Source organism: uncultured Nonlabens sp., from assembly GCF_947495285.1.
In the GTDB taxonomy this organism is placed as follows: domain Bacteria; phylum Bacteroidota; class Bacteroidia; order Flavobacteriales; family Flavobacteriaceae; genus Nonlabens.
This window is the reverse complement of the sequence record NZ_CANLXZ010000002.1, coordinates 1-166,721: the sequence shown is the minus strand read 5'-3', so window position 1 is coordinate 166,721 and position 166,721 is coordinate 1. Positions and strand designations below refer to the sequence as shown.

Annotated in this window: 136 protein-coding genes, 6 tRNA genes and 1 pseudogene; 56 read left to right on the top strand and 87 right to left on the bottom strand. The window is 35.7% G+C overall.

Annotated elements, in window-relative coordinates; translation table 11 throughout:
* The 28 genes and pseudogenes from Q0838_RS01545 to Q0838_RS01410 form a co-directional block, all read right to left on the bottom strand.
* Positions 1–5,347 (bottom strand): annotated as a pseudogene (locus Q0838_RS01545) (hypothetical protein); the annotation flags it as partial.
* Positions 5,348–5,766: 419 nt separating this feature from the next.
* The gene (locus Q0838_RS01540; protein ID WP_298950481.1) at positions 5,767–6,078 is read right to left on the bottom strand and encodes a DUF3467 domain-containing protein; all 312 of its coding nucleotides are present in this window, start codon (positions 6,076–6,078) and stop codon (positions 5,767–5,769) included.
* Positions 6,079–6,083: 5 nt separating this feature from the next.
* Positions 6,084–10,391: a DNA-directed RNA polymerase subunit beta' gene (gene rpoC, locus Q0838_RS01535; RefSeq protein WP_298950477.1), complete on the bottom strand. Its 4,308-nt coding sequence runs from the start codon at positions 10,389–10,391 to the stop codon at positions 6,084–6,086.
* Positions 10,392–10,484: 93 nt separating this feature from the next.
* Positions 10,485–14,294 (bottom strand): DNA-directed RNA polymerase subunit beta, encoded by a 3,810-nt coding sequence (rpoB, locus tag Q0838_RS01530; RefSeq protein ID WP_298950475.1) that lies wholly within the window; start codon positions 14,292–14,294, stop codon positions 10,485–10,487.
* Positions 14,295–14,418: 124 nt separating this feature from the next.
* Positions 14,419–14,793, bottom strand: coding sequence for a 50S ribosomal protein L7/L12 (gene rplL / locus Q0838_RS01525; RefSeq protein ID WP_298950473.1), 375 nt, complete (start codon positions 14,791–14,793; stop codon positions 14,419–14,421).
* Positions 14,794–14,846: 53 nt separating this feature from the next.
* Positions 14,847–15,362: a 50S ribosomal protein L10 gene (gene rplJ / locus Q0838_RS01520; RefSeq protein ID WP_298950471.1), complete on the bottom strand. Its 516-nt coding sequence runs from the start codon at positions 15,360–15,362 to the stop codon at positions 14,847–14,849.
* An 11-nt stretch (positions 15,363–15,373) separates the two neighbouring features.
* The gene (gene rplA / locus Q0838_RS01515) at positions 15,374–16,072 is read right to left on the bottom strand and encodes a 50S ribosomal protein L1 (RefSeq protein WP_298950469.1); all 699 of its coding nucleotides are present in this window, start codon (positions 16,070–16,072) and stop codon (positions 15,374–15,376) included.
* Positions 16,073–16,083: 11 nt separating this feature from the next.
* Positions 16,084–16,524, bottom strand: coding sequence for a 50S ribosomal protein L11 (gene rplK / locus Q0838_RS01510; protein ID WP_298950468.1), 441 nt, complete (start codon positions 16,522–16,524; stop codon positions 16,084–16,086).
* Positions 16,525–16,594: 70 nt separating this feature from the next.
* Positions 16,595–17,149 (bottom strand): transcription termination/antitermination protein NusG, encoded by a 555-nt coding sequence (gene nusG / locus Q0838_RS01505; RefSeq protein ID WP_298950466.1) that lies wholly within the window; start codon positions 17,147–17,149, stop codon positions 16,595–16,597.
* An 8-nt stretch (positions 17,150–17,157) separates the two neighbouring features.
* Complete coding sequence (gene secE / locus Q0838_RS01500) at positions 17,158–17,388, bottom strand: preprotein translocase subunit SecE (RefSeq protein ID WP_298950464.1); 231 nt, start codon at positions 17,386–17,388, stop codon at positions 17,158–17,160.
* A gap of 39 nt (positions 17,389–17,427) precedes the next feature.
* Positions 17,428–17,500, bottom strand: a tRNA-Trp gene (locus Q0838_RS01495).
* A 104-nt stretch (positions 17,501–17,604) separates the two neighbouring features.
* Positions 17,605–18,792 carry an elongation factor Tu gene (gene tuf / locus Q0838_RS01490; protein ID WP_298950462.1) on the bottom strand — a complete coding sequence of 396 codons (1,188 nt, stop codon included), beginning with the start codon at positions 18,790–18,792 and terminating at the stop codon, positions 17,605–17,607.
* A 115-nt stretch (positions 18,793–18,907) separates the two neighbouring features.
* A tRNA-Thr gene (locus tag Q0838_RS01485) sits at positions 18,908–18,979 on the bottom strand.
* Between the two features lie 68 nt (positions 18,980–19,047).
* A tRNA-Gly gene (locus Q0838_RS01480) sits at positions 19,048–19,120 on the bottom strand.
* A gap of 63 nt (positions 19,121–19,183) precedes the next feature.
* Positions 19,184–19,264: transfer RNA gene (locus Q0838_RS01475), tRNA-Tyr, on the bottom strand.
* 33 nt (positions 19,265–19,297) lie between these two features.
* A tRNA-Thr gene (locus Q0838_RS01470) sits at positions 19,298–19,371 on the bottom strand.
* Positions 19,372–19,479: 108 nt separating this feature from the next.
* Positions 19,480–19,779 (bottom strand): ribosome-associated translation inhibitor RaiA, encoded by a 300-nt coding sequence (gene raiA, locus Q0838_RS01465; protein ID WP_104514680.1) that lies wholly within the window; start codon positions 19,777–19,779, stop codon positions 19,480–19,482.
* 21 nt (positions 19,780–19,800) lie between these two features.
* Positions 19,801–20,685: a tyrosine-type recombinase/integrase gene (locus Q0838_RS01460; protein ID WP_298950458.1), complete on the bottom strand. Its 885-nt coding sequence runs from the start codon at positions 20,683–20,685 to the stop codon at positions 19,801–19,803.
* 68 nt (positions 20,686–20,753) lie between these two features.
* Positions 20,754–20,948 carry a 30S ribosomal protein S21 gene (gene rpsU / locus Q0838_RS01455; protein ID WP_104514678.1) on the bottom strand — a complete coding sequence of 65 codons (195 nt, stop codon included), beginning with the start codon at positions 20,946–20,948 and terminating at the stop codon, positions 20,754–20,756.
* Positions 20,949–21,067: 119 nt separating this feature from the next.
* On the bottom strand, positions 21,068–22,237 hold the full coding sequence (locus tag Q0838_RS01450; protein ID WP_298950452.1) for an acyl-CoA dehydrogenase family protein: 1,170 nt from the start codon (positions 22,235–22,237) through the stop codon (positions 21,068–21,070).
* A 78-nt stretch (positions 22,238–22,315) separates the two neighbouring features.
* Complete coding sequence (locus tag Q0838_RS01445) at positions 22,316–23,179, bottom strand: helix-hairpin-helix domain-containing protein (RefSeq protein WP_298950450.1); 864 nt, start codon at positions 23,177–23,179, stop codon at positions 22,316–22,318.
* A gap of 12 nt (positions 23,180–23,191) precedes the next feature.
* A complete protein-coding gene (locus Q0838_RS01440) occupies positions 23,192–24,982 on the bottom strand; it encodes a sodium:alanine symporter family protein (protein WP_298950448.1) in 1,791 nt (596 codons plus the stop codon).
* Positions 24,983–25,062: 80 nt separating this feature from the next.
* Positions 25,063–26,073: an NAD-binding protein gene (locus Q0838_RS01435; RefSeq protein WP_366941999.1), complete on the bottom strand. Its 1,011-nt coding sequence runs from the start codon at positions 26,071–26,073 to the stop codon at positions 25,063–25,065.
* A gap of 14 nt (positions 26,074–26,087) precedes the next feature.
* Positions 26,088–26,315: a PspC domain-containing protein gene (locus tag Q0838_RS01430; protein WP_298950447.1), complete on the bottom strand. Its 228-nt coding sequence runs from the start codon at positions 26,313–26,315 to the stop codon at positions 26,088–26,090.
* A gap of 62 nt (positions 26,316–26,377) precedes the next feature.
* On the bottom strand, positions 26,378–27,646 hold the full coding sequence (locus Q0838_RS01425; protein ID WP_298950445.1) for a DUF2851 family protein: 1,269 nt from the start codon (positions 27,644–27,646) through the stop codon (positions 26,378–26,380).
* 107 nt (positions 27,647–27,753) lie between these two features.
* On the bottom strand, positions 27,754–28,770 hold the full coding sequence (locus tag Q0838_RS01420; RefSeq protein WP_298950444.1) for a PLP-dependent cysteine synthase family protein: 1,017 nt from the start codon (positions 28,768–28,770) through the stop codon (positions 27,754–27,756).
* Between the two features lie 151 nt (positions 28,771–28,921).
* Positions 28,922–30,004: an amidohydrolase family protein gene (locus Q0838_RS01415; protein WP_298950442.1), complete on the bottom strand. Its 1,083-nt coding sequence runs from the start codon at positions 30,002–30,004 to the stop codon at positions 28,922–28,924.
* A 521-nt stretch (positions 30,005–30,525) separates the two neighbouring features.
* Positions 30,526–31,311 carry an SDR family oxidoreductase gene (locus Q0838_RS01410; protein ID WP_298950440.1) on the bottom strand — a complete coding sequence of 262 codons (786 nt, stop codon included), beginning with the start codon at positions 31,309–31,311 and terminating at the stop codon, positions 30,526–30,528.
* Positions 31,312–31,481: 170 nt separating this feature from the next.
* Between Q0838_RS01410 and map the strand changes: the two genes are divergently transcribed.
* From map to Q0838_RS01395, 3 genes are all read left to right on the top strand, one after another.
* Positions 31,482–32,291 (top strand): type I methionyl aminopeptidase, encoded by an 810-nt coding sequence (gene map / locus Q0838_RS01405; protein ID WP_298950439.1) that lies wholly within the window; start codon positions 31,482–31,484, stop codon positions 32,289–32,291.
* 72 nt (positions 32,292–32,363) lie between these two features.
* On the top strand, positions 32,364–32,834 hold the full coding sequence (locus tag Q0838_RS01400; RefSeq protein WP_298950437.1) for a hypothetical protein: 471 nt from the start codon (positions 32,364–32,366) through the stop codon (positions 32,832–32,834).
* A 60-nt stretch (positions 32,835–32,894) separates the two neighbouring features.
* Positions 32,895–33,659, top strand: coding sequence for a class I SAM-dependent methyltransferase (locus tag Q0838_RS01395; protein WP_298950435.1), 765 nt, complete (start codon positions 32,895–32,897; stop codon positions 33,657–33,659).
* A gap of 57 nt (positions 33,660–33,716) precedes the next feature.
* On the opposite strand, the gene Q0838_RS01390 is transcribed toward Q0838_RS01395, so the two are convergent.
* A complete protein-coding gene (locus tag Q0838_RS01390) occupies positions 33,717–34,766 on the bottom strand; it encodes an FAD:protein FMN transferase (RefSeq protein ID WP_298950433.1) in 1,050 nt (349 codons plus the stop codon).
* Positions 34,763–35,125, bottom strand: coding sequence for a Na(+)-translocating NADH-quinone reductase subunit F (locus Q0838_RS01385; protein WP_298950431.1), 363 nt, complete (start codon positions 35,123–35,125; stop codon positions 34,763–34,765). The genes Q0838_RS01390 and Q0838_RS01385 overlap by 4 nt, the downstream gene beginning before the upstream one ends.
* 144 nt (positions 35,126–35,269) lie before the next feature.
* On the opposite strand from Q0838_RS01385, the gene Q0838_RS01380 reads away from it, so the two are divergent.
* From Q0838_RS01380 to Q0838_RS01345, 8 genes are all read left to right on the top strand, one after another.
* A complete protein-coding gene (locus tag Q0838_RS01380) occupies positions 35,270–36,715 on the top strand; it encodes an aldehyde dehydrogenase (protein ID WP_298950429.1) in 1,446 nt (481 codons plus the stop codon).
* A 1,050-nt stretch (positions 36,716–37,765) separates the two neighbouring features.
* Positions 37,766–38,320, top strand: coding sequence for a transposase (locus Q0838_RS01375; protein WP_298950428.1), 555 nt, complete (start codon positions 37,766–37,768; stop codon positions 38,318–38,320).
* A gap of 1 nt (position 38,321) precedes the next feature.
* Complete coding sequence (locus tag Q0838_RS01370) at positions 38,322–39,527, top strand: NAD(P)/FAD-dependent oxidoreductase (protein ID WP_298950490.1); 1,206 nt, start codon at positions 38,322–38,324, stop codon at positions 39,525–39,527.
* An 80-nt stretch (positions 39,528–39,607) separates the two neighbouring features.
* A complete protein-coding gene (locus tag Q0838_RS01365; RefSeq protein ID WP_298950426.1) occupies positions 39,608–40,144 on the top strand; it encodes a TlpA disulfide reductase family protein in 537 nt (178 codons plus the stop codon).
* Between the two features lie 162 nt (positions 40,145–40,306).
* Entirely contained in the window at positions 40,307–41,821 is a 1,515-nt protein-coding gene (gene gpmI / locus Q0838_RS01360) for a 2,3-bisphosphoglycerate-independent phosphoglycerate mutase (protein WP_298950424.1), read from the top strand.
* A 4-nt stretch (positions 41,822–41,825) separates the two neighbouring features.
* On the top strand, positions 41,826–42,434 hold the full coding sequence (locus tag Q0838_RS01355) for a thioredoxin family protein (RefSeq protein WP_298950422.1): 609 nt from the start codon (positions 41,826–41,828) through the stop codon (positions 42,432–42,434).
* 658 nt (positions 42,435–43,092) lie between these two features.
* On the top strand, positions 43,093–43,254 hold the full coding sequence (locus Q0838_RS01350) for a hypothetical protein (protein WP_298950420.1): 162 nt from the start codon (positions 43,093–43,095) through the stop codon (positions 43,252–43,254).
* Positions 43,251–43,610 (top strand): cupin domain-containing protein, encoded by a 360-nt coding sequence (locus Q0838_RS01345; RefSeq protein ID WP_298950418.1) that lies wholly within the window; start codon positions 43,251–43,253, stop codon positions 43,608–43,610. The genes Q0838_RS01350 and Q0838_RS01345 overlap by 4 nt, the downstream gene beginning before the upstream one ends.
* A 29-nt stretch (positions 43,611–43,639) precedes the next feature.
* Here Q0838_RS01345 and Q0838_RS01340 read toward each other — a convergent pair whose 3' ends face one another.
* The gene (locus Q0838_RS01340; protein WP_298950416.1) at positions 43,640–44,947 is read right to left on the bottom strand and encodes a hydroxymethylglutaryl-CoA reductase, degradative; all 1,308 of its coding nucleotides are present in this window, start codon (positions 44,945–44,947) and stop codon (positions 43,640–43,642) included.
* Between the two features lie 128 nt (positions 44,948–45,075).
* Here Q0838_RS01340 and Q0838_RS01335 point away from each other — a divergent pair, with 128 nt between their 5' ends.
* From Q0838_RS01335 to Q0838_RS01325, 3 genes are all read left to right on the top strand, one after another.
* Complete coding sequence (locus Q0838_RS01335; RefSeq protein ID WP_298950415.1) at positions 45,076–47,229, top strand: S9 family peptidase; 2,154 nt, start codon at positions 45,076–45,078, stop codon at positions 47,227–47,229.
* A gap of 36 nt (positions 47,230–47,265) precedes the next feature.
* Positions 47,266–49,350: an oligopeptide:H+ symporter gene (locus tag Q0838_RS01330; protein WP_298950413.1), complete on the top strand. Its 2,085-nt coding sequence runs from the start codon at positions 47,266–47,268 to the stop codon at positions 49,348–49,350.
* Positions 49,351–49,433: 83 nt separating this feature from the next.
* Complete coding sequence (locus tag Q0838_RS01325; protein WP_298950411.1) at positions 49,434–49,958, top strand: thioredoxin fold domain-containing protein; 525 nt, start codon at positions 49,434–49,436, stop codon at positions 49,956–49,958.
* Here Q0838_RS01325 and Q0838_RS01320 read toward each other — a convergent pair.
* The 5 genes from Q0838_RS01320 to surE are packed head-to-tail and all read right to left on the bottom strand — an operon-like array spanning position 49,955 to position 54,904.
* On the bottom strand, positions 49,955–52,021 hold the full coding sequence (locus Q0838_RS01320; RefSeq protein ID WP_298950410.1) for a ComEC/Rec2 family competence protein: 2,067 nt from the start codon (positions 52,019–52,021) through the stop codon (positions 49,955–49,957). The two genes, Q0838_RS01325 and Q0838_RS01320, sit on opposite strands and share 4 nt — an antisense overlap.
* Before the next feature lie 23 nt (positions 52,022–52,044).
* On the bottom strand, positions 52,045–52,713 hold the full coding sequence (locus tag Q0838_RS01315; protein ID WP_298950408.1) for a C40 family peptidase: 669 nt from the start codon (positions 52,711–52,713) through the stop codon (positions 52,045–52,047).
* A 1-nt stretch (position 52,714) separates the two neighbouring features.
* The gene (lpxB, locus tag Q0838_RS01310; RefSeq protein ID WP_298950406.1) at positions 52,715–53,830 is read right to left on the bottom strand and encodes a lipid-A-disaccharide synthase; all 1,116 of its coding nucleotides are present in this window, start codon (positions 53,828–53,830) and stop codon (positions 52,715–52,717) included.
* The gene (locus tag Q0838_RS01305) at positions 53,827–54,132 is read right to left on the bottom strand and encodes a hypothetical protein (RefSeq protein ID WP_298950404.1); all 306 of its coding nucleotides are present in this window, start codon (positions 54,130–54,132) and stop codon (positions 53,827–53,829) included. Before Q0838_RS01305 ends, lpxB begins: the two co-directional genes overlap by 4 nt.
* The gene (surE, locus tag Q0838_RS01300; RefSeq protein ID WP_298950402.1) at positions 54,122–54,904 is read right to left on the bottom strand and encodes a 5'/3'-nucleotidase SurE; all 783 of its coding nucleotides are present in this window, start codon (positions 54,902–54,904) and stop codon (positions 54,122–54,124) included. Before surE ends, Q0838_RS01305 begins: the two co-directional genes overlap by 11 nt.
* A 123-nt stretch (positions 54,905–55,027) precedes the next feature.
* Here surE and Q0838_RS01295 point away from each other — a divergent pair, with 123 nt between their 5' ends.
* Genes Q0838_RS01295 through Q0838_RS01285 form a run of 3 tightly spaced genes read left to right on the top strand, consistent with a single transcriptional unit; the run spans position 55,028 to position 59,109 of the window.
* The gene (locus Q0838_RS01295) at positions 55,028–57,184 is read left to right on the top strand and encodes a carboxy terminal-processing peptidase (RefSeq protein WP_298950400.1); all 2,157 of its coding nucleotides are present in this window, start codon (positions 55,028–55,030) and stop codon (positions 57,182–57,184) included.
* Positions 57,184–58,287 (top strand): ABC transporter permease, encoded by a 1,104-nt coding sequence (locus Q0838_RS01290; protein ID WP_298950398.1) that lies wholly within the window; start codon positions 57,184–57,186, stop codon positions 58,285–58,287. Before Q0838_RS01295 ends, Q0838_RS01290 begins: the two co-directional genes overlap by 1 nt.
* Positions 58,288–59,109, top strand: coding sequence for a DNA/RNA non-specific endonuclease (locus tag Q0838_RS01285; protein WP_298950396.1), 822 nt, complete (start codon positions 58,288–58,290; stop codon positions 59,107–59,109). It begins immediately after the preceding gene.
* Positions 59,110–59,290: 181 nt separating this feature from the next.
* On the opposite strand, the gene Q0838_RS01280 is transcribed toward Q0838_RS01285, so the two are convergent.
* On the bottom strand, positions 59,291–60,526 hold the full coding sequence (locus Q0838_RS01280) for an FtsX-like permease family protein (protein WP_298950394.1): 1,236 nt from the start codon (positions 60,524–60,526) through the stop codon (positions 59,291–59,293).
* Between Q0838_RS01280 and Q0838_RS01275 the strand changes: the two genes are divergently transcribed.
* A complete protein-coding gene (locus tag Q0838_RS01275; RefSeq protein WP_298950392.1) occupies positions 60,507–61,829 on the top strand; it encodes a DUF1343 domain-containing protein in 1,323 nt (440 codons plus the stop codon). The genes Q0838_RS01280 and Q0838_RS01275 overlap by 20 nt on opposite strands.
* A gap of 220 nt (positions 61,830–62,049) precedes the next feature.
* Here the strand turns inward: Q0838_RS01275 and Q0838_RS01270 are convergent, their stop codons facing one another.
* The 3 genes from Q0838_RS01270 to Q0838_RS01260 form a co-directional block, all read right to left on the bottom strand.
* Positions 62,050–62,787, bottom strand: a complete 738-nt coding sequence (locus Q0838_RS01270) for a hypothetical protein (RefSeq protein ID WP_298950390.1) — start codon at positions 62,785–62,787, stop codon at positions 62,050–62,052.
* Positions 62,788–62,825: 38 nt separating this feature from the next.
* Entirely contained in the window at positions 62,826–63,833 is a 1,008-nt protein-coding gene (gene obgE, locus Q0838_RS01265; RefSeq protein ID WP_298950388.1) for a GTPase ObgE, read from the bottom strand.
* Between the two features lie 128 nt (positions 63,834–63,961).
* Complete coding sequence (locus tag Q0838_RS01260) at positions 63,962–65,065, bottom strand: adenylate kinase (RefSeq protein WP_298950386.1); 1,104 nt, start codon at positions 65,063–65,065, stop codon at positions 63,962–63,964.
* A gap of 152 nt (positions 65,066–65,217) precedes the next feature.
* Between Q0838_RS01260 and purK the strand changes: the two genes are divergently transcribed.
* On the top strand, positions 65,218–66,360 hold the full coding sequence (gene purK, locus Q0838_RS01255) for a 5-(carboxyamino)imidazole ribonucleotide synthase (RefSeq protein ID WP_298950385.1): 1,143 nt from the start codon (positions 65,218–65,220) through the stop codon (positions 66,358–66,360).
* A gap of 474 nt (positions 66,361–66,834) precedes the next feature.
* On the opposite strand, the gene Q0838_RS01250 is transcribed toward purK, so the two are convergent.
* The 8 genes from Q0838_RS01250 to porU form a co-directional block, all read right to left on the bottom strand.
* Entirely contained in the window at positions 66,835–66,999 is a 165-nt protein-coding gene (locus Q0838_RS01250; protein ID WP_298950384.1) for a hypothetical protein, read from the bottom strand.
* 211 nt (positions 67,000–67,210) lie between these two features.
* Positions 67,211–67,894 carry an SDR family oxidoreductase gene (locus tag Q0838_RS01245; RefSeq protein ID WP_298950383.1) on the bottom strand — a complete coding sequence of 228 codons (684 nt, stop codon included), beginning with the start codon at positions 67,892–67,894 and terminating at the stop codon, positions 67,211–67,213.
* Complete coding sequence (locus Q0838_RS01240; RefSeq protein ID WP_298950382.1) at positions 67,887–68,888, bottom strand: M20/M25/M40 family metallo-hydrolase; 1,002 nt, start codon at positions 68,886–68,888, stop codon at positions 67,887–67,889. The genes Q0838_RS01245 and Q0838_RS01240 overlap by 8 nt, the downstream gene beginning before the upstream one ends.
* A gap of 143 nt (positions 68,889–69,031) precedes the next feature.
* Positions 69,032–70,684, bottom strand: coding sequence for a pyruvate dehydrogenase complex dihydrolipoamide acetyltransferase (locus Q0838_RS01235; RefSeq protein WP_298950380.1), 1,653 nt, complete (start codon positions 70,682–70,684; stop codon positions 69,032–69,034).
* A 3-nt stretch (positions 70,685–70,687) separates the two neighbouring features.
* A complete protein-coding gene (gene pdhA, locus Q0838_RS01230) occupies positions 70,688–71,686 on the bottom strand; it encodes a pyruvate dehydrogenase (acetyl-transferring) E1 component subunit alpha (protein ID WP_298950378.1) in 999 nt (332 codons plus the stop codon).
* A 152-nt stretch (positions 71,687–71,838) separates the two neighbouring features.
* Complete coding sequence (locus tag Q0838_RS01225; RefSeq protein WP_298950488.1) at positions 71,839–72,321, bottom strand: cytidine deaminase; 483 nt, start codon at positions 72,319–72,321, stop codon at positions 71,839–71,841.
* Positions 72,322–72,324: 3 nt separating this feature from the next.
* Complete coding sequence (porV, locus tag Q0838_RS01220) at positions 72,325–73,479, bottom strand: type IX secretion system outer membrane channel protein PorV (protein WP_298950376.1); 1,155 nt, start codon at positions 73,477–73,479, stop codon at positions 72,325–72,327.
* Between the two features lie 43 nt (positions 73,480–73,522).
* Entirely contained in the window at positions 73,523–77,368 is a 3,846-nt protein-coding gene (porU, locus tag Q0838_RS01215) for a type IX secretion system sortase PorU (RefSeq protein WP_298950373.1), read from the bottom strand.
* A 196-nt stretch (positions 77,369–77,564) separates the two neighbouring features.
* Here porU and gldJ point away from each other — a divergent pair, with 196 nt between their 5' ends.
* The 10 genes from gldJ (at position 77,565) to Q0838_RS01165 (ending at position 88,568) form a co-directional block, all read left to right on the top strand.
* Positions 77,565–79,256 (top strand): gliding motility lipoprotein GldJ, encoded by a 1,692-nt coding sequence (gldJ, locus tag Q0838_RS01210; protein WP_298950372.1) that lies wholly within the window; start codon positions 77,565–77,567, stop codon positions 79,254–79,256.
* A 75-nt stretch (positions 79,257–79,331) separates the two neighbouring features.
* Positions 79,332–80,597 (top strand): UDP-N-acetylmuramoyl-tripeptide--D-alanyl-D-alanine ligase, encoded by a 1,266-nt coding sequence (murF, locus tag Q0838_RS01205; RefSeq protein WP_298950370.1) that lies wholly within the window; start codon positions 79,332–79,334, stop codon positions 80,595–80,597.
* Positions 80,598–80,674: 77 nt separating this feature from the next.
* A tRNA-Phe gene (locus Q0838_RS01200) sits at positions 80,675–80,747 on the top strand.
* A 77-nt stretch (positions 80,748–80,824) separates the two neighbouring features.
* A complete protein-coding gene (locus Q0838_RS01195; RefSeq protein ID WP_298950368.1) occupies positions 80,825–81,559 on the top strand; it encodes a type III pantothenate kinase in 735 nt (244 codons plus the stop codon).
* Positions 81,556–82,821, top strand: a complete 1,266-nt coding sequence (locus Q0838_RS01190) for a hypothetical protein (protein WP_298950366.1) — start codon at positions 81,556–81,558, stop codon at positions 82,819–82,821. The genes Q0838_RS01195 and Q0838_RS01190 overlap by 4 nt, the downstream gene beginning before the upstream one ends.
* A gap of 20 nt (positions 82,822–82,841) precedes the next feature.
* Positions 82,842–84,197, top strand: a complete 1,356-nt coding sequence (locus tag Q0838_RS01185; RefSeq protein ID WP_298950363.1) for a hypothetical protein — start codon at positions 82,842–82,844, stop codon at positions 84,195–84,197.
* Positions 84,197–84,790 (top strand): LPS export ABC transporter periplasmic protein LptC, encoded by a 594-nt coding sequence (gene lptC / locus Q0838_RS01180; protein ID WP_298950361.1) that lies wholly within the window; start codon positions 84,197–84,199, stop codon positions 84,788–84,790. Before Q0838_RS01185 ends, lptC begins: the two co-directional genes overlap by 1 nt.
* Complete coding sequence (locus Q0838_RS01175; protein WP_298950360.1) at positions 84,783–84,977, top strand: hypothetical protein; 195 nt, start codon at positions 84,783–84,785, stop codon at positions 84,975–84,977. Before lptC ends, Q0838_RS01175 begins: the two co-directional genes overlap by 8 nt.
* The gene (locus Q0838_RS01170) at positions 84,977–86,248 is read left to right on the top strand and encodes a hemolysin family protein (protein WP_298950358.1); all 1,272 of its coding nucleotides are present in this window, start codon (positions 84,977–84,979) and stop codon (positions 86,246–86,248) included. Before Q0838_RS01175 ends, Q0838_RS01170 begins: the two co-directional genes overlap by 1 nt.
* A gap of 208 nt (positions 86,249–86,456) precedes the next feature.
* On the top strand, positions 86,457–88,568 hold the full coding sequence (locus Q0838_RS01165) for a peptidylprolyl isomerase (RefSeq protein WP_298950354.1): 2,112 nt from the start codon (positions 86,457–86,459) through the stop codon (positions 88,566–88,568).
* 994 nt (positions 88,569–89,562) lie between these two features.
* Here Q0838_RS01165 and Q0838_RS01160 read toward each other — a convergent pair.
* The 4 genes from Q0838_RS01160 to Q0838_RS01145 form a co-directional block, all read right to left on the bottom strand.
* Positions 89,563–90,480, bottom strand: a complete 918-nt coding sequence (locus Q0838_RS01160; protein WP_298950352.1) for a GYDIA family GHMP kinase — start codon at positions 90,478–90,480, stop codon at positions 89,563–89,565.
* Positions 90,481–90,501: 21 nt separating this feature from the next.
* A complete protein-coding gene (locus tag Q0838_RS01155) occupies positions 90,502–91,455 on the bottom strand; it encodes a carbon-nitrogen hydrolase family protein (RefSeq protein WP_298950351.1) in 954 nt (317 codons plus the stop codon).
* Entirely contained in the window at positions 91,455–92,399 is a 945-nt protein-coding gene (locus Q0838_RS01150; protein WP_298950350.1) for a geranylgeranylglycerol-phosphate geranylgeranyltransferase, read from the bottom strand. Before Q0838_RS01150 ends, Q0838_RS01155 begins: the two co-directional genes overlap by 1 nt.
* Positions 92,400–92,545: 146 nt before the next feature.
* Positions 92,546–99,190, bottom strand: a complete 6,645-nt coding sequence (locus Q0838_RS01145) for an MG2 domain-containing protein (RefSeq protein ID WP_298950348.1) — start codon at positions 99,188–99,190, stop codon at positions 92,546–92,548.
* 118 nt (positions 99,191–99,308) lie between these two features.
* Between Q0838_RS01145 and Q0838_RS01140 the strand changes: the two genes are divergently transcribed.
* Both Q0838_RS01140 and Q0838_RS01135 read left to right on the top strand, forming a co-directional pair.
* The gene (locus Q0838_RS01140) at positions 99,309–100,064 is read left to right on the top strand and encodes a hypothetical protein (protein WP_298950347.1); all 756 of its coding nucleotides are present in this window, start codon (positions 99,309–99,311) and stop codon (positions 100,062–100,064) included.
* 45 nt (positions 100,065–100,109) lie between these two features.
* Positions 100,110–101,462 (top strand): Mur ligase family protein, encoded by a 1,353-nt coding sequence (locus tag Q0838_RS01135; RefSeq protein WP_298950345.1) that lies wholly within the window; start codon positions 100,110–100,112, stop codon positions 101,460–101,462.
* 81 nt (positions 101,463–101,543) lie between these two features.
* On the opposite strand, the gene Q0838_RS01130 is transcribed toward Q0838_RS01135, so the two are convergent.
* Complete coding sequence (locus tag Q0838_RS01130; RefSeq protein WP_298950343.1) at positions 101,544–104,495, bottom strand: S8 family serine peptidase; 2,952 nt, start codon at positions 104,493–104,495, stop codon at positions 101,544–101,546.
* A 271-nt stretch (positions 104,496–104,766) separates the two neighbouring features.
* Here Q0838_RS01130 and purH point away from each other — a divergent pair, with 271 nt between their 5' ends.
* The 7 genes from purH (at position 104,767) to Q0838_RS01095 (ending at position 113,544) form a co-directional block, all read left to right on the top strand.
* Positions 104,767–106,314, top strand: coding sequence for a bifunctional phosphoribosylaminoimidazolecarboxamide formyltransferase/IMP cyclohydrolase (purH, locus tag Q0838_RS01125; RefSeq protein ID WP_298950341.1), 1,548 nt, complete (start codon positions 104,767–104,769; stop codon positions 106,312–106,314).
* 54 nt (positions 106,315–106,368) lie between these two features.
* On the top strand, positions 106,369–107,403 hold the full coding sequence (locus Q0838_RS01120) for a rod shape-determining protein (RefSeq protein WP_298950339.1): 1,035 nt from the start codon (positions 106,369–106,371) through the stop codon (positions 107,401–107,403).
* 34 nt (positions 107,404–107,437) lie between these two features.
* Entirely contained in the window at positions 107,438–108,265 is an 828-nt protein-coding gene (gene mreC / locus Q0838_RS01115) for a rod shape-determining protein MreC (RefSeq protein ID WP_298950337.1), read from the top strand.
* Positions 108,266–108,763: 498 nt separating this feature from the next.
* On the top strand, positions 108,764–110,710 hold the full coding sequence (mrdA, locus tag Q0838_RS01110) for a penicillin-binding protein 2 (RefSeq protein WP_298950335.1): 1,947 nt from the start codon (positions 108,764–108,766) through the stop codon (positions 110,708–110,710).
* A gap of 1 nt (position 110,711) precedes the next feature.
* Positions 110,712–111,989 carry a rod shape-determining protein RodA gene (rodA, locus tag Q0838_RS01105; RefSeq protein WP_298950333.1) on the top strand — a complete coding sequence of 426 codons (1,278 nt, stop codon included), beginning with the start codon at positions 110,712–110,714 and terminating at the stop codon, positions 111,987–111,989.
* A gap of 22 nt (positions 111,990–112,011) precedes the next feature.
* Positions 112,012–112,839 (top strand): hypothetical protein, encoded by an 828-nt coding sequence (locus Q0838_RS01100; protein ID WP_298950331.1) that lies wholly within the window; start codon positions 112,012–112,014, stop codon positions 112,837–112,839.
* A gap of 51 nt (positions 112,840–112,890) precedes the next feature.
* A complete protein-coding gene (locus Q0838_RS01095; RefSeq protein ID WP_298950329.1) occupies positions 112,891–113,544 on the top strand; it encodes a class I SAM-dependent methyltransferase in 654 nt (217 codons plus the stop codon).
* Here Q0838_RS01095 and Q0838_RS01090 read toward each other — a convergent pair.
* From Q0838_RS01090 to Q0838_RS01060, 7 genes are all read right to left on the bottom strand, one after another.
* A complete protein-coding gene (locus Q0838_RS01090; protein WP_298950327.1) occupies positions 113,527–114,099 on the bottom strand; it encodes a phosphatase PAP2 family protein in 573 nt (190 codons plus the stop codon). The two genes, Q0838_RS01095 and Q0838_RS01090, sit on opposite strands and share 18 nt — an antisense overlap.
* The gene (locus Q0838_RS01085) at positions 114,100–114,375 is read right to left on the bottom strand and encodes a twin-arginine translocase TatA/TatE family subunit (RefSeq protein ID WP_211289264.1); all 276 of its coding nucleotides are present in this window, start codon (positions 114,373–114,375) and stop codon (positions 114,100–114,102) included.
* Between the two features lie 42 nt (positions 114,376–114,417).
* Positions 114,418–115,236, bottom strand: coding sequence for a hypothetical protein (locus tag Q0838_RS01080; RefSeq protein WP_298950321.1), 819 nt, complete (start codon positions 115,234–115,236; stop codon positions 114,418–114,420).
* An 83-nt stretch (positions 115,237–115,319) separates the two neighbouring features.
* Positions 115,320–117,617 (bottom strand): M1 family metallopeptidase, encoded by a 2,298-nt coding sequence (locus tag Q0838_RS01075; RefSeq protein WP_298950319.1) that lies wholly within the window; start codon positions 117,615–117,617, stop codon positions 115,320–115,322.
* A 63-nt stretch (positions 117,618–117,680) separates the two neighbouring features.
* A complete protein-coding gene (locus tag Q0838_RS01070) occupies positions 117,681–118,250 on the bottom strand; it encodes a DUF6702 family protein (RefSeq protein WP_298950317.1) in 570 nt (189 codons plus the stop codon).
* A gap of 76 nt (positions 118,251–118,326) precedes the next feature.
* Positions 118,327–118,878 (bottom strand): hypothetical protein, encoded by a 552-nt coding sequence (locus tag Q0838_RS01065; RefSeq protein ID WP_298950315.1) that lies wholly within the window; start codon positions 118,876–118,878, stop codon positions 118,327–118,329.
* Positions 118,868–119,746, bottom strand: a complete 879-nt coding sequence (locus Q0838_RS01060) for a carboxypeptidase-like regulatory domain-containing protein (protein ID WP_298950313.1) — start codon at positions 119,744–119,746, stop codon at positions 118,868–118,870. The genes Q0838_RS01065 and Q0838_RS01060 overlap by 11 nt, the downstream gene beginning before the upstream one ends.
* 118 nt (positions 119,747–119,864) lie before the next feature.
* Between Q0838_RS01060 and pepE the strand changes: the two genes are divergently transcribed.
* From pepE to Q0838_RS01025, 7 genes are all read left to right on the top strand, one after another.
* A complete protein-coding gene (gene pepE, locus Q0838_RS01055) occupies positions 119,865–120,581 on the top strand; it encodes a dipeptidase PepE (RefSeq protein ID WP_298950311.1) in 717 nt (238 codons plus the stop codon).
* 24 nt (positions 120,582–120,605) lie between these two features.
* On the top strand, positions 120,606–120,887 hold the full coding sequence (locus tag Q0838_RS01050) for a GNAT family N-acetyltransferase (protein WP_298950309.1): 282 nt from the start codon (positions 120,606–120,608) through the stop codon (positions 120,885–120,887).
* Entirely contained in the window at positions 120,884–121,426 is a 543-nt protein-coding gene (locus tag Q0838_RS01045) for a GNAT family N-acetyltransferase (RefSeq protein ID WP_298950307.1), read from the top strand. Before Q0838_RS01050 ends, Q0838_RS01045 begins: the two co-directional genes overlap by 4 nt.
* A gap of 7 nt (positions 121,427–121,433) precedes the next feature.
* Positions 121,434–121,889, top strand: a complete 456-nt coding sequence (locus tag Q0838_RS01040; RefSeq protein WP_298950305.1) for a GNAT family N-acetyltransferase — start codon at positions 121,434–121,436, stop codon at positions 121,887–121,889.
* The gene (locus Q0838_RS01035) at positions 121,886–122,584 is read left to right on the top strand and encodes a M15 family metallopeptidase (RefSeq protein WP_298950303.1); all 699 of its coding nucleotides are present in this window, start codon (positions 121,886–121,888) and stop codon (positions 122,582–122,584) included. The genes Q0838_RS01040 and Q0838_RS01035 overlap by 4 nt, the downstream gene beginning before the upstream one ends.
* Before the next feature lie 187 nt (positions 122,585–122,771).
* Positions 122,772–123,422 (top strand): hypothetical protein, encoded by a 651-nt coding sequence (locus tag Q0838_RS01030; RefSeq protein ID WP_298950302.1) that lies wholly within the window; start codon positions 122,772–122,774, stop codon positions 123,420–123,422.
* Positions 123,423–123,437: 15 nt separating this feature from the next.
* Positions 123,438–123,848 carry a hypothetical protein gene (locus tag Q0838_RS01025; RefSeq protein ID WP_298950300.1) on the top strand — a complete coding sequence of 137 codons (411 nt, stop codon included), beginning with the start codon at positions 123,438–123,440 and terminating at the stop codon, positions 123,846–123,848.
* Between the two features lie 77 nt (positions 123,849–123,925).
* Here the strand turns inward: Q0838_RS01025 and Q0838_RS01020 are convergent, their stop codons facing one another.
* A complete protein-coding gene (locus tag Q0838_RS01020; protein WP_298950299.1) occupies positions 123,926–124,864 on the bottom strand; it encodes a mevalonate kinase in 939 nt (312 codons plus the stop codon).
* Between the two features lie 9 nt (positions 124,865–124,873).
* Complete coding sequence (locus Q0838_RS01015; RefSeq protein ID WP_298950296.1) at positions 124,874–125,929, bottom strand: diphosphomevalonate decarboxylase; 1,056 nt, start codon at positions 125,927–125,929, stop codon at positions 124,874–124,876.
* A gap of 172 nt (positions 125,930–126,101) precedes the next feature.
* On the opposite strand from Q0838_RS01015, the gene Q0838_RS01010 reads away from it, so the two are divergent.
* The 7 genes from Q0838_RS01010 to Q0838_RS00980 all read left to right on the top strand — a co-directional run bounded on the left by Q0838_RS01010 (position 126,102) and on the right by Q0838_RS00980 (position 134,384).
* Complete coding sequence (locus tag Q0838_RS01010) at positions 126,102–127,355, top strand: ABC transporter permease (protein WP_298950294.1); 1,254 nt, start codon at positions 126,102–126,104, stop codon at positions 127,353–127,355.
* A 241-nt stretch (positions 127,356–127,596) separates the two neighbouring features.
* Entirely contained in the window at positions 127,597–128,580 is a 984-nt protein-coding gene (locus Q0838_RS01005; protein ID WP_298950292.1) for a pseudouridine synthase, read from the top strand.
* Positions 128,581–128,678: 98 nt separating this feature from the next.
* Complete coding sequence (locus tag Q0838_RS01000; RefSeq protein ID WP_298950290.1) at positions 128,679–130,067, top strand: arginine decarboxylase; 1,389 nt, start codon at positions 128,679–128,681, stop codon at positions 130,065–130,067.
* Between the two features lie 88 nt (positions 130,068–130,155).
* A complete protein-coding gene (gene speB, locus Q0838_RS00995; protein ID WP_298950288.1) occupies positions 130,156–131,091 on the top strand; it encodes an agmatinase in 936 nt (311 codons plus the stop codon).
* Between the two features lie 4 nt (positions 131,092–131,095).
* Positions 131,096–131,707 carry a MarC family protein gene (locus tag Q0838_RS00990; RefSeq protein WP_298950287.1) on the top strand — a complete coding sequence of 204 codons (612 nt, stop codon included), beginning with the start codon at positions 131,096–131,098 and terminating at the stop codon, positions 131,705–131,707.
* 17 nt (positions 131,708–131,724) lie between these two features.
* On the top strand, positions 131,725–132,693 hold the full coding sequence (locus Q0838_RS00985; RefSeq protein ID WP_298950285.1) for a deoxyhypusine synthase family protein: 969 nt from the start codon (positions 131,725–131,727) through the stop codon (positions 132,691–132,693).
* A gap of 155 nt (positions 132,694–132,848) precedes the next feature.
* The gene (locus Q0838_RS00980) at positions 132,849–134,384 is read left to right on the top strand and encodes a bifunctional GNAT family N-acetyltransferase/carbon-nitrogen hydrolase family protein (RefSeq protein WP_298950283.1); all 1,536 of its coding nucleotides are present in this window, start codon (positions 132,849–132,851) and stop codon (positions 134,382–134,384) included.
* A 58-nt stretch (positions 134,385–134,442) separates the two neighbouring features.
* On the opposite strand, the gene Q0838_RS00975 is transcribed toward Q0838_RS00980, so the two are convergent.
* From Q0838_RS00975 to Q0838_RS00935, 9 genes are all read right to left on the bottom strand, one after another.
* Positions 134,443–135,018, bottom strand: coding sequence for a helix-turn-helix domain-containing protein (locus Q0838_RS00975; RefSeq protein ID WP_298950281.1), 576 nt, complete (start codon positions 135,016–135,018; stop codon positions 134,443–134,445).
* Positions 135,019–135,142: 124 nt separating this feature from the next.
* Positions 135,143–135,799, bottom strand: a complete 657-nt coding sequence (locus Q0838_RS00970; protein ID WP_298950279.1) for a peptidoglycan-binding domain-containing protein — start codon at positions 135,797–135,799, stop codon at positions 135,143–135,145.
* 2 nt (positions 135,800–135,801) lie between these two features.
* Positions 135,802–137,217, bottom strand: a complete 1,416-nt coding sequence (locus tag Q0838_RS00965; protein ID WP_298950277.1) for a hypothetical protein — start codon at positions 137,215–137,217, stop codon at positions 135,802–135,804.
* Positions 137,217–138,701, bottom strand: a complete 1,485-nt coding sequence (locus tag Q0838_RS00960) for a cellulose synthase family protein (RefSeq protein WP_298950276.1) — start codon at positions 138,699–138,701, stop codon at positions 137,217–137,219. The genes Q0838_RS00965 and Q0838_RS00960 overlap by 1 nt, the downstream gene beginning before the upstream one ends.
* Complete coding sequence (locus tag Q0838_RS00955; protein WP_298950486.1) at positions 138,698–139,393, bottom strand: glycosyltransferase family 2 protein; 696 nt, start codon at positions 139,391–139,393, stop codon at positions 138,698–138,700. Before Q0838_RS00955 ends, Q0838_RS00960 begins: the two co-directional genes overlap by 4 nt.
* Positions 139,394–139,466: 73 nt before the next feature.
* A complete protein-coding gene (locus Q0838_RS00950; protein ID WP_298950274.1) occupies positions 139,467–139,946 on the bottom strand; it encodes a hypothetical protein in 480 nt (159 codons plus the stop codon).
* 176 nt (positions 139,947–140,122) lie between these two features.
* On the bottom strand, positions 140,123–142,891 hold the full coding sequence (locus tag Q0838_RS00945) for an outer membrane beta-barrel protein (RefSeq protein WP_298950272.1): 2,769 nt from the start codon (positions 142,889–142,891) through the stop codon (positions 140,123–140,125).
* Between the two features lie 192 nt (positions 142,892–143,083).
* Positions 143,084–144,388 (bottom strand): ribosome biogenesis GTPase Der, encoded by a 1,305-nt coding sequence (gene der, locus Q0838_RS00940; protein WP_298950483.1) that lies wholly within the window; start codon positions 144,386–144,388, stop codon positions 143,084–143,086.
* A gap of 142 nt (positions 144,389–144,530) precedes the next feature.
* Positions 144,531–145,508 (bottom strand): polyprenyl synthetase family protein, encoded by a 978-nt coding sequence (locus tag Q0838_RS00935; protein ID WP_298950270.1) that lies wholly within the window; start codon positions 145,506–145,508, stop codon positions 144,531–144,533.
* Between the two features lie 227 nt (positions 145,509–145,735).
* Here Q0838_RS00935 and Q0838_RS00930 point away from each other — a divergent pair, with 227 nt between their 5' ends.
* On the top strand, positions 145,736–147,217 hold the full coding sequence (locus tag Q0838_RS00930; RefSeq protein WP_298950268.1) for a choice-of-anchor J domain-containing protein: 1,482 nt from the start codon (positions 145,736–145,738) through the stop codon (positions 147,215–147,217).
* A gap of 101 nt (positions 147,218–147,318) precedes the next feature.
* Here Q0838_RS00930 and rlmN read toward each other — a convergent pair whose 3' ends face one another.
* The 11 genes from rlmN to Q0838_RS00875 form a co-directional block, all read right to left on the bottom strand.
* Complete coding sequence (gene rlmN, locus Q0838_RS00925; protein ID WP_298950266.1) at positions 147,319–148,362, bottom strand: 23S rRNA (adenine(2503)-C(2))-methyltransferase RlmN; 1,044 nt, start codon at positions 148,360–148,362, stop codon at positions 147,319–147,321.
* A gap of 96 nt (positions 148,363–148,458) precedes the next feature.
* Positions 148,459–150,126 (bottom strand): T9SS type A sorting domain-containing protein, encoded by a 1,668-nt coding sequence (locus tag Q0838_RS00920; RefSeq protein ID WP_298950264.1) that lies wholly within the window; start codon positions 150,124–150,126, stop codon positions 148,459–148,461.
* A 191-nt stretch (positions 150,127–150,317) separates the two neighbouring features.
* Entirely contained in the window at positions 150,318–151,370 is a 1,053-nt protein-coding gene (gene queA, locus Q0838_RS00915) for a tRNA preQ1(34) S-adenosylmethionine ribosyltransferase-isomerase QueA (RefSeq protein ID WP_298950263.1), read from the bottom strand.
* A 67-nt stretch (positions 151,371–151,437) separates the two neighbouring features.
* The gene (locus Q0838_RS00910; protein WP_298950261.1) at positions 151,438–152,721 is read right to left on the bottom strand and encodes a 3-phosphoshikimate 1-carboxyvinyltransferase; all 1,284 of its coding nucleotides are present in this window, start codon (positions 152,719–152,721) and stop codon (positions 151,438–151,440) included.
* 3 nt (positions 152,722–152,724) lie between these two features.
* Positions 152,725–153,054, bottom strand: coding sequence for a nucleotide pyrophosphohydrolase (locus tag Q0838_RS00905; protein ID WP_104514574.1), 330 nt, complete (start codon positions 153,052–153,054; stop codon positions 152,725–152,727).
* A gap of 32 nt (positions 153,055–153,086) precedes the next feature.
* Complete coding sequence (dtd, locus tag Q0838_RS00900) at positions 153,087–153,536, bottom strand: D-aminoacyl-tRNA deacylase (protein ID WP_298950255.1); 450 nt, start codon at positions 153,534–153,536, stop codon at positions 153,087–153,089.
* Entirely contained in the window at positions 153,533–154,540 is a 1,008-nt protein-coding gene (gene rsgA / locus Q0838_RS00895; protein WP_298950253.1) for a ribosome small subunit-dependent GTPase A, read from the bottom strand. Before rsgA ends, dtd begins: the two co-directional genes overlap by 4 nt.
* Before the next feature lie 111 nt (positions 154,541–154,651).
* Positions 154,652–155,734: a bifunctional 3-deoxy-7-phosphoheptulonate synthase/chorismate mutase type II gene (locus Q0838_RS00890; RefSeq protein WP_298950251.1), complete on the bottom strand. Its 1,083-nt coding sequence runs from the start codon at positions 155,732–155,734 to the stop codon at positions 154,652–154,654.
* Positions 155,724–156,584, bottom strand: a complete 861-nt coding sequence (locus tag Q0838_RS00885; RefSeq protein WP_298950249.1) for a prephenate dehydrogenase — start codon at positions 156,582–156,584, stop codon at positions 155,724–155,726. The genes Q0838_RS00890 and Q0838_RS00885 overlap by 11 nt, the downstream gene beginning before the upstream one ends.
* A complete protein-coding gene (locus Q0838_RS00880) occupies positions 156,581–157,744 on the bottom strand; it encodes an aminotransferase class I/II-fold pyridoxal phosphate-dependent enzyme (protein ID WP_298950247.1) in 1,164 nt (387 codons plus the stop codon). Before Q0838_RS00880 ends, Q0838_RS00885 begins: the two co-directional genes overlap by 4 nt.
* On the bottom strand, positions 157,741–158,553 hold the full coding sequence (locus Q0838_RS00875) for a prephenate dehydratase domain-containing protein (protein WP_298950246.1): 813 nt from the start codon (positions 158,551–158,553) through the stop codon (positions 157,741–157,743). Before Q0838_RS00875 ends, Q0838_RS00880 begins: the two co-directional genes overlap by 4 nt.
* Positions 158,554–158,855: 302 nt before the next feature.
* On the opposite strand from Q0838_RS00875, the gene gldA reads away from it, so the two are divergent.
* Positions 158,856–159,767 (top strand): gliding motility-associated ABC transporter ATP-binding subunit GldA, encoded by a 912-nt coding sequence (gene gldA / locus Q0838_RS00870; protein ID WP_298950245.1) that lies wholly within the window; start codon positions 158,856–158,858, stop codon positions 159,765–159,767.
* Here the strand turns inward: gldA and Q0838_RS00865 are convergent.
* The 5 genes from Q0838_RS00865 to Q0838_RS00845 all read right to left on the bottom strand — a co-directional run bounded on the left by Q0838_RS00865 (position 159,764) and on the right by Q0838_RS00845 (position 163,367).
* Positions 159,764–160,468, bottom strand: coding sequence for a TIGR04283 family arsenosugar biosynthesis glycosyltransferase (locus Q0838_RS00865; RefSeq protein ID WP_298950243.1), 705 nt, complete (start codon positions 160,466–160,468; stop codon positions 159,764–159,766). The two genes, gldA and Q0838_RS00865, sit on opposite strands and share 4 nt — an antisense overlap.
* 36 nt (positions 160,469–160,504) lie before the next feature.
* Positions 160,505–161,281: a DUF547 domain-containing protein gene (locus tag Q0838_RS00860; protein ID WP_298950241.1), complete on the bottom strand. Its 777-nt coding sequence runs from the start codon at positions 161,279–161,281 to the stop codon at positions 160,505–160,507.
* 146 nt (positions 161,282–161,427) lie between these two features.
* The gene (locus Q0838_RS00855; protein WP_298950239.1) at positions 161,428–162,249 is read right to left on the bottom strand and encodes a purine-nucleoside phosphorylase; all 822 of its coding nucleotides are present in this window, start codon (positions 162,247–162,249) and stop codon (positions 161,428–161,430) included.
* Complete coding sequence (locus Q0838_RS00850) at positions 162,246–162,863, bottom strand: TIGR04282 family arsenosugar biosynthesis glycosyltransferase (RefSeq protein ID WP_298950237.1); 618 nt, start codon at positions 162,861–162,863, stop codon at positions 162,246–162,248. Before Q0838_RS00850 ends, Q0838_RS00855 begins: the two co-directional genes overlap by 4 nt.
* 300 nt (positions 162,864–163,163) lie before the next feature.
* Complete coding sequence (locus Q0838_RS00845; protein ID WP_298950235.1) at positions 163,164–163,367, bottom strand: hypothetical protein; 204 nt, start codon at positions 163,365–163,367, stop codon at positions 163,164–163,166.
* A gap of 408 nt (positions 163,368–163,775) precedes the next feature.
* On the opposite strand from Q0838_RS00845, the gene rpsO reads away from it, so the two are divergent.
* Positions 163,776–164,045, top strand: a complete 270-nt coding sequence (rpsO, locus tag Q0838_RS00840) for a 30S ribosomal protein S15 (RefSeq protein ID WP_104514560.1) — start codon at positions 163,776–163,778, stop codon at positions 164,043–164,045.
* A 265-nt stretch (positions 164,046–164,310) separates the two neighbouring features.
* The gene (locus Q0838_RS00835) at positions 164,311–166,557 is read left to right on the top strand and encodes a polyribonucleotide nucleotidyltransferase (RefSeq protein ID WP_298950228.1); all 2,247 of its coding nucleotides are present in this window, start codon (positions 164,311–164,313) and stop codon (positions 166,555–166,557) included.
* Positions 166,558–166,721 lie beyond the last annotated feature (164 nt).

Genomic DNA, 166,721 nt, shown 5'->3' with positions numbered 1-166,721 from the left:
CATAAACTACTCCTTCTATTGTTCCTGGAGTGTTGAATCCGTTATCTTCTTCAACTACTGTTGTACCTGATGCTACGGTTACCGTGGTTGGGTCTGTTCCTTCTGTTTGAACTGCTCCGGTTGGTAAAGTGCTATCTACTATATCTACTCCTACATCACCAGCAAAAACATCACCAGCAAAATCACCATTAACATCTGTAGTAACGGTAATTGGATCTCCGAAAGTAGGAGTCAAAAGAACATCTACATTAGCCAAATTAGGCTCTCCAGAATCCTGAACTCCATTATTATTTAAATCACTATAAATGTGACCAGTAACGGTACCTATAGGTAAAACCGTTTCTGTAATATCATCTATTAAATTACCATCTCCATCATTTCCATCATCAGAAACATCGGTAACAACATCGCCGTTACTATCCGTTGCACTAGCTGTGGCTTGATTATCTATCTGTCCAGAAACAAAATCAGTATCATTAATTTCATAAGACGCAGTGAATATTAAAGAAGCACCAGGAATTAAATCAAGTGCATCACCTTGTCCATCTTCATCAGACCCTCCTGACAGATATACCGGAGTAGGTACCGGAGTATTAGTACCTGTAAACGTACCTAAATCTTCTGACACACTTACATCGAAAGCAAAATTAGAACCTGAATTTAAAACCGTGTAAGTGTAATTGATTATACCTGTTGCCGGATTAAAAGTACTAGTTTTAGTAATATCTAACGTAGTAGAACAAGCACTATTTTCGTTAGGGTCTAAAAAGTCAAATAAGACAGAGTCAGTACTATTAGGAGACGTATAACCTTCTCCCATTTCACCAGAAATAACTAAACCATTACTATCAACTGTTTCAGGAGCTGGGTTTCCAAGTATACCATCTTCGTCCGCTTTCGCGAAAGCGTCAACATAACCAGCTTCTATTGTATCACTACAACCATCTCCATCTGAATCTAAATCTAAATGGTTAGGTATATTATCCCCATCCTGATCGGGAGCATTTAAAATAACCACTGTAGGATCATCACCGAAATCATCTATAATGCACTCATCAAACTGAACACTATAAAACCTATTTTGTGAAATATTTATGTTTTTTGTAACACCTATTACATATTCGAACTGATTTACATCTTGTCTTTGAAAGAATACTTTATAACCAGAATCTGTATCAATAGGCTCAATTGCAGCTGAGCCTGTTCCATTTGCTCTAAACTGTGTAATACCGCTGGCAAGATCTGTAGCTATAACATTAGTTGGCTCGTTTAAAGAATAACCTACTAAGTTATTTAATCTATAAAACTCTCTAATTCTACCAGTGCTATCACTATCAATATCCTGAATGAAACCACCTATTCTACTTACCGTAGCAGGAGCAGAAGTTACAGAATCTACTAATTCTACTCTAAAAGTTATAGTTAAATCACCACTAGAAGCAGCGGTATAGTTAATTACTGGTTGCCATGCTAGAGGATCGCCAGAAGCATCATCAATTCTTACTAACGAAGCACCTGCAGATCTTTGAGTAATTTGAACAATAGCATCTATACCAGATCTTACAGTTGAAAATCTATATCTAGCACCCACCTGTCCAGCAGTACCACTTATTAAAGAAGCTCCATTGAAATCATAATTTTGACCAGTACAAGTTGAAGAATTATCTGTAAAGAATTCAAAACCTTCAGTTATGTCTGTTATACCGTCGTTATCATCATCTAAATCATCAATATCATTAACACCATCACCATCAGCATCATTAGGTAAGGTACGATCTCTAAAATCAACGTTTCCACCCTCATTTAAATCGCCATCTGTATCCGGCAAATTATTGGTATCGTTTAAGAAACCATTAGGATCATTATATCCAGATGTATCAGTATCTAAAGCAGAGTTTGCAACACCATTAATTGTAGCCGTATCAACTAATCCATCGTTATCTGAATCAACACCAGTAAGTACAAGTCCTGCTTCAACAGTATCGTTTGCTCCTTGGTTATCAGAATTTAAATCTAAATAATCTGGTTGATCAACAGTATCAGTATTAACTGGAAGCAATCCTAATTGGTCACCGTTAAAATCATAAGATACAGGAAGTCCATTTGCATTAACATCAGGAACCCCATCTCCATCTGAGTCTAATGGCGCTACATAACCAATTGTAACCTGGGCTTCATTATTATCAGGAATACCGTCACCGTCAGAATCTAAGTCTAGATGATTAGGTAAGCCGTCATTATCTCCATCCAATAATGCACAAATGCCATTTGCATTTAATGAGCAAAAATCTGCATCTTGGTAATTCAAAATACCATCTCCATCATCATCTTGCGAAGGATCTCCCAAACCTTGGGATTCAACAACGTCTAGAATACCGTCATTATCGTCATCTATATCATTATTATCGAAGACACCATCACCGTCTGTATCGATAGGCGCAAAGCATGAATCTGTAATACCATTACCATCTACATCTGGTCCATTTTCTGTATAATCATCTATACCATTCCCATTAGAATCTTGAGGAGTATTTGAAGCATAGCTAGCATCTACAACCAATCCATTAGCCAAATTAACCGCAGCTGGATCTAATCCAAACTGGCCATCATCACCACCGTCAGCTAAAGAGTCTTGATAAGCCTCGTTAGCATCAGAACAACCATCATTATCAGAATCAGTGTCTCTCCAATCCGGTTCACCAGAACCAGAATCAGAATCTTGCAAAGTGTAATTGACAATTCCGTTGTCGACATCTCCAGAATCTTGAACTGAATCAGGAATACCATCGGCACCGACAGGACCAGTTAAAACACCATTAAAATAAGACTGTCCGTGACCAGCCTCTTCAACATCATATATACCATCATTATCAGCATCAAGATCTAAATAATCTGGAATACTATCGTTATCCGTATCAATCGGTGTTGAAACCACACAAAAATCAACCGATGTAAAACCTAAAGTCACTGTCGCAGGTCTCTGCCCATTAGTATCCTTACCAGTAATAAAAATTACTCTATCGACTGGTTCAGCAATAACTAGATCAAAGAAATTATCATCTGCAGCTACACCACCAGAGGTAGAGGTGCTTACTACACGGTTATCTGAAACAGTCCACACACCTGTAGATAGAGACGGCTGGAAATTACCGAAATTTGAAGAATCTATATTTACCGCAGCACCACCTAGTTCAGCAGAGACTTCTGCATAATCACTCACATTATAACCACCTGCCTGAATTCTTAAATTAGAAACTGGCTCGTTAAAAATAAATTCATACTGAACATAATTACCAGTAGATGGGTTACCAGTATTAACTGGTTGGACAAAAATATAATCTTCTACAGAAGCGATATCATCTTTTAAACGAACACCTCCATTAGGCTCTCCAGCCCATGCAGCGTTACCAACTAAAGTAGCTTGAAAGTCATAAGCACCATTCAATAAATTAGGCACGACAGAAACAGCACCTGCACTTTCTAGTCGTGAGTTATAAGCGACACCTATAGTATTCATAGTTTGACTAGAAGAGTCAACACAATTGACACCACCTTCATCAACATCTTTGATACCGTCATTATCATCATCAAGATCAGTTATATCGTCAACACCATCGTTATCTGCATCACAATTACCAACAACTAAAGTGCTAGAACCAGAATCTAGAACATAACCATAAAACCATGTATTAATAACTCGATTATTCCCATAATCATCACAAAGAAGACTTAAAGTATCCGATCCCTGACCACCAGAAGCAGCAGGAACGGAATCATCAGGATTTGAGCCATTCCAAGCGCGAGAAGGCCCAGCAACGCCATCTAAGAGTTCCAAAACAGAAAAACCACCTTCTGTAACATTATTCCCATCACCATCTCCTTCTACATTACAAACACCAAAAGACGTAAGTTCAGTATCATCCCAGTAAAGAGTAGCATTTTGAATAATTGGAGAAACACCTCTAACATTTAAACCATTAATATTAAATTCTGCATCATACATAGGAATGTTTGTACGACCTCTAAACGAGGTCACTTCAACGCTAACCGAAGAATCAAAAGCTACTGTATCCCCGAATCCATCCAAACCATTCCAAAAAATCTCATTATCACCAGTCGGCTGATCGTAAGCTTCTAAACTAACATCTCGAGTCCCTGCTTGATAACCAGGGGTTCCATTGAGATCAATAAGAATCGCGACATCACCTGAAGCACTCAATGTGTAAGGTATTTTGTAATCACCAGGACAACCCTGAATGCGACTTCCTAAGACCGGAGCTGACGTAGAAGTAGTTGGGAAAATAGATTGATCTGGTGAAAATAAGAATATCTGATAGCTATTATCTAAAACTGGAGGTAAAGCTGTAGGCCTATTTTGTGACCTTCTAGTAACCTCAAAAACATTAGTCACGTCATTATCATCATCGACAACGCCATAGCGGTTCATAGACAATTCATAAGCTAAAGGACGAAAACCATTTAAAAAATCCAATTCAACAATTACTTGATCCCTTGTATAAGCATAAAACTCACCTTCTACTGAAGCATCTAGAGTAGGGTTAGGAACAAGAGCCGGGCTATTGTTACCATCATTAATATCATTAACATCCTGCTGTCTATAACCAATAAAACTCCATTTCTTAGACCACAATCTCCCTAGAATAGGAGCTGTATTAGTACCAACAGTCAAATCAAAATAAGGAAAAAAGAAGCCTACCGGAGTATTACTTCCTGGCCCATTTGAATCAAAACTAGTAGCACCACCATCATTGCTTATATAAAACTCAATATAAAAATCGCCATTTGTAGTAGGATTAAAAATTAAAGGATTATAACCATTAGTAACTCCACCTATCCCGTTAGGCCCTTCAAAAGCCTCTGCATAGTTATCAATATAACCTGGATCTCCAACAGCAGGATTAGCTCCAGCACCGTTGTCTAATCTACCAGACAAAGCTCCTACCTGCACACCAGCTGCGTTAATACCCTCGACTAAGACATCTGCCTGATTGTAAATTCTATAATAAGTAACTAAATTAATCAACGGATTATTAGCTCCTTCATTTCTTAGAAGAGATTTTGCACCAAAATACAAATTCTCTGTAGCTGCGTTTGCAATAGTAAATTGCATCCTATTTACTTTAGGCGCATTAATAAAAGGACCACGGAGACCTCTTGTAAAGAACAAAGCAGTTCCGTTTAATGGCTCTACATTTGAAGGAGATGGCATCACCTGCCTTGTACCATCTGCATACAGACCCAGAGGCAGCATAAGAATAATTACAAAAAGTAAAAAAGTCTTATTTACAAAGCTGAAAAATGCATTTAAAATATTAGAAATACTCATAAGGGATGAATTGTAAAATATTATTAATCATGTGTCATCACAATTAAGATACAAAAATAGAATATTGAGCAACGTATATGAGTAATAAGCAAGTATTAAAAAAGGCTATTCGATAAACACTTGTGAAAAATAGATTAATAACATATGAGAAATTAAATCTAGAAGAGACCGCACAACAATAATTCAATTATTGCAGGTTGGACAGATAAAAACCTATTAGATCTATTAAATTTTAAATAAACTAATTTTAACGACTCTAAGAGGTTTAATAATCCTGCACAAGCTATGTGTTCATTATTTTAATCAAACCCTCTCAAACGACACAAATGAAAGAGGTAAAATTAAATACGATAATAAAGATCTATAGTGAGTCTTGTTTTAAATAAAAAAGCCTGATACTTACGCATCAGGCTATAATATTAAGCTTGGCCCGTGGGGCCAAAATTTAAAGGTATGGGTGGTTTATCATAATCTCTAATTTCACCGTGTACCTGTTCAAACTTCATTACATTTTCCAGCAACGCTTTAGATAAACGCTTAGCGTGTTGAGGAGTTAATATAATTCTAGATTTAACCTTTGACTTAAGGTTACCAGGCATGATATTCACAAAGTCAACAACAAACTCAGAAGCAGAGTGATTAATAATTGCCAAATTACTATACTGCCCTTCTGCTGTATCGCCATCTATTTCAATATTAATCTTGTGCTCCGTATTATTATCCTGTGCCATTACTTTTAGTTGTAATTTACTTTAGGCTCTTCCTTTTTATGCAAAAGTTTTTCAAACTCCTCCTTAGAACCTACAATAATATCATCATAATTACGCATACCTGTACCTGCTGGAATTCTATGACCTACAATAACGTTCTCCTTTAAACCTTCCAAAGTATCGACTTTACCTGCAACAGCAGCTTCATTTAATACTTTAGTGGTTTCTTGGAATGAAGCAGCACTAATGAATGACTTAGTTTGAAGAGATGCACGTGTAATACCCTGAAGTATAGGCTCAGCAGTTGCTGGCATTACATCACGAGCAGTAACTAGTGACTTATCCTCTCTTCTAAGAATGGAATTCTCATCACGTAATTCTCTGGAAGTGATAATCTGACCTTCTTTCAAAGATTCAGAGTCTCCAGAACTTTCAACAACTTTCTTACCGTAAAGGTTATCGTTCTGAAGAATAAAATCTTCTTTATGAACTAGTTGATTTTCTAAGAACATACCATCACCAGAATCAACAATCCTTACTTTCCTCATCATTTGACGAACGACAACTTCAAAGTGCTTATCGTTAATCTTAACCCCTTGTAAACGATACACTTCTTGAACTTCATTAACTAAGTACTGCTGTACAGCACTTGGTCCTTTAATCGCAAGAATATCTTTAGGAGTGATAGAACCATCAGATAAAGGCATACCAGCTCTTACATAATCATTTTCTTGTACTAGAATTTGATTAGAAAGTTTTACAAGATACTTCTTCACTTCATCCGTTTTAGAAGTAACGAGAATTTCACGATTACCACGTTTAATCTTACCAAAAGAAACTACACCATCTATTTCACTTACTACAGCTGGATTAGAAGGATTACGTGCTTCAAATAATTCTGTTACACGTGGAAGACCTCCTGTAATATCACCTGCTTTTGCTGATTTACGAGGAATCTTAACTAAGACCTTACCTACCTTAATCTTATCATCATCATTTACCATTAAATGGGCACCCACAGGAAGGTTATATGAAATCACATGGTCTCCCTTAGCATCAACGATATGTAATGTAGGAATGAGTTTTTTATCTCTAGAATCAGAAATAACTTTTTCCTCATACCCAGTTTGTTCATCACTCTCTACCTGGAAAGTTACCCCTTGAATAATATTTTCAAATTTAATCTTACCGGCAAATTCTGATATGATTACACCATTAAATGGGTCCCATTTAGCTAATAAATCGCCTTTCTTAACTTTAGAACCAGGCTTAGCATAAAGCTCAGAACCATAAGGAATATTATTAGAATTTAATAACATACCTGTTTTCTCATGAAGTAATTTAGACTCAGCCGTACGAGAAATCACTATCTCCACAGGCTTACCTTCATTATCTTCAACTTTTACAGTTTTAAGATCATCAATTTCTAAAACACCATCATTCTTTGCAACGATAGAACTATCTTCAGAAACGTTACCTGCAACACCACCTACGTGGAAAGTTCTTAACGTTAACTGCGTACCAGGCTCTCCAATAGACTGTGCTGCGATAACACCTACTGCCTCACCTCTCATAACTAATCTATTAGTAGCTAGGTTTCTACCGTAACATTTAGTACACACACCTTTTGCAGCCTCACAAGTAAGAGCAGATCTTACCTCTACAGACTCTAGATCTGACGCTTCAATAATATCAGCAATTTCTTCTACTATTAACTCACCAGCAGGAACAATAACTTCCTGTGTAGCTGGATCTATAACATCATGTAATGCAGTACGACCTAGAACTCTAGCTCCTAATTTCTCCATTACCTCTTCATTCTTCTTAAGAGCAAAAACCTCTATACCTCTTAAAGTTTCACAATCTTCATGATTTACTATTACATCTTGTGCAACATCATGTAACCTACGTGTAAGGTAACCAGCATCGGCTGTTTTAAGAGCTGTATCTGCAAGTCCTTTACGCGCACCGTGAGTAGAAATAAAGTACTCAAGAATCGAAAGCCCTTCTTTAAAGTTAGAAAGAATAGGGTTTTCAATAATAGCACCACCTCCATCGTTAGATTTTTTAGGTTTTGCCATAAGTCCACGCATACCTGTAAGCTGTCTTATTTGCTCTTTAGATCCACGTGCACCAGAGTCAAGCATCATAAACACCGAGTTAAAACCTTGTTGATCTTCTCTAATATTTTTCATTGAAAGTTCAGTAAGCTGCGCATTTGTAGCCGTCCAAACATCAATTACTTGATTGTACCTTTCATTTTGGGTAATTAGACCCATACCATAATTTCCACGTATTGTGTCAACTTTAGCATTCGCTGTATCAATCATCGATTGCTTCTCTGCTGGTATCATGATATCTCCTAATGAGAACGATAATCCACCACGGAATGCAAATCCATAACCTAAATCTTTAATTTCATCAAGGAAAGCAGCTGTTCTAGGAACATCTGTTACCTTAAGGATATCTCCTATAATATCTCTTAAAGCCTTTTTAGTAAGAACCTCGTTGATATAACCAGCCTCATCTGGTACTCTTTGATTAAATATAACTCTACCAGCAGTCGTTTCAATAATTTCTGCTTTATAAGAACCATCACTTTGAAGAAGATTAATTCTACATTTAACAGGAGCGTTAATATCAACTCTCTTCTCGTTAAAAGCAATAACCAATTCTTCAGGACCGTAAAAAGTAAGACCTTCACCTTTAACAATATGTCCAGGCTCAGATCTACGTAATTTGGTCATATAATAAAGACCCAATACCATATCCTGCGATGGTACCGCAATAGGGCTACCATTTGCTGGATTAAGGATATTGTGTGAAGCCAGCATTAATAACTGACATTCTAGTATAGCCTCAGGACCTAAAGGAAGGTGAACAGCCATTTGATCTCCATCAAAATCAGCATTAAATGCTGTACAAACTAATGGGTGTAACTGTATCGCTTTACCTTCAATTAATTTAGGTTGGAACGCTTGTATACCCAATCTGTGAAGAGTAGGAGCACGGTTCAACATAACTGGATGTCCTTTAAGAACATTTTCCAATATATCCCAAACTACTGGCTCTTTCTTATCTATAATTTTCTTTGCTGACTTAACCGTCTTTACAATTCCACGCTCAATAAGTTTACGTATTACAAAAGGCTTATAAAGCTCTGCAGCCATATCCTTAGGAATACCACACTCATATAATTTAAGCTCAGGACCTACAACAATTACAGAACGTGCAGAGTAATCAACACGCTTACCTAGTAAGTTCTGACGGAAACGTCCTTGCTTACCTTTAAGTGAATCTGATAATGATTTTAAAGGTCTATTAGAATCTGTTTTAACAGCACTAGATTTTCTTGTGTTATCAAGAAGTGAATCTACTGCCTCTTGCAACATACGTTTTTCATTACGAAGTATTACTTCTGGAGCTTTAATCTCCATCAATCTCTTCAAACGATTATTACGTATTATTACACGACGGTATAGATCATTTAAATCAGACGTTGCAAAACGACCACCATCAAGAGGTACTAATGGACGTAATTCTGGTGGAATTACTGGCACTACCTTCATGATCATCCATTCTGGCTTATTCTCACGTCGTTCATTAGAATCCTTGAGTGCTTCAACAACTTGTAAACGTTTTAAAGCCTCTGTTTTGCGCTGTTTAGATGTCTCGTTATTTGCCTTGTGACGTAAATCATAAGAAAGAGTTTCTAAATCAATGCGCTGTAGAAGATCTATCAAACAATCTGCACCCATCTTAGCGATGAATTTGTTAGGATCTGAATCTTCTAGATATAAATTTTCTTGAGGTAAACTATCTAGTATATCTAAATACTCTTCCTCAGTTAAAAAATCTAATCTTTGTACTTCTTCACCTTCCGCATTTTTTGCGATACCTGGTTGAATAACTACATATCTTTCATAATAGATAATCATATCCAGCTTCTTAGAAGGAAGCCCTAGTAAATAACCTATTTTATTAGGTAAACTACGGAAATACCAAATGTGTGCAACTGGCACAACAAGATTAATATGCCCAATACGATCACGTCTTACTTTTTTCTCAGTAACCTCTACACCACAACGATCACAAACAATTCCTTTGTAACGGATACGTTTATATTTTCCACAAGCACATTCATAATCCTTCACAGGACCGAAGATGCGCTCACAAAAAAGCCCATCCCTTTCAGGTTTGTGCGTACGATAATTTATCGTTTCTGGTTTTAACACCTCACCTCTTGACTCTGCAAGAATAGCTTCAGGAGATGCAAGACCGATTGAAATTTTAGAAAATTTCTTTTGTGTTAGGTTGTCTTTATGTCTAGCCATAATAATGGTACTATTTTAAGTTTAAAGTAGTAAGGTTTTATGTAATGTACGCTTTCGCGAAAGCGAAACTAACATAAAACCTCACAGAAAAAATTAATCCTCCAGTCGTAGATCTAGTCCTAGACCTTTTAACTCATGCATCAATACATTAAATGATTCTGGAAGGCCAGGTTCTGGCATAGGTTCACCTTTCACGATTGCCTCGTAAGTCTTAGCACGTCCTATAACGTCATCTGATTTTACCGTTAGAATTTCACGCAGGGTGCTAGAAGCTCCATATGCCTCAAGTGCCCAAACTTCCATCTCTCCAAAACGTTGACCACCGAATTGCGCCTTACCACCGAGAGGTTGCTGCGTAATCAATGAATATGGACCGATAGAACGCGCGTGCATTTTATCATCTACCATGTGACCTAGTTTAAGCATATAGATAATACCTACTGTCGCAGGTTGATCAAAACGCTCACCAGTACCACCATCAAATAAATAGGTGTGACCGAAACGTGGAATACCAGCCTCGTCCGTATACCCATTGATCTGATCTAAAGTAGCACCATCAAATATAGGTGTAGCAAATTTCTTACCTAGTTTCTCACCAGCCCATCCTAAAACGGTCTCATAAATCTGACCTATATTCATACGAGAAGGTACACCTAGTGGGTTCAATACGATATCAACAGGTGTCCCATCTTCAAGGAATGGCATATCTTCCTGACGTACAATACGTGCAACGATACCTTTGTTACCGTGACGACCAGCCATTTTATCACCTACTTTAAGTTTACGTTTTTTAGCGATATAAACTTTAGCAAGTTTTATGATACCAGCAGGAAGCTCATCTCCGACAGAGATGGTAAACTTCTCACGACGTAATGATCCCTGAAGATCATTTTCTTTAATCTTATAGTTGTGTAGTAAATCTGCAACCATTTCATTCACATCACTACTAGTAGTCCATGTACCAGAAGTTAAATGAGTAAAATCATCTACAGAATTTAACATTTTAAGGGTATACTTTTTACCTTTAGGAAGAACTTCTTCTCCAAGGTCATTAAATACACCTTGCGATGTTTTACCACTTACGATTTCAAATAATTTTTCAATTAGACGTTCTTGTAAACCATCAAATTTACCTTGATAATTCTGCTCTAATCTTGCAATATCCTCTTTATCTTGAGCCCTCTTTCTCTTATCTTTTACAGCACGAGAGAATAATTTTTTACCGATAACAACACCTCTAAGAGATGGAGACGCTTTTAAAGAAGCATCTTTTACATCACCAGCTTTATCACCGAAGATTGCTCTAAGAAGCTTTTCTTCTGGAGTAGGATCACTTTCTCCTTTTGGAGTAATTTTTCCTATTAATATATCACCAGGTTTAACTTCTGCACCGATACGAATCATACCCTGCTCATCAAGGTTTGCAGTAGCCTCTTCGGAAACATTAGGTATATCTGGAGTCAACTCCTCATTACCTAACTTTGTGTCTCTGACATCTAGTGAGTATTCATCTACATGGATAGAAGTAAATATATCTTCACGTACTACCTTTTCAGAAATAACAATCGCATCCTCAAAGTTATAACCTTTCCAAGGCATAAATGCCACTTTCATGTTACGACCTAATGCAAGTTCACCAGCCTCAGTTGCATAACCCTGACATAAAACTTGACCTTTATTAACTCTATCTCCTTTTTCAACTATAGGTTTAAGTGTAATACTTGTACCCTGGTTAGTTTTACGGAATTTAATCAAATTATAAGAAGTATCTTCAGGCTCAAAGCTAACTAACGATTCACGTTCAGTACGATCATATTTGATCACTACTTTCTGAGCATCTACATAAACAACCTCACCATCGCCTTCAGCATTTATTAATACTCTAGAATCCGTAGCAACCTGTCTTTCTAAACCTGTACCTACAATAGGTGCATCTACTCTAAGTAAAGGTACTGCCTGACGCATCATGTTAGATCCCATAAGCGCACGGTTTGCATCATCATGTTCTAAGAATGGAATTAGAGATGCAGAAATAGATGCAATTTGATTAGGAGCAACATCAGCATATACCACCTCTGATGCATCAATTACTGGGAAGTCACCTTCCATACGAGCAATTACTTTTTCCTGATCAATTTTACCATTAGTTAATGGTAAGTTAGCTTGAGCAATAAGTAATCCTTCTTCTTCTTCGGCGCTTAGGTAAGTTGGTTCATCTTCCAGGTTTACCACACCATCTGTAACTTTTCTATAAGGAGTCTCAATGAATCCCATACCGTTCACTTTTGCAAAAACAGCAAGTGAAGAGATCAGACCAATATTCGGTCCTTCAGGAGTTTCAATAGGACAAAGTCTACCATAGTGAGTATAGTGTACATCACGAACCTCAAAACCAGCTCTTTCTCTCGAAAGACCACCAGGTCCAAGTGCCGATAATCTACGTTTATGAGTGATCTCAGCTAATGGATTTGTTTGATCCATGAATTGAGATAATTGGTTCGTACCGAAGAACGAATTAATAACAGAAGACAAAGTCTTAGCATTAATAAGATCAATAGGCGTAAACACTTCATTATCTCTTACATTCATACGCTCACGTATCGTACGAGCCATACGAGCAAGACCAACACCAAATTGTGAACTTAACTGCTCACCCACCGTACGAACGCGACGGTTAGATAAGTGATCAATATCATCAATCTCTGCCTTAGAGTTGATCAACATGATCAAATGCTTGATAATAGTAATGATATCTTCTTTGGTAAGCACTTGCTTATCCATAGGAATATCAAGATTCAATTTTTTATTCATACGGTAACGACCTACCTCACCTAAATTATATCTCTGGTCAGAGAAGAATAATTTATCGATGATTCCACGAGCAGTTTCTTCATCAGGCGGCTCAGCGTTACGTAATTGTCTATATATATGTTCTACAGCCTCTTTTTCAGAGTTTGTAGGATCCTTTTGTAAAGTATTGTGTATAATGGCATAGTCAGCAGACATATTATCTTCCTTATGAAGAAGAATAGTCTTTGCTTGAGAATCAATTATCTCATCTATGTGTTCTTTTTCAAGAATTGTATCTCTATCAAGAACAATTTCATTACGTTCAATAGATACTACTTCTCCAGTATCCTCATCAACGAAATCTTCATGCCAGGTTCTAAGTACACGAGCAGCAAGCTTGCGACCTAAGTATTTTTTAAGACCTGTCTTACTTGCCTTAACTTCTTCAGCAAGATCAAAAATACCTAAGATATCTTTATCTCTTTCAAAGCCAATAGCACGGAAAAGTGTTGTTACAGGTAATTTCTTTTTACGATCGATATAAGCGTACATAACACTATTAATATCTGTCGCAAATTCTATCCATGAACCTTTAAAAGGAATTACACGAGCAGAATATAATTTAGTACCATTTGCATGGAAAGATTGCCCGAAGAAAACACCAGGAGACCTGTGCAACTGAGATACAACCACACGCTCAGCACCATTGATACAAAAAGTACCAGAAGGTGTCATGTAAGGGATGGTACCAAGATAAACATCTTGTACAATTGTTTCAAAATCCTCATGTTCAGGATCTGTACAATATAATTTTAAACGTGATTTAAGAGGCACGCTATAAGTTAGACCACGCTCTATACATTCTTGAATAGAATATCTAGGTGGGTCTACGAAGTAATCAAGAAATTCCAAAACAAACTGATTGCGAGTATCAGTAATTGGAAAATTCTCCATGAAGGTATTATACAAACCTTCAACTTCTCTTTTATCAGATTTAGTCTCTAGCTGAAAAAAGTCCTGAAAGGATTTAATTTGGATATCCAGCAAGTCAGGATATTCTGCCTTATTAGTTACCGTTGAAAAATTAATTCTCTCTGTGTTTGTTGCTAGCATCAATGCACGGTATTAAATTATTAAAAAAAGCGTTATCGACGACGTCTCATCTTTATACGCAAAATGGTTTAGTCCTGTGAGCGATGCTCACAGGTCTAAACCTATAATGTTTTGGTAAGAAGAATTACTTCAACTCAACCTCTGCTCCTGCTTCTTCAAGCTGAGCTTTAAGTGCTTCTGCTTCATCTTTAGAAACACCTTCCTTGATCGGAGATGGCGCGCTATCAACTAAACCTTTTGCATCTTTTAATCCAGCACCTGTAAGTTCTTTTACAAGTTTAACAACAGCTAGTTTAGCACCACCTGCCGCTTTAAGGATTACATCAAATTCTGTTTGCTCATCAGCAGCATCAGCGCCACCTGCAGCTGGACCTGCCATAGCAACTGCTGCTGCTGCTGGCTCAATACCATATTCATCCTTAAGGATGTCTGCTAATTCGTTTACTTCTTTTACAGTTAAGTTAACTAACTGTTCAGCGAAATCTTTTAAATCTGCCATGTCTATCGTTTTAATAAAATTTATAAATAATTAAGTGCGTACTAATTTGTGATCTATCTTTCAGATAGAGTTTTAAGTATTCCTGCAATTTTTCCACCACCAGATTGAAGTGCTGAAATAACATTCTTAGCAGGACTTTGAAGAAGACCAATAATCTCTCCAATCATTTCTTCCTTAGATTTGATATTACTTAATGTACTAAGCATATCGTCTCCAACATAAACTGCCTCCTCGATGTAAGCACCTTTAAGCACAGGCTTATCAGACTTCTTACGGAAAGTTTCAATTACCTTAGCAGGGCTATTTGCAACCTCTGATAACATAATTGCTGTATTACCTTTTAACAATTCAGGCAACTCAGCAAAATCCTTATCTGATGCTTCCATAGCTTTAGAAAGAAGAGTATTCTTTACTACTGCCACTTTAACGTTAGCTTTAAAACAAGCTCTACGTAAGTTTGATGTATCTAATGCATTTAACCCAGATATGTCTGCTAAATAAATAGTTGAATTTTCAGCTAATGTAGCAGTCAAATCTTGTATAACATTTGCTTTTTGTTCTCTTGTCATGATCTAGATTTTTAGTCGTCTGCAAAACGTTTAGCGTCTATCTCAATACTAGGACTCATCGTACTAGACATAAAGATACTTTTAATATAAATACCCTTAGACGTTGTTGGTTTTAATTTAACTAGTGTGTTAATTAATTCTTTAGCGTTCCCTTCAATTTTAGCAGCATCAAACGACGCTTTTCCAATTGAGGCATGAATAATACCAGTTTTATCAACTTTAAAGTCGATCTTACCAGCCTTTACTTCAGAAACAGCTTTTGCAACATCCATTGTAACCGTACCAGTTTTAGGATTAGGCATTAAACCTCTTGGCCCTAAAACACGACCCAAAGGTCCTAATTTACCCATTACACTAGGCATTGTTATAATTACATCAACATCAGTCCAACCACCTTTAATTTTATTAAGGTATTCATCTAATCCAACATAATCAGCTCCAGCCTCAGTAGCTTCAGCTTCTTTATCTGGTGTTACTAACGCTAAAACTTTAACATCTTTACCAGTACCATGAGGAAGTGTCACCACACCTCTAACCATTTGGTTAGCTTTACGAGGGTCTACATTTAATCTCACAGCTAGATCTACAGATGCGTCAAACTTTGTAGTCGTAACATCCTTTACTAATTTAGCAGCTTCAGCAACAGAATAAGCTTGCGACTTATCCACCTTTTGAAGGCTTACTTTTTGATTTTTTGTCAATTTTGCCATTGTTACAAGTTTTAAGCAGGTGCGTTTCCACCCTTAACGTTCACACCCATTGATCTTGCAGTACCAGCAACCATTCTCATAGCGCTGTCTACTGTAAATGCATTGAGGTCTGGCATCTTATCTTCAGCAATCAAACGAATTTGATCCCATGTGATAGTTCCAACTTTCTTACGATTAGGTTCTCCACTACCGCCTTTCAGCTTTACTGCTTCAAGGATTTGAACTGCTGCTGGAGGAGTTTTGATAACAAAGTCAAAGGACTTATCCTTATAAACAGTTATCGCAACCGGTAAAACTTTACCTGCTTTATCTTGGGTTCTAGCATTAAACTGCTTACAGAACTCCATGATATTAACACCAGCCGCACCAAGTGCAGGTCCTACAGGAGGAGATGGGTTTGCTGCGCCACCCTTAACTTGTAGTTTTACAACCTTAGATACTTCTTTAGCCATTTCTAATTAATTTCACTATTTTGATAATAATAAAGTGGAAGCCTTATTTACTACCTATAAATTGTAACATTTATATTTTCTCTACTTGCATATAGCTAAGTTCTAGTGGCGTTTTACGACCAAAAATCTTAACCATAACTTCTAGTTTACGTTTCTCCTCATTTACCTTTTCAATAGTTCCATTGAAGCCATTGAAAGGACCATCTACCACCTTCACAGTTTCACCAGCTTTATAAGGTATAGCCACATTATCTGTTTGCTCTGCTAATTCATCTACCTTACCTAACATTCTATTTATCTCAGAACGTCTTAACGGCACAGGATCTCCACCCTTGGTTTCACCCAAGAAACCTATCACTCCATTAACAGACTTAATAATATGCGGAACCTCACCCTCTAATCTAGCCTGTACCATGATATAACCAGGAAAATAAACTCTTTCTTTATTATATTTCTTACCATTCCTTATTTGAACAACCTTTTCAGTAGGAACTAAAATTTGTTTTAAATAATCACCTAGGTTATGATGAGCAATCTCAGATTCAATATATTCTTTAATCTTATTTTCTTGGCCGCTTACTGAACGTACGACATACCATTTCATCAAATCTTTCTCTTCTGACATATCAAAAATTAGTTTGACTTAACCCAATAAAAATAATTTTCAATCGCTGAGCTAAATACCCAATCAATCCCAGAAACAATAAGTGCAAAAACAATTGAAAATACAGCGACCGTAATTGTAAACTTTTGTGTTTCAGCCCAAGTAGGCCAAGTAACAAAATTAGTTAACTCATTATAAGACTCTTTTACATATGTTATCAAACTCATAATTGTACTGTTGTAAACGTTAACTGTCTTCATAGCAACACTATGAAAATGGAGTAAACTTTATTAAAAATGCACGGGCTGAGAGACTCGAACTCACGACACCTGGTTTTGGAGACCAGTGCTCTACCAACTGAGCTAAGCCCGCAAACAATCACGCTAATTGCATGATTTATATTGCCTTCCTTCATTACAAAGGAAAAGTATCCTATCTAGGATATAGATAGGATACTTATAATATCAAAATAGAAATTAATCTAAAATTTCAGTTACCTGACCAGCTCCAACAGTTCTACCACCCTCACGGATTGCAAAACGAAGACCTAAGTTCAAAGCGATAGGTTGAATAAGATCAACTGTAATAGTTAAGTTATCACCAGGCATAACCATTTCAACTCCATCAGGAAGAGCAATGTTACCAGTCACATCAGTAGTACGTACATAAAACTGTGGACGATAGTTATTATGGAATGGAGTGTGACGTCCACCTTCTTCTTTCTTAAGGATATAAACCTCTGCCCTAAATTTAGCATGAGGAGTTACAGATCCAGGCTTAGTAATAACCATACCACGAGAGATCATAGACTTCTCAATACCTCTTAGTAAGATACCAGCGTTATCTCCAGCCTCACCTCTATCAAGGATCTGACGAAACATTTCAATACCAGTAATAGTAGAAGTTAACTTTTCAGCACCCATACCGATTATCTCTACAGGATCTCCGGTGTTAGCTACACCAGTCTCTATACGACCAGTTGCAACAGTACCACGACCAGTAATAGAAAACACATCTTCTATAGGCATTAGGAAAGGCTTATCCATATCACGTACAGGCTCTTCTATCCACGCATCAACAGCTGCCATTAATTCTAATACTGTATCTACCCACTTTTGCTCACCATTAAGTGCACCAAGTGCAGAACCAGATACAACAGGACCATTATCACCATCATATTCATAGAAGCTTAAAAGATCACGTACCTCCATATCAACTAATTCAAGAAGCTCTTCATCATCCACCATATCCACTTTATTAAGGAATACAACGATACGAGGAATACCTACCTGACGACCAAGAAGGATGTGCTCACGTGTCTGAGGCATAGGACCATCAGTTGCAGCAACAACAAGGATTGCACCGTCCATTTGAGCAGCACCAGTAACCATGTTTTTCACATAATCGGCGTGACCAGGACAGTCAACGTGTGCATAGTGTCTATTTTCAGTCTGATACTCAACGTGAGAAGAGTTAATAGTAATACCACGTTCCTTTTCTTCAGGAGCGTTATCAATTTGGTCAAAACTTGTCGCATTAGAAAAACCAGCATCTGCAAGTACTTTAGTGATTGCAGCGGTAAGAGTAGTTTTACCGTGGTCAACGTGACCAATTGTCCCTACGTTAAGGTGAGGTTTCGAACGATCGTACGTTTCTTTAGCCATAACTTATAATCTTAGTTTATATTAGTGTTTCGTTTTATAAAGACAGACACGGAGCTAAAACCAAATCAGTCTATACTAGTAATGGCCTCTATTGAGACCTATTTTTATCTTACAGAGCCAATGACGAGATTTGAACTCGTGACCTCTTCCTTACCAAGGAAACGCTCTACCCCTGAGCTACACCGGCAAAACTCCTATATAAGGAATGGACAACTTGACTTTAAACTCAAATAAAAATAGAGTTTAATATTTTAGAGCGAGAGACCAGGTTCGAACTGGCGACATTCAGCTTGGAAGGCTGACGCTCTACCAACTGAGCTACTCTCGCATTTATTAGTTTTACAACTAAAAGGTATTCAATATTTCAAATTATCATTTCAGATAACAATAGTGGGGAGAGCAGGATTCGAACCTGCGAAGGTTTCCCAACGGAGTTACAGTCCGTCCTCGTTGGCCGCTTGAGTATCTCCCCTAAGAATCAATTAAGATTCACTATTTCAAAAAGAGCCGATGGAGGGACTCGAACCCACGACCTGCTGATTACAAATCAGCTGCTCTAGCCAGCTGAGCTACATCGGCTTTTGCACTTTTTTATCTCTAAAAAAGTTCGTTGTTTCTAACGGAGTGCAAATGTAAGTCTATTTTTTAATTACCCAAACTTTTTTTTGATTTTTTTTGATTTATTTCTCAATGTTCAGCTAATTTTTCTTTGCGCTTTTTCAATTGTCTCTCTAAAGACGCGGCACACTCGTCGATACACTGCTCAAAAGTTTTACATGTTTTTTTTACCACCATATCATCTCCTGGTACAAATATTCTAATTTCAGCTATCTTATTTTCTGGAGCTGACGTTTTCTGAACTTTTAAATATACATCTGCATTTATGATCTTATTATAGAATTGCTCTAGCTTATCTAATCTCTTTTGAGTAAAATCAATTAGTGAAGCATCTGCATCAAAATTTACTGCTTGCGTGTTTACCTTCATAATAAATAGGTTTTAAATTAATTATTTTTTTGATCTTGGATGAGCATTACCATAAACCCCTTTTAAAGTAACCATACTGCTATGAGTATAAATTTGAGTAGAAGAAAGACTCGTGTGTCCTAGTAATTCCTTCACAGCATTTAAATTTGCGCCATGATCTAACAAATGCGTCGCAAAAGTATGCCTTAAAACATGGGGGCTTATCTTTACCTTCAAAGATACCTTACTAAAATATGATTTTATAATGCGATAAACAAGACTTGGATAAACTTTAAATCCTCTAGATGTAACAAACAACTCATTAACACTAGCGCCTGCGACAACATCTCTTAGAGCTAAATACTTCTCTATGTGATTTTTAATAGAGCGCAATAAGGGTATTATGCGTTGCTTATCTCTTTTACCTATTACTTTAATCTGACCACGTATTAAGTCGACATCATGTATTTTTAAGTTAATCAACTCATCTCTTCTTATGCCCGTAGCATACAACAACTCGATCATGAGAAAATCTCGAGATTGCTCAAAATCTTGTTCATCATAAGGAGAGTCTAAAAGTTTTAACACTTCATTTGTAGAAAAAGGAACCTGTATCTTTTTTGTAATCTTAAGGCTTTTATATAAACTAGAGGGATCTACCATCAGCTCTCCTATTTTAAGAAGAAACTTGAAATAAGATTTTATAGCAGACATTTTACGATTAACAGTTCTATGCGAGTCTCCATTTTCTAACAAGTCAGTCACCCATTCTCTTATATCGCTATAAGCGACATCTACCATAGAAACCACCCCTTGCTCCTGTGTAAAGGATAGAAATAGGTTTAAATCTTTCTTATAAGCAGATACAGTATGAGAAGAATAATTCTTCTCATACTGTAAATACTCTATATATGATTCTATATGCATAAAAAAACCGCTAGTTGTAAATATATAGATTTACAACTAGCGGTATGCTATTCTAAAGAATAAATTCTCTAGATGTTCTCTGCGTCACGAAGTCCTTGAATGTAAGCTGCTTTAATGTTGCGAGCACGTTTTACAACAGACGGTTTATTAAACTGCTGTCTTCTACGTAGTTCACGCATCTTGCCTGTACGATCAAATTTTCTTTTGAAACGCTTCAGAGCTCTATCGATATTTTCTCCGTCTTTAACTGGTATTATTAACATAGTGTCATCACCTCCTTTCTTTGGGATCGCAAAAGTACATATTATTTTACAATCTCAAAGAACTTTATTTTATTAGATATTAATTTATTTTTTGCTTTCGCGAAAGCGTAACCACCGACCTACTTTGCTGCTGGTTTATAATCTTTCCCGTCTAACATCATTTTTGCAATAATCTCGCGCATAATCTCACTAGTCCCACCACCTATAGGACCTAGACGACTGTCTCGCCACATTCTAGCTAGTGGGTATTCCTCTATATAACCATATCCACCCAGATACTGAAGACATTTATAGATGACCTCGTCTGCGATTTTTGTAGAAACGAGTTTAGACATACTCGCCTCCTTTACAGGGTAAAGCCCTTTATCTAATTGCTCTGATATGGAGTAATTAAAGTTTTTTGCCATCTCTACCTCACTGAACATGTCTGCCATGCCGTGACGTAAAGACTGGAATTTATCAATCGTAGTACCGAATGCTGTACGCTCTTTCATGTATTGCGCTGTATATTCAAGAGCATACTCTGCTCTTGCATGAGAATTAATACCCATGATAAGACGCTCTAATGCAAAATGCTGCATAATATAAGGGAAGCCTTTTCCTTCTTCTCCCATAAGATTTGCAGCTGGAATACGCACATTATCAAAACCTATTTCTCCCGTATCACTTGCCCTCCATCCTAATTTATTAAGTTTAGTAGCACTAATACCAGGTGTCTCACGATCCATAACAAAAATAGAGATACCTCTACCCTTTGCATCTACATCAGTTTTTGCAGCTATGACTAAGTAGTCACTGTAAACACCGTTAGTAATAAATGTTTTAGAGCCGTTAATTATATAGTGATCACCATCCTTAACAGCTGTGGTTCTCATTCCTGCGACATCACTACCACCGAATGGCTCTGTAATACCTAAACATCCTATTTTCTCTCCTGTTAAAGTAGGAACGAGGTACTCCTGTTTTATACGCTCATCTCCTTCTTTAAGTAAGTGCTGTGCACCTAAAAAAGCTTGCACCCACATAGCTGCTGCAAAACCACCAGAGTTGATACGTTGCATTTCTTCTAAGAATATAACTGTATAAAAGAAGTCTAAATCTAGACCACCGTATTCTTCTGGATAGTATAGCCCGAAATAACCCATCTCTCCCATTTTCTGGAAAATCTCTCGATCTATCTTTCCTGTTTCTTCCCATCTATCGATATGGGGAACAGCCTCTTTATTAAGAAAGTCTCTAAAACTTAGTCTGAAGGCGTCGTGCTCTTCAGTGAAATATTTTGAATACATAAATAAGTACTATATGATTATAGAAAAACACTTAAAACATAATTTTAAATGCGATATTCTTAGTTAAAAATGAATATTTTAATCTAATGTCAAATATAGTTGAATTAACGTTAATTTTTCCTGTGGAAATCTAGATGTTAACATCACTTTATCCCAAGATTTAAATCCGTCGCGCAACGTTCTTTGTTCGATTAGTTTTTCAACTAGATAGTCGTCAAAATAAGGAATAGCTAACAACTGTGCCGCTGTAGCGGTGTTTAACGCTACTTTATTAAAACCTACTGGAGCAGTCACGTAAAAATGCTTCTTTAACTGTGTCATAGTAGAGTCGGTAAGACCATAAACTCCTCTAACCTGAGAGATGTCGATAAATCCATGAAGCCGCTCTCTTTCTTTAATGATTCTACCAGAGAGTGCAGGACCTATTCCATAGACCTTTTTAAGTTGATCTTGAGAGGCTAGATTAATATTCACAGCGACAACTTTGCGATCTTTAAAAGACACAAAGGGCTTATAAGTATTCTTTCTAGGGTTTGTAACCCATTCAGGAAATTTAAAATATGGCGATATACTATCTAACCATGTATCACTAACATGGGTCACTTTTTGAAATTCTTTCTTAGAGTTTATCCATTTTCCGCTTTCGCGAAAGCGGTGCAATCGATCTATCTCTTTTATACTAAGGCCTAATTTATAACCTCTATAATCAGTAATATAGTTAGGATTAAAAGGATAAATGGTATCTCTTCTACTTGTTTGGATTCTTCTTAATGAATCTACCTTGTGTTGATATAAAGAAACGTCATCTAGTACGAGTGGATCTGGCGGCAGGTTTCTAAAGTAGTAAAGACTTGCAACTACTACTATCGTTAAAATTAATAATACAAAAATCCCTCTTTGTTGATTTCTATCGAATGCAAAGAGGGATTTTATATTATTCAAAACAAATGTGTTTTATTTAGTCTGTGGTATTTCTCCTGATTTTACTTTAGCAAAATAAGTTTTGAGATCTTTTGCAACTCCACCTGACATCATATATAGACCTATAAGGTTAGGAATAGCTAATGTAAGGAACATCATATCTGCAAAATCTATTACCGCACCTAGTCCTATAGAAGCACCCAGTACTACCGTTAATAAAAATACAGCTTTAAAAATAATTTCTACAATTTTCTTGCTTCCAAAAATACTTTGTGCTGCTTTCACCCCATAGTAAGACCAGGTAAGAATAGTTGAGAAGGCAAATAAGAAAATAGCTATGGTAAGTAAATAGTCTGCTCCAGGAATAACCTTGGAAAATGCAACTGCTGTAAGAGCAGAACCTGTAGCTACTTCTCCCTCATAGGTACCTGTAAAAATAAGTACTAAGGCTGTAAGTGTGCAAACTACTACGGTATCAATAAATGGTTCTAATAGAGCTACGAAACCTTCGGCAACTGGGTGATTAGTTTTTGCTGCAGAGTGAGCAATAGATGCAGATCCTAGACCAGCCTCATTAGAGAAAGCCGCACGTTGAAATCCTAATACTAGAACACCTAAGAAACCACCGTACATAGCGTCTGCTTGAAAAGCGCCATCTATAATCAACCCAAATGCCTGTCCTACTTCTGTAATGTTTGCACCTACTACGATTACACACATAAGAATATAAAGTCCTGCCATAGAAGGGACCACTTTATCTGTAACCTTTGCTATTCCTTTAAGACCACCCACTATAACGATACCTACTAGAACCGCAATGACAACCCCTATGATAGTTTTTGCTGTTCCATCCACGCCCATAACACTTGCTAGTTGTGCAGTCGCCTGGTTAGCCTGAAACATTGATCCTGCTGCAAACGCTGCAAGCATAATAATAATCGCGTATATAAAGGAAAGACCTTTACCTAGGCCGCCTAGACCTTTTTCAGCAAAACCTTTTTTGAGGTATTCCATAGGTCCTCCAGAAATTGTTCCATCTTCTGCAACGGTTCTATACTTAACACCTAGAGTACATTCTATAAACTTAGAAGACATACCTAGTAGACCTGCGAGAATAATCCAGAAAGTAGCTCCTGGACCTCCTGTAGAAATAGCTACTGCTACACCGGCTATATTACCTAATCCTACTGTTCCAGAGACTGCTGTTGCAAGAGCCTGGAAGTGTGTAACCTCACCTTTGGCATCAGCCTCGTCATACTTACCTCTTACTAGTTTTAAAGAATGTTTTACACCTCTTATGTTTATAAAACCGAATCTAATAGTGAAGAATACAGCTCCTAAGATTAACCAGATTACCATAAACGGTAATTTAATAGTCTTTACAGTGCCATTAGGATTTAAAACTATATCACCATTAGCATCTTTTACTCGATTATCATAAAGTCCTAATGAGTAAAAAGGATCAAAGAAAAAATATTGATCCATGAAACCTACAATAGGTGCAAATGCTGAGCTCATCTTTTCAGGAATAGAAACTGCCGGTACTTCAAAAACGTGTTCACCGCTTAATCCAGAAGCATCTTCCACCCTTACGGCATATTCTTTACCTTCTTTTGCTTTATTAACGGTTTTTGTGGAAGTATCAATATTCTTTTCAGACCAATAATATTTGTATGGAGCCGTTCCTCCTTCTACGTTAATATCAATAACAGCGGTTTCTATCTCACTAGAATCATCGGTGATATGGTGAGATACTTTTAATTGAGAAAAACCTAATTGAGAAAAAAATGTGAAAATTATTAAACTAAGAAATAATTTATTCATGAAGTATAACTTTAGATACATTAAATGGTTAAGTCAGCAAGATGCACAAAAATCTTGCTTTTTGAAAGCTTTATAGCTATTTATGTTGTGTCATTATTAATTCTGTAGACTTTTTGAAGTCTTAATATCTGTTCTGTATTACCTACAACTATAATTTTAGAGCCTGGAACTAATTGCAGCTTAGGATCTGGATTTACAATATAATCTCCTTGTGGAGATTTATAACCTATTATCGTACAACCTGTCTGTTTTCTGAGATTAAGTTTAACAATGGAGCATTCTGTTATATCGTCAAACATTTGCTCAAAAGAAACCTGTTCTAGGTTAACACCATCACTACCTCCATAGCTTAATCTATCCCAAAACTCTATTAAATCAGGACTGACAATTAAAGAAGCCATGTGCTGCCCACCTATCGCGTCAGGTAATATTACGTTATTTGCACCTGCAAATTTTAATTTTTTGTACGATTTCTCTTCACTACCACGAGATATAATTTTAAGATCTTCATTTAATTGTCGTGCACTCAACACCACAAAAAGGTTATCTGCATCTTCTGGCAGGGCGGTAATTAAAGCAGAAGCTCTATCGATACCTGCCTTAGTAAGCACCTCATCATCATTTGCATTACCTCTTATAAAATTTAATTTATCTAGTGAACAGTCATCAATTACTTGCTGGTCTTTTTCTATGATGATAAATTCTCTATTATAATCCTGTAATTTCTGAACGGCTTGTTTTCCATTACGACCATACCCACAAATAATTATGTGATTCTTCATAGAATTTAAATGTTTATTTTTTCTTTTCTTACCCAGTTCTTCTAAACTGTTTGTAGACAGTAAATATTCAGTAATCACTGCAAGTGCATAACCTACACTAATTACACTGAAAAGAATAAAACCAGTGATAAACAACTTATCAGACGGAGAAGGCTCTTGCAACTCTCTATACCCTACAGTAGTTATCGTTATTACCGTCATATATAACGCATCTATCCAGGACAGATCCATCATTATCTTAAAGCCTATTACACCTACTGACAGCATAAAAAGCAATAAAACTAAAGCTATTTTTAATTTATTATGCAACCCTCATTATTTTTTTAAAGATCAAATACAGAACTACGTTTTGTGTAAATGAGGTCTTTAATTTTAAGCCAAAAGGCCATAATTAAATACACTGCAAAACCGACACCCAAAGTTGCAAAAGTGAAATAAATAAATGTAATGCGCACGCTACGTGCCTTCATCCCTAACCTATCTGCAACGCGAGAAGATACATAAAAGCCGTATTTCTCCATTAATGTGCGTATATAAGTAACTATTTTCATGATGTAAATTTAATCAATCGTAATCATAAATTTTAAAAGCTTTAAAAAATTAACGAGATTAGTTAATTTCTCAATAAACCCACGCCTATATCACAACTCAAACATTTATTAGGCTCACAGTAAGCAGATTTTAATTGCAACAAAGATTGTGTCTGTAAAGCACTATTTATTTTAAACAATTTCTTAAATCCTGAAACAATGGTATTTTTCTCAGCCTTCAACTCGTACATTAATTTAAGAAGTTCTTCAGTCTTATCTTTTCCTATAAACCTCGCTTGCATAAATTTAATAGGTACAATACAGTTTATGATTAATAGATCTATAAAATCTGCAGTAAGTATTTTCTCTCTCTCTTGTGTTTCCTTATCAAAAACATGATGACTGTCCCAATATCTAGCGGCTTTAACATCAAATAACGCATGAATCTCTGATCTACTTTGAGCAAGTAAAACCTCTCCAAAAAGCATAGGATTACGATGGTACAACATGGCCAGTTGTGAAATACGTACTGTAGGATAATTTGCTGGCCGCAGTCTAAAAAACTTCATAGGGGTTAAAGAAGGTTGTAGGGAATGTTTCGCTTTCGCGAAAGCGAACTCCTTAACTAAATCTTTATAATAAAAATCATTCTTCACCTCATCTAACAATCCTGACTGGCCTAATAGTACGGCTTCTAACTGAAATGCGTCCTTAGCAAGTTTGCGCACTACTGACTGCTCCATACTACTAGCTAGTTGTTCAAAAGCGTCTGCATTAGTTTTTGTACCAAAACTTCTTGCTAGTAGCTGAAAAAAAGCAGCTTCCCAATCGTTATTATTTTGAACAAGCATGTGCTTAATTCTGTCGGACTTGTATTCTAATCGTTCAAAAAAGAGCTTCTCTATCCATTGATCTCTGATAAATGGATCTATCATATCCCACTGGTTTTCACAATTAATAAATTGATTGTTTTTTACCGCAAAGAGTTTTCTATAAGATTGTACCAGTGATTCATGCACAAATTTAGAAACATCTAGAACTGGAATATGAACACCATCTCGCCTGGTAATCTCTGCATCGTGATTCCATACTACGTGTAAAATGACATTATCATATGCAGGGTCGTCATCATGACCATGGAGATACCAGTCACTTGCTTTTACATGCATTTCTACATTTCCTGCCCAGTCCTGACCATCTATCTCTACACGTCCATTAAAAAAGTCTGGTCCAGAAAAGAAATTATGTGTCCCTAGAGATTTTATCTTTATCTCCTTTCCATCTGTAGTCTTTAATGTCTGACCACTCAATTTCTTAAATTTCCAGAGGTAATGGATAAAATCTTCTTGCATGATGGTAAGGTAACAAATATTTAAAAATATGAAAACTGTTGTAAAGTAGAAAACCTCAAAATCAATTGATTTTGAGGCTTTTTCTTATTCGTCCTGATAAATAGCTGTTATTTATCATCTGGATGGTATGTACCATCTTCTTTTAACCAGCCTTTTTCTTTCATCCAGTTATCGTTGAAGAACTTACCGACATAACGGCTTCCATGATCATGAAAAAGAATTACAACTACATCGTCTTCAGTAAAACCTACTTCTTTATGAATTTGCTTTAAACCTTTAATAGCGGCACCAGCACTATTTCCTAAAAACATGCCTTCTTCCTTTGCAAGTCTTCTTGTGTAAACCGCAGCGTCCTTATCGGTTACTTTAGTAAATCCATCGATCACCTCAAAACGTACATTTAATGGTAAAATATCTTCACCTATACCTTCAGTTACATAAGAATGAATCTCATTTTCATCAAAAATTCCAGTTTCATGGTATTTTTTAAAAACCGAACCATAGGTGTCTATTCCCCAAATTTTAACATCTGGATTTTGTAGCTTTAAATAAGTTCCTACTCCAGAAATTGTTCCACCAGTTCCTACTCCTACAACAAAATGGGTGATCTTACCTTCAGTTTGTTTCCAGATTTCAGGACCTGTACTGTCGTAATGCGCTTTACAATTAGATGGATTATCATACTGGTTCACATACCAAGAGTTAGGTATTTCCTCGCTTAAACGCTTACTTGTAGAATAATAAGACTGTGGATCTTCTGGAGCTACATCTGTAGGGCATACGTACACTTCAGCACCTACAGCTCTAAGAATATCCATTTTCTCATTAGATTGCTTATCGCTTAAAACACAAATCAATTTGTAACCCTTCATAATGGCAGCAAGAGCAAGTCCCATTCCTGTATTACCACTAGTCCCTTCTATAATGGTACCGCCGGGCTTAAGGCGTCCATCAGCTTCAGCATCTTCTACCATTTTTAATCCCATTCTATCCTTAACAGAGTTTCCTGGGTTAAAAGTCTCATATTTTGCAAGTACTAATGCTGGAATATCTTCTACTAACTTGTTCATTTTTACAAGTGGTGTATTTCCTATAGTACCTAATATATTTTCTGCGTAATCCATGTGATGTATTTGTTCTGCAAAAATAGGATTTTAGAAGTGCCTAAATGAGAAATAAGTGTGAATCTGTATCATAAATATGAATCTGTGCAAAATGCATTTGGAAAATGCACTTGCACCTAAGCGGCACTAAAAGCAAACCATGGTACTATATTTAAGCTTTAAGACGATCATAAAACGTTTTTTTAGCAGCTTCATCACTTCCAAAAAGCCATCGCACCACGTGCTCGTCCCACATATCATCTGCCTGCTCTAGAGAAATTATATCACGCTCTATAGCTAGATCAATAATTTTTCCTGGATAAGAACTTTGTTTCTCACTATCCATCTCTCCCAGCGGATATGGATCGTCAAGACCGACGAGAACCTGTTTAGCACCTTGATTTTCTACTAGAAGTTTTAAGGAACCGGTATCGTGAACCAGTGTGTCAAAGAAAATATTAGGATGACCTACAGATTTTCTAGGGTGTGTTTTTCCTTCAAATAAATCTGGCCTACCGTCAAAACCTTGAATCCTACGTCCTAAATTCATTTGCGCTAGTTGTCCACCGTGTGCAAAACATATACGCATACCAGGATACTTAAACGCATAACCGTTAAGTGTAAGAAAATGATAGGCGTCTGCACACTGGGCTAGCATCCATATTAAATGAAAACGCCAAGACGTATTCTGCAATTTTATAAATTTCTCTCCATCATAAGGATGTATCTCTACTGCTAGATTAAGTTCACTAGCTAGCTCAAAAATAGGCTCATTTTCTTCATCAAAAATACATCGCCACTGCCCTATAGTATCCATATAGTGAGTAGGTAGACAGAGTAATTTCATTCCTAGAACTTTTACGCAACGCTCTATTTCCCATAGCGCTCCACGCACATAACCAGGGTGCACCACAAAACCACTTGTAAATTTTGAAGGATGGTCGTGTTGTATTTTTGCATTAAAATCATTTTGGAAACGCAAAGCTTGTTTCATCTCTTCTAGACGCAAACCATTACCGTACAGCTGACTCAAATTTAAGATAACCGCATGGTCTAGTTTATACTTATCCATCCACTCTAACTTTTCATCTAGAAAGAAACTAGAATCAGTTACAGGACGTGACCAGCCTTTTTGCAACATATTCTTACGCTGACTATCTACCCAAAAAATCCCTTTCTCACGCATGAAGTCTGGAATTTGCTCTGGATAGGGTAATAAATGTGAGTGACCGTTAATGCGTAGTTTTTTGTTCATGGCTGTTTCATTGTATTAAATTATTTGGCTGTATGGATTTAAAATAAACAATTACTTATTTAATAATGATGTATCGTTATTATATTTAACTGTTGCTTTTTTTAAATCTAACCTATTTAAATAGACCTGCAACGGTAGAGGTGTTATCATCTATTAACTCTACTTCTTAAGGAGGTGCTAAGTGTAATTATTCAGATATTTAAGTAATAATTTTATCATCGTCTTCATTAGTAGAATCTACTTTTAAATCGTCACATAAATCAGCTTGTGGGGTTATCATGACCTCAGCTACTCGAGAATATTCTTGAATTGCTTCTTTTACTATTTGTATTTTACTTCTTTAAAAACCTCTTTTTAAAAAGAATCCATAAAAAACTTCCTAAGTAATTTTCATGTTTTTCCTTTGCTCTACAGCTTCGTCTGTAAAATCATTAAACACCTAGTCATTATTAAAAGATTTACGTTGCCTAAATACTATGGCTAGTACTGCTATTAAAACTTACTTGATACACAACTATGTTCTACAAACTCTTCGTCCTACCACCATCCACAGGTAAATTGATTCCATTAATATATCCTGCTTTGTCACTGGCTAGAAATGTAATCGCATTTGCTACTTCTTCTGGCGCAGCAAATCTTCTAGCTGGGACATAGCTTTTCATGATTTGGGCAGCTTGTTCTTCACTATGTCCCGCTCTTTTTGCTTTTCCTGCAATAATTTTATCAAGTCTGTCAGTTGCCGTAAATCCTGGCAATACATTATTAACTGTGATTCCATGTGGTCCTAATTCCGTAGCCAATGTTTTTGCCCAACTTGCTACCGCGCCACGTATCACGTTAGAAACTCCTAAGAACTCAATAGGTGCTTTAACACTAGTAGATATTACATTAATTACTCTACCATAAGCAGCTTCTTTCATTCCTGCCGCGCAGGCTTTGATCAGTACCTGGTTGCATTTTACATGCTGTGTAAAACCTCGTTCTAACGCGTCAACTTGTGCATCAATTAAGAAACCTGGTGTAGGACCGCCTGTATTGTTTACTATAATATGTATAGGGTTCGCTTTCGCGAAAGCAGAAACAACATCCTCCACTTCTTTAAAACTAGAAAAATCTGCAACAAGATAGGTATGATCGTCGCGCTGGGTTTTATCTAATTCGTTAAGAACTTTTTGTAATTTATTAGGATTGCGCGCTAGTAAAATTACTCGTGCACCTGCTTGTGCAAACTGTATTGCTGTTGCTCTTCCTATTCCGGTGCTGCTTCCACAAACCAGGGCAGTTTTGTCTTTTAAGTCGATATTCATACGGCTAAATTAAGGAAAACAAATAATAAAGCTGGAATAGATGCAATAACAATGTGGTAATCAAAAAGAATTGAGATCAACACTCAGAGATTGCACTCTACAGCGTAATGACAAAAGAACCGTTCCACTTTTGAAACTATAATTCCTACCTTTGCGACTTTACACAAATTATGATTGTAACAAAGAATAAAGAAGAGTTAGAAATCATGCGTCGCGCGGCGTTAATGGTAAGTAAAACCTTAGGTATGATTGCTGCTGAAATTAAACCTGGTGTTACCACGCTTAGGCTAGATACACTTGCAGAGCAATACATACGTGATAATGGTGCCATACCTGGTTTTAAAGGATTATATGATTGTCCTAGCACGTTACTTATTTCTCCTAATGAAGAAGTGGTACATGGTATACCTAAAGAAGTAGCTATTAAAGAAGGTGATGTTCTTTCTATAGACTGCGGTGCTATAGTAGACGGTTTTTATGGTGATCATGCGTACACCTTTACAGTAGGCGATGTTCCTCAAGAAACTCAGGACTTATTAGATCGTACTAAGAACTCCTTATATTTAGGTATAGACCAACTAAGAGTAGGAAAACGTGTAGGTGATGTAGGTTATGCGATACAGGAATATTGTGAATCCTTCGGTTATGGTGTAGTACGAGAACTGGTGGGTCATGGACTAGGTCGTGTAATGCATGAAGATCCTCAAATGCCTAATTACGGTAAACGTGGTCGTGGTAAAAAGTTTGTAGAAGGAATGACCGTTGCTATAGAACCTATGATTAACTTAGGAACAAAAGACATAAAACACTATCCTGACGGCTGGACTATTAAGACTAAAGATATGAAACCCAGCGCACATTTTGAACATGATGTTGCCATAGTAGATGGAGAACCTCGTTTACTAAGTACCTTTGATTACATTTATGAAGTTCTAGGAATTACTTCTAATGAAGAAGATCCTTATAGGTGGAAAGAGTAGTTTTAAAATGGGAGTAAACCTGTTTCTTTCAGGTTTAGGAATTAGACCGTTAATACATCAATCATTTAAACCGTGGGCTTTTTAAGTTTCTTTAAGGGTAAATCTAAAGTGAAATTAGAAGATGAATTCTTTGGGATATTGCAGCATGAAGTATTTAAAAAACCATCAGTTCACAATTCTTTTCATGGCAGTAGACTTTTCCAGAATAATTTAACTCATTTCATAATTGCTACTCAAGAAAATCTACCAACTAAAAAGCAAAAATTGTTTTTTGAGAAAATAGAATCAGAATATGAATCTATTAAAGATAATATTGTTATCCCATTTCTATTAGAAGAATACGATCCTGAATTCATGAAACCACTTACAGATGATTTTAACAATGATTTTAACAATGATTTTACACTAGAAACAATAATTATAAATGAAATAATGGGTTCTAAAAATGAATGGGAGTTATGTTATGATTCAAAAGAAGCACAACATTTAATCACTATTCATTTTAATGGAATGATACCGCAGTTCACAACAATGGATGGGTAAGATCATAACATTATCTCGATATTAAAAGCAGATTCCGCATAAGATGCGGGATGTTAACATATGAAACGCCTTTTTAAATTCTTTCTCAACCTTATCCCTAGACCTTGGCTTATTAGTGCAAGCTATTACGTGCGTCCGTTAATGGCATGGTGGTATCGTGGTGATCGATATGAAGACCCAATTGATGGAAAGACTTTTAAAAGTTTTTTACCTTATGGTTATGAAAGTGTGCGAGAGAATGTATTGTCTCCATCTACGCTTTCCTTAGAACGCCATAGATTATTATGGCTGTACTTAAAACACAAAACCGATTTACTTACTAGACCTCAAAAGTTATTACACTTTGCTCCAGAGCAATGTTTTTATAGATTATTTAAAGAAAGTAATACGATAGATTACACCACAACAGACCTCAACTCTCCACTAGCTGATGTACATGCAGATATCTGCAACCTACCATTTGCTGACCATGAGTTTGACTTCATACTTTGTAATCATGTTTTAGAACATATCCCAGATGATCAGACAGCGATGCAAGAAATCTACCGAGTTCTTAAACCTGGCGGTACAGCAATCCTGCAAATACCTTTAGAAAATGATCGAGAAGAAACCTTTGAAGACGACTCGATAACAGATCGTAAAGAACGTGCTCGCATTTTTGGACAGTACGATCACGTGCGCGTATACGGAATGGATTATTTTGAACGTCTAGATCACATAGGGTTTATAGTAGATGCTGTAGACTACACTAAAGAATTAGGCGCAAAACAAGTAGATCGCTATAGACTAGCACCTGGCGAGTTAATTCCTGTGGTAAAGAAGTAACCTCTCCTATTCTTTTCTCTAAGAGTAAAATTAATTCTACCCTTAGAGAAAAGAAAACTACTTACCAGCCTGCTTCACATAACTTTGAAAACCAGGCGTTACTTCAAAGCGTAGCAAGCCGTAACCATCAGTATACATTATAACTACCTCAAGGTCTTTTAAGTTTTTCAATAGTTCTCGAGACTTTTCTAGTGGCATGGCCATAAAAGCGGTTGCATATCCATCTGCTAGAGTGCAGTTGCTAGCTATCACATTTACTCCTAACACCTCACTAGGTTGCGCTTTACCTGTAATAGGGTTAACAGTATGGACAAATTCTTGTCCGCTTTCAGGATCTTTTTTAAACTTGCGATAGTTACCGCTACCAGCCATTGCTTTATTAGATAACTCTACCACGGTAACATAAACACGCTCGTCATGCTTTTGTTTAGGATCATCTATTCCTATAGACCATTTTCCATTACGTTGTAGATTCATCCCTTTTGTAACTACCTCACCTCCTACTTCTACTAGGTAATTTTCTATTCCTTTTTCATCTAGTAACCTAGCCATGTAATCGACTAGAGTTCCTTTGGCTATGGCATTGAATTCAAGGTACATTCCCTTCTGGTCAGACTTGATATAAAAAGAATCTTTAACCGTAGTAGGTACTATAGACATTTTATAAAAACCTACGTATTGTTTAAGACTATCTATTTCCTTTTGTGACGGTATAATATCTTGCTCTCCATTTGCCCCAAAACCATAGGCGTTAACCAGGTTCCCCACCGTAGGATCAAAGTATCCATCAGTCTTGCGATATACCTCTTGTGCCTGTTCAAAAACTTCTTTAAAAGGTTTACCTACTAGCACACTATCTTCTCCAGCATTAATTCTATTTATAAGAGAACCCTTTACCCAGGTGCTCATAGAATTATTAAACATGGTAATAATACTGTCTACATCTTTTTCAACATCCACCAGGTGGTCTGCAAATAATTTTATAGAATATGTAGTTCCTATCGCATTACCTACAAATTGTTGTGCATCTGGACGTGCGACTGTAACTTCTTTTTCTTTACAAGAAAAAAGCAATAATAAACACGATACTACTAAGACGTTTTTCATTTAATTTCTATTAAACCTGCATAATTTACCACATAATCATCTTGATGATGCACAGGCATTTCATAATTACGAGAGTTAGCCAGTCCTACACCAGCATAATAAGTTCTAGCTTTATACTTTTTAGCATGATCGCGCATCATATGAAGTAATTTCTCATCATAATGAACCGGATTTGCAGGATAAGTAACCGCACGTACCACAACAAAATGAAGAGATTTATCCTTCAAAGCCACAAACTGTGGATCTTTTTTAGGTTTAGAGTTGATAGATAAAAACTCATATCCCAATTCTTCCATTTCTTCCCCTACGATATTCATCGCCAGTTGGTGTAATTCCTGTTCTGATAGTGGTGTAAGCATTTTACAAAGATATAGTTCATAATGCGATTAATAGTTATTGTTATACCGCTTTCGCGAAAGCGGAACCACAAAAAACCTTTTCCATATCTTTAAACTCTAAATTTCTTTATCAAAGGATATTTAAAAAAACAATTAAGACACTACATGGATATTACCAACTTCATCAATAACGAAGAGCAAATTCCTTTATCAGGATTTTGGCTGGATAATTATGAACCTGCAAATGGAAAAATATATGGAGAGATTCCTAATTCAAATGAAGACGATGTAGAAAAGGCATACCAGGCAGCAAAAGCAGCTTTTCCATTATGGTCGAATACTACAATTGATGAGCGTTCTAAAATCATGTTGCGCATTGCAACCCTAATTGAAGAAAACATAGAGCAACTAGCCGCTGCAGAAAGTCGTGATAATGGAAAACCTTTATGGCTAGCAAAATCTGTGGACATACCGCGTGCGTCAGCTAACTTCAGGTTTTACGGTAATGCGATTACACAATACGCGAGCAAATCTTATGAAAGTGTAGGTAAGAACACCATAAATTATACACTGCGTAAACCTATAGGAGTCGTGGGTTGCATCTCTCCATGGAATTTACCCTTGTACTTATTCTCTTGGAAAATTGCGCCTGCAATTGCAGCAGGGAATTGTGTGGTTGCAAAACCTAGTGAAGTCACTCCTGCGACAGCTTACTTACTCGGCAGGATTGTAAAAAAAGCAGGATTACCAGCTGGTGTTTTAAATATAGTCCATGGAAATGGTGCCAGTTGCGGACAGGCCATAGTCGCACATCCACATATCAAGGCGATTAGTTTTACTGGCGGCACGACTACTGGAGCGCACATCGCAAGAATTGCTGCACCCATGTTTAAGAAACTGTCTCTAGAATTAGGCGGTAAGAATCCTAACCTCATCTTTGCCGACTGTGATTATGATAAAATGTTAGACACTACGGTACGATCTTCCTTTGTAAATCAAGGACAGATATGCCTTTGTGGTAGTCGTATTTTTGTACAACAAGAAATTTACGAGCGATTTAAAACAGATTTTATTAACCGTGTTAAGAAATTAACAGTAGGTCATCCAGAGCAATCTAGCACCAAAGTTGGTGCTGTGGTAAGTGCTAGTCATAGAGAGAAGATTGAGGAGTATCTCGATCTCGCAAAAACAGAACCTAAAAATTACACCATCTTAACTGGTGGTAATCGAGTAACTGTAGCAAACTTTGACGGCGGCTATTATCTAGAACCTACCGTTATAGAAGTAAATTCTAACGAGTGTAAACTGAACCAAGAAGAAATCTTTGGACCAGTGGTAACCATCATGCCATTTACTGACGAAGCGCACGCACTGAAACTCGCAAACGGCACTAAATATGGACTAAGCGCTACTCTATGGACTAACGATCTATCGCGATCCATGCGCATGACGCAAGAAATCGAGGCAGGAATAGTATGGGTGAACACCTGGTTAAATAGAGATTTGCGCACACCTTTTGGCGGTGTAAAAGACAGTGGGCTAGGTCGTGAAGGCGGTTTTGAAGCTTTAGACTTCTTTACAGAACCTAAAAATGTTTGTATTGAGTATTAACATCTCGAACTGATTTAGACTATGCCAACATATATAGTTGGCATGTCAAATCGTAACAACACCTAAAAAACTAATCGTAACCAACATGCCAAGTATTTCTCTTGGCATGTTTGGTGGTAATCGATAAAATCAAATACTATTCTCAAAACCAACATCCCGAACCGATTTAGACCATGCCAACGCAAATAGTTGGCATGTCAAATCGTAACCAACATGCAAAGTATTTTTCTTGGCATGTATGGTGGTAATCGATATAATCAAATACTATTCCCAAAACCAGCATCGAGAACCGATTTAGACCATGCCGACACATATAGTTAGCATGTCAAATCTTAACAAAATTGGAAACTACAAAAGCTAATCGTAACCAACATGCAAAGTATTTCTCTTGGCATGTTCAGTAGATAGCGATAAAATCAAATACTATTCTCAAAACCAGCATCGAGAACCGATTTAGACTATGCCAACGCAAATAGTTGGCATGTCAAATCTTAACAAAATTGGAAACTACAAAAGCTAATCGTAACCAACATGCAAAGTATTTTTCTTGGCATGTTTGGTGGTAATCGATATAATCAAATACATTATCAAAACCAACATCGCGAACTGATTTAGACTATGCCAACGCATATAGTTGGCATGTCAAATCTTAACAACACCTAAAAACCAAAACTAATCGTAACCAACATGCAAAGTATTTCTCTTGGCATGTTTGGTGGTAATCGATAAAATTAAATACATTCTCAAAACCAGCATCAAGACAAAACCAACATCGAGAACCGATTTAGACCATGCCAACACATATAGTTAGCATGTCAAATCTTAACCAACATGCAAAGTATTTTTCTTGGCATGTTTGGTGGTAATCGATAAAATCAAATACTATTCCCAAAACCAGCATCGAGAACCGATTTAGACCATGCCAACGCATATAGTTGGCATGTCAAATCTTAACAAAAATGGAAACTACAAAAGCAAATCATAACCAACATGCAAAGTATTTCTCTTGGCATGTTTGGTGGATATGAACTATCTAATTACCTTGTAAAAATGTACGATAAAATAGAACGCGATAAATATTACCACATCTTTAATCAAGCAAATGGTATGATCGACATTTTTAAAGAATCTCGTAATTACCCTTTTTTTATTGATAAAATGGAAAAACATCTAGCTCCAGTTTGTGATATACTTGCATTCTGTCTAATGAAAAATCATTTTCATATGGTTATTAAAACAAAAGATATTGAAGAGTCTCTAATCTCAAGAGCCTTTGCAAATTTATTTATCGGTTATGCAAAAGCATTTAATAAAACTTACAATCGATCTGGAAGTTTATTCAAAAAACCATTTAAAAGAAAACTCATAGAATCTGAAAGCTACCTAAAAAACGTAATCCTTTACGTTCATTGCAACCCTGTAAAAGACGGTTTTGTGGACAACATAATTTCATACCCATGGTCTTCTTATAATGAAATCCTAGACGACGCAATCACTTTCGTAGATCGTGAATTTGTATTAGAATTATTTGAAGATTCAAATAACTTTGTTGCTACGCATCAACATTATCAATCGAACGTTTCTTTTTCACCAACTTTTGAATAAATTGAACAATAACTACAACACTATAATCATAGGAGGCGGAGCAGCTGGATTTTTTACAGCAATCAATCTGGCAGAGCAATCTCAAAATCATAAAATTGCTATTTTAGAACGTGGTAAAGATGTACTTCAAAAAGTACGCATCTCTGGCGGTGGAAGATGTAATGTCACTCACGCACAGTTTGAACCTAAACCACTATCACGCAACTACCCACGTGGCGAGAAGGAATTACTAGGACCATTTCATAGTTTTATGACTGGAGACACGATAAGTTGGTTTGAAGACCGCGGCGTAGAATTAAAAATAGAAGAAGATGGCCGTATGTTTCCTGTTTCAAATTCTTCACAAACGATTATTGATTGCTTTATCTCGCTTGCGCGAAAACATAAAATCGACATACTTACCAGTCAGAATGTAGCCTCTATAGAGAAAACAGAAAACTGGATGTTAAAGACCAAAACAGACTCCTTTACTAGTAACCATCTAGTAGTGGCTGCTGGAAGTAGTCCCAAGGTCTGGCAAATGATGAGTAAACTAGACCACACAATAGTCAACGCTGTGCCTTCTCTATTTACTTTTAATATAGTAGACAAACAGATAACAGAACTTGCAGGTGTTGCTATAGAGGCTAGTGTCTCTATACCTAGTTTGAAATTAGAATCTCAAGGGCCTTTATTAATTACGCATTGGGGTTTTTCTGGACCTGCCATTTTAAAAATGAGCGCTTGGGGTGCAAGAAAACTGCATGAAACCGATTATAAATTTGACCTAGTCATTAATTGGTTAAATTATGTATCCCATCAAGAATGTTTAGAAACACTTTTTGAAAGAAGAAAAAACTCTAAAAAACAAGTAGGTAACGAGTGGTTATTTGATCTTCCTAAACGATTATGGAAACATCTAGTAAGTAGCATATCTCTCACAGAAAAAAACTGGGCAGATTGTTCTAATGTAGATCTAGAAAACTTGGCGACACTTTTAACTGCAAGCTCTTTTTCTATTAATGGAAAAAGCACTTTTAAAGATGAATTTGTTACCGCAGGTGGAGTTGACTTAAAAGAAATCAACTTTAAAAACTTTTCTTCTAAGAAACAAGAAAACCTCTATCTAGCTGGAGAAGTCTTAAACATAGATGCCATAACTGGCGGATTTAATTTTCAAAATGCATGGACCGGCGGCTGGATGATTGCTAGGGCGATTAGTAAATAGATATCAATTAACAGGTATTAAATTCATAGAGTCATAATATTAAAAACAAATTACTCGTTCTAAAAGTCAAATCTTAAAAAATGAATTTCAAATTACTCCTATTCATATTTATTCTTTTTACAACTATTAATTCAACTGCTCAAACTCAAAAAAGTAATTATAAAACTCAACAACAAGAGAAAAAAGCTAAAAGAGAAGAACTGAATGGCTCTGTACTCAATCAATTAAATTTTAAGGATATAAATGATAAAGAACATTCTTTAGAAAGTCTAAGAGGAAAAGTTGTAGTTCTAGATTTTTGGTTTATTCAATGTAAACCTTGTGTAAAACAATTTCCATCAATGAATACACTTAAGAAGAAATATAAAGGCAAACCAGTTGAATTCTTTGCAGTAACTTGGAACAGTGAATATGATGTAAAACAGTTTTTAAAAACAATAGATTTACAATTAACTCCAGTTGTAGATAATAATTTAATTGATAAATTTAACATTCCGCATTACCCTTATCATGTGATCATAGATCAAAATGGTAAAGTAGAATTTGTGAGTTCAGTTTTAAGTTTTAGTATTACAAATAAATTGGAAAGAAAAATAAACAGGCTTCTAAAAAATTAATAAGTTATTACAAATGAATAAAAACTTAACCACTGAATACTGACACTGCGACTGAAAACTAAAACCTCGCAATCGGTTTCGTAACTAATCCATCAAACAATCATCAAAAAATCAGCTAGTATCCTGCGATTTTCTTAACTTAGGAGTTCAAATTTTGACACATTGAATAAGAAAACGATATTGATGATTCTCGACGGTTGGGGAATCACACAAGACCCAAAAGTAAGTGCGATCGCACAAGCTCATACTCCTTTTATAGATAGTTTATATGATAAATATCCGCATGCTACATTGCGTACTGATGGTGAACATGTAGGTCTTCCTGAAGGACAGATGGGAAACAGCGAGGTAGGACACATGAATCTAGGTGCTGGACGTATTGTGTATCAGGATCTAGCCAAAATCAATAAAGCGATAAAAGACGACACTCTTAAAGATGAGAAGGTGTTGGTGGATGCTCTCGCTTTCGCGAAAGCGAATTCTAAAAAAGTACATTTCTTAGGTTTATTATCTGACGGTGGTGTTCATGCACATATCGACCATTTAAAGGCATTACTTGATGTAGCGCAAGACATGGAAGTAGAAGATGTTTTTATACATGCATTTACTGACGGTCGCGATGTAGACCCTAAAGCAGGTGCTGGATATGTAAAAGACATTACCAGTTATATAAGCGGTACAAACGCACAACTAGCAACGATTACTGGACGTTATTTTGCTATGGACAGAGACCAGAGATGGGAACGTGTTAAGAAATCTTATGACGTGATTGTTCATGGAATGGGAACACCTACTCACGATCTAGTTGCTGCAATAGAAGAAAATTATAAAAACGATATTACGGACGAGTTTATAGAACCTATAGTAGTTCTTAATGGTACGGAACCTGCTGGACTGGTAGAAGACGGTGATGTGGTTATTTTCTTTAATTATAGAACAGACCGCGGTCGCGAATTAACACAAATGCTCTCTCAAAAAGATTTTCATGAGCAAAACACGCGTGCGCTAGATCTTTACTATGTGACTATGACAAAGTATGATGATAGTTATAAGAATGTAAAAATCATCTTTGAGAAGGATAATCTTAAGAACACTCTAGGTGAGGTACTATCTGAGGATGGTAAAACCCAAATACGTATTGCCGAAACTGAAAAGTATCCACATGTTACCTTTTTCTTTAACGGTGGTCAGGAAGAACCTTTTCATGGAGAAAACAGGCTGATGTGTAACTCTCCTAAAGTCGCTACATATGACCTGCAACCAGAAATGTCTATAGACTGTGTTTCTAGCAGTATTATTCCAGAAATCAACAATAAAGCAGCAGATTTTATATGTCTTAATTTTGCTAATCCTGATATGGTAGGACACACTGGTTCTATGGAGGCAGCTGTAAAAGCATGTGAAGCTGTGGATGATGCGGCAGATAAAGTTATTACTGCGGCAATTGAAAATGAGTATACCATTATTGTTATTGCTGACCATGGAAACTGTGAGGTAATGCTTAATCCTGACGGATCTGTAAATACAGCTCACACAACAAATCCTGTCCCGATTATTATAGTAGACAAAGATATTAAGGAGGTAAAAGATGGTATTCTAGGTGACATCGCACCTACCATCTTAAAGTTAATAGGAACACAACAACCGGTAGAAATGACACAAAATTCATTAATTTAGTATTATGAAAAAGATATTTATACTACTTACTGCGGTAACACTTACTGCATGTGGAACTCAAAAAACTGCTACTACGGCTTCTACTACTCAAACATCTATGGATAACAAGGTAGACGAAGCGACTCAAGAACTGCCTATTATAGATGCTACAACTTCTTATATTAAGGATGCATCTGGAAATTTATCTGGAGAGGTTCAAAAAGATGCATTCATGCAAACTCCTTTTGATAAGTGGTTCAACAGTCGTCTAGCAGCATATCAACCAGATCAAAAAAGCATAGATGCGCTTAAGGTTGCTCTAGTAGATATAGAGATAAGAGCTTATATGGGAACCTGGTGTGGAGACTCAAAAAGAGAAGTCCCTCAGTTCTATCATATATTAAAAGCTGCTGATTATGATCTTGATAAGGTAACTATGATTGCCGTAGATAGATCAAAATCAAAACCTACAGTCCTAGTCTCTGGATATGATATAAAACGTGTCCCTACTTTTATTTTCTATAGAGACGGAAAAGAAATAGGACGTTATGTAGAAAGACCTAGAGAGTCACTAGAAAAAGACATGTTAAAAATAGTTACCGGACAGGAATACAAACATTCTTACGATAACTAATAAAAACACAACAGTAAGGTAATAAAACGAGGGATTCATATTCCTCGTTTTTTTATACAATGAATTTATATTTTTCAAATCGTTGTGTGCACCGTGCTTCACTTATCTTTTACAATATAGCAACAGCTTTCTTAGGCTTTATGTCATTTTAAAAGCTCTTAAATTTTTAACCATTACATTATTAAGTATCAAAATAACAGATACTTATCCACACTTTAGCGACGTATTTGTTTTTTCGCTTCTTGTAAACGGAATGTTTATGAATGTTATAATTGTTAAGTGGATTATTATTTTTGATAGGTTTTTATGTAAAACTCCTGTATCGCAATCATCCTGCATACCATGGTTTTTAAGAAATCTTGGCATTGGAAACTAGACCAAATTATTATCGTTATTACACGGAATATGCTACTAGTAATTACACTAACAAATCAATTTAGAAAAGCGCTTTTTTAACCTACAGAATGTTATCTGCAAAATCGATGGTAACACTTCTAGAGATCTTTTTATACACATCAACTGTACTGTCACAAATTATAGGAATCAAGAAAATCTAAGTAAGAAGCTATATTCTGGCACATCAAAAAGTGTTCACCTCGTTATCGATAAAAAGGTAGATCAATTTACAAATTATGATCGCATACCGCGTCATGAAAAGATGTTAATCAGCTTACAGCGTTATTCTATGGAAGAACGAGGTATCGCGCTACATCCAGAGTTAGATATTTATGATCAAATACTTGAGAATATAAAAACTAAAACTCCTTATAAAGACGACATTTATTACATTCACCCAAATACAATAAAAGAAAAATTATGAGCGCCATTAATTTAAAAGAAAAACTAAGTTTATTTAATGATCAGTGGACTCCTAAAATAATAGGTGAGTTAAATGGACAACACGTAAAGTTAGCAAAACTACAAGGAGAGTTTGTCTGGCACGATCACATCAATGAAGACGAGTTATTCTATGTTATCAAAGGACAATTGATTATAGAACTAAAAGACAAAACCATAACCCTTAATGAAGGCGACCTATATATTGTACCTCGCGGAGTAGAGCACAAACCCATTGCACATAACGAAGTACACATCATGTTATTTGAACCAGCAGTTATAAAACATACTGGTGACGTAAAACATGAAATAACTAAAGAAAAACTGGACTGGATTTAATACTATCAGGCTATAGATAGAAAACTTATCTAACTTCTTAATACTAACAGACTTTCTCTTAACGCAGAAAAACTAGGGGTTTTATCAGCATATTCTTTGCGCAACAAATCCTTTTCTACATCTGTTGCTCCTATTTGTTCTAGCATATTCACTAAATGCATTTTCATGTGACCAGCTTGTATTCCCGTGGTAACTAAAGAATGGAGAGCTGCAAAATTTTGAGCCAATCCAGCCACAGCAGTTACCTTCATTAAATATTCTGCACTTGGATTTTCTAATATCTGTAAAGCAAGTTTAGAGAGTGGATGTAAAGAAGTGAGTCCACCTACAGTTCCTAGCGCTAGAGGGAAATCTGCCTCAAAAATAAAGGTATCGTTCTCAATTCTAGCTTTAGTAAGACTGCGGTACTGACCGTCTCTCGCTGCATAAGCATGTACACCAGCCTCTACCGCTCTAAAATCATTTCCTGTAGCAATAACCACTGCATCTATACCGTTCATAATCCCTTTATTATGGGTTACTGCACGATAAGGTTCTACCGTAGCAATATCTACCGCTTGCACAAATTTTCTAGCAAATTCTTTTCCAGTTATCCCATTGATAGTTCCTATCTCATCTATTTTACAAGACACAGAAACATTTACCACACATTCTGGCACATAATTACTCAATATACTCATGATTACCTCTGGCACATCACTAGAAAACCCATCAAATTGAGATGCTTTTAATCTAAAAGTAGTTGCTAGTTGCTCTAGCGTGGTGTTTATAAAATTGGCTCCCATCGCATCTTTGGTTTCAAAGGTTGCGTGCAACTGGTAATAGCCTTTTAGGTTTTTGGTTTTATCGATTAAATCTAGTGAGACTATACCGCCACCACGTTTTTTCATAGAAGCGTTTATTTGTTCTAGAGATTGTAGTAATTCCGCTTTCGCGAAAGCGTAAAAAGCATCCATCTCACTGCTCAAACCATGATACATCAAGTGTACCTGCCCTACTTTTTTAGTTCCTTTGATAACAGTTTTAAAACCACCACGATCTAGCCAAAACTTAGCCGCTTTACTAGCCGCAGCCACCACACTACTCTCCTCTATCGCCATAGGAATAGTGATCAGCTGGCTATCAATTAAGAAGTTAGGAGCCAGCCCAAATGGGAAGAAATAATTAGTAACCGTATTCTCACTGAAACCGTCGTGTAGATCTTGTAATTTCTGATCTTCATTCCAGTATTGGGTAAGCGTTTCTCTAGCCGTAGCGTTATCATTTAAATGATTACTAATGAGCCAATCAATCTTTTGAGATTTAGAAAGTTTTGAGAATCCGGTAACAGGTTGCATAAAATATAATTGAGTGGCAAAGATACAATCGTTATGTATAATTCCTTTATAAAGGATAATCCCTAAAACCGTAGCTTTATTGGTGTATTTTTTGTAAAATTGAGGTCACACGTAATTAAAAATAAGGAATGATCAAAAACTGCATGCTTTTATTGGCTTTTATATTTGTAAGTCAAAGCATTACCGCACAGAAAAATATTAGTGTAGAAGATATTTACAGAGGTGAATTTCGTACACAAGGACTACAGTCTCTAGCATCTTTAAACAATGGAACAGAGTATTTAGTCCTCAACTATAACAGAGACCGTACTCAGACTATAGATAAGTACAGTTATACGACTGGCGAAAAAACTGGAACTCTAGTAAGCAGCTCTGATATTCAATTACCTATACAGGACTATATTTTAAGTAGTGATGAGAAACAAATGATGATTATTTCTGAGAGCTCTCAAATTTTCAGACGCAGTTCTAATGATAAAGTTCATATTCTTAATTTAGAAACTAAAGAGTTAACCTCTTTAAATGATGATCTAGTTAGAAGTCCTTCTTTCTCTCCAGATGGTAAGAAAGTTGCCTATGTTTTTGAGAACAACATTTACTATAAAAATTTAGAAAGTGGTGCTGTTATACAAGCGACTACCGATGGTGTTACAAACAAGCTTATCAACGGTGTTACTGACTGGGTTTATGAAGAAGAGTTTGCTATCGTAAAAGCTTATGAGTGGAGTCCTAATAGTGAGCAAATTGCTTTTATATCTTTTGATGAAAGTGCTGTTCCAGAATTCTCAATGGATGTTTATGGTAACGAATTGTACCAAAAACCATATGTATTTAAATACCCTAAGGCTGGAGAAAAAAATGCTGTAGTGGCTTTACACCAGTTTACACTATCTACTGGAACTAGAAAAGAAGTTGCACTAGGTCGTAATGAAGAATTTTACATTGCTAGAATAAACTATTCACCTAACGGTAAACTAGCAGCACAAGTATTAAACAGACATCAAAATGTGCTAGACTTTTATTATGTAGATGCGAGTGGTAAAGCAAGTATCGCCTTTACTGAAAAGGACAATGCATACGTAGATGTAACTGACGATCTTACTTTCTTAAAAGATGGAAGTTTCTTATGGACGAGTGAAAAAGATAACTGGAGACACATCTATCTATATGATGCAAATGGTACGGAGAAAAAACAACTAACTAAAGGCAACTGGGATGTGACATCATACTATGGATATGATGCAAAATCAAAACGCATCTATTTTCAAAGTACGGAAGATGGTTCTATAAATAGAGGTATTTATTCTATCTCTTTAAAAGGTAAGAAAAAGCAAAAATTATCTTCTCAAATAGGAACTAACAACGCATCTTTCAGTAAAAATTTCACTTACTTTATCAATACTTTTTCTAGCGCTACTACTCCACCGGTGTATACTTTAAACAATGCAAAGGATGGTAAAAAGGTGCGTGAGATCAAAAACAATAATGATCTTACAACAAAGCTTAATGACTATCAAGTTGCACAAAAAGAGTTCTCTACCATTAATATTAATGGAAATGACTTAAATATGTGGACTATGAAACCTAAAGACTTTGACCCTAACAAGACATATCCATTATTCATGACTCAATACAGTGGTCCTGGATCACAATCTGTTGCAAATAGCTGGTATGGAGCAAATGATTTCTGGTACAGCATGCTGGCAAACGAGGGCTACATCGTTGTTTGTGTAGACCCACGTGGTACAGGTTTTAAAGGAGCAAACTTTAAAAAAGTTACTCAAAAAGAATTAGGTAAGTATGAGGTAGAAGATCAAATTGCTGCTGCAAAGCAACTGGGTGCTATGAATTATGTTGATGCAAACCGCGTAGGAATATGGGGATGGTCTTATGGTGGTTTTATGAGTTCTAATTGTTTATTAAAAGGTAATGACACCTTTAGCATGGCAATAGCAGTTGCACCAGTAACTAACTGGAGGTTCTACGATTCTATCTATACAGAACGTTACATGACTACACCACAAGAAAACGCAAGTGGTTATGACGATAACAGTCCTATAAACCATGTAGATAAATTAAAAGGGAAATATCTTTTAATACACGGTACTGCAGACGATAACGTACATGTTCAAAATACCATGAGAATGGTAGAAGCACTTGTACAAGCCGACAAGCAATTTGACTGGGCAATTTATCCAGATAAAAATCATGGAATTTATGGTGGTAACACTAGAATACACTTGTACAACAAGATGACTAATTTTATCAAAGAGAATTTATAATAACAATCAACTCAACTACAAACATAAACTATACATATGGAATTTAAATTCAACGGTTCTGCCGCAAATCAAAAGACCATTCTAGATCACCCAGCTGGTCTATTTGTTCTGTTTTTCACAGAAATGTGGGAACGTTTCTCCTATTATGGGATGAGAGCTTTATTAGTTCTTTTTCTTACCGCATCCTTATTAAATGAAGGTTGGGGATGGGAAAGAGCAGATGCCTTAACACTTTATGGTTTTTATACAGGACTAGTTTATTTAACACCGATTATAGGTGGGTTTTTAGCTGACAAGTTTTTCGGTTTTAGAAAAGCCGTAGTTATAGGTGCTTTAATCATGACTTTAGGGCATGCAGCAATGGCTATAGAAACGGTAAGTTTCACGTATCTAGGACTAGCCTTATTGATTTTAGGTAACGGTTTATTTAAGCCGAATATCTCTTCTATAGTAGGTAATCTATACAAATCTCAAGGAAAAGAAAAAGATGCTGGTTATACTATATTTTACATGGGTATCAACGCAGGTGCATTTCTAGGTATTCTCTTATGTGGTTACTTAGGGGAAAAATTTGGATGGAATTACGGTTTTGGTCTTGCAGGAATATTTATGTTTTTAGGAATGTTACAATTCTTTTTTGTCCAAAAGATATTTGGTAGAATAGGATTATCACCGCAAGGAACTCAAGATTTTGATGACGCTGTAGAAGACTCATTAGAAGAAACTGAAGATGCGATAGAAGACGTAGTAGAAGAAGCTAAGAAAAACAAAATATCACGTGATAGAATTATAGTAATAGGTGTACTTGCCTTTTTTACAATTTTCTTCTGGATGGCATTTGAACAAGCTGGTGGATCCATGACCATTTTTGCAGGTGATTACACAGACCGTGTATTAACCGGTGGTGCTGCAAGTGCGTTTACTATCATCAACACAGTTCTAGTAATTGTGCCTTTGATTATTGTTACATGGGTACTGGCTATGTTGTGCAAACAAATTATGAAAGATTACCCTCTTTCTAGCATCATGCTTATCGCTAGTTTTATAACCATATGGGCGATTGCTATTTTTGTTATAAAGAACGATTTTGACACTAAATCTTACCAAGTTTCTTATGTAGATGATAACGGAAATTCTAGAGTTACTAAAATTCTTACCACTCAAGATTTTGAGATAGGTTCTCAAACTGGAATTAGTGTAGGTAGCGGACTAGACCTTTACTTTGCTGACGACAAGAAAAACGAATCAAATATTCAAAACGGCAATTACATAGTAAATGCTAAGAATGATTCTATAGGAATGATAAGAAAAGGTGTTATAACTAAATTTGAAGCACGTTCTAAAAAAGGATTATTCTGGAAAGATGCTGAGTATGCTATAGTAGAATACACAGATGCAAAAGGAGTAAAACAATCTACAGATATTTTCTTAGGTGATACTTACTTAAAAGAAGGAGAGTACAATGAGCTAAGTGACGAAGAAAAGAAAGAGAACAAACTTATGAAAGTAGGTAATCCTTACAACCTTCTTCTAGCTCAAGGAGTTGGTTTTTCTGAAGAAAGCGCTACTAAAGGAACATTAACTAAAATTAATGAGAACGAAGTAGAAATAGGTGCATCATGGTTCGGTATCCTCAACTCATTCTTCATTATTGCATTTGCACCAGTATTCTCGAGAATATGGGAATCTAAAATGAATCCTTCTGGACCAGTAAAATTTGCGATCGGCTTAATTCTTTTAGGAATAGGGTTTGGTGCTCTTGCTTATGGCTCTATGGATATACCGCAAGGTGCAAAAACAGCATCAGTAAGTATTTTATGGCTTATTCTAGCTTACTTATTTCATACTCTAGGAGAACTATGCGTCTCTCCAGTAGGACTATCTTATGTAAGTAAACTAGCACCAGTTAAATTGATGAGTTTAATGTTCGGTATATGGTTTGTTGCAAACTTCATTGCTAACACTCTTGCAGGACTTTCAGGTAGTTTTATTGACTCAATTTCTGAGCAGTATGGACTATCTACATTCTTCATGATTTTCACATTATTACCTATAGGTGCTGGAATAATCATGTTATTGATAAAACCTATATTGATCAAAAAGATGCACGGAATCACGTAACAAATTTATTCTAAAAAATTTTTAACATAAAACGCACCATTACGGTGCGTTTTTTGCATTGATAGATTTTGTAACTTTACCTTATGAAATTATTTACTATCTTATTTTTATTGTTTTCGACAATTAGTTTTTCTCAAGTCAACTGGATGACCATGAACGAGGCACTAGCTGCTCAACAAAAAGAACCTCGCAAGATTTTGATGAAGTCCTATACGGACTGGTGTCCTAATTGTAAATGGATGGATAAGCACGCTTTCGCGAAAGCGGACATTGCCACCTACATCAATAAAAATTATTACCCTGTGAAATTTAATGTCGAAGGAACAGAGGTAATCAATTACAAAGGAGCTACTTATGCAAATCCTTTTAAGAAACGCAATGATAGAGCACAACATCAGTTTGCATCTTTTATAAGAATATTTGAATACCCTACACTTGTCTTCTTTGATGAAAGAGGAACGATCATTAATCCTGTTCCTGGAAAATTAGATTCTAAGAAGCTGGAGATTTACATTACTATGTTATCTGATGAGACTTACAAAACGATCAATACAGGTAAAAAATGGAGTGATTACCAGCGTGATTTTAAATATAAATTACAAGATTAATTAATCTCTATCGCTCCTACTTCATAAGTGTTGAGTAATTCTACGTTATTCTTATAACAAGTAACTTTCCACTTATCTACGATATTACGGTAGTTAGAGCCGTCTGCTATAATAAGTTTAGGGCTTATATCTAGAATAAGTCTTTCTAGATTAATTTTAGGAGAATGAGAAAGCAATACCGTGGCATTCTTAATTTCATTACTATACAAACTATTTTCATCTACAACTATTAAAGGAACCTCCTTGTGACTAAGCACATTTTTAAGAGTATCTATAACTAATGTTTTACCACGATGATTCTCGATCGCTTTTAATCTCTCTAGACTATTAAATGCACGTAAAGAATCCATTACATGTAAATCCGTATACACCAGAGCATGATTATTATTACTAATACTGACAGCACTTCCTGTTGCTTGATGTAAAACAAAAAAACGTTCTGTACCAGAAGAGTAAGATTCATAGCCTTTTAAACTAAAAAACAGTAGTAAAGAAACTATACTTGTATGCAACATCCAGTTAGGTTTTTTAAGATAGAAACGCTCTCTTTTACTTCTTTTAAAATAAGGCAGTAAAAATAGAATTATACTAAATAAAGCAACATAAATTAAAACCGTTTCCCATAGGGAGATATGCACTTCCTTAATTATAAATGTATCCCATGAACTTATTCTAGCGACTGTACCTATTATAAATTCTAGAACCTTATTTAAAATTGCAACTAGCCATCCCGTAGGGAAATCTATTACTAATAAAAATATGAGCAATAATGACGCGCCGATAATAAATGGTAGTAAAGGCAATAGCATCATATTACCCAAAATAAACAGACCTGGAAACTGATGAAAATAAAACAAACTTATTCCCGCAACACCTATTTGAGCAGCTAGAGTAACTGTAAAAATATTCCAGAAAAAATCTTTCACCTTATTACGCCATGTCCATAGCCCTGCAATTACTGGCTGAATTAGAACTATAGAAAAGACAGCCATATAGCTTAACTGAAAACCTACCTGAAACAATAATCTAGGGTCATACAACAAAAGCAAAAATGCAGATAACGTAAGGCTGTGATAAACTGAACCCTTACGTTTAAGATTCATACCTATAGCTACAAAAGAGAACATAGTTACAGCACGCATAATAGAAGGTGACATGCCTGTAAGCAATGCAAACGACCATAATAGCACAATTAATAAAACACTCTGTATCCAGTGACCGTATTTAAATCTTAAAAGCCGTCTAGACATAAACCTTAATATCAATAATAGAATACCTACGTGTAAACCACTCAATGCTAGTATGTGAATTACACCTGCGTCTCTGAAACTTTTTGTTACTTCAGGGTCAAGGTTTTGTCGTTGCCCTAAAACTAGTGCTTCGATCATAGCTTTAGGTCTATCTCTTAAACCTGATCTAGCTAATTCTGTTAAAATAGTTTTGCGCAATTTTAGTAAGAAACTTAAATCTCCTTCTCCATTTACGTGTTTTAAAATCTTAGGTTTATCTACGTACACCTGACCGTAAACATCTATAGATTTCAAATACTTTCTGTAATCAAAGTCCTCTGGGTTGCGAGCAAATGCAGGTAAATTAACATCGTCATAAACTGTGAGTCGGTCACCTACTTTATAACCTAGACTATCTGATCTTTTAAATAATACTAGGGTATTACCTGAGACAACTTCCTTATCTAGCGCTAGGACCTGAGCATAAAAGCGGTCATTAAATTTATTAGAAGTTAATCGCTCGGACAGCTTTAATTGCAGTACATGATCCTGACCCTGAATTTGCTTTGTTATAAAATGATTTACCTCTATTTCATTCTGGAAGTATAAATGCACGCCTCCTATTAAAAAGAAAAAACTATAAACTGAAAGAGCAAAAACAGCTTTAAAACCAAAATAAAACTTACCTATCAACAAAACTATCATGGCACAAAATACAGCGCCACAAATTGCATAAATAAAAAATGCAGGATCTATTTTTATGAATCTAGAGAATAGGATTCCTAAAATAAGAAACAATAAAATTCTATAAAAAGTATAGTCTAACCAGCGCATGAATAAATATAGTGAAACTATTTCTATTCTATCCTACCGGCTCTAAGAAAGGCGTTTAGCCAGTATACTTCGTTAAGTGTAGAGGTCATAACGCCACGAGATGTGGTAGAATGTATAAACTCAATTTCTCCTGGAGTTACCCTAGTTATTAAAGCCACGTGATTTACCTGACGTTTATTTCTACCAGTTGCAAAGAATAAAAAATCTCCTTTTCTCACCTCATCGAGATCCATTTCTTGAGCAGTAGCATACATAGAACGACTGGTGCGTGGCACCGTTTTACCAGCCTCTTTAAATGCGGTGCATATAAGACCACTGCAGTCCATTCCTTTTCTAGTTGTACCTCCATAACGGTACTTCACACCTTTATAATCCATCGCGTTATCAATTACCTCATCGATAAATGAAGTACTCTCCTCTTGATAAGGTTTTTGAACCGATACTTCTGTGTCAGAAAATTCCTTTCCCGACGTTTTAAAACCTCTATTAAGCTCTGGTCTCGCAGTAGCAGACTTTTCCTTTTGGAGTAATATCCTAGCGGCTTGCTTTTTTGTAGTAATCACTCTAGGTTTAGAACTACCACAAGATGTTAACCCTAAAAATAGCAAGGACAGTAATGTAAATGAAACTATGTGAATAGAACAATTATTTTTAAGGTCTTGCTTTCGCGAAAGCGGAATATTTACAATCATATTACTTCATAATATTTTTACATATCAAACTAGCTGTGTTCTCACTGGCACCTATACCACCTAATTTTTTTTCCAACTTAAAGTAATCGGCAAAAATGCGATTGCGTTGCCCTGGTTCTAGAATGGCATCTAATTCCTTTTTAAGTGTTTTGGCATTAAATTTACCTTGAATAAGTTCTGTAACCACAGGCTCGTCCATAATTAGATTAACTAGAGATATGTAATCTAGTTTCACGATTCTTTTTGCTATCTGGTAGCTTATGGAACTACCTTTATAACAAACGACTTGTGGCACTTTAAAAAGAGCTGTTTCTAGGGTTGCTGTACCAGAAGTTACTAATGCAGCGTGACACAAGCTCATTAAATCATACGTACGATTCATGACTATTGTTACTGGATAATTTTTTAAATAGGTACTATAAAAAGACTCGTCCTGACCAGGTGCACCAGCAATGATAAATTGGTAATCTGGATACTGATCTACCATCTCTAGCATGACACTAAGCATCTTTTTAATCTCTTGCTTGCGACTACCAGGTAATAACGCGATAAGCGGCCTGTCATCTAGATTATAGGTAGCCAGAAATTTAATGTGATCTACAGGCTCTCGTTGAGAAATGGCGTCTATTAAAGGATGTCCAACAAAATGAACTGGAAATCGATGTTTCTGCTCATAGAAATCCTTTTCAAAAGGCAGGATCACATACATCTCATCTACATCATTTTTTATCGCTGTAATGCGACCTTCTTTCCACGCCCAAATTTGTGGTGAGATATAATAGTGATTGCGGTAACCTTTAAGTCTTGCCCATTTCATAATCCTGAAATTAAAACCAGGATAGTCTATATAAATAATAACATCGGGCTTGTACTTTTCAATATCTTTTTTACAGATGCCTATGTTTTTAAGTATAGTCTTGAGATTACTCAGCACTTCTACAAAGCCCATAAAAGCGAGTTCTTTATAGTGCTTAACAAGTTTACCACCTTGAGCCTCCATTAAATCTCCACCCCAAAATTGAAATTGAGCCTCTGGATCTTTCTTCTTAAGCTCTTGCATAAGTAATGATCCATGAAGATCTCCACTCGCCTCGCCTGCTATTAAATAGTATTTCATAGAATAAAGTTAAACATTAAACCTGCTATACCTGCTAACATGGTAGCCATTACCACCCCACGTGCCTCATATTCTTGAATTGGTTTTTGAAACTGGCCTATTTTTCCAGTAAGGAAAAAGAAAAACAGAACTAAGTTAAGTATAGCACCTAATACGATCAACTTACCTAAAAAACCTTCTCTATAACCATTTACTAGAGCTTCTTCAAACTCATAAGGAGTTATGAGAATAATATATAAGTAGGTGCCTATAGCGTTTGCTATAAGACCCATAATAAACCCTTTTAATATTCTACTTGCCAAAATCCCATGTATTAAGTTCTCCCATATAATGATGTGCAGTAAGATCATATTGTGTAGGTACAATAGAAATATAATTATTTTCTAATGCCCACTCATCGGTATCTTGTCCTTTGTCGTCATTAACAAATTTACCTGTAAGCCAGTAATAATCCTTACCATATGGGTTAGTACGTTTATCAAACTCTTCTACCCAATAAGCGTTTGCCTGACGACATATTTTCACGCCTTTAATTTCTTCTTTTGAGGCTTTAGGAATATTGACATTAAGAACTACGCCTTTAGCCATTCCTTTTTGTAGCACCTGCTCGATAATTTGTTTTACATAATCTCTAGATGAAGAGAAGTCTGCATCATGATCATAATCACATAAAGAAAAACCTATTGCAGGTATTCCTTCTATACCTGCCTCCATAGCAGCACTCATTGTACCACTATAAATTACATTAATAGCACTGTTACTACCATGATTAATACCGCTAACACATAAATCTGGTTTTCTATCTAATATCTCGTGACTAGCCATTTTTACACAATCCACCGGTGTCCCACTAGTTGTATATTCTTTATGATTATAGTCATGCTGTAAGAATTCTTTTACATAAAGCGTATCGTTTATAGTTATAGCGTGTCCCATAGCACTTTGTGGACTATCTGGTGCAACCACTACTACATCGCCTAGTTCTCTAGCAATACTTATTAACGTCCTGATTCCCTTTGCGGTAATACCATCATCATTAGTAACAAGGATGAGTGGTTTCTTTTTATTTTCCATAAGATTTTTAAGGTGGTTAAAATTAAGTAAATTAGCCGTACCATGTGATATTCTTGCCTTACTTTAACCATCTTAAATTGGCATGGTTTTTACATGTGTAGAAAGAGACAAATGAAAATCCTTATGAATTTCCTTAAAAATAATTTTATACTAGCGATACTCACATTACTTGTGGCAACGGCTAGCTGTAGTTTTACTAACAATACTATAGACCCTGGAGACAAAGAAAAAGAGCAGTTATTAGTAAATTTAATTTCGCACGTCTTAAAAAGAAATCACTTTTCACCAGCAGATCTTACCGACCAATTTTCAAAAGACATTTTTGATAATTACATCAACGACTTAGATCCTGCAAGAAGATACTTTTTAGAAAGTGATTATAAAGAATTCCAGGCATATGAATATTTAATCGACGACCAAATACGTGATAGTAAGGTCGATTTATTTAATCTAACCTACGAGCGTCTTTTAAAGCGTCAAGAAGAATCAGAGAAAATATTTGCAAAATTAATAGAAACGCCATTTGACTTTACCGCAGATGAGCGTATGGATACCGATTATGAAAAGGCTCCTTATGCAAAGAACAAAGCCGAATTAAAAGATAGATGGAGAAAGTTATTAAAACTAACAGCACTAGGTACTTATTATGATAAAATAGAAGAACAAAAGGAAACTCTAAAAGAAGATCCTAAATCTGAACAGAAGAGCCTTGTTGATCTAGAAAAAGAAACAAGAGCAGAGATCAAAAAGTCGATGTTAGAGAATTTTGACAATAATGACGATGTACAACGTCTAGACTATTTCTCTCTATTTGTAAATTCTATAACAGCACACTTTGACCCACATACTAATTATTTCCCACCACAAAACAAAGAACGTTTTGACACTTCAATGAGTGGTAAACTGGAAGGAATAGGTGCGCGCCTTCAAAAAAAGATGGATTACATTAGTGTTATAGAAATTATCTCTGGTGGACCAGCATGGAAAAGTGAGCTGATCGAGGTAGGCGATAAAATCCTTAAAGTAGCACAAGAAAAAGATACTATTGCTACTTCTATAGTAGGTATGAGAATAAGTGATGCCGTAGAATTGATAAAAGGTCCTAAAGGCAGTAAAGTTATCTTAACCCTTAAAAGAGTAGATGGATCTATAGAAGATATTACTTTAATAAGAGATATAGTTCAAATAGAAGAAACTTTTGCAAAATCTGTAATAGGAAAAGATCAGGACTTTAGATTTGGTTTCATCAACTTGCCTAAATTCTATTTTGATTTTGACGATCCTAATGGGCGTGCATCAGCAAATGATATCGCACAAGAAATCAAAAGATTAAAAACTGAAGGTATGGACGGTCTTATTTTAGACCTACGTAATAATGGTGGTGGATCTTTGAGAGAAGTTGTAGAAATGGCAGGGCTTTTTGTAGACGAAGGTCCTGTAGTACAAGTAGCTTTAAAAGATAAAAGAACAAGAACTCTTAGAGACAGTGATAGCGGTGAGATTCTTTGGGAAGGACCACTAGTAATTATGGTAAACGAGTTTAGTGCTAGTGCAAGTGAAATACTAGCCGCAGCTTTACAAGATTATGAGCGTGCTGTAATAATAGGTAGCAAGCAAACATTTGGTAAAGGAACGGTTCAAAACTTTGAAGATCTTAATCAGTGGGTGCGTAATAATCAATATGGAGATTTAGGCGCTGTAAAATTAACTACTCAAAAATTCTATAGAATTAATGGAGGTAGTACACAGCTAGAAGGTGTAAAAAGTGACGTCGTTACACCAGGTAGATACAGTTATATAGATGTAGGAGAACGCGATGAAGAATTCCCACTTCCTTATGATGAAATCGCCAAAGCAGATTATAATAAATTTACAGGTTATTCTAATCTTGCAGAATCTATTCAAAAGGCACAAGAAAGGATAAATAACAACCCTACTTTTAAACTGATAGATGACAACGCAAAATGGTTGAGCGAGCAACGTGATAACAATGACATTCCATTAAATTTTACAGAATACAGCGAGCGTCTTGACAGGTTAGAAAAAGAAACAGAGCAATTTGACTCTTTATCTGATTATAAAAACAACTTAGAATTTGATATGCTAACTTATGAGAAGACACTAACTTTAAATGATAGTGCTCTTAAAGATAAACGTGAAGCATGGATGAAAAATCTTAAGAAAGATGTTTACGTTTCTGAGGCTGTAAATGTTCTTAAAGATTTACGCATGAACAACATTAAGAATAAGAACAAGACTAAATGGAGCGTTAAAAACTAATGTCTCATAAAACAACATCATTAAGCTCTATCGCGCTCCAGAAATTCAAAAAAAACTTCTGGGGCGTTTTGAGTTTTATAGTCATTCTGTTTTATGCCATCATTGCACTCTTTGCATATGTACTCGCACCAGACGACACGCAGTATGCAAATCAAATGCATATTTCTATACATTCACAGCCTCCAGGTTTTACGGTAAACCTTCTGCAACTTCCATCTGTACAAACAGAATCTAGTTTTTGGGACTGGTGGAATGGAAAAACATCTTCCTTTGAAGAAATCCCTTATTCAGATCTTGATTTCAAAGATGGTATTTTTTATTACCGTCCATATGATGTAGATGGTAATCTATTGCCTTTTATAGAAGTGCCTTTAAAGTTAGAAAAAAAGATGGATTTGTCTCGCTTTCGCGAAAGCTACACCTCTCAAAAAACATTTCTTCTAGGTACTGATAAATATGGTCGTGACCTTTTAAGTCGTATGATGGTAGGGACTAGAGTTAGTATTTCTATAGGATTTGTAACGGTTTTCATTTCCTTAATTATTGGAATATTTCTAGGAGCGGTCGCAGGTTATTATGGTGGTAAAATAGACGCTGCTATCATGTGGTTAATCAATGTTACCTGGTCCATACCTACACTTCTTATGGTAATTGCTATAAGTATAGCTTTAGGAAAAGGGTTTCTTACTGTCTTTATAGCGGTAGGTCTTACGATGTGGGTAGAGGTAGCACGTGTGGTACGAGGACAGATCATAGTCGCCAAAGAATACCAATACGTAACTGCTGCCAAAGCTTTAGGTTTTAATAATTATAGAATTATAACAAAACATATTCTACCCAATATTATGGCGCCTGTAATCGTGATTAGCGCAGCAAATTTTGCTGCATCTATTCTTATAGAAAGTGGTCTTAGCTTTCTAGGTCTAGGCGCACAACCTCCCATGCCTAGTTGGGGCAGCATGATAAAAGATCATTACCAATACATAATTCTAGACAAAGCTTATCTTGCAATCGTTCCAGGAATAGCTATCATGACCTTAGTAATGGCTTTTATGCTTTTAGGAAATGCTTTAAGAGATGCTCTGGACGTAAAAACTAGTTAGATGAGAAAATACATTTACCCTATTATAATACTAGCCTGCGCTGCTGTTTATTACACCTATCAAAATAAAGAGAATGAAGCGTATTCTAAAGATAATTTATCTCAAGATGAGTTTCTAAATCGTGACATAAATGGTGACGGTATGAAATCGCTAGCATTGAAAGATTTTTTACCACGTTCTAATAATCAAATTGTAAACCACCATACTTACAGCCTATCTTATAACGAACAACATGAGCAGGCAGAATGGACAGCGCATGTTTTAAGAGCAAGCGACATAACTAATAACCATTACAAGAGACCATACTTTGAGGTAGATGATAAAGTAAAAACTAAGGCTGCTCACTGGCGCAATTATAAAAAAAGTGGTTATGATAAAGGACACCTAGTTCCTGCAGGAGACAGAAAATCTACTAAAGCTGCTCATGACGAGACCTTTCTTACTTCTAACATAAGTCCACAAGTACACGCCTTTAATGCCGGTATATGGAACAGACTAGAGCAAAAGACTAGGTATTATGCAAAACGTTATGATGAGATTTATGTGATTACAGGGTCTGTTTTAAAAGACAATTTAAAATCAATAGGTTCTGAAGATGTATCAGTACCAGAACAGTATTATAAAATCCTATATCGCACTGACTCTAATGGTGGCAAAATGGTAGCTTTTCTCATGCCACATAAAAAGACTAACAAATCTATTTATGACTTTATCACTAGTGTAGATAAAATAGAAGAGTTAACAGGAACTGATTTCTTTTATCAATTACCAGATGATATTGAGGATAAGCTAGAGGCTGCTTCTAGTTCTAGAGGTTGGTAAGTTTTAATAGTATCAAAACCTAAACCATTTTTTAGATAGTAAATTTTCTACATCCTTAACCCACATGCCAAGACACACAGTCAGCATGTTAGTTTCTAAAACTTTTTGACAAAGTCATTCAGATTTGACATGCCAATTATTTGTGTTGGCATAGTCTAGATCTAGTCTAGATATTTGATATTTACTCAAATCGCATCGCCTTAACCGGACTTATTTTACTCACTATAAAAGTAGGTACGATCAAAGCGAGTAAACATACTACAAAGGTTCCTAGATTTAAAGCCACGACATGCCACCACGATATATAAACAGGCATCTCAGTAACATGATACGATTGTGGATCTAGCGTTAACGGGCTGAAAAAGAATTGAATCCCTATCAAACCTAAACCTATGACATTCCCTATCACAAGACCTTTAAAAACTAAATTCATTGCGTTGTAAAGAAATATTTTACGCACAGTCCAGTTAGAAGCACCGAGGGATTTTAAAACACCTATCATATTAGTTCGATCTAGAATCAATACTAATAATGCGGTAATCATATTGATTATACCTACGATGAGAATTATACCTATAATTCCAAAAATATTACCATCTAGCAAAGCGAGCCATTGAAATATAGCAGGTAGCTCTTGTTCTATAGTTTTAGCATTTAATTCTGATGGTGTATTTAATTGTATGTTTCTACCTATTTCATCAAGTTGATCAAAATCATTAATAAAAACCTCAAATTTCCCTACTTGATTTTCATCCCATTTATTAATACGCTGTATGTGTTTCATATCGCCTACTATAAATTTAGAGTCATACTCTTCTAGACCACTATCATAAATCCCAGAAACGGTAAAAAATCGAGCAATAGGCTCCTGACCATTTGCTTTCATAAAATAAGTACTTGCCTGGTCACCTACTTTAAGTTGTAAACGCGCAGCAATATCATCAGAAATTAATATGTCAAAAGAAGTGTCATCTATACTTAGTTCGGGCAACTCACCTTCTATTAAAAACTCTTGAAGATACTGCCAGTCATAATCTATGCCGACACCTTTAAGAATAATCCCTTCAAAATCGGTTGCTGTGCGTATCATACCACCCTTAGTAGCGATACCCTGTATGTGTGTTACCGCTGGTACATCTGTAAAATCAGGATAAAAATCTTGCTCCTTTGAGATAGGTTTTACCGTGGTTACAGAGTTATTACGGTCGTATAAAGAAATATTTACGTGTCCATTAAAAGCACTTACTTTTTCTTTTATCTTTTTTTGCAGTCCTACACCAGTAGCTATAGCTATAAGCATCACTATAATACCTATAGCAATTGCTGCTATCGCAATTTTTATTATCGGTGCACTTACACTATTTTTATAACTTGTACTACTTTGTACCCTTTTAGCAATGAAATACTCTAGATTCACTTTTTCTACTTATATATTCAAATATACCATAATCGCTATGGTCTTAGTAATAACTTCTTGTAATTCTAAGATCAATAGTAATAATACGCCTACATCTCCTGTTAAAGAAGAGCTTGCATCGCAAGACAAACGCAATAAGCAGCTTCTAGTAGACGCAAATAACAACGAGCCTATTCCTGCAGCCTATCTATTAGGTGATTGGATAAAAAAACTAAAAGATAAAAAAGTTGCCATAGTAGGTAATCAAACTAGTGTTGTAAAAACACAAGACACGATTATATCTAAAGAATGGAAAACTACAGAAAAACTACGTTACACACATCTCGTAGACACTTTACTATCGCATGGTATAGACATTAAAAGAGTATTTGCACCAGAGCATGGTTTTAGAGGTACTGCAGACGCTGGCGCAACGATTAAAGATGGTATAGACTCTCAAACTGGGCTACCTATAATCTCTTTATACGGTAAAAATAAAAAGCCTTACAAAAAACAATTAGAAGACGTAGATGTTGTCCTTTTTGACATACAAGACGTTGGCGCACGTTTTTACACTTACATCTCTACACTACATTACGTCATGGAAGCCTGTGCGCAGTACGATAAAAAATTAATCGTTCTAGACCGGCCTAACCCTAATGGTCATTATATAGACGGTCCTATTCTAGAGCAAGAGCATCAGAGCTTTGTAGGTATGCACCCTGTACCAGTAGTTCATGGCATGACCATAGGAGAATATGCCCTTATGATTAATGGAGAAAACTGGCTAGAAAATAACCTAGTAGCAAACCTAGAGATCATTGAATGTAAAAACTACACACACGACTCCTCTTATAGCATACCTATAAAACCATCTCCTAATTTACCTAACGACCAGGCTATAAATTTATATCCCAGTCTATGTTTCTTTGAAGGTACAGATGTAAGTGTAGGCCGTGGTACAGAGATGCAATTTCAAGTTTACGGTTCTCCATCACTGGTAAAATACACAGAATTTGACTTTACACCTACGCCTAATGTAGGTGCCAAAAGACCTAAATTTAACGGGAAGAAATGCTACGGTGTAGACCTTAGAGACTATAAAAAGCTAGATTATTTAAACTTAGAGTTTTTGGTAGACGCTTTCGCGAAAGCGCCATCAAAACAAAACTTCTTTTACTCATTTTTTACTAAGCTAGCAGGAACAAAAACATTGCAAGCACAGATCGAGAAAGGCATGACCGCACAAGAAATAGCAGCCACTTGGGAGAAAGGACTAGAAGAGTATCAAGAAATCAGAGTCAGATATTTACTTTATAAATAAAAACAATACACATCAATGACTATCGTACGAGCACAATAATCATGAATAATAACATATCTTAATTTTATAAAGCTCGTTTATAAAAGAGCAACGGGAACATACGCAACGCGATTTACCTACGGTACTTTAAGTAATTTGAGCGGTGAACTAAGCGTATCAAAAACATAAAAGCCTGAATCTAATAAAGATTCAGGCTTTTATGTTTTTAAATCAGTACCATCTAGTTATCCCTTACCATGTATAATAAAATCTCATCTTCTATTTGAGAAACGATCATAAAGTTATCATTTAATTGATGTATTCTATATACAATCTTTTCTTCACCAGAACTTGAAGTACCTACCAGATCATTATTATCGTGATTAATTTTAAACTTTTGAGCATTATTGAATCCACTTACACCTAGCTCTACCTCGTTATTAGTTTTAAAATTTAGTGTTATCATTAACCCTACCTTTTGAAACATATCTGCGTCTTCGGACTTATTCACAACTCTCACCTCTTCTACCTTCCATTTACCTAAAAGCAACTCTTCTTTTATCTTCTCGTTTATATAGCTGGTTTTTTTTAGATAGGTATATGTTTTTTCTACCGTCACATCTCCTTTTTGTAGAAACAAAACCACACTACCAGAAGAGAATCTAGCCTTATTCTCCGTGAGTACTTCTAACTTATCTTCTTTATTTAAAAGTAATATATTTTCATTTTGGACATACTCGTGGCTTTGAATCTGTCCCATTACAGTTAAAGAATAAGTCCCGTCATCAGAAAAATTTAGTTTTAGAGAACCGAACATATCAGAAACCTTACCGATTCTTTCTTCTAGTTTTTCTTTATCCATAGACTCTGTATTGATAGCCTCACGATCTACACTTTCAAAACTCCACATCCCTAAATGATCCTGCGCATGAGATATAAACCCAATAAATAATAATGATATAAATAGTAGTTTTTTCATTGTTCTATTAAATTAGAGATATGATTAAATAAAGTTTTTTACTCATTCAACATCGCCCACAGACGATCTTTTAACTGTGTTAAGTTATGCTGTGAAATAGAAGATATAAACATATAAGGTGCTCCATTAAAAGCTCCATCATTGTCTAATTCTTCTTTCATTTCTTCCATTAATTCTTCGTCTAGCATGTCTGCTTTTGAGATCACGACAAAACGTTCTTTGTCCAGCATCTCTGGGTTGTATTTTCTCAACTCATTCACGAGAATGTCATACTCTGCATTTATATCGTCAGAGTCTGCTGGCACTAGAAATAGCAATGTAGAATTACGTTCTATATGTCTTAAGAAGCGGTGTCCTATTCCCTTACCTTCTGCAGCGCCTTCTATAATTCCAGGAATATCTGCTATTACAAAGGTTTTATAATCACGGTACTCTACAATACCTAGGTTAGGCTTTAAGGTTGTGAACTCATAGTTTGCTATTTTAGGTTTTGCTGCTGTAAGTACAGAAAGTAAAGTAGATTTACCTGCATTAGGAAATCCTACCAGACCTACATCGGCAAGAATTTTAAGTTCAAATGTTACATCGATAGACGTACCATCCATTCCTGTTTGTGCATAACGAGGCGTCTGTCTAGTAGAGGTTTTAAAATGCCAGTTACCACGACCACCTTTTCCACCTTCACAAAGGATAAAGTCTGCACCGTCTTCTAGAATCTCATGTACCACAAGACCAGTTTCTGTATCTCTAATAACCGTACCTAATGGCAATTCTATTATAATATCCTCACCATCGTACCCAGTTCTACGTTGCTTTGCACCGTTACCACCTTGAGCAGCCTTAAAGTGACGCTTATATTTAAAATGATAAAGTGTCCATAGATTTTTATTACCTCTAAGTATGATATGACCACCACGACCACCATCACCACCATCAGGGCCACCTTTATCTATATATTTTTCCCTGTGTAAGTGTGTGCTTCCTTTACCGCCACGGCCAGATTCTACAGTTACCTTTGTATAATCGACAAAATTGCCTTCAGTCATAGTTCTATATTCAATTAAACGGTTATTAAAAAACCATTTTTGTTCTCAGTTAATAGTTAACAGAGTATTTATATTATTTGAAACCGTTTCCCTAGACCAGAAGGGAATAGTTTCTACTTATTACTTTTTTAAAGTTTATCAAACTCGACACTTAAACGCTCTGTAATAGCATCCATAGATCCTACTCCATCCACGCCATAATATTTTCCTTGCGCCTCATAAAAATCTTTTAATGGCGCAGTTTGCTTGTAATAAACCGAGATACGATCTCTTATCACACCTTCATTAGCATCATCTGGGCGACCGCTATCTTTACCTCTTTCTAGAAGACGTTCTACTAGAGCTTCATCATCTACTTCTAGAGCTACCATTCCAGCTATCTCTGTACCTTTTTGAGATAATAATTCGTCTAGCGCCGTTGCTTGTGCACCTGTTCTAGGAAAACCATCAAAAATAAAACCTGCAGCATCTGGTGTTTTTTCAACCTCGGCCTTAAGCATCTTAATAGTTACCTTATCTGGAACTAGATTTCCTTTATCTATGAATGACTTTGCCAGCGTACCTAGTTCAGTACCGTTTTTAATGTTGTATCTAAAAACATCTCCTGTAGAAATATGAATTAAACCATATTTGTCTTTTAAACGAGTTGCTTGAGTTCCTTTTCCTGCTCCTGGAGGGCCGAATAAAACGATATTTTTCATGCGTTGAGTTTGTACGTAAAGTTCGGGCAAATTGCGCCCTAAATTATTATAATCCATGCCGTATCCTACGACAAATTTATTTGCTATTTCCTGCCCTATATAATCGATTTTCAACTCTCGATCATACACTTCTGGTTTAAAAAAGAGCGTTGCTATTTTAATCTCTAGAGGATTGTGTTCGGCTAGCTTTCGCGAAAGCTTCTCTACCGTCAGACCACTATCTACTATATCCTCTACGATAACAACTGTCCTACCTGCTAGATCTACATCTTGCTCGTTACCAAACTCTACGACACCAGTAGAGCTAGTACCGTCGTAACTTTTTGCACGCAAGAAACTTATCTCACATTCATGATTAAATTTACGAGTCAGGTCGGCAAGGACCATGTAACTACCATTTAATATTCCTAAAAATACGGGCTTTTTATTTGATAAATCTTTATTGATTTGAGACGCAAGATTATCTACAGCAGCAGCTATTTCTTGTGCGCTCAAGAAAGGTTTAAAATAAAGATCGTGGATCTTAATCACTATAGTTCATTTTTTGCAAAGATACTATTTAGTAAGCAGTTGACAGTATCTGTTAGCGGTGGTTATTAGGATGATAAACTAATCGGTTTAAATATATATAATTCTGTTTCTATTTCAAGTTAGGTTTCAATATAACCCCTTATTTTTGAAACATGAAACAGACACAATTCTCTTCAGGTTTTACATTAGGTATTTTAGGCGGTGGGCAACTAGGCAAAATGATGCTTTACACCACTAGAAAATGGGACATCAACACTTATGTGATGGATAAGGATGATACGGCACCGGCATTTCAAGGCTGTGACGTTTATTTTGAAGGAGATATTATGGATTATGAATCTGTAATGGAATTTGGTGAACAGGTAGATGTTCTTACTGTAGAAATAGAAAATGTAAACGTGCAAGCGCTTCAAGATCTAGAAGATAAAGGAATAGCTGTTTCTCCTAGCGCCAAAGTTCTTAATCTTATAAGGAATAAAGCGCGACAAAAATCTTTTTACCTAGATAAAAGCATCGCGACTGCAGCCTTTGAGGTATACTCTCAACCTAATCTAGAACACCAAAGAAATTATCCTTTTATATGGAAAAGTGCCGAAGGTGGTTATGATGGAAAAGGTGTTAAAGTAATACGACAAGCTAGTGATCTGGAAGACTTACCTCAAGTAGAATGTATTTATGAAGACATGGTCGATTTTGACCTAGAACTAGCTGTAATCGTTGCTCGCAATGCAAACGGAGAGATGAAAACATACCCAGTAGTAGAGATGGAGTTCCATCCTGAGGCAAATCAGGTGGAATATGTCATATGTCCAGCACGTATTAACATGGATATCTCTGACCGTGCGAGAGAACTTGCTTTAGAGGTTTCTGAAGCTTATGAACATGTAGGCTTACTTGCAGTAGAAATGTTTCTTACCAAGTCTGGCGAGCTACTAGTTAATGAAGTAGCACCACGACCACATAATTCTGGCCACCACACCATAGAAGGATCTATTACAGATCAATTTGAACAACATGTAAGATGCGTTTGCAATTTACCTCTAGGTGCCACAGACAGCACCATTGCAAGTGTTATGGTAAATCTGGTAGGAGAAGAAGGTCATACTGGTAATGTAATCTACGATGGTATAGAAGATATTCTTGCCATGCCAGGTGTAACACCTCATATCTACGGTAAAAAAGAAACTAGACCATTTAGAAAAATGGGACATGTGACTATAGTCGCAGATGATATAGTCGCTGCTCGTGAACTTGCTGAAGTTGTAAAAGGAAAAATTAGGGTTATTGCCGAGTAATAAAAATGATTTATTGAATCACAAACTTAATGCGAAAATTGATGTCACTTTTATCGATTTGTAATCGTATAATTTCCACAAAAGTAGAAAACGGCTAAATCATAAGTACGTTATATAAATAAGTTGTTAGAAATGAAAAACTGTTAGATTATCGTTATAACCTTTGAAACAATTGCTAGCTCTTTTCTATCTATGAAATCTCTAAGAAAAAGATAAATCATGAGATATAAAATACAATAGAGATTAAGTCAATTATCTTCAGGATCACTTTTCTTTTTAAATTGCCTCATTTTCCACCTTCCATAAATAGCAAAACCTAAAATAAAAATTACAATCCCAACGTAAACATGCCAGTAGCCTTCCATCGGTCTGCCTGGAAGTCTACTGGTTGTTTTGTGCGGTGACAACTGTAATACTAACATGGTCAATTTCACAAAATGCATAATTTATAATTGAGCGTCTAAAATTACGTTATTAATCATTTCTTTTATCAAGATATTTTCTAATAACAAAGCTGTATAACAATCCAATCGCGACTATGGAACCTATAAGAAGTAAAACTTTCCACATCTCTGGTTTGACACATTCATTACAGCGGCCATTATCTGGAAGGTACTGCCATTGCGTTAGTATATTCATAAATAACATGAGTTCGACATAATAATTTCAGGCTATTGCTATCAGGGCAAACTTTACAAGTTAAGGTAGCACTTTGGTTTCCATTTCCCAAAGATTTGAAAGTCAACATATCCAATTAAATATCAAATTGAAACTGGGTAATAATCGTTCCCGACTGCTGCTCAAACTGACATCTAAAATAAAAGATCTGATATCGTTAATCGATATTCCTTTAAGGAGTACTAGAACTAACTTCTAAAACTTTACCATTATAAAATTTATTACCAGTTAAGGCAAAATTCATGATATAAGCTGCCATCTCTGTTGCTGTCAGTGGCGCTTTGTATCCTGGGAAAGCTTCTTCTAGCATTTCAGTTTGTACGGCTCCTAGAGCAAGTGTATTGAATGATGGTCCGTTTTCTTTATATTCTTCTGCTAATAGCTCAAAAAGGGTGATTACAGCTGCTTTTGCACTAGAGTATGCTGCTAGTCCAGGAAATTTTGCACTTCCTTGAATACCTCCCATAGAACTTATAGCGATGACATGCGAGTCATTATTCATAGCTGGCATTAGAGCCTGTGTTAATGCTGCTACACCAAAAACATTTACCGCATAACATTCCTGAAAGTCCTGAGCTGTTAACTGCTCAAAAGGTTTATTAACCAGCATACCTGCGTTGTGAATGACAATATCTATGCATTCCCACTTTTTTAGGATTTCATTTGCTGCATGATCTACACTAGACTGATCACTTAAATCTGTTGCTATAGCGATAACCGTACTACGTTCAAGAGCTTGTACGGAGGCTATCTTTCGCGAAAGCGCTATCACCTCATGTCCAGCATTAGAAAGTAGCTGAGTGAGTTCAAATCCTATACCGCGGCTAGTTCCTGTAATTACTATTCTTTTACTCATTTGTTGCAAGTGTTAATTTTAATTTCTTTCCATTAACGACACTAAAAACACCTGGCATAACGGCGTTTACTAACTGCGCCATGTGGTCTGCATTTACCTTTGTAGTGTCATCTCCTACTTTGTGATAGTGATCAAAATTTGTGAAATCAAATGTACTGAAGGTTTGAGAAGGAACATGAAACATCTCAAAGAATGGATAGTTATCTGATCTTTTAAATAGATTAAATTTTGCTGCTTGATCTAGCTTACCAGTAACAACACGATTCTTATTTGCATCGTTAAAAACTGCCGCCATATTAGACCCATCGTGCCCGGTTAAATAAGCAATGTATGGACGGTTTACCATAGGTGTTCCTGTCATTTCAAAATTGAGCATCGCGACTACATTTACACCTTCTTCTTTCATACGGTTTGCAAGGTGCTTAGAACCTAGAAGTCCTTTTTCCTCTGCAGAGAATAAAGCAAAAACTATGGTTCTTCTATTAAAATCGAGTTCCTTAAAATTAGTCGCTAGAGCAAGAACAGTTGCTGTACCGGTTGCGTTATCGTTTGCACCATTTGCAATACTATCTCCTGCAACGGCTTGCAACATACCTATATGATCGTAATGAGCGCCTATTACTACCACTTCATCTTTCAATGCTTTATCAGATCCTGGAATCATGGCTAGTACATTAAAAGCTTTTTTACCATTTGCAACAAAGTTATCACGGTAAGAGCCTTTATAGGACCTGATACCTAACTCTTGAAAACGTTCTGAAAGATAAGCAGCAGCTTTTTCTATACCTTCTGACCCTGTATCGCGTCCTTTTAAATTATCACTAGCGAGAAAAGCTACATCTTGTGCCATCTCAATGGCGTTTGCTGTAGGGAATTTAAGATTTTTTTTCTTCTCAATACTTGCTCCAGCTCTAGTTCCAGAGTCTGTTTTTTTAGTAGAGCTACATGAGGTAAGAATAACTGCGATGTAGAGTAGAAAAATAATTTTTTTCATGATTTTTTTTTTATTGAAGTAAAGATAGTTATTTAGTTAAAGAGTAAAGAAAGGATTTAGGGCATCAAATATTTAAATGTAGAAATCAAAAAAGCCAAATCTTTGGATTTGGCTTTTAAATAATAACTTATGAATTATATAAATTACATATACATAACAATTGGATTCTCGATATAAGACTGGAAAGTCTGCAAGAATGCAGCACCTGTTGCTCCATCTACCGTTCTATGATCACAAGCTAGTGTAATCTTCATTACATTACCTACTACTATCTGGCCGTCTTTTACGACAGGCTTTTGAACTATGGCACCTACGGACATAATAGCGCTGTTAGGCTGATTAATAATAGAAGTAAACTCTGTAATACCGAACATACCTAGGTTAGATATAGTAAATGTACTTCCTTCCATTTCTTTAGGTTGTAACTTCTTAGTACGTGCTTTACCTGCAAGCTCTCTTACCTTACCACCTATTTGTTGCATACTCATCTGGTCGGCAAACGGTAAAACGGGCACAAGAAGACCATCTTCTACGGCTACAGCTACACCTATATGGATGTGCTTTGCTATAATAGTATTCTTATCTGTCCACTGTGTATTCACCTTAGGATGTAATCTTAACGCCATAGCTGCCGCCTTAATTACCATATCGTTAAAACTTATTTTAGTATCAGGCAGTTGATTTATTGCTTTTCTACTTGCGATAGCATTATCCATATCTAGATCAAGACCTAAATAGTAATGAGGCGCAGTAAACTTAGACTGACCTAAACGTTTTGCAATCGTTTTTCTCATTTGAGAATTAGGAACCTCTTCAAAAGTTTCTGTTCCTACCGATACAAAAGAACTACCAGATGTTGCAGCTGCAGCACTAGGTGTAAAACTCTCTATATCACTTTTTACAATACGTCCGTTTTCTCCAGAACCAGAAACCTGGCTTAAGTCGATTCCTTTTTCCTCAGCCATTTTCTTTGCGAGTGGAGATACAAAAATACGTCCACCGGTTGCTGTAGAGTTAGAGGTACTGTTAGAAGAAGATGCTACAGGAGCTGCTTCCTTTTTAGCCTCTACTTTCTTAGGCTCTGACTTTGGAGCTTCTTTCTTCGGTTCTTCTTTCTTTTCTTCCTTTTTAGGAGCAGCAGCATTTTTACTTGCACTTATTCCTGAAACATCAGTTCCTGCCGGGCCTATGATAGCTAATAGTGTATCTACCTTTGCTGTTTCTCCTTCTTGAATACCTATCTTAAGAAGCGTACCGCTGTTAAAGGATTCAAATTCCATAGTCGCCTTATCGGTTTCAATTTCGGCAAGGATATCTCCTTCTTCAACAGAATCTCCTTCTTTTTTTAACCATGACGCTACAGTTCCTTCTTCCATCGTGTCGCTAAGACGCGGCATGTTAACAATTACAACACCATCTGGAACATTAGAACTAGAAGTAGATTCTTCCTTACCATCGCCATCTGGAGCCACTTCTTCTTTAGATTCAGAAGATGATTTACTCTTTGGACTAGATTCCTCATTTGATACGCCTTGTAGTAAACTAGAAATATCTTCACCTTCTTCTCCTATAATACAAAGCAATTGATCAACAGGAGCAGTTTCTCCTTCCTGCACACCTATGTGTAGTAACGTACCATTTTGGAATGATTCAAATTCCATAGTGGCCTTATCGGTTTCAATTTCGGCAAGGATATCTCCTTCTCCCACCTTATCACCTACTTTTTTCAACCACGCAGCTACGACACCTTCTTCCATGGTGTCACTTAAACGTGGCATGTTAACTATCTCTGCCATAATTTATGATTTTGCTGGTAAAAATGGATAATCTTCTTGTTCATAAACAGCGTCATACATCACACTTTGCTCTGGGAAAGGTGACTCTTCAGCAAATTTCTCACACTCTGCAACACGTTCTTTAACACGTTTTGCTACCTCTTTAAAGAAATCTTCAGACACCTCGTAGTCGCTCATCAGTCTATCTTTCACTTGGGTGATAGGATCTATTTTTTGATACTCAGCGACCTCATCTTTAGTTCTATATTTTTGAGCATCACTCATAGAATGACCTCTATAACGATATGTTTTTAATTCTAAGAAAGTGGGGCCACCACCAGATCGAGCTCTTTCAATTGCTTCGGACATAGCCTCGGCAACTTTTTCAGGATCCATGGCATCAACTGGTCCACAAGGCATTTCATAACCCAGGCCTAGTTTCCATATATCTGTATGGTTTGCCGTACGAGCGACACTTGTCCCCATGGCATAACCATTATTTTCTACACAAAACACTACTGGTAGATTCCATAACATAGCAAGATTAAATGCTTCATGTAAGGAACCCTGACGCGCGGCACCATCGCCAAAAAACGTAAGTGTAACAGCATTAACACCGTGGAATTTATCACCGAATGCTATACCAGCACCTAGAGGTATCTGTCCTCCTACGATACCGTGACCACCATAAAAACGGTGTTCTTTAGAAAAAATATGCATGGAACCGCCTAGTCCTTGAGAAGTTCCAGTCGCTTTACCATAAAGCTCTGCCATTACTCTTTTAGGGTCTACACCCATTCCTATAGGCTGCACGTGATTACGGTATGCGGTAATCATTTTATCTTTGGTAAGATCCATTGCGTGTAGTGCTCCTGCAAGAATTGCTTCTTGACCATTGTATAGGTGCAAAAATCCACGAACTTTTTGTTGAATATAAACCTGAGCTAATTTGTCCTCAAACTTTCTCCAGAAAAGCATTTCCTCGTACCAGTTCAGTAAGACGTCTTTAGTGACTTTTTTCATGTAATTATATGTTAGGTAGTCCGCTTTCGCGAAAGCGGAACAAAGATCAAATATAAAGATCAGTTCCTAACTTTTACTCCAGCTGTAGAACAAAAATAGACGAAAAAAAGGTAAGGAAAAACCAATTTATGGGTTAAAATTGTACGCAATCGTTATAGATAATTCTTATCAAACACTAGCGGTAATAAATCACTGAGGGAATCTGACTTGAAAACATTACCAGCAGCACCCATAAAATACAGTTCTATATTGTTTTCTTGATTATTCTCATACTCAGCAATAGACTGCCTGCATGCACCGCAAGGCGGCACTGGTTTATGGAAAGAATCATCCTTAGGACTAGCAGTAATAGCCATTTTTAAGACTGCTACACCTGGGTATTGCGCACCTGCAGCAAATATAGCTACACGCTCTGCACATAATCCTGATGGATAAGCAGCATTCTCTTGATTATTACCTGTGATTATTTCACCATTTTCTAATAACAATGAGCAACCTACTGTAAAATTTGAGTAGGGAGCATATGCACGGTGACGAGCCTCTATAGCTAGATCCATAAGTGACTGGTCTGGCGCAGGAAGCTCTTCTATAGTATCGTATACCTCGAGGGTAGTATGTAGTTCTAATTTTTTGATAGTCTAATATTCTGTGTATTCGTCACCGAAGTTAAAAGTAAGGCCAAATCTTAATGTTCCTTCTAGTGGACTTCTTACTCTACTAGTAGAAAATAAATAAGATAAGTCGATGTTAATTTGAGAAAATTCAAATCCGGCACCTAAGGCTAAAAATTTTCTAGCACCTTTATCGTCTGATTCATTAAAATAACCTGTTCTCAATGCAAATGCATCGTTATAGGTATATTCAACACCCAGAGCCCAAGTAAACTCCCTAAGCTCCTCACTGAAACCACCTGGCGCATCACCAAATGATTGAAAAATACCTGAGATAAAAGCTACATCGTTATCTTGCCCTTCTATTATCTCACCGTTATCATCATCTCTTACCGGTGGTGTAGGCACTAGAAGTTTATTCACCTCGGCAGTTACACCTATTTTACTAAAACCATCATTAAGAATAAAATCAAAACCACCACCTAAAGCTAGATTAGTCGGCAAGAAATTATCTTGCCCACCAGCATCATACTTAACAGTAGGACCTATGTTAGAAATATTAAATCCAGCTCTCCACCTACCATTAAAATCGTTATAAGCCTCTTCTTCAGACTGATAATAACCTGAAATATCTACCGCAAAACTATTAGCCGCAGTCGCATCATTATCAACACCCACGATTCTCAAATCACTCCTCACATAACGACCAGTAATTGCCATGGCAAACTGCTCATCTAATTTAAGGGAATATGTTCCATCTAAGGACAATTCATTCGGATTAACCTCTGTACCTGGATCATTTTCTACCTGTCTTAAAGTAACTTCTCCTAAACTAAAATATCTTAAACTAAATGCAAACGCAGACTTTTCACTCAAACGATTAGAAAAAGTCACGTTAGACAAACCGATATCATTTACCAAGCTACTAAGATAAGGCGTATACGCAAGGCCTAATTTCATTGATCTAGTACTGAAGGCATACTTAGCGGGATTCCACTGTTGAGAAAAAGCATCTGGACTGGTGGCCACACCCATATCTCCCATACCTGCTGCTCTAGGATCTCCTGCAATTCTTAAAAAAGGGAGTGCCGTTGTAATTACTCGAGTATCACTACTCTGAGCATTACCTAAACTAGGTATTGCAAATGTTACTACTACAAAAAGTAAGAATATTTTCTTCATCAATAAAATTTATGCGGTGACAAATATATGTTAATCAATCTAATTATAAAATCACGAGTTTTTCCACTTTACTCGCAGATTTATTAGTTAACGTAGATTTTACGTTTATCGTATAAATATAAACTCCTTTACCTAATCGCTGGCCAAAATCATCTCTTCCATCCCAAGTTATTTCTCTAGAAGTAAATCCAGTGGTAGTGATGTTTTTATTTTTACTCCAAACTATTTTACCACTAACAGTCATAACCTGCACCTGAACATCCAGCGGCTCAAAAGGCCTGTTATGATTGAACCAAAATTCTGTGTACGTACTAAAAGGGTTAGGATAATTTAAAACTCTAGTCAACTCTACACCATCAGATTCTGAAACTACAAACTGAATCTCATTCATAGAACTATTATTATAGGTGTCCCATGCAGTAATCTTTAAAGTATGTAATCCCGGCTCGATATCTCTAAGTGGGAAATACACTTCACCTTGGGTAAAATCATCTTCATTTGCCTGATAATAATCATTTAGTATGAATGGATTAGTTTCATCACCATCTAACACAGCCATGATATCGTGCCCTATACCACTAGAAGTGTTTATTCCATTATCATCACTTAATAACGCAAGTAAAAACGGATCACTATTTGTAACGCCTCCAGAAACGAAATTGGTGTCATTCATGAACAACTCTATTTCTGGCCCGAGATCGTCTACTGGTGCGTTGCGATTAATACCACCTACTTGAATATCCTGAGAATATCCATTTTGATCTTCTGGCACATTATCTCTTTTTGCATAAAAAGAAACTCTACCAGCACCTACAGGTATTTGCGTATCTCTAGGCATGATAAAATCAAACTCAAACTCTCCATTTGTAATAGTCGCCTGACCTCTAAAAAGAGCCTCACCTAGTTGATCAAAGGGCAAAACGATTATAGGATCTCCAGCTACCGCAGTATCTCTAGTGTTATCATTTGCTAAAGTTTCTCGACTTATATTTTTATCAAATACAGTCACAAAAAGAGTCCCGTTATAATCAACAATGCGATTACCAGAAACGGTTTGCACCTCTCCACCTAAAGAAACACGACCTAAAGCTTGCAGCACATCAGTATTTGTAGCGATAGGATTTCCATTTATAGTATTGAGAACTACACGAGGTTTTGGAGATGCTAACTTTAAAGCTGGGTCACCTACAAATGCAATAACTCTACGTGTAGATGTAGATTGAAAACTAGGGTCTGTTTTTGCTAGTCGCAACGCCTCAGCCATAGAAACAGGCTCTACATTATCATAACCAAATATGTATTGATCTACTATATTATTAAAACCTGCACCTACGTTTACAAAAATCAAACGATTAGTCGCAACGGACGCAATAGCACCTCCTTTTGCGTTCAAGTAAATCATCTCTCCACCACTAACACGCAATGGATTATCAAAGCGTGTAAATTCACATGTTACCGATATAAATAAGGGTAACGTCTCTGGATTGCGCAAGTTTTCTACAAGTGATCGTGTGATAACAAATTCTCTAGCTAGTCCATCTTCATTTCCATGACCAAAATAATTTATCACCAAAGATCCTTGTTCAAAAGCATCTCTTATATCATTAACAGCGTCTGGATACTTAGGCCCACCAGCCGTACTAAACTGCTCATAACTGTCTAATAATATTTTATTTATGTTATAATCTGGCCTATTCATAAATATCTCATCACCTAGATCATTTACATTCTCTTGCAATATCCTATCAGAAAGAATATCTACGTCATCACCTATTAACGCAATGTTATTTCTCCATTTATTAAAAGCAGGCTCTGCGGTATAATTGATTACCTTATCCACCATTTCCCTCGCCTCTTGAATATCACTCACTATCATACGACCTACAGCAATATCCATAAGATTATTTGCTGTCACCGTTCCTTCTCCATTATCCATAAAAGCAAAAAAGTCGTCTGTACAGAAAGAGGTTGTTAAAGAGGAACTTTCTAGAGATAGATAGGAAGGAACGATATTATCTCTTATCCTTAATCTATCCTTATAATCATAACTCGCATCACCAAATAAATTTAAATACCGCACTCTATTACTAGGTGAAGATGCATTATCATATACATATCTAACAAAATTTCTAATCGCACTTATATCCTGCCTACCTTCAGAAAATTCATTATAAATCTCTTGTAAAGTAACCACTTTAGTATTGAGATTACTTTCCATGATGTGATAATTTGCTAATCGTTGTGCTTCTGATTGTAGAAATTGCGATGTAATAATTAAGTAATCAATGTCTCTAAAATTACCAGATCGGTCATTAAAAATAGTCCCTTTTAAATTCTGATTGACAACGGCACTATTTCTTACACTTACCACATTGTAAAAATCTAAAGAGTCAACCGCTAGATACTCTTTAGTCTGCCCACCATTATCAGTAAAAGAAAAGGTAGCGTCTTGTAAATCGTTAGTAACCTTGCGCACGTTGTAAACATCAGTTATATCCCAGACCTCGCTTATCTGAGCAGCATTAGAAAACTGATACTCTACCACACCTCTTTGAGATACCGCATTAGGAACGTAAAATCTGAATTGCTCGTTTCTACCAGTTAAACTTTGAGGTATTTCTAAACTTATATAATCTAAGTAACCAGACGCCCCTGGATTTCCAGAATTATCATAAGACACAGTAATAGAAACCATATCAGAACTAAGGTTAACATTAGAGACTAACAAAGTTTCCCTATCAGCAGCACGTATATTCTGACCAGCCACACCTCTAAAAGAAGAAGTACCCAAAGCTTCATTATTTAAACTAAAACTCATACTGGTATCATTATCCGACACAGCACCAGTTGCTATTCTAACTACAGCAGGTAACGAACTAATCACGTTTTCAAAATCAAAGTCAAAAACTTGTTCTGGCTCAAAGTCAAAACGCTCACCATACCACACACGACCTGTAGAGGCTATGTTCACAAGGTCCTCTTCATGATGTTTTCTAGCATAATAATAATCATAAGCGGTATCTGGCACAGCACTAGGCTGTACAAAAGGTAAAATACGCTTGCCCAAAGCACCATCTACCGTTAGATAATAAAACGACTCGTTAGAATAAGGATTAATAAAACTATCATTTTCCCTGACATAATCTGTATCCGTAGCAATTCCATAAAATAAGATCTGATCTCTATTATCAAATCTACCATCCTCGCTACCAGTAACCGTAATTGCCACCTCTGGAGCGTCAAAAAATTGATCATCACTATTAACAAGCGGCAGAGAAGTACCACCGTGACCATAAATCTTAATCCTAGAAGGATCGATAGAATTTACATCTATTCCTAGATTAGATAAGAAAGATCTACTTATTCTATTAACACCTGTTCTCTCCACCTTAAATCGGTACCAATTTCCAGATGCCAATATAGAATTGCCGAAGCTGGCATTCTTAACCTGAACTTGCGTTGAGGCATAAGAATAACTATAATTAAAGGAAATTACCTTCTTAAACTTATTTCCATCTTTAAAAATAGGAGATATTGTTAATTGCGCATAGTTACGCTTTCGCGAAAGCGCATTACTCAAAGAATATTGAAAACCATTAGGAATTTGCGATCGATTTAACTGCCCTAACTCTGCTACACTGCAAGTCTCTGTTTGCAAACTCGATATCTCTAACGATAATTCATCAATTTTCTGATTTGATTCAAAACTTTTTCTCCAAAATAGATTTTGACCATCAAAACTATGATTCTGTGTAAAATAAGGCACCTTAATTTGTTGACTACCTAAATCAAAGGATTCTAATTCTTTCCAATCAATTAGTTCTCGACCACTCTGGGCGATCGCGTTAGCATAAAAAAATATAATTATAAGAAAAAAAAAACGCTTCATTGTTAGACTAACGGCAATTAATAATAATTAGTGTATTAAAAAATTTACAAAATTTTAAGATTACGAATAATAAAAGCGATTCGTCGTCGTTTAATATACACAAACGACAAATGTAACGCGAATAATGTGATTTAATGCTTTCGTATTAGATTGAAATAATTATATTGCAACTCATTACTCAAAATAAATTCTTAAAATGAAGAAGTACTTTGCGATAAAAGCAGTCTTTACTCTCTTCGCCGGAATGGCGATAGTGAGTTGTGGTGGTGGTGGAAATAACTACACATCCACATCTCGTGGAACCGGCTGGGACGTCACCGGTAAAAACGGATTTGAACTTAACACCAAATATAAAGAACAAGAAACCGGACCTGGCCTTGTCTTTGTAGAAGGTGGAACATTCACTATGGGTCGTGTTAAAGATGACCCTATGCATGATTGGAACAACACACCTAATCAACAGCATGTTCAATCCTTTTACATGGATGAAACTGAAGTTACTAACGGTATGTACCTGGAAATGTTAGAATACATAAAAGCTGTATTCCCACCAGAAGATGAAGAATACCGTAACATTTATAACGGCGCAGTTCCTGATACGTTAGTATGGAGAAATCGCTTGGGTTATAATGAAGAAATGACTAAAAACTATCTACGCCACCCAGCGTACCAAAACTACCCAGTAGTAGGTGTAACGTGGATACAGTCAGTAGAATATGCTAACTGGAGAACCGATCGTGTGAATGAATTAATTCTTAACGAACAAGGCTACACCTCTAAAGACGCACTAGCAAACCAAGAGGCTGGAGCTACATTCAGTACTGAAACGTATTTAAACGCTCCTACACTTACTTATGGTGGTGACGAAGAAAAGACAAAAGGAGGAAAACGATCAGAACAACTAGAAAAGAAAAAGTTAGCTAAAGAAGCAAAACAAGGCGATGGCAGTGGAGAGGCTAGTGGCTTATATGTAACTAGAAAAGATGGTGTTATTTTACCTGGCTACAGATTACCTACTGAGGCTGAATGGGAATATGCTGCAATAGGTTTAGGAAGTATACGTGAATATAACGCATACCGCGGTAGAAAAAAATATCCTTGGGATGGTCAGTACACACGAAGTGGAAAGCGTAAATCTCGTGGTGACCACTTAGCTAACTTTAAGCAAGGTGATGGTGATTATGGTGGTATAGCTGGATGGAGCGATGATGGCGCTGATATCACAGCACCTGTTAAATTTTATGAGCCTAATGATTTTGGTGTTTATGAAATGGCAGGTAATGTATCAGAATGGGTTGCTGACGTATACCGTCCTATGGTAGATGACGAGTTTAACGACTTTAATTATTACCGTGGAAACGTTTACACAAGAAACAAAATAGGAAAAGATGGAATGATCGCTGTCGTAAGCGCTGACTCAATTCCTTATGACACACTTAGCAATGGTAAAGTTATCGCTCGTGCGTTACCAGGAGAAATACAGCGAGAAGCTATTGATGAAGATGAAACCTATTTAAGAACTAACTTTGATAGAAGTGATAATCGTGATTTCCGTGATGGCGATCCACAATCAACTAAGTACTTCGATAAAAAAGATCGTCTTGAAGACGAGAATAACAGAATGTACAACTCTCCTAAACATAGTGTGACTACAGATTCTGAAGGTAATCTAGACCGTCAATACGATAAAGATTCTAACAGAACTTCACTTATCAATAATGAAGTAAGAGTTATCAAAGGTGGATCATGGAGAGACAGAGCATACTGGTTAGACCCTGCAGCTAGAAGATCCTACCCTCAAGATATGGCAAAGGATGACTTAGGTTTCCGTTGTGCAATGTCCAGAGTAGGCTCAAAAGCAAAGAAAACTAAAAGACCTCGCAACTAGTAAATCGAGACCTTTTATAATTACAAAAAAAGCCCTTATTTAAAGGGCTTTTTTAATACCCTAAATCGAAACTAAATGTTAGAAAAATTACATCAAACATTCTTAAAATCTAGCGGTGTAAATACAGACACTCGCATTATAGCAAAGAACCAGTTGTTCTTTGCTCTTAAAGGAAAAAACTTTAACGGAAATGAATATATAGAACAAGCATTAAAAAATGACGCTATTCACGCAGTAAGTAGCGACGCAAAATGGTTAACAGACCCAAGAGTAACCGTTGTAAAAAATACACTAACCACACTACAAGAACTCGCCACCTTTCATAGAAACTACCTTAACATACCTATAATTGCGCTTACGGGAAGTAACGGTAAAACCACTACTAAGGAACTTATACTATCTGTACTAACTAATCAATTCAAAGTAAAGGGAACTAAAGGCAATTTAAACAATCATATAGGTGTTCCAATAACACTACTCTCCTTTGACACCAGTCTACAAATAGGAGTTGTAGAAATGGGCGCAAATCACCCAAAAGAAATAGCTGGCCTCTGTAATATAGCACAACCTGATATAGGACTCATCACAAATTATGGAAAAGCCCACTTAGAAGGATTTGGCAGCATAGAAGGTGTGAAAAACAGTAAAAGCGAACTCTATGCCTACCTAAAAGAAAACAACAGAAAAGTTATTGTTGGCAAGTGGGATCCAGAACAGATAGTTAGAACCGTGGGAATGAATCAGTTTTTCACTCCATCAAACACGAGTATTCATTCAAACACTCCTTTTATACAATTTATCGTAGAAGGCAATTTGATCAAAACACAATTAACAGGGGTTTACAATTATCACAATGCATTATTTGCTTACACTGTTGGAAAACTAATGGAAATGCAACCTAAACAAATTATTTCAGGTATAGAAAACTACGCACCTAAAAATAACAGATCTCAAATCATCATAAAAAATAAAACTAAAATCATATTAGATGCCTATAACGCAAACCCTACCAGCATGAGTGTTGCCTTAGAAAATCTAGCCTCACAAAATTACATTAACAAAACAGCCATTTTAGGCGACATGTTTGAATTAGGTAACTATGCCGCAGAAGAACATCAAAATATCGCTTCTCTTACTCAGAAACTAAAAATAGATGACGTTTATCTAATAGGAGAAAACTTTTTTAAATCAAGAATCACATCAGCTAAACAGTTTGAAGAGCTCTCTACTTTTCTAAAAAACACTAACATAAACACTGACAAAGAACAAGTTATATTAATAAAAGGCTCTAGAGGAATGGGTTTGGAGAAAATTTTAGAAAGCCAAACACTAAAAAATTAAAATTATTTTAAAAAAAACTTGTAAAAAGTTTTTCTAAAGTAAAAAATGATGTAAGTTTGCAACCGCTTACGAGCAATGGTACCTTAGCTCAGTTGGTAGAGCAAAGGACTGAAAATCCTTGTGTCCCTGGTTCGATTCCTGGAGGTACCACTTAAAAGCCCGATCTTACGATCGGGCTTTTTTATTTCAGAGAAAAAAAGCAATCATCCCAAGAAAAATATCACGTTATGATTTTAGTAATAGATATAGGAAACACATCCATAAAAATAGCTGTGATGGATAAGGGGAATATTTATAAAGTTTTGCGTACCGATAATGAAGGTTTCAAAACGTCAATACGAAAAACAACTAGGCAATATCCTACCGTAAAAGAAGTAGCAATATGCAACGTAGGTTCTTTTCCAGAGAATTTAATGAACCTTTTGAGAGCCACATTTAAAACGGTATTTCTGATTAATAACAGTATAAAACTACCCTTTAACAATCATTATCAAAGCTTAACACTAGGTAACGACCGCGTTGCGTTGGTCGCTGGAGCACTATCTATAGCTTCTAAAAACAAAGCCTTACTAGTGATAGACGCTGGTACCTGCGTGACATATGACTATGTAGATGAAAAAGAAAATTATTACGGCGGCGCCATATCGCCCGGTTTACGATTACGTTATGAATCTCTTCATAATTTCACAGCAAACCTACCGTTATTACATTCTGAACCTGTAGTAGACATAATAGGAAACACCACACAAACCTCGATTCACAGTGGGGTTGTTAATGGTCTTAGCCAAGAAATAAAAGGAGTTATAAAACAATATAAGAAGTCTAATAAAAATTTAGAAGTATTTATCACTGGTGGAGATAGCGAGCTATTGATAAAACAACTAAAAAACCGTTTCTTTGCCACGCCTTTTTTGATACTACATGGCATCCATTATTTATATTTATTTAATAAAAACCTATGATCAGAAGTTTTTTAATCGCGGTAGTGATTTTATTTAGCATGAATAGCTTTGCACAATCGCGTACTTCATCACCATATTCATTCTTTGGACTGGGACAACAAACCTTTAAAGGTACCATTGAAAATCGAAGCATGGGAAGCATGTTAACCTATGTGGATAGCATCCACATAAATTTAAGAAACCCTGCAGCTTACGCAAACCTAAGGGTAACCACCTATTCTCTAGGCGCTTTACACTCTAAAACATCTGCATCTACAAAAACAGAAAATGACTCTTATGACGCAACTTCTATAGAATATGTAAGTATAGGAATACCAGTTGGTAAAAAAGCAGCTTTCGGTTTTGGATTAGTTCCTTTCAATTCGGTAGGATATGAAATAGGTAGCGTTACAGAAACTTTATATGCTAATTATACCGGAGAAGGAAGTATTAACCGCGCTTATTTAGGAGCCGGTTATAAATTAACTCCTGCTTTAAGCATAGGTGCAGAGTTTAGATATAACTTTGGTGAAGAGACTAACTCGTCCAGTATAGCAACTAGTAACGTTCAACTAGGAACTAACGAAACTAATGAAACAGATTTTAGCGGCGCATCGTACAACTTTGGTTTACACTATCAGAAAATGATAACTGATAAATTAGAAATACAAGCAAGCGCAGTTTACAGTCCAGAAAGTAAATTAAACGCAAAAAATGAACGCAATTTATCTGCATTCATTCTGTCGACAGATTTAATAGAAAGCACCGTAAATGTGCGTGAAGCCGAATTTGACGAGCAAGATTTAAAATTACCATCAGAGTTTACATTAGGAGCAACTCTAGGTAGACCACGTAAATGGAATATAGGTGCAGAGTACTCTACTAAAGGTAGTAGCGCCTTAACATCTAGAACATTTGCTCCTGCGGGAACCACATTCACAGATGCTGACTCTTTCAGAGCAGGTGGGTTTTATATCCCTAACTACAACAGTATCACTAGTTACTGGGATCGCGTGGTATATCGCGGTGGAATACGCTATGAAGAGTTAGGTCTTTCAGTGAGTGGAAACGGAATCGATACAGAAGATATTAAAGAATTTGGCATATCTTTCGGTCTAGGTTTACCCATAGGACGTAGAAACGGTTTCTCAAACGCAAACCTAGGATTTGAAATCGGTCAAAGAGGAACAGAAAACGCTGGACTTATCAAAGAAACGTTTTTCAACCTATCTATAGGCCTGTCGCTTAATGACACCTGGTTCATTAAAAGAAAATACAATTAAGAACTACATAAACCATTAATATGAAACTTAAAAACACCTTATTAATAGCTATTACTTTATTTAGTATCGCTTTTACTAAAGCGCAAGAAACTAATTGCCCAACGCTATTAAGCATATTTGCAGAAGATGCAAAATCAAAAAACTATGACGAGGCTTACAAAAACCTCAATATTCTTCTAGAAAAATGTCCAGATGCAAGTGCCGCAATTTATCAATACGGTGAGCAAATATTTGAATATAGATTAAAAAAGAAAATCGGAGACGTTAATGAAAACGTGGACGGACTTATAAGAATGCTTAAAACAGAAGTGGATAAATATCCTACCGTTGTAAACGTTACTAAAAAAGAAGACGAGATGGTTTCTGTAATGTACAAATACAACATAGGTACTCAAGAAGAGCAATTCAATATCTTAGACAAAAATTTTAAAGACGATCCAAAAAACTTTACCGACCCTAAAGTAATGATCACTTACTTTAAACTAGCTGAGAAACAATACAAAGATGGTGAAATTGACCTACAAAGACTATTCAATATCTATGATAAGTTAACAAAACATATTGAATCACTTCAAGATGAAAGATCAAAAGTAGTGTCGGACTTGCTTAAAAAACAAGAAACCACATCACTAACTGATAAAGAAGAAAAGCAGATAGGTTACCAAGAAAAGAACCTTAAAAACTACGGTATTGTAATGCGCAGTGTTAACGGCACCCTAGGTGAACTTGCAAACTGTGATAAGCTAATACCTTTATATGACGCAGAATTTGCAGCTAACAAAACGAGCAAAGAATGGTTAAGCAACGTTTTAGTAAGACTACAAAAGAAAGACTGTACAGAAGACCCACTTTATATCAAATCTGTTAAAGCATTACACGCTATCAATCCTAGCGCAAAAACTGCTTACGGCTTAGGTAACATCGCTACAAGTACTCAAGAGAAATTTAAGTACTGGGATCAAGCTGTAGAATTAGGAATCGATAACGATACAAAAGCAAATATCTATTACAAAAAAGGTAACTTGTATAAATCAAAAGGACAATTCGGTAGCGCAAGAAGAGCTTACCTAGATGCTACAGAATTAAGACCATCTTTTGGACAGCCTTATTTAAAAATAGCAGAAATGGTTGCAAACAGCACAAGTAGCTGTGGAGCAAATCCTCTAGAAAAAAGAGCTATTTACTGGGTTGCTGCTAGATATGCAAGTAAAGCAGGAAGAGTAGACCCATCATTAAAGAGAACTGCTGCTAAGTATGCAGATAGTTATAATGGTGCAGCACCTAGTAAAGCTGATATATTTGCAAACAGCGCATACAGTTCTGGTGACACCATCACTTTTAACTGCTGGATAGGAGAATCTGTAAGAATCCCATAATGAGATCTTACACTCACCTATTAAAAATCACGATCACGGCAATAGCCGTGATCTGTTTTTTTGCGTCATGTGATGATAACCTCAAAGAAATTCAGAAAATGGAAATCGCTTCTAATGAACCTATAGGCGAGGTAGAAGAAATGTTGCTAAAACATACCGACAGCGGCAAATTAAAACTTACGGTAAGAGGAAACAAGATGTTAGATTTTAAAAATGACAACTTTCCTTACCAGGAATTCCCAGAAGGAATTAAAGTAGAAGTTTACGATTACAGCAATGACAAAACTGAAGTGACCGTTATTACAGCAAATAGTGGTATCATGTATGAGGAGACAAAACTAGTGGACCTTAAAGGTGACGTTCTCATAACTACTTCTGATGGTACTACTTTTAAAGGAGATCAATTATACTGGGATCAAGCCGCAAAGTGGATTTTTACAAACGAGAAATTTGAAACACTTATTTTAGACGGCGAGAATAAAGAAAACATAGGGAAAATAACCGGGACAGTCCTAGACGCAAGAGAAGATTTAAAAAAGAGTCTTACACGCAACCCAGACGACAACTTTGTAACACAAAATAACCATGAGTAAGCTATACCAATACCTAGAATACCTATATCTGATTTTTGCCTTACTATTTATTATTTTAGGAATATTTGAATTAGGTAACACTTTAACTCTCGGCCTTATATTAATTGCTATGGGAGCAGCTGCATTATTTAAGTACTTCTTTCAACGACGTTTTCGTCGTAGATTTGAAGAACGTAATAAAAAATAATGCTCGTACAGATACTTATTATCGTATTAATGCTATTGCTGAGTGCTTTTTTCTCAGGGATGGAAATAGCCTATGTATCCTCTAACAAGATACACATAGAACTAGAAAAACGTCAAAACGATTTCATAGGTCGCGTATTACGTAACCTTACCGTACAACCATCTAAGTTCATTATAACGATGCTTATAGGTAACAGCATCTCGCTGGTTATTTATGGTTTTGCCATGGAAACCTTAATGAGTGACATTCTAGTAAACGCATATCCACAATATTCCAGTACCCTAAACAACCTTCTTACACAGACCGTGCTCACAACTCTCATCATTCTTCTAACTGCAGAGTTTTTACCTAAAGTATTCTTTCAAATATACTCTAACGAGTTACTCAAGTTTTTTGCAATACCAGCCTACGTTTTTTACCTTCTATTCTGGCCTATATCATGGCTGTGCATACTAATATCGGACTTTATTTTAAAAGCATTCTTTAAATCAGATGGTGACCCACTACAACTTACTTTTTCAAAGTTAGAATTAGGAAATTACATCACAGAACAAATGGAGAGCGTCCAGGTACAAGAAGACATAGATACCGAGATACAGATATTTCAAAACGCATTAGATTTTGGAGGTCTAAAAGCTCGAGAAGTAATGGTGCCTAGAACAGAAATTGTCGCCCTACATCAAGAAACTAATATAAAAGATTTAAACAAGAAGTTTGTAGCATCTGGATTATCTAAAATCCTAATACATGAGGATACTATAGACGATATTACTGGTTATGTACACAGTTTTGACCTATTTAAATCACCAGAAAGTATAAAAGATATAAAACGCAAAGTTGTAAATGTGCCAGAAACCATGCTGGCCAAAGATGTTCTTAACCTACTTATAAAACGTCATAAAAGCATCGCGATCATACTCGATGAATATGGCGGTACAAGTGGACTAATCACAGTAGAAGATATAATAGAAGAACTATTTGGAGAAATAGAAGACGAGCACGATTCTGACCAGTTGATAGATTCACAAATAAGCGATTTAGAATACAAACTAAGCGCCCGGCTAGAAGTAGATCAAATTAATGAAAACTATAAACTAGATTTACCAGAAAGTGATCAATACGAGACCTTAGGTGGACTCATCGTTAATGAGACTGCAGGAATACCAGAAGAAGGCGACATCGTAATCATTGATGGAAACTCATATAAGATCCTAGAAAAATCTGATAATAAAATAGACCTCGTACTACTTACACTTGGAGAAAAAGAATAATCAACACACCTTGGTTTATTGTCCTTTAAATAGAAATAAAATACTGAGATGGATAATAATTCCGCTTTCGCGAAAGCGGAATCCAAACCATTACCTCTACCCCTATTCTAACTTATAGATAAAAAGCAGTTTTTAAAACAGGCCGATACTTTAATTATTAGGCGGAAAACACTATTTTCGCCACTTATCAAAAAATAAACTAACAACAATGGCGATATTAGGTAAAATTAGAAATCAAGGAGTTATTCTGATTTTAGTAATTGCACTGGCTTTATTTGCATTTATTATTCAAGGTGTTCTTACATCAAATGGACAAAAACAAGCTGATGCAGTGGGTTATGTAGGTGATACAGAAGTAAACCGTGAAGGATTTGCGAGAAAAGTAGAAAACATTTCAAAAAACAGAGGTGCTAACTTCTCTCAAATACAGGCTGTAAATTCTGTATGGGATCAAGAAGTAAGAAATGCAGTACTAGATCAACAAATCATAGCTACAGGAATAAGAGTTACCGATAAGAAAATAGCCGATAAAGTAAAGGACGCTTATCGATCAAATCCACAGTTTCTAAATGAAGATGGTAGTTTTTCTGAAGCAAAATTTAAAACTTTTGTAGACGGTATTAAAACTACTAATCCAGCAGCGTGGAATGACTACATAGCTGGTACAGCAACAGGTGCAAAACAAGAGTTATTCTTTAATCTCTTAAAATCTGGGCTTACTGCCACAAACGTAGATGGAGAAATGGAATACAGAATGGAGAACGATAGCCGCTCTTTTAGTTATGTAAACATCCCTTATTCAACAATATCTGATAGCATGGTGAACGTTTCTAAATCAGAAATTGATTCCTACGTAAACCAGCATAAAGACCAATTTAAAGTAGACGCACAACGCGATATAGAATTTGTTCTTTTTGAAGACAAGGCTTCTCCAGCAGATAGAGCTGCACTTAAGGCAGACTTAAACAAATTACTTACTACACAAACGTTACGTAACTTAAGTACAAAAGAGGACTACACAGTACCTGCTTTTACAGACGCAACAGATCCTGAGGCATTTGTGTCACAACATAGTGAACTTCCATATAACAACCGTTACGTAATGACCTCTAACCTTTCTGCAAATGAAAAAGCAATTGCTGATATCGAAGAAGGAAAAACTTATGGTCCTTATAAAGACGGAGAATATTTAAAATTATCTCTTGTAGAAGATAAGAAAACAATTAACGACAGTGTACAAAACAGACATATCTTAGTTGCTTATGCCGGCGCACAAAGAGCAGCCGCGACAATTACTCAAACTAAAGAAGAGGCTAAAGCTACCGCAGATAGCATCTTTAACTTAATAGGCCAAAGCAAAACTAGATTTGACTCTAAATTTGAATACTTTAAAGAAAACAAAGAAGTAGCAAACGGACAGGATATAGGATGGGTAATTTACTCTGGTAACGCAAGAAACTTTGCGCCAGGATTCACTAAGTTCTTATATGAAAACGAAAATGGAACTGTAGGTATTGCAGAGTCTTCTTTTGGTTATCACATTATTAGAATAGATGACGTTGCTGCTCCTAAACCAGCTGTTAAGCTAGCAACTGTTGCAAAAAAAGTTCTTGCGTCTAAACAAACTGGAAAAGAATTATTTACTAAAACTGTTAAATTCCAGAAATCAGCAATGAGCGGTGACTTCACCTCTCTTGCCAAAGAAAATTCAGTTACTTCTACACCAGTTAAAAACCTAAAACCTCTCGATGAGACATTACCAGTAATAGGTAAAAATAGAAGCATTGTAAAATGGGCGTTTAATGAAGATCGATCTGTAGACGACATAGAGCGTTTTGAAACCTCACAAGGTTATGTAGTTGTAAAACTTAAAAAAATAAGTGAAGCAGGCAACATGTCTAGTGAAGAAGCTAGTGCAAAAGTTACTCCGATTCTAAGAAAAGAGAAAAAAGCTAAAATGATCATGGATAAAATAAAAGCAACTGATATTGCTGATATTGCAAAAAACCAAGGTCAAACTTCAAAAGTAGCTGGCGCTGTTAATCGTAAAAATCCAACTATTATAGGTGTAGGAGAAGAGCCTGCTGTGGTAGGAACAGCTTTCGGTCTTGAGCAAGGAGCTACTTCTCAACCTATCGCTGGTGAAAAAGGTGTCTTTGTCATTAAAGTTACCTCTATAAACACTGCTCCAGATTTACAGAACTACTCTGCAAATGCAAATACCATTGCAACACAGTCTGCAAATCAATCTACTTCTAAGTTAGTTGAAGCGTTAAAGAAATCAATAGAAATAGAGGATAATAGATCTGTATTCTACTAAGAATTTGATTTTATATACTTTTTAAAACGTCGCTCTTAAGAGCGACGTTTTTGTTTTTAATAGGTTCATTTATAACTTGTAAACTAGACTCAAATATCTAGATATATTTCTCAAACCTGTTCAAAATCTAATAACGTAGGTTTAGATATTTTTCACAACATTCCAGTTCTCATAATCCTCTAGAACACCTTTTCTTATCCTAGTAAAGCTTCTACATGAGGTACATTCACACTATTATAAAGTGGTCCATATTTAATTACATGAAAAGTCCTAATAACTATTATCTCAATCTAGATATATATGATATAAGGCACTTTTTATAAAAGGATCAAAATTGTAAATCTCTATTAAAAAACCTGAATGACATACTCCTACAACGCACTCTTCTATATCTAGTTTAAAATTTGTGATTTTAATGTGAAAGAGATATCTCATTAAGAAGAGTAAATAGGCTAGTCCATAAAATTTTAGTTTCTTATAACATTGTTCGAATGGTACAGATATTTAAAATTAATGGGGAATTTAATAATTTTACTTTATTGAAAAACCTCTGTAGTCGCTAATAGTCATATGTTCATATAGCTGTTTACTAACAAAAGAAATGCTTCATTACAGCTGTTATATAACTATAGTTACATCATTAAAGGTCTACAACACTACACAAAAAACATCATATTACATGTGTCTATCAAATGTTCCCATACCTAATGTAACCCTTTCTATAAGATAGTTCTTTATCATTACAAGATCACACCATAGAATTGCCATGGAAATTATTAAGAGACATAACATTACAATAGAATCGCATTTTTTGATTAGTAAAAACAGATACAGTATAAAGTTCAAAATTGAGAGGTTTCCCGAACTTCAAATAATTTAGGAACCGTTATTTCTTATTGAGTATTTGAATACCAACCTTTTTTCTAAGCAAATAAAACGGAAAATTTAACAACGATTCTTAGCTATACACATTAATCGCTGATTAACTAAAAGTCTAAGAATCTAGTGCCACCTCATCCCATTCATGAATGGTAGCATACCCTTTATCTATAAAATACTGACGTGCTGCAGCATCACCTGTCGCCATGATAAAGTCACCACCCCAGCCACCTAATGACTTAATAGCGCCATTAAAATCGGGAAACAATTGTTCCTTAATGGGCTTTACATTAATTATACTAGAGATAATTTCTTCATGCCTAACCATTGCATTGTTATAATCAGTTAAACTATTAGAAGCTTCTAAAAAGCGATTAGGCATGTTAGCTAACTCTAATCTTAAATCATCAGTAAGTAAAACTGGATCAAACTGTGCAATAGAATCGCGACTATTCTGCTTGCGATTAAGATAGACAAAGAATATTTGATTCTTAATAGAAGGACTAAATTCTACCTCTCTAGCAATAGATTCTCCATTATTATAATTATACACGATGGCACTATTTGCTTGAGCACAAGCTACATCATAACCACTACCACCAAAACATTTAAACTGCAATTGATATGGATCACAACCCAACCAATGAGAAACTAGACTTACTAAAGTAGAACTGGTACCCATGCCAGAATCACGGTCAAAGTCTAATTTCATTACTGCATCAAAACCTCTTAAAGAATTATTTGAAGTAAGGTGTAAGGCCGTATTTAAAATCTCACTTAATTTGATAGTAATAGGGTTCTTACAGTTGATACAGTCAGAATAAAGGTCATTTACATTAGTTTCTACATAAAACCATCGTTCTCCATCATTATTATAACTACTCCATGTAATTTCTTGATCATCGCGGTAAGTAATCTCTAAATACTGATTTAGTTTTAAAGGTATCGCCAGTGCAGGAACGTTATCTAAAACGGCATACTCTCCGGTGATTAGAAATTTACCATGAGCTATGAATTGGTTTTTAACTTTCAAATTACTTTATTTAGATACTTATTAATTAGTAAACTTCACTGTACTCTGTCGCTCTCTATTTACATGTAATTGGGTTACATCTGGTCGAGAATAATGTCCTACGACGTCAAAATTTTGACGCTCTTCTAGCACTCTGTTATAATCTAACGTTGCATAGATAATTTCTTCTTTACCTATTTGCGGTTCTATAATCCACTCTCCATCTGGCCCAGCAATAGCGCTACCACCATTAGCCAGTACAGCAGGTGCGTTTTCAAGTAACTCTTTTAAGTGTGGTGTTCCTACAGGAAAATCTTCCTTAAACATCATGCTAGAAACGGATAAAACATAACAACGTCCCTCGCAGGCGATAAATCTAGTAATATCTTTTGTATTATGATCGCTTCCTGGCCAGCAAGCTACATGTAAATTTGTTCCTTGTGCGTACATCGCTGCACGTGGCAACGGCATCCAGTTTTCCCAACAATTTAAGCCACTAACCGTAAAATCCTTTAATTTGTGGGTTACAAGACCATTTCCGTCTCCTGGCGACCAGGTTAATCGCTCATCATAGGTAGGTTGTAATTTTCTATGAACACTTTGAATAATTCCATATTGATCTATGTAAACCATGCTCGCATACAGACTATGTCCACCACGATCTTCTGGTCTTTCTATTATACCTAGATAGATGGATATGTGTTCCGCTTTCGCGAAAGCGCAAATATCATCTAAATCTCCTTTTTCTATACGTACTGCGTTAAGAGCATAATGTCTGTGCAATTCTTTTACTGCATCCTTATTCCACGCAGCACCATCCATAAGGGCAAGCCAAAATGGGTAACCAGGCAATAAACCTTCTCCAAAAACAACCAGCTCTGCCTTTTCCTTTACCGCTTCTTCTAGTGTTGACATAATTTTTTGTACAGTTGCTTGTTTATCTAACCATACCGGTGATATTTGAGCAAGAGCTACTTTAATTTCTGAATTTTTCATTAGGCAAAAAGGGTTTGTAATCGTTCTACAATAGCTGGTAAATCAATCAATAATATCGAGAATACACCAGCACCTATTATCATTTTAAGAATAAAATGAATCAATAAGTATTCTCTTTTACGCCTTGAGGACCATATTAATGGCAAACATACAAGTAAGGCACCTACTATTAAGGTGAAATAATATTGCATGTAACCTATTTTATAATAAGCTACTAAAATAGTGATAGGCACAATGGTGAGGAATGTAAGTAAGGTATAAAATTTCTTACTCATCTTTTCACCTAAAACTACTGGTATTGTTCTATAATCATGTGCAAGATCTCCTCTTAGATTTTCTAAATCTTTAATTAATTCCCGCATACCGATGATAAGATACAGAAAACCACCATGAACAAAAATAACAGGATAAAAGTTTTTGTAATACATGAATAACACAAAAAAAGGCGTCACAGCAAGTAGAGCAGCCATTAAATTACCTAAAAACAAAACTCGTTTCAGTTTATGAGAATACAGCCACATAGCAAAAATATACAAAGCAAAAAATAAACCTGCGCGCCAGGAAACGATGCTACCTAGAATAAAAGCGATACCATTTACCGTAAAGTAAACCGACCATAAGGAAGATCTACTTATTTGGTTTTCTAACAAGGTTTTTTGAGGTCTATTAATTAAGTCTTTCTCGCGGTCATAAAAATTATTAATGATGTAACCACCTGCGATAGCCGCACTACTGGCTAGTACAATAAACCATAACTTATAATCTGATAAAATCGATAGTACTGTCAGGTTAGGTGCAATAATAAAAATAGCGGCCAGCAATTGTGCAATAGCCACTATAGTCACATTATAAAGTCGCACACTAGAAAAAAGACTCAAAGCCTTAACTATAAGTGTTCTAAAACTCTTATCAGCATTTAATTGATATGTCTGCTCCTTATTCACGTAGCTAATTTAACACATCGATCTTACATACTTAAAATTTTAAGGAATCGTTATACATTCTTGTCATAAATTACCTTCTAATAAACCAGCAAATAAAAAAGGTGCAGACCCATTGCCACAGGTTTAAATACCTAAATTAAAACGTATTATTCTTTTATAACTACTCGTTCTCCAGCATTATGCGCCGAGAATTCTGGCGCATACATATTTTCTATAGTGGTGATACCATTAGAAAAATTACCTGCGTTATTTGCTCGCAGGTCATACTCAAAAACATAAGTTCCTTTTTTTAAATGATCAAAGAAAAAGTGAGTCGCAACATCTTTTGTACTTTGATAATAACCCAATCCATCTTGCCATTTATATTTTGAAACAACATCTACCGGTTCAAAACCACTCGCACGCATGTCTTTTAAATGTATAAAATCCATATCATTTGCAGACTTGATTTCTAATCGTACTGTGATTAAATCACCTATTTCTAGCGCGTCTTGAGAAGTGATTTCTTTAAGTTCTTTGCCAGAATTATTAGTCACCTTTTTGTACAAGATCTTTTTTACTGATAACGCTCCTTGAGTATCTGTTGTGATTTTATCGAGATCTTCAAAATACTGCCAGTATAAACCACCATAACCAGTCACCTCGCTTTTATTTTTCACCTCTACCCTAGCGTGTTTTTTAGTGATCTCTTCTTTATCAAGAGTTATTTTAAAATATCCAGTTCCTGCTTCTACATTTGTTTTACTCAACTTATCTTCTGGTAGTGGTTTTCCTGCCCATGTAATTTTATTATTCACCTCAACATCTGTCCATTTACCATTTTGAAGTAATAGAGCATAAGTAGCAACGGCAGTAGCTTTTGTGGATTTCCATTGTGTGGTTCTTTTCTTTTTAAGTAACCATACTTGCAATTCTTCTACTGTTTTTGTGTCGTTCTGTATTTCAGAAAAAGCCTCGATAGCTAGTGCTTGCGTTTCTACATCACTGCGGTACCAGTACCAAGAATTTGTATTTTCTTTCCAGTACATTCTGTTTTCATTATTTACAACCGCCGTCTGTCTTAATCCTTCTAAGATTTTTGAAGCTATTTTAGATTCTCCATTTCTATGCAATGCTATTGCCATTAATAATTGTGTGTAAAGAGGCTGAGAAGCAAATTCTTTTTCCGCTTTCGCGAAAGCTAACTTTTTACCATCTTCTAATACCTGTTCCATTTTACGATCGAGAACCGACGGCTCAAAACTACGTGCATATTGATAATGCCAGTAACTGCTACCGAAGTTATACTTCTTTAAACTTTTACTATACCTAAGATAATCATTGAATCTTTGTACCCATGCACGATCTGTGGCAGCGATGGCGTTTTTATACATGCGATCTGTTTGTGGTCTATCTGCATCATTTACTCCTAATTTGTTCAAATGACCTATTCCTGCAGCGATGTGTCTGGTGATATATTCATTTGTATTCCCACCGCTGAACCATGGAAAACCGCCTGAATCACCTTGTTTCTCTTCTAGTTTTGCTAGAGTTTTCTTTTTCTCACGAGCTGTTTTATCTAGGTCAAAAAGCACCGCAAGACGTTGTTGTTTTTGCTCTTCACTCTGTGCATCTCTCAACCATGGAGTGTGAGCAAGAATCACAGATTTCAATTCTTCATTTTGTTCTAATTTACTCTTGCTAGCACCGTTTGCAGCCCAACTATCAAAAACCTCTTTTACCTTAGGACTACTATTTAAAATATGTGCTGCCATAGCATTTGCATAATATCTAGAGAATGTTTGCTCTGCACATTCATGCTCATATTCCATTAAATACGGCAGTGATTTTATCGCATACCAACTAGGATTTGAAGTATATTCAAATGTCATTTGATGATTTTCTAGTGTTGTAGAAGTATTATTTTCTAATTTATCCATTACCACTTCTTCTGTCTGTCCAGCACGTACCCAAAGTGATCTAGACTCTGTAACCAGCATTCTATTAGTAAGTACTGGCAGGGTATTTTCTTCTCCATCAGAAAATTTATCTGACTTTGCAATGACACGATAAGTAACCGCTTGTGTACCTACTGGGATGACAAAGGTCCAGTTAACCGATGCGTTAGCACCTTTTTCTGCACTGAAATTTTGCAATGCATTTGTATTTTTAAATTCTTGATCTATAGGCTGCATGGTCAGTGCATCAAATAATTGTAAGGTCGCGATCCCTTCCATTTTTGCATCGCTCAAGTTGGCTATCTTAGTGGAGAATCTAATGGTATCCGTTTCTCTTAAAAATCGCGGAGCATTAGGTATAAGACTCAGCTCCTTTTGAGTCACGACCAGTTTTTCTAGATAAGCGGTTTCTGCTTTTTTATTGTGAGCAAAGAGTCTTAATTTCCATTGGGTCAACATCTCTGGAGAAGTGAATGAAAATTTAAGATTCCCCTTTTTATCTGTTTTTAAGTTGGGTAAGAAAAAAGCGGTTTCTTTTAAATCCTTTCTTATTTGTACATTATTCAGCGACATTTCTTGAAGTACTAAGTCGTTTGCACTCACACCAGCCTTGGTCGAGATGATGATAATGCCGTTTGCTGCACGGTTGCCGTAAAGAGCTGTTGCGTTCACTCCTTTTAAGATGGCTGTTTCTTTAATTTGAGAAGCATCTAGACTTTTAAAGAAATCTTCATCCACCGGGACACCATCTACTATTATTAAAAGCTCTGTATTTCCATTAATAGAACTAGCACCTCTCAATTGAATAAGGGCATTTGCTCCTGGCTGCCCAGTACCTGTTTGCACCGATAAACCTGCTACCTGGCCTTCTAGCCTTTGTATGATTGCAGCATTAGGTCTATCTATTATATCCTCAGATGTTAGCGTGGTAGAAGAAACGCTGGACATCGCTTCTCTGGTAGTTCTATAGGCTGTTACGACCACCGCATCTAAACGAGCGCTAAACACAGGACTTATCACTTTTTGATTACCTACTACTCTTTCTATCGTTTCATAACCTGCGTACGTAAAAACTAAGGTATCTTCTGGAGACGCCTTAATTTTATACAAACCATCAAAATCACTAGAGATTGACAATTCAGTGCCTTTTATTGTTATTGTCGCTCCTAAAATGGCACCATCTGAATCCATTACTCTACCTGTAATAAATCCATTAATAGGTTCTACTTTCTCATACTTGACCTCTATTCTAGCTTTGTAATTATTATATTGATTCATATTTCCTGTAAACGATAATCCAAAATAGTTGAATTGGTCAAAATCTAGTTGCGGCATTTGCACCTGTCTATATGGAAAGTACAAACTTGCACTTCTAGTATTTAAGCAATTAACCTGACGATAAAAACCAGGCTCATAACCACTCTCATAAGTGTTAAAACTAAACCCATCCCAGTTCTTTACTGTAAATTCATCTAGACTTTTATCATACATACTGGCCAGCACCTCGCCATTCATACCATTACCCTTTTGATCTTTTATGGTAAACGACCACTCTTCTTCCATACCTGGATAGAGTTTATTTCTAAAGGTGTTGGTCTCTATATTAAAAACAGTTGCTGCTTTCTGGCTGCCTTGCGCCGTAAAATTATTACTTGTGTACTTATTTTCTTTTTGTACAGAGTACCTAAATTTAAGTAGGTTCTTATCTGCATTTTTAAGCTTGTATTTTTTAGTTGTTTTTCCTTTAGGTAAAAAGATTATTTCGTCCTTTTTGAGTCCTTTAAAGTCATAAGTTATAAGATTCATGTAAACTCCATCCATAGACGTAAAGTAGTTTACGGTCGCTACGTTATCCTTTATCTGTAAGTCGTGTGATATGATCGCTGGATTTACAGGCAGTTGTTTATTTGCCCAAATCTCTATTTTATTAATTTCTTCTACATAATCCCTCTCGTTATCCAGACTTTTACTTTTTCCTGTTTCCACAGCTTTTACATAAACTACATAGTTACCATTATCCCAGTTTTTTGTAATAGGTAATTCTACTGTAGTTAATGAATCTATAGTCAGGCGCTTCTTAAAAATAATGGGCGCCGTTTTATAATCTGTAGGTTTTTCACTCTTCCGCAATTCTGCATAAGGGAATTTATCTCTATAGGTTTTATCATCGCTTTGATAGAATTCTGCAGCAGGTAATGCAGATGGTATAATGACATGATCTGGTGTTTTAAGTTGTCTTATCTGTAATTCTACTTGCGCTTCTACCAGTTCTCCATTAAGGTTTTTAACTGCTACTTTAACCTTATTATCATCTGTAGATAAGGTAGTGGCATTTAAAAGAGATACCTCTATACTTTGTTTCCCGACGCGCACGCTAGTACTGGCCGTTCTAGTCTCGCCATTTATATCTACCACCTCAGCATCTATTCTATACGTATAAATAGGGTGGAGATCTTTAGCTACTAGTGTGGAGTCAGCAATGGCTTTAAATTTTATAGCATACTCTCCTTTATTATTAGTTACAAATTCTTCATCTGTTTCTAGATCATCACTATCAACGATTACTTGATCACCAGAATAATATCCAGAATAGCGCCACCATGGCAATCTAGCAGATCTTGTTACTTTATAATGTACGTCGGCATCTGTGATGTTGGATCCTAGTAACGCTTTCGCGAAAGCGGTAACCACAACAGAGTCATTCATAGCATAAGACTCTTTTACCTTTTTAAAATCTACTTTAAAACGAGGTCTTTTATATTCTTCTACTTGAAATTTAGTTTCATTATCATAATCGTCATTAAAATCATAGACATTATCCCAAAAATCAGAATCCTCGTCGCTATCTATCTCTATATAAAACTGACCGGTTAAGGTTTCTTTGGGCAGTGTGAACTCACCATGAAAACTACCATATTCATTTGTGGTCGCAGTTATCTCCTGGATCTCTTCGTTATTTGCATCATATACGGTCAGGACAAACTCTTCATTAGGAACTACAAAAGATGTTTTTCCATCATTTGCTAACAGAATACTTTTATAATAAACGGTCTGTCCAGGTCTATAAATAGAACGATCTAGATAGGTAAACGATTTTACAGTTACTTCAATCTCTTCTACTACCTCTTTATTTTTATCACTTTTTGTATTAAGTCTATTGAAATAAGAGTACAACTGATTCACAACAATATCGTCTCCAAGAACTGCTTTTAACGTATACCTACTATTTTTACCGTTAGAGTTTTCTAAAACAGCTTTTCCATCTCTATCTGTTATAGCAGTGGTTGTGTAATTAGAATTGAGCTGAGATAGCTCTAGTTTTACATTCTTAAGAGGTTTTCCTGTTTTTTTATCTAGCACCTGGACAGCAATGGTGTTTCCTGTACGTTTATTTAAAATAGACATTTGAGAAACGGTCATTAAACTAGCCGCAATATCCTGACTGTTATCGCTTTTAGTTTCTATCACTACTAGATAGGTGGCAGCATCTAACCCATCTACATTATATTGATAACTATGATCATAAGTATCCTGCGCAGACTCTAACTTTATGGTTTTAGAAAGAGCCACACGATTTTCTTTTTGCGCTGTTTTTAAAGTGACTCGATATAATGAATCTCTATTACCTTTTAAGCTTAAAAAATCATGCGCGACTTTAATGTAATGGATGGTAGCTTCATTTACATTTTTATATTGAATCACGCCACGATGCAATTCATTAGGTATGACCTGATCCTGATGCTGTACTCTTAAACTAGGTGCGTAAATACTAGAAAGTAGCGAACTACATTTAATAGCTCCATAAGAATCTGGAAATTGCTCGATAGCCTTTTTTGAAATAGCAATTGCCAGATCTCGATCTGCCTGGCGAGTACCCTTCTCTTTATAATTACTCTGCTCATAATGATATTGAGCCAGGTTATACATAACTATTGTACTTACCGCTTTACCTTTATAGGTCGCTAATAACTGTTCATGAATAGATTTGTATACTGGCAATTCCTTATAGGCGTTTAAAAAGCTTTTATCATAGTCCAGTCGCTCTAATAAAATAGTGACATAAGCACCATCTTCATTTTTATTTTCATGCAAGGTTTCTAGCGCTGCATAAAGCTGTAACACATCGTATTTAGAGAAAACCGTATCTCCTTTGGGTCTTTTTATTTCTCTTAAAACATTTGTAGAGCTAAAAGCATTTTTATCTGTGATGACATAAGTTTCTTTAGGTCTAGTGATTCCGTAATAACCTGTTTTATAAAAATCAAGTGCTTCTCTAGCTAGTAGATCTAATAATGTAGGTCGCAATTCTCTACCTAATGGACGTGCATTTAATACAGCAGCAAATTCTGAAACAGGTAGTTTACCTAATGCTTCTTTATCCTTAAGAGCTAGTTTATGATGTGTAGAAATCACCTCATAGAATTTTTTAATATCCCATGTGTCAAAATCATTTTTATCTACCGTTGCGCCAGCAGTACGGCGTTGTAACTTCCATCGATTCTGACTCACATAATCGTTTAAAAGCTTTGCATAAATGGTGTGGTACACATTTTTTTTAGGAAATTTTGCTCGATCTATAAGCTCAGATAACTCTGCTAAAACTAGTTGTTGCCCTTTCTCTTCTTTGATTAAATTAAATTTTGCTCTGAAAAGAAATGTTTTTACTAACTGGTCATCGTTCTTTTTACGCTTTGCATGTTTATAGATATCGCGCACTATCTTTCTAGCATCTTCTACCCTATTCACCACCTCTAGTTTCTCGACATTTTCCCACTTTTCAGTGTAATAGTCTTGTGCATATGACTTAAAGTTACTTCCTAAAACTAATAGTATAAAGATTAAAAAATGTCTCATGGGCTTAGATTTGACCTAAAGGTACGTGGATCATCAAATACTAGAAACTAAGTTTGAGTAAAAGTATCTTTTCACTGAGGGAAACAGCTTTTGGTTTACTTTTTGATATTTTTACAGAATGAAGAATATATTTATTGCCCTACTCTTTTTAATAAGCACGGTTGCTTATGGTCAGTCCGCTTACGCGAAAGCGGAACAATTATTCAAAGCTGAAAAATTTGACAAAGCACAAATTGCGTTTACCAAATTATATGAACAGGATGATTCTAATCTAGACGTTGTAGAACGATTAGGTGATATTGCTAGCCATCAAAATAATTTTGAAAAAGCAATGGGATATTATAAAAAATTAATCGACAGTAATTCAAAAAGCGCCCGATATAACTTTAAATATGGTGGTGCAATGGGATTGTATGCCAAGAGTACTTCAAAATTTAAAGCTCTAGGAATGCTAGACGACATTAAAAAACATTTAAAAAAAGCTGCAGACTTAGACCCTAAACATATAGAATCTAGACATGCGTTATCTCAACTGTACTGCGAGCTGCCTGGAATAGTGGGTGGATCTATAAGTAAAAGCAGATCCTATGCAAACCAATTGATTAAAATATCGCCAGTAGATGGACATCTAGCACATGGTTATATAGATGAGTATGAAGAAGAGTATGATGCTGCGGCTGTCTCCTATCAAAAAGCAATAGACACAGGCGGTTCTTTGTATACTTATCGTAAACTAGCCGCTATCTATCAATATAAATTAGAGGACGATAAAAAAGCTCTAGAAACATTAAAAAAGGCGTATATTAAACATAGAAACGCACGACTTATGGCAGATATACTTTCTTTAGAATCTAAGATAGAAATGAATGACTAAGTCATATATTTTACTAGCTTTATAAACTTACCAAACACACATATTATGCGCGTACATTTTATCGCGATAGGCGGCAGTGCCATGCACAATCTAGCTCTAGCTTTACATCATAAAGGCGACCATGTAACAGGAAGTGACGATACTATTTTTGAACCTAGTAAGTCTAGATTAAAAAAATACAATTTGTTACCAAGAGAATTCGGCTGGTTTCCAGAAAAAATAACTACCGATATAGACGCAGTTATTTTAGGAATGCATGCCAAAGAAGAGAATCCTGAGTTAGTAAAAGCTCAAGAATTAGGAATTAAAATTTATTCCTACCCAGAGTATTTATATGAGCAATCTAAAAACAAAACTCGTGTGGTTATAGGCGGTTCTCATGGTAAAACAACCATTACTTCTATGATATTGCACGTGATGCATTACCATGAAAAAGAAGTGGACTATATGGTAGGTGCCCAACTAGAAGGATTTGAAACCATGGTACACCTAACCGATGAGAATGAATTTATGGTCTTAGAAGGTGATGAATATCTTTCTAGTCCTATAGACAGACGTCCTAAATTCCATTTATACCAACCCAATATCGCATTGATATCTGGAATAGCCTGGGATCATATAAATGTTTTTCCTACATGGGAAAATTACTTAAGTCAGTTTGAGCAGTTTGTAGAACTAATGAAAAATGGTAGTATTCTAGTTTATAATGAAGATGACACAGCTGTTAAGGATATTGCTGAGGCTGCTACAAAGCCTACTAGAAAACATTCATATACAGTACCGCAGCATCAGATTATCGATGGCACGACCTATCTAGACACATCAGAAGGCGACATGCCCATAGAGATTTTTGGAGAACATAACTTGAGCAATCTTGCTGGTGCTAAATGGATATGCCAGCACATGGGAATAGATGAAGATGATTTCTATGAAGCGATTGCAACTTTTAAAGGTGCCTCAAAACGATTAGAAAAAGTAGCAGAGAGTAAAACAGCTGTTATTTATAAAGATTTTGCTCATTCACCTAGTAAAGTTGCCGCTACTACAGCTGCAGTCTCTGCTCAATATGAGAAGCGCAAAATTATAGCTTGTCTTGAATTACATACCTATTCTAGTCTAAATCCAGAATTTTTAGTTCAATATAAAAATGCTTTAGATCCTGCACATACCGCTGTGGTTTTTTATAGTCCAGATGCAGTAGAGATTAAAAAACTTGCTCCTGTATCCAAAGAACAAATCTTAGAGGCCTTTGACCGCGATGATTTAATAGTTATGACAGATCCATCTGCATTTAAGGAATGGTTATTTAAACAGCAACTAGATCAAAGCGCTTTATTATTAATGAGTAGTGGTAATTATGGAGGATTAGATTTTAAAGAATTAACTAAGTTAGTTTAGAGTTTTCTTATAAAAATTAAATACAAAAAAAATGCGATCCTTTTCAGGATCGCATTTTTTGTATAAAATAATCTCAGATTATTATTTATTGATAATTATCTTTTCAACGGTTGAAGAAGTACCTTGTTGTACTTGTAATAAGTACAAACCATTAGTTAAGTTTTGTACATCTATCGTTTCATTTAAATTACCTCCTAGATTCTTAACATCTCTAGTTAATACTCTTCTACCATTAAGATCAGAGATAGTAATTAAAGCATCACCACTATTAGTATTATTTGCAGTACTTACAGTGAACACACCATTAGATGGATTAGGATACACAGTAAAATCAAGTTCTTCAATAGAGTCATTACTTAGAGTCTGTGGTTCTTCACAAAAAGTGATACTCCATGCATTAAGGGAACCCAAATCTGCAGGTCCACGATCTGCTACACTAAGTGTCCAGTCTCCGTTAATAGACTCTCCATTAAAATCTGACAGGTTACCTACTGGCTGGATAATGCCTGTATAACCAGATAAACCTGTTGAAGAATCACAAGTAAACGGACCACCATTATCGTCAAAGGTGACTAATAAATCATCTAACTCACATGCAGAAGGAAGTGCTAATAATACTGAAGTACCTGCAGGAGATGTTAATGCTATTAGTAAATCACCAGAGTATTCATGCGTACTTCTAATAAATACTGAAACCTTACCTATATTAACGTTGTTTGCTCTATTGATATTTAAAACGCTTGTAATTCCTGCTTCGTTATCATCAGGTATAGCTATTGGAGCAGGCACTGATGCATTTATCTGTTCACAATCAAATGTGGTAAATGATCTTGTAACAAAGGTTCCCTGACCACAATCGTTAATAGGCATTACTCTCCAATAATAAGTTACAGATGGGAATAATACCGAAGGATCGACTCTTAATGTAGATTGATCCACAACACGATCAAGAATAGTTCTACGGAAAGTAGGACTAGTTGATATTTGAATTTGGTACTGTTGTGCATTAAGCTCATCATCCCATTCTAAAATTGCCGAGGTATCGATGGTGCTAGCCTGATCTGCTGGGAATACGAGATTAACTGTACTAAAAGCATCACTCATTATCCTTAACGTTAAATCAATACTCCTAGATCTAGTTGGAGTAACAGCATTAACCGTTAGATCATAAGTTCCTACTTGTGCAGCTTCTAAATTAGATAAATCTAGAGATAAACTTCCATTACTTGTAAAACTAGAATTACTAAAACTTGCATTTATACCTGAAGGAAGATTTTCAAGACTAAGAGTTGCCGTCTCATCAAAACTTGGGTCTGCTAAAAAGTCTATAGGAAAGCTAGTTATTTGATCATTACAAACTTCGACAATAGGATTAACTGAACTTAATGCATAAACATTATTCAGGCCAGTAACAATGAGACTAAATTTTTGACTTCCTCCAACTAAGGAACCCTTATGTGTAACTGTTATTACATATTCCCCTGTAGCGTTAGGAACCTCAACTCTTTCCACATTATCCACAACGTTATCTCCTGTAGAATTAGAGTTAGCCCCTGTTAATTTCCATGGCTCAAAAACAATATCATTTTGTGAAATTCTAACATCTAAATCATTAATTAATGCTGGGGTGGCATCATTTGCTCCTTCCAGATTAACATTTCCAGCAACATCAGTCCATGAAATAGAGGCCATTAACGTAGATATATCATCAGATTTTACAGTAAAAGTATACGTTTGTCCTTGTTGTAATTCTTCTTCTATAATGTTTGCTCTTAATTTATTTCCACTAATTACATTTGCAGCTTCCATCGTATTCATCATTCCCCAACCCCATATTGGATCAGGACCTTCGATACCTACATCATCTGCAGTATGTAGAGTCAGACCTTTTAAAGTAGCAGCCCTCATAAAACCTCCATTAAGGTCTTTATAATGTTGCTGTAATAACAGCATGGATCCTGTTACATTAGGAGCCGACATCGAAGTACCTGAGATAGAATTATAGTCACTATTAGACCCATCATAAGTAGAAAGTAATTGAGTACCATTTCCTGTAATATCTGGCTTTACTCTTAAATCATCTGTAGGCCCCTGGCTACTGCTGGTATTAATAAAAACAGAACTTAATGAACCGTCTGCATTGATCACTGCATCTTGTGCGTTTGCAACAACCATTACATTCTTTGCAACTGAATTAAATGAGAGCTTATCTAAATTAGCAATACCTTCTAATGGAAGTCCATTTGAAGTATTATCACCACCATCATTACCTGCTGAGAAAACAGGCAAATAATAAGGAGCATCAAATGCTATTTGATCTAAATTTCTGGAGTCTGTGATGTATTTTCCAAATAATTGATCATCGATAGCATTTGCTCTAACACCATAAGAATGATTACTAAGCAAAGCACCATTAGACGCAGCAATTGCCATTTCAGTAAAATCATTACTCCAATCATAAGTGATAACATCTGCTTGAGGCGCCATTCCTCTAGCTGCAGCATTAACTCCAGATGCGGCTATAGTACCAGAAACATGTGTTGCATGGAAACTATTAGCATTTAAAACTGTAACATTATCTCCTATTTGAGCACGACGAACTGGCTGGTCGTTAAACTCATTATGAGTAGTAAGAACTGCGCCACCATCCCATACATACGCTGTCATATCCTGTCCTTCTACATTTAACCCAAGAGAGCCACCGCTATGTAATCTATTTGCACGTGTGCTAGTTGCAGCGTCCACGTTATGTAATGTATAATAAACAGGAGAACCATTTTCTGCGATTCTCATTAATTGTTGAAAAGAACCATCTTTAGGGTTCTCAACAATCATCGGTACATTATTAGCCTTTGAATACTCTAAAGCTTTCTCTAGATCGATGGTATTTTTTTGATCTAATTCGCTTATTAATTTATAAAGGCTTTCCTGATTATTGTTTTTGATAATTTCAGCTTTTTCTTCCTTAGTTTGTGACACACACAAAGATGACACTAATAAGGACGTAGCTAAAAACAAGTTGAATTTTTTCATAATGTCTTATTATATACTGCAAAAATATGGAAACATTATCTCTATTTCTGTGATAAACAAATTTTTATTCTGTGACATTTAAAACTATTCCATAGATTACACAAAAAAATAATTTTTATCACTAAATATAACCCATCATGTCTTAACAGACTTTAAAATAACATTTAATTATTGAGAATACTTTATAAAAAAAATCAATTAACACGATCTTTAAATCCATAAAACATTCTAAAGAATTACTTTTGCAATTACCCACAAATAACCCAATAAAATGAGTCAAATTACTGCAAAAAGCGCCCTTATTTCTGTATTTAATAAAGACGGCTTAGGTCCTATTGTTCAAAAAATGAACGAATTAGGAATCACCATCTATTCCACTGGTGGAACAGATAAATTTATCAAAGACCTAGGAATAGATGTTGTTCCTGTGGAAGATGTTACTTCCTACCCATCCATTTTAGGTGGTCGAGTAAAAACATTACACCCTAAAGTTTTTGGAGGTATTTTAAATAGACGTGACCATGAAGGTGATGTAGCACAGTTAGAAGAATATGACATACCGCAAATCGATATGGTCATCGTAGATTTATATCCATTTGAAAAAACCGTGGCAAGCGGTGCTGCACAACAAGATATTATTGAAAAAATAGACATAGGTGGTATTTCTCTAATACGCGCTGGCGCAAAGAACTTCAAAGACACCCTTTGTGTAGGTACCGTAGATGACTATTCAAAACTACTAGAAGTTCTAGAAACAGGAAACGGTGTTACTACCATCGAACAGCGTAAAGAGTTTGCCGCGAGCTGTTTTAACGTTTCATCACACTATGACAGTGCGATCTACAATTACTTTTCTAGTGACTCACAAAAAAAGGCATTAAAATTAAGTGAGCAACACGTTATGCCATTACGTTATGGGGAAAATCCACACCAGCGTGGATGGTTCTATGGAAACTTTGACGAGATGTTTATAAAACGTCACGGTAAAGAACTTTCTTACAATAACCTACTAGATGTAGACGCTGCAGTAAATTTAATTAGTGAATTTGAGCATGACGAACCTACCTTTGGTGTATTTAAACATAACAATGCATGTGGTGTTGCACAACGTGAGACAATACTTGAGGCATATGTAGATGCACTTGCTGGAGATCCAGTATCAGCTTTTGGCGGTGTTTTAATTTCTAATGTAGAGATTGATGCTGCAACGGCTACAGAAATTCACAAATTATTCTGTGAAGTTGTGATTGCTCCATCTTTTACTAGTGAAGCACTAGAGATCTTAAAAGGTAAGAAAAATAGAATCTTATTAGAACTTGTTAATGGTGCGCTTTCGCGAAAGCGAGATACCAACAAACTAGAGGTGCGCGGTTCATTAAACGGCTACCTAGTGCAAGATCCTAATCTAAAAACAGATCAAAAAGAGGATTTAAAGACAGCAACTACTGTTGCTCCTACCGACGCTCAAATAGAAGACTTACTATTTGCTTCTAAATTATGTAAACATACTAAGTCTAACACTATTGTGCTTGCAAAGAACAAACAACTATGCGCAAGTGGTACAGGACAAACATCAAGAGTTGACGCATTAAACCAGGCTATCCATAAAGCAAAGTCCTTTAAATTTGATCTAGAAGGATCTGTAATGGCTAGCGATGCGTTTTTCCCTTTTCCAGACTGTGTAGAAATAGCTGATAATGCTGGGATTAATGCAGTGATACAACCAGGCGGATCAATAAAAGACCAACTTTCTATAGATTATTGCAATAAAAATAACATTGCAATGGTTTTCACAGGTACGAGGCATTTTAAACACTAGATTTGTAGTAGCTTTGCAAAGCCCTTATTATTAACGTTTTTCCACACATCATTTATGGGATTTTTTGATTTTCTTACAGAGGATATTGCCATCGACCTAGGAACGGCAAATACACTTATAGTACACAACGGTAAAGTAGTTGTAGACAGCCCGTCTATAGTAGCTAGAGACAGAACCACAGGTAAGATTATTGCCGTAGGTAAAGAAGCTGCGATGATGCAAGGGAAAACACATGAAAACATAAAAACAATTAGACCTCTTAAGGATGGTGTAATTGCAGATTTTGATGCAAGTGAAAAAATGATCTCTATGTTTATAAAAGAGATTCCTGCCTTGAAGAAGAAGTGGTTTACCCCTTCTCTACGTATGGTAATTTGTATCCCTTCTGGAATTACAGAAGTAGAGATGAGAGCTGTAAAAGATAGTGCAGAAAGGGTTAATGGTAAAGAAGTATACTTAATACACGAGCCTATGGCAGCTGCCATAGGTATAGGTGTAGATATTATGCAACCTAAAGGAAACATGATTGTAGATATAGGTGGTGGTACCACTGAAATCGCGGTTATAGCTCTAGGGGGAATCGTGTGTGATAAATCAGTAAAAATTGCAGGTGATGTTTTTACTAACGACATCGTTTATTACATGCGTACACAACATAATCTATATGTAGGAGAACGCACAGCAGAAAAAATTAAAATACAAATAGGAGCAGCCACTGAAGATCTTGAGGTGCCACCAGAAGAAATGAGTGTTCAAGGACGCGACCTTTTAACTGGTAAACCTAAGGAGGTTAAAATAGGATATAGGGAGATAGCTAAAGCACTAGACAAATCCATTCTACGTGTAGAAGATGCCGTTATGGAAACTCTATCCCAAACACCTCCAGAACTAGCAGCAGATATTTACAACACCGGTATTTACCTAGCTGGAGGTGGTTCTATGTTGCGCGGTCTTGATAAACGTCTGTCACAAAAAACAGACCTACCTGTTTACATTGCCGAAGATCCTTTGAGAGCAGTAGTACGTGGTACTGGCCTTACTCTTAAGAATCTAGACAAGTACAAAAGCGTACTAGCAAATAAGTACTAAAACAACTGTATTCTAAACATATAGAAGTAATCGCATGCAACAAATTATCAATTTTCTGATCAAGTACAGAAACTTGTTGTTGTATCTATTTTTAATGGTTATTGCACTCAGTTTTACTATACAGAGTCATGATTATCACCGTAATACAACAATTCACTCTACAGGGTACTTAGTCGGCAATATTCTAAGTAGAAAAACTAGCATATATGACTATTTTGATCTAGATGATCAAAATAAAAAACTAAGCACTGAAAATGCTATGTTAAGAATGAAACTGTTAGAAATAAGTGACACCTTACTAGGTGAAGAATCTACGTTTTTATTCAGTGATGATGTTCCTTATAAAGTTTTTCCTGCACGAGTAATTAAAAATGATTTTTATAAATCTGATAATTTTATCACTATAGACATAGGTAGCAATCAAGGTATTGAAGCTGACATGGGTGTTATATGTCCTACCGGTATAGTAGGTGTTGTAGATAGAAGTAGTGACCAATTTTCTAGAGTAATTTCAATCTTAAATTCACAAATTTCTTTAAACGCTCAGATTAAAGGAACAGCAACTATAGGATCGTTAAAATGGGATGGAAAAAATCCATATACCATGAGTTTAGAAGATGTTCCTAGACTTGCCAAAGTGAATAAAGGTGATACTATTATTACAGGCAGACAATCCACAACATTTCCACCTGATATTTTAATAGGTATTGTTAAAGATGCAGAGTTGTCTAAAAATGGCTCGAGGTATAAAATAAATGTAGAGTTATTTAATGATATGACTAATCTAGATTATGTCAATGTCATTAAGAATAGAGATAAGACCGCTTTACATATAATAGATACACTAGGCACTAATGAATAGTACACTTTTAAATAACGTGCTTCGCTTTGTAGGATTACTAATTTTGCAAATATTTCTATTGGATCAAATTAATTTTTTGGGATACATAAATCCCATGATCTATTTACTTTTCATTATTTTATATCCGGTAGACAACAATAGATGGTCGTTTATGTTCATGGCGTTTGCGATTGGGCTCATTCTTGATACTTTTCAAAATACAGGAGGCGCACATGCTGCGGCCAGTCTAACATTAGCTTTTACAAGACCTGTATGGTTAAAACTTGTTTATGGTGAAAGTTACCTAATGAAAAATCTTAAAATAATAAGAACTCCTATAGACCGATTAATACTATTATTAGTATTATCCGTTATCATCCATCATATAATTTTCTTCAGTCTTGTAATTTTTAACACTTCTCAAATACTCTATACATTGAAGCTCACGTTGAGTGTAAGTATTGCAACCATTGTTATAGCAAGCTTATTTTTAATACTATTTAAACCAAAAGGCAAATCATGAAAAAGTTACTGCTTTTTTCTATTGTCACCCTAGTCGGACTGACCTTTATAGGTAGAATGATTTATCTACAAGTCATAATCTCTGACGAGCTTAAACTAGAAGCAGAAAATAATTCTGTCAAAACGGTTTATGATTACCCAGAACGAGGCTTTATTTTTGATCGCAATGGAAAGCTTATGGTTGCAAATCAAGTGGCTTATGATGTTATGGTTATACCAAAAGAAACCGGAGATTTTGATATAAGCAAACTTGCAGGCTTACTTAAAATAGACGAGGCAAGATTAAAAAAAAAAATAAAAACAGCTCGAACCTGGTCTACAAAACAAGCAAGTGTTATTGTACCACAACTTACACAAGAGGAGTACGCTCCCTTACAAGAACATCTTAGAAAATTTCCTGGATTCTACATTCAAAGGCGCTCTTTACGCAAATATCAAGTAGATCATAGTGCAAGTGTTTTGGGTTATATAAGGGAAGTTAATCAAGGAAAAATTGATAGAGACGACTACTATGTACAAGGAGATCTTGCCGGTAAAAGCGGTATAGAACTTCAATATGAAGAAGAATTAAGAGGAGTAAAAGGATATAAGAAATTCACTAGAGATCATTACGGCCGTGCTAGAGAACCTTACAAACAAGGCTCGCATGATCTAGCACCTGTTGCTGGAAAAGATCTTACCGTAACACTAGACAAAGAGCTGCAAAAATATGCAGAAATGCTCATGAAAAATAAGCGTGGTGGTATAGTGGCCATAGAACCTAAAACAGGTGAGATACTATCACTAGTTACTGCCCCTAATTATGATCCCAGCTTACTTATGGGTCGCAATCGTTCTAAAAACATAAATGCCATACTTAGAGACACTGTCAGGTTACCAGATGTTAATCGAGTCTTACAAGGTCAGTATGCGCCTGGCTCACCTTTTAAGGTAATTAATGCTTTAATCGGTCTACAAGAAGGTATTGTTACACCACAAGAACGTTTTAGATGCAATCATGGATATGATTATGGAGGTAGAAAAAAAATGGCATGTCATTCACACGCAAGTCCACTAGCTATGAGTAAAGGTATAGCCGAAAGTTGTAACGCTTATTTTGCTCAAGTCTACAGAAGAATCATTGAAAAAGGAGCAACCTCTTCTCAAGGTATGGATACCTGGCACGATCACGTGACCAGCTTTGGACTAGGTAATTACTTAGGCTACGACTTACCGGTAGGCCAGCCAGGTAGAATACCAGATGGTGAATATTACACCTCTAGGTACAAATACAAATGGTATGCTCCTACTACTATTTCAAATGCTATAGGTCAAGGTGAAGTAGCTGTAACACCTATACAACTAGCAAACATGACCGCTGCTATTGCAAATAGAGGATACTTCTACACACCACATATCATTAAAAAAATAAATGGAACTCCTATAGATAACCCAAAATACACTAAAAAAAACTTTACAACCATAGAGGCAAGACATTTTGAGCCTGTGATAGAGGGAATGAATGAAGTATATAATTCGGGAACAGCAAAATACGTAAAGATTCCAGGAATAGAGATTTGTGGTAAAACTGGTACCGTAGAAAATTTTGCTAAAGTAAACGGAGTTCGCAAACAGCAAACGGACCACTCCGTTTTTATCGCGTTTGCGCCTAAGGAGGACCCTAAAATTGCTATCGCAGTATTTATAGAAAATGGGTATTGGGGATCTAGATATGCTGCAAAAATAGCTAGTCTTCTTATAGAAAAACACATAAAAGGAGAAATTACCAGAACAGATCTAGAGGACTATCTCATGTCACACAGCCTGGAATATGAATACGCAAAAAAATTAGGGACACAACCATACAAAATCAATGTTGCCATAGATCAAGGTCTTATTACCGATGAGAAAGAACAAAAACTACACCGACTTATAGACAGTCTTAACCTTAAAATATTAAATTAAAATGGGTATAGGTGATAAGCCCAAATATGATATAGCTGCCATATTAATCTATACGGTATTAGTTATTATAGGACTTTTAAGCATTTACAGTGCTGCCCCAGTCTTAGAATATACATCTATTACTGATATTAATCAGGTATATGGAAAACAGTTTATGTTTATAGGAGTTTGTGCGCTGCTCATAATCATCATATTATCGATAGAGGTTAAGTTCTATGAACAGTTTGCAGGACTTATTTATGTAGTATCTATGATATCACTAGCAGGTTTATATGTTTTGGGTAAAGAAGTAAATGGCGCTGTATCCTGGTATCCTCTCGGACCATTTACTTTACAACCCAGTGAGTTTGCAAAGTTTGCGACTGCACTAGCTGTAGCAAAATTCTTAAATCAACTCAACGTATCATTAAAAAACGTTAGGGATTTCATGATAGTATCTGCCATTATAGCTATTCCTGCCCTACTCATCATTCCACAACCAGACCCTGGTAGCGCCTTAATTTACAGTGCATTTTTCTTTGCTTTACATCGTGAAGGTCTATCCTTGTGGTATCTTAGTTTAGGAATAATTGCTTTGGCTCTATTCCTAGCAGCCTTAGTTATCGATCTATGGTGGATCATTATAATAATAGTAGTGGTAGTAGGTATTATATATTTGCTTTCGCGAAAGCGTAAACACAACAAACGTCTTCCCAAACCAAGAATATATCTCTACGTAATTGCCACATTCATATGCATTATTTACACCTTATCTACTAGTTACATATTTAACAACGTACTAAAAGACAGACACAGAAACCGTATCGATATAGTATTAGGTAGAGTACAAGATGATGCTGGAATAGGTTACAACATTAACCAGAGCATGATTGCTATAGGAAATGGCGGCTGGCAAGGTAAATCACTAGAAGAAGCAACACAAACTAGAGGCGGCTATGTACCAGAGCAGCACACAGATTTCGTTTTTAGTGCCATAGGAGAGGTTTCTGGTTTATTAGGTACATCTATTACCATTTTACTGTTTATGTTCTTAATCTATCGCATAATCATCATGGCAGAGAGACAGCGCAATCAGTTTGCTCGTATTTATGGTTATGGAGTCGCAGGAATATTTTTCCTTCACTTTTTTGTAAACATAGGTATGGTAATAGGCTTATTACCTACTGTAGGGATTCCTTTGCCATTTATGAGTTATGGTGGTAGTGGACTCATGGGCTTCACCATATTATTATTTATCTTTATAAAACTAGATGCCCATAGAATGAGCTATGATCATTAATACATCATAAAGACCAGCTTTTTTGAAATACTTAAAAATCCTTTTACACCTATGTATTGTTATCGTTCTTACATTAATAACTCAAGTAGGTGGCTTGATTTGGATTGCGGTTTTTGGATACTTTAAATACAGAAAATCACTTTGGAATAAGAGAAAACGACTACTTAGTTTCTCGATAATATATTTGCTATGCGTGTTTTTCATAGTACCTATTATAGCACCACTTAATAACAGAAGAGCATTACCTGTATTTAACGATCATATTGCACCTCATAATTTAGGTTATGTATTTTTGTGTCGCAATTATGTACATGACGACCTCTACTATTTTATGGACTTTCATTCTGAGAGTTATTATTTAGGTATATCTGGGCAAAAAATGATTTATTTAGATGCTGGCTTCCCTTTTATAGATGGTTTTCCTTTATTACCACATTTAAGTCATAACGACGGCCGTAAAATAGACATCGCATTTGCCTATCAAACTAGTAAAGGTGAGTCTACAGCATCTAACCCTTCACTAATCGGTTACGGCGTTTTTACCGAACCATTAAACAAGGCAGTTACCCAAGCACAAAAATGCAAAGACGCTGGCTACTGGCAGTATGATTATGCTGAGTATTTAGGTTATAATACAGATGAAGATCTAGAAATAGATGGAGATGTAACAAAGCACATGATTATAGACCTGATGGACATGTTACCACCAGAAAAGATTTTTATAGAACCCCACTTAATACCTAGACTAGAACTAGATCAAATTAAGCCATACATGAAAGACATCCTAAGATACCACGGTTGCCATGCCGTAAGACATGATGATCATATTCATATTCAAATATCAAAATAGGCCTAATCATTACATTCTTAGTTCGTAATTTTACATTTATAAATTATACCCATGTTTTTCTTACCTAAAGATCTAGATAACTACATCGTCTCACACTCTGAAGATGAACCACAAATTCTACAAGATCTTGCGAGAGAAACCTATCAAAAAGTATTGCAACCTATCATGCTTTCTGGACCTTATCAAGGCCGCGTTCTAAGTATGATTTCTCATTTAAAAACACCCCAACGTGTTCTTGAGATAGGCACTTTTACTGGCTACTCTGCATTATGCATTGCTGAGGGTATGCCTAATAATAGCGAGCTTATCACCATAGATATTAATGAAGAACTAGAAGACCTTGCTGCTGGATATTTTGCACGCTTTCGCAAAAGCGGAACCAACAACATCTCTATAAATCAAAAAATAGGGAATGCGATAGAAATAATACCACAATTAGAAGGGACTTTTGATTTGATATTTATCGATGCAGATAAACCTAATTACGTCAATTACTTTCACCAGATTATGGAAAAGGTACATTCTGGTAGTTTAATCATATCAGATAATGTTTTATGGCATGGTAAGGTAGTAGAAGATGTAAATAGCAAGGACAAATCTACTCCTGTCTTATTAGAATATAATAACTTGTTGAAGGAAGACCCTAGATTACAAACTGTGCTTCTATCTGTTAGAGACGGTCTTACTTTAAGCCGTGTGTTGTAATCTAATAACCATCTTATAAAAGATAAGACAGGACGACCAGCCTAGTAATAAACCTACTAGCATTCCTACAGCAATATCTGCCGGATAATGAACACCTACAAAGATTCTAGAAAACGCAAAGGTTATGGGCCAGATGTAAAATAGGTAAATCCATTTACCCATGCGCGTAGATTGCAATGCTAAAACAACAAATGTGGTTACAGCAAAACTTACTGCACTATGACCAGACCAGAAACTAAAGTTACCTGGCTTTAATAATATCTGTATGCTATCCATGAGCACAGGCTCATTATTAGGACGCAATCGTTCTACTCCATTCTTAACCAGATTAGTCAGGCTTAAAGTTATAAACACTACTAGTGGAACTGCTGCCATGGCAATAAAACCGACAGGTTTTTTAAAACTTTTAAAAAGTAAATAAAAGAAGAAAATATAGAGTAAAAACCAATTTTCTATGTGAGTAACAAATAACCAAAAGCTTTTAAATTTACCTATAGCAAGTCCATTAATCCATCTAAAAATATCCTGATCTACCTCTACAATAGATTCCCACATCTAGAACTTGCGTTTAATAGATCCAGAGTCTTCTATTTGATCTTTTACTTGCTCGATCTGTTTAGTGATTTCTTTTACGTCTTTTGTAAAACCGTGCTCGTCTGCACTTTTTGTAATTTCATTCTTAATGTCGTCAGTAGCGTTGCGTACCGTCTTCATAGCCTTACCTAAGCCGCGAGCAATTTCTGGCAACTTATCAGAACCGAAAACCAATATCACTACGAGGCCTACGATCATAAGCTCTGGTGTACTGATAAATAGTGGAATCATTTTCATAATGCAAATATACGGTAGGACTATTTTGAATTACGTTAAGAATTATAGATAATTAAACGTCTCAAATGTTGTTGTACTTACCCCTGATTCTGTTTTCACGACTTCTCGAGAGCTAGGAAACTGATCTTCACGCAACGTATAGATATAAGAAAGAGAATTTTCTAATCTAAAACCGCTAGATGCTGCAATAAAATTTTCTCTAGTAACAGGCAAGTATCTCGTGTATGATACAAAATCTGGAAATATAAGTAGTCTCAAGACATCATTCATGTCCCTAAACGGATTATTATTAAACTCATAGGTAAACTGACTATAAGAGATGATTGCTGCATTGTTTACCGCAAGACTATTGAGCCTATCTACATTAAAGTTTGCATTATAAGAATACCTTAAATCTTCTGTTTGAGTAGAAATACCAGAAACGTCTGTAACTGTGGTTAGGACTCTATTAATTCTATTTTGGATATCGGTAAATAATTGCTTTGTTACATGATCTCCTCTAATATCTGTAAAGTTTATGAAAATAAAATCTGCATCATAAGTAAAATTATAAACCACCGTATTTACATCTACTTTAGTAATAGTTTCTAGTCTATTATTAGAAGCATACTCAATGTTATAAGACATATTTGTGGTTCCAGTAAATAATATTTCACTAATCAAGGCATCGTTATTATAAACAATGTCTATATTTTGAATCACATTATTAAAAGTCCCTTGGGCTATTTGTATAGAACTTAATTCCATAAGGTTTACAATAGGATCTACAGCAGTTGCCACTTCTCCTCGTTGGTCTAGTGATGGGTCATCACAAGAGATCATTAATAAAACACAAATAGTTATTAGCTGGAATAATTTCATACCGTAAAGATATTTGATATTAAACAAAAAAAACCAGATTCATTGTGAATCTGGTTTTTAAAGTTGTTTTAAAAAAAGAAATCTTATTTCTTCATCTGGTCAAATTTGCTTACTTGAGCCGCAGCTGGCCATGTGTTATTAGATGTATCAACGTCTGCAGTTTCTAGTTTAGGATCTATTACTATTTTAACTATCTCCTTAGTAGTAGCTTTACTTAAGCCTACTTCTTTATCATTAAATCTCCAGATTTCTGCTGGGTGCGTTACTGTTTCAGAGGTACCGTCTGCATACGTATACTCAATAATGATAGGCATTACTAGCCCACCTGGTTTTTCTACTTTAATTTCATAGAAAAACTTAGGAGATTTCATTGCTGCTCTTTCACTAGCAGTAAAGTTATCCATTAAATAGGTTTTTAGTTCACCCACTACCTCAGCAGGTTCTTGACCTTTAAGAGATTCTTTATAATCTTCACTACCTTCTTTTACCATGTAAACTAAAGCAGGTATTCTATCTTCAGATATGTTTCTTTGAGCCATAAGATCTTTAATAGCTTGATTTTTCTCGCTAGAAACAAAATATTTATCTACAGAGGCAATACCCATGTCATTAAATTGAGTCGTATAGAACCATCCTCTCCAAAACCAGTCTAGATCCATAGCACTTGCATCTTCCATAGTACGGAAGAAATCTTCTGGTGTTGGATGTTTAAACATCCATCTTTGAGAATATGTACGGAAAGAGTAATCAAATAACTCACGTCCCATCACTGTCTCTCTCAATATATTAAGTGCTGTACCTGGCTTACCATAAGCATTAGAACCGAACTGATAAGTATTTAAACCCTTACTCATAATAGGTGCAATGTATCGCTGGTCGCCAGCCATGTAAGGAACTATTTTTGCTGCTGGCCCACGTCTAGATGGATAAGCATCGAGGCCTTCTATAGAAGCTGGGTAATTCTCTCCCATGTCTTGCTCTGCTACATACTGTACAAAGGTGTTTAAACCTTCGTCCATCCAGGTCCACTGACGCTCATCAGAGTTTACGATCATAGGGAAATAGTTATGACCTACTTCATGAATAATAACAGATATCATACCGAATTTTACACGGTCAGAATAGTTACCATCTTCATCTGGACGTCCATAATTCCAGCAGATCATAGGGTATTCCATACCTTGATTCTTTGCATGTACAGAGATTGCTTTGTGATATGGGTAGTCAAAGGTCATTCTAGAATAAGACTTTAAAGTCTGTGCAACAGCCTTAGTAGACCACTGTTCCCATAAAGGATTACCTTCTGGTGGGTAGATAGAAACAGCCATGATGTCTTTTCCTCCTACTTTTACCGCCATAGCATCTGCTACATAACGACGTGAAGAAGTCCAACCAAAATCGCGAACATAGTCTGCTTTAAGTTTCCATGTTTTAGTAGACTTAGAACCTGGCATCATAGCAAGCTTTTCAGCCTCTTGTTGTGTTCTAATAACCACAGGGTTTTCAAAAGATTTTTGTGCTTGCTCATAACGTGCAAGTTCAGTCTTAGAATAAACCTCTTTACGGTTAGTTAATTTACCTGTTCCATCTAGCCAGTGATCAGCTGGTACAGTTATGTTTACTTCAAAGGTACCGAAAGGCAAAGCAAACTCATCACGACCATAGAACTGGCTGTTTTGCCATCCTTCTACATCATTATAAACTGCCATTCTTGGGTAGAATTGTGCAATAACATATGCTCTATGACCGTCAGGAAATTGCTCATAACCACTACGTCCACGACCATTTACGTGATCGTTAATGTTATAATCCCATTCTATATCAAATTCAAACTTTTTACCAGTTTTTAATTTTGATGGTAACTCAACACGCATCATTGTGTTGTTAATCATATATTTTAATGGGTTACCGCTTTTATCAAGAACCTTTAAAATATTAAATCCTCCATCAAAAGGCTCAGAAAGATACTCGCCAGTAAACCCACTAGGTTGCATATACGGCTGTACACCACCACCTTCTATAAGAGGAGTTTTTGAATCTTTTGAACGCATGTTTTGATCCAACTGTACCCATAAATAATCTAACACATCTGGAGAATTGTTAGTGTAGGTAATCGTTTCATAACCGTAAATGTGGTGATTCTCATCATCTAATCTTATATCCATATCATAATCAGCACGTTGCTGATAATACTGCGGTCCTGGAGCACCACTCGCGCTACGGTATTGATTAGGTGTAGAAAATTCCTGATACAACTGTCGGAATTTGTTGATGTTAGCATGTTCTTCAGCCTTAGGCTCATCCTTTGCTTCTTTCTCTTGTGCAAAAGAACCATAAGAAACAAGCATCATACTGATAAACAATAGTTTAATAGCTTTCATGTGTTTGATTTAAATTTAAGATTTGCTAAATTAACAATTAAGAATAATTTAAAGAGCTTTTAACTAAAACTTCACAGTGTCACTGCCCTTATTTTTATCCATTAAAAGTGTGCGACGTTCTCCATTGATTTTTAAATGAACCAGATTCTTTTGCTCTTCAAATAATTCGAGAAACGCATTAAACTTCATAGACACCTCTATAGGTGCCTGTATAGCGGGAATTTCTATATAAAGCGCTATTTGATCGCCTTCATATTCGGCCCCTAAAAAATTAATACTTGAAACTTGATCATTTATTTTAACCTCTAGTTTTTTATTTAGATAACTTTTAATCAATGGGTATAGATCTTCAATAGTAGCATCGTCACCCAGTACTACAGGCGTTTCTATTCTAGAATTCAACACGTCTTCTAGATCATCAATAAAAAATCTTGTAATCATTTGTAGACTTTTTGCACTCTCGCTATAAGTTACATTAGAAACTGAGATATAGTATTTGTGTAGATCGTTGTTGTTCTCGCTTTCGCGAAAGCGAGATAATTCTACATCATTTTCACATTTACTATCTAATGAGAAGGAAGAAAGGCTGAAACTCCATACTGATAATAAAAATAAGATTTTGAAATTTTTCATGCGCTATTTTTTATTGCGATAGGAATCTAACTAGATTCATGCCACAATCAAAGGTTCTTAGGATTACTGCAAATATTTAATTAAGCGGTGTTATTTCACCTAAGTAGATACCATGAAAACGATCTCCATTTGCATCTATACCATCTATCTCTATTGCATAACCTGTACGATAAGGTGAAACGCCCACAAGTCCAGAAACTATCTCTACGCCTTCATTTGTTCTCATAGAAGCATCGTAATCTGTAAAATAAGTAATAACAGCATCTCCTACCTCTTCTGTATCTCCTATTACATAAGTTCCTGACTGAAACTCTAGTTCTCTATTACCATATAAATCTAGAGTAATAAGAAAACCTGTGCCGTCTAGCTGTCCATTTTCTAGTGTAATGTTTTCATCAACGATAAAGGTTCTTGTGTTAAAAACACCTGTCGTGCTGGTTTCAAGCACCTCACGATTAAATGCGTCAAAAACATCTGTTGAATTTAAAGAGTCTAGTCCGTAACAAAATGTGTTAACAATTATAGATGGTCCGGTAGGTAAGTCATCATCACTATCGCAAGAGGTCGTGATAATTAAAAACAAAGCTGCGATACCGTAGAAGGCGTTTTTTAATAGATTATTGTTCATTGCTTTTTTCTTTTACAGAAGGTGAGAGTTCTTCTTTTATTTCAGGGTAATTTTTCTTTTCTTTAAACAAAGTTACTTGATTTGAAAGGAATTGTAATAGATCTAATTCTCTTTCTGGTTCAAACATAGACTCATTAAGACCTTTATCCTTTGCAAAGTGCATAAATTCATACAAGTCTTTTTGTGGAATTTCTAGATAATTCAACAAATACTCTGTGCTGTATTTATTTTTTAAGACATAAACATCAAATTTCTTTTCCCTCTCCACTGGTGCAGAACCTGTGTTTAAATTAAGTCCATCTAGAGTACCTAAGATAGCCATAGATGCCAGTCCTCCTATTATATTTATCATATTAAATCGCGGTTGACTTTGATTAAAAGCTTCGTTGCGTATAGTGTATTCTTCTGGTTGCTTAATTCGGTCAGAAAAAGTATTCTCTATACGGTCTACTGCTCTAGTCTTTTGATTATAATCACTTACCTCCTTTATTTTAGGATCTACATAAGGAGTTCTTTTAACGTCTATTCTCATTAAACCATCATCTAACACTACCTCATCTAGCTGGTTAACACCTTCATTTAATGAAATAGTTACTTTTCTATTCTCCATAACCTTTGCAGTAATGATCAAAGAAAAAGACTCAAACTGCAATGCTTTAAAAGATATCTTATCTCCTGTTCTAGCATGCAAGAAAAAACTACCTTCTTTGTTACTTATGGTTCCCTCTAGCGACGCCTGATTAAAAACAGCTACACCTTCTAGTGGCTCGCTAGTAAGGCTATTAATAATTCCTTGTATCTGTACACGTTCTTTTTGGGCGGCAGCAATACCACACGTAAGAATTAGAAGGAGTAATATATTTTTCATCTGGTAGGTTTATTATTGACTTAAAATAATGTCAAAAAAGATTTATACTAACAAAGAACGCACAATTAACCCTATCATTGCTAGAGTTTAACGATGTTTAACCTAGCAAACGTATTCTATGAGAAACATGATTATCGCAAGCACATCTACCATACACGGTAGTAGTTATCTTGCTTATTTACTACCAGATATACTCAAAGCCTTCAAAACAAACGATATAAAAAACCTTCTTTTTATACCATATGCCAGACCAGGCGGTATTTCTCACGACTCATATACAGACAAAGTAAAAGAAGCTTTTAAAGACACCGGTGTAACTGTAAAAGGTATTCACGAATATGAAAATGCACAAGATGCTATTAAAAAAGCACAAGCTATCTTTACTGGTGGTGGCAACACTTTTGTACTAGTAAAAACGCTGCACGACCATCATCTTATGGAGATACTGCGCAAGCAAATTTATGCAGGCACATTTTACATAGGCACCAGTGCTGGTAGCAATATTTGTGGTTTAAATATGAGAAACACTAATGATATGCCTATAGTCATGCCAGCTAGTTTTAAAACAACAGGTGCCATAGGTTATAATATTAACGCACATTATCTAGATCCTGACACAGACTCTACCCACATGGGAGAAACTAGAGAAGAACGTATCAAAGAGTTTCATTTTTACAATAATCTACCAGTTGTAGGATTAAGAGAGGGCAGCTATATAAGAGTAATTGATAAAGAAGAGTTGTTATGTGGTCCACATACCGCAAGAGTATTTACTAAAGATAATGAGGCTATAGAGGTAGACAGTGGTTATGATTTTGCTCATTTTCCAAGTTAATTTAATTTTAGATTAAAAATAATAATGACGACAATACAACATAACGAAAACGATTCAAGAGGTATTTTTTACCTAAAGGAAAAGGATAAAACTATAGGAGAATTAACCTATTCTCTACAAGATAATGTAATGACTATAGACCACACAGAGGTGGAACCTGCAAATGAAGGAAAAGGATTAGGCACAAAATTAATTACTGAGAGTTATAAATTTGCCAAAGCAAAAGGTCGCAAAATAAATCCATTATGCCCGTTTGCTGAAGTTCTATTCGACCAGAATAAAAGCTGGAGCGATATAAGAATATGATTCTAAAACTAGAAACAGAACGGTTATACCTGCGTCCTTTTAAAAAGGAAGATGCACCATTTCTTTATGAGCTTAATAGTGATGAAGAAGTAATGCGCTACACCGGTGATTTTGCCTTTAAAGATTTAGAAGCCGCAAAAAAATTTGCCATGGACTATGTTTCAAATTCTCAGGGGCAATTTGCTTTATATAAAATGGGTAGAATAGCAGTTATAAGAAAAGAAGATAACGCTTTCCTAGGCTGGTCTGGATTAAAGAAGAATGTAAACAATGGCTATGTAGACATAGGCTACCGATTTATGAAAAAATATTGGAAAAAAGGATATGCTACAGAGTCTGGTCTAGAAGTATTAAGACATGCTTTTCATGATCATAAGATAGAATATCTCGTTGCTCACGTACATGAATTAAATTATGGTTCACAAATAGTGGCTCAAAAATTAGGAATGCAGCTAGATCATCGATTTCTTTGGAACAATAGAGAACCTGCTAGATTTTACAAAATTACTGCTAGTGATTATTTTAAAAAGTTTAAGTAATTAAAAAATGATAGAAATATTACCAGTTACTGCAAGAGAAACCTTTCCTGTGCGACAGCCCGTACTTAGAAAAGGAAGACCCATAGAAGACTGTCACTTTTCTGGTGACGATCTAGGCACTACATTTCATATAGGCGCTTTTGAAAAAGATAAAATTATCGGTGTCGCCACTTTTCTTATGAATAAAGATGTCCATCTAGAAAAGATAAAAGACATGAAGTTGCACCATTGCTATCAATTAAGAGGCATGGCTGTTTTAGAAGTAGCACAAGGAAAAGGTATAGGTAAGAAAATATTAAAACATGCAGAACAAATTCTAAAAGAACGCCACGTAGAAGTTTTATGGTTTAACGCCCGTCTTAACGCAACAGCTTTTTATGAAAAGATGAATTATCAAATAGTCAGTGACCTATTTGATATTCCTGGTGTAGGAGAACATTATAAAATGATAAAAAAATTATGATACGACTGCTATGTTGCTTATTATTCTTAGTAACCGCAACTACTTCTCAAATAGATCAAAAAAAATTAACAGGACAATACCCTAATCCTAAGAATCTTCTTGAAGTAGAGACCTTAACAGCGTTTAAACTCATGAAAGCCGCAGCTGCAAAAGACGGAATTAACCTCACCGTTGTTTCTGGCTATAGAAGTTTTACTAGACAGACACAAATCTGGAATCGCAAGTATAAAAAATATGCTGCACAAGGTCTAGAACCAGATGCTATTTTTGATAAAATCGTAGAATACAGCACTGTTCCTGGCACATCTAGACACCACTGGGGTACCGACATAGACATCATAGACACTAACGCAACGTATAGTGGCAGTGTTTTAGTACCTTCTAAATTTCATGGAAACGGTCCTTTTTGCAAACTTAAAGACTGGATGGAAAAACACAGTGCAACTTATGACTTTGAACTGGTTTATACCATGAATGATAATCGCACCGGATTTAAATATGAACCGTGGCATTATAGTTATGTTCCGCTTTCGCGAAAGCGATACAACGACTATCTTAAAACCATAGATCTAGTAACTTTCTTAAGATCTGAGAACATCATGGGAATGGATAAGATAAGTGAAGAACGAATCAATCGTTATCTAGTAGAACACATTAAGGGCGTAAATCCAAAATTAAAAGATGGATTTAAGTAAATTAGTAGATTAAATAAGCCATAATGTATTCTATGAGACATCTATCTTACATAAATATATTAAAGAAAACATTTACTTTAAACGCATTATTTTTATTCATTAGGCTATAATCGCCATGATACATTTGAGATTCCCATGTCACAAATATTTAAAGTAAAACAATAAAGTTCAAAGAAAGAACCGCACTATGAACATCATGCTAGAAAGCAATATAAAAATACTTTGGAACAATGCTGGTAAGTGGCAGTTTGAGCCATACCACTATAATCCCGATCGTTATATTAATCCAGAGGCAAATCTATTTGTACACAACACTTTTAAAACACTAGACTTTATCTATAAAAAAGAGGCTCTAATATTAGAGTTTCCTGATGGTCGTGTGGTAAATATACTTGAAGAATTCATTTCCAGTCGTGGCAAAAACCTCATAATAAGAGATGGAACTATAAATCAATATGAAGGTACTCGAGACATCATTACTTTTTATGATGAAATGGGATCCATGTTCCGCAAAGATCTTAGAAAATCGTGGCATAAATCTAATGTAGGTCGCAATACCGCTGCCTCTATTCTAGCACATGAGTTTATACATGCTTACCACGAGCAATTTGAATATGAATCTTATAGAGCTAGAAAGAATAAGAAATATCCTTTATGGAAATCTAAATTTCCTCACTTCCCTAATGATGAAGAAGTACTGGTTACTACAAATTTAGGCAATCAGGCCATTAGAAAAATAGGAGATGATGAGCGCACACATTATAAACGCAATTACTATCCTACACTAAGTCCTATAACGCTAGAACCAGCTATTCCAGATGGTGATGTCGTTGCTTAAAAATCCATATTGTATATGAATGAAGAAATTTATATCTCAGACTCGTTCGGAGATTTTAATATAGTTGTAGAAGGTGATGAGCATAGTTTATGGGCCTACGTTTTTGAAAATGTAAACGAAGAATATCAAATTCTCTGTGACGGTTTTATATGCTCTCGTGGTCTTACTGTACAAAGTAATGAAGATGTAAAGACCTACATAGAAAAAGGCTCTCAACCACCTTTAATGGAAGAGTACGCATCTACAGTTGCTGTTCAAGAAAATCTATCACCTACTGATATTAATATTTCTATAAACATGGTAGAAATAATTGTAGAGGTTAAAAACATCCCATTCTTAAAAATAGATTTTGAGCATTTGAAACCATATTCTAAGGCGGTTTCTAAAGATGGCCCTTATGGATTTGCATGGAGAGAAGAGATTTAATGTAAAATCTTAAAATGCTTTTAAACAAAAAACGCTCAACTTTTCAGTTGAGCGTTTTTTTTATATATCGTTATTTCTTAAAAAGAATAAACAACTTCTAACTTATAGTCTCCGAGTGTTTTTTCTGCTTTTTCTAAGTCTTCTGTAAATCCTAAGATGTAGCCACCACCACCAGAACCACAAAGTTTTAAATAATAGTCACCACTGTCAAGACCTTGCTTCCATAAGTCATGAAATTGTGCTGGGATCATAGGTTTAAAATTATCTAACACTACGTGAGATAGTTTTTTTACATTACCAAAAAGTCCTTTTACATCACCACTTAAAAAATCCTCAACACACATATCAGTGTATTTAACAAACTTATCTTTTAACATAGAACGGAAACCTTCTTGTTTCATCTTCTCCATAAAGATATTAACCATGGGCGCCGTCTCACCTACTATTCCAGAATCTAAAAGAAACACAGCTCCTTTACCTGTCGCAAGTTGCGATGGTATACCGGCTGGTTCTATATCTTCTTTAGAATTAATAAGTATAGGTAAGCTTAAATAAGAGTTTAATGGATCTAGTCCAGAACTTTTACCATGAAAAAAACTTTCTATCTGACCAAAAACGGCTTTTAAAGTAAGCAATTTCTCTCTAGTCAGGTTCTCTAAAACGGTAATCTTATCTATAGCATATTTATCATAAACAGCAGCAACTAGCGCACCACTACTTCCTACTCCATACCCTTGCGGTATGCTAGAATCAAAGTACATGCCCGCGTTTACATCTTTTTTAAGACTAGTAGTATCAAACTTAGGAAAGCTTTGATCTGTTTCTTGAAGCGATTCAATATGAGCCGCAAGACGTTCTAAGTTCTTATTAGATTGGGCAGCTGTATCAGTTAATGCGTCACTTATTTTTAACGCTCCTTTATAGAAATTATAAGGAATCGAGAGACCTTTTGAGTCTTTAATAATGCCGTATTCTCCAAAGAGTAAAATCTTAGAATAAAATAAAGGTCCTTTCATATGACTAAGTTAGCACTTTTTTGCTCCTGTGCCTATTTGATCACAAATATAATGAGAGTTTTGGCAATATTGTGTCAATTTGTTGTTAATCAACCCATCTACAGCACTTTTATGCTCGCTAGGATATAACATATGTACGTTTGCCCCTGCGTCTAGAGTAAAACACACTGGTATTTGCGTCTTTTTTCTAAAAGCCCAAATCTCTTCGATAATCGACAGCGTATTAGGTTTCATGAGTATAAAATAAGGATGTGAAGTCATCATCATGGCATGTAAAGTAAGCGCTTCACTTTCTGTTATTTTAATAAAAGTATCGAGATCGCCATCTTTTAACGCCTTTTTTAATATCGTTAAATTGCTTTGCGCTTGCTTAAATCTTGCACTAGCATAAGCATGATCATTCATTAAATCATGACCTACTGTAGAACTTACTACCTTCTCACCTTTGTCTACTAACAATATAGTGTCCTGAAAATCTTGAAAAACAGAATGCAATAAGTCACTCTTATCAATTCCATAAAGATTAGAACTACCGTCTGTATCTACATGCTCGCCCCATAAAACAGCTGCACCTTGTAAACTACGACAGGCACTACCAGAACCTAGACGTGATAAAAAAGACATTTTATGATAATCTAAAGATGTACCAGTAAGCTCACTTTCAAAATCCATGACACACGCACTCAACGCGGCCATGCTACTCGCACTACTCGCTATCCCAGAACTGTGAGGAAATGTATTATGTGTATCTATCTCAAAATGATAGCTAGAAATCCATGGACAATAGCTAGAAATACGTTCAAAATAGGCTTTGATTTTAGGAGCAAACTCTGGCTTTTCTACTCCGTCATAACTTATACTAAAACCGTGGGTTCCCTTGCTAGCTTTAACACTAGTAATGGTGCGACAGGCATCGAGAGTAAAACTTATAGAAGGATTTGCCGGTAGTTGCACACCGTGTTTTCCCCAGTATTTAACTAGTGCGATATTAGAGGGTGCTTGCCATTTTGTAAACAGCGATTCCCTTAATTCTACTTGATCTGTAAGTTTAAAATTCTCTTCCAATTGTCGATAATATTTAAAATGCAAAGATAGGTTACCTTATGCGTTTAGAGGTTATTTGAGATTCCGCTTTCGCGAAAGCGGAATTAAATCCAACAATTTTGTAACAAATAAGATTCTTTTTTGTCCAATGAGAAAGCGTATTTTTAACCAGCTTAAAATTTAAAGTCTATCCATGCTCATTTATCTAAGAGTTTTAAAAGAAAGTTTCTTTTTTGCCATGAATGCATTGCGCACAAATTTGCTGCGTACTTTTCTCTCGCTTCTAGGTGTGACCATAGGTATATTTTCTATCATAGGTGTTCTTGCAGCTATAGATTCTCTAGAAAATGAAATAAATGAAGGCCTCAGTTCTCTTGATATTTCTACTATTTATGTTTTAAATAGATCCTTCGGCCCGACAAAACTGGAGCGTTATGAATATGAAAAATTCCCTAATGTGTCTTATGATGAGTACCAGATGCTACAACGTACTATGGATGACATAGATGCGATTACTTACACGATTTTTGCCTCTCCAGAAAACATTAAATATGAAGATAAAACTGCCACCGGTGTAAGCATCACTCCAGGCACGGAGTCTTTTTATGACATAGAAAATCTTAAATTAAAGGAAGGACGTTTCTTTAATGGAGCAGAATCTAATAGTGGTAGTCCTGTGGCTGTAATAGGTAGTGAGGTTGCCTCTAGCCTGTTCGGTGATAGCGACCCCATAGGTAAACGTGTTAGATTATATGGTAATAAATTTACCATTATAGGTGTACTAGAAAAAGAAGGGCAGGGAATTATGGGACCTTCTAAAGATGGCAGCGCTTATGTACCGGTGAATTTTGTACGTAAAATTTATGGTGACAATAATAAAAACAGAACTGCTGCTCTTATTTTAAAACCTAAAAAAGAAGTGGATCAGGATGAATTTATCGCAACTTTTGAACAGCAACTGCGTTCTTACAGAGGTTTAAAGCCAGATGAAATTACTAATTTCTTTATCAATCCTTTAAAAGGCTTTGCAGATTTAATAGATCAAGTCACGAGCGTATTAACTTTTATAGGTGTTATTATATCTGGTTTTTCTATGTTAGTGGGTGGTTTTGGTATTGCAAACATCATGTTTGTAAGCGTTAAAGAACGTACGAACCTGATAGGTATTCAAAAATCTCTAGGTGCAAAAAGACGTTTTATTCTATCTCAATTCTTATTTGAGTCTATTATTCTAGCACTTTTTGGTGGTCTATTTGGGTTACTGTTTGTATGGCTAGGCACGCTTCTAGCTAACTCCATTGCCCAAGATTTTACCTTTGTACTTTCTTCTTATAACGTACTTTTAGGAACTAGTGTAAGTGCAGGAATAGGTCTGGTGGCAGGTATAATCCCAGCATTTATTGCTGCAAGATTAGATCCTGTAGAGGCGATAAGAACTGGAATGTAGATTCCTGAATTTTTATTGCCCTTTAAAAAAAGAATTAGTTATGCGATATCACACATTAACTATCTATTCATCTGGTCGGTAAATTGCATAAGAATAATACACTAAAAACAGTTGGTTTTCATGTTTTTACAAATGCTAAATATGGCTATTTAAAGACATAATATATAGTGTATTATAATTTGAATTTCATGTTGATATTCAATGAAGTAAAAGTCTATCTTTGCAAAAAATTTTTAATACAATGAGTAGAGGTAACGAAGGATCAAAAAGTAAAGGTAGCGGTCGCCGTGATGGCAAAAGCGCTGGTGCTTCAAAAGGTAATGATAGACGTAATGACAGACCATACAGCGATAAAAGAAAATCTTCTTCTCGCAGTAGTGAATCTGGCGACCGTCCTACTACTCGTGGTGGTAAAAATCAGGTAGTAGGAACATCTCGTTCTGGAAAACCTGTTACTAAAAAAGAATATATAGACCGTAAAAAATCTGAAAGCTTTACTAAAAGAAAGACAGATAAGGCAGGTATAAGACTTAATAAATACATTGCTAACTCTGGCCTTTGTAGCCGTCGCGATGCAGATATTTATATAAAAGCTGGTAGTGTAAGCGTAAATGGTAAACCTATAGTAGAAATGGGGTATCAGGTAATGCCTGGTGATGAGGTACGTTTTGACGACAGACCTATACAACCGTCTAAAAAAGAATACTTTATCCTTAATAAACCTAAAGGATTTAATTCACCTCGTAAAGGAGAACGTTCTACTAGAACAGTTCTAGACCTTATGGAAAATGCGAGTCCTAACAGTCTTCACTTTGTAGGTAGACTGGGTAGAGCATCTTTAGGTATTATGTTATTTACTAACGATCTTGAGTTAGCAAACAAATTGAATAACCCAAAGCAAAAGTTGCGTAAAATTTATCAAGTTGCTCTAGACCGTAGTTTTAAGCATGAAGATTTAATGCAATTGCGCAATGGTATACTTATAGATCGTGAACCAGTTGAGATCAAAGAAATCAACTATGTAGAGAACGGTAAGAATAACGAGGTAGGAATAGAAATACACAGTGGTAAGGATAACATCGTACAGCGTGTATTTGAAGCAGTAGGTTATGAAATAAAAGTTCTGGACCGTGTTGTTTTAGGCGGTCTTACTAAAAAAGATTTACCGCGAGGTCATTATCGCAAGCTTAATGATCAAGAAGTGATCAATATAAAGATGATCTAAGGATCATTTAACACACTGTTAACTTTTACTAATTTACATTTGATCCCTTTTAAGATTTAGCTTTTAAGGGATTATTTATAATTTATCAGTTTACGACATTGAATACAAAATATATTGATCTCATCAACCAGACGTACTATTTCCCAACGGAAGAGTTTGAACTAAAAGATGACCAACTTCAGTTTCACGGCATTGACCTTATGGCTCTTGTAGAGCAATATGGTGCGCCGTTAAAATTTACGTATCTACCTAAGATATCAGATAACATTAACCGTGCAAAGGGTTGGTTTGATTCCGCTTTCGCGAAAGCGGATTACAAAGCAAAATACCACTACTGTTATTGTACAAAAAGCTCACATTTTAAACATGTACTAGACGAGGCATTGAGCAACGACATACACATCGAGACCTCGAGCGCCTTTGACATTAATATCGTGAACAAACTTAAAGCAGAAGGTAAGATTAAAAACGACACCTTTGTTATCTGTAATGGTTTTAAAAGAGATCAATACATAGATAATATTGCTGCATTAATAGATTCTGGTCAGAACTGTATACCTATCATAGATAACTATGAAGAACTCACTCTTCTAACCGATGCTACTTCAAAGAAATTTAATGCTGGTATACGCATCGCAAGTGAAGAAGAACCTAAATTTGAATTTTACACCAGTAGACTAGGCATAGGCTACAAGAATATTTTAAATTTTTATAAAACTCAAATAGCCTCTAATGATCAGGTAGATCTTAAGATGCTGCACTTTTTTATAAACACTGGTATACGTGATAATGCATATTACTGGAATGAGTTGCACAAATGTCTTAAGGTCTATATAAGCCTTAAGAAAATATGCCCGACTCTAGACAGTTTAAATATAGGTGGTGGTTTCCCTATCAAGAACTCATTAGTTTTTGATTTTGATTACCAATACATGATCGACGAGATCGTTTCTCAAATTAAACAAGTTTGTGACGAAGCTAAAGTAGACGTGCCTCACATTTTTACAGAATTCGGTTCTTTTACTGTAGGAGAAAGTGGTGGAGCTATTTATAAAGTACTGTATCAAAAACTACAAAACGATCGTGAGAAATGGAACATGATCAATAGTTCTTTTATCACCACTTTACCAGACTCGTGGGCTATCAATAAACGTTTTATCATGCTGTCTCTTAATAGATGGAAAGAAGAATATGAACGTGTCCTGTTAGGAGGTCTTACCTGTGATAGTGATGATTATTACAATAGTGAGCAAAACATAAACGCGATCTATTTACCTAAATACCATAAAGATAAACCTCTTTACATAGGCTTCTTTAATACTGGTGCTTATCAAGAGAGCGTAGGTGGATACGGTGGTTTACAGCACTGTTTAATACCTGCTCCTAAACATATTTTAATCGATCGTGATGAAAATGGCGGTATTAAAACTAGCGTTTTTAAAGAACAACAAACCAGTGAAAACATGCTGGATATTTTGGGATATTAATAACTGAGTCTACTAAAAAAGCTATATCAAAAGAGAATACAGCTGCACAAAATCTTTGATTTTAAAACCAACTTTTTAAGCTTATAACATGAATAATTTAAACTATGCAGGGATTCCAGATGAACATGCTGGATTAGATAATGCATCTATCGTTTTAATTCCAGTACCTTATGATGGCACTAGCACGTGGCAAAAAGGCGCAGATAAAGGTCCAGAAGCTTTTCTAGACGCTAGTGCAAATATGGAGCTATACGATATTGAAACGGATACAGAAGTGTATCATCACGGAGTCTTTCTTGCAAAAGCTGTTACAGAAAACAGCTCGCCAGAAGCAATGGTAGATGCCGTTCACGCAACTACTAAAAAGTATATAAAAAAGAATAAGTTTGTGACCCTTTTTGGTGGAGAACACTCTATTTCTATAGGTAGCATACGTGCATTTAATGAAATGTATGAAAATCTAAGTGTGCTACAGCTAGATGCTCACGCAGACTTAAGAAAAGAATACGACGGTAGTTCTTGTAATCATGCTTGTGCTGTATATGAAGCAAGTCAAAAAGCTAACCTAGTACAAGTAGGCATACGTTCCATGGATAGTATAGAAGTGGGCATCAATGATGATGAAAAAATATTTTACGCTCATGAAATGGCACAAGATGACTACTGGCAAGAAAAAGCGATAGAAGCTCTTACAGAAAATGTATTTATAACTATCGATTTAGATGCATTTGATCCATCTATATGTCCATCTACCGGCACACCAGAACCTGGTGGGATGTACTGGTATGAAACACTAGAGTTTTTGAAAACCGTCTTTACAGAGAGAAACGTAGTAGGATTTGACATCGTAGAGTTATGTCCTAATCCACTAGAGAAATCGTCTGATTTTCTAGCTGCAAAACTGTATTATAAAATGTTGAGCTATAAATTTAAAGACATCGCTCTAAAAGGAGAAAGTGGTTACACAACAACAAATGATTTTGCAAAAGAAGGATTAAAAAAAATGAAAAACCTAGAAAACTAAATTTATGTTGCAAATTATCACTACCATCTTTTTCTTAATAGCCGTTATAGATCCCATAGGTACGGTACCTGTGTATCTAGAAGCGACTAAAGAATTTGACAATACTCATAAAAAGAAAATTGCCATAAGAGCTAGTGTTATTGCATTCTTAATCTTATTATTCTTTATAGTCATAGGACAGCTCATTCTAGAGGGAATGGAAGTATCATTAGAAGCTTTTCAAATATCTGGTGGGGTCATTCTATTTCTTTTTGCTCTAACCATGGTTTTCGGTGATGGAAAACCACAAAATGAAAAAAATGAAATTACCGACTATAAACACGTTACCATTTTTCCTGTTGCTATTCCATCTATAGCATCTCCTGGTGCCATAATGGCTGTAGTACTTATGACAGATAATCATCTGTACACTATACAACAACAACTCATTACTACCAGTTTAGTCTTTATAGTCATATTATTTACAGCATTAATATTACTCGCCGCAAGCAAAATACAAGATCGTATAGGTAGTTATGGTATCACAGTAATAAGTAAAGTGATGGGACTTATACTAGCCGCGTATGCTGTACAGAGCATATTAACAGGTATTGGTAACTATTACAACTTAGTCTAATTATTAAATAAAAAACAATGGGTAAACCTATAACAGATTTTTTAGAAAACTATTTTTTACATTTTAATAGCGCTGCCCTTGTCGACGCTGCAAAGGGTTATAAAGCACAATTAAACCAAGGTTCTAAAATGCTGGTCTCTCTAGCTGGAGCAATGAGTACTGCAGAGATTGGGAAGATCTTTGGCGAGATGATACGTCAGGATAAAGTACATATCATTTCATGTACCGGTGCAAACCTAGAAGAAGATTTGATGAATCTAGTAGCACACAGTCACTATAAAAGAGTCCCTAACTATCGTGATTTAACGCCGCAAGACGAGTGGGATTTACTGGAAAAAGGATTAAATCGTGTAACAGATACTTGTATTCCAGAAGATGAAGCCTTTAGAAGACTACAAGAACATATCGTTAAGATATGGAAAGATGCAGAGGCAAAGGGCGAGCGTTATTTCCCTCATGAATACATGTACAAATTACTTTTAAGTGGTGTACTAGAACAGTATTATGAAATTCCTATTGAGAATTCATGGATGTATGCCGCTGCCAAAGCTAATTTACCGATAGTCGTTCCAGGATGGGAAGACAGCACCATGGGTAATATTTTTGCTAGTTATGTATTAAAAGGTGAGTTAAAAGCGAGCACGGTAAAAAGCGGTATCGAGTACATGACTTTTCTCGCAGACTGGTACACCGATAATTCACAGAAAGGTATAGGTTTCTTCCAGATAGGTGGTGGTATCGCTGGTGATTTTCCTATTTGTGTAGTACCTATGTTGTATCAAGATATGGAACGTACAGACACACCATTCTGGAGTTATTTCTGTCAGATATCTGACTCTACGACTAGTTATGGAAGCTATTCTGGAGCTGTACCTAATGAAAAAATCACTTGGGGAAAACTAGATCAAGACACACCTAAATTTATTGTAGAAAGCGATGCGACCATCGTAGCACCATTAATTTTTGCTTATTTATTAGAGATGTAATTTAATAATTCCGCTTTCGCGAAAGCGGAACAAAAATCAAAATCTGTAAGTTGCTCAACACATAGCGGTTTACAGGTTTTTTATGTTTAAAGATAAACGTTTCAATTATAAAATATTAATGAATTGCGATTACATTTAAATACAAGTAACACACTATGAGCGATATAAATATGAGTAAGATAGACAACTTAAATCTTGAGTTTTTACAGCTTAAAGATTATGAAGAGTTGAAGCATGCAATGATAGATTCTTATAGCAATCTACCAGATTCTTATTGGAAAAAAGAGCAAATTAAAACACTAATTGAAAAGTTTCCTGAAGGTCAAGTGGTGCTTAAAGTGAATGAAGAGATCGTAGCCTGCGCGCTATCTATAGTTGTGAAGTATGACGATTTCAGTGGTCAATACACCTATGAGCAAGTGACCGGAAATTACAAGTTCACCACGCACGATGATGATGGTGATGTACTTTATGGCATAGAAGTGTTTATAAAACCTCAATATCGTGGTATGCGATTAGGTCGTCGTTTATATGATTACCGTAAAGAGCTGTGTGAGAATTTAAATTTAAGAGGTATCGCATTTGGTGGTAGAATTCCTAATTATCATAATCATGCCAGTGACATGACGCCTAAGGAATACATCAAAAAAGTGCGTAATAAAGAGATTACAGACTCTGTACTGAACTTTCAGCTTTCTAATGATTTTCATGTTTCTCGTGTCCTTAAAAATTATCTAGATGGAGATAAAGCCTCTATGGAATTTGCCGTATTACTAGAATGGGATAATATTTACTATACAAAACCAGTTACAGAAACCACAGCATTAAAAAGCACGGTACGACTAGGTTTAATTCAGTGGCAAATGCGTCCTTACTCTGGTTTTGACGAGTTGATGCAGCAGGTAGAATACTTTGTAGACGCGGTAGCTGCCTACAGATCTGATTTTGCTTTATTCCCTGAATATTTTAATGCACCTTTAATGGCAGCCTACAACAATTTAAGCGTAAGTGATTCTATTAGAGAACTAGCAAAATATACCGAGATGATCAGAAACAAGTTTTCTGAATTATCCATTAAGTATAACATCAACATTATTACAGGTTCCATGCCTGAAATCATTGATGGACAATTATATAATGTAGGGAATTTGTGCCGTCGCGATGGTACGGTAGAACGTTATGAAAAAATACATGTCACACCAGATGAGCAAAAAGTATGGGGATTACAAGGTGGGAATAAAATACAAACTTTTGACACCGATTGTGGTAAAATAGGAATCTTGATTTGCTATGACAGTGAGTTCCCAGAATTGAGTCGTATTATGTCACAAGAAGGCATGCAAATTCTTTTTGTACCATTCTTAACAGATACACAAAATGCTTATGCTCGTGTACGACTTTGCTCGCAAGCTAGAGCAGTGGAGAACGAATGTTACGTCGCGATAGCTGGTAGCGTGGGGAATTTACCAGCCGTAGAAAATATGGACATATCTTATGCGCAAAGTGCGGTATTCACGCCTTGTGATTTTGCGTTCCCATCAAATGGAGTCAAGGCAGAGGCAACAGCAAACACAGAAATGATCTTAGTGGCAGATGTGGATCTGGATTTATTAAAAGAACTACACAATTATGGTGCTGTGAAGAATTTAAAAGACCGCAGGACTGATTTGTATGAGGTGAGTAAGAAGTAAATTATTGCAAAATACTTAGTTGAAAGGGTTTCTTATAGAAATATAAGAAACCCTTTTTTTAATTAATCATAGGAATAATACTGGGATAGGTCACTTGTTTACCACGACCATTTGCGATGGCTAAAATTAAAGCCGCTGTGCTATTTACTACCCAACATATTATTATAAACATAAACATATGAGAAAAATAAATCGGAAACCAATGCATTACCTTCCCTAAACTAACTGCAATCACAGCAAGAAAATAAAAAGCTGTAAATAGGATCTGAAAATTAAGTAACCTCGCTCCTATTTCCTGTAAACCTTGGGTTTTATCCTTTTTAGTCAGCCATAGAATAAGTGGTAGAATGATATTACCTATGGGTATAAAAACACCTGCTAGAACCGATAAATGAAAAAACATCATAAACTGCTGGTCTTCATGCTTACCGTAATCAAGTAACTCTTCAATGTTAATATCCAGGATTTCACAAATAAGCTGCAAGGTTTTACCACGCGGTTCATTTTCATTGTTCTCGATACGTTGAATGGTTCGTAAACTGACTTGAGAATCTGTCGCTAGTTCTTCTTGAGACATGCCTTTTTTAAGACGTATCTCTTTGATTTTAGTCCCTACTGTATTCATCTGTTTCATGATTTAAAATTAGTGAAACAAATCTAAGAATGAAGTCATTTAAAGAACAAATTAGATCCTTGACTTGTTTATGTCATTCTTATGACAAATATGACAAAATATTGATAAACAATATTTTAAAAACCTACTTTAATAAAACCTCAAAAGTTAGCACATCTATTTTCCCATCTGGAAAAAGATTGTTTTTTGATTCAAAATGGGCTAGAGCTTCGGTAGTATCTTTTGCAAAAACACCATCTAGAGCCATATCATAACCTCTTGCTATGAGATTTTTTTGTATCTCAAAAACGAGAGCGTTTTTTGATCCTATACGTTGACTATCTTCCCAATGATTACTATAGAGCTGCTTCATTAAGTTCTTTTGTTCAATAGCTTTGATTTCTTCTGGACTACTGTGATTATTTTCAAAATCAATAATCTGTTGATTGTTCCAGCCATTAGATTTATAACTTGCAGACTGTGCTAGTTTTTGTTCTAAATAAGTAACACGCGCTAATTTTTGAGCATACTTTTCTACAGCAAGTGTTGTTTCTAAATCGTCATCTTCTGGTAATCTTACATCTATATCGTTTGCTGTCCATTGCAGCTTAATAAAGCTATTTAAATCGGTAATAGCATCGTAATACATCATGACTACTGAAGGGTCATGGTAGTCTTTATCTACAGTAACCTCTGTTTTGTAATGATATTCAGGTGAGTGAAATCTACTCCAGTCTTTATAAAAATCGTAGGATATAAAGCCTAGGATACACAGTAATAAGAATATAATGATAGGTTTCATGGTTAAGAATTTTGTGGCACATCAATAGGTCGTATTTTGTTGAGAGAAACCCTATTGTTGTACAAGTCAAAAATAAACATTATTAAGACTAAAACGTACTCAATAGTGAGCAGCAAGCTACTTTCTACAAAGTCTGTATTTGAATAGGCATAATAACTTAGAAATACGGTACAACTCCATACCAGCATAAAACGATACTTTGTAAAGATAGAGAACAGCAGTGGTATAGTTAAATACCAAGGATGTACAGTAGTTGAAAACATTAAATAAGTAAAAAAGGAAAACAGGATACTAGAAATAAGTATTTCTGGGATTTCATTTTTACGAATAAAACTGATAAGCAGGATAATCAATAAAGTAAACAACGGCAAAATCTTACCAGCCGTTTCTATAATATTATAACCTGTTATCTTAAAACCTACATATCTTACTAGGTAATAAATACTACCATTGAATTCAAATTTACCAAACCATAATCCTACTGAAGCAGCGTAGTTATCTAACAATTGCTCGGACACAAAAAGACTAAAACCTGCTATTACTACAACTAAAACAGATAAGTAATAAACAACTGCACTTTTAAACTTTAATCTTCTTAAAAGTAATGGTAATGCCATAACTGGCAATAACTTTAAAAGAATTCCAGACCCCATAAAAAGCACGCTTTGTACTTTTTGAGATTTCAACAAATGATAAATCGCCGCAAGTAGAAAAAACGCCATCACACCTTCCCAATGCAAATTACCAGTAAGCTCTATAATCGTAAAAGGATTAAGGTAATACAAACCAATAAGCCACTCTGACTTACCCAGTAAGCGTAGAAATTTTACACCATAAATAAATATACCTACATCTGCAAGAATTAAGAATACACGCATCCATATGATACTAGCCAGAATACTATCGCCACCCAACCATGCGGCTACAGCAAAGAATAACTGATTTAAAGGCGGATAATTTGTGTACAAACCGCTTGAGAGTCCTCCCATGGAACTATGTAAAATAGTAGCATTAGGAATATGGGATGCACCAGAACTTATAACATCATCTGGTAAGTATAAATACGGATTAAAACCATTAATTAATTGATGTCCATCCCATATAAATCTGAAAAAATCTTGAGAAAGATGTGGCGTATTGTCAATTAATAGAAACCTCAAGATAAGACCGATTAAAAATAAACCGCCTATCAATGGGGATCCATAAAAACGTTTTCCTATAAAATCAGGAAATAGGTTAAGACTTCTTTTTGTCGCTTTATCTAGAACCATAGTAAAGGCACCAAATATTCCAAAAAGCAAAACATAAATAATAAGTAAACTAGAAAACTCTTTACGTTGCATAGAAAAGAATAATCCATAAAATACAGCGCTGATAATGGTTAAAATACCTAAAGCATTACTTAACCTGCGTTCCATTATTGTTTATCTGTTAAACTACGGAAGAATACAAATCCAAAACCAATAGTAAGCATTAAATGAAAAGGAAATAGTCCAAAATCGGGCTCAGTACCCACTATAAATGCAGAATACATACCAAAAGCAAAGTAAAACATCAAAATTCCCTCTATAAAAACATGCGGACTGATCTTTTTACGCAGGTATTTATTTGTTTTCCAGTTTCCTCCTACGGCTTTCAAATTAAACTTAGGAGTGCGAACAAATTCACTGCGCTTACCTGCGTGACCTTCTAATACTGCTATAGAATTATGAAAAGAAAACCCCATTGCTATAGAAAAGAAAGTAAAGAACATACCTATATATGATATGAAGTTTTTAACGCCATTACCATAAGTCTTCTTATACATGTACCAATAGCATATAAAAAATATGATCGTACTAATTACAAAGAAACTCATGACTATAAAATACTCACGTAAATGACCGTACTCGTTCTTTATATATAACATAGGTATACTAAGAATACCTACTATAAGTACATTAAGAAACATCGTACTATTTAATAAGTGAAGTACACCATGCATTTTTGATTTAAAAGACATCTCTGAAGAAACCACTCTTTTAAACATTTTTCTAAAATTCTCTGCTCCACCCTTATTCCACCTAAATTGCTGTGATCTAGCAGCACTTATTACGATAGGTAACTCTGCAGGGGTAGTTACATGCTCAAGATATTTAAACTTCCAGTTTTTTAATTGTGCTCGATAACTTAAATCTAGATCTTCAGTTAAAGTATCACCTTCCCAGTTACCTGCATCATAGATAGTCTCTTTGCGCCATACACCAGCAGTTCCATTAAAGTTAATGAAATGCCCTTTAGAATTACGACCTACTTGCTCTAGAGTAAAGTGAGCATCTAGTGCAAATGCTTGTATTTGAGTAAGAATAGAATAATCACGATTAAGATGTGCCCATCGCGTTTGCACTACACCTGTTTCTGGATCTTTGAAATAAGGAATCGTTTTATACAGCCAGTCTGCATCTGGTAAAAAATCTGCATCAAAAATTGCTATTAAATCACCTTTAGCAATAGCTAGACCTTCTTTTAAAGCACCGGCTTTAAAACCACTGCGATCTATTCTTGTAATATGAACTATATCTAAACCTGTCGCTGCTAGTCTATTTACATGTGCCGCTGTAGTTTCTACCGTCTCATCTGTAGAGTCATCTAACACCTGTATTTCTAATTTTTCTCTAGGGTATTCTATTAACGCTATATTATCTAGCAATCTATCCATTACATATGCCTCATTAAACACCGGCAATTGAATAGTCACATAAGGAACCTCTTCAGGATTCTTAAGATCTAATAAAGGAGAGTTATCTACTATTTTTTGGGCTCTAACGTAGTTAATTAATAAATTAAGCTGTGCAAAAGCATAGAATAAAATCAAAATTAACGATATAGAATAAACTACTATACATATCCACTCTAAAATCATTTTTTAAAACCGTATTTGAAAATCCATGTCAAAATTTTAATACCAGCAAATATAGCACCTTTAACTGTACCTGATACCTTTGATACACCTATTCTATTGCGGTACTTCATAGAAACTTCTGTATAAGTAAAACTTTTCTTTAAAGCCTTGAGTTGCATCTCTACAGTCCATCCATAAGTACGATCTTGCATTTTAAGCTCTAAAAGCTTATCATACTTAATCGCTCTAAAAGGTCCCAGGTCTGTAAAACGAGAGTCAAAAAACAATCGCATTAAACTAGTCGCAAGCCAGTTTCCAAATATTTGAGGAACAGTCATAGATCCTGCTTCCCTTAATTCCTTAACTCTAGATCCTATAACAAGATCTATATCCTTTTCTATTATGGGCGCTACCAGTTCTAATAGTTGTTCTGGATAATCACTATAATCTCCATCCAGAAACACGATAATATCTGTAGACTCAGGTAATGAAGCGACATAATCCATACCTTTTAAACAGGCATTTCCATATCCTGGTGTAGATTCTTCTACTACCGTGGCACCTGCGTTACGGGCATTTATGACCGTATCATCGTTAGAATTATTACTACATACGATTATTTCAGTAACCATAGAAGGCACTGCTTTTATGACTAGAGGTATAGAACCTGCCTCATTATAGGCAGGTATAATAACTCTTATAATAGGGTTTATTTTCAGAACAGTAAGTTTAAAAGTGGAGCAATTTAAGGATTATGAACGGCTTTGTCATAAAAAACTAGTCTATTTACTTCTTTAAATCTTTCATAGAAAAATCAGGATGGTCTACTCTAAATTTCCAATAGCTGGTCCATTCTCCTAATTTTTCATTAGACTTATACTCCTCTACTTTAGAGAGACCAGTTTTTTTATAGTAAAGTACGTATCCAGAAACTTTATCGTGCTCGTACTGTTTTTTAATTGTACGATACCCATTATGATTATGAAACACCCACCAGTTATGCTTAAAACTATTTTTATAATACCCTTCTTTATCTATTCTACCGTGTGTGTACAAATACCAATAACCGTCCTTTTCATTACTTTTAAAATGACCTTGAGCACTTATCTTGCCAGCTTTATAGAATTTCCAGTAGCCATCTTTCTCACCATTAACCACCCAACCTTCACTAGTTAACACACCGTTTTCATAATCCTTGACATACACCTTATCAGGACTCAAAAAAAAATTACTTAATATTAAAAATAATGCTCCTATATATTTCATGATCGTATCAATTATCTCTTTTCAAAGAACATAGAAATAAATCACATTTTGATCACAAAAGGATATGCTACTATTTCAAAAACGTTAAATCTGACATAAATCGGGAATTATGTGCAAAACAAGATGGATGTTGGTATGTGTTCCGCTTTCGCGAAAGCGAAACACTCATCTAACATTTAAAAATCATTATTTCTATTAGGATCTTTACCACCGAATTTTGAGAACTTATAAGTAAAACTAAGCATAAAGTATTGCTTAAGAACAAGACTACTTGTGTCTGCAACGTAGTCACCTGTAATGGCTCTATTAGTATCTATAATCTGATTAAGTATATCATAAGCTTTAAGCTTAACCGTCGCTTTATCCTTAGCAAATTTATACCCTAGACTACCGATAAGAACGATAGAGTCGTCATCAAAATCTCCAGAAATATTTCCAAATTTATTGTACTCACCACGCAATCCCAAAATTACATGTTGTGGCCAGGAAGTAGTTATATCAATCGCGACACGCTGGTTAACAAAATCTTGCTCGCTTATAGAAGCAATATCATATTGCGTTTTATTTGCCGTGATTTGATACTCTAGATCTACATCTATGTAATCTCTTAAACTATATTCAAAAGTTAGACTAGGCGATAAACTAAAATTATCTGATTGAAAAGCCACACCGTTAGTAAAACCTTTATCTATAGAAATGCTTGCATCTAGACTTAAATCAAAGCCTATTTCTCTAGAGTCTTTTTTCCATGTTTTTGAAAAACTAGAATAAAGATAACCGTTATACTCTCCATTTATGTTAGTATATGTAGTGGTTCTTATAAGATCTAAATCTGTAGTGGTAATGGCTGCAACACTATTATCTGTATAAGTAAAACCTCCTCCAGAATAGAAACCAGAACCTTTTTCCCAATCATAGCGACTCAGGTTAAAGTACACATTATGTTGCTGGCTCGCATCTAGGTCTGGATTACCTATTACTATATTTTGTGGATTTGTAGTATTCTCTACAGGCTGCAACTGTCTTACACTAGGTACATTTACACTATTACGGTAATTTAAATACACTCTACCGAACTTGCCAAATTTATAACTAAGGTTTGCTCGCACATAAGGATCTGTAAATTCTTTCTCAAAACTAGTTCTCAACAACTGGTCTTCACTATCTAGTGTCTGATAAATAACTCCTGCACTTACATCTAGTCTTAAATCGTCTTTCTTATACTTTAATCCTACACTAGGTCTTTGCTGTGTATTATTTACTACATAATTATTACTTAGTGTTGTATTGAAAACTAAATTATCAGATCCATCTCTATCAAAAATACTTCTCTGATTATTCTCTTTTCCTGCTTCAAAATTATAGTTCAAAATCAGTCCCGTAGTTTCTGAGAGCTTCTTGTTGAGATATGGAGTTATGGAAAAGCTTTGTGAATCTGACTCTTCATCTATTAATTGATCTTGGACCACTGGAGTATCTGGATTACCTGCTGTATTAAAGGTAGTAGTGGTACTATTAAAATCACTTTGTGAATCACTGCTCTTTTTATTTACGTTCCCATAAAAACCATAGTTAGTTCCTTTTTCTTGAGTTCTTCTAGACAGATTCATACGGGCACTATAAGATCTATTCTTTGAGTCAGATATAGAAGATGTCTTAACGCTATTTATATTATTACCATTTTCATCGCTAGAAAGCGAGCTACTCGTGTTATCACTATAGTTATCTGAAAGGTTTATGTTAGGCCTTACACTAATAGTGGTAAGTGTATCTGGTTTAACCTCTACACGGCCACTTATTCTATGACTATTTCCCGACCTATCACCACGGTTAGAACTTTCTGTATTAAATGTCCTATCCGGCAGGAACGTGGTCCTGCGACTATCAGAGGCAGATTCTGTATCGTTACCTCCATAAAAATAATTTAAAGAAACACTTACCGTTTCACCCCAGTCATTAGACATATTTAAACCAGCACTATCACTAGAAGTAATACCACCGCTACCACCAAAGTTTACACCATTGATACCAAAACTACCATTACTACTTCTAGTGATAGAATAAGCACTACCACCCATAGCATCATAAATCTCGTCAAAGGAGAATCCCGGACTATTAATATTATTACTACTTCCTAAAACACTTACTTTAAGATCTTTATTAAAATAATTTACAATTCCACTCATAGAGTACCTATCATCAGTACCGCCACCAGCTGTTAATCGCGAGAACCAACCTTTGTTTTTATCTTCGTCTATGGTTATGTTAATCTCACTTATATTTGCGTCTCCATCTTCCCCATTTGCTTTTTGAGCATCTGTTTTAGATTCTGTCACCTGGATTTTATCAATAATTTCTTTAGGTAAATTTTTGAGAGCTATTTGTGGATCATCGCCGAAGAATTCTTTCCCGTTCACTAAAATCTTAGAAACCTCTTTACCATTTACAGTTATTTTACCGTCTTTACCTACCTTCACACCTGGCAGCTCTTTCATTACATCTTCCAGAGTAGCATCTGCTTTTGTATTAAATGATTTTGCATTAAACTCTAGAGTATCTTGCTTTACAGTTATAGGTGCTTTTCTTGCTCTAACTACTATACTATTTAAAGACTCTATGTCATTACTCAAATTAATCACACCTAGATCTAATTCTCTAGCGTCGTTAAGATTTATAGTTCTAGAATAATTTTTATACCCTTGAAAAGAAGCTATAAGCGCTACCTTTTCAAATGCTGTATTTCCTGATAAGGTAAATATACCTTCTGTATCAGTAATAGAATAAGTTATTAAAGTAGAATCCTTAACACTCTCTAGATAGACTGTTGCGCTTAGGAGTTTTTCATTAGTTAAAGAATCGCTCACTATTCCCTTAATAGTAAATTGCTGCGCTTGTGACGAGAGAGAAAAAGCCATTAAAAAAATGACTAAAATCGAGAACCTCATAGTAGAGTATTTTTTATCGGTTAGTTAGTTACAGTATAGAGAAAAACGCAATGTAATTAGTAAAATTTTAACACCGCTCTGTTCTTAACAATTTATTAAGAAAGCACCTCTTTATTATTTAATCTTCACTTTAAGAGCATAAAAAAAGCATCCTTTCCAGAATGCTTTTTTTTTAAAGATTTGATATGTTGTTTATTTTTTTCTCATATATACACTAATTGGGACACCATGGAAATCAAAATGTTTTCTCAATTGGTTTTCTAAATATCTTTTATAAGAATCCCTAACGTACTGAGGTAAGTTACAGAAAAACGCAAACTGAGGCTGTGGTGTCGGTAATTGAGTAATAAATTTAATTTTAACAAACTTACCCTTTAATGATGGTGGCGGATAGTTCTCTATTAAAGGAAGTAACACCTCATTAAGTTGACTCGTTTTAATCTTTTTACTGCGATTTTTATAAACCGCTACCGCTGTTTCAATCGCTTTATGAATACGTTGTTTATTCATTACAGAAATAAAGACAATAGGAACATCTGTAAAAGGTTCCATTTCTTTTCTAATCATCGCCTCGTACTCCTTAGCCGTGTTAGTTTCTTTATCCACTAGATCCCACTTATTCACTAGAACAACGATTCCTTTACGATTGCGCTCTGCTAGCCAAAAAATATTTTGCACCTGACCATCAAATCCTCTAGTTGCATCCAGCATAAGTATGCAAACATCTGCATGTTCTATAGCTCTTACACTACGCATTACACTGTAAAACTCTAGATCTTCACGCACTTTCTTCTTTCTTCTAATACCAGCCGTGTCAACTAGATTAAATTCAAAACCAAAACGATTGTATTTAGTATCTATAGAATCTCTTGTAGTACCAGCAATATCTGTAACGATATATCTCTCCTCACCTATAAGGGCATTTATAAAAGAACTTTTACCAGCATTAGGTCTTCCTACTACAGCAAATCGTGGTAAATCGTCTACCGTTTCTTCTTCTGTATCTGGTAATATCTTCACTATCTCGTCTAGTAAATCACCAGTACCGCTACCATTCATACTAGAAATAGAATAGTATTCACCTAGACCTAGATTATAAAATTCATAAGCATCTTGCTCCCGTTGATTATTATCTACTTTATTAACGACTAGAAAAACCGGCTTTGTCACCTTGCGCAATAATGTAGCTACATCTTCATCCATCGGTGTTATACCTTCTTCGGCATTAACCATGAAAATGATGGCATCTGCCTCATCAATAGCTAGCTCTACTTGTTGATCTATCTCTTCTTCAAAAATATCATCACTACCGACTACATAACCACCAGTGTCAATAAGAGAAAACTCTTTACCATTCCAGTCACTTCTCCCGTAATGTCTATCTCTAGTTACTCCACTTACAGAATCGGTGATCGCTTCTCTCCTTTGAATCATACGATTAAAAAGAGTTGACTTACCTACATTAGGTCTTCCTACTATTGCTACTATACTCATGATGGCATTTTTTGCGTTTGCAAAGGTAGTTTTTTATTGAGGATTAGCGTACTAGCTAGGATAAGATGTTTGATAAAAATTCCGCTTTCGCGAAAGCGAACTAAAGACAAACCACATTGCGCAATTAAAGCAGCAAGTTAGAATGTTACTTTTTACGATCTATTACATAATCCACCATCATTTTAAGTGAATTCTTATATTCTGACTCTGGATAGGTATTTAAGATAGCAAGTGCTTCTTCCTTATATTGATACATAGCCTTAATTGCATAGTCTAAGCCGCCGTTATTCTTAACAAAGTCAACAACCTGACGTACTCTTTTCTTATCTCGATTGTGCTTTTTAACCGAGTTGATAAGCCATTTTTTATCTTTAGCACTAGCGTTATTAAGACAGTAAATTAATGGTAAGGTCATTTTTTGTTCCTTAATATCTATACCAGTAGGCTTCCCTATACGCTCATTTCCATAATCAAAAAGATCATCTTTGATCTGGAATGATATCCCTATAAGCTCGCCAAATTTGCGCATCTTCTCGACGTCTTCACTGTCTGGTGAGACTGCGCCAGCTCCTAGACTACAACATGCCGCTATTAAGGTGGCCGTTTTTTTACGAATGATGTCATAGTAAACATCTTCTGTAATATCTAGGCGTCTTGCCTTTTCTATTTGAAGCAACTCGCCCTCACTCATCTCACGCACGGCAACGCTTATGATTTGTAAAAGGTCAAAATCTTTGTTATCAATACTAAGAAGCAACCCTTTAGACAGTAAATAATCTCCTACTAGAACGGCGATTTTATTTTTCCATAAAGCATTTACAGAGAAGAAACCCCTGCGCTTTAAACTATCATCTACCACGTCATCATGAACTAGAGTTGCTGTATGAATAAGCTCTATAACAGACGCGCCGCGGTAAGTACGCTCATTAACCTGACCATTACCCACCATTTTTGCTACTAGAAAAACAAACATAGGGCGCATTTGTTTCCCCTTACGGTTTACTATAAAATGTGTGATGCGATTTAATAAAGCAATGCGTGAAGCCATAGATAGATGAAACTTTTTTTCAAAAAGTTCCATTTCATGAGCTATAGGCTCTTTTATTTGCTCTACTATCTTCATAAGGTTGCAAATATAAGACTACAACGTTTATCTATTAAATAGAATGCTATTTTAACAAATAATGTTGTTAGTGATTACTTCAATGGGCAAACGTACATGTGAATACGCCTCATTCAATCTACTACATAAAAAAACATATTGATTCAATAGTAATTTACTCGTAATAATCTCTTAAAAAGCCTTAAAATCTTATATATTGAGCACTTATTCAAAAAAACTCCATAACTATGAAAAAAATTACTATTTTATTAATGCTTTTTTGCTTCACGATGAGCTACGCGCAATTTTCTGAAGACTTTAACGGCACAAATGCAGCGTTTCCACCAGCTGGTTGGGCAGTTTATAACGGCGCAAACGGATTAGGTACGGTTGAACAATGGGTTCAAGCAGGTACTGAACCTGATTTCAGAGCTCAATCAGGTTTTGAGGTAGTTACAGCAGGAATGGTTGCTGAAGATTTTATTGTATCACCACTTATACCTATTAACGCTACTCAAAACCTATTAAGATTTCTAGCGACAGATTTTAATCAAGGAGACTTCGGTTCTATCTTATCTATTCAAGTATCAACTACTTCACAAACAGATCCAAATTCTTTTACAGAAATAGAAACATTTAGCGAGGCTCAATTAGGTAATCCAGCACCTAACTCTGCCGTATTTTCTCAATTTGAAGTAAATCTTAGAGCATATGTAGGACAAAGTGTATACATCGCATTTGTACACAGACAAAATGATGGTGACTTTATCACCTTTGACAACGTAGAAGTTGTACAAGGAGCAACAGCTGCACCGAATGACAATACTAGCCCTGACCCTGCTAACTTGGCTTCAGGAGTTATGGTAAATACTGCTGATGCTAATGCTGATAACGCACCTGACAACTCGGTAACATTCACATGGCAACTTGCTACGTCTGGTCTAGCAGCAGAACAAATCGAATTTTTCTTAGGTGATTCACCGACTACTCTTCAATCCTTAGGTACTCTAGCAGGGACAGCTACAACGGTTACATTACCTAGATTTTTTGAAGGGACTACATACTATTGGCAGGTGGTACCAAGTAATAGTTTTGGCCCATCAACAACTCAACCAGTATGGAGTTTTACAACAATGACAGGAACAACTATCGCACCTGGAACAGTTTCAAACCCAACTCCAGCAGATACTGCAACGGCACCATTAGAAGTTACTGATGTAGATATGGATGGTAACCCTGATAATGCAATAACTTTCATGTGGACAGAACCTTCTGGAGATCCAGTAGAAATATACACTTTAAGCCTAGGAACTTCTCCAACAGATTTATCTCTATTTACTACAGGTATAGTAGGTCCTACTTCTAGTTTTAGACTAAGTAATGTACCTGACAACACTACTTTTTATTGGAAATTAGATGCTGAAAACTTAGGTGGAGCAAACACTTCTAGTCCTGTATGGGAATTTACAACTGGAATTACTGCTTCTGTAAATGATGAAGAGATTAACTTCATGACATTAAGCCCTAATCCAGCAACGGATTATATTAATTTGAATACAGATACAGCAATAAATGACATCACTTTAACCAATGCACTAGGTCAATCTATAAGCAACAATTTAAAACTAGAGAATAACAGATTAAATGTTAGCTCTCTTAAAAACGGCTTATATTTTTTATCAGCTACAAGCGAATTAGGAACACAAACCATCCGTTTTATAAAACAATAGTACCCTTTCAATTACTAAAAGAGGCTGTCTCATTAATTTGAGGCAGTTTTTTTTATGCTTAAGAATTAATCTCTTACATTTAAAAAGAACTACTAATTAACTTACTGCTGTTTATTTGCTAGCTGACCACAAGCGGCATCAATATCTTTACCTCTACTTCTTCTAACATTTACAACTATACGGTTGCGTTCTAGTTGTGATCTATACATCTCGATAGCCTTTGGGCTAGCTTGTTCAAATCTAGGGTCGTCTATAGAGTTATATTCAATGATATTCACTTTGCAAGGTATTACTTTGCAAAATTTAACCAGCTCATGCACGTCCTCTTCTGTATCATTAATTCCTTTCCATACCACATACTCATAAGTAACCTTTGTACCTGTCTTTTCATACCAGTATTTTAAGGCATCTTTTATGTCAGATAATGGGAACTGCTCATTAAAAGGCATGATCTTAGTACGCTTTTCATCTATCGCACTATGCAATGAAAGCGCTAGGTTAAACTTAGGGCCGTCATCAGCAAGTTTTTTCATCATCTTAGGAACTCCACTGGTAGAAAGCGTTATACGCTTAGGAGACATCCCTAAACCATCTTCACCTGTAATCTTTTCTATAGATTTAAGAACATTGTTATAATTCATCAACGGCTCACCCATACCCATAAACACAATATTAGATAAAGGAATATTATGGTACAGTCTACTTTGTTGATCTATAGCTATGACCTGATCATATATCTCATCTGGTTGCAAGTTTCTCATACGTTTTAATCTTGCAGTAGCGCAAAACTCACAATTGAGACTACAACCTACTTGAGAAGACACGCAAGCGGTGGTTCTCGTAGCGGTAGGTATAAGAACAGACTCTACAGTTAGACCGTCATGAAGTTTAACTGCGTTTTTTATTGTACCATCTTCACTCCTCTGCATATCGTCCACCCTAATATGATTGATAACAAAATGCTCTTCTAGAAATGCTCTGGTATCTTTAGAAACATTAGTCATATCGTCAAATGAATGCGCAGCTTTTTTCCATAACCATTCATAAACCTGGTTACCTCTAAAAGCCTTATCTCCATTTTCAACGAAATAATCTCTAAGTTGCTCTTTAGTAAGTGATCTAATATCTTTCTTCTTCTCTTTCAAAATAGTATATAAAAAAACGCGTTGCAAAATTACATGATCTTGCAACGCGTTTTGTATGAAATCTTAAGTTTATTACTTTTTAATTCACCCTATTAATTAAATTTTAGAGATTTTTTCTGTTATAGAGATATTCTCACCTTGAATTTTCAAGAAGTAAATACCGCTAGATAAATTTTGAATATCTAATTGATTCTCTAATTGATCAAAAGAACCAGAACGTATCAACTTACCAGAAAGATTATAAACACTATAACTAGCAGGATTCTCTAACACCACATTAAAAATACCTCTAGATGGATTAGGATACAATTGAATACTAATAGCGCTATCAACTAATTGATTACTCAAAGCAGCAGCATATTCACCATCTAATGAAGTAGGATTAGTATTATCAGGATCTAGCCAATCTCTTAATCGAGTAGCTGAACTAAAACCACCATTCCAACTAACATCAAATCTTCCATAATAATCTGCAGTACCATTATCATTTGTTCCGGAACAAGCAGCAAATCCACCATATAGTTGCCCTACAATGTGACCATTAATATCGAGTAAACAACTACCTGAAGAACCACCTTCTGTTACACCATAATCCCAGTCAGCAATTATCCATGTTTGAGTTCCTTGAAAAGTAGTCCCAAAAGTAGATTGATCGTTACGTGATAATTTCATAATATCAAAACTAGGGTGATGAATACCCAATTGCTGGGTAGAAGGAGTAGTACTCTTATTCCAACCTCCATAGAATAAATCCCAAGCCGCTGGAGGCATTTGATTAAGTTCAAACAAAGCAAAGTCAGAAGCACTTCTATTCGCCTTTAAAGTTGCACCAGTTAACACTCTAGTCGGAGCATTAGAACCCACCGTATTTGCAAAAGTGGCACAATCTGGCGTGTTCGTATACCATTGAAAACCAAAAGACCATTGACTTGCGTTAAAAGAAGCTCCTGCACCATCTGCTGTATTCCCTAAACAATGGTCTGCAGTTAAGAAATAAGGAGTTCCATCTTGAGCTACATTATTAATTAAAGTACCTGTACAAGTAGATGACCCATTACCACTAGGAAAAATAATTCTAGCAACACCATTAATATAATCATCTCTTACAGTAGCCCAATTAGAACCACCACCACGATTACCATTAGGATCACATAGAGCATCGACATTACAGTCACCTGACTCATTTAACTTCTGAGCATCTAGTGAAGAATCTAAAGATCTGTAACCATGGACTACGTTATCTATTGAAATTCTACCCATATTTTTAACCGATGCAGGCTCAAAATATTCTACCCATACATGATCACCTTTGATCATCCAGGTCATTAAATAACCATCTGACTGATTTTCACTATCAGTATATGGTCCTATCTTATCAGTATGATCATCATTATAAATGTAAAACTCAGCTCCTTCAGGAACATCATATCTATCTAACATCAAGTTTATTGTCTTTGCACCATTAGATTTAATTTGTAAACGCCATAATCTATCTCCATTTTCTAACTCTGTCCATGTCCCTGAATTAAATAAATTAAAATCAACATTTAAATTAGTTCCAAATCTTAAAGGTTTAGTAATAGAATTTTGCTTTTCTAACTCGTCCTCTAATAAAAGAGCCTGCTCATCTACTAATGGCATAACTTCTAATCTAGGAGTAGATTTTAAAGCAAAATCCCAACCACGTGGAGTTGCTTCGTTTGTTACTTGTGCTAGAGCTATTTGAGAAACAAATAAAACAGCTATAAAGTATAATTTTCTCATTATAAAATATTTTAGGGGAATAATGGCAAGATAAATCAATGTAATTAACTCACATAATTTCTAAGGTTAAATTGTTTACATAAACATAAACCTTTGATAACCTAAATTGATTCCTTCTATAAATGAAAATCAAAAAAAATGCCACAAGTAAAACTTGTGGCATTTTAAATACTGTCTGTCTTTAGTTTTGATTAATCTATGATAAGCATCGCATCACCATAGGTACTAAATTTATAATCTTCTTTAAGAGCAATTTCATAAGCTTTCTTAAGTAAGTCATAACCTGCAAACGCTGCCGCCTGCATCATCAAAGTAGATTTTGCTGGATGAAAGTTAGTAATCATGCTATTTGCAATAGAAAAATCATAAGGAGGAAAAATAAATTTATTAGTCCACTCATCAAATGTATTTAGACGACCGTTACTACTTACCGCGCTTTCTAAAGTACGCATAGTGGTAGTACCTACAGCACAAACATTTCTTTTATGCTCCAGCGCTTCATTCACTACAGCACAAGTTTCTTCTGCGATGAAAGCCTGCTCACTGTCCATTTTATGTTTAGATAGATCTTCTACTTCTACAGGGGCAAATGTACCTAAACCTATATGCATAGTAACCGTAGTCATTTTTACACCTTTAATTTCTAGACGTTTCAATAAATGTTTAGAAAAGTGCAAACCTGCAACAGGTGCGGCTACAGCGCCTTCTTTCTTTGCAAATATAGTTTGGAAACGTTCTTCATCTTCTGGCTCTACTTCTCTATTTAATTCTTTAGGAAGCGGCGTTTCTCCTAGATCTTTTAGAGCCTGTCTAAACTCCTCATAACTGCCATCGTAAAGAAAACGCAAAGTACGACCTCTAGATGTCGTGTTATCGATAACCTCAGCGACTAGACTCTCGTCATCACCGAAATATAATTTATTACCTATTCGTATTTTTCTTGCAGGATCTACTAAAACGTCCCACAATTTTGTTTCAGGATTAAGCTCTCTAAGCAAGAAAACCTCGATTCTAGCACCAGTCTTTTCCTTATTACCGTATAATCTCGCAGGAAAAACCTTAGTGTCATTCATCACAAAAATGTCATCTTCATTAAAGTAGTCTATCACATCCTTAAACATCTTGTGTTCAATTTCTCCAGTTTTCTTGTGTAAGACCATTAATTTAGACTCATCTCTATTTTCTGCTGGATACTGTGCTATGCGATCTTCTGGCAGATCGTAACCAAATTGTGATAACTTCATTAATTCCTTTTTATTATAAGCTGCAAATATACGATTTGCGTATAGGCCTTGTCAAGTAAATAAGCGCTTAAATTTCTGTAATTCTTACATTTACCTTGTTAAGGTCTTTATAAAAGTTTTTATAACTTTTTGTTACCACCATCCCCTTGTTAATAATCAGCTCTGTTTTCATGCACAACGGCGCAAATGCCATTGCCATTCTATGATCTTGGTAAGTATCTACGGTTACCTCTGGATTAAAACTAGATGGGGTTTTAAAATGTAATTTTATAGAGTCGTTAGTTGTTGTTATCTCGCTTTGGCGAAAGCGTGCCCCAACAGTTTTCATGGCCTCTATACGATCTGTCTCTTTAATTTTAAGAGTGTGCAAACCTGTTAAATGCGCGTCTATACCCAGCCCTAAACAAGTACCAAATATCGTTTGAGCCTGATCTGGCTCGTTAGTTAGGTCCAACATGACTATATCTGGCAGCTGTTGATCTATTTTTACCAGACGAATTCCATTTTCAACAAAAACAGTTTCCACACCTAGTGGTTTATATATTTGGACCAACTCACTATCTCCTTGCAATGAGTTTTCCTGATAAAAAGAAAGACTCATCTCATAACCTACTTCTTGCATCGCTACCCAACTGTACCAGTAGCCAGCACTACTCCAGTCGCTTTCTACTAGCGCGTTAGTAATAGCATTATTATGTAAGGGTTTTACCTCAATAAGTTCATTAATCTTTTGGGTACTACTTGCTAATTCCACAACCTTATTACCTGATGAGAAATTAACATTAACACCTAGTTGTTTTAAAATATCTACTGTCATTTCTAGATAAGGTCGCGAGGTTAGGTCTCCATAAATTTCTAGCTGAAGTCCGTTCTCAAAACTGGGTGCTATTAACAGTAAGGCTGTAAGAAACTGACTGGACACACTACCGTCTACCGACAGTTTACCACCCTGAATCTTTTTCCCATTAATTTTTAAGGGTGGAAACCCTTCTTTTTCAAGATATGACACCTCTGCTCCTAAAGAGTTAAGTGCATCTACTAGTATACCTATAGGACGTTGTTTCATGCGATCACTACCAGTCAAAGTAATTTCTCTACCTTCTTGAGAAGCAAAAAACGCTGTCCCAAATCTCATCGCAGTACCTGCATGTCCTATATCAAGAATGCTTTCTTCACTTTTTAAGACATGACTTAAATGATCGCTATCATCACTGTCTGACAAATTTTCAATGTCTAAATTTTTATAAAGCGCTTGCAATATCAACCAGCGATTACTTTCACTTTTAGACCCAGAAATAGTTAATGCCACATGCCCTCTAGGCTTTTCTACTTTATGCAATCTTAAATCCATGTATTAAGATTTTAGTTTTTCATTGTTATGGTGTCTATCGTGATCGCGCTCTGTCTTAATCTGTAATTTTTTATTAAAAGATGCCTCTAGATCTGTTCCTGTCTGGTTTGCAAGACATAGAACCACAAACATCACATCTGCCAGTTCTTCTCCTAGATCTTTATTCTTATCACTTTCTTTCTCGCTTTGTTCCCCATATCTTCTTGCTATAATACGCGCCACTTCACCTACTTCTTCTGTAAGTTGTGCCATATTAGTAAGTTCATTAAAGTAACGTACTCCATGCTGCTTGATCCACTGATCAACCTGCTCTTGTGATTTCTTAATACTCATATTATATTTTTTTGAGGACTATTTATTTAAGACTACCTGCTCTTACTGTCTACAGTAATGGTTACCGGACCGTCGTTAAGTAGTTGCACTTTCATATCAGCTCCGAATTTTCCTGTGGCTATATTTTTGTTCAGCTTTCGCGAAAGCGAATCTATAAAAGCCTCATATAAAGGTATTGCTACATCTGGTCTTGCAGCCTCTGTATAACTAGGTCTATTGCCTTTTTTTACATTTGCAAATAGGGTGAATTGTGATATCAATAATATATCTCCATCCATATCTTTTACACTATAATTCATCTTACCACCTGCGTCAGAGAAAATTCTCATACCGGTTATTTTATTAATTAACCAGTCTATATCTTCTTGTGTATCTCCGTTAGTAATTCCTAATAAAACAAGTAGTCCGTTGCTTATTTCTCCATGAATTTTATCTTCTATGGTAACGCTTGCACTGGTAACTCTTTGTATTACTACTCTCATGGTTGCGCCTGGTGTTTATCCTGACGGTAATTTTCTTCGTCCCCATTTACTATTTGCACATAGCTCTCATAGCGACTCAATACCATCTCGCCGTTTTCTACGGCTTCTTTTACGGCACATTTAGGCTCTTCTATATGCATGCAATTATGGAATTTACAGTCTTGTTTTAACTCTTGTATTTCTGGGAAGTAATCTCCTATTTCTTCCTTTTCCATATCTACTACTCCAAAACCTTTTATACCAGGCGTGTCTATAAGACGTGCGCCAAAGTCTAGATCAAACATTTGTGCAAATGTGGTGGTATGCTGACCTTGTTTGTGCTGTTCTGAAATTTGTTTTGTTTTTATCTGTAATCCTGGTTGTACCGCATTTGCTAGTGTACTTTTTCCTGCTCCACTGTGACCTGCAAACATGCTGGTCCTATCTTTCATCTTTTCTTTTATTAGGTCTATATTTTTACCGCTAGCGGCACTTATGGCTATACATTCATAACCTATAGATTTATAAAGACTCATTAAATATCTCACCTCATCCAGTTCTGTCATAGTAAGTAATTCTTCTCCAGTTTCTGGATCTATCATTACTTCACCTTGGTCATCATTATAAATATCTACTTTATTAAAAGCGATAACTACTGGGATGTGATAAGCTTCGGCAGTGACTAGAACACGATCTATAAAAGAAGTAAATGTGGGCGGATTATTTAAGGTAACCAATAAAAAAAGCTGATCTACATTTGAAGCTATAATATGAGTTTGCTTAGAAAGATTTACCGACTTGCGCACGATATAATTATCTCTCTCTTCTATCACGTTAATAATCCCTATTTCTTCATCTCCCTTTTTCTCAATTTCAAACTGTACTTTATCACCTACAGCAACAGGGTTCGTACTTTTTATTCCTTTTAAGCGGAATTTTCCTTTAATCCTACAAGAGTAAAATGCGTTATCCTCACCTTTTACCTCATACCAGCTACCTGTTGACCTATAAACAATTCCAGTCATTAATTAAATTGTATTTTATGCATAACACAAAATTACGCTTTTTAAAGCTAAAGAGATTTTTCTGAAAATCAAAAAGGGCAGAAAATAATCTGCCCTTATGAATAGGGTAATTTAATTATTAATCACTTTTTCTTGATGCACAATAGATTCTTGATGCACTGCTTTAAAAACACGTAGTATAAACTCTTCACTTAATCCTTGCTCTTCTCCAGCGAGAATCATTTTACCTAAAATCTCATTCCATCTTTTAGATTGTAAAACAGCAACGTTACGTTCTTTTTTGAGCTCTCCTATAGCATCGGCAGTTTTCATTCTTTTACCTAATGTCTCAATAATAGAGTTATCTATAATATCCATTTGAGCTCTAAGAACACTTAACTTAGACTGGTAACCTACCTCGTCATCTTGCTCTTTTCTTATACGTAAATCTTTAAAAATTTGAATAAGAGAATCTGGTGTCACCTGCTGTGCTGCATCACTCCATGCGTTATCTGGATCAAAGTGCGTCTCTATCATTAAACCATCAAAGTTTAAGTCTAGTGCTGTTTGAGATACTTCTAATATCATGTCTCTTTTTCCCGTGATGTGAGATGGATCACAAATTAAAGGTATGTCTGGGTAACGAGTCTGGAAGTCAACAGCTATTTGCCATTCTGGATTATTACGGTACTTTGATTTATCATAAGTAGAGAAACCTCTATGGATGACACCTAGGTTTTTAATATTTGCAGTATGAAGTCGCTCTACCGCGCCTATCCATAAGGCTAGATCTGGATTTACTGGGTTTTTAACCAGCACGACCTTATCTGTCCCTTCTAGAGCGTCTGCTATTTCTTGAACTATAAAAGGACTTACCGTAGATCGTGCTCCTATCCATAATAAATCGATATCATGTTCTAGTGCTAGTTCTACGTGAGCGCGGTTTGCTACCTCAGTAGCGGTTAAGAGTCCTGTTTCTGCCTTGGCTTTTTGCAACCACTTAAGCCCTATCGCTCCTACACCTTCAAAGTTACCTGGACGCGTTCTAGGTTTCCATATACCGGCACGCAAGTAAGTCACATCAGTATCTTTTAACTGGTGTGCAATTTTAAGTACTTGTTCTTCTGTCTCTGCGCTACATGGGCCCGCGATTACTATGGGATGCTCTAATTTGTGAGCGTCTAACCAAGTCCTGAATTCTTTTTTATTTTCCATTTTCTATTCCTTTCAATATCGTTTTTATTCTATTTGTTTGTTCCATATCGTTAAATATGGCGTTATGATCGTTGTTTTTTACGCTTTCGCGAAAGCGAGATAAATTCTCAATATATCCATCTAGACTAGCTAGAACGTGTTCCTTATTTTGTGCAAAAATGGGTGTCCACATAGCTGGAGAACTTTTTGCTAGTCGTACCGTACTCTCAAAACCGCTACCAGCGAGATCAAAAATATCGCGCTCATTCTCCTCTTCTTCTATGACCGTTTTCCCTAACATAAAGCTAGAAATATGTGATAAATGAGAAACGTAGGCAATATGTTTATCATGAGCAGCGGGCGTCATGTAGCGCACGCGCATCTTTAATTTTTCAAAAAGAGCTATTGCACTCTCCTGTAATTTAAAAGCAGTTTTTTCTACCTCGCAAACGATCATTGTTTTGTTCTTAAACAGATCATGTATAGCTGCATCTGGCCCAGAAAATTCTGTACCAGCTATAGGATGTGCTGGTAGAAACTGCCTTCTATTCTTATGGCCTTTTACCGATTTACAAATAGCCTCCTTAGTAGACCCTACATCTATAACTAGTGCGTCTTCATTAACTAAATCGAGTACCTGAGGTAATATTTCTAGTGTCGCATCTACTGGTATTGAAACGATAACTAGTTGTGCGTTTTTAACATCTTCTAGCTGCGCAACATGATCTATAATAGTATTGCTTTTTGCTTTTAAGGCATGTTCCTGATTTTTATCAATGCCATAAAATACCGATTCTGGATAGTGGTTGCGCAAATCTTTTAAAATAGAACCACCTATTAAACCTGTCCCAATTAGAAATATATTTTTCATACCTCTATTTTATTAGCCACTCTTAAAATCATTTCTTCTACTAGTTTTTCTTCTACACAAAGAGAAAAACGCACATAACCTATTCCATTTTTACCAAAAATGCTTCCTGGAGTAATGAAGATATCATTATTGTGTAATAAATGATCTACAAATGCTTTATCATCTGACTGTCCATCTGGTAGTTTACACCATAAAAACAAACCTCCATTTTGCTCCTGCGACTGTAGATTTAGACTTTTTGCAAGCCTTACAGTTGCAGCTCTGCGTCTTTTATAGATTTCATTTTGAGTATTTAACCAGTCATTATGGGTTTGTAATGCAGCAATTGCTCCTTTTTGCACACCATAAAACATACCGCTGTCCATGTTAGTCTTTACTTTAAGAACCTCTTTAAGTAATCCACCAGCACCAGTAAGCATTCCTACTCTCCAGCCAGGCATGTTATATGTTTTACTAATAGAATTTAATTCTAGAGCAACATCCATGGCTCCATGGACTTGATGAATACTTATTTTACTATCATAACCTATACAGCTGTATGGATTATCATTTACTATTAGAATGTTATGCTTTCTTGCAAATGCTACTAATTTTTCAAAAACAGTTAACGACCCAGCAACACCTGTAGGCATATGAGGATAGTTAGTCCACATGATCTTTACTCTAGAAAGATCGAGTTTTTCTAATGCTTCAAAATCTGGCATCCAGTTTTGAGATGCTGTTAAATTATAAGTTACAGTACTCGCCTCACATAATCTAGTCGCACTCGCATAAGTAGGATAACCAGGATCTGGAATTAAGACCTCATCTCCTGGATTTAAAAAAGCCATAGAAATATGCAAAATACCTTCTTTACTTCCCATTAAAGGAATTACCTCTGTCTCTGCATTTACCGTTACCTGATACTGTTTTTTATAAAAGCCAGCCATCGCGTTTCTCAATTCTGGTAATCCTAAATAGCTTTGATACCCATGTGCTTTGTTATCTTGTACGGCTTCTATAAGAGCTGGTACCACATTAGGCGGCGGTAATAAATCTGGACTACCTATACCGGCATTAATAATAGGTTTACCCTTATTTATTAAACCTCTTACCTCGCGCAACTTTGTCGCAAAATAATATTCTTGGACGCTATCCAGTCTCTTTGCTGGTTGTATCATAACGAGTGTGATTTATATGTTCCTAAAATGACTAGTGACTCCACTAGGACACCTAGCTGTAATTTTGCCTCTTTAAACTGGGCCGTTGTTTTAAATTCAAGATCTGCGACAAATGAAAACAAGAACGGCTTTTCTACAATAGGTATGGATTGGATTTTTGAAACATTAATATCTAGTTTACCTAAGGTGGTTAATATCTCTCCCAGGCTACCTGGCTGGTGTCCTACCGTAAAATTAATAGTCGCTTTATTCACTTCTTTTACAAGGTCATTTGACCTCTCCACAATCACAAATCTGGTGGCATTTTCTTTTACCTCTTGAATATTTCCTGATATAATTTCTAAGCCATACAGTTGCGCCGCATGTGCAGACGCTATAGCTGCAACACCACGTTTATTACTTTGCCCAATTCTATAAGCTGCTGCTGCAGTGTCGTCTGTTTCTACTAGCCTAATATGTTGATGATTTCTAAAATACGGCTTGCATTGCAACAACGCCATAGGATGAGATTGCACCTCTATTATATCTGTAATATCCTGACCGGGCAGCGCCATTAACTGGTGCTCTATGTTTAGATAATACTCACCTGTAATGTGTAGCTTTTGCTCTCTAATCAAGGTATAATTAGGCAATATGCTACCAGCGATAGAATTACCTATAGCCATAATCCCTTTATCCACCTGACCATTTGAAACAGCTATTACTAGTTGATCAAATGAATCACATTCTAACAAAGTCACATCACCACACAGTTCAACAGCCACCTGATGGTGATAAGAACCCTGAATACCTTGAATAGCTACTTTCATTTTTGAGTAAAAAAAAAGCCTTGATTAGATCAAGGCTTTGTTGTTATATAAATTGTTTAATTATTACAATACAGCCTTTCCCTCTATAAAATAGAAGTAAAATCCATACCAGAAATAATTGTTTGCGATCATAATAAGTCGCTAAAGTAAAATAGATTTTTGGAAAAACTTTCTTTTTTTAAGACTTTTATTAAAAATAAATTACTCTATCGTTATAGTAGGGTAATTGTAATGTTCTCGCTTTCGCGAAAGCGAGATAAAAAACAATCTTCTAAGCCTTACATTTCATATCTTTACCTATTATGTCTATAGAAGTTAACAATATCTCTAAGTATTACGGGCAGCAAAAAGCGCTGGACGAAGTAAGTTTTTCTATTAAAAGTGGAGAAATCGTAGGTTTTTTAGGCCCTAACGGTGCTGGAAAATCTACTATGATGCGCATTCTCACTACCTATTTAAATGCAAATGAAGGAATAGCGATCGTTAATGGACACGACGTTGTAGAAGAACAACGTGAGGTACAGAGGTCGATAGGCTATTTACCAGAGAACAATCCTTTATATCCAGATATGTATATAAAGGAATACCTTGCTTTTAGCGCAGGAGTTTTTAACATCACTGATTCTAAAAATAGAATCCACGAGGTTATTGCACAAACCGGACTAACGTCTCATGTAGGTAAAAAAATAAACGAACTTTCTAAAGGTTACAAACAACGTGTAGGGCTAGCCAATGCTTTACTGCACCGTCCTAAAGTTTTAATTCTAGACGAACCTACCACTGGTCTAGATCCTAATCAACTGGTAGAAATACGTCAATTAATTAAAAAAGTAGGTGAAAACACCACCATTCTTCTCTCCACGCATATCATGCAAGAGGTAGAAGCAATGTGTGATCGTGTGATTATTATTAATAAAGGTAAAATAGTCGCAGACGATTATCTTAAAAACCTTAATAGTGATACTGTTCAACTTATTGAGGTGGAATTTGATTACCGCGTAGAGCCAGAATTACTTAATCAAATAAATAGAGTGCGAGAGGTAAAACAACTACAGGGTTTTAACTACAGTCTTAAATTTGAAACTAAGGAAGACATGAGAAGTACAGTTTTTGATTTTGCTCATGATAATGGATTAAAAATTCTATCGCTTAATAAAAGGAATAAGAATTTAGAAGCCATGTTTAGAGAGCTAACTAGAAAAGAACAACGTTAATCACATTTACTTAAATAATACTCATACAACTCATCAATAGTAGCGCCGCGGTATTTTCTCCAATAGATGGTTAGATAAAACCACTGAAGCTTAAGTACACCTTTTTCATGATAGCGTCTCGCACTGGTTATCAACCATTTGGGGATTACATAGAATTGATCTATTTCATATAATCTAGTAATAAGATCATAATCTTCATAAATAGGAATATTTGTTTTATAACCACCTATCACATCATATAATTCTCGTGTAATATATTGAGATTGATCTCCACCACGACTTGCTTTCCATGAAAACCTAGTAAACCACCCTATGATAATTAACCAGGGATGAGAGCTTTTAAACTTCATCCTGAAACAACCAGCAAGATGCTGATTTTTAACCGCATTTAGAATTAACAAATCATAATCCTTAGGCGGATAAGAATCTGCATGAAGAAAATAGAGTATTTCTCTAGTCGCTACTTTTGAGCCATTATGTAATTGCTTACCGCGTCCTTTTTGTGAGGTAGTTAATTGTACGGACATATCCTGATGAGCACTAGCAAAATCATTTACTAACTTTACGGTCTCATCATCACTACCACCATCTACAATGATCACTTCTAATAAACTTGCATTATTTGCATAGTTACTAAGGTGATTTAATAATTTTATAATTGAAGATTCTTCATTAAGAACCGGAATAATAATACTGATCATATGGTCACATCTACATAAGCAAATTAGGCTCGGTTTTTATTTCTGACTATTAAGTGACCAGTCATAACTCTTATAAGAATAAGAATCTTTTTCTGCTATCTGTGAGTCAGCATATTGATTAATAAACTGCGCAAGGGTCATACCATTCTGAGTAAAATCTGCTGGATAAAAATCAAAAATAGCACTCAATTTAGGATTTTCTGGGTCGCTAAGATCATTCTTTACTGAATTTATAAATTCATTTGCGCTCTTATCCATAAGCACATCCACATTAGCAGCAGTAAAAGCAGTGTTTTGTAATTTAGGACAAGAAAGACAAGCACAATTAATAGCAAAATGAATACGGGCGTCTCCCATTTTCTGAAGCACATTTTTTTCTATTGCTGCGAGAGAATATACTTTATCATCGACTTGAACAAATTTCTTTAACCACACCTGACCCAAAGGTCCACCTATATCTTTAATACTAGCAGGCAGATCATTCATAAGTATAAGATCTACTGTATTTGCGTTATATAAATTTATGTAATAAGCAAACTGTTCATTAATACTCCATGATTTTTGAGGAGCATTTACGTTTAAATAACTTAAATATTCCTTTAATCTTACCTGATCTTCTTTAAGACCTGTATAGTCTACAAATCCCTGGTTATCTACAAATTCTTGAAGAATTGCGTCCCATTTGCTATGATCTAACTGTCCTTTTTCAAACGGTATTTCTTGATCTTTTCCCAAAGTATCGTAATAAAGATCTCCACCACCTACACAAGATGCCGTTAAAAGCACTAATAACACTACAACTATATATTTCATAATATTAAATATCACAGTAATACAACCTTAACAATTCTCCCTTAAATATAAGGTACAAAAAAGCGGAAAACTAGATTCCGCTTTTTAACATCTTGTAAATGTAATAAGATAGTGTCACATTAAAATAACAGTGAAACGTGGTATCCCTAGATCAATTCAATAAGACCTTTAAATAGAGCTACCATTTTAGGTTCGGCACCACCAGCTATTGCGATAATCTCTGCAATGTCTACCGGCTCAAGGTTATCGGGATCACACTCATCTGTTAATACAGAAATAGCACTTACTGGCAGGTTCAAATGATTTGCTACTATGACCTCTGGCACTGTACTCATACCTACTGCGTCTGCTCCTAATATCTTGAGCATTCTATACTCTGCTCTAGTTTCTAGTTGTGGACCTACTACACTTGCATAAACACCTTCTTTGAGAGAAATATTTTGAGATGCTGCTAGTGATTTTAATTTACCGTTCATCTCCCTATCATAAGGAGCACTCATATCTGTAAATCGCTCGCCAAATTCACTCACTCCTTTAAAAGCAAGTGGACTACCACCTTGTAAGTTGATATGGTCATCGATAAGCATTAAATCGCCCTTCTTCATATCTAGATTAACAGCGCCTGCAGCATTAGAAACTAATAGATTTTTAATTCCCAGACCATGCATTACTCTTACTGGATATGTGATATCAATAAAATCATAACCTTCATACAAATGAAAACGACCTTGCATGACCACTACCTTTTTACCACCTAAATCTCCGTAAATTAATTTACCAGAATGAAATTCTACCGTAGCTAGTGGAAAAGAAGGTATCTGATTATAGTGCGCTACTATCTGGTTTTCAATACTATCCACTAGTTTACCTAGACCAGTTCCAAGAACGATTCCTACCTCAGGATTTTCAAAACCCTGAGATTGTAAATATTCTATAGACTGTGTGAGTTGTTTTTTACTAAGCATCATATGTTTTTTAAAAAAGGTTGAAATGCTGGAATGTCTTTTATATCTTCATAATAATCTACATCATTACGCACTTCCAGCTTAGCATAATTGACATCTTTCAGATTAATAAGTGTTTTTTCTAGTACCGTTTCAGTACCCCATTCTTTATCTTTAAAAACTCCATCGATTAGTTTTTTAGTAAATCCTAAAAGGTAATAACCTCCATCCTCAGCAGGACCTATTACAGCGTCGTTAGATCTTAACTGTTTAAAAGCATGGTCTAAATCTGCCTGACTCATATCATGCATATCAGACCCAATGATAATAACATGGTCATGATTTTTAAATGCTTCATAAAAAGCATTTTCCATACGCATACCCAGATCTTCACCGTTTTGCACAAATTTATCATATACTTTATTATCCCAGGCATCATTTTCATGCACGCGCTCACTATACCACACTTGCTTAGTAGCGTTAAGATCTACCGTAATTCCTCTGGTATGAGCCAGTAAAAATTTATAGATATCAAATGCAACTTGATCTCCTACGGTAGCGGCAAGACGTCGTTTGCCTTTTCCTAATTCAGGATTACGAGTAAAAATAATAAGACAATCAGAGTTATTTGTATTCAAAAGAAATATTTTATATCTACAATATTAAGGTAAAGTTTTTACCAAATCTTCAAGCATTGGATGATTTTAACGTAATTGTTTATGGTATTTATTTTAATTTACCCAACATATATCCTAAACCTATACCATAGAACACATCTTTCTTATTGATGTAAATACTTGGAGTAATTACCATACCAAAATATTTGGAAAAAGAAATTCAATTTTAGGTATGATAATCAGACTTACTGTTCCATACTGATGTGTTGAAAAGGTATAATTTGCTCCATCATTATTAGAGGAAAGTTCAAAATTTGTAGGTTAATAATAAACTATATAACCTAAACCTACCATTCCATGAAAACGTATCGTTCCCGCATTATTTAAGTTATAAATTTTTCCTGCCATCGTATTAAAGGAAACAATTTCATCAAATCTACCGGTAAAATCAAAAAGTGATGAGATTCCAGAACCACGTCTGTAATCGTCTGGCGTGTTCTCAGAATCACGGAGAAAACCATCCACTCCAACTGATAAGCTGTATTTATTTTTAAAAACATAAGTTCCGTAATTACAGCAGAAATTTTATGATTACCAAAGCTTAAATTAGATGCAATATAAAAAAATCATTTACTTTTTCTGTTTCTTCATGCGCCACACAAAAGGAAGATGCGATCAGAAAAAATAGAAATATATAGTGTTTCATCGCTATTTTTTTAGTTCATAATTATAAGATCTTAAATTTCCATTGAGTTCTTAAGTACATTAAATTAATTTCATCTCTAACTTATCATTTTTAAAAGTGTCAATTAAAAGTGTAATAAGTTTGCATATCAGTAATTAATCGTACTTTTGCAAACGCTAAGAGAATGAATCTCGCGGCACCGTCAGATAGACTGACATACATAATATTCATTATCAAATAATTTTGGCATGTATTTAGCACCAGAAAAAAAAGCAGAAATTTTCGCAAAGTACGGAAAAGACGCAAACGACACAGGTAACACAGACGCACAAATCGCGTTATTCACTTACCGTATTAACTACTTAACGGGACACCTTAAGAAAAACCGTCATGACTATAACACAGAGCGTAGTCTAGTAAAACTAGTAGGAAAGCGTCGTTCACTTCTTGATTACAAGATGAGAAAAGACATCGTTGCTTACCGTGAGTTGATTAAAGACTTAGGTATTAGAAAATAATGAATTGGGGACCTCGCGTCCCCTTTTTTGTTTTCTGCGCATCGCATGCGTAGAAATTTCTTACCGCATACATTGCGGTTTTTAAACGTAGAAGTTAGATTCTACTTACGCTTTCGCGAAAGCGTAACAAAAATACAAATCGCAGTTCAAGATGCATGCGATGCGTCTTAACAGTGTAAGGACTGCACTGCAAATCAAAGCTGGTTTCTCACAAAGTAAACGCCTTCTCTACCACACAACTTGAGATTAATGTTTAACTATAATTATGAAACCACAAGTTTTTAAACAAGTGATTAAAATGGCAAACGGGCCTGACATCACTATCGAAACTGGAGCGCTTGCAAAACAAGCACATGGATCTGTTGTGATCACATGTGGAAAAGCAATGCTTCTTGGAACCGTAGTATCCAGCTACAAATCAACTGGACTAGACTTCTTACCACTTACTGTAGATTACCGTGAGAAATTTGCCGCTGCCGGTAAATATCCAGGCGGATTCTTTAAGCGTGAGGCACGTCCTAACGATGGAGAAGTACTTACTATGCGTCTTGTAGACCGTGTATTACGTCCCTTATTCCCTAAAGATTACCATGCAGAAGTACAGGTAATGATTCAATTAATGTCTCATGATCCAGAAGTAATGCCAGACGCGATGGCAGGTCTTGCTGCGAGTGCTGCCATACAACTATCTGATTTACCTTTTGAATGTGCTATATCTGAAGTACGTGTTGCACGTGTAGATGGTGAGTTTGTTATCAACCCAAGTTATGCACAGTTAGAAGCGGCAGATCTTGAGATGATGATAGGTGCTAGTGCTGACTCTGTAATGATGGTTGAAGGTGAGATGAGTGAAATTTCTGAAGAAGAAATGATCGCTGCTATCAAAGCCGCTCATGAAGCTATCAAAGATCAATGTGCTGCACAAATCGCTCTTGCTGAACAGGTAGGCAAGAAAGATGTACGTGAGTACGAAGGTGAAAAAGAAGATGCTACCATAGAAGAAAAAGTAGCAGAACTTGCTTACCAAAAAGTATATGATGTTGCTAAAAAAGGAAGTGCTAAGCACGAACGTAGCGCAGCATTCTCTGAAATCAAAGAAGAAATCAAAGCAACTTTTTCTGAAGAAGATCAAGCTGAAAATGGAGATCTTATCTCTAAGTATTTCAACAAAACACATAAGAAAGCAGTACGTGATGTACTACTTAACGAAGGTGTACGTCTAGATGGTCGTAAGACTACAGACATACGTGATATATGGTGTGAGGTAGATTACCTTCCATCTACACACGGTAGTGCTATCTTCTCTCGTGGAGAAACTCAAGCACTGGCAACAGTAACTCTAGGTACTTCTAGAGATGCAAATGTAATAGACATGGCATCTCAAGAAGGAGAAGAGCGTTTCTACTTACACTATAACTTCCCTCCATTCTCTACAGGAGAGGCTCGACCATTACGTGGTACGTCTAGACGTGAGATAGGACACGGTAACCTAGCACAACGTGCGTTAAAAAGAATGTTACCAGAAGATCTTCCTTACACAGTAAGAGTAGTATCTGAAGTACTTGAATCTAACGGCTCTTCTTCTATGGCAACAGTTTGTGCTGGTACTATGGCTATGATGGATGCAGGTCTACCTATGAAGAAACCAGTTTCTGGTATCGCGATGGGATTAATCACAGATGGTGATAAATATGCTGTGCTTTCTGATATTTTAGGTGATGAAGACCACCTAGGAGACATGGACTTTAAAGTAACTGGTACAGCAGACGGTATCACTGCTTGTCAAATGGATATTAAAGTAAAAGGTCTTTCTTATGAAATCCTTACTAATGCTTTAATGCAGGCTAGAGATGGTCGTATGCACATATTAGGAAAACTTACTGACACTATCGCTGTACCAGCTGCAGATGTGAAGTCACACGCTCCTAAAATGGAATCTTTAGAGATCGAAGGTAAATTCATAGGTGCGGTAATAGGACCTGGTGGAAAAGTTATCCAAGAGATGCAAAAAGAAACAGAGACTGTAATCAACATCAAGGAAGATGGTGATATGGGTGTTATCGAGATAGCTGGTACAGACCGTGCTAAGATCGACGCTGCTCTAGAAAAAATTAAGAACATTATTTTTGAACCAACCGTAGGTGAAGTGTACAACGTTAAAGTTGTAAAGATGCTTGACTTCGGTGCTGTGGTAGAATTGCGACCAGGTAAGGAAACTTTGCTTCACGTAAGTGAGTTTGATTACAAGCGTATTGAAGACCCATCTACAGTTCTTAAGGTAGGAGATGTTCTTGATGTAAAATACATGGGTGTAGATCCACGTACTAAGAAGCAAAAAGTATCTCGTAAAGCATGTATGCCTAAGCCAGAAGGCTGGGTAGAGCGTCCACCACGCCAGCGTGATGACCGTCGTTCTAATGACCGTCGCGGCCCACGTCGTGATGACCGTAAGAGAGATGACCGTCCACGTCGCGATACTGATTCTTCTTCTGGAACTAAGTCTGAAGAGTAATTATTATTCTTATATAAATTTTAAATGCCTCTTGAATTATCAAGAGGCATTTTTTTTGTTAATCAACTAGGTTTTCAGTTATTAAGTCAATCCTGTCCTAAATAAATTTAAGACATATCAAACTTAACCATTTTACTGGTTTGATTAGCTGTTTTATTGTTTTT

Excerpts from the sequence above, each read along its gene's own strand:
- Q0838_RS00855 (WP_298950239.1), bottom strand. The coding sequence starts at position 162,249 with ATGATGCTTAGTAAAAAACAACTCACACAGTCTATAGAATATTTACAA.
- Q0838_RS01175 (WP_298950360.1), top strand. The coding sequence starts at position 84,783 with ATGAGTAAGCTATACCAATACCTAGAATACCTATATCTGATTTTTGCC.
- Q0838_RS00990 (WP_298950287.1), top strand. The coding sequence starts at position 131,096 with ATGTTGCAAATTATCACTACCATCTTTTTCTTAATAGCCGTTATAGAT.
- Q0838_RS01005 (WP_298950292.1), top strand. The coding sequence starts at position 127,597 with ATGAGTAGAGGTAACGAAGGATCAAAAAGTAAAGGTAGCGGTCGCCGT.
- Q0838_RS01325 (WP_298950411.1), top strand. The coding sequence starts at position 49,434 with ATGAAATTATTTACTATCTTATTTTTATTGTTTTCGACAATTAGTTTT.
- Q0838_RS01350 (WP_298950420.1), top strand. The coding sequence starts at position 43,093 with ATGTTAATCAGCTTACAGCGTTATTCTATGGAAGAACGAGGTATCGCG.
- Q0838_RS01425 (WP_298950445.1), bottom strand. The coding sequence starts at position 27,646 with ATGCAAGAAGATTTTATCCATTACCTCTGGAAATTTAAGAAATTGAGT.
- Q0838_RS01340 (WP_298950416.1), bottom strand. The coding sequence starts at position 44,947 with ATGCAACCTGTTACCGGATTCTCAAAACTTTCTAAATCTCAAAAGATT.
- Q0838_RS01295 (WP_298950400.1), top strand. The coding sequence starts at position 55,028 with ATGAATTTCCTTAAAAATAATTTTATACTAGCGATACTCACATTACTT.
- porU (WP_298950373.1), bottom strand. The coding sequence starts at position 77,368 with ATGAAGCGTTTTTTTTTTCTTATAATTATATTTTTTTATGCTAACGCG.
- gldA (WP_298950245.1), top strand. The coding sequence starts at position 158,856 with ATGTCTATAGAAGTTAACAATATCTCTAAGTATTACGGGCAGCAAAAA.
- pdhA (WP_298950378.1), bottom strand. The coding sequence starts at position 71,686 with ATGAAAAAAGTCACTAAAGACGTCTTACTGAACTGGTACGAGGAAATG.
- Q0838_RS01460 (WP_298950458.1), bottom strand. The coding sequence starts at position 20,685 with ATGCATATAGAATCATATATAGAGTATTTACAGTATGAGAAGAATTAT.
- Q0838_RS00875 (WP_298950246.1), bottom strand. The coding sequence starts at position 158,553 with ATGAAAGTAGCTATTCAAGGTATTCAGGGTTCTTATCACCATCAGGTG.
- Q0838_RS01345 (WP_298950418.1), top strand. The coding sequence starts at position 43,251 with ATGAGCGCCATTAATTTAAAAGAAAAACTAAGTTTATTTAATGATCAG.
- Q0838_RS00935 (WP_298950270.1), bottom strand. The coding sequence starts at position 145,508 with ATGAAGATAGTAGAGCAAATAAAAGAGCCTATAGCTCATGAAATGGAA.
- Q0838_RS00890 (WP_298950251.1), bottom strand. The coding sequence starts at position 155,734 with ATGGAAAATAAAAAAGAATTCAGGACTTGGTTAGACGCTCACAAATTA.
- rpoC (WP_298950477.1), bottom strand. The coding sequence starts at position 10,391 with ATGGCTAGACATAAAGACAACCTAACACAAAAGAAATTTTCTAAAATT.
- Q0838_RS01375 (WP_298950428.1), top strand. The coding sequence starts at position 37,766 with ATGTACGATAAAATAGAACGCGATAAATATTACCACATCTTTAATCAA.
- Q0838_RS01145 (WP_298950348.1), bottom strand. The coding sequence starts at position 99,190 with ATGAGACATTTTTTAATCTTTATACTATTAGTTTTAGGAAGTAACTTT.
- Q0838_RS00835 (WP_298950228.1), top strand. The coding sequence starts at position 164,311 with ATGAAACCACAAGTTTTTAAACAAGTGATTAAAATGGCAAACGGGCCT.
- Q0838_RS01060 (WP_298950313.1), bottom strand. The coding sequence starts at position 119,746 with ATGAAAAATATATTACTCCTTCTAATTCTTACGTGTGGTATTGCTGCC.
- Q0838_RS01270 (WP_298950390.1), bottom strand. The coding sequence starts at position 62,787 with ATGAAAAAACTACTATTTATATCATTATTATTTATTGGGTTTATATCT.
- Q0838_RS00905 (WP_104514574.1), bottom strand. The coding sequence starts at position 153,054 with ATGAGTATTAAGAAATCACAAGAGCAGGTTGATCAGTGGATCAAGCAG.
- rpoB (WP_298950475.1), bottom strand. The coding sequence starts at position 14,294 with ATGCTAGCAACAAACACAGAGAGAATTAATTTTTCAACGGTAACTAAT.
- nusG (WP_298950466.1), bottom strand. The coding sequence starts at position 17,149 with ATGTCAGAAGAGAAAGATTTGATGAAATGGTATGTCGTACGTTCAGTA.
- Q0838_RS01045 (WP_298950307.1), top strand. The coding sequence starts at position 120,884 with ATGATTCTAAAACTAGAAACAGAACGGTTATACCTGCGTCCTTTTAAA.
- rpsO (WP_104514560.1), top strand. The coding sequence starts at position 163,776 with ATGTATTTAGCACCAGAAAAAAAAGCAGAAATTTTCGCAAAGTACGGA.
- gldJ (WP_298950372.1), top strand. The coding sequence starts at position 77,565 with ATGAAGAAGTACTTTGCGATAAAAGCAGTCTTTACTCTCTTCGCCGGA.
- Q0838_RS01320 (WP_298950410.1), bottom strand. The coding sequence starts at position 52,021 with ATGCGCTGGTTAGACTATACTTTTTATAGAATTTTATTGTTTCTTATT.
- Q0838_RS01335 (WP_298950415.1), top strand. The coding sequence starts at position 45,076 with ATGATCAAAAACTGCATGCTTTTATTGGCTTTTATATTTGTAAGTCAA.
- secE (WP_298950464.1), bottom strand. The coding sequence starts at position 17,388 with ATGAAGACAGTTAACGTTTACAACAGTACAATTATGAGTTTGATAACA.
- Q0838_RS01040 (WP_298950305.1), top strand. The coding sequence starts at position 121,434 with ATGATAGAAATATTACCAGTTACTGCAAGAGAAACCTTTCCTGTGCGA.
- Q0838_RS00965 (WP_298950277.1), bottom strand. The coding sequence starts at position 137,217 with ATGGAACGCAGGTTAAGTAATGCTTTAGGTATTTTAACCATTATCAGC.
- rplA (WP_298950469.1), bottom strand. The coding sequence starts at position 16,072 with ATGGCAAAATTGACAAAAAATCAAAAAGTAAGCCTTCAAAAGGTGGAT.
- Q0838_RS01155 (WP_298950351.1), bottom strand. The coding sequence starts at position 91,455 with ATGAAAAATTCAGAAATTAAAGTAGCTCTTGCTCAAATATCACCGGTA.
- Q0838_RS01420 (WP_298950444.1), bottom strand. The coding sequence starts at position 28,770 with ATGGATTACGCAGAAAATATATTAGGTACTATAGGAAATACACCACTT.
- Q0838_RS01065 (WP_298950315.1), bottom strand. The coding sequence starts at position 118,878 with ATGAACAATAATCTATTAAAAAACGCCTTCTACGGTATCGCAGCTTTG.
- Q0838_RS01140 (WP_298950347.1), top strand. The coding sequence starts at position 99,309 with ATGAAGAATATATTTATTGCCCTACTCTTTTTAATAAGCACGGTTGCT.
- rplJ (WP_298950471.1), bottom strand. The coding sequence starts at position 15,362 with ATGACAAGAGAACAAAAAGCAAATGTTATACAAGATTTGACTGCTACA.
- Q0838_RS01185 (WP_298950363.1), top strand. The coding sequence starts at position 82,842 with ATGAAACTTAAAAACACCTTATTAATAGCTATTACTTTATTTAGTATC.
- porV (WP_298950376.1), bottom strand. The coding sequence starts at position 73,479 with ATGAAGAAAATATTCTTACTTTTTGTAGTAGTAACATTTGCAATACCT.
- rodA (WP_298950333.1), top strand. The coding sequence starts at position 110,712 with ATGGGTATAGGTGATAAGCCCAAATATGATATAGCTGCCATATTAATC.
- Q0838_RS01250 (WP_298950384.1), bottom strand. The coding sequence starts at position 66,999 with ATGAATATACTAACGCAATGGCAGTACCTTCCAGATAATGGCCGCTGT.
- Q0838_RS01235 (WP_298950380.1), bottom strand. The coding sequence starts at position 70,684 with ATGGCAGAGATAGTTAACATGCCACGTTTAAGTGACACCATGGAAGAA.
- Q0838_RS01440 (WP_298950448.1), bottom strand. The coding sequence starts at position 24,982 with ATGAATAAATTATTTCTTAGTTTAATAATTTTCACATTTTTTTCTCAA.
- Q0838_RS01365 (WP_298950426.1), top strand. The coding sequence starts at position 39,608 with ATGAATTTCAAATTACTCCTATTCATATTTATTCTTTTTACAACTATT.
- Q0838_RS01120 (WP_298950339.1), top strand. The coding sequence starts at position 106,369 with ATGGGATTTTTTGATTTTCTTACAGAGGATATTGCCATCGACCTAGGA.
- Q0838_RS00975 (WP_298950281.1), bottom strand. The coding sequence starts at position 135,018 with ATGAAACAGATGAATACAGTAGGGACTAAAATCAAAGAGATACGTCTT.
- tuf (WP_298950462.1), bottom strand. The coding sequence starts at position 18,792 with ATGGCTAAAGAAACGTACGATCGTTCGAAACCTCACCTTAACGTAGGG.
- Q0838_RS01540 (WP_298950481.1), bottom strand. The coding sequence starts at position 6,078 with ATGGCACAGGATAATAATACGGAGCACAAGATTAATATTGAAATAGAT.
- Q0838_RS01240 (WP_298950382.1), bottom strand. The coding sequence starts at position 68,888 with ATGAAAAAAATTATTTTTCTACTCTACATCGCAGTTATTCTTACCTCA.
- Q0838_RS01275 (WP_298950392.1), top strand. The coding sequence starts at position 60,507 with ATGAAATACTCTAGATTCACTTTTTCTACTTATATATTCAAATATACC.
- Q0838_RS01430 (WP_298950447.1), bottom strand. The coding sequence starts at position 26,315 with ATGAAAATAGTTACTTATATACGCACATTAATGGAGAAATACGGCTTT.
- Q0838_RS01380 (WP_298950429.1), top strand. The coding sequence starts at position 35,270 with ATGGATATTACCAACTTCATCAATAACGAAGAGCAAATTCCTTTATCA.
- Q0838_RS00910 (WP_298950261.1), bottom strand. The coding sequence starts at position 152,721 with ATGGATTTAAGATTGCATAAAGTAGAAAAGCCTAGAGGGCATGTGGCA.
- lpxB (WP_298950406.1), bottom strand. The coding sequence starts at position 53,830 with ATGAAATACTATTTAATAGCAGGCGAGGCGAGTGGAGATCTTCATGGA.
- Q0838_RS00865 (WP_298950243.1), bottom strand. The coding sequence starts at position 160,468 with ATGATCAGTATTATTATTCCGGTTCTTAATGAAGAATCTTCAATTATA.
- Q0838_RS00860 (WP_298950241.1), bottom strand. The coding sequence starts at position 161,281 with ATGAAATATATAGTTGTAGTGTTATTAGTGCTTTTAACGGCATCTTGT.
- obgE (WP_298950388.1), bottom strand. The coding sequence starts at position 63,833 with ATGACTGAAGGCAATTTTGTCGATTATACAAAGGTAACTGTAGAATCT.
- Q0838_RS01130 (WP_298950343.1), bottom strand. The coding sequence starts at position 104,495 with ATGAAAAAATTCAACTTGTTTTTAGCTACGTCCTTATTAGTGTCATCT.
- Q0838_RS01285 (WP_298950396.1), top strand. The coding sequence starts at position 58,288 with ATGAGAAAATACATTTACCCTATTATAATACTAGCCTGCGCTGCTGTT.
- Q0838_RS01410 (WP_298950440.1), bottom strand. The coding sequence starts at position 31,311 with ATGAATATCGACTTAAAAGACAAAACTGCCCTGGTTTGTGGAAGCAGC.
- Q0838_RS00885 (WP_298950249.1), bottom strand. The coding sequence starts at position 156,584 with ATGAAAAATATATTTCTAATTGGGACAGGTTTAATAGGTGGTTCTATT.
- Q0838_RS01090 (WP_298950327.1), bottom strand. The coding sequence starts at position 114,099 with ATGTGGGAATCTATTGTAGAGGTAGATCAGGATATTTTTAGATGGATT.
- rpsU (WP_104514678.1), bottom strand. The coding sequence starts at position 20,948 with ATGTTAATAATACCAGTTAAAGACGGAGAAAATATCGATAGAGCTCTG.
- Q0838_RS00950 (WP_298950274.1), bottom strand. The coding sequence starts at position 139,946 with ATGAAATATATAGGAGCATTATTTTTAATATTAAGTAATTTTTTTTTG.
- Q0838_RS01095 (WP_298950329.1), top strand. The coding sequence starts at position 112,891 with ATGTTTTTCTTACCTAAAGATCTAGATAACTACATCGTCTCACACTCT.
- raiA (WP_104514680.1), bottom strand. The coding sequence starts at position 19,779 with ATGAAGGTAAACACGCAAGCAGTAAATTTTGATGCAGATGCTTCACTA.
- Q0838_RS01245 (WP_298950383.1), bottom strand. The coding sequence starts at position 67,894 with ATGAGTAAAAGAATAGTAATTACAGGAACTAGCCGCGGTATAGGATTT.
- surE (WP_298950402.1), bottom strand. The coding sequence starts at position 54,904 with ATGGAAAATAAAAAGAAACCACTCATCCTTGTTACTAATGATGATGGT.
- Q0838_RS00970 (WP_298950279.1), bottom strand. The coding sequence starts at position 135,799 with ATGAAACCTATCATTATATTCTTATTACTGTGTATCCTAGGCTTTATA.
- Q0838_RS01025 (WP_298950300.1), top strand. The coding sequence starts at position 123,438 with ATGAATGAAGAAATTTATATCTCAGACTCGTTCGGAGATTTTAATATA.
- Q0838_RS00930 (WP_298950268.1), top strand. The coding sequence starts at position 145,736 with ATGAAAAAAATTACTATTTTATTAATGCTTTTTTGCTTCACGATGAGC.
- Q0838_RS01165 (WP_298950354.1), top strand. The coding sequence starts at position 86,457 with ATGGCGATATTAGGTAAAATTAGAAATCAAGGAGTTATTCTGATTTTA.
- Q0838_RS01355 (WP_298950422.1), top strand. The coding sequence starts at position 41,826 with ATGAAAAAGATATTTATACTACTTACTGCGGTAACACTTACTGCATGT.
- Q0838_RS01075 (WP_298950319.1), bottom strand. The coding sequence starts at position 117,617 with ATGAAAGCTATTAAACTATTGTTTATCAGTATGATGCTTGTTTCTTAT.
- queA (WP_298950263.1), bottom strand. The coding sequence starts at position 151,370 with ATGAAGTTATCACAATTTGGTTACGATCTGCCAGAAGATCGCATAGCA.
- map (WP_298950439.1), top strand. The coding sequence starts at position 31,482 with ATGATTGTAACAAAGAATAAAGAAGAGTTAGAAATCATGCGTCGCGCG.
- Q0838_RS01390 (WP_298950433.1), bottom strand. The coding sequence starts at position 34,766 with ATGAAAAACGTCTTAGTAGTATCGTGTTTATTATTGCTTTTTTCTTGT.
- Q0838_RS01050 (WP_298950309.1), top strand. The coding sequence starts at position 120,606 with ATGACGACAATACAACATAACGAAAACGATTCAAGAGGTATTTTTTAC.
- Q0838_RS00945 (WP_298950272.1), bottom strand. The coding sequence starts at position 142,891 with ATGAGGTTCTCGATTTTAGTCATTTTTTTAATGGCTTTTTCTCTCTCG.
- Q0838_RS01085 (WP_211289264.1), bottom strand. The coding sequence starts at position 114,375 with ATGAAAATGATTCCACTATTTATCAGTACACCAGAGCTTATGATCGTA.
- Q0838_RS01290 (WP_298950398.1), top strand. The coding sequence starts at position 57,184 with ATGTCTCATAAAACAACATCATTAAGCTCTATCGCGCTCCAGAAATTC.
- Q0838_RS01135 (WP_298950345.1), top strand. The coding sequence starts at position 100,110 with ATGCGCGTACATTTTATCGCGATAGGCGGCAGTGCCATGCACAATCTA.
- rplL (WP_298950473.1), bottom strand. The coding sequence starts at position 14,793 with ATGGCAGATTTAAAAGATTTCGCTGAACAGTTAGTTAACTTAACTGTA.
- Q0838_RS01395 (WP_298950435.1), top strand. The coding sequence starts at position 32,895 with ATGAAACGCCTTTTTAAATTCTTTCTCAACCTTATCCCTAGACCTTGG.
- mrdA (WP_298950335.1), top strand. The coding sequence starts at position 108,764 with ATGAAAAAGTTACTGCTTTTTTCTATTGTCACCCTAGTCGGACTGACC.
- Q0838_RS01030 (WP_298950302.1), top strand. The coding sequence starts at position 122,772 with ATGAACATCATGCTAGAAAGCAATATAAAAATACTTTGGAACAATGCT.
- Q0838_RS01195 (WP_298950368.1), top strand. The coding sequence starts at position 80,825 with ATGATTTTAGTAATAGATATAGGAAACACATCCATAAAAATAGCTGTG.
- dtd (WP_298950255.1), bottom strand. The coding sequence starts at position 153,536 with ATGAGAGTAGTAATACAAAGAGTTACCAGTGCAAGCGTTACCATAGAA.
- purH (WP_298950341.1), top strand. The coding sequence starts at position 104,767 with ATGAGTCAAATTACTGCAAAAAGCGCCCTTATTTCTGTATTTAATAAA.
- Q0838_RS01010 (WP_298950294.1), top strand. The coding sequence starts at position 126,102 with ATGCTCATTTATCTAAGAGTTTTAAAAGAAAGTTTCTTTTTTGCCATG.
- Q0838_RS00985 (WP_298950285.1), top strand. The coding sequence starts at position 131,725 with ATGGGTAAACCTATAACAGATTTTTTAGAAAACTATTTTTTACATTTT.
- Q0838_RS00980 (WP_298950283.1), top strand. The coding sequence starts at position 132,849 with ATGAGCGATATAAATATGAGTAAGATAGACAACTTAAATCTTGAGTTT.
- Q0838_RS00880 (WP_298950247.1), bottom strand. The coding sequence starts at position 157,744 with ATGATACAACCAGCAAAGAGACTGGATAGCGTCCAAGAATATTATTTT.
- Q0838_RS01330 (WP_298950413.1), top strand. The coding sequence starts at position 47,266 with ATGGAATTTAAATTCAACGGTTCTGCCGCAAATCAAAAGACCATTCTA.
- Q0838_RS01020 (WP_298950299.1), bottom strand. The coding sequence starts at position 124,864 with ATGAAAGGACCTTTATTTTATTCTAAGATTTTACTCTTTGGAGAATAC.
- murF (WP_298950370.1), top strand. The coding sequence starts at position 79,332 with ATGTTAGAAAAATTACATCAAACATTCTTAAAATCTAGCGGTGTAAAT.
- speB (WP_298950288.1), top strand. The coding sequence starts at position 130,156 with ATGAATAATTTAAACTATGCAGGGATTCCAGATGAACATGCTGGATTA.
- Q0838_RS01385 (WP_298950431.1), bottom strand. The coding sequence starts at position 35,125 with ATGCTTACACCACTATCAGAACAGGAATTACACCAACTGGCGATGAAT.
- Q0838_RS01070 (WP_298950317.1), bottom strand. The coding sequence starts at position 118,250 with ATGAAAAATTTCAAAATCTTATTTTTATTATCAGTATGGAGTTTCAGC.
- pepE (WP_298950311.1), top strand. The coding sequence starts at position 119,865 with ATGAGAAACATGATTATCGCAAGCACATCTACCATACACGGTAGTAGT.
- rsgA (WP_298950253.1), bottom strand. The coding sequence starts at position 154,540 with ATGACTGGAATTGTTTATAGGTCAACAGGTAGCTGGTATGAGGTAAAA.
- Q0838_RS01170 (WP_298950358.1), top strand. The coding sequence starts at position 84,977 with ATGCTCGTACAGATACTTATTATCGTATTAATGCTATTGCTGAGTGCT.
- Q0838_RS01190 (WP_298950366.1), top strand. The coding sequence starts at position 81,556 with ATGATCAGAAGTTTTTTAATCGCGGTAGTGATTTTATTTAGCATGAAT.
- rplK (WP_298950468.1), bottom strand. The coding sequence starts at position 16,524 with ATGGCTAAAGAAGTATCTAAGGTTGTAAAACTACAAGTTAAGGGTGGC.
- Q0838_RS00960 (WP_298950276.1), bottom strand. The coding sequence starts at position 138,701 with ATGATTTTAGAGTGGATATGTATAGTAGTTTATTCTATATCGTTAATT.
- mreC (WP_298950337.1), top strand. The coding sequence starts at position 107,438 with ATGCAACAAATTATCAATTTTCTGATCAAGTACAGAAACTTGTTGTTG.
- purK (WP_298950385.1), top strand. The coding sequence starts at position 65,218 with ATGAAACAGACACAATTCTCTTCAGGTTTTACATTAGGTATTTTAGGC.
- lptC (WP_298950361.1), top strand. The coding sequence starts at position 84,197 with ATGAGATCTTACACTCACCTATTAAAAATCACGATCACGGCAATAGCC.
- Q0838_RS01315 (WP_298950408.1), bottom strand. The coding sequence starts at position 52,713 with ATGATTGTAAATATTCCGCTTTCGCGAAAGCAAGACCTTAAAAATAAT.
- Q0838_RS01080 (WP_298950321.1), bottom strand. The coding sequence starts at position 115,236 with ATGAAATTATTCCAGCTAATAACTATTTGTGTTTTATTAATGATCTCT.
- Q0838_RS01415 (WP_298950442.1), bottom strand. The coding sequence starts at position 30,004 with ATGAACAAAAAACTACGCATTAACGGTCACTCACATTTATTACCCTAT.
- Q0838_RS01450 (WP_298950452.1), bottom strand. The coding sequence starts at position 22,237 with ATGTATTCAAAATATTTCACTGAAGAGCACGACGCCTTCAGACTAAGT.
- Q0838_RS01035 (WP_298950303.1), top strand. The coding sequence starts at position 121,886 with ATGATACGACTGCTATGTTGCTTATTATTCTTAGTAACCGCAACTACT.
- Q0838_RS00920 (WP_298950264.1), bottom strand. The coding sequence starts at position 150,126 with ATGAGAAAATTATACTTTATAGCTGTTTTATTTGTTTCTCAAATAGCT.